This window comes from Stenotrophomonas sp. DR822 (assembly GCF_019793815.1).
Lineage (GTDB): Bacteria > Pseudomonadota > Gammaproteobacteria > Xanthomonadales > Xanthomonadaceae > Stenotrophomonas > Stenotrophomonas indicatrix.
In genome coordinates, this window is sequence record NZ_CP081826.1 from 569,683 (window position 1) to 800,368 (window position 230,686).

At 67.2% G+C, this 230,686-nt stretch carries 194 protein-coding genes, 1 tRNA gene and 1 pseudogene (2 of these 196 running past the window's edge); 114 read left to right on the plus strand and 82 right to left on the minus strand.

Features of this window, described 5'->3' with window-relative positions:
- Positions 1 to 709, plus strand: the 3' portion of a protein-coding gene (locus tag K5K93_RS02630; protein ID WP_025879128.1) for an APH(6) family putative aminoglycoside O-phosphotransferase. It extends 104 nt beyond the left edge of the window; 709 of the gene's 813 nt are visible here — the last part of the coding sequence; its start codon lies off the left edge, out of view; the stop codon is at positions 707 to 709.
- A 46-nt stretch (positions 710 to 755) separates the two neighbouring features.
- On the opposite strand, the gene clpS is transcribed toward K5K93_RS02630, so the two are convergent.
- A complete protein-coding gene (gene clpS, locus K5K93_RS02635; protein WP_025879127.1) occupies positions 756 to 1,082 on the minus strand; it encodes an ATP-dependent Clp protease adapter ClpS in 327 nt (108 codons plus the stop codon).
- 113 nt (positions 1,083 to 1,195) lie between these two features.
- On the opposite strand from clpS, the gene K5K93_RS02640 reads away from it, so the two are divergent.
- The 7 genes from K5K93_RS02640 (at position 1,196) to K5K93_RS02670 (ending at position 6,171) form a co-directional block, all read left to right on the plus strand.
- The gene (locus tag K5K93_RS02640; RefSeq protein ID WP_093818275.1) at positions 1,196 to 1,684 is read left to right on the plus strand and encodes a hypothetical protein; all 489 of its coding nucleotides are present in this window, start codon (positions 1,196 to 1,198) and stop codon (positions 1,682 to 1,684) included.
- A 1-nt stretch (position 1,685) separates the two neighbouring features.
- Entirely contained in the window at positions 1,686 to 2,147 is a 462-nt protein-coding gene (locus K5K93_RS02645) for an NUDIX hydrolase (protein ID WP_025879125.1), read from the plus strand.
- Entirely contained in the window at positions 2,144 to 3,286 is a 1,143-nt protein-coding gene (gene mnmA / locus K5K93_RS02650; RefSeq protein ID WP_222389673.1) for a tRNA 2-thiouridine(34) synthase MnmA, read from the plus strand. The genes K5K93_RS02645 and mnmA overlap by 4 nt, the downstream gene beginning before the upstream one ends.
- The gene (hflD, locus tag K5K93_RS02655) at positions 3,283 to 3,897 is read left to right on the plus strand and encodes a high frequency lysogenization protein HflD (RefSeq protein ID WP_093818272.1); all 615 of its coding nucleotides are present in this window, start codon (positions 3,283 to 3,285) and stop codon (positions 3,895 to 3,897) included. The genes mnmA and hflD overlap by 4 nt, the downstream gene beginning before the upstream one ends.
- A 174-nt stretch (positions 3,898 to 4,071) precedes the next feature.
- A complete protein-coding gene (locus K5K93_RS02660) occupies positions 4,072 to 5,262 on the plus strand; it encodes a methyl-accepting chemotaxis protein (RefSeq protein WP_093818271.1) in 1,191 nt (396 codons plus the stop codon).
- 98 nt (positions 5,263 to 5,360) lie between these two features.
- Entirely contained in the window at positions 5,361 to 5,576 is a 216-nt protein-coding gene (locus K5K93_RS02665; protein ID WP_025879121.1) for a hypothetical protein, read from the plus strand.
- A 67-nt stretch (positions 5,577 to 5,643) separates the two neighbouring features.
- A complete protein-coding gene (locus tag K5K93_RS02670; protein WP_222389675.1) occupies positions 5,644 to 6,171 on the plus strand; it encodes a hypothetical protein in 528 nt (175 codons plus the stop codon).
- 164 nt (positions 6,172 to 6,335) lie between these two features.
- Here K5K93_RS02670 and K5K93_RS02675 read toward each other — a convergent pair whose 3' ends face one another.
- Positions 6,336 to 9,095 (minus strand): EAL domain-containing protein, encoded by a 2,760-nt coding sequence (locus tag K5K93_RS02675; protein ID WP_222389676.1) that lies wholly within the window; start codon positions 9,093 to 9,095, stop codon positions 6,336 to 6,338.
- Between the two features lie 143 nt (positions 9,096 to 9,238).
- On the opposite strand from K5K93_RS02675, the gene K5K93_RS02680 reads away from it, so the two are divergent.
- Positions 9,239 to 11,341 (plus strand): PAS domain-containing sensor histidine kinase, encoded by a 2,103-nt coding sequence (locus K5K93_RS02680; protein WP_222389678.1) that lies wholly within the window; start codon positions 9,239 to 9,241, stop codon positions 11,339 to 11,341.
- A 4-nt stretch (positions 11,342 to 11,345) separates the two neighbouring features.
- Positions 11,346 to 13,121, plus strand: a complete 1,776-nt coding sequence (locus K5K93_RS02685) for an EAL domain-containing protein (RefSeq protein WP_025879116.1) — start codon at positions 11,346 to 11,348, stop codon at positions 13,119 to 13,121.
- Positions 13,122 to 13,192: 71 nt separating this feature from the next.
- On the opposite strand, the gene K5K93_RS02690 is transcribed toward K5K93_RS02685, so the two are convergent.
- From K5K93_RS02690 to flgA, 4 genes are all read right to left on the minus strand, one after another.
- Positions 13,193 to 14,410, minus strand: coding sequence for an ATP-binding protein (locus K5K93_RS02690; protein WP_222389680.1), 1,218 nt, complete (start codon positions 14,408 to 14,410; stop codon positions 13,193 to 13,195).
- Positions 14,411 to 14,502: 92 nt separating this feature from the next.
- A complete protein-coding gene (locus tag K5K93_RS02695) occupies positions 14,503 to 14,841 on the minus strand; it encodes a flagella protein (RefSeq protein WP_025879114.1) in 339 nt (112 codons plus the stop codon).
- Positions 14,838 to 15,143 (minus strand): flagellar biosynthesis anti-sigma factor FlgM, encoded by a 306-nt coding sequence (gene flgM / locus K5K93_RS02700; protein WP_222389682.1) that lies wholly within the window; start codon positions 15,141 to 15,143, stop codon positions 14,838 to 14,840. The genes K5K93_RS02695 and flgM overlap by 4 nt, the downstream gene beginning before the upstream one ends.
- Before the next feature lie 75 nt (positions 15,144 to 15,218).
- Positions 15,219 to 15,875 (minus strand): flagellar basal body P-ring formation chaperone FlgA, encoded by a 657-nt coding sequence (flgA, locus tag K5K93_RS02705; RefSeq protein WP_222389684.1) that lies wholly within the window; start codon positions 15,873 to 15,875, stop codon positions 15,219 to 15,221.
- 132 nt (positions 15,876 to 16,007) lie between these two features.
- On the opposite strand from flgA, the gene K5K93_RS02710 reads away from it, so the two are divergent.
- From K5K93_RS02710 to K5K93_RS03030, 65 genes and pseudogenes are all read left to right on the plus strand, one after another.
- Positions 16,008 to 16,952: a chemotaxis protein gene (locus tag K5K93_RS02710; protein WP_025879111.1), complete on the plus strand. Its 945-nt coding sequence runs from the start codon at positions 16,008 to 16,010 to the stop codon at positions 16,950 to 16,952.
- A gap of 160 nt (positions 16,953 to 17,112) precedes the next feature.
- Positions 17,113 to 17,508 carry a flagellar basal body rod protein FlgB gene (flgB, locus tag K5K93_RS02715; RefSeq protein WP_222389687.1) on the plus strand — a complete coding sequence of 132 codons (396 nt, stop codon included), beginning with the start codon at positions 17,113 to 17,115 and terminating at the stop codon, positions 17,506 to 17,508.
- A gap of 3 nt (positions 17,509 to 17,511) precedes the next feature.
- Positions 17,512 to 17,919 carry a flagellar basal body rod protein FlgC gene (flgC, locus tag K5K93_RS02720; protein WP_093818265.1) on the plus strand — a complete coding sequence of 136 codons (408 nt, stop codon included), beginning with the start codon at positions 17,512 to 17,514 and terminating at the stop codon, positions 17,917 to 17,919.
- A 23-nt stretch (positions 17,920 to 17,942) separates the two neighbouring features.
- A complete protein-coding gene (locus tag K5K93_RS02725) occupies positions 17,943 to 18,626 on the plus strand; it encodes a flagellar hook capping FlgD N-terminal domain-containing protein (RefSeq protein ID WP_025879108.1) in 684 nt (227 codons plus the stop codon).
- 32 nt (positions 18,627 to 18,658) lie between these two features.
- Positions 18,659 to 19,882 carry a flagellar hook protein FlgE gene (flgE, locus tag K5K93_RS02730; RefSeq protein ID WP_093818264.1) on the plus strand — a complete coding sequence of 408 codons (1,224 nt, stop codon included), beginning with the start codon at positions 18,659 to 18,661 and terminating at the stop codon, positions 19,880 to 19,882.
- 32 nt (positions 19,883 to 19,914) lie between these two features.
- The gene (locus K5K93_RS02735) at positions 19,915 to 20,664 is read left to right on the plus strand and encodes a flagellar basal body rod protein FlgF (RefSeq protein ID WP_025879106.1); all 750 of its coding nucleotides are present in this window, start codon (positions 19,915 to 19,917) and stop codon (positions 20,662 to 20,664) included.
- A 103-nt stretch (positions 20,665 to 20,767) separates the two neighbouring features.
- Positions 20,768 to 21,553: a flagellar basal-body rod protein FlgG gene (gene flgG / locus K5K93_RS02740; protein ID WP_025879105.1), complete on the plus strand. Its 786-nt coding sequence runs from the start codon at positions 20,768 to 20,770 to the stop codon at positions 21,551 to 21,553.
- A gap of 22 nt (positions 21,554 to 21,575) precedes the next feature.
- On the plus strand, positions 21,576 to 22,268 hold the full coding sequence (flgH, locus tag K5K93_RS02745) for a flagellar basal body L-ring protein FlgH (protein ID WP_025879104.1): 693 nt from the start codon (positions 21,576 to 21,578) through the stop codon (positions 22,266 to 22,268).
- A gap of 8 nt (positions 22,269 to 22,276) precedes the next feature.
- Positions 22,277 to 23,413 carry a flagellar basal body P-ring protein FlgI gene (locus tag K5K93_RS02750; RefSeq protein ID WP_032952134.1) on the plus strand — a complete coding sequence of 379 codons (1,137 nt, stop codon included), beginning with the start codon at positions 22,277 to 22,279 and terminating at the stop codon, positions 23,411 to 23,413.
- 1 nt (position 23,414) lies between these two features.
- The gene (flgJ, locus tag K5K93_RS02755; protein ID WP_025879102.1) at positions 23,415 to 24,608 is read left to right on the plus strand and encodes a flagellar assembly peptidoglycan hydrolase FlgJ; all 1,194 of its coding nucleotides are present in this window, start codon (positions 23,415 to 23,417) and stop codon (positions 24,606 to 24,608) included.
- Between the two features lie 8 nt (positions 24,609 to 24,616).
- Positions 24,617 to 26,497: a flagellar hook-associated protein FlgK gene (gene flgK, locus K5K93_RS02760; protein ID WP_222389690.1), complete on the plus strand. Its 1,881-nt coding sequence runs from the start codon at positions 24,617 to 24,619 to the stop codon at positions 26,495 to 26,497.
- Positions 26,494 to 27,696 carry a flagellar hook-associated protein FlgL gene (gene flgL / locus K5K93_RS02765; RefSeq protein ID WP_033831049.1) on the plus strand — a complete coding sequence of 401 codons (1,203 nt, stop codon included), beginning with the start codon at positions 26,494 to 26,496 and terminating at the stop codon, positions 27,694 to 27,696. The genes flgK and flgL overlap by 4 nt, the downstream gene beginning before the upstream one ends.
- 533 nt (positions 27,697 to 28,229) lie before the next feature.
- Complete coding sequence (locus K5K93_RS02770; protein ID WP_222389692.1) at positions 28,230 to 29,450, plus strand: flagellin; 1,221 nt, start codon at positions 28,230 to 28,232, stop codon at positions 29,448 to 29,450.
- Positions 29,451 to 29,522: 72 nt separating this feature from the next.
- Positions 29,523 to 30,713, plus strand: coding sequence for a flagellin (locus tag K5K93_RS02775; protein WP_032974832.1), 1,191 nt, complete (start codon positions 29,523 to 29,525; stop codon positions 30,711 to 30,713).
- A gap of 86 nt (positions 30,714 to 30,799) precedes the next feature.
- Positions 30,800 to 31,978: a flagellin gene (locus tag K5K93_RS02780; RefSeq protein ID WP_032974833.1), complete on the plus strand. Its 1,179-nt coding sequence runs from the start codon at positions 30,800 to 30,802 to the stop codon at positions 31,976 to 31,978.
- A gap of 443 nt (positions 31,979 to 32,421) precedes the next feature.
- Positions 32,422 to 33,840, plus strand: coding sequence for a flagellar filament capping protein FliD (fliD, locus tag K5K93_RS02785; protein WP_222389696.1), 1,419 nt, complete (start codon positions 32,422 to 32,424; stop codon positions 33,838 to 33,840).
- Between the two features lie 129 nt (positions 33,841 to 33,969).
- On the plus strand, positions 33,970 to 34,386 hold the full coding sequence (gene fliS / locus K5K93_RS02790) for a flagellar export chaperone FliS (protein WP_093818258.1): 417 nt from the start codon (positions 33,970 to 33,972) through the stop codon (positions 34,384 to 34,386).
- The gene (locus K5K93_RS02795; protein ID WP_093818257.1) at positions 34,383 to 34,676 is read left to right on the plus strand and encodes a hypothetical protein; all 294 of its coding nucleotides are present in this window, start codon (positions 34,383 to 34,385) and stop codon (positions 34,674 to 34,676) included. Before fliS ends, K5K93_RS02795 begins: the two co-directional genes overlap by 4 nt.
- Positions 34,673 to 35,251, plus strand: coding sequence for a PilZ domain-containing protein (locus tag K5K93_RS02800; protein ID WP_093818256.1), 579 nt, complete (start codon positions 34,673 to 34,675; stop codon positions 35,249 to 35,251). The genes K5K93_RS02795 and K5K93_RS02800 overlap by 4 nt, the downstream gene beginning before the upstream one ends.
- A gap of 91 nt (positions 35,252 to 35,342) precedes the next feature.
- A complete protein-coding gene (locus K5K93_RS02805; protein WP_025879002.1) occupies positions 35,343 to 35,975 on the plus strand; it encodes a response regulator transcription factor in 633 nt (210 codons plus the stop codon).
- 300 nt (positions 35,976 to 36,275) lie between these two features.
- Positions 36,276 to 37,685 (plus strand): RNA polymerase factor sigma-54, encoded by a 1,410-nt coding sequence (gene rpoN, locus K5K93_RS02810; RefSeq protein ID WP_093818255.1) that lies wholly within the window; start codon positions 36,276 to 36,278, stop codon positions 37,683 to 37,685.
- A 14-nt stretch (positions 37,686 to 37,699) separates the two neighbouring features.
- A complete protein-coding gene (locus tag K5K93_RS02815; protein WP_025879000.1) occupies positions 37,700 to 38,077 on the plus strand; it encodes a response regulator transcription factor in 378 nt (125 codons plus the stop codon).
- On the plus strand, positions 38,074 to 39,579 hold the full coding sequence (locus tag K5K93_RS02820) for a sigma-54 dependent transcriptional regulator (protein ID WP_025878999.1): 1,506 nt from the start codon (positions 38,074 to 38,076) through the stop codon (positions 39,577 to 39,579). The genes K5K93_RS02815 and K5K93_RS02820 overlap by 4 nt, the downstream gene beginning before the upstream one ends.
- 209 nt (positions 39,580 to 39,788) lie before the next feature.
- On the plus strand, positions 39,789 to 40,205 hold the full coding sequence (locus tag K5K93_RS02825) for a hypothetical protein (RefSeq protein WP_222389698.1): 417 nt from the start codon (positions 39,789 to 39,791) through the stop codon (positions 40,203 to 40,205).
- A gap of 524 nt (positions 40,206 to 40,729) precedes the next feature.
- Positions 40,730 to 41,095 carry a flagellar hook-basal body complex protein FliE gene (gene fliE / locus K5K93_RS02830; RefSeq protein ID WP_025878997.1) on the plus strand — a complete coding sequence of 122 codons (366 nt, stop codon included), beginning with the start codon at positions 40,730 to 40,732 and terminating at the stop codon, positions 41,093 to 41,095.
- Between the two features lie 12 nt (positions 41,096 to 41,107).
- Complete coding sequence (gene fliF / locus K5K93_RS02835) at positions 41,108 to 42,754, plus strand: flagellar basal-body MS-ring/collar protein FliF (RefSeq protein WP_222389700.1); 1,647 nt, start codon at positions 41,108 to 41,110, stop codon at positions 42,752 to 42,754.
- Positions 42,755 to 42,764: 10 nt separating this feature from the next.
- Positions 42,765 to 43,751: a flagellar motor switch protein FliG gene (fliG, locus tag K5K93_RS02840; protein ID WP_025878995.1), complete on the plus strand. Its 987-nt coding sequence runs from the start codon at positions 42,765 to 42,767 to the stop codon at positions 43,749 to 43,751.
- Complete coding sequence (locus tag K5K93_RS02845; RefSeq protein ID WP_140227014.1) at positions 43,748 to 44,389, plus strand: FliH/SctL family protein; 642 nt, start codon at positions 43,748 to 43,750, stop codon at positions 44,387 to 44,389. The genes fliG and K5K93_RS02845 overlap by 4 nt, the downstream gene beginning before the upstream one ends.
- Positions 44,386 to 45,786, plus strand: a complete 1,401-nt coding sequence (gene fliI / locus K5K93_RS02850; protein ID WP_080148829.1) for a flagellar protein export ATPase FliI — start codon at positions 44,386 to 44,388, stop codon at positions 45,784 to 45,786. The genes K5K93_RS02845 and fliI overlap by 4 nt, the downstream gene beginning before the upstream one ends.
- Entirely contained in the window at positions 45,783 to 46,250 is a 468-nt protein-coding gene (gene fliJ / locus K5K93_RS02855) for a flagellar export protein FliJ (RefSeq protein WP_025878992.1), read from the plus strand. The genes fliI and fliJ overlap by 4 nt, the downstream gene beginning before the upstream one ends.
- Positions 46,250 to 47,413, plus strand: a complete 1,164-nt coding sequence (locus tag K5K93_RS02860) for a flagellar hook-length control protein FliK (protein WP_222389702.1) — start codon at positions 46,250 to 46,252, stop codon at positions 47,411 to 47,413. Before fliJ ends, K5K93_RS02860 begins: the two co-directional genes overlap by 1 nt.
- A 198-nt stretch (positions 47,414 to 47,611) precedes the next feature.
- On the plus strand, positions 47,612 to 48,127 hold the full coding sequence (locus tag K5K93_RS02865; protein WP_025878990.1) for a flagellar basal body-associated FliL family protein: 516 nt from the start codon (positions 47,612 to 47,614) through the stop codon (positions 48,125 to 48,127).
- A 10-nt stretch (positions 48,128 to 48,137) separates the two neighbouring features.
- Positions 48,138 to 49,142 carry a flagellar motor switch protein FliM gene (gene fliM, locus K5K93_RS02870; protein WP_025878989.1) on the plus strand — a complete coding sequence of 335 codons (1,005 nt, stop codon included), beginning with the start codon at positions 48,138 to 48,140 and terminating at the stop codon, positions 49,140 to 49,142.
- Positions 49,139 to 49,474 carry a flagellar motor switch protein FliN gene (fliN, locus tag K5K93_RS02875; RefSeq protein WP_025878988.1) on the plus strand — a complete coding sequence of 112 codons (336 nt, stop codon included), beginning with the start codon at positions 49,139 to 49,141 and terminating at the stop codon, positions 49,472 to 49,474. Before fliM ends, fliN begins: the two co-directional genes overlap by 4 nt.
- On the plus strand, positions 49,471 to 49,878 hold the full coding sequence (gene fliO / locus K5K93_RS02880) for a flagellar biosynthetic protein FliO (RefSeq protein WP_180167000.1): 408 nt from the start codon (positions 49,471 to 49,473) through the stop codon (positions 49,876 to 49,878). The genes fliN and fliO overlap by 4 nt, the downstream gene beginning before the upstream one ends.
- A gap of 1 nt (position 49,879) precedes the next feature.
- The gene (gene fliP / locus K5K93_RS02885) at positions 49,880 to 50,659 is read left to right on the plus strand and encodes a flagellar type III secretion system pore protein FliP (protein ID WP_099818390.1); all 780 of its coding nucleotides are present in this window, start codon (positions 49,880 to 49,882) and stop codon (positions 50,657 to 50,659) included.
- A gap of 109 nt (positions 50,660 to 50,768) precedes the next feature.
- Positions 50,769 to 51,038, plus strand: coding sequence for a flagellar biosynthetic protein FliQ (locus K5K93_RS02890; RefSeq protein ID WP_005413254.1), 270 nt, complete (start codon positions 50,769 to 50,771; stop codon positions 51,036 to 51,038).
- Between the two features lie 16 nt (positions 51,039 to 51,054).
- A complete protein-coding gene (gene fliR, locus K5K93_RS02895; RefSeq protein ID WP_032974840.1) occupies positions 51,055 to 51,846 on the plus strand; it encodes a flagellar biosynthetic protein FliR in 792 nt (263 codons plus the stop codon).
- Between the two features lie 161 nt (positions 51,847 to 52,007).
- Positions 52,008 to 54,137 carry a bifunctional diguanylate cyclase/phosphodiesterase gene (locus K5K93_RS02900; protein WP_222389704.1) on the plus strand — a complete coding sequence of 710 codons (2,130 nt, stop codon included), beginning with the start codon at positions 52,008 to 52,010 and terminating at the stop codon, positions 54,135 to 54,137.
- 166 nt (positions 54,138 to 54,303) lie between these two features.
- On the plus strand, positions 54,304 to 55,434 hold the full coding sequence (gene flhB / locus K5K93_RS02905; protein WP_033831035.1) for a flagellar biosynthesis protein FlhB: 1,131 nt from the start codon (positions 54,304 to 54,306) through the stop codon (positions 55,432 to 55,434).
- On the plus strand, positions 55,431 to 57,533 hold the full coding sequence (flhA, locus tag K5K93_RS02910; RefSeq protein ID WP_222389705.1) for a flagellar biosynthesis protein FlhA: 2,103 nt from the start codon (positions 55,431 to 55,433) through the stop codon (positions 57,531 to 57,533). The genes flhB and flhA overlap by 4 nt, the downstream gene beginning before the upstream one ends.
- Before the next feature lie 145 nt (positions 57,534 to 57,678).
- Positions 57,679 to 59,298 (plus strand): flagellar biosynthesis protein FlhF, encoded by a 1,620-nt coding sequence (gene flhF, locus K5K93_RS02915; RefSeq protein WP_093818244.1) that lies wholly within the window; start codon positions 57,679 to 57,681, stop codon positions 59,296 to 59,298.
- Entirely contained in the window at positions 59,285 to 60,172 is an 888-nt protein-coding gene (locus K5K93_RS02920; RefSeq protein WP_025878980.1) for a P-loop NTPase, read from the plus strand. Before flhF ends, K5K93_RS02920 begins: the two co-directional genes overlap by 14 nt.
- Positions 60,169 to 60,912 (plus strand): RNA polymerase sigma factor FliA, encoded by a 744-nt coding sequence (locus K5K93_RS02925; RefSeq protein WP_025878979.1) that lies wholly within the window; start codon positions 60,169 to 60,171, stop codon positions 60,910 to 60,912. The genes K5K93_RS02920 and K5K93_RS02925 overlap by 4 nt, the downstream gene beginning before the upstream one ends.
- Before the next feature lie 19 nt (positions 60,913 to 60,931).
- Positions 60,932 to 61,324, plus strand: a complete 393-nt coding sequence (cheY, locus tag K5K93_RS02930; RefSeq protein WP_005413247.1) for a chemotaxis response regulator CheY — start codon at positions 60,932 to 60,934, stop codon at positions 61,322 to 61,324.
- On the plus strand, positions 61,324 to 61,929 hold the full coding sequence (locus K5K93_RS02935) for a protein phosphatase CheZ (RefSeq protein ID WP_025878978.1): 606 nt from the start codon (positions 61,324 to 61,326) through the stop codon (positions 61,927 to 61,929). The genes cheY and K5K93_RS02935 overlap by 1 nt, the downstream gene beginning before the upstream one ends.
- 2 nt (positions 61,930 to 61,931) lie before the next feature.
- Positions 61,932 to 63,758: a chemotaxis protein CheA gene (locus K5K93_RS02940; RefSeq protein WP_222389706.1), complete on the plus strand. Its 1,827-nt coding sequence runs from the start codon at positions 61,932 to 61,934 to the stop codon at positions 63,756 to 63,758.
- Between the two features lie 146 nt (positions 63,759 to 63,904).
- A complete protein-coding gene (locus K5K93_RS02945; RefSeq protein ID WP_025878976.1) occupies positions 63,905 to 64,645 on the plus strand; it encodes a flagellar motor protein in 741 nt (246 codons plus the stop codon).
- A 1-nt stretch (position 64,646) separates the two neighbouring features.
- Positions 64,647 to 65,513: pseudogene (motD, locus tag K5K93_RS02950) on the plus strand (flagellar motor protein MotD); the annotation flags it as partial.
- A gap of 151 nt (positions 65,514 to 65,664) precedes the next feature.
- On the plus strand, positions 65,665 to 66,447 hold the full coding sequence (locus K5K93_RS02955; RefSeq protein ID WP_100436239.1) for a ParA family protein: 783 nt from the start codon (positions 65,665 to 65,667) through the stop codon (positions 66,445 to 66,447).
- Positions 66,444 to 67,808: a chemotaxis protein CheW gene (locus tag K5K93_RS02960; RefSeq protein ID WP_261311914.1), complete on the plus strand. Its 1,365-nt coding sequence runs from the start codon at positions 66,444 to 66,446 to the stop codon at positions 67,806 to 67,808. Before K5K93_RS02955 ends, K5K93_RS02960 begins: the two co-directional genes overlap by 4 nt.
- Before the next feature lie 94 nt (positions 67,809 to 67,902).
- Positions 67,903 to 68,211 (plus strand): STAS domain-containing protein, encoded by a 309-nt coding sequence (locus tag K5K93_RS02965; RefSeq protein WP_059064119.1) that lies wholly within the window; start codon positions 67,903 to 67,905, stop codon positions 68,209 to 68,211.
- A complete protein-coding gene (locus K5K93_RS02970; protein ID WP_025878971.1) occupies positions 68,208 to 68,573 on the plus strand; it encodes a response regulator in 366 nt (121 codons plus the stop codon). Before K5K93_RS02965 ends, K5K93_RS02970 begins: the two co-directional genes overlap by 4 nt.
- A gap of 45 nt (positions 68,574 to 68,618) precedes the next feature.
- Positions 68,619 to 70,598 carry a chemotaxis protein CheA gene (locus K5K93_RS02975; RefSeq protein ID WP_025878970.1) on the plus strand — a complete coding sequence of 660 codons (1,980 nt, stop codon included), beginning with the start codon at positions 68,619 to 68,621 and terminating at the stop codon, positions 70,596 to 70,598.
- Positions 70,599 to 70,983: 385 nt separating this feature from the next.
- Positions 70,984 to 73,236: a methyl-accepting chemotaxis protein gene (locus K5K93_RS02980; protein WP_222389708.1), complete on the plus strand. Its 2,253-nt coding sequence runs from the start codon at positions 70,984 to 70,986 to the stop codon at positions 73,234 to 73,236.
- Positions 73,237 to 73,449: 213 nt separating this feature from the next.
- The gene (locus tag K5K93_RS02985) at positions 73,450 to 74,223 is read left to right on the plus strand and encodes a flagellar brake protein (RefSeq protein ID WP_222389709.1); all 774 of its coding nucleotides are present in this window, start codon (positions 73,450 to 73,452) and stop codon (positions 74,221 to 74,223) included.
- Positions 74,224 to 74,453: 230 nt separating this feature from the next.
- Positions 74,454 to 74,945, plus strand: coding sequence for a chemotaxis protein CheW (locus K5K93_RS02990; RefSeq protein WP_025878967.1), 492 nt, complete (start codon positions 74,454 to 74,456; stop codon positions 74,943 to 74,945).
- Positions 74,946 to 75,082: 137 nt separating this feature from the next.
- The gene (locus K5K93_RS02995) at positions 75,083 to 75,466 is read left to right on the plus strand and encodes a hypothetical protein (RefSeq protein WP_025878966.1); all 384 of its coding nucleotides are present in this window, start codon (positions 75,083 to 75,085) and stop codon (positions 75,464 to 75,466) included.
- 98 nt (positions 75,467 to 75,564) lie between these two features.
- Positions 75,565 to 77,940, plus strand: coding sequence for a methyl-accepting chemotaxis protein (locus K5K93_RS03000; RefSeq protein WP_222389710.1), 2,376 nt, complete (start codon positions 75,565 to 75,567; stop codon positions 77,938 to 77,940).
- 519 nt (positions 77,941 to 78,459) lie between these two features.
- Positions 78,460 to 80,724 carry a methyl-accepting chemotaxis protein gene (locus K5K93_RS03005; RefSeq protein WP_222389711.1) on the plus strand — a complete coding sequence of 755 codons (2,265 nt, stop codon included), beginning with the start codon at positions 78,460 to 78,462 and terminating at the stop codon, positions 80,722 to 80,724.
- Positions 80,725 to 80,756: 32 nt separating this feature from the next.
- The gene (locus tag K5K93_RS03010; protein ID WP_032975462.1) at positions 80,757 to 81,626 is read left to right on the plus strand and encodes a CheR family methyltransferase; all 870 of its coding nucleotides are present in this window, start codon (positions 80,757 to 80,759) and stop codon (positions 81,624 to 81,626) included.
- Positions 81,623 to 82,219 (plus strand): chemoreceptor glutamine deamidase CheD, encoded by a 597-nt coding sequence (gene cheD / locus K5K93_RS03015; RefSeq protein WP_025878962.1) that lies wholly within the window; start codon positions 81,623 to 81,625, stop codon positions 82,217 to 82,219. Before K5K93_RS03010 ends, cheD begins: the two co-directional genes overlap by 4 nt.
- Positions 82,216 to 83,289, plus strand: a complete 1,074-nt coding sequence (locus K5K93_RS03020) for a chemotaxis response regulator protein-glutamate methylesterase (protein ID WP_222389714.1) — start codon at positions 82,216 to 82,218, stop codon at positions 83,287 to 83,289. The genes cheD and K5K93_RS03020 overlap by 4 nt, the downstream gene beginning before the upstream one ends.
- 87 nt (positions 83,290 to 83,376) lie before the next feature.
- Entirely contained in the window at positions 83,377 to 84,981 is a 1,605-nt protein-coding gene (locus tag K5K93_RS03025; protein WP_222389715.1) for a hypothetical protein, read from the plus strand.
- Between the two features lie 44 nt (positions 84,982 to 85,025).
- Positions 85,026 to 86,006 carry a hypothetical protein gene (locus K5K93_RS03030; protein WP_222389717.1) on the plus strand — a complete coding sequence of 327 codons (981 nt, stop codon included), beginning with the start codon at positions 85,026 to 85,028 and terminating at the stop codon, positions 86,004 to 86,006.
- Between the two features lie 128 nt (positions 86,007 to 86,134).
- Here K5K93_RS03030 and acnB read toward each other — a convergent pair whose 3' ends face one another.
- Genes acnB through K5K93_RS03045 form a run of 3 tightly spaced genes read right to left on the minus strand, consistent with a single transcriptional unit; the run spans position 86,135 to position 89,400 of the window.
- Complete coding sequence (gene acnB / locus K5K93_RS03035; RefSeq protein ID WP_222389719.1) at positions 86,135 to 88,726, minus strand: bifunctional aconitate hydratase 2/2-methylisocitrate dehydratase; 2,592 nt, start codon at positions 88,724 to 88,726, stop codon at positions 86,135 to 86,137.
- 41 nt (positions 88,727 to 88,767) lie between these two features.
- Positions 88,768 to 89,169, minus strand: a complete 402-nt coding sequence (locus K5K93_RS03040) for a type II toxin-antitoxin system VapC family toxin (protein ID WP_025878956.1) — start codon at positions 89,167 to 89,169, stop codon at positions 88,768 to 88,770.
- A 6-nt stretch (positions 89,170 to 89,175) separates the two neighbouring features.
- A complete protein-coding gene (locus tag K5K93_RS03045; protein ID WP_025878955.1) occupies positions 89,176 to 89,400 on the minus strand; it encodes an AbrB/MazE/SpoVT family DNA-binding domain-containing protein in 225 nt (74 codons plus the stop codon).
- A 190-nt stretch (positions 89,401 to 89,590) separates the two neighbouring features.
- On the opposite strand from K5K93_RS03045, the gene bamE reads away from it, so the two are divergent.
- Positions 89,591 to 89,962, plus strand: coding sequence for an outer membrane protein assembly factor BamE (bamE, locus tag K5K93_RS03050; RefSeq protein ID WP_093818232.1), 372 nt, complete (start codon positions 89,591 to 89,593; stop codon positions 89,960 to 89,962).
- 257 nt (positions 89,963 to 90,219) lie between these two features.
- Entirely contained in the window at positions 90,220 to 92,973 is a 2,754-nt protein-coding gene (gene acnA, locus K5K93_RS03055) for an aconitate hydratase AcnA (RefSeq protein ID WP_093818231.1), read from the plus strand.
- A 470-nt stretch (positions 92,974 to 93,443) separates the two neighbouring features.
- Here acnA and K5K93_RS03060 read toward each other — a convergent pair whose 3' ends face one another.
- Entirely contained in the window at positions 93,444 to 93,899 is a 456-nt protein-coding gene (locus tag K5K93_RS03060; RefSeq protein WP_222389721.1) for a hypothetical protein, read from the minus strand.
- Positions 93,900 to 93,996: 97 nt separating this feature from the next.
- Positions 93,997 to 95,547, minus strand: a complete 1,551-nt coding sequence (locus K5K93_RS03065; protein WP_222389722.1) for a BCCT family transporter — start codon at positions 95,545 to 95,547, stop codon at positions 93,997 to 93,999.
- A gap of 170 nt (positions 95,548 to 95,717) precedes the next feature.
- Here K5K93_RS03065 and betI point away from each other — a divergent pair, with 170 nt between their 5' ends.
- From betI to K5K93_RS03090, 5 genes are all read left to right on the plus strand, one after another.
- On the plus strand, positions 95,718 to 96,308 hold the full coding sequence (gene betI / locus K5K93_RS03070) for a transcriptional regulator BetI (RefSeq protein WP_025878951.1): 591 nt from the start codon (positions 95,718 to 95,720) through the stop codon (positions 96,306 to 96,308).
- A 41-nt stretch (positions 96,309 to 96,349) separates the two neighbouring features.
- A complete protein-coding gene (gene betB, locus K5K93_RS03075) occupies positions 96,350 to 97,822 on the plus strand; it encodes a betaine-aldehyde dehydrogenase (RefSeq protein ID WP_222389723.1) in 1,473 nt (490 codons plus the stop codon).
- 101 nt (positions 97,823 to 97,923) lie between these two features.
- The gene (gene betA / locus K5K93_RS03080) at positions 97,924 to 99,606 is read left to right on the plus strand and encodes a choline dehydrogenase (protein WP_222389724.1); all 1,683 of its coding nucleotides are present in this window, start codon (positions 97,924 to 97,926) and stop codon (positions 99,604 to 99,606) included.
- Between the two features lie 305 nt (positions 99,607 to 99,911).
- Positions 99,912 to 101,588, plus strand: a complete 1,677-nt coding sequence (locus tag K5K93_RS03085; protein ID WP_093819583.1) for a long-chain fatty acid--CoA ligase — start codon at positions 99,912 to 99,914, stop codon at positions 101,586 to 101,588.
- Between the two features lie 161 nt (positions 101,589 to 101,749).
- Positions 101,750 to 102,622 carry a crotonase/enoyl-CoA hydratase family protein gene (locus K5K93_RS03090; protein WP_222389726.1) on the plus strand — a complete coding sequence of 291 codons (873 nt, stop codon included), beginning with the start codon at positions 101,750 to 101,752 and terminating at the stop codon, positions 102,620 to 102,622.
- Between the two features lie 105 nt (positions 102,623 to 102,727).
- Here the strand turns inward: K5K93_RS03090 and K5K93_RS03095 are convergent, their stop codons facing one another.
- From K5K93_RS03095 to K5K93_RS03130, 8 genes are all read right to left on the minus strand, one after another.
- Positions 102,728 to 104,899: a response regulator gene (locus K5K93_RS03095; RefSeq protein ID WP_093819591.1), complete on the minus strand. Its 2,172-nt coding sequence runs from the start codon at positions 104,897 to 104,899 to the stop codon at positions 102,728 to 102,730.
- Complete coding sequence (locus tag K5K93_RS03100; protein WP_025878945.1) at positions 104,896 to 106,041, minus strand: two-component system response regulator; 1,146 nt, start codon at positions 106,039 to 106,041, stop codon at positions 104,896 to 104,898. Before K5K93_RS03100 ends, K5K93_RS03095 begins: the two co-directional genes overlap by 4 nt.
- A 203-nt stretch (positions 106,042 to 106,244) precedes the next feature.
- Positions 106,245 to 107,756 (minus strand): lysine--tRNA ligase, encoded by a 1,512-nt coding sequence (gene lysS, locus K5K93_RS03105; RefSeq protein ID WP_222389727.1) that lies wholly within the window; start codon positions 107,754 to 107,756, stop codon positions 106,245 to 106,247.
- 201 nt (positions 107,757 to 107,957) lie between these two features.
- Entirely contained in the window at positions 107,958 to 109,598 is a 1,641-nt protein-coding gene (locus K5K93_RS03110; protein ID WP_222389728.1) for an acetolactate synthase large subunit, read from the minus strand.
- A gap of 75 nt (positions 109,599 to 109,673) precedes the next feature.
- Entirely contained in the window at positions 109,674 to 111,065 is a 1,392-nt protein-coding gene (locus K5K93_RS03115) for an NAD-dependent succinate-semialdehyde dehydrogenase (protein ID WP_222389730.1), read from the minus strand.
- A gap of 629 nt (positions 111,066 to 111,694) precedes the next feature.
- On the minus strand, positions 111,695 to 112,477 hold the full coding sequence (locus K5K93_RS03120) for a helix-turn-helix transcriptional regulator (protein ID WP_222389731.1): 783 nt from the start codon (positions 112,475 to 112,477) through the stop codon (positions 111,695 to 111,697).
- Positions 112,478 to 112,576: 99 nt separating this feature from the next.
- A protein-coding gene (prfB, locus tag K5K93_RS03125) for a peptide chain release factor 2 (protein ID WP_099783880.1) occupies positions 112,577 to 113,702 on the minus strand; the annotation gives its coding sequence in 2 pieces (ribosomal slippage) (positions 112,577 to 113,626 and positions 113,628 to 113,702; 1,125 coding nt in all).
- A gap of 90 nt (positions 113,703 to 113,792) precedes the next feature.
- Complete coding sequence (locus tag K5K93_RS03130) at positions 113,793 to 114,635, minus strand: LytTR family DNA-binding domain-containing protein (protein WP_222390956.1); 843 nt, start codon at positions 114,633 to 114,635, stop codon at positions 113,793 to 113,795.
- A 197-nt stretch (positions 114,636 to 114,832) separates the two neighbouring features.
- Between K5K93_RS03130 and K5K93_RS03135 the strand changes: the two genes are divergently transcribed.
- Positions 114,833 to 116,122, plus strand: coding sequence for an acyltransferase family protein (locus K5K93_RS03135; RefSeq protein WP_222389732.1), 1,290 nt, complete (start codon positions 114,833 to 114,835; stop codon positions 116,120 to 116,122).
- Here K5K93_RS03135 and K5K93_RS03140 read toward each other — a convergent pair.
- Positions 116,061 to 118,970, minus strand: a complete 2,910-nt coding sequence (locus K5K93_RS03140) for a VIT domain-containing protein (RefSeq protein WP_222389734.1) — start codon at positions 118,968 to 118,970, stop codon at positions 116,061 to 116,063. The two genes, K5K93_RS03135 and K5K93_RS03140, sit on opposite strands and share 62 nt — an antisense overlap.
- A gap of 133 nt (positions 118,971 to 119,103) precedes the next feature.
- Here K5K93_RS03140 and K5K93_RS03145 point away from each other — a divergent pair, with 133 nt between their 5' ends.
- Positions 119,104 to 120,165 carry a DUF1176 domain-containing protein gene (locus K5K93_RS03145; protein ID WP_222389735.1) on the plus strand — a complete coding sequence of 354 codons (1,062 nt, stop codon included), beginning with the start codon at positions 119,104 to 119,106 and terminating at the stop codon, positions 120,163 to 120,165.
- Positions 120,166 to 120,205: 40 nt separating this feature from the next.
- On the opposite strand, the gene recJ is transcribed toward K5K93_RS03145, so the two are convergent.
- Positions 120,206 to 121,963 carry a single-stranded-DNA-specific exonuclease RecJ gene (recJ, locus tag K5K93_RS03150; protein WP_222389736.1) on the minus strand — a complete coding sequence of 586 codons (1,758 nt, stop codon included), beginning with the start codon at positions 121,961 to 121,963 and terminating at the stop codon, positions 120,206 to 120,208.
- A gap of 121 nt (positions 121,964 to 122,084) precedes the next feature.
- Between recJ and K5K93_RS03155 the strand changes: the two genes are divergently transcribed.
- Together K5K93_RS03155 and K5K93_RS03160 are read left to right on the plus strand one after the other, a co-directional pair.
- Entirely contained in the window at positions 122,085 to 123,128 is a 1,044-nt protein-coding gene (locus K5K93_RS03155) for a DUF1176 domain-containing protein (RefSeq protein ID WP_222389737.1), read from the plus strand.
- 17 nt (positions 123,129 to 123,145) lie between these two features.
- On the plus strand, positions 123,146 to 124,195 hold the full coding sequence (locus tag K5K93_RS03160; RefSeq protein WP_222389739.1) for a DUF1176 domain-containing protein: 1,050 nt from the start codon (positions 123,146 to 123,148) through the stop codon (positions 124,193 to 124,195).
- A 34-nt stretch (positions 124,196 to 124,229) separates the two neighbouring features.
- Here K5K93_RS03160 and K5K93_RS03165 read toward each other — a convergent pair whose 3' ends face one another.
- The 6 genes from K5K93_RS03165 to dapB form a co-directional block, all read right to left on the minus strand.
- Positions 124,230 to 125,150: a phosphoglycerate mutase gene (locus K5K93_RS03165; RefSeq protein ID WP_222389741.1), complete on the minus strand. Its 921-nt coding sequence runs from the start codon at positions 125,148 to 125,150 to the stop codon at positions 124,230 to 124,232.
- 3 nt (positions 125,151 to 125,153) lie between these two features.
- Positions 125,154 to 125,630, minus strand: a complete 477-nt coding sequence (gene greA / locus K5K93_RS03170; protein ID WP_049464691.1) for a transcription elongation factor GreA — start codon at positions 125,628 to 125,630, stop codon at positions 125,154 to 125,156.
- Positions 125,627 to 128,869, minus strand: coding sequence for a carbamoyl-phosphate synthase large subunit (carB, locus tag K5K93_RS03175; protein WP_222389743.1), 3,243 nt, complete (start codon positions 128,867 to 128,869; stop codon positions 125,627 to 125,629). The genes greA and carB overlap by 4 nt, the downstream gene beginning before the upstream one ends.
- Before the next feature lie 54 nt (positions 128,870 to 128,923).
- A complete protein-coding gene (locus K5K93_RS03180) occupies positions 128,924 to 129,472 on the minus strand; it encodes a hypothetical protein (RefSeq protein WP_222389744.1) in 549 nt (182 codons plus the stop codon).
- Positions 129,472 to 130,602: a glutamine-hydrolyzing carbamoyl-phosphate synthase small subunit gene (gene carA / locus K5K93_RS03185; protein ID WP_093819617.1), complete on the minus strand. Its 1,131-nt coding sequence runs from the start codon at positions 130,600 to 130,602 to the stop codon at positions 129,472 to 129,474. The genes K5K93_RS03180 and carA overlap by 1 nt, the downstream gene beginning before the upstream one ends.
- A gap of 289 nt (positions 130,603 to 130,891) precedes the next feature.
- Positions 130,892 to 131,620 carry a 4-hydroxy-tetrahydrodipicolinate reductase gene (gene dapB / locus K5K93_RS03190; RefSeq protein ID WP_222389745.1) on the minus strand — a complete coding sequence of 243 codons (729 nt, stop codon included), beginning with the start codon at positions 131,618 to 131,620 and terminating at the stop codon, positions 130,892 to 130,894.
- A gap of 159 nt (positions 131,621 to 131,779) precedes the next feature.
- Here dapB and K5K93_RS03195 point away from each other — a divergent pair, with 159 nt between their 5' ends.
- Positions 131,780 to 132,175 carry a MerR family transcriptional regulator gene (locus tag K5K93_RS03195; RefSeq protein WP_222389746.1) on the plus strand — a complete coding sequence of 132 codons (396 nt, stop codon included), beginning with the start codon at positions 131,780 to 131,782 and terminating at the stop codon, positions 132,173 to 132,175.
- Between the two features lie 55 nt (positions 132,176 to 132,230).
- Positions 132,231 to 132,812 carry an NAD(P)H-dependent oxidoreductase gene (locus K5K93_RS03200; RefSeq protein ID WP_222389747.1) on the plus strand — a complete coding sequence of 194 codons (582 nt, stop codon included), beginning with the start codon at positions 132,231 to 132,233 and terminating at the stop codon, positions 132,810 to 132,812.
- A gap of 184 nt (positions 132,813 to 132,996) precedes the next feature.
- Here K5K93_RS03200 and K5K93_RS03205 read toward each other — a convergent pair whose 3' ends face one another.
- Genes K5K93_RS03205 through K5K93_RS03215 form a run of 3 tightly spaced genes read right to left on the minus strand, consistent with a single transcriptional unit; the run spans position 132,997 to position 135,364 of the window.
- A complete protein-coding gene (locus K5K93_RS03205; protein ID WP_025874739.1) occupies positions 132,997 to 133,251 on the minus strand; it encodes a DUF6587 family protein in 255 nt (84 codons plus the stop codon).
- Positions 133,251 to 135,113, minus strand: coding sequence for a ferrous iron transport protein B (feoB, locus tag K5K93_RS03210; protein ID WP_222389749.1), 1,863 nt, complete (start codon positions 135,111 to 135,113; stop codon positions 133,251 to 133,253). Before feoB ends, K5K93_RS03205 begins: the two co-directional genes overlap by 1 nt.
- On the minus strand, positions 135,110 to 135,364 hold the full coding sequence (locus tag K5K93_RS03215) for a FeoA family protein (RefSeq protein WP_222389751.1): 255 nt from the start codon (positions 135,362 to 135,364) through the stop codon (positions 135,110 to 135,112). The genes feoB and K5K93_RS03215 overlap by 4 nt, the downstream gene beginning before the upstream one ends.
- A gap of 120 nt (positions 135,365 to 135,484) precedes the next feature.
- Here K5K93_RS03215 and K5K93_RS03220 point away from each other — a divergent pair, with 120 nt between their 5' ends.
- The 7 genes from K5K93_RS03220 (at position 135,485) to K5K93_RS03250 (ending at position 142,285) form a co-directional block, all read left to right on the plus strand.
- Positions 135,485 to 136,273 carry an enoyl-CoA hydratase-related protein gene (locus K5K93_RS03220; protein ID WP_222389753.1) on the plus strand — a complete coding sequence of 263 codons (789 nt, stop codon included), beginning with the start codon at positions 135,485 to 135,487 and terminating at the stop codon, positions 136,271 to 136,273.
- 1 nt (position 136,274) lies between these two features.
- Positions 136,275 to 136,661, plus strand: coding sequence for a VOC family protein (locus tag K5K93_RS03225; protein ID WP_222389755.1), 387 nt, complete (start codon positions 136,275 to 136,277; stop codon positions 136,659 to 136,661).
- A 171-nt stretch (positions 136,662 to 136,832) separates the two neighbouring features.
- A complete protein-coding gene (locus K5K93_RS03230; RefSeq protein ID WP_080148851.1) occupies positions 136,833 to 137,726 on the plus strand; it encodes a hydroxymethylglutaryl-CoA lyase in 894 nt (297 codons plus the stop codon).
- Positions 137,723 to 140,296, plus strand: a complete 2,574-nt coding sequence (locus K5K93_RS03235) for an EAL domain-containing protein (protein WP_222389756.1) — start codon at positions 137,723 to 137,725, stop codon at positions 140,294 to 140,296. The genes K5K93_RS03230 and K5K93_RS03235 overlap by 4 nt, the downstream gene beginning before the upstream one ends.
- A gap of 79 nt (positions 140,297 to 140,375) precedes the next feature.
- Positions 140,376 to 141,146 carry an SDR family NAD(P)-dependent oxidoreductase gene (locus K5K93_RS03240; protein ID WP_093819629.1) on the plus strand — a complete coding sequence of 257 codons (771 nt, stop codon included), beginning with the start codon at positions 140,376 to 140,378 and terminating at the stop codon, positions 141,144 to 141,146.
- Positions 141,147 to 141,195: 49 nt separating this feature from the next.
- Positions 141,196 to 141,762, plus strand: coding sequence for an elongation factor P-like protein YeiP (gene yeiP, locus K5K93_RS03245; protein WP_006363947.1), 567 nt, complete (start codon positions 141,196 to 141,198; stop codon positions 141,760 to 141,762).
- The gene (locus tag K5K93_RS03250; RefSeq protein ID WP_222390958.1) at positions 141,752 to 142,285 is read left to right on the plus strand and encodes a hypothetical protein; all 534 of its coding nucleotides are present in this window, start codon (positions 141,752 to 141,754) and stop codon (positions 142,283 to 142,285) included. The genes yeiP and K5K93_RS03250 overlap by 11 nt, the downstream gene beginning before the upstream one ends.
- 72 nt (positions 142,286 to 142,357) lie before the next feature.
- On the opposite strand, the gene K5K93_RS03255 is transcribed toward K5K93_RS03250, so the two are convergent.
- From K5K93_RS03255 to K5K93_RS03270, 4 genes are all read right to left on the minus strand, one after another.
- Positions 142,358 to 143,068, minus strand: a complete 711-nt coding sequence (locus K5K93_RS03255) for an MliC family protein (RefSeq protein ID WP_222389758.1) — start codon at positions 143,066 to 143,068, stop codon at positions 142,358 to 142,360.
- Between the two features lie 83 nt (positions 143,069 to 143,151).
- A complete protein-coding gene (locus K5K93_RS03260) occupies positions 143,152 to 143,544 on the minus strand; it encodes a nuclear transport factor 2 family protein (RefSeq protein WP_222389760.1) in 393 nt (130 codons plus the stop codon).
- On the minus strand, positions 143,525 to 146,689 hold the full coding sequence (locus K5K93_RS03265) for a multidrug efflux RND transporter permease subunit (RefSeq protein ID WP_222389761.1): 3,165 nt from the start codon (positions 146,687 to 146,689) through the stop codon (positions 143,525 to 143,527). The genes K5K93_RS03260 and K5K93_RS03265 overlap by 20 nt, the downstream gene beginning before the upstream one ends.
- 21 nt (positions 146,690 to 146,710) lie before the next feature.
- Positions 146,711 to 147,859 (minus strand): efflux RND transporter periplasmic adaptor subunit, encoded by a 1,149-nt coding sequence (locus K5K93_RS03270; protein ID WP_222389762.1) that lies wholly within the window; start codon positions 147,857 to 147,859, stop codon positions 146,711 to 146,713.
- 130 nt (positions 147,860 to 147,989) lie between these two features.
- Between K5K93_RS03270 and K5K93_RS03275 the strand changes: the two genes are divergently transcribed.
- Positions 147,990 to 148,706: a response regulator gene (locus tag K5K93_RS03275; protein ID WP_093819639.1), complete on the plus strand. Its 717-nt coding sequence runs from the start codon at positions 147,990 to 147,992 to the stop codon at positions 148,704 to 148,706.
- A complete protein-coding gene (locus tag K5K93_RS03280) occupies positions 148,706 to 149,773 on the plus strand; it encodes an ATP-binding protein (RefSeq protein ID WP_025874770.1) in 1,068 nt (355 codons plus the stop codon). The genes K5K93_RS03275 and K5K93_RS03280 overlap by 1 nt, the downstream gene beginning before the upstream one ends.
- Here K5K93_RS03280 and K5K93_RS03285 read toward each other — a convergent pair.
- From K5K93_RS03285 to K5K93_RS03295, 3 genes are all read right to left on the minus strand, one after another.
- Entirely contained in the window at positions 149,751 to 151,583 is a 1,833-nt protein-coding gene (locus tag K5K93_RS03285) for a DUF4105 domain-containing protein (RefSeq protein ID WP_222389763.1), read from the minus strand. The genes K5K93_RS03280 and K5K93_RS03285 overlap by 23 nt on opposite strands.
- Positions 151,584 to 151,623: 40 nt before the next feature.
- Positions 151,624 to 151,923, minus strand: a complete 300-nt coding sequence (locus K5K93_RS03290; RefSeq protein WP_032975508.1) for a DUF2388 domain-containing protein — start codon at positions 151,921 to 151,923, stop codon at positions 151,624 to 151,626.
- Positions 151,924 to 151,985: 62 nt separating this feature from the next.
- Positions 151,986 to 153,374, minus strand: coding sequence for an FAD-binding oxidoreductase (locus K5K93_RS03295; protein WP_222389764.1), 1,389 nt, complete (start codon positions 153,372 to 153,374; stop codon positions 151,986 to 151,988).
- A 169-nt stretch (positions 153,375 to 153,543) separates the two neighbouring features.
- On the opposite strand from K5K93_RS03295, the gene serA reads away from it, so the two are divergent.
- Entirely contained in the window at positions 153,544 to 154,785 is a 1,242-nt protein-coding gene (gene serA / locus K5K93_RS03300) for a phosphoglycerate dehydrogenase (protein ID WP_032975510.1), read from the plus strand.
- A gap of 75 nt (positions 154,786 to 154,860) precedes the next feature.
- Here the strand turns inward: serA and K5K93_RS03305 are convergent, their stop codons facing one another.
- Complete coding sequence (locus tag K5K93_RS03305) at positions 154,861 to 155,475, minus strand: NUDIX hydrolase (RefSeq protein WP_222389766.1); 615 nt, start codon at positions 155,473 to 155,475, stop codon at positions 154,861 to 154,863.
- A gap of 132 nt (positions 155,476 to 155,607) precedes the next feature.
- On the opposite strand from K5K93_RS03305, the gene K5K93_RS03310 reads away from it, so the two are divergent.
- Together K5K93_RS03310 and K5K93_RS03315 are read left to right on the plus strand one after the other, a co-directional pair.
- On the plus strand, positions 155,608 to 157,083 hold the full coding sequence (locus tag K5K93_RS03310; protein ID WP_025874781.1) for an amino acid permease: 1,476 nt from the start codon (positions 155,608 to 155,610) through the stop codon (positions 157,081 to 157,083).
- A 97-nt stretch (positions 157,084 to 157,180) separates the two neighbouring features.
- Positions 157,181 to 158,608, plus strand: coding sequence for an amino acid permease (locus tag K5K93_RS03315; RefSeq protein WP_032975512.1), 1,428 nt, complete (start codon positions 157,181 to 157,183; stop codon positions 158,606 to 158,608).
- Between the two features lie 60 nt (positions 158,609 to 158,668).
- On the opposite strand, the gene K5K93_RS03320 is transcribed toward K5K93_RS03315, so the two are convergent.
- On the minus strand, positions 158,669 to 159,043 hold the full coding sequence (locus K5K93_RS03320; protein ID WP_093819647.1) for a hypothetical protein: 375 nt from the start codon (positions 159,041 to 159,043) through the stop codon (positions 158,669 to 158,671).
- A gap of 247 nt (positions 159,044 to 159,290) precedes the next feature.
- On the opposite strand from K5K93_RS03320, the gene K5K93_RS03325 reads away from it, so the two are divergent.
- The 3 genes from K5K93_RS03325 to mtnC all read left to right on the plus strand — a co-directional run bounded on the left by K5K93_RS03325 (position 159,291) and on the right by mtnC (position 161,280).
- Positions 159,291 to 159,932, plus strand: coding sequence for a methylthioribulose 1-phosphate dehydratase (locus K5K93_RS03325; RefSeq protein ID WP_222389767.1), 642 nt, complete (start codon positions 159,291 to 159,293; stop codon positions 159,930 to 159,932).
- 91 nt (positions 159,933 to 160,023) lie between these two features.
- Positions 160,024 to 160,581: an acireductone dioxygenase gene (locus K5K93_RS03330; RefSeq protein WP_093819651.1), complete on the plus strand. Its 558-nt coding sequence runs from the start codon at positions 160,024 to 160,026 to the stop codon at positions 160,579 to 160,581.
- Positions 160,582 to 160,584: 3 nt separating this feature from the next.
- Entirely contained in the window at positions 160,585 to 161,280 is a 696-nt protein-coding gene (mtnC, locus tag K5K93_RS03335; protein ID WP_093819653.1) for an acireductone synthase, read from the plus strand.
- Between the two features lie 148 nt (positions 161,281 to 161,428).
- Here the strand turns inward: mtnC and K5K93_RS03340 are convergent, their stop codons facing one another.
- The 6 genes from K5K93_RS03340 to K5K93_RS03365 all read right to left on the minus strand — a co-directional run bounded on the left by K5K93_RS03340 (position 161,429) and on the right by K5K93_RS03365 (position 171,348).
- Complete coding sequence (locus tag K5K93_RS03340) at positions 161,429 to 164,047, minus strand: glycoside hydrolase family 2 protein (RefSeq protein ID WP_222389768.1); 2,619 nt, start codon at positions 164,045 to 164,047, stop codon at positions 161,429 to 161,431.
- A gap of 101 nt (positions 164,048 to 164,148) precedes the next feature.
- Positions 164,149 to 165,375, minus strand: a complete 1,227-nt coding sequence (locus K5K93_RS03345; protein WP_222389770.1) for an AGE family epimerase/isomerase — start codon at positions 165,373 to 165,375, stop codon at positions 164,149 to 164,151.
- Positions 165,372 to 166,367 carry a carbohydrate kinase gene (locus K5K93_RS03350; protein ID WP_222389771.1) on the minus strand — a complete coding sequence of 332 codons (996 nt, stop codon included), beginning with the start codon at positions 166,365 to 166,367 and terminating at the stop codon, positions 165,372 to 165,374. The genes K5K93_RS03345 and K5K93_RS03350 overlap by 4 nt, the downstream gene beginning before the upstream one ends.
- Positions 166,368 to 166,374: 7 nt before the next feature.
- Complete coding sequence (gene fucP / locus K5K93_RS03355; RefSeq protein WP_025874796.1) at positions 166,375 to 167,688, minus strand: L-fucose:H+ symporter permease; 1,314 nt, start codon at positions 167,686 to 167,688, stop codon at positions 166,375 to 166,377.
- Between the two features lie 75 nt (positions 167,689 to 167,763).
- The gene (locus K5K93_RS03360) at positions 167,764 to 168,813 is read right to left on the minus strand and encodes a LacI family DNA-binding transcriptional regulator (RefSeq protein WP_025874798.1); all 1,050 of its coding nucleotides are present in this window, start codon (positions 168,811 to 168,813) and stop codon (positions 167,764 to 167,766) included.
- Between the two features lie 96 nt (positions 168,814 to 168,909).
- Positions 168,910 to 171,348 carry a GH92 family glycosyl hydrolase gene (locus K5K93_RS03365; protein ID WP_032951780.1) on the minus strand — a complete coding sequence of 813 codons (2,439 nt, stop codon included), beginning with the start codon at positions 171,346 to 171,348 and terminating at the stop codon, positions 168,910 to 168,912.
- A 1,124-nt stretch (positions 171,349 to 172,472) separates the two neighbouring features.
- On the opposite strand from K5K93_RS03365, the gene K5K93_RS03370 reads away from it, so the two are divergent.
- Complete coding sequence (locus K5K93_RS03370; protein WP_222389773.1) at positions 172,473 to 175,550, plus strand: TonB-dependent receptor; 3,078 nt, start codon at positions 172,473 to 172,475, stop codon at positions 175,548 to 175,550.
- A 162-nt stretch (positions 175,551 to 175,712) separates the two neighbouring features.
- Positions 175,713 to 175,907 (plus strand): heavy-metal-associated domain-containing protein, encoded by a 195-nt coding sequence (locus tag K5K93_RS03375; protein ID WP_222389775.1) that lies wholly within the window; start codon positions 175,713 to 175,715, stop codon positions 175,905 to 175,907.
- A 77-nt stretch (positions 175,908 to 175,984) separates the two neighbouring features.
- Here K5K93_RS03375 and cueR read toward each other — a convergent pair whose 3' ends face one another.
- The 19 genes from cueR to hisS all read right to left on the minus strand — a co-directional run bounded on the left by cueR (position 175,985) and on the right by hisS (position 196,747).
- A complete protein-coding gene (gene cueR, locus K5K93_RS03380; protein WP_025874806.1) occupies positions 175,985 to 176,437 on the minus strand; it encodes a Cu(I)-responsive transcriptional regulator in 453 nt (150 codons plus the stop codon).
- Between the two features lie 12 nt (positions 176,438 to 176,449).
- The gene (locus K5K93_RS03385) at positions 176,450 to 178,951 is read right to left on the minus strand and encodes a heavy metal translocating P-type ATPase (RefSeq protein WP_222389777.1); all 2,502 of its coding nucleotides are present in this window, start codon (positions 178,949 to 178,951) and stop codon (positions 176,450 to 176,452) included.
- 186 nt (positions 178,952 to 179,137) lie between these two features.
- Positions 179,138 to 182,095, minus strand: coding sequence for a TonB-dependent receptor (locus K5K93_RS03390; protein WP_222389780.1), 2,958 nt, complete (start codon positions 182,093 to 182,095; stop codon positions 179,138 to 179,140).
- Between the two features lie 380 nt (positions 182,096 to 182,475).
- A complete protein-coding gene (locus K5K93_RS03395; protein ID WP_093819671.1) occupies positions 182,476 to 183,207 on the minus strand; it encodes a copper homeostasis protein CutC in 732 nt (243 codons plus the stop codon).
- Positions 183,204 to 184,202: a N(4)-(beta-N-acetylglucosaminyl)-L-asparaginase gene (locus K5K93_RS03400; protein WP_222389783.1), complete on the minus strand. Its 999-nt coding sequence runs from the start codon at positions 184,200 to 184,202 to the stop codon at positions 183,204 to 183,206. The genes K5K93_RS03395 and K5K93_RS03400 overlap by 4 nt, the downstream gene beginning before the upstream one ends.
- A 52-nt stretch (positions 184,203 to 184,254) precedes the next feature.
- A complete protein-coding gene (locus K5K93_RS03405; protein WP_222389784.1) occupies positions 184,255 to 185,277 on the minus strand; it encodes a glucokinase in 1,023 nt (340 codons plus the stop codon).
- An 85-nt stretch (positions 185,278 to 185,362) separates the two neighbouring features.
- Positions 185,363 to 185,647, minus strand: coding sequence for a hypothetical protein (locus K5K93_RS03410; RefSeq protein WP_025874818.1), 285 nt, complete (start codon positions 185,645 to 185,647; stop codon positions 185,363 to 185,365).
- Between the two features lie 48 nt (positions 185,648 to 185,695).
- Entirely contained in the window at positions 185,696 to 187,285 is a 1,590-nt protein-coding gene (locus K5K93_RS03415) for a calcineurin-like phosphoesterase family protein (RefSeq protein ID WP_222389785.1), read from the minus strand.
- A 159-nt stretch (positions 187,286 to 187,444) separates the two neighbouring features.
- Entirely contained in the window at positions 187,445 to 188,065 is a 621-nt protein-coding gene (gene hisIE / locus K5K93_RS03420) for a bifunctional phosphoribosyl-AMP cyclohydrolase/phosphoribosyl-ATP diphosphatase HisIE (RefSeq protein ID WP_222389786.1), read from the minus strand.
- The gene (gene hisF, locus K5K93_RS03425) at positions 188,055 to 188,831 is read right to left on the minus strand and encodes an imidazole glycerol phosphate synthase subunit HisF (protein WP_222389787.1); all 777 of its coding nucleotides are present in this window, start codon (positions 188,829 to 188,831) and stop codon (positions 188,055 to 188,057) included. The genes hisIE and hisF overlap by 11 nt, the downstream gene beginning before the upstream one ends.
- Positions 188,825 to 189,559: a 1-(5-phosphoribosyl)-5-[(5-phosphoribosylamino)methylideneamino]imidazole-4-carboxamide isomerase gene (hisA, locus tag K5K93_RS03430; RefSeq protein WP_032975531.1), complete on the minus strand. Its 735-nt coding sequence runs from the start codon at positions 189,557 to 189,559 to the stop codon at positions 188,825 to 188,827. The genes hisF and hisA overlap by 7 nt, the downstream gene beginning before the upstream one ends.
- A complete protein-coding gene (gene hisH, locus K5K93_RS03435; RefSeq protein ID WP_222389788.1) occupies positions 189,556 to 190,158 on the minus strand; it encodes an imidazole glycerol phosphate synthase subunit HisH in 603 nt (200 codons plus the stop codon). Before hisH ends, hisA begins: the two co-directional genes overlap by 4 nt.
- Entirely contained in the window at positions 190,155 to 191,228 is a 1,074-nt protein-coding gene (gene hisB, locus K5K93_RS03440; protein ID WP_059064075.1) for a bifunctional histidinol-phosphatase/imidazoleglycerol-phosphate dehydratase HisB, read from the minus strand. Before hisB ends, hisH begins: the two co-directional genes overlap by 4 nt.
- Entirely contained in the window at positions 191,225 to 192,319 is a 1,095-nt protein-coding gene (hisC, locus tag K5K93_RS03445; RefSeq protein ID WP_222389789.1) for a histidinol-phosphate transaminase, read from the minus strand. Before hisC ends, hisB begins: the two co-directional genes overlap by 4 nt.
- Positions 192,316 to 193,611, minus strand: coding sequence for a histidinol dehydrogenase (gene hisD / locus K5K93_RS03450; protein WP_222389790.1), 1,296 nt, complete (start codon positions 193,609 to 193,611; stop codon positions 192,316 to 192,318). Before hisD ends, hisC begins: the two co-directional genes overlap by 4 nt.
- Positions 193,608 to 194,519, minus strand: a complete 912-nt coding sequence (gene hisG, locus K5K93_RS03455; RefSeq protein WP_033830971.1) for an ATP phosphoribosyltransferase — start codon at positions 194,517 to 194,519, stop codon at positions 193,608 to 193,610. Before hisG ends, hisD begins: the two co-directional genes overlap by 4 nt.
- A gap of 34 nt (positions 194,520 to 194,553) precedes the next feature.
- Entirely contained in the window at positions 194,554 to 194,862 is a 309-nt protein-coding gene (locus K5K93_RS03460) for a YerC/YecD family TrpR-related protein (RefSeq protein ID WP_108266359.1), read from the minus strand.
- A 194-nt stretch (positions 194,863 to 195,056) separates the two neighbouring features.
- On the minus strand, positions 195,057 to 195,326 hold the full coding sequence (locus K5K93_RS03465; protein ID WP_222389792.1) for a hypothetical protein: 270 nt from the start codon (positions 195,324 to 195,326) through the stop codon (positions 195,057 to 195,059).
- A 23-nt stretch (positions 195,327 to 195,349) separates the two neighbouring features.
- Positions 195,350 to 196,747: a histidine--tRNA ligase gene (gene hisS / locus K5K93_RS03470; protein WP_222389794.1), complete on the minus strand. Its 1,398-nt coding sequence runs from the start codon at positions 196,745 to 196,747 to the stop codon at positions 195,350 to 195,352.
- 139 nt (positions 196,748 to 196,886) lie between these two features.
- Here hisS and K5K93_RS03475 point away from each other — a divergent pair, with 139 nt between their 5' ends.
- Positions 196,887 to 197,639, plus strand: coding sequence for a helix-turn-helix domain-containing protein (locus tag K5K93_RS03475; protein ID WP_222389796.1), 753 nt, complete (start codon positions 196,887 to 196,889; stop codon positions 197,637 to 197,639).
- 102 nt (positions 197,640 to 197,741) lie between these two features.
- Here the strand turns inward: K5K93_RS03475 and thrC are convergent, their stop codons facing one another.
- The 9 genes from thrC to K5K93_RS03520 form a co-directional block, all read right to left on the minus strand.
- Positions 197,742 to 199,031: a threonine synthase gene (gene thrC / locus K5K93_RS03480; protein ID WP_222389797.1), complete on the minus strand. Its 1,290-nt coding sequence runs from the start codon at positions 199,029 to 199,031 to the stop codon at positions 197,742 to 197,744.
- A 29-nt stretch (positions 199,032 to 199,060) separates the two neighbouring features.
- The gene (locus K5K93_RS03485; protein ID WP_222389798.1) at positions 199,061 to 199,975 is read right to left on the minus strand and encodes a homoserine kinase; all 915 of its coding nucleotides are present in this window, start codon (positions 199,973 to 199,975) and stop codon (positions 199,061 to 199,063) included.
- Entirely contained in the window at positions 199,972 to 202,476 is a 2,505-nt protein-coding gene (gene thrA / locus K5K93_RS03490; protein ID WP_222389799.1) for a bifunctional aspartate kinase/homoserine dehydrogenase I, read from the minus strand. Before thrA ends, K5K93_RS03485 begins: the two co-directional genes overlap by 4 nt.
- Positions 202,477 to 202,561: 85 nt before the next feature.
- A complete protein-coding gene (locus K5K93_RS03495) occupies positions 202,562 to 202,699 on the minus strand; it encodes a hypothetical protein (RefSeq protein WP_164745120.1) in 138 nt (45 codons plus the stop codon).
- A gap of 138 nt (positions 202,700 to 202,837) precedes the next feature.
- Complete coding sequence (locus K5K93_RS03500; RefSeq protein WP_222389800.1) at positions 202,838 to 203,788, minus strand: DMT family transporter; 951 nt, start codon at positions 203,786 to 203,788, stop codon at positions 202,838 to 202,840.
- 67 nt (positions 203,789 to 203,855) lie between these two features.
- A complete protein-coding gene (locus tag K5K93_RS03505; RefSeq protein ID WP_222389802.1) occupies positions 203,856 to 204,575 on the minus strand; it encodes an AraC family transcriptional regulator in 720 nt (239 codons plus the stop codon).
- A 141-nt stretch (positions 204,576 to 204,716) separates the two neighbouring features.
- Positions 204,717 to 205,769, minus strand: a complete 1,053-nt coding sequence (locus tag K5K93_RS03510; protein WP_222389803.1) for a linear amide C-N hydrolase — start codon at positions 205,767 to 205,769, stop codon at positions 204,717 to 204,719.
- A gap of 63 nt (positions 205,770 to 205,832) precedes the next feature.
- Positions 205,833 to 206,246 (minus strand): DUF6691 family protein, encoded by a 414-nt coding sequence (locus K5K93_RS03515; protein WP_093819701.1) that lies wholly within the window; start codon positions 206,244 to 206,246, stop codon positions 205,833 to 205,835.
- On the minus strand, positions 206,243 to 206,680 hold the full coding sequence (locus K5K93_RS03520; RefSeq protein ID WP_093819703.1) for a YeeE/YedE family protein: 438 nt from the start codon (positions 206,678 to 206,680) through the stop codon (positions 206,243 to 206,245). Before K5K93_RS03520 ends, K5K93_RS03515 begins: the two co-directional genes overlap by 4 nt.
- An 87-nt stretch (positions 206,681 to 206,767) precedes the next feature.
- On the opposite strand from K5K93_RS03520, the gene K5K93_RS03525 reads away from it, so the two are divergent.
- Complete coding sequence (locus K5K93_RS03525; RefSeq protein WP_093819705.1) at positions 206,768 to 207,085, plus strand: metalloregulator ArsR/SmtB family transcription factor; 318 nt, start codon at positions 206,768 to 206,770, stop codon at positions 207,083 to 207,085.
- 3 nt (positions 207,086 to 207,088) lie between these two features.
- Here the strand turns inward: K5K93_RS03525 and K5K93_RS03530 are convergent, their stop codons facing one another.
- From K5K93_RS03530 to K5K93_RS03550, 5 genes are all read right to left on the minus strand, one after another.
- Positions 207,089 to 207,517 (minus strand): BLUF domain-containing protein, encoded by a 429-nt coding sequence (locus K5K93_RS03530; RefSeq protein WP_222389804.1) that lies wholly within the window; start codon positions 207,515 to 207,517, stop codon positions 207,089 to 207,091.
- An 82-nt stretch (positions 207,518 to 207,599) separates the two neighbouring features.
- Entirely contained in the window at positions 207,600 to 208,739 is a 1,140-nt protein-coding gene (locus K5K93_RS03535; protein ID WP_222389806.1) for a hybrid sensor histidine kinase/response regulator, read from the minus strand.
- Positions 208,736 to 209,311: a chemotaxis protein CheB gene (locus tag K5K93_RS03540; RefSeq protein ID WP_093819710.1), complete on the minus strand. Its 576-nt coding sequence runs from the start codon at positions 209,309 to 209,311 to the stop codon at positions 208,736 to 208,738. The genes K5K93_RS03535 and K5K93_RS03540 overlap by 4 nt, the downstream gene beginning before the upstream one ends.
- The gene (locus K5K93_RS03545; RefSeq protein ID WP_093819712.1) at positions 209,311 to 210,135 is read right to left on the minus strand and encodes a CheR family methyltransferase; all 825 of its coding nucleotides are present in this window, start codon (positions 210,133 to 210,135) and stop codon (positions 209,311 to 209,313) included. The genes K5K93_RS03540 and K5K93_RS03545 overlap by 1 nt, the downstream gene beginning before the upstream one ends.
- Complete coding sequence (locus K5K93_RS03550; protein ID WP_222389807.1) at positions 210,132 to 213,224, minus strand: response regulator; 3,093 nt, start codon at positions 213,222 to 213,224, stop codon at positions 210,132 to 210,134. Before K5K93_RS03550 ends, K5K93_RS03545 begins: the two co-directional genes overlap by 4 nt.
- Positions 213,225 to 213,402: 178 nt before the next feature.
- On the opposite strand from K5K93_RS03550, the gene K5K93_RS03555 reads away from it, so the two are divergent.
- Both K5K93_RS03555 and K5K93_RS03560 read left to right on the plus strand, forming a co-directional pair.
- A complete protein-coding gene (locus K5K93_RS03555; protein ID WP_222389809.1) occupies positions 213,403 to 214,530 on the plus strand; it encodes a PAS domain-containing sensor histidine kinase in 1,128 nt (375 codons plus the stop codon).
- On the plus strand, positions 214,527 to 214,886 hold the full coding sequence (locus K5K93_RS03560; RefSeq protein ID WP_025874874.1) for a response regulator: 360 nt from the start codon (positions 214,527 to 214,529) through the stop codon (positions 214,884 to 214,886). Before K5K93_RS03555 ends, K5K93_RS03560 begins: the two co-directional genes overlap by 4 nt.
- An 88-nt stretch (positions 214,887 to 214,974) precedes the next feature.
- Here K5K93_RS03560 and K5K93_RS03565 read toward each other — a convergent pair whose 3' ends face one another.
- The 4 genes from K5K93_RS03565 to K5K93_RS03580 form a co-directional block, all read right to left on the minus strand.
- Entirely contained in the window at positions 214,975 to 218,676 is a 3,702-nt protein-coding gene (locus K5K93_RS03565; protein ID WP_222389812.1) for a hypothetical protein, read from the minus strand.
- Positions 218,673 to 224,870, minus strand: coding sequence for a CshA/CshB family fibrillar adhesin-related protein (locus K5K93_RS03570; RefSeq protein ID WP_261311915.1), 6,198 nt, complete (start codon positions 224,868 to 224,870; stop codon positions 218,673 to 218,675). Before K5K93_RS03570 ends, K5K93_RS03565 begins: the two co-directional genes overlap by 4 nt.
- Positions 224,871 to 225,512: 642 nt before the next feature.
- Positions 225,513 to 225,977, minus strand: a complete 465-nt coding sequence (locus tag K5K93_RS03575) for a GNAT family N-acetyltransferase (protein WP_222389813.1) — start codon at positions 225,975 to 225,977, stop codon at positions 225,513 to 225,515.
- A gap of 45 nt (positions 225,978 to 226,022) precedes the next feature.
- Positions 226,023 to 226,099 (minus strand) — tRNA-Arg (locus K5K93_RS03580).
- Positions 226,100 to 226,284: 185 nt separating this feature from the next.
- Between K5K93_RS03580 and K5K93_RS03585 the strand changes: the two genes are divergently transcribed.
- The 5 genes from K5K93_RS03585 to K5K93_RS03605 all read left to right on the plus strand — a co-directional run.
- A complete protein-coding gene (locus tag K5K93_RS03585) occupies positions 226,285 to 227,817 on the plus strand; it encodes an aldehyde dehydrogenase family protein (RefSeq protein ID WP_140226610.1) in 1,533 nt (510 codons plus the stop codon).
- On the plus strand, positions 227,817 to 228,668 hold the full coding sequence (locus K5K93_RS03590; RefSeq protein WP_222389815.1) for an SDR family oxidoreductase: 852 nt from the start codon (positions 227,817 to 227,819) through the stop codon (positions 228,666 to 228,668). Before K5K93_RS03585 ends, K5K93_RS03590 begins: the two co-directional genes overlap by 1 nt.
- 187 nt (positions 228,669 to 228,855) lie before the next feature.
- Complete coding sequence (locus K5K93_RS03595) at positions 228,856 to 229,146, plus strand: DUF4190 domain-containing protein (protein ID WP_025874887.1); 291 nt, start codon at positions 228,856 to 228,858, stop codon at positions 229,144 to 229,146.
- A gap of 7 nt (positions 229,147 to 229,153) precedes the next feature.
- Positions 229,154 to 229,924 (plus strand): class I SAM-dependent methyltransferase, encoded by a 771-nt coding sequence (locus K5K93_RS03600; RefSeq protein WP_099783791.1) that lies wholly within the window; start codon positions 229,154 to 229,156, stop codon positions 229,922 to 229,924.
- Between the two features lie 9 nt (positions 229,925 to 229,933).
- Positions 229,934 to 230,686 carry the 5' portion of a quinone-dependent dihydroorotate dehydrogenase gene (locus tag K5K93_RS03605; RefSeq protein WP_222389816.1) on the plus strand. Its footprint extends 303 nt past the window's final position, so only the first 753 of its 1,056 coding nucleotides appear in the window; its start codon is at positions 229,934 to 229,936; its stop codon lies off the right edge, out of view.

Below are 230,686 nucleotides of genomic sequence, written 5' to 3' on the forward strand. Positions count from 1 at the left end.
GGCCATGTTGAAGGTGAGCACGGAGACAGAGGAACAGAACGGCCACCGCCTGCTGCGCTGGTGGAACGGCGACGGTGCCGCACGCCTGCTGGCCCACGAGGGGCCGGCGATCCTGATCGAACGGGCGCACGGCGATTCGCTGCGGCAACGCTCGATCAAGGGCGAGGACGACGCCTGCACCATGATCCTGTGCCAGGTCCTGCAGCAGCTGCACCGGCCACGGAGCGCGCCGCCAGAAGATCTGGTCTGCCTGCGTAGATGGTTCGCCGATCTGCTGCAACCAAGGGCACCGCTGCCGCCATTGCTGGAACAGTGCAGATCGCTGGCGATGGCACTGCTGGAGGACGAGCAGGAGATCCGGCCCCTGCATGGCGACCTGCATCACGACAACGTGCTGGATTTCGGCGCGCGCGGCTGGCTGGCGATCGACCCGAAGCGGTTGCTGGGCGATCGTGCGTTCGACTACACCACGATGTTCAGCAACCCGGACCTGTGTGGGCCGGGCATCCATGTGGCAACGCGGCCCGAGCGCTTCCATGCCCGGGTGGAACAGGTCTGCCGGCTGGCCGATCTCGAGCGCACGCGGCTGCTGCGCTGGATCGCGGCCAGTGCCGGCCTGTCAGCGGTGTGGTTCAGGGATGATGGCGACCCGGCCGACATCGATGAGGCGGTGGCCGTGATGGCCCTGCAGGCGCTGGCGGAGGCGTGACTGGAATCTGGCAGGCGCCCACCCTGGTGGGCACGCCGCGCCAGTGTCAGGCCTTTTCCATCGTGCACAGCAGCGGGTGCTGGTTCATCCGCGCGTACTCGTTGACCTGGGCCACCTTGGTTTCGGCCACTTCGCGGGTGAACACACCGCAGACGCCACGGCCACGGGTATGGACGTGCAGCATCACCTGGGTGGCCTTGTCCAGGTCCATGTTGAAGAACTGCTGCAGGACGTCCACGACGAAATCCATCGGGGAATAGTCGTCGTTGAGCAGCATGACCTGGTAGAACGGCGGCGGCGCCACTTCCGGGCGCGCGGGCTCCACGGCAACGCCGTGCTCGTGGTGGGAATCGGGGGCGGACTCGCGAGGCATCTGCCGATTATAAGGGCTGCGACGGCGGTGCGCAGGCCCTGCATGGAATGGACGGCACGGGCGCCCGCCGTCACAATTGCACCTTCCCACACACTTGGTTTCACAGGATCTTCATGAAAAGGACCCTTCTCTCCGCCCTGCTGATCGCCCTGGCTGCCGCGGGCACCGCTGGCGCTGCGACCACCACTGACAGCACGAAGGCCGACAAGGCCGTTGCCCGTCACCTGGAAAAGCTGGGCTACACCTACGAGGTCGATGAAGACGGCGATTACCAGATGGTGTTCGATGTCGAAGGCGATCGCACCCAGATCGTCTATGTGCGCTCGTCGGTGGAAGACTTCGGTACCCACAACATCCGCGAGATCTGGTCGCCGGGCTACACCTCGCAGACCAAGCAGTTCCCGGTGGCCGTGGCCAACCGCCTGCTGGAGGATTCGCAGGACGCCAAGATGGGCGGCTGGGTGAAGCAGGAATCGACCGCGATGTTCGTGGTGAAGATCGATGCCGACGCCACCGCCGACCAGCTCAGCGACGCCATCGATGCGGCCATCCGCACCGCCGACGCGATGGAGCTGGAGTTGACCAAGAAGGACGATCTCTGAGTTGAACACCTCGCCGGACCCGCGCTGGGCACCGCATGCAACCGTCGCCACCGTGGTGGTCGACGGCGGCAGGGTGCTGCTGGTGGAAGAAACCATCGAGGGCCGGCAGGTGCTGAACCAGCCGGCCGGGCATCTGGAGCCGGGTGAAAGCCTGGCCGAGGCCGCCCTGCGCGAGACCGTCGAGGAAACCGGCTGGACGGTGGAACTGACCGCCTTCATCGGCTGCTACCAGTGGACCGCTGGGGACGGCACCCCGTTCCTGCGCTTCTGTTATGCCGCGCGCCCGGTCTCGCACGACCCGGCGCGGCCGCTGGATGCCGGCATCGATCGGGCGCTGTGGATGACCCCGGCCGAACTGCAGGCCGCCGCCGGACGCCAGCGCAGCCCGCTGGTCTGGCAGGTGCTGGCCGACTACCTGGCCGGCCAGCGCTACCCGCTTGCACTGGTCCGGGAGGTCGCATGAGCAGCCCACGGGTGATGGTTGGCGTGTCTGGCGGCGTGGATTCTTCCGTGGCTGCCTGGCGCCTGGTGCAGCAGGGCGAGGCCGTGGCCGGCCTGTTCATGCAGAACTGGGCCGACGACGGCAGCGGTGACTGCCGCGCCGAGGACGACCGCCGCGACGCGGTGGCGGTCTGCGGACTGCTGGGCATTCCGTTCCATTTCCGCGACTTCTCCAACGAATACTGGCAGGGGGTGTTCGAGCACTTCCTGGCCGAGTACGCCGCCGGCCGCACGCCGAACCCGGATGTGCTGTGCAACCGCGAAGTGAAGTTCAAGCACTTCCTTGATGCGGCCCGCGAACTGGGGGCCGAGCGGATCGCCACCGGCCATTACGCGCGCATTGCCCAGCGCGGCCATCAGTGGCTGCTGCTGCGTGGCGCCGACCGCTCCAAGGACCAGAGCTACTTCCTGCACCAGCTGGGGCAGGAGCAGCTGGCGGCGACCCTGTTCCCGATTGGTGACCTGGAAAAGAGCGACCTGCGCCGGATCGCCCGCGACGTCAGCCTGCCAACCCACGCCAAGAAGGATTCCACCGGCATCTGCTTCATCGGCGAGCGCGATTTCCGTGAGTTCCTTGGACGCTACCTGCCGGCCAAGGCCGGGCAGATCCTCGATCCTGGCGATGGCAGCGTGATCGCCGAACATCCCGGCGTTTTCTATTTCACCCTGGGCCAGCGCGAAGGCCTGAACATCGGCGGCGTGCGCGGCCGCCCAGCAGCACCCTGGTATGTGGTCGGCAAGGACGTGGCCAGCAACGTGCTGTACGTGGACCAGGACCGTGACAGCCCGTGGATGCTGTCCAGCCGGCTGCGCTCGGAGACCGCGCACTGGATTGCCGGCGCACCGCCGGCACGGCGTTTTGAATGCACCGCGCAGACCCGCTACCGCCAGCCCGATGAGCCGTGCACGGTGGACGTGCTGGACGACGGCAGCGTGCAGGTCACCTTCGCCCGGCCGCAGCGTGCAGTCACCCCCGGGCAATCGCTGGTGCTGTATGACGGTGAGGTCTGCCTGGGTGGCGCGGTGATCGCCGCCACCGACGCGCCGCTGGAACAGCGCCTGCGCACCACCCCTTCTCCTTTTGAGGTAATCGCTGCATGAGTTTCACTGTCGACGACCGCGTTCTGGCTTTGGCCGGCATTGCCCAGGCCCTGCAGCAGGTACGCCGTATCGCCGATACCGGCCACTCCGACGCCGCTGCCGTGCGCACCGCCGTGGACAGCGTGTTCCGCATCGATGCGGCCTCGCCGCAGGCGGTCTTTGGCGATCGGCACGCCCTGAAATCCGGCCTGCGCCTGCTGCACAATTATTTCCGCAGCCAGGGCCAGGACCCGATCCTGCCCAAGCTGGCCCTGTCGGTACTGCAGCTGGAGCGCCGGTTCGTGCAGGACGGCGCCACCGTGAACAAGGTCGCCTCGGGCATCGAGCGCGCCCAGCGCCAGGCCACCGAGCTGGGTGACAGCGGCCACCCGGATGTTCTGGCCGCGCTGGGCGGCCTGTATGCAGACACCATCAGCCACCTCAAGCCGCGGGTCATGGTGCAGGGCAACCCGCATTACCTGGGCCAGGCCGGCGTGGTGGCCGAGATCCGTGCACTGCTGCTGGCCGCCGTGCGCGCCGCCGTACTGTGGCGGCAGCTGGGTGGCAGCTACTGGGACTTCCTGCTCAGCCGCAAGGCGATGGTCGAGGCCGTGGACCGGCAGCTGGCCTGAGGGCGGGGAGCCCGCCGGGCATGGCCCGGCGCTACCGATCGAGCGCCGCGAGGGCAGCGCCGGGCCATGCCCGGCGGACGGCGCCGGAAATCCGGCGCATTCAGAGAGCACATCGACGTTAAAGAGAAAGGGGGTACGGCCGATACATCCTCCGTGCACCTCCCGAGAACGTCCATGTACTCACGCATTTTCATCCGTCTGGCCGCCCCCCTGGCCCTGACCCTGCTGCTCCCCTTCGCCATCGGTTTCGAATGGCCGGCCGCCCTGCGCTGGGCGATCCTGACCACGATGACGCTGAGCTGGCTCGGCTTTGCGTGGTGGACCGCCCGCGCCCAGGCGCACCGTTCCCCGGAACATGCCCGTGTCCTGCGTGAGCAGGACCAGCTGCTGACCGAACTGCGCAACTTCGTCGGCAACGAGATCGACGGTTCGCGTGGCGAAGTGGAACGCGCCCGCGACCTGATCCGCCAGGCCGTCTCCAGCCTCGGCGGCAGCTTCGATGCCATGAACCGCAAGTCGCGCCAGCAGAGCCAGGCCCTGTCACGCATCGTCGACCGCGCCGGTGACGAAGGCGGCGCCGGCCTCGACGTTGCCCGTTTCGCCCAGCACGCCAGCCACCGCATGGAACAGCTGGTGGAAGCGCTGGAGCAGGTCAGCGGCCAGAGCAGCACCACCGTGCAGCACATCGACCAGATGGCGCAGCACCTGGATGGCATCTTCGCGCTGCTGGAAGACGTCAAGTCGATTGCCGACCAGACCAACCTGCTGGCGCTGAACGCTGCCATCGAAGCTGCGCGTGCCGGTGAAGCCGGTCGTGGTTTCGCCGTGGTTGCCGACGAGGTCCGCAACCTGTCCGAGCGTTCGACCACCTTCAACGAACAGATCCGCAAGCTGGCGCACAGCTCCAAGGACGCCATCGCCAAGGTCCGCGAGACGGTTTCGCACATGGCCTCGCGTGACATGGACCGCTCCCGCGAAGCGCGCCAGGAAGCGGCGGCGATGCTGGACAACGTGGCGCAGATCAACGCTTCGCTGGGTGACGGCATGCGCGAAGTGTCCGACTGCGCGCGCTCGATCGATGGCAGCGTGGCCGAAGCCGTGCGTGCCCTGCAGTTCGAGGACATCGCCACCCAGGCCCTGGGTGGCGTGCATACCCACCTGGACCGCTTGACCGCGATCAACCGCGAAGCGGTGGCCCTGCAGGAACTGCTGCATCGCAATGGCGGCGTGTTCGACGAAGAAATCGCCTCTGCCCTGCAGCGCACCGGCAACCGCCTGCGCGAACTGCGCAGCGAATGGGAGCGCCCGCCGCACAAGCCGGTTGCCCAGCAGAGCATGGGCGCCGGTACGGTCGAGCTGTTCTGATCCTGACGTCCGCTGCCCCTTCCGGCAGCGTGCGAGGCCCCGGTTCTGCCGGGGCCTTTGCGTGTGACCCGCCTTTGGATGCATCCTGCAAGCGCACCATGACCCTGATCCGCGCCCTGCCCCCGATCAACGAGAACGAGCGTCCGCGCAATGCGGGCGTACGTGAGCAGCTGCGCCAGCTGGAAGAGGTGGCCCGCGAAGAAATCCAGGAGCTGCAGAAGCTGGCCGACGCGCGCCCTGCCCCACCGGCAGCCGGCGATGACGTGCTGGGTCTGGCGTGGGACCTGGGGTTGGATGGCAGTGCGTTGAAGTAGCTCCACGCCATGCGTGGATGCATCTGCCCACGTGGCATGATGCGCCGGTCCCTTTCATGGAAGACCGATGGCCATCGCCCTGATCGCTTTGCTGCTGATCGAAGTCCTGCTGCTGGTCCTCTGGGCGCCGTTCTTCTTCCGCACAGGCATCGCGCTGTTCAACCGGCGCATCGCCGCTACGCCGGCAGAGCTGGCGCAGCTTTCACTGGCCGGGCTGGAGCATGACCTGCCGGCTGATACCTGGCTTCGCCTGGTATTCCGCGCGCTGCCGGACGGCAGTGTCGCCTTTCGCGAGAGCTTCGCACCGAGCGTTGGCGGTCGCTACTTTCCGCTGATGCGCGGGCGGGTGATGATCGACGCACGGCGCAGGGAGGTGCGGGTGCTCGGACTGTGCAGCTGGTTCGCGCTGGGCCTCACACTGATGCTGGTGCCGGTCATCCTCGTCCGGCCCGCTGCGTGGCCGATGCTGGTGGCCCTGCCGCTGTTCTACATGGGCTACTTCATCCAGCGCCGACGCTATGCAGAGGCGGTCGAAGCGGTACGCGCACGACTGCGATCCGAATTCCCGCAGCGGCTGGTTACCGCGCCGCAGTAGATCCACGCCATGCGTGGATGATCGCGGATGCAGGCATCAGTGCCGACCAACGGTCGGCACCCACCAAGGCTGGCCCAAGGTCGGCACCCACCAAGGCTGGCCCAAGGTCGGCACCCACCAAGGCTGGCCCAGAAGTAGATCCACGCCATGCGTGGATGAGTGCGTCAGCGCGCCAGCACCATCTCACTGGCCGCATCGGTCCGGCCTGGGGCGAGGTGCTGCTGGCGCAGCCACTGCGCCAGGTCGCGCGGCGTGAGCGGGCGCGAGTACAGGTAGCCCTGGATCTCGTCGCAGCCCTGGCGGCGCAGCATGTCCTCTTCCTGGTGTGTTTCCACGCCCTCGGCCACCACCTTCATGCCCAGTGCGTGGCCAAGATGGACGATGGCCTGGGTCACCTCGGCGGTGCCCGAGTCATGCAGCATGCCCTGCACGAAGCTGCGGTCGATCTTCAGGCGGCCGACCGGGAAACGGTTGAGGTAATTGAGGTTGGAGAAGCCGGTACCGAAGTCGTCCACTGCCAGCGGCACGCCGTGCCGTTCCAGCACATCGAAGCAGTGGCGCAGGATGTCGGTGTCACGGATCAACGCCGATTCGGTCAGCTCCAGCTCCAGCCGCTGCGGCGGCCAGCCGTGCGCGTGGCAGATCTCGATCACGCGCTCGGCAAAGCCACGATCACGCAACTGCACCGCCGACACGTTTACGGCGATGCGCTCGAAATGCAGGCCGGCACGATCCCACGCGGCTGCCTGGCGACACGCTTCGGACAATACCCAGTCGCCGATGCGGACGATTTCGCCGCACTTTTCGGCGATCGGAATGAATTCTGCCGGGCTGCAGTAGCCGATGCCCGGGCGATGCCAGCGCAGCAACGCCTCGATTGCGGGGGGCTCGCCGTGATGGGCGTGCAGCAGTGGCTGATAGGCCAGGCTGAACTCGTCGCGCTCGATGGCGCCGTGCAGGCCGTGCTCGATCTCCAGCCGGCGCTGGATCCGCGCCAGCGCGTCCTGGCTGTAGTACTGATAGGTATTGCGACCGGCTTCCTTGGCTGCGTACATCGCCGCGTCGGCAGCGCGCAGCAGCGAATCGAAGTCGGTCTGGCTCTCGCCGAGCATGGCGATGCCCACGCTGGCGCCCACTTTCAAGGTGGTGTCGCCACGGCGCAGCGGCTCGGCCAGCGAATTGATCAGCTTGCGCGCCACGTGCCCGGCATCCTCCGGTTCGGCCAGGTCGCGCAGCACCACGATGAACTCGTCGCCGCTGAAGCGGCCGAACAGGTCGTTGTTGCGCAGGTTCTGGTGCAGCCGGGTTGCGGCGGCCTTCAGCAGCGCATCGCCGGTGGCGTGGCCGAAGCTGTCGTTGATGTTCTTGAAGCCGTCCAGGTCGATGAACAGCATCGCCAGCGAGGTGCCGCGATCGCGCGCCTCCTCGATGGCTTCGGAGGTCTGCTCGCCCAGCAGCACCCGGTTGGGCAGTCCGGTCAGCAGGTCGTAGTGGGCAAGCAGTTCAATCCGCTCGTTCGCTTCGCGCTCGCGGGTGATGTCACGGAACAGGACCACAAAGCGCGGCGGCAGGCCATCACGACGGTCCAGTTCGATCAGCACCTGCACCCATACGCGCAACCCGGACTGGCGGTAGAAGCACAGATCCAGCTGCTCCGGCAGGCCGCCACCGGCGATGCGCCCCAGCGCCGCTTCAAACGCCGCACGCGAATCCTCGGCATACAACGCGAGCGCCTGGTCGAGGGTGATCGGTTCCTTGCGCAGGCCGTGGATGCGATAACACTCCTCGGTCCATTGCATGTTGCGCGTCGCCACTTCGATCTCGCAACCACCGATGCGACCCAGCGCGGACACGCGGTTGAGCAGCTCGGTACGCCAGCGGATGAGGGCATCGGTCTGATGCTGTTCGGTGATGTTCTGCACCTGCCCCAGCAGGCGCTTGGGCTGCCCGTCCATGTCCAGCAGCGGTTGCATCCACAACCGCAGATGCTGCGAGGGTTCGTTGCCGCGGGTCAGTTCCAGTTCGAGGTTGGCGGCCCGGCCATCGCGCCACAGGCGGCGCCAGGCCGCACGCAGTGCACCACGCGAGCGCGGGTGCAGCTGCTTGAGCCAGCGTCGCTGCCCCGGGATGCTGTCCTGCCGCAGCGCCAGCAGCGAGCGTAGTTCCGGCGACCACCAGAACTGGCGGCTGTGCGGATCGAACGACCAGCTGCCCATGCTGGCGATGCGCTGGGCTTCGCGCAGATGCAGTTGTTGCTCCTGCAGCAGGGCTTCCAGCTGCTTCTGCTGCTCGATGTCGGTATGGGTGCCGACCATGCGCAGCGGTTGGCCGTCGGCGGTACGGGCCACCACCCGGCCGCGGTCCAGCACCCATCGCCACTGGCCATCGGCCTGGCGGAAGCGGAACTGGGCGCTGTACTGCTCGCTGTCGCCGTGCAGGTGTTCATCCAGCGCGGCGCGCACCTGGGTGATGTCGTCGGCGTGCACGCGCGCCAGTATCTGCGTGGCCGTTTCCTCACCCAGCGCGGGCGTGCGCGCCACCCGGTCGCTGGGGATGTCCCAGTCCCACAGGCTGTGGCCGGCGCTGTCCAGTGCAAGTTCCCAGCGACCGCCACCATCAACCGGCACCGGCTCGGGCACGCTGAGGGTGAAGGCGAGCAGGTTGCCGCTGCCGTCATGCACGGCGCGCAGGTGGCCATCGTAGTGGCCGCGCGGGCCGCCCGGCAGCGTGCAGGCGACGATGCCACCGTCGGCAGCCAGCAGGCGCAGGTCTTCCAGCATCGGCGCGTAGGCGGCCACCGTGGCCGGCAGGCCATGCTCGCGCGCAGCCGGATTGGCCGCGAGCGGGCGCCCGCTGCGGTCGACGATGACCAGCGCCGAGGCGAGCGGATGCTGCAGCAGGCTGGCGATGATCCCTTGGTCCACGCGATCTTGCTCCGGATGAAACGCCCGACAGCGGGGCACGCAGTGGTTAACGGCGCCTGCGGCGGATAATTGAGTGGCCAGGGCACAGCTGCGCGGTAAGATGGCCCGCACCCCTTCTCCCTGCCCGCCTCCCTGCCCTGTCCATGCCCGTAGAACCGACCGGCACCGCCCCTGTTCCCGACCCGCGGATGGCGCAGGCGCTGGGGCGCGACCGTCGGCGCATCGTGCTGAGCTACCTGGCGATGGCGCTGGCCTGGATGATCGCCACCGACGGCGCGGTGACCGCGCTGGTGCCCGACCCGCAGCAGGCGGCGCTCTGGCAGAGCATGAAGGGCGCGTTCTTCGCCTTGGCCAGCGCCGGCCTGCTGTACCTGCTGCTGCGGCCGCTGGCCGAACACGTGCTGCACACCCATGCCCGCCTGCAGGCCTCCGAACTGCGCCTGCGGCAGATGTTCGAGGGCAACCCGGGCCCGATCCTGGTGTATGACCTGGACAGCCTGGCCATCCTCGATGCCAATCCGGCCGCCTGCAGCACCTTCGGCTGGGACCGCGAGGCGCTTCTGGCGCAGACCATCGACGTGCTCTGGCCACCCGGCCAGGACCAGGCGTTGCAGACCAAGCTGGAGGAGATCCGCGGCGCGCCCGAGCAGCTGTGCATCCTGCGCGCGCAGTTGCAGCTGCGTGATGGCAGCCTGCGGCAGATGGAACTGCGTTCGAACGCGATCGACTACGACGGCCACACTGCGCGCCTGCTGATCGCCATCGACCGCACCGCCGAAGACCTGGCCCAGCTGCGGCGCGACCAGGCATTGGCCCGCGTGGAAGAAGCCCACGAGCTGGCCCGGATCGGCGCGTGGGAGCTGGACCCGTCCACCGGCCACGGTCGTTACTCCAACCAGGTCTATCGCCTGCTGGGCCGTCGCCCGCCCGAGGCGCGACGCTGGCACCGTTTCGACGAGCTGCTGGTGGCAGCCGACCCGGCCACGGCCGCACAGACCGACCAGCTGCTGGCCGAGCTGTGCTCGGGTGAGCAGGTGCAGGTGGACGTGCTGCTGCCGGTGCTGGCAATGGATGGCCGTGCGCTGATGGTGCACCTGCGCGCCGCCAGCGGCGTGGATGAAGCCGGACGTGACCGGATACTGGGCACGTTGCAGGACGTGACCGAGCGTGAGCAGTCGCGGCGCCTGCTGCGCGAACGCGAAGAGCAGTTCCGCGAGCTGGTGCGGGTGCTGCCCGATGGCGTGGTGATCCTGTCCGACGAACATGTGCTGTATGCCAATGCGTGGGCGGCCGGCCTGTTCGGCTACGGCAGCCACACGCTGCTGGGCGAGCCGCTGTCGGCCCTGGTGGCAGGCGGCGACCTGGCCCGGATGCGCGCGCAGATGCGCGCCGGGCAGCCGCAGCACAGCCCGGGCCACAGCAGTGTGGTGGCCATGCAGCGCGCCGATGGCCGCAGCTTCCAGGCTGGCATTGCAGTAGGCGACGTGCGCTACGGCGGGCGCGACTGCAAGCTGCTGATCGTGCGTGACCTGAGTGAATCCGAACAGACCCGAAGCGCGCTGGAGACCAGCAACCGCGAACTGCAGGCGATGGCTGGCCGCCTGTTCTCGCTGCAGGAGGACGAGCGCCGGGCGATCTCGCGCGACCTGCACGATGACATCGGCCAGGCGATCACCGCGATCAAGCTGTCGGCCTATGCGGCGCAGGACGAGGACGATGCGCAGCGGCGCGGCGAGGACCTGGCGCAGATCGTCAGCCTGGCCGATACCACCGTTGCCAAGCTGCGCGACATCTCCACCCTGCTGCGGCCGCCGCAGCTGGATGCGCTGGGCCTGGAGGCGGCATTGAGCTGGCAGGCACGCGTACTGTTCCGCTCGTCCACCGTCGAGCTGCAGGCCGAGATCGAATCGCTGCCCACGCGCCCGGACAACAGCATCGAGCAGGCCTGTTTCCGCATCGCCCAGGAAAGCCTGACCAATGCACTGCGCCACGCGCGCGCCAGCCAGGTGGTGCTGCAGCTGCGCGATGTCGACCAGCGCGGGCTGCACCTGATGATCCGTGACGATGGCGAAGGGTTCGACCCGGATGGCCCGCGCGGCCTGGGCCTGATCGTGATGCGCGAGCGCGCGCAGAGCGTGGGTGGCCACGTGCGGATCGAGTCGGCGCATGGCGCCGGTACCCTCGTCGATGTCCACCTTCCTTACCAGGCCGCTGTTACGGCGGCCGTCGAGTCAGCGGAATACTGAGCCCATGTGGAACCCCAACCTGCCCCCGGTCAGCATCGACGATGCACCTGATCGCCTCGGCGCCGGCAACCCCGAGCTGCAGGCGATGGTCGCCGAAGCCGCCTCCGGTGGTACCCCGCTGATGCTGATGCATGTGGACATCGACCACTTCGCCTCGGTCAACGAGAACATGAGCGCGGAGGTTGGTGACCAGGCCCTGGTGCTGGTGGCCCAGCGCCTGCAGTCCTACTTGCGCGGACGCGGCATGCTGTGGCGGCATGGCAGCGATGAGTTCCTGATTGCCGTGCCGCGCACCGCCGATCTGCCCCTGGCTGAGGATTTCGCCGAAGAGATCCGCCAGCAGATGGAACTGCCGCTGTCGGTACTGCCCTATACGCTGTTCATGACCGGCAAGCTGGGCGTGAGCCTGTGCCCGGAGCACGCCAGCAATGCGTCGCGCCTGCTCGACCATGCCGAGGACGCGCTGTACCAGGCCGCCCGCGAAGGCGGTAATGCGGTGCGCATCCACGCGGTGGACACGCCGCCGAGCGCGCACAGCGAGAGCATCATCGCGCGGCAGATCGTCGATGCCATTCCCAACGGCGAACTGAAGCTGCGTTACCAGCCGCTGGTCAGTGCCCGCGATGGCCATGTGGTGGGCATGGAGGCGCTGCTGCGCTGGCAGTCGCCGACCCTGGGCATGCTGGTGCCGGAGCGTTTCATGCGCACCGCCGAGCGCCTGGGCATCATCGTGCAGATTGGTACGTGGGTGCTGGAAGGCGCATTGAAGCAGGCCCGGCTGTGGCGCGACCAGGGCTTTGATGACTTCACCATCGCGGTGAATGTATCCACCCTGCAGCTGCTGCGCCCGAACTTCTTCGCCGAAGTGATGGGTGTGATCCAGGCGTCCGGCGTGCCGGCGCAGATGCTGACGCTGGAAATCAACGAAAGCGCGCTGACCAACAACGTCAACTTCGTCCACGAAACGCTGGCCAACCTGCGCAACGAAGGCATCAGCCTGAGCCTGGACAACTTCGGCACCGGCGATTCGAGCCTGAGTGCGCTGGTGCGCTACCCGGTGGACAAGCTGAAGATCGACCGCAGCTTCATCAAGAGCGCCCCGGCCGGCAACCGTGAAGCGGCGATCGCGCGCGCGATCATTGCGATGGGCCACCAGCTGGGCATGACGGTCATCGCCAACGGCGTGGAATCGCAGGCACAGCTGGGCTTCCTGCGCCGCAACGACTGCGACGTGTTCCAGGGCTACCTGTTCGGCGAACCGATGTCCGCCGATGCCGCGGGCATGACCCTGCGCCGGCGCTACCTGCGTCCCGAAGCGTTCGCCGAAACCCGCCCGGACCGCACCCTGCTGCTGCTGGATGACGAGGAGAACGTGCTGCGCTCGCTGGTGCGCCTGTTCCGCCGCGATGGGTACCGCATCCTGGCGGCAGGCAACGTGCGCGATGCGTTCGATCTGCTGGCCATCAACGATGTGCAGGTGATCCTGTCCGACCAGCGCATGAGCGACATGAGCGGCACCGAGTTCCTGGGCCGGGTGAAGATGCTGTACCCGGACACGATCCGGCTGGTGCTGTCCGGCTACACCGACCTCAACACAGTGACTGATGCGATCAACCGCGGTGCGATCTACCGGTTCCTGACCAAGCCGTGGAACGACGACGAGCTGCGCAAGCACATCCACCAGGCCTTCCGCACCTACGAGGAACAGCGGCGCAGCAACGGTGGCCTGGCGGCTGTCGAGCCGGCCGACGGCGGTGAGGATCGTTCGCCGCTGCGGTAACCGCATCCGCCGGGCATGGCCCGGCGCTACCGGTCACGGGGGTATCGCCGGGCCATGCCCGGCGACCACGATCAGCGCGGCTGCTTGATCGGCAGCACCAGGCGGAAGCGCGAGCCGACGCCTGGGGTGCTGTCCAGATCGATGCGGCCGTGGTGCTTGTTGATGATGCTGTAGGAGATCGACAGGCCCAGGCCGGTACCACTGCCCACCGGTTTGGTGGTGAAGAACGGATCGAAGATGCGCTGGCGCAGTTCCGGCGAAATGCCGCCGCCGGTGTCTTCGAACTCGACCCACACCGTGTCGCCGTCCACGCCGGTACGCACGGTGATCGTGCCGCGCTCGGCGATGGCGTGGCCGGCGTTGAGCAGCAGGTTCATGTAGACCTGGTTCAACTCCGAGGGCAGGCATTCCACCAGCGGCAGCTGGCCGAACTCGCGCACCAGATGCACCTTGTACTTGAGCTCGTTCCAGATGATGTTGATGGTCGATTCAAGGCCGGAATGCAGGTCGACCAGCTTCCACGACTCGTCGCGGCCGGAATAGGAGAAGTCCTTCAGGTCGCGCACGATGCGGGTGACGCGCTCGATGCCTTCGCGTGACTCGGCCATCAGCTGCGGCAGATCGCGGCTGATGAAATCGATGTCCAGGCGGTCACGTATATCGTCGATTTCCGGAATCAACGCCTTCGGGTCGGGCGCACGCAGGGCGCGCTCGTAGGCTTCGATCACCGTGAACAGGCTGCGCAGGTATTCCTGCAGGCTGCCCAGGTTGGAATGCACGTAGCCGATCGGGTTGTTGATCTCGTGCGCCACGCCGGCGGCAAGCTGGCCGATGGACGCCATCTTCTCCGACTGCAGCAGCTTTTCCTGGGTGCCGTTCAGGCGCAGGTAGGCCTGGCGCAGTTCGGCATGGCGCTGCTGCAGTTCGCGTTCGTAGTCTTCCTGGCCTTCGATATGGCGGAACAAGGCCAGGTAGTGCCCCGAACCGGGTTCGCCATGGAAGTACAGATGGGCGATGACCACGCCCTCGCCCAGCGGCAGGCTGCCGTTCCAGTGACCGTGCTGGCGCGCATGTTCCAGCGCATCCGGCGGCAGCAGCCGGCGCAGGCGCTGCGGCGGCGGCAAGGTGCCTTCTTCGCTGCCCAGCAGGCTCTGCGCGGCCGGGTTGGCCAGGGCGACCTGCCCATCTTCGGTGAACAGCAGCAGGCCTTCGCGCAGGCGCTCAAGCAGGGCCTGCAGCACCGGTTGCGGCGGAAGGGGGGCGGTAACCAGAACGTTGGCGGCAGACACGGCGGCTCGGGGCGATCAAACAGGCGCCCAATATACGCGTTCATGCGGCGGCCTACAGCCGCCATCGGGCGGTCAGCCGACCGCCGGTCCTGTCAGGCGACGGCGAGTGGCCGCCGTGCGGTGACGGTATGCGACTGGCCCTTGGCATCGTATGCCGAGGACTCCTCGGTGCGGCCCATCTGGCGCAGCGCCCAGTTGACCTCGCGCCGGCGCCGCGACAGCAGCACCCCGTTGGCGCGGTTGCGCTCGGCCAGTTCCTGCAGCTGCTCGCCCTCGCCCACCGGTGGCGCGCCTTCCAGCGCACGCAGCGCTTCCAGCTTCGCGCCGGTGGCACGGATCAGGGCGTGCACGTCGTGCTCGACCAGGGCCTGGCGTTCAACGTCCAGGGCCTGGGCAAGGCGCTGCAGCGGCTCGCTCATCGCCGCGGTCATCCTTGCAGCTGCTGGTCCAGTTCAAGCATGCGCGAAGCGATCGCGTCCGGATTGATCTTGTAGGTGCCGTTCTGCAGCGATTCGCGCACCGCTGCAACACGCTGGGCGTCGATCGCCGGGGCGGTGCTCAGCTCACGCTCGATGGCCTGCAGGTTGGTGGCTTCGCCGGTCAGGCGCAGGCTGTCGGCCGCCTCGACTGGACGTGCCGCCGAATCGCTGCTGACGCCGGGCTTGGCGGCCGGGGTGGTCACGCTGCGCAGTGCCTGGGGGACCTGCAGGTTGCCGTCGATTTTCTGGCTCATGGGGTGTCCTGGAGTTGCCGTACACAAGGGATAACGGCCGCAGGGCCGTGATCTTTAGGGGAATTCTGCATTATTTCAACGCGCCACGATTACGTCACCGGCCGCGTCCACCGTGCCCTGCACGATACGGCGCGAGGACAGGTTTTCCACCGAGACGCGCTCGTTCTGCCCGGCATCGCCCAGTGCGCGGCCGGCGATGCGGACCTCGACCGAACCACGCCGCGATACCAGTGCCACACTGTCTCCTCGTTTGATGAGACGCTGTGCAACCAGATCGTTGCTCGACAACAGTGTTCCCGCCGGCAACGGCCGACGGGCGATGCGGCCGATCGCTGCGGCAGGATCGGCCAGCACTGCGCCGGCAATCCGTGCCGCGTCACGCTGGGCAGTACTGATATCGGCAGCGGCGATGGATTCTCCAGTGCCGATGCCACGGGTCAGCACCAGCACGGTCTGGTTGCGGCGCACCTTCACCGGCACGAACAGGCGCCAGCCACCGGCGTCGGGACAACTCACTTCCACGGTGGTGTTGGCCGTGGGCTGCACCTGCAACGTGCCGCCGCATGTTGGAAGGCGCAGCGCATCGGCGACGACCGCCTCACCTTCAGTGCCGGCGGCCAGGGTCGACAACGCGGCAGCACGGATGCTGGCCACCGGCTGCCATTCGGCTGCGGTTGCCCACGGCGCGGCCACGGCCATGGCAATGGCAAGGAAAGAAGCAATGCGGCGCATGGCGCCTCCTGTCGGTAAGACCTGGCCCAGACGCGTGCAAGCTGCGTGCCACAGGCACAGGGCAGACAGCGTCCCGGCCCCGGCCCTGCACTCGCCCTCAAGTTCCACCCTGCCCGCGCCGATACAGCAGCCATGTCCCATGACCTGCTCAACCGGATCGACCAGCGAACCCGACTGGCCGGCCACAATCGCCTGGCGCTGCTGCTGTTCCGCCTCGGCGGACGTCAGCTTTTTGGCGTCAATGTCTTCAAGGTGCAGGAAGTGCTGCGCCGCCCGGAACTGTTCCAGGTACCCGGCCTGCCCGGCCAGTTCGCCGGCGTGGCCGACGTGCGCGGCCGTTCGGTGCCGGTGCTGGACCTGGGCCTGGCCATCGGCCACCCCGAGCGCGAGCCCGATGCGGACACCGCACCCGGTTACCTGGTGGTGACCGAGTTCAACCGCTCGATCCAGGGCTTCCTGGTCAGCGGCGTGGAGCGCATCGTCAACATCGCGGTGGAAGACATCCACCCGCCGCCGGAACTGGGCGCTGAATCGAGCTACCTGACCGCGGTGACCCGCTTCCAGGGCGAGCTGATCCAGGTGATCGACGTGGAAAGCGTGCTGGCCGACATCGCCCAGGTGCGCGGTGAGGCCGTGCTCGACCCGGCCATGGCGATGCCCGCCGACGCTCCGCAGCTGCAGGTGCTGGTGGTGGATGATTCGCGGGTGGCGCGCCAGCAGATCCGCAGCGTGCTGGACCAGCTGGGGGTGGGCGCGACCCTGCTCTCGGACGGCAAACAGGCGCTGGACCACCTGCTGCAGATCCATGCCTCGGGTGAAAACCCGGCCGAACGCTACGCCATGGTGATTTCGGACATCGAGATGCCGGCCATGGACGGCTACACGCTGACGACGGAAATCCGGCGCCATGCCGGCCTGTCCGGGCTGTACGTGCTGCTGCATACCTCGCTGTCGGGCGTATTCAACAATGCGATGGTCGAGCGCGTGGGTGCCAACGCCTTCGTCGCCAAGTATTCGCCGCACGAGCTGGCCGACTTCGTGCTGGACCGCCTGCGCAAGGTGGCGATGGCGGCGTAAGGCCGCCGCACGCGTCTGCGCCGGGCATGGCCCGGCGCTACCAGACACCTGCTCCGACCCACGGTAGCGCCGGGCCATGCCCGGCGAGCGCGATGCTGCGCACCACGGTTCTGGCACACCGCTTGCAGCTTCCCGGGCAACGTTCCCGTGGGAGTGCACCGTGCGCAACCTGATTACCGACTACCTGGGCGTCCATGCCCAGGCAATGCCGTTGCGCGAACAGCGCATGAAGCTGATCGCCAGCAACCTCGGCAATGCCGACACCCCCGGCTACAAGGCCCAGGACCTGGACTTCGATTCGGCCCTTCGCCATGCGCAGGGGCTGGATGCCAACGGCTTGATGACCACCACCAACGAGCAGCACTACGAAGTCGGCAGTGGCCTCAACCCGTTCCAGGTGGCCCGTGAGGGCGTACAGCCCAGCATCGACGGCAACACCGTCGACCCCGATGCCGAACGCGCCGCCTATGGCCGCGCTGCACTGGAATACCGCGCTTCGCTGAGCTTCGTCGAAAGCAAGGTGCGTTCCATGCTCACCGCGATCACGGGGCAATAAGCCATGAGCAACCTGCCGATCTTCGATATCGCCGGCTCCGCGCTGCAGGCGCAGTCGGTGCGCATGAGCACCATCGCCTCCAACCTGTCCAACGCTGACAGCGTCGCCGGCTCGGCCGACGCGGTGTACAAGCCGCTGGAACCGATCTTCCAGGCGGTCACCAGCAAGACCGATCCGAACATCACCTCGGTGCAGGTCAAGGAGATCACCCAGAGCAACGCGGCGCCGATCAAGCGCTACGAACCGGGCCATCCGCTGGCCGACGGCGATGGCTACATCTACCAGCCCGACGTCGATCCGGTGGCGCAGATGGTCAACCTGATCTCGACCTCGCGCAATTACCAGGCCGGCGTGGAGATGTTGACCACCGCCAAGGAACTGGCCCTGGCCACCCTGACCATGGGCCGCTGAGGCCCGCTGCACCGGACACCGCCATGACCACCGCCGTCAACAACCAGAGCAACCAGGACGTCTACGCCGCACTCGGCCTGAACGCCCCCAACAGCAACGCCACCAAGAAGAAGAACACGCTGGACCAGGCCGATTTCCTGCGCCTGATGACCGAGCAGCTGCAGCACCAGGATCCGCTGAAGCCGATGGACAACACGCAGATGGTCTCGCAGATGGCGCAGATGTCGACCGTGCAGGGCATCACCGATCTGAACAAGTCGGTGAAGGGCTTCCAGGAGTCGATGGCCAGCGACCAGGTGCTGCGTGGCGCCGCCCTGGTCGGCCACCAGGTGCTGGTGCCGTCGGAAAAGCTGGTGCTGGAGAAGGAAGGCTCGGTGGAGGGCACGGTTGCCGCGCCGGCCGCCGGCATCGTCACCGTGGACGTCACCGACGCCAACGGCGCCAAGGTCACCTCGATCAGCGTTGAAGCCAAGGCCGCCGGCGAGACCGCGTTCACCTGGGACGGCAAGGATGCCAACGGCAAGCGCATGGAGCCGGGCAAGTACAACATCGTCGCCAACCACGTCGACACCACCGGCAAGAGCACCAAGCTGTCCACCTTCGTGCAGGCACCGGTGGAAAGCGTGACCGTCGGTTCCGACGGCCTCTACCTGAACCTCAAGGGCCTGGGCACGGCCCCTCTCGACTACGTGCTCCGCGTCAGCTGAGCCGCACCTACCGCATCCAACAGGAGCATCCCATGGGCTTCAACATTTCCCTGTCCGGCATCAACGCTGCCAACTCGGACCTGAGCGTCACCGCCAACAACGTGGCCAACGTCAACACCACCGGCTTCAAGCAGTCGCGTGCGGAATTTGCCGACCTGTTCGCCGCCACCAGCTACGGCCTGTCCAAGAACGCGATCGGTTCGGGCGTGCGCGTCTCCAACGTGGCCCAGCAGTTCATCCAGGGCAACAACGAGCAGACCGGCCGCAGCCTGGACATGGCCATTTCCGGTGAGGGCTTCTTCACCATGAACATGAACGGTGCACGCGTCTATTCGCGCGCCGGCAATTTCCAGACCGACGCCGCCGGCTACGTGGTCAACCCGCAGGGCGCTCGCCTGCAGGTATTCGCACCGAACGCGGACGGCACCAACTTCGACGCCGGCCGCCTGGTCGACCTGCAGCTGTTGACCACTGACAGCCCGCCCAAGCAGACCAGCGAGGTCAAGGTCGGCTTCACCCTTCCCGGCAATGCCAAGCAGCCGACGGTGAACCCCTTCGACCCCACCAATTCCAACAGCTACAGCCACTCCAGCGGCGGCATCACCGTGTATGACTCGCTGGGCGTCAGCCATACCCAGGTGTCCTACTTCGTCAAGGAAGCGGCCACCAATGCCTGGACGGTGCACAACTATGTCGATGGCCAGCCGGCCGGTACGCCGACCCCGCTGACCTTCGACAACGCCGGCAAGCTGACCGCGCCGGCCAGCGGCAAGATCAGCCTGGGCACCTTCACCCCGACCACCGGCGCCGGCGTGCTGAACATGACGCTGGATGTGAGCGGCTCGACCCAGTACGGGGAAAAGTTCGCCCTGCGCAACACCCAGCAGGATGGCTACGCGGCCGGCAAGCTCAACGAGATCACCGTTTCGGAAACCGGCGTGGTGTTCGCCCGGTATTCCAACGGCGACGACAAGCCGCTGGGCCAGGTCGCACTGACCAGCTTCAACAACCCGCAGGGCCTGGAACAGAAGGGCAACAACCTGTGGGTGGAGACCTTCGATTCGGGCACGCCGCGCACCGGCGCCGCCGACACCTCCAACCTCGGCAAGATCCAGGCCGGTTCGCTGGAGTCCTCCACCGTCGACCTGACCGAACAGCTGGTCAACATGATCACCGCGCAACGCAACTTCCAGGCCAACGCGCAGATGATCACGACCCAGGACCAGATCACCCAGACCGTCATCAACATCCGTTGATGACCTGCTGACCCTGTCACGGAACTCCCCGCATGGATAAAGCCCTTTACGTGGCGATGACCGGTGCCCGCGCCTCTCTGCAGGCGCAGGGAACGCTCAGCCACAACCTCGCCAACTCGGACACTCCCGGCTTCAAGGAAGCGCTGGCCAACACCGAAGCCTTCCCGATCCGTGGCCCGGGCTTTGCTTCGCGGGTGGATGCACTGCACGTCGACGCGGGTTTCAACCGCACGGCCGGCGCGCAGCACATCACCGGCAAGCCGCTGGACCTGTCATTGCAGACAGGCACCTGGCTTGCCGTGCAGTCCACCGATGGCAGCGAGGCCTACACCCGTGGCGCCGCGCTGTCGGTGACCCCGAACGGCCAGCTGGTGACCTCCAGCGGCCGTCCGGTGCTGGACGACAACAACAACCCGATCGCGATTCCGCCCTACCAGGCGATGGAGATCGGCAACGACGGCACGATCTCGATCATCCCGCAGGGCGAAGGCCCGCAGACGATGGCGATGATCGGCCGGATCAAGGTGGTGCAGGCGCCGGATGATCGCCTCGAACGCGGCCTGGATGGCCTGTTCCGCAATACCGATCCGCTGCAGCCGTTCGCCCAGGCGCAGGGCACGGCGGTGCACAGCGGCCAGCTGGAAGGCAGCAACGTCGATGCCGCCGGCGCGCTGGTGCAGATGATCCAGCTGCAGCGCCAGTACGAAATGCAGGTGCAGGTGATCAAGCACGGCGATGACAACGCGCGCAGCGCCAACAGCCTGTTGCGCCTGGGCAGCTGACGGAATTCCGGCACCGGCCCGCGCCGGTGCTGGCACGCCGCTTGCACTCCCTACCCCATGGGCCGCACCGCGCGGCCGGCTTCACCCAGACAGGACTCCGAAGATGAACCAGGCATTGTGGATCGCGAAAACCGGACTGGATGCGCAGCAGATGCGCATGTCGGTGGTTTCCAACAACCTCGCCAACACCAACACCACCGGCTTCAAGCAGGACCGCGCCAGCTTCGAGGACCTGTTGTACCAGCAGGTGCGCCAGCCCGGCGGTTCCTCTTCGGCACAGACCCAGCTGCCCACCGGGCTGCAGATCGGCACCGGCGTGCGCGTGGTGGCCACCGCCAAGAACTTCGAGCAGGGCAGCCAGCAGCAGACCGGCCGCGCGCTTGACGTGATGGTCAACGGCCGCGGCTTCTTCGAAGTGCAGATGCCCGACGGCAGCTCGGCCTACACCCGCGACGGCTCGTTCAAGATCAACCAGGACAGCGAGCTGGTCACCAACAGCGGCTACCCGGTGCAGCCGGGCATCCAGATTCCCGAAGGCGCGCAGTCGGTGACCATCGGTACCGACGGCACCATCAGCGTGAAGATGGCCGACGGTGCGGCATCGGTGGAAGTGGGTGCATTGACCCTTACCGACTTCGTCAATCCGGCGGGCCTGCAGGCACGTGGTGAAAACCTGTTCCTGGAAACCACCGCCTCCGGCCCGGCGCAGAACGGCAATCCCGGCCTGAACGGCCTGGGCACCGTGGTGCAGGGTGCGCTGGAAGGCAGCAACGTCAACGTGGTGGAAGAGCTGGTGTCGATGATCGAAACCCAGCGCGCCTACGAAATGAACGCCAAGGCGATCTCGACCACCGACTCGATGCTCGGCTACCTCAGCAACAAGCTCTGACCGCCCTCACCGGGATACTGCCATGTCGCCCCTTTCTTCCTTCGCCCGTACTGCCCTCGCCTGCGCCGTGGCTGCCCTGCTCGGTGGCTGCGTGATCGCTGGCGACGTGCGCCCCTATCCGACGATGGCGCCGTTGCAGCCGATCATGCCGCCGCAGGCCGAACCGACCGCCGGCGCGATCTACGCCGCCGGCCCGACCCTGCAGCTGTATTCGGACCGCCGTGCGCGCGATGTCGGCGACCTGCTGACCATCACCCTGCTGGAGAACACCACCGCGCAGACCAGCGCCAACACCGCCACCAACAAGGAATCGAACCTGAGCCTCGGCACGCCGTCGATTCTCGGCGCACCGGTCACCCTGGGCGGCAAGGACATCCTCAGTGCAACAGCCAAGGGAGCACGCGACTTCACCGGCAAGGGCAACAGCGCGCAGAGCAACCGCCTGCAGGGCAACGTGACCGTGACCGTGGTACAGCGCCTGCCCAACGGCAACCTGGTGGTGCAGGGGCAGAAGAACCTGCGCCTGAACCAGGGTGATGAGCTCGTGCAGGTACAGGGCATCGTGCGTCCCGGCGACATCAGCGCGGACAACACCGTGCCTTCCAGCCGCGTGGCCGAAGCACGCATCGTCTACGGCGGCCGCGGCCCTGTCGCACAGTCCAACGCGATGGGTTGGCTGAGCCGCTTCTTCAACTCCGGCCTGACGCCGTTCTGAGTATGGCCATGAAACTCTCCTTCTCTTCTTCCTGGCAGCGACGCGCAGCGTCGCTCTACTGTGCCGTGTTCATGGTCTTCGCGGTGGCCGCTCCCGCCAGCGCCGAGCGCATCAAGGACCTGGCCCAGGTGGGTGGCGTGCGCGGCAATGCACTGGTGGGTTACGGCCTGGTGGTCGGCCTGGATGGCAGCGGCGACCGCACCAGCCAGGCGCCCTTCACCGTGCAGAGCCTGAAGAACCTGCTGGGCGAGCTGGGCGTCAACGTACCGGCCAACGTCAACCCGCAGCTGAAGAACGTGGCGGCAGTGGCAATCCACGCCGAGCTGCCGCCGTTCGCCAAGCCCGGCCAGCCGATCGACATCACCGTGTCCTCGATCGGCAACGCCGTGTCGCTGCGCGGTGGCTCGCTGCTGATGGCGCCGTTGCGCGGTGCCGACGGCCAGGTCTACGCGATTGCCCAGGGCAACCTGATCGTGGGCGGCTTCGGTGCACAGGGCAAGGACGGTTCGCGCGTCTCGGTGAACGTGCCCAGCGTCGGCCGCATCCCCAACGGTGCGACCGTTGAGCGCGCCCTGCCCGATGTGTTCGGCGCCAGCGGCGAGATCACCCTGAACCTGCACAACAGCGACTTCACCACCATCTCGCGGATGGTGGGTGCGCTCAACAATGCCTTCGGCGAGGGTTCGGCGCGTGCCGTGGACGGCGGCACCGTTGCCGTGCGTGCGCCCACCGATGCCGGTGCGCGCATCGGCCTGCTGGCCCGTATCGAAAACCTGGAACTGACCCCGGGCGCTGCACCGGCCAAGGTAGTGGTCAACTCGCGTACCGGCACCGTGGTCATCGGCCAGCAGGTGCGTGTCGGCCCGGCCGCGATCTCGCATGGCTCGTTGACGGTGACCATCCAGGAAAACACCAACGTCAGCCAGCCCAACGCCTTTGCCGGTGGCCAGACCGTGGCCACGCCGCAGTCGACCATCACCGCCACCAACGATGGCAGCCGCATGTTCAAGTTCAACGGCGGCACCACCCTGGACGAGATCGTGCATGCGGTGAACGCCGTTGGCGCAGCACCGGGTGACCTGATCGCGATCCTGGAAGCACTGAAGCAGGCCGGCGCCCTGAGCGCCGAGCTCGAGGTGATCTGACATGCGCATCACTCCCGCATTCGAACTCAGCCCGGCCCAGCAGAACGACCCGGCCAAGATCGACAAGGTCGCGCGCCAGCTTGAAGGCCAGTTCGCGCAGATGCTGGTCAAGAGCATGCGTGACGCCAGCTTCGGCGATTCGCTGTTCCCGGGTGAAAACAAGATGTTCCGGGAGATGTACGACCAGAAGATCGCCGAGGCGATGACCCGCGGCAAGGGCCTGGGCCTGTCGAGCATGATCACCCGCCAGTTGTCCGGCGCGCAGGCCGATGGCCCGGCGCTGGATACCCGGGTGGACCCGGCCAAGGCCAGCCGCGCCTACCAGCTCAATGCGCCGGCGGCGCCGTCGCTGCCGCTGCAGGACGCCGGCCAGGCCGTGCGCATGCTGCAGCAGATGGCGGCCGGTGTGCAGGATGGCGCGCAGTCCTCCGTCGCCCCGATGGAGCAGGCGCTGGACCTGATTGCGGGCCGGGAAAGCAGCGGCATGCACCGTTCGCTGGGTACCGACGATCCCTATGCCGGTGCCATCGGTGGCGCCGATTGGGCCGCTGCCAGCGACCAGTGGGCGCCGACCGCCAGCAACCGTGGCAGCAGCGGCACCCCGGCCGATGCACTGGCCACGCGCACCGCCGTCGCCCAGTTGGGCGCACACACCCCGGAAGGCTTCGTCGCCAGCATCTGGCAGCACGCGCAGAGCGCGGCCAAGGAACTGGGCGTGGACGCGCGCGCCCTGGTTGCGCAGGCAGCGCTGGAAACCGGCTGGGGCAAGCGCCAGATCAAGCATGCCGATGGCAGCACCTCGCACAACCTGTTCGGCATCAAGGCCACCGGCTGGAAGGGCCAGAGCGCTACCGCCGGCACCCATGAGTATGTCGATGGCGTGCGCCGCAACGAGACCGCCAGCTTCCGCGCCTACACCTCGCCTGCAGAGAGCTTTGCCGACTACGTGCGCCTGCTGAAGACCAGCCCGCGCTACCAGCAGGCGCTGCAGGCCGGCACCGATGTGCAGGGCTTCGCGCGCGGCCTGCAACGCGCCGGCTACGCCACCGACCCGCGCTACGCGGCCAAGATCGCCGCGATCGCCGGCGGCCCGACCATCGAGCGCGCCGTGGCCGCCGTGGCCGACGCCGGCTCACGCATCGGCCAGACCTTCGCCAGCACCGCAACCGCGGCGCTGGGTATCACCCGTCGTTGAGGAACCCCATGTCCAGCGTACTTTCCACCGGTACCAGTGCCCTGCTCGCCTTCCAGCGTGCGTTGGCCACCACCAGCCACAACGTGGCCAACCTCAACACTCCCGGCTACAGCAGGCAGAAGGTCGACTTCGCCACCGCCACCCCGCAGAACTACGGCTATGGTGACGTTGGCAACGGCACCCGCATCGTCGACATCCGCCGCGCCGCCGACCAGCTGGCGATCTCGCGCCTGCTCGACAGCGGCGGTGAACTGGCACGCCTGAAGCAGCTCTCGGGCATGGCCGACCGGGTCAATGCCCTGTTCTCCGACGCGGCCACCAACGTGGCCGGGGTCTGGTCGAACTTCTTCGATACCGTCAGCGGCCTGTCCTCCAACGCAGCGGGTACTGCCGACCGGCAGAACATGCTCGATGGCGCCAAGGCCCTGGCCAACCGCTTCAGCCAGCTCAACACCCACCTGAACAACCTCAATGGCGAGGTCAACAACGGGTTGATGGCCGGTGCCACCGAAGTCAACCGGTTGGCGTCGGAGATCGCGCAGATCAATGGTGCCATCGGCACCAACATCGCCAACGCCGCGCCCGACCTGCTGGACCGCCGCGACCAGCTGATCTCGCAGCTGGTGGGCTACACCGGCGGCACCGCGGTGATCCAGGACGGCGGCATCATGAACGTCTACACCGCCGGCGGCCAGGCGCTGGTGGTGGGTACCACCGCATCGAAGGTCACCACAGTGGCCGACCCGTACCAGCCCGAGCGCCTTCAGCTCGCACTGCAGACCCAGGGCGGCACCATCACCCTGGACCCGAAGGCCGTGGGCGGCCAGATCGGCGGCCTGCTCGAGTTCCGCGACACCGTGCTGACCCCGGCCCAGGCCGAACTGGGCAAGCTGGCTGTGGGCCTGGCCGAGACGTTCAACAGCACCCATCGCCAGGGCGTGGATCTGTACGGACAGATGGGCGGCGACTTCTTCAACATCGGCACGCCGCGTGTCACCGGCAATGCCGGCAACACCGGCACTGGCGCGATCACCGCCAGCTACGGCGACCTCGGCAAGCTGGAAGCACAGAACATCGTGCTCAAGTTCGATGGCAGCAACTGGGCCGCCAGCCGCGCCGACACCGGCGCCAGCGTGGCGCTGACCGGCACCGGTACCGCTGCCGACCCGTTGATCATCAACGGCGTGAAGCTGGTGGTGGGCGGTACCCCGGCGGCCAACGACCGCTTCCTGCTGCAGCCGACCGCTGGCGTGGCCGGCAGCCTGGAGATGGCGATCACCGATCCGTCGCGCATTGCCGCGGCCGCCGCCATCAAGGGCGCAGCCGCACTGGCCAACACCGGCACCGGCAAGCTGAGCGGCGTGACCGTGACCGATGCGGCCAACGCCAACCTGCGCAATCCCGCTGCGATCGTGTTCACCTCGGCCACCACCTACACCATCGATGGCGGCCCACCGCAGACCTATACGCCCGGGCAGACCATCAGCGCCAACGGCTGGAGCTTCGTGCTCGATGGCGTGCCGAAGAATGGCGACACCTTCAACATCACCCCCACTCCGGCCGGCTCGTCGGATAACAGCAACGCCACCAAGCTGTCCAAGGTGGAATCGGCCAAGGCGTTCAACGCCGGCACGGTGACGCTGGGCGGCGCATTGGGCGGGCTGACCACCCAGGTCGGTGCGGCAGCGCGTTCGGCGGAGTATTCGCTGGGAGCGCAGCAGGTGATCGCCGACCAGGCACAGGCAGCGCGTGACGAAGTGTCTGGCGTCAACCTCGATGAGGAGGCGGCCGACATGCTGCGCCTGCAACAGGCCTACCAGGCCGCCTCGCAGCTGATCTCCACCGCCGATTCCATGTTCCAGACCATCCTGGGAGCCGTGCGCCGATGAGCAACCGCATCTCCACCGGAATGATGTACAGCCAGTCGGTAGCGCTGATGATGGCCAAGCAGGCCAAGCTCAGCCACCTGGAACAGCAGATCGCCACCGGCAGCAAGATCGTCAGCGCCAAGGACGATCCGGTCGCCGCAGGCGCCGCGGTGGGCCTGGACCGCAGCCTGGCCGCACTGGAACGCATGAAGCTCAACGGCAACAACGTGCAGAACCGCCTGGGCGTGCAGGAAAACACCCTGGCCCAGGTCAACGACCTGATGGCGCGCGTCAACGATCTGACCATCCAGGCCAGCAATCCCGCCTTGAGTGCGCCCGACAAGAAGACCCTGATCACCGAGTTGAACCAGATCCGCGAGGGCCTGCTGTCGCTGGCCAACAGCAGCGACGGCACCGGCCGCTATGTGTTCGGCGGCACCAACGACAGCGATCCGCCGTTCGCCAAGATTGACGGCAAGGTTGTCTATCGCGGCGACCAGACCCAGCGCCAGGTGGAAGTCGGCCCGGATACCTACGTGCGCGACGCCCTGCCCGGCAGCGAGATCTTCCTGCGCATCCCCACCGGCGATGGCTTCGTCGATGGCAGCGCAGCGGCAGGCAACGCCGGCAACGGCGTGCTGACCAACATCACCCGTGATGGCAGCGACAGCTGGAACGGGCAATCGTTCAGCGTGCGCTTCACCGCAGCCGACCAGTACGAAGTGCTCGACGGTGCCGGCAACGTAACCGGCACCGGCACCTACAAGGCCGGCAGCGAACTGGAGATCAATGGCGTTCGCCTGCAGATCGCTGGCGCGCCAGCAACGGGTGACAGCTTCAACGTGCAGGCCGCCAGCAGCCGCGACATCTTCGGCACCATGGACAAGCTGATCGCCGCACTGGATGCCGATACCGGCACCCCGGCGAAGATGGCCGCGCAGCAGAACGAGCTGCAGAGCGCATTGCGCGATGTCGGCCGCGCGGCGGAACGGATGATCGATTCGCGCGCTGCCGGTGGCGCGCAGCTGAAGGCGCTGGACAACGCGGCGGAGATGCGTGAGGCCAATGGCGTGACGCTGAAGACCACGCTGTCGGAGATGCGCGACCTGGACTACGCCGATGCGTTGAGCCAGTACCAGCTGGAAAGCACTGCGCTGCAGGCGGCACAGACGCTGTTCTCGCAGATGCAGTCGATGTCGCTGTTCAACAAGATCCGCTGATTCCACGCGCCAGCGCTGGAGCCCAAGGCCGCGATGCCCTGCATCGCGGCCTTTTTCGTTTCTGCGGTCATGTACCGCTGCGCTCGCCGGGCATGGCCCGGCGCTACCGAAGGGTTGGCCTTGGTAGCGCCGGCCCGTGCGCGGCGGATGTTCCGAAGGGTTGGCGCTGGTAGCGCCGGGCCATGCACGGCGGATGTTCCGAAGGGTTGGCGCTGGTAGCGCCGGGCCATGCCCGGCGGATGTTCCGGGATCGTCCATCAAGCCCGGCCGGCCACCGCCGATACCTTCATCAGCGTGGGTTGGGCCTGCCCGACCGCCCCTGCCAAGGGTGGCCTTGACGCTTTTCCAGGGCGGAAAACCCCGGAAAAACAGCTTTCAGCGACGAAATTCGGTTGCAACGAAATTCCCGGCTAAAGGTTGTTGACAAAGCGCCGTTATTCATTTGGCAACGGCGAAGCACACAGCCAAACAAAAAAATCAGGCGGCGCTTCGTTTCATTCACCAACGGGTTCCACATAAGAGGAGACGACCCCATGGCACAGGTAATCAACACCAATACGATGTCGCTCAACGCTCAGCGCAACCTGAGCACCAGCGGCAGCTCGCTCGCCACCACCATCCAGCGCCTCTCGTCCGGCCTGCGCATCAACAGCGCGAAGGACGACGCCGCCGGCCTGGCCATCAGCGAGCGCTTCACCACCCAGATCCGTGGTCTGGACGTGGCCATCCGCAACGCCAACGACGGCATCTCGCTGGCCCAGGTGGCCGAGGGCTCGCTGAACGAAGTGGGCAACAACCTGCAGCGCATCCGCGAACTGGGCGTGCAGGCCTCCAACGCCACCAACTCGGCCAGCGACCGCAAGGCGCTGCAGGCTGAAGTGACCCAGCTGGTCAGCGAAATCGACCGCGTCGCCAAGCAGGCCGACTTCAACGGCACCAAGCTGCTGGACGGTTCGTTCACCAGCCAGCTGTTCCAGGTGGGCGCCAACGCCGGCCAGGCCATCGCCATCAACAGCGTGGTCAACGCCAAGGCCGATTCGCTGGGCGCGGCCAGCTTTGCCAACGTCTACACCGGCACCAGCCTGGCTGCAGCCGACAAGGCCACCGCCGATACCACCTACTCTGGCCTGCAGATCTCGGTGACCCCTCCGGGCGGCGCCGCCACCACGGTCACCGTCAGCAACTTCACCGTGAAGGCAGGCGAATCGATCACCTCGGCCACCGCGGCCGCGATCAACAACAAGCTGGGCGAAACCGGCGTGGTCGCCTCCGTCAACGCCGGCGTGGTCAGCCTGGCCTCGGTCAAGGACGGCCAGACCTTCGCTCTGGGTGTCAGCGCGGCGACCCCGCCGGCCGGCGTCACGGCCGCCACCATTGCCGGCCTGGGCCTGACCGAGACCAGCACCAACGGCGGCACGCTGACCGGTGCAACCGCCAGCTTCGTCAAGGACCTGAACGTCACCACGGCCGAAGGCGCACAGAAGGCGATGTCCATCGTCGACAAGGCCCTCGAATCGGTCAACAGCGTGCGCGCCGACCTCGGCGCGATCCAGAACCGCTTCACCTCGGTGGTCGCCAACCTGCAGACCTCCTCGGAGAACCTGTCCGCATCGCGCAGCCGCATCCGCGATACCGACTTCGCCAAGGAAACCGCAGAGCTGACCCGCACCCAGATCCTGCAGCAGGCCGGTACGGCCATGCTGGCCCAGGCCAACCAGGTACCGCAGAACGTGCTCAGCCTGTTGCAGCGCTGACATGAGCCGCCCCTGAAGCACGTCAGGGGCGTCTGACCCAACTCACGTGCAACCGCTCAAGGACCTCTCCTCATGGCACAAGTAATCAACACCAACACGATGTCGTTGAATGCTCAGCGTAACCTGAGCACCAGCGGCAGCTCGCTGGCCACCACCATCCAGCGCCTGTCCTCCGGTTCGCGCATCAACAGTGCCAAGGACGATGCGGCCGGCCTGGCGATCTCCGAGCGCTTCGGCACCCAGATCCGCGGCACCGACGTGGCCATCCGCAATGCCAACGACGGCATCTCGCTGGCCCAGGTCGCCGAAGGTTCGCTGACCGAAATCGGCAACAACCTGCAGCGCGTCCGCGAGCTGTCGGTGCAGGCCTCCAACGCCACCAACTCGGCCAGCGACCGCAAGGCGCTGCAGGCCGAAGTGACCCAGCTGGTTTCGGAAATCGACCGCGTTGCCAAGCAGTCGGACTTCAACGGCACCAAGCTGCTGGACGGTTCGTTCTCCAGCCAGCTGTTCCAGGTCGGCGCAAACGCCGGTCAGGCGATTGCCATCGACAAGACCATCGATGCCAAGGCCAACGCCCTGGGTGGCGCCAAGTTCGACACCAACGCGCTGGCCCTGGCCGATCCGGGTACCAACGCTGATTTCAGCACCAGTGGCCTGTCGATCAACGGCGTGGCCATCGCCGACGTCTCGGTCAAGCAGGGCGCCGACGCTGCTGCCACCGGCAAGGCCTCCCGCGAAGCACTGGTCACCGCGATCAACGCCAAGATCGGCGAAACCGGCGTCTATGCCGAAGTGAACGGCACCACCGGCGTGACCCTGACCTCGGTCAAGGACAGCACCAACGCTGACGGCTCGTTCAAGGCCATCACCGCAACGCCGGGCACCTGGACCGGCGCCACCGCGCCGACCTTCACCGCCACCACCGCTGCGGCGGCACCGGCCTCGAAGTTCGCCAGCGATCTGGACGTCAGCACCGTCAAGGGTGCACAGCAGGCAATGGAAGTGGTCGACAAGGCCCTGGGTGCGATCAACAGCACCCGCGCCGACCTCGGTGCGATCCAGAACCGTTTCACCTCGGTGGTGGCCAACCTGCAGACCTCGTCGGAAAACCTGTCGGCGTCGCGCAGCCGCATCAAGGACACCGACTTCGCCAAGGAAACCGCTGAGCTGACCCGCACCCAGATCCTGCAGCAGGCCGGTACGGCCATGCTGGCCCAGGCCAACCAGGTGCCGCAGGGCGTGCTCAGCCTGCTGCGCTGATCCGCTCCTTGATCGACCACCGGGCGGCGGCTGAGCTGCCGCCCGGTTCCTGAAATACGTTCCACCTTCGCCAAAGGAAAAGCACCATGGCACAAGTCATCAACACCAACACCATGTCCCTGAATGCTCAGCGCAACCTGAGCACCAGCGGCAGCTCGCTCGCTACCACCATCCAGCGCCTGTCCTCCGGTTCGCGCATCAACAGTGCCAAGGACGATGCGGCCGGCCTGGCGATCTCCGAGCGCTTCGGCACCCAGATCCGCGGCACCGACGTGGCCATCCGCAATGCCAACGACGGCATCTCGCTGGCCCAGGTCGCGGAAGGTTCGCTGACCGAAATCGGCAACAACCTGCAGCGCGTCCGCGAGCTGTCGGTGCAGGCCTCCAATGCCACCAACTCGGCCAGCGACCGCAAGGCACTGCAGGCCGAAGTGACCCAGCTGGTTTCGGAAATCGACCGCGTCGCCAAGCAGTCGGACTTCAACGGCACCAAGCTGCTGGACGGTTCGTTCTCCAGCCAGCTGTTCCAGGTCGGCGCCAACGCCGGCCAGGCCATCGCCATCGACAAGACCATCGACGCCAAGGCTGGCTCGCTGGGCACCTCGACCTTCGCCACCGGCGCGACCGCTGCCCTGGCCGCCAGCACCGACGGTGCACGCTTCTCCGGCACGGTGATGGGCGTGGACATCGGCACGGTTGAAGTCAAGGCCGGTGCCACCACGGCCGACGCATCCAAGGCCGTGGCGACCGCCATCAACGCCAAGCTCGGCGAAGCCGGCATCTACGCCGAAGCCAATGCCGACGGCACGCTGAAGCTGAGCTCGGTGAAGGAAGGCAAGGCCGTTGCCGCTGCCGATATCGCCCTGATGCGCAGCGACTACGATGCCACCGGCAAGACCTGGGGCACCGCGGCTGCCGCTGGCGCCTACACCGCCGGTACCGATACCTCGGCCAACGTGCAGAAGCTGGACGTGAGCACCGTGCTCGGCGCCCAGCAGTCGCTGGAAGTGGTCGACAAGGCCCTGGGTGCGATCAACAGCACCCGTGCCGACCTCGGTGCGATCCAGAACCGCTTCACCTCGGTGGTGGCCAACCTGCAGACCTCGTCGGAAAACCTGTCGGCATCGCGCAGCCGCATCAAGGACACCGACTTCGCCAAGGAAACCGCTGAGCTGACCCGTACCCAGATCCTGCAGCAGGCCGGTACGGCCATGCTGGCCCAGGCCAACCAGGTGCCGCAGGGCGTGCTCAGCCTGCTGCGCTGATCCACGGCAAGAAGGCGCCGCTACCGTCGGGTTGAACCGACGGTAGCGGCAACCCGACAGCCACGGCGTACTCAGGTGCCGGCCATGCCCGGCCCGGGAAGCTTCCCGAACCGGCTTGGCATCGCCCGCCCCTGCGGACCTCTCTTTCAGCGTTGTGCATGTTGACTGTACGTACCGGGCGGCTTCGTCTCCCCCCGATTGTCAGTAGCCTGATCCCTCCCCTGCATTGGGGGAGGGTTTTTTACAGACCCCCGGCAGCCCGCGGTGAACCCACCCGCACCCTGCCCCAGACCTCTTGCAACCGGCGTGCCAGAACCGCCCCACCGGCCAGTGGCACGGCGCATGCATCAACGAAGTCCTCAAGACCCAGCGGCACAGGCCGCTATTTTCGTTGACGACGGGCCGCTGTACGACGGCCAGGCCCGTATACCAGGAGAAACGACGTGGCAGACTTTGGATACGGTGGCATTGGCTCGGGGCTGGACATCTCCAGCATCGTCAACCAGCTGGTCGCAGCGGACCGCAAGCCGGCCGACAATGCGCTGAACCTGCAGCAGTCCAAGACCAAGATGCAGCTGTCGTCGCTCGGCACGGTCACCTCGGCCTTCGACAAGCTGAAGACCGCCCTGACCGCATTGAAGGCCACCACCGCCTTCGACACCCGCACGGTAACCGCCTCCGGCAAAGCACAGCCAGGCAATACCGAGGATGTGCTGACGGCATCGGTGGCGCTGTACGACCTCGGTACCAGCAAGGCGGCCGCAGCCAACGGTACCCACAAGGTCGAGGTGAAGAACCTGGCGTCGGCGCACAAGCTGATCGCCGACACGTCGGTGCCCAAGACCGATACCTTCGGTGCCGGAACCTTGACGCTGACCGTTGGCGTGGGCGACAAGGCCAAGACGATGAACGTGCAGGTGGAGGAAGGCGACACGCTTACCACCGTCCGCAACAAGATCGACGCCGCCGGCCGCAAGGAAGGCGTGCAGGCCACGCTGATCAGCTCCGGCGACAACCAGTACCTGTCCATCGCCCAGGAAAAGACCGGCGCGGCCAGCGCGATCAAGCTGGAATACGCCGGCAGCGATCCGAAGCTGGGCGCACTGGTCGGCAGCCTGAAGGAAAACAGCCCCGCCAAGGATGCGGTGCTGACCATCGACGGCGTGGAAGTGGTGAGTGCCAGCAACACCGTGACCGACGCGGTGCCAGGCCTGACCCTGAACCTGAAAGTGCCGGGCCTGAGCACCGTCACCATCAGCACCGACACCACCGCCGCAACCAAGGTGATGCAGGAGTTCGTCACCGCCTACAACGCGGCCATCGCGGCGATCAACACCGAAACCAAGTACGACGCGAAGACCAAGGAAGCCGCCGCACTGACCGGCGATGCGCAGATGCGCGGTGCGATCGCGCAGCTGCGCTCGACGATGTCCGGCGTGCTCAAGGACCTGGCAGGCGACCAGCTGGATGCCAAGGCACTGGGCCTGCAGACCCGCGGCTACCCCAATGCCGACGGCACCCTGGTGCTGGACAGCACCAAGTTCGCCGCAGCCCTCGCCGCGCAGCCGGAGAAGATCCGCCAGGCGGTCACCGGCGATACCGGCGGTGCCGGCCGGCTGTATTCACTGGTGGACGGCTACGTCAGCACCACGGTGGGCAAGGAAGGCGCCTTCGTCGCCCGCACCAAGGGGCTGAACACCACGCTGGACAACATCGACAAGCGCCGCAAGGACCTGGACGCGCGCATGGTCGGTGTCGAGGCCCGTTACAAGAAGCAGTTCGTGGCATTGGACAGCCTGATGGGCAAGCTGCAGCAGAGCAACACCGCACTGCAGCAGCAGCTGGCCCAGTTGAACCGCTGAGGAAACACGCACGGCGCTCAAGTTTGGCGCCGCATGCACCGATAACGGACGCAACAGCAATCATCGCAGTGCCGGCGTCAACGGTCCCTTCGACCGCACCCCGGCACCCCGCGCAAGGGAGAATCACGAATGTACGGTTCCAGCCGTCAGTACGCCGAGCAATACCGCCAGGTGGGGGTGACCAGTGCGGTCGCCGATGCCGATCCGCACAAACTGGTGGCGCTGCTGCTGTCCGGCGCACTGGAGCGCGTGCGCCGTGCACAGGCCACCCTCGACCAGGGCGACCAGGCCGGCAAGGGCAAGGCGATCGGCGAAGCATGCGCGATCGTCGCCCACCTCAACGGCTCGCTGGACCATGAAGCCGGCGGCGAAATCGCCGGCAACCTGTCGGCGCTGTACGACTACCTGCTGCAGCGCCTGACCGAAGCCAACCTGCACAATGACCGCGCTGCACTGGACGAATCGCTGCAGCTGCTGGGCGAGATCGACGGCGCCTGGAATGCCATTCCGCACGAGCAGCGCCGTCCTGCGGCGGTGTCGCCGTGAGCCTGCTCGAACTCAACGCGCAGCTGGATGCCTTCGAGAAGGCCCTTCAGGAAGAGGCCTTCGATCAGGCCGACAGCCTGCTCGATGGCCATGACAGCACCCTGCACGCACTGCTGAGCCAGCCGCTGGGCAGCGCCGACCACGCGCCGCTGTCGGCCCTGCTGGAGCGCCAGCAGAGCCTGCTCGGCCTGCTGCGCCAACGTCGCGACGCGGTCTCCGTGCAGATGCAGGACGGCCGCCGCTCCCTTCGCGCCGCGCATGCCTACCTGCAGGCAGAATCGCTGGCATGACCACCCTGCCGACCACGTCGCTGCACCACCCGGCTGAAAGCGAGCTGTTCGACGAAACGCTCAGCTGTGAACTGGCCCTGCCCGCGGAGTTCCAGGCCGGCAGTGCAGTGGGCCGGACCAGCAGTGCCGAAGGCCTGCTGCGCAGTTTGGCGCTGGTCGAAGACAGCCGCGTCGACGAACACGAAGAACGCAGCGAAGCCAGCCTGCAGCTGCAGCGCCTGGAAGCCAAGGTGGACCTGACCATGGTCCTGCTCGGCCGCCTGATCCGCCAGCAGGGCCAGGAACCAACGCTGCGTCCGGTGCGCTGGTCGCGTCGTGGCATCCGCCTGCAGCTGGGCCCACGCAGCGGCAGCACGCCCGGCCAGGCCGGCGTTGTCCGCCTGCAACCCAGCGACTGGCTGCCCGACCATATCGACCTGCCGGTGGAAGTGATCGCCGAAGCGGCCGATGGCGGCGGTGGTCACTATCTGTGGCTGCGCTTCCATCGCCTCGGCGATGGCCTGGAAATGGCGATGGAACGGCATCTGTTCCGGCTGCACCGCCGGCAGGTGGCCGAGGCCCGCCGCGCACGCTGAAATCTGCCACCATGCAGGTGGACGGACAGCCCTTGGCGTGCCCGTTCAGCTAAGTTAAGGTGGACCCCCCTCCCCAACCTCCAGCGTGCCTGTGCGAGTTCTCATCGTCGACGATCACACCCTGGTTCGCGCCGGCCTGGCGCGGCTGCTGCAGGGGTTTGCCGACGTGCAGCTCGTCGCCGAGGCCAGCAATGCCGAACAGGCACTGCAGATGGCCCTGCAGCACGCACCGGACGTGGTGTTGATGGACCTGTCGCTGCCCGGCCGCACCGGCCTGGAAGCACTGAGCGACATCCGCCTGCGCGCACCCGGTACGCGCATCGTGATGATGACCATGCACGACGACGCCGCCCACGTGCGCGATGCCCTGGATCGGGGTGCCGTCGGCTTCGTGGTCAAGGACGCCGCACCGCAGGAGCTGGAACTGGCGCTGCGTGCCGCGCATGCCGGCCAGGTGTTCCTGAGCCCGCAGATCTCGGCCAAGATGCTGGCGCCGATGCTCGGTCGCGAAAAGCCGACCGGCATTGCCGCACTGTCGCCGCGCCAGCGCGAGATCCTTCGCCGCATCGGCAAGGGCGAGAGCAACAAGGAAATCGCCGCCGATCTTGGCATCAGCGTCAAGACGGTGGAGACCCATCGCGCACGCATGATGGAATCGCTGGGTTGCCGTCGCGCCAATGATCTGCTGTTGCTAGCAGCGCGCCACCAGCACGAACTGGAATGACGTCCCCGCGCCGGCGGTAGTACCGCAGCGCCAGTGGCTGGGCCGGCGCCGAAATACCGTCACCCACACGCGTCCCGACGGGATTCCGTACAGCACGCACGACCTGCCGCCATGGCCACTGACCACGAATCAATGACTTGGCGCGCATGATCGTCAAAATCCCGCGCTTGTGTAGGGGTTTTCCCTACAAGGTGTCGGGAACGCCACCAACACCCTCAGGAACCCCCCGATTCCGCCCTTGCCGGATCAAAAGCAAGATGTGTTCCACAAGGCGTCGGGGAGCGGCGCCGGGGAACCACGATGAAGGCTGCACTCTCGACCCAGCTGGGCCAACAACTTCACCTCACCCCGCAGTTGCTGCAGTCGATCCGGCTGCTGCAGCTCGACGGCCTGCACCTGGAACAGGAAATCCAGCGCCTGCTGGACTCCAATCCGCTGCTGGAAATCGAAGACGCCGAAGCGCCCGCCGCCGAAGCCACCGATCCGGCCACCACCACGCTGGATACGGCCGCGTTCGACGAACTGCCCGAATCCTCGATGTGGGAGGTGTCTGGCGCCAACTGGCAGGACGGCGACGACGACCGCATGGCGCGCATCGCCGCGGGCGAGTCGAGCGACCCGCATCTGCGCGTGCTGCAGCGTCTGGCGCTGGACCTGGACGAGCACGAACTGGCCGTGGCCGCCTTCTGGCTGGAACACTGCGACGATGCCGGCTACCTGCAGGCACCGCTGGCGCAGCTGCAGCTGCTGGCCAGTGCGCAGTTCGACATCGATGCCGACGGCGTTGAAGCTGTCCGCCAGCACCTGCTGCAGGGCGAGCCGGCCGGCATGGCCGCGCAGGACCTGCGCGAATCGCTGCTGGCCCAGCTGTGCAGCCTGCACGGCGTGGTGCCGGCCCGGCATCTGGCCGCGCGCATCCTGCAGGGCGCGCTCGATGCCTTGGCCGCGCACGACTACCCCGCCCTCGCCCGCCAGCACGATGCCGAGATCGAGGACGTGCGCGAAGCCGTCCGCCTGATCCTGTCGCTGCAGCCGCGCCCGGGCGACAGCCTGCTGCCCGAGCGCAATGCAGTGGTGGTGCCGGACGTGGTCGCCTGGCACGCCGACGAACAATGGAAGGTGGCGCTGAACCCGGCCACCAGCCGCCGGGTGTCGATCAACAGCCAGTACGAGCAGGCCCTGGCCGACAGCGGCGAGGCAGCCCCAGCCCTGCGCGAGATGCTGCAGGAGGCACGCTGGTTCAGCCGCGGCCTGTCGATGCGTTACGACACCCTGCTGCGCACCGCGCGGGTGATCGTCGAGCGCCAGGCAGCCTTCCTGGTGCGTGGCGAGGAAGCCATGGCACCGCTGACCCTGAAGGAAGTAGCCGAAGAAATCGGCATGCACGAATCCACCGTTTCGCGCATCACCACCGGCAAGTTCCTGCAGACCCCGCGCGGCACTTTCGAACTCAAGCACTTCTTCGCCGTGCGCCTGGAAGGGGCCAGCGTGTCCGGCCAGGCGGTCAAGGCCATGGTCCGCCGCCTGATCGACGCCGAGCCGGCCGGGCGCCCGCTGGCGGACGAGGCCATCGCTGGCCTGCTGTCCCGCCAAGGGGTGAACATTGCCCGTCGAACCGTCGCAAAATACCGCGAACAACTGGATATCGCCCCGGCCCGCGAACGGCGCCGGGTCAACGCCAGGCAACCGCAGCTGGCCCGGGTGGGCTGAAAAGGATGTTGGACATGAACAAGCTCACAGTTCTGCTGGTCGATGACCACGAGGGATTCATCAACGCGGCCATGCGCCACTTCCGCAAGATCGACTGGCTGCAGATCGTCGGCAGCGCCGGCAACGGCCTGGAAGCGATCGAACGCTCGGAAAGCCTGCGCCCGCAGGTGGTGCTGATGGATCTGGCGATGCCGGAAATGGGCGGCCTGCAGGCCACCCGCCTGATCAAGTCGCAGGATGATGCACCGTACATCGTGATCGCCAGCCACTTCGATGACGTCGAGCATCGCGAGCACGCGCTGCGCGCCGGCGCCGACAACTTCGTCAGCAAGCTGTCCTACATCCAGGAAGTCATGCCGATCCTGGAAGGCCTGAGGGAGGAACGGTCGTGAGCGAATCGCGCATCCTGGTACTGGACAACGACGCGGTGCGTGCGGAGCGCACCGTCGCCCTGCTGGAATTCATGGACTTCAACCCGCGCTGGGTTTCCGACGCGGCCGATTTCGACCTGACGCGCCAGCGCCAGAACGACTGGATGGCGGTGATCGTCGGCAGCCTGGACGACAGTGCCGCCAGCACCGCCCTGTACGCCTGGCTGGGGGGCAGCAGTCTGCCGCCGCCGGTGCTGCTGGCCGACGGTGACGCGACTGCGTTCGCGCAGCGGCATGGCCTGCACGAAGCCAACATCTGGCCGCTGGAAGCGCCGCTGCGCCATGCACAGATGGAAGCCCTGCTGCGCCGCGCCAGCCTCAAGCGCCTGGATGCCGAACACCAGGCCGGTGCCGTGCAGGACCAGGGCCCGACCGGCAACGGTCCGGCGGTCAGTGCACTGCGCACGATGATCGAGCAGGTCGCCGCGTTCGACACCACCGTGCTGGTGCTGGGCGAATCGGGCACCGGCAAGGAAGTGGTCTCGCGCAGCATCCACCAGCGCTCGCCGCGCCGCGATGGCCCGTTCGTGGCGATCAACTGCGGCGCGATTCCGGCCGAACTGCTGGAAAGCGAGCTGTTCGGCCACGAAAAGGGCGCCTTCACCGGCGCGCTGACCGCACGCAAGGGCCGTTTTGAAATGGCCGAGGGCGGCACCCTGCTGCTCGATGAGATCGGCGACATGAGCCTGCCGATGCAGGTCAAGCTGCTGCGCGTGCTGCAGGAACGCAGCTTCGAGCGCGTCGGCGGCAACCAGACCATCCGCTGCAACGTACGGGTGATCGCCGCGACCCATCGCGACCTGGAAAGCCGCATTGCCGATGGCAAGTTCCGCGAGGACCTGTTCTATCGCCTCAACGTGTTCCCGATCGATGTGCCGGCCCTGCGCGAACGTCGCGAAGACCTGCCGGCGCTGGTGGAAACCATCGCCACCCAGCTGGCGCGCACCGGCCGCGGCGAAGTGCGCTTCACCCCGGAAGCGCTACAGGCGCTGGCCGGCTACGAGTGGCCAGGCAACGTGCGCGAACTGACCAACCTGGTCGAGCGCCTGGCCGTGCTGCACCCGGGTGGCTCGGTACGCGTGCAGGACCTGCCGGCACGCTACCGCGGCGACGCCGCGCTGGCCGTGCCCGCTGTGGTCGCGGCCGCTCCGGTGGTCGCCAGCGAAGAACGCCTGGACCTGCGCAGCTTCTCGTTCCACACCCCGGGCAGCGGCAACCAGCCGTCGCTCGAGCATGGCATCGCCGTCAACCGCGCCGCAGCGCCGGCCGCGTTGCCGGACGACGGCCTGGACCTGCGCAACCACATGGCCAACATCGAACTGGGCCTGATCAACGAAGCACTGGAACGCACCCAGGGCGTGGTCGCCCACGCCGCCCAGCTGCTCGGCCTGCGCCGCACCACCCTGGTGGAAAAGCTGCGCAAGTACGGCATCGAGCGCGAAGCGGCCGAACTGGCCAGCTGACTCGCGTTGCCAGCATGAAGGGGGCACGAACGCCTGGGCTTGCCCGGGCGTTGGTGTTTATTGAGCTGCTGTATGGCGTCAGTAGATCCACGCCATGCGTGGATGACGGGCGACGGTACCGAGAATAGTTCGCTGCATTTGCACGTATTCCTACAGACAACGCAACCGCACCGCGGAGCATGGCAAGGACATCCCAACGAGGTTCCGCCATGCACCGCCTGACTCTGCTTGCCGCCCTGCTCTGCCCGGCCTTGGCCGCAGCTTCCAACTGCACACTGCCCATCACCCTCGACCAGCGCCAGTTCACCAACCTCAGCGATCCGCTGTACCAGCCAGATAATCCGAATGCCGGACGCATGGTGCAGGTCAGCTTCGGCAGCAATCAGTACGTGCTGCACATCCTCGGCACCGACCTCCGCATCGGCGGCAGCTACCGTTACCAGCAACTGGCTCCGCACCTTGCGGAGATCCACATGGCCGAAACCCATCCCGACGGCGCTGCCCGCTACACCCTGCTGCTGACCTGCCTGACAAACCACCAGGGCCGCTTCATCTACACCCAGCACGACGGCCCCATCGCCCCACGCCAGCGTCAGAATTCCGGCCGCTGGACCCTGCAGCCATAGGCCAAAAAACCGACGCCGGTGAAATGACGCGTCACGCATCCCAAGCGCCATCCACCCATGCCGCGGATCAAGCGTGTCGACCAAGGTCGACACCCACCAACAGCAGCGTGCCGACCAACGGTCAGCACCCACCAAGCGCAGCGTGTCGACCAAGGTCGACACCTACCAAGAGCAGCGTGCCAACCAACGGTCAGCACCCACCAACAGCAGCGGAAAATTGTCGAAGGCGGGGTGGGTCCGGTTGCGGGGGTGTCCGCGGCACGGATGCCGCGGCCAAGCCCCCATGGACGGGTTTACGGCGTCCCCCGCCACCGGACCCACCCCGCCATCCCACAGGAACCCCGCTTTTGCTTCGGCTGTTGCTGTTGAGGTTGCCGGCCAGCGGTCGGCACTACCGCGGGGCGCGGGGTGCAACCCCGCAAAGCAATACCCCCCTCACTTCACTGAACCGATCAGCCATTTCGGCACGGCACTTGCACTAGCTCCAGCAGACACCCCCATCCCTGTTTCTGGAACCGTTGCAGATGTCCCACTCCGTCACTTCGATCCTTTCCCAGATCCGCTCCTACCAGACCCAGGTGGGACAGCCCGCGCTCAACCCGCTGGCCGAAGCGCCGCGTAGCAATGCCCTGCCGGGCACGGTGCTGGATGCGCCGCAGGTCCAGCCTGCCAGCTTCACTGAAACCCTGCGCGGCGCCATAGCCGGCGTCAACGATGCGCAACAGAAATCCGGCGCGCTGGCCAAGGCCTTCGAACTGGGTGAACCCGGTGCCGACCTGGCCAAGGTGATGGTCGCCTCGCAGCAGTCCCAGATCGCCTTCCGCGCCACCGTGGAAGTCCGTAACCGTCTCGTCCAGGCCTACCAGGACGTGATGAACATGCCGCTGTAAGGATAGAACCGCATGGCCCTGTCGCTCTCCAAGGAATCCCTGAACGCCGAAAAGGCGGGCCAGTGGTTCGATCGGCTGCAAAGCCTGCAGATCACCCGTCGGCTCGGACTGATGGCGATGATCGCCGTGGCCGTCGCGGCCGGGCTGTTCGTGTTCTTCTGGTCGCAGAAGCCGGGCATGGTGCCGCTGTACACCGGCCTGGACCAGAAGGCCACCGCTGAAGCGACCGATCTGCTGCGTGCCGCACAGATTCCGTTCCAGCTGGACCCGGCCACCGGCGGCATCACCGTGCCGGAGAAGAACCTGCATGATGCCCGCCTGAAACTGGCGGGCTCGGGCCTGACCGACAGCGGCAAGCTCGGCTTCGAGCTGATGGAGCGCGACCCCGGTTTTGGTGTCAGCCAGTTCGTGGAAAGCGCGCGCTACCAGCATGCGCTGGAAACCGAGCTGTCGCGCACCATCAACACGCTGCGCCCGGTGCGCGATTCGCGCGTGCACCTGGCCATTCCCAAGCCCAGTGCGTTCACCCGCCAGCGTGACGTGGCCAGTGCCTCGGTCACCCTTGAACTGCGTGGCGGCCAGCAGCTGGAACGCAGCCAGGTTGATGCGATCGTGCACATGGTCGCTGCAGCCATTCCCGATCTGGCGCCGGAACGGGTGACCGTGGTCGACCAGAGCGGTCGCATGCTCAGCGTCAGCGACCCCAACAGCGAAGCGGCCGTCAACGCTGCCCAGTTCGAACAGGTGCGCCGCCAGGAAACCTCGTTCAACCAGCGCATCCGCGAGCTGCTGGAACCGATGACCGGCCCCGGCCGGGTCAACCCCGAAGTCAGTGTCGACATGGACTTCTCGGTGACCGAGGAAGCGCGCGAGCTGTACAACGGCGAGCCGCAGAAGCTGCGCAGCGAGCAGATGAGCGAGAACACCAGCAGCACGCCGGGCCCGCAGGGCGTACCGGGTGCCACCAGCAACAGCCCGCCAGGCCAGGCCACCGCACCGGCCACCGCGCAGGCACCGACCGAAAGCAGCAAGAACGCGACCCGCAACTACGAGCTGGACCGTACCCTGCAGCACACCCGCCAGCCGGCCGGCCGCATCAAGCGCGTGTCGGTGGCGGTGCTGGTGGACAACGTGCCGCGCGCCGGCGCCAACGGCAAGGTTGCACCGCAGCCGCTGTCGGCGGCCGAACTGACCCGGGTCGAGGCACTGGTCAAGCAGGCCGTCGGTTTCAGTGCCGAGCGTGGCGACACCGTGTCGGTGATGAATGCCCCGTTCGTGCGTGACACCACGCCGGTGGAGGGCCCGAACTGGTGGGAACTGCCGTGGGTGCACGATGCCGGCCGCATGCTGCTGGGTGCGCTGGTGGTGATGGCGTTGCTGTTCGGCGTGCTGCGCCCGGCACTGCGCGGCATCACCGGGCAGAACCGCACGAACGAAGAACTGGCGCTGGAACCGCACACCGCGGACGTGCAGCTGGTCGATGACGATGGCACCCCGCTGCCGGCGCTGGGCGCCGACCGGGTCAGCCTGGGCGGGCCGGAAGCACTGGCCCTGCCGGTGGATTCTTATGAGGAACGATTGCGGATGGCCCGTGAAGCCGTGAAGACCGACTCCAAGCGCGTGGCCCAGGTGGTCAAGGGCTGGGTGGCCAATGACTGAGGTCGCGCCCCTGACCGGCGTGCAGCGCGCCGCCGTCCTGCTGCTGTCGCTGGGTGAACTGGACGCGGCCGAAGTGCTGCGCCACATGGAGCCGAAGGAGGTGCAGAAGATCGGCATCGCCATGGCCACCATGTCCGACATCACCCGCGAACAGGTGGAACGGGTGATGGACCAGTTCAGCCAGGAACTGGGCTCGAAGACCTCGCTGGGCGTGGGCTCGGACGACTACATCCGCAACATGCTGGTGCAGGCGCTGGGCAGCGAGAAGGCCGGCAACCTGATCGACCGCATCCTGCTGGGCCGCAACACCACCGGCCTGGACGCACTGAAGTGGATGGACCCGCGTGCGGTGGCCGACCTGGTGCGCAACGAGCATCCGCAGATCATCGCCATCGTGATGGCGCACCTGGAAACCGACCAGGCTGCCGACGCGCTGAAGCTGCTGCCCGAGCGCACCCGCGTGGACGTACTGCTGCGCATCGCCACCCTCGACGGCATTCCGCCCAATGCGCTGAACGAACTCAACGAGATCATGGAACGCCAGTTCGCCGGCAACCAGAACCTGAAGTCGTCCAACATCGGCGGCGTGCAGTGCGCGGCCAACATCCTCAACTTCATGGACAGCGGCCAGGACCAGGCGATCCTCGGCGAGATCGCGCGCATCGACGCACCGCTGAGTGGCCGCATCCAGGACCTGATGTTCGTGTTCGACGATCTGGTGGACCTGGACGACCGGGAGATGCAGCTGGTGCTGCGCGAAGTCAGCGGCGAGCGACTGGGCCTGGCCCTGCGTGGTGCAGACATCAAGGTGCGCGACAAGATCACCCGCAACATGTCCCAGCGTGCAGCCGAGATCCTGCTGGAAGACATGGAAGCGCGCGGCCCGGTACGCCTGTCCGACGTGGAAGTGGCGCAGCGCGAGATCCTGGCCATCGTCAAGCGCATGGCCGATGAGGGCACTGTCACCATCGGCGGCAGCGCGGAGGCGATGCTGTGAGCAACGTCGTGCGCTGGCTCGCCCCGGACCTGCTGGCCCAGCCCGAACCGGTGCTGGACCAGGACGAGGCCTTCGAACTCACCGAGCCGGACCCGGAGCATGAGCCGGAGCCGCCGCTGCAGCTGCCGACCCTGGAGGAAATCCAGGCGATCCAGGACAGCGCCGAGAAGGAAGGCTTCGACCAGGGCCATGCCGATGGCTTCAGCCAGGGCCAGGCCGAAGTGCGCCGCTTGGTCGCGCAGATCGAGGGCATCCTCGACAACTTCGGCCGGCCGCTGGCACGCCTGGAAAATGAAGTGGTCGGCGCCCTCGGCGAACTGGCGGTACGCATTGCCGGTGCGCTGGTAGGCCGTGCCTACGAGGCCGATCCGGCGCTGTTGGGACAACTGGTCGGCGAGGCGATTGACGCCGTCGGCGGCAGCAACCGCGAGGTGGAAGTACGCCTGCACCCCGATGACATCAACGCCCTCGCCCCGTTGCTGACCCTGTCGCCGCAGCAGCGCCTGGTGCCTGATACCAGCCTGAGCCGTGGCGACCTGCGCGTGCATGCCGAAGCGGTACGCATCGACGGCACCCTGGAAGCCCGCCTGCGCGGCGCGCTGGACGCCGTGATCCGCCAGACCGGAGCCATCGCATGAATACCAATACCGCTTCCCAGCCGTCGCCGCCGGCCGACTGGGCCGTTGCCCGCAACCTGCGCCTGGCCAACCGCCTCGACGGCCTGAAGGTCGACACCGCGCACGGTCGCGGGCTGATCCGCGAAGGCGTGCTGCGGCGGGCGGTCGGCCTGACCCTGGAAGCGGTCGGCTGCGAAGCGCCGCTCGGCGCCAGCTGCAAGGTGGAAGTGGTTGACGGCGGCTGGGTCGATGCCGAAGTGGTCGGCTTCGCCGGCGAACGCACCTACCTGATGCCCAGCGCCGAACTGCACGGGCTGCTGCCGAATGCGCGAGTGGTGCCCTCGGCCCGTCGTGGCGGCGTGGAAGTGGGCGAAGGCCTGCTCGGCCGTGTCATCGACAGTGATGGCGTACCGCTGGATGGCAAGGGCCCGATCCGCGCTGAAGGCCACGTCGGCATGGCCGGCGTTTCGATCAATCCGCTGGCGCGCGAACCGATCACCCAGCCGCTGGACGTGGGCGTGCGCGCGATCAACGCGCTGCTGCCGATCGGCCGCGGCCAGCGTGTGGGCCTGTTCGCCGGCTCCGGCGTTGGCAAATCGACGCTGCTGGGCATGATGACCCGCTACACCGCCGCCGACGTGATCGTGGTTGGCCTGATCGGTGAGCGTGGCCGCGAAGTGCGCGATTTCGTTGAAAGCACGCTGGGTGAGGAAGGCCTGCGCCGCGCGGTGGTGGTGGCCAGCCCGGCCGACCGGCCGCCGCTGGCCCGCCTGCATGGCGCCTACCGCGCCACGGCCATCGCCGAGTGGTTCCGCGACCAGGGCCTGAACGTCCTGCTGCTGATGGATTCGCTGACCCGCTTCGCGCAGGCGCAGCGCGAGATCGGCCTGTCGGTGGGCGAGCCGCCCACCACGCGCGGCTATCCGCCATCGGTGTTCGCCAAGCTGCCGGCACTGGTGGAACGTGCAGGCAACGGCGCCAAGGGGCGCGGTTCGATCACCGCCTTCTACACCGTGCTGACCGAAGGCGACGATCCGCAGGATCCGATCGCCGATGCCGCGCGCGCGATTCTTGACGGCCACATCCTGCTCTCGCGCCGCGTGGCCGACAGCGGCCTGTACCCGGCCATCGACGTGGAATCGTCGGTCAGCCGCGTGGTCACGGAAATCGCCGACGAAGCGTGGCGCCTGCGTATCCGCAAGTTGAAACGGCTGGTCTCGGCCTACTCGGCCAACCGCGACCTGATCGCCATCGGCGCCTATCAGCGCGGCAACGACGCGGCCACCGATGAAGCCCTTGAGCGCTGGCCGGAAATCATGGAATTCCTCGGCCAGGATGTGGCCAAGGCCGCAGATCTACCGCACAGCCAGGCGGCGTTGCAGCGCCTGGTGGAACAAGAGAACGAGAGGCTGACATGATCCAGTCCAAGCGCATCGACCCCCTGCTGAAGCGGGCCCAGGAACACGAGGACGCGGTCGCCCGCGACCTGGCCGAACGCCAGAACGTGCTCGACACCCATCTGTCGCGCCTGGACGAACTGCGGCGCTACGCCGAGGAGTACGCCAACGCGCAGATGGCCGCGACCAGCCCGGCGCAGCTGTTGAACCGGCGCGCATTCCTGGACCGGCTGGACAGCGCGGTGGAGCAGCAGCAGCAGACCGTCAACGGCAACCTCGAAAAAGTGGAGGCCGAACGCGCGCGCCTGATCCTGGCCAGCCGTGACAAGGCCGTGCTGGAGCAGCTGGCCGCCAGCTACCGCGCGCAGGAAAAAGTGGTGACCGACCGCCGCGACCAGCGCGAGATGGATGACATCGGCGCACGCCGCGCGCGCCTGGCACAGACCGAAGACCAGGACGATGGCGAGCAGGGAGGCCGGTCGTGATGCCCTCCCCGTTGAGCAGCAACGCCAGCGCACCGACGCCCGGCGGCAGTGGCAATGCCGGCAGCGCACGCGCCTCGCGTAGCGATTCCGGCAAGGATTTCGGCCAGATGCTGCAGGGCGGCGGCGCGTCGACCGGCACTCCCGGTACCGCCACAAACGCCAGCAATCCGGCAACACCGGCCAACGCTGCAACACCACCCGACGGCAACCCGGGCAAGGCGACGCCGCGGCCGACCGACGGCGAAGCAGCCGCCACGGAGGCCAGCACATCGACACCTGCTGTACCGGCGACGTCGGCAGCCAGCGATGACAAGGACACCCCGGCCAACGCGGACGACGCGCCCTGGCCGCCACTCGGATTGGCCGGCCTGATGCTGGCCGTGCCCACCGGCGTCGATCCGGCGCCTGTGCTGCCGCCGCCAGCGGCCAGCGATGCCGAAGGCGGCGCGCTGCCCTCCGCTGCACTGGTACCTGCGGCCGCCGCAGTGGCCACCAATGCCGCGCAGGGCGCGGCAGCGCCGGCCGCCAGCGCTCCGGCATCCGCTGCCGGCGATGATGAAGCCAGTGGCCTGCCGTTGCCGGAGCTGGTGATGGGTGGCAAGGCATTGGATCGTGCCGACGACGGTGACAGCCTGCAGATCGGAGACCGCGCACCGCCGGCGCCGCTGCAGCCCCCCCTGCCCGCCGCCCTGCAGGACCTGAAGGCCGCACTGGCCAGCAATGCCGTCTTCAATGGCGAACCGACTCCGAAGCCGGTGCTGGGCGATGATGGTTTCGACCAGGCCATCGGCGCGCGCATCGGCTGGCTGGCCGACCAGAAGATCGGCCATGCCCACATCCGCCTCAACCCGGAAGACCTGGGGCCGGTGGACGTGCGCCTGCAGATGAACGGTGACAGGGTCCATGCCAGCTTCAGCAGCCCGCATGTGGATGTACGCCAGGCGCTGGAAAGCAGCCTGCCGCGCCTGCGTGAACTGCTCGGCGAGCAGGGCTTCCAGCTGGCCCATGCCGATGTCGGCCAGCAGCACAGTGGCGACGGCACTCCGGGCAGCCCGGCGGGCGGCGGCGGTCGTGGTGGTGACGGAGAACCGTCACTGGGCGACACCACGGTGTCGGCGTCGCAGCTGATCCGCCAGCGCGGGTTGTTGGACGCGTACGCCTGACCGTGCGTGCCGACCAAGGTCGGCACCTGGCAGAACACGGGTAGCGCGGGCCATGCCCGGCGGATTCCCGACATTCCGCCGGGCATGGCCCGGCGCTGCCGATATGAACACCCGACGGAATTCCGTCACCGCCCTCCCCGGCCACTCCGGCACACCCCTTGCATATCCCGGTGAAGCAACCCTCAGGAGCTTCACCCCGTGGCCGCAGCCGCTGACAAAACCAAGAAGACCGCCGACAAGGACAAGACCGCCAAGCCGCGCAGTCCGATCCTGATCACCGCCCTGGTCGCCGTACTGGCCGCCGGTGCCGCCGGTGGCGGCGTCTGGTTCTTCACCCAGTCCAAGCACGAAGACAAGACCGCGCAGGCGCCGAAGAAGACCACCACCCCGGCCCCGGCCCAGTACTTCGCGCTGGAACCGGCATTCGTGGTCAACCTCAACGGCTCTATCGACGGCCCGCGCTACCTGCAGGTGGAAGTGCAGCTGATGACCCGCGATCCGGCCGCGCTGGAAGCGATCAAGACCCATGCCCCGGCCATCCGCGCGCGCCTGCTGATGCTGTTCTCGCAGGTCAGCCCGCAGCAGATCGCCGACATCGCCGGCAAGCAGAAGCTGCAGGCCGATTCGCTGGCCGAAGTGCAGAAGGTGCTGAAGGCCGAGACCGGCAGCAACGGTGCCGACGACCTGCTGTTCACCAGCTTCGTGACCCAGTAAGGGCTCCCCGATGAATGACCTGCTGTCCCAGGATGAGATCGATGCCCTGTTGCATGGCGTGGACAGTGGCGCGGTCGAAACCGAGCCGGACGCCCCCAGTGGCGAAGCACGCTCCTACGATTTCGCCAGCCAGGACCGCATCATCCGCGGTCGCATGCCGACCCTGGAAATGGTCCACGAGCGCTTTGCGCGCCTGTGGCGGATCGGCCTGTTCAACCTGATCCGGCGTTCGGCCGAACTGTCCGTGCGCGGCATCGAGCTGATCAAGTTCAACGACTACATGCACTCGCTGTATGTGCCGACCAACCTGAACCTGATCCGCTTCAAGCCACTGCGCGGTACCGGCCTGATCGTGTTCGAACCGACCCTGGTGTTCGCCATCGTCGACAACTTCTTCGGCGGCGACGGGCGCTACCCGACGCGCATCGAAGGCCGTGAGTTCACCGCCACCGAGATGCGGGTGATCCACCTGCTGCTGAAGCAGACCTTCGCCGACCTGCGCGAAGCGTGGGCACCGGTGATGGACGTGGAGTTCGAGTACATCAACTCGGAGATCAACCCGCACTTCGCCAACATCGTGACGCCGCGCGAATACGTGGTGGTGTGCCGCCTGCATGTCGAACTCGACGGCGGTGGCGGTGACATCCACGTGACCCTGCCCTACTCGATGCTGGAGCCGATCCGCGAACTGCTCGACGCCGGCATCCAGAGTGACCGCAACGACCGCGACGAGAGCTGGGGCCGCACCCTGCGCGAGCAGCTCAACGTGGCCGAAGTGACCCTGTCCAGCGTACTGGCCAGCAAGCGCATGACCCTGCGCGACCTGACCCGGCTGAAGGTCGGCGACATCCTGCCGATCGACCTGAGCCCGCAGGTGCCGCTGTGCGTGGAGAACATCCCGGTGTTCACCGGTGAGTTCGGCGTCGCCAACGGCATGAACGCCGTAAAGATCACCGCTACCCATCCGCCGGGCACCCGTCCGCGCGTACCCGTCATCCAGGAAGACCCGCAATGAACGATATCGACGCCCTCGAACCGACCCCGGCCCAGTTCAGCAACCTGCAGGCCGATGAAGCGACCGGCCCGGATTTGAACCTGGACGTGATCCTCGACGTGCCGGTGACGCTGTCGCTGGAAGTCGGCCGCGCCCGCCTGCCGATCCGCAACCTGCTGCAGCTCAACCAGGGCTCGGTGGTCGAGCTGGAACGGGGTGCCGGCGAATCGCTGGACGTGTTCGTCAACGGCACGCTGATCGCCCATGGCGAAGTGGTGGTGATCAACGACCGCTTCGGCGTGCGCCTGACCGATGTGGTCAGCCCCAGCGAGCGGATCCGGAGACTGCGTTGAGCCTGCTCGCCGCCACCGCCCTGGCCGTCGCCAAGACGGCCCCGCAGATCGGCCAGCATGCGCCGGCCGCACCGAGCCTGTTCGGTGCGGTGCTGGCCCTGCTGGCAGTGCTGGCCCTGGTCATCGGCCTGGGCTGGCTGCTCAAGCGCCTGCCCGGCAGCGGCTTCCGCCCGGCCGAGGGCATGAAGCTGGTGGCGAGCCTGAATGTCGGCGCCAAGGAGCGCGTGGTGGTGGTCGAGGTCAATGGCCAGCAACTGCTGCTGGGCGTGACCGCCGGTGGCATCAACGCCCTGCACACCCTGCCCGAACCGCTGCCACCGCCTGCGCCGGTACGCGTACCCGACCTGAAGAACCTGCCGAATTTCGCCCAGCTGCTGCAACAGCGGCTGCGCAAGGACCCCTGACATGCGTGTGACCCGTTCCCGTCTTGCCACCCTGCTGCCGTGGCTGAGCCTGATCGCCCTGTGCCTGCTGCCTGCGTTGGCGTTCGCCGCCCCGGGTGCGCCGTCCACGCCGCTGCCGGACATCAACGTCGGCAAGATCGGCGGTGCGCCGGTCAGCCTGCCGTTGCAGACACTGCTGTTGATGACGGCGATCACCCTGATCCCGTCGATGCTGCTGGTGCTGACCTCCTTCACCCGCATCATCATCGTGCTGGGCCTGCTGCGGCAGGCGCTGGGCACCGGCCAGACGCCGTCCAACCAGGTCCTGCTGGGCCTGGCCCTGTTCCTCACCGCGATGATCATGCTGCCGACCTGGGACAAGGCCTGGAGCACCGGCATGGCGCCGTACCTCAATGGCGAGATCGACTTCCAGACTGCCTGGACGCTGACCACCACGCCGCTGCGCGCCTTCATGCTGGCGCAGATCCGCGAGACCGACCTGATGACCTTCGCCGGCATCGCCGGTCACGGCACCTACGCCAGCCCTGATGCGATTCCGTTCCCGGTGCTGGTCGCGTCGTTCGTCACCAGTGAACTGAAGACCGCCTTCGAGATCGGCTTCCTGATCTTCATCCCGTTCGTGATCATCGATCTGGTCGTGGCCAGCGTGCTGATGTCGATGGGCATGATGATGCTGTCGCCCATGCTGGTCTCTGCGCCGTTCAAGATCCTGCTGTTCGTGCTGGTCGATGGTTGGGTGCTGACCGTCGGCACGCTGGCGGCCAGCTTCAATCCGGCCTGATCCGAAGGTCAGCCGAGCATGGCTCGGCTCTACAGAGGCGACGCCGGGCAGTGCCGGACGCCGCATTGACCACCGCCGGGCGTGGCCCGGCGCTACCGATGGAACCATGATGTCCCCCGAACTTGCCTTGACCGAACTGCGTGGCGGCCTGATTACCGTGCTCTGGGTGGCCGGCCCGCTGCTGCTGACCGTACTGGTGGTCGGCGTGGTGGTGGGCGTGGTGCAGGCGGCGACCCAGCTCAACGAGCCGACCATCGCCTTCGTTGCCAAGGCCGCAGCCCTCACTGCCGTTTTGTTTGCACTGGGCAGCCTGCTGATCGGCCATCTGGTCGAATTCACCACGCTGCTGTTCCAGCGCATCCCGCACCTGATCGGCTAGACGGACGCGCACGCAGATGGACGCCGCCACCCAGATGGCTGCCGACGGCCTGAACGCCTTCGGCATGATCGGCACTGTGCTGTGGACCATGCTGCGCATCGGCGCAGTGGCCATGGCGATGCCGATGATCGGTACCCGCGCCGTGCCCGGCCGGGTGCGGGTGATGCTGGCCGGCACCCTGGCCATTGCGTTGGCGCCGCTGCTGCCGCCGGTACCGGACTGGACCGGTTTCGACGCCGCTACCGTGCTGACCATCGCCCGCGAGCTGGCGATCGGCGTGGCCATCGGTTTCATGCTGCGGCTGGTGTTCGAGGCTGGCGCCATGGCCGGCGAACTGGTCGCCCAGGGCACCGGCCTGGCGTTTGCACAGATGAGCGACCCGCTGCGCGGCGGCACCTCCGGTGTCATCGGCCAGTGGTTCTATCTGTTGTTCGGCCTGCTGTTCTTCACCGCCAACGGCCACCTGGCACTGATCTCGCTGGTGGTGGACAGCTACCGCGCCCTGCCCATCGGCGCGCCCCTGCCGGACCCGCATGCCTTCTTCAGCATCGCCCCGACCTTCCTGCTGACCGTGCTGCGCGGTGCGCTGACCCTGGCCATCCCGCTGACCGTGGCGATGCTGGCGGTCAACCTGGCCTTCGGCGTGCTGGCCCGCGCCGCACCGGCGTTGAATCCGATCCAGCTGGGCCTGCCGGTCTCGCTGCTGCTGGGCCTGTTCCTGCTGACCCTGCTGGTCGGTGAAATGGGGCCGCCGGTGCAGCGCCTGTTCGATGCTGCCTTCCAGGCCGCCGGTGCGGTGACCCGCTGACGTGGCCGTCACGTTCTGCTGCTTGCCGTCCCCCCCGGTGCCCGCGTTAGAGTGAATGCGCAGCGACCGGGGGGACGCTGCAACCGGCGGCTCTGGTCGCCCGCCTTGCGCATGCCCCACCGTAGTTTTTCCGTTGACAGGCAGGTCCGGGAGACTGACGAATGCTGGTAGGCACGTACAACCCGTGGCTGGTGGCAACCTCATTGCTGGTTGCAGTGATGGCGTCCTACACCGCACTGGCGATGGCCGGGCGCACCGTCACCGCGCCCGGCAAGGGCGCGACCTGGTGGTGGCGCCTGGGCGGCGGCTTTGCGATGGGGCTGGGCATCTGGTCGATGCACTTCATCGGCATGCTCGCCTTCGACCTGCCCATTCCACTGGGCTACGACCTGCCCATCACCCTGCTGTCGCTGGCACTGGCGATCGGCTCGTCGGTGTTCGCGCTCTGGCTGGTATCGCTGCGCACCCTGCCCCATCCCCGCCTGGCCGGCGGAGCGCTGCTGATGGGCAGTGGCATCGCCAGCATGCACTACGTGGGCATGGCCGCAATGCGCATGCAACCGGGCATCGACTACCAGCCGGTGTGGCTGCTGCTGTCGCTGCTGGTCGCGGTGGCCGCGTCGTGGACTGCCTTGTACGTGGCCTTCCGCCTGCGCGCACAGCACACCCGCATCGGCGACCGCCTGGCCGCCGCCGGCCTGCTCGGCCTGGCCATCGTCGGCATGCACTACACCGGCATGGCCGCTGCCCGCTTCCCGGAAGGCAGCGTCTGCGGCGCAGCGGTGGGCGATGGCCTGCAGAACAACTGGCTGGCGATGCTGGTGGTGGTGCTGACCGTGGCGATCCTGGCGGTGGTGCTGGTGGTGTCCTGGCTGGACCAGCGGGTGGAGGCGCAGCTGTTGCGCCTGCGCAATTCGCTGCTCAGCACCTCCCTGACCGACGCCCAGCAGGAACTGACCCAGGCCGCGCTGCATGACCCGCTCACCCGCCTGCCGAACCGGCTGCTGCTGCAGCGGCGCATCCTGCAGGCTCTGGCCGAGGCCGAACAGGGCGGCAGCCGCTTCGCGGTGATGTTCATGGACCTGGATGGCTTCAAGCAGGTCAACGATGCCTATGGCCACCAGGCCGGCGATGCGCTGCTGGTGGCCGTGGCAGAACGCACCCGCCAGCTGCTGCGGCCGCACGACATGCTGGCACGGCTGGGCGGCGACGAATTCGTGCTGGTGGTGCGCATCGAACAGGACGAGGACCTGCCGACCCTGGCCCGGCGCATCCTGCAGGCGGTGGGCAGCGGCCCGCTGCTGCCGGACCACGAGCTGCAGGTGAGCGCCAGCATCGGCATCGCGATCTGCCCTGACCATGCCGCCAGCGAACGTCAGCTGATGGCCTTCGCCGATGCAGCGATGTACCAGGCCAAGGAGTCGGGCCGCAACGCGTTCGTGCTGTTCGCCGACTGGATGAACGACAGCGCCGAGCAGCAGTTCCGCCTGCTGGCCGACCTGCGCCGGGCAATCGGCAGCGAGCAGTTGTTCCTGCATTACCAGCCGAAGATCCGCGTGGCTACGCAGAAGGTGGCTGGCGCCGAAGCACTCATCCGCTGGCGTCACCCGGAACAGGGCCTGATTCCGCCGGACCGCTTCATCCGCCTGGCCGAGCGCAGTGGCGCCATCAACGAGATCGGCCGCTGGGCACTGGACCAGGCCTGCCAGCAGCTGCGCCATTGGCACGATGCCGGCCACGAAGGCTGGACGATGTCGGTGAACCTGTCACCGGTGCAGTTCAGTTCGCCGCACCTGCTGCAGGACGTACGCGAGGTGATCGAGCGCTACGCGATCGCCCCGCGCAACCTGGTGCTGGAGATCACCGAAAGCACGGTGATGCGCGATACCGATACCAGCCTGCGCCTGCTGCAGAGCTTCTCCGCCCTGGGCGTCGGCATCTCCATCGATGATTTCGGCACCGGCTACTCCAGCCTGCTGTACCTCAAGCGCCTGCCGGCCACCGAGATCAAGATCGACCACGCATTCGTGCGCGACCTGGAACACAGCGCCGAAGACGTGGTGATCGTGTCGGCCATCGTTGCGCTGGGCCATGCGCTGGACATGGACATCGTGGCCGAGGGCGTGGAGACCGCCGCGCAGCGCGCCTACCTGGAGCGGCTGGGCTGCGACTACCTGCAGGGATTCCTGCTGGGCCGCCCGGTGGACGCGGCCCGCTTCATGCAGCTGCACGACCTGCCACGGCCACGGGTGGAACTGGCGCAGAGCCCGCCGGACCGGCCCCCGGGGTAGCGCCGGGCCATGCCCGGCGGATGCAATGATCCAGGCTGCCCGCTCACCGGGCATGGCCCGGCGCTACCGGTACCTGCTCCGGCAGGCGCCAACTTCGGTTGGCACATGCACCCGCAACGGAACGATTCTTGCACGCACCCCGGCATCCCCTGCTGCAGTGCCTGTGATGTCCGAGAACGAATCCGCCGGCGAAAAAACCGAACAACCGACAGAAAAACGCCTGCGCGACGCCCGCGAACAGGGCAACCTGCCGCGCTCGCGTGAACTGGGCACGGCCGCCGTGTTCGGCGCCGGGGTGATCGCGGTAATGGCCATGAGCGGCTCGATGGCCAGCGGCGCCAGCGCCTGGATGCGCCATGCGCTCAGCCCCGAACAGAGCCTGCGCCAGCACCCGAAGGCGCTGTTCGGCCACTTCGGCGACCTGCTGCTGCAGCTGATGTGGGTGATCGCCCCGCTGGTGCTGGTCTGCCTGCTGGCCAGTTTCCTGGCGCCGGTGGTGATGGGCGGCCTGCGCTGGTCGGCCAAGGCGATGATGCCCGACATCAACCGCATGAACCCGATGAGCGGGCTCAAGCGCCTGTACGGCCCCGAAGCCATCGCCGAGTTCATCAAGTCGCTGCTGCGGGTGGCCTTCGTCGGCGTCGCCGCCGGCATGGTGGTCTGGACCAGCTTCAACACCCTGCGCGGGCTGATCCACCAGCCGCTGGAAACGGCCATCGGCGACGGCCTGGGCTTCACCCTGCGCCTGCTGCTGGCCACCGCCGGGGCGATGCTGGTGCTGGCCGCCATCGACGCGCCGTACCAGCGCTGGAACTGGATGCGCAAGCTGAAGATGACCCGCGAGGAGCTGCGCCGGGAGATGAAGGAAAGCGAAGGCAGCCCGGAAGTGAAGGGCCGCATCCGCCAGCTGCAGCAGCAGATGGCCAACCGCCGGATGATGGAGGCGGTCCCCACTGCCGACGTGGTGGTGGTCAACCCCACCCACTACGCGGTGGCCCTGAAGTACGAAGGCGGGGCCATGAATGCCCCCACCGTGGTCGCCCTGGGCGTGGATGAAACCGCCCTGCGCATCCGTGAAGTGGCCGACGGCAACAAGGTCGCCATCGTCTCTGCCCCGCCTTTGGCACGCGCCTTGTATCGGGAAGGCCAACTCGGCAAGGAAATCCCCGTGAGACTGTATTCAGCCGTCGCCCAGGTCCTCTCTTACGTCTACCAGCTGCGCAGCTGGCGGACCGGCCCGATGCCGTCCACGCCACACATCCAGGTTGATGAGTTCGGCAACGGGGGCCGTCCATGAGCGCCCAGGCATCCAGCTTCAATACCCGCCGCGCGCTTGAAATGATCCGCCAGGGCCTTGGCGCGCCGCTGATCGTGCTGGCCCTTCTGGCCATGGTCGTGGTGCCGCTGGCCGCGCCGGTGCTCGACGCACTGTTCACCTTCAACATCGCCATCTCGCTGATGGTGCTGCTGGCGGTGGTCTACGTGAAGCGCCCGCTGGATTTCACCATCTTCCCGATCGTGCTGCTGATCACCACCATGCTGCGGCTGGCGCTGAACGTGGCCTCCACCCGCGTGATCCTGCTCAACGGCCAGAACGGCCACGATGCAGCCGGCAAGGTGATCGCCGCATTCGGTGAATTCGTGATCGGCGGCAACTACGCCGTCGGCATCGTGGTCTTCGCGATCCTGACCATCATCAATTTCGTGGTCATCACCAAGGGCGCCGGCCGCGTCTCGGAAGTGACCGCGCGCTTCATCCTTGACGCCATGCCCGGCAAGCAGATGGCGATCGACGCCGACCTCAACGCCGGTTTGCTGACGCGCGAGGAAGCCAAGCTGCGCCGCGAGGAAGTACGCGAGGAAGCGGACTTCTACGGTGCGATGGACGGTGCCAGCAAGTTCATCCGCGGCGACGCGATCGCCGGCATCCTGATCCTGTTCATCAACATGCTGGGCGGCCTGGCCGTGGGCGTGCTGCAGCATGGCATGCCGTTCGGCGATGCCGCCGCCACCTACACCCTGCTGTCGATCGGTGACGGCCTGGTGGCGCAGCTGCCGGCGCTGCTGGTCTCCAGCGCGGTGGCGATGCTGGTCACCCGTGCCTCGCGCTCGCAGGACATGGCGCAGGCGATGACCGGCCAGGTGTTCGGTCAGTACCGTGCGCTGGCCATCACCGCCGGCATCCTCGGCGTGGTCGGCCTGGTGCCGGGCATGCCCAACGTCGCTTTCCTGACGCTGGCGGCCATCCTCGGCTTCATCGCCTGGAAGGTGTACCGCAAGGGCCTGGTGCCGGCGCAGGCCGACACCGCTGCAGGCGAAGCCAACGCCCTGAACGCGCTGGGCCGCCCGGCTGCCCCTGCACCCACGGCGGAACTGAGCTGGGATGAGCTGCGCCCGGTCGATCCGCTGGGCCTGGAAGTGGGCTATCGATTGATTTCGCTGGTGGACAGCAACCAGGGCGGCGAGCTGATGCCGCGCATCAAGGGCGTGCGCCGCAAGCTGACCCAGGACGTCGGCTTCCTGATTCCCTCGGTGCACATCCGCGACAACCTGGAACTGCCGGCCAACGGCTACCGGGTACTGGTACATGGCGTGCCGGTGGCCACTGCCGAGATCCATCCCGACCGCGAACTGGCGCTGGACCCGGGCAGTGCCCTCGGCCCGCTGGAAGGCATCGCCGGCAAGGACCCGGCCTTCGGCCTGGATGCGACCTGGATCCAGCCACACCAGCGCGCCCAGGCCGAAACCCTGGGCTATACCGTGGTCGACCCGGCCACGGTGGTGGCCACCCACCTTTCGCACCTGATCCGCGAGCACGCACCGGAACTGCTCGGCCACGAGGAAGTGCAGCACCTGCTGGCCAACCTGGCCAAGAGCGCGCCCAAGCTCGTCGAAGATCTGACGCCGAAGGCGCTGCCGCTGTCGGCGGTGGTGCGCGTGCTGCAGAACCTGCTGGTCGAACGCATTCCGATCCGCCAGCTGCGCAAGATCGCCGAAGCACTGGTCGAACACGCCCCGCACAGTCAGGACCCGGCCACGCTGACCGCCGCCGTGCGCACCGCACTGGGCCGCTTCATCGTGCAGGAGATCGCCGGAATGTCGGCGGAGCTGCCGGTGTTCACCCTCAACCCGCAATTGGAACGTGTCTTGCAGGAGTCCACGCAGGGCAACGGCGCCGCGCTGGAACCCGGACTCGCTGAGCGACTGCACCAGAGCCTGGCCGAATGTGTCAGCAAGCAGGAAGCCCGCAACGAGCCCGCGGTGGTGCTGGTACCTGGCCCGGTGCGAGCCGCGCTGGCCCGCCTGGTCCGCCACAGCGTTCCGTCGCTGTCGGTCCTGGCCTACAGCGAGGTGCCGGAGGACAAGCGCCTGAAGCTGGTCGGAACGATCAGCTGACGCAGCCCTGCAACGCGCCAGAAAACAGACACCACTTTCAAACACCCGCAACAGACAGATTCCGAGGGGAACCCGAACCGTGCAGACCACCGACCATCCGCGTTCTCCGACCGCCACTCCGCCGACTTCGTCCCGTGACCACAGCATGAAAATCAAACGATTCGTCGCCGCCGACATGCGCTCGGCCATGAACCTGGTGCGCAAGGAACATGGTCCTGATGCCGTGATCCTGTCCAACCGCCGGATCGAGGAAGGCATCGAGATCGTGGCCGCCGCCAACTACGATGAGAGCGCCGTGCAGCGCGCCCTGGAAGCGTCGCGCCGCGACGTGGCACCGCCGCCCGCGCCGAAGCCGCGCAGCGCCGCCGACGCAGTGATCGCCGCGGTCACCCGCCGTCGCAGCGGCACCCCGGCACCGGAGCCGGTGGCCGCCACCACCTCGGCCGTCGCCGCTCTGGCCCGCGCCGCCGTCGGCGCTACCGGCCGCACCCTGGACAGCGCCGACGAGATCGTGCCGACGCGTGGCAGCACCGGCTTCGCCTCCACCCTGGCGCGTGCCGCCGTCAATGAAGCGACGCTGCCGGAACAGATCTTCGCCCCGTTTGCCGACGCCATCGTGGCGCCCTCGCCTGCGGCAGCCGCGCCGGTGAACCGCGCCCGCTTCCAGATCGACCCGCCGCTGGAAGACAGCGCGCAGATGCCGGCAGTGACGCCGCCGCCGTTGCCGGTTGCACTGCAGGCCACCACGGCCCCCGAAGACGAAGCCTCACGCGCGCCGGTTGCCGTGCAGCCGACCGAGGCTGCACCGGCACCGATGCCGGCGCTGGCGCCAGCACCCGCGCTGACCCTGGTCGCCGATGACGCCGAGATCCGCCACCTGCGCCAGGAAGTGGCCGGCATGCGCCAGGTGATCGAGCGCGAGATGAACCGCTTCACCGACGAGCGCCTGCGCGGTAGTCCGGTGCGCGCTACGGCACTGGACCTGATGGACGAGTACGGCTTCGATGCCGGCATCGCCCGCGACGTGGCCATGCAGATCCCGCTGGAAACCGAAGCGCATCGCGGCCGCGGCCTGATGCTGGGGCTTATCTCGCGCAAGCTGCCGATCGCCCCGGTCGATCCGATGGAGGAGGGCGGCGTGATCGCCCTGGTCGGCCCGACCGGCGCCGGCAAGACCACCACCATCGCCAAGCTGGCCTCGCGCTTCGCCGAAGCCCATGCCGCCCGCGACGTCGCCCTGGTCACCACCGATACGATGCGCATCGGCGCCCGCGAACAGCTGTACGGCTACGGCCGCCAGCTCGGCATCGCCGTGCACGAGGCCAACAGCGGTACCGACCTGGACCAGCTGCTGGAACGCCTGAAGGACTACAAGCTGGTGCTGATCGACACCGCTGGCCTGGGCCCGCGCGACCGTGCGCTGGCCGCCCAGCTGCAGTGGCTGCGCGCCGCCCGCCAGGTCCGCACCCTGCTGGTACTGCCGGCCAACACCAGCTTCGGCGACATGGACGAGGTGGTCCGCCGCTTCGGCGCGGCCAACCTGCAGGGCCTGGTGCTGAGCAAGCTGGACGAGACCGGCCGCTTCGGCAACGCCCTGTCGGTGGCGGTGGACCACAAGCTGCCGATCACCTGGGTGACCGATGGCCAGGACGTCCCGGACGACCTGCACCGGGCCAGTGCAGCCAATCTTGTACTTCGCCTTGAAGATTTGCGCCGCGCGGCCGATATGCCCTGCAACCCGGAGTTGAACCATGCCGTCGCGTGAGTACGCCAAGCTGACCACCACCTTCCCGCTGACGGCGACCCGCAGCGAGCCGCTGGGCCCTGTGCGCACGATTGCCGTGACCGGCGGCAAGGGCGGCGTCGGCAAGACCAACGTATCGGCCAACCTGGCCGTGGCGCTTGCGGGAATGGGCAAACGCACCCTGTTGCTGGACGCCGACCTGGGCCTGGCCAACATCGACGTGATCCTGGGCCTGAGCCCCACCAACACCTTGGCCGACCTGGTCGCTGGCCGCTGCAGCCTGGATGACGTGATCATCGAAGGCCCGAACGGCGTGCTGGTGGTACCGGCCGCGTCCGGCCGCCGGCACATGGCCGAGCTGGCCCCGGCCGAGCATGTCGGCCTGGTCAACGTGTTCTCCGAACTGGAGCGCGAGCTGGACATCATGGTGGTGGACACCGCCGCCGGCATCACCGACGGCGTGCTGACCTTCTGCCAGGCCGCGCAGGACACCGTGGTGGTGGTCTGTGATGAACCGGCCTCGATCACCGACGCCTATGCGCTGATCAAGGTGCTGTCACGCGAACGTGGCGTGGACCGCATCCAGGTGGTGGCCAACATGGTGCGCGACCCCAACGAAGGCCGCGTGCTGTACGAGAAGCTGACCCGCGTCTGCGAGAAATTCCTCGCCGATGTCTCGCTGAACTACCTCGGCTGCGTGCCGCAGGACGACTGGCTGCGCCTGTCGGTGCAGCGCCAGCAGCCGGTGGTGAAGGCCTATCCGTCCAGCCCGTCGGCACTGGCGATCACCGAGATCGCCCGCCGCACCGCCCGCTGGCAGGCACCGACCGAGCCGCGCGGGGGCGTCGAGTTCTTCCTCGAACGCATCATCAAGCAGCGCGGGGTGGCCGCATGAAAGGCGCCGCCCAGTACAGAGAGGTCCAGCGCACGGCGGCCAACGAGGTCATCGCCCAGCACTCGGACCTGGTGCGGCGCATCGCCCACCATCTGGCCGCACGCCTGCCGGCCAGCGTTGAGGTGGACGACCTGATCCAGGCCGGCATGATGGGCCTGATCGAAGCCTCGCGCAGCTACGACGCCGACCAGGGTGCCTCGTTCGAGACCTACGCCTCGATCCGCATCCGCGGCTCGATGATCGATGAAATCCGACGTGGCGACTGGGTACCGCGTTCGGTACACCGCCGTGCGCGTGACGCTGCGGCCACCATCCGCCGCCTGGAGCAGAGCACCGGCCGCGCCGCCAGTGCCACCGAAGTGGCCGCCGCGATGGAGATGCCGCTGCCCGAGTACCTGCGCCTGATGGAGGACGCCTCGCGCGGCCAGGTACTGAGCCTGGAGTCGCGCATTGAAGACCAGGGCGAGCTGGACACCGTCGCCCAGGGCGGCCCGACCCCGCAGCAGGTGTTGGAGCGCGGTGAATTCGGCCGCGAGCTGGGCAATGCCATCGGCCACCTGCCCGAGCGCGAACAGCTGGTGCTGTCGCTCTACTACGAGCAGGAACTGAACCTGAAAGAGATCGGCGCAGTGCTCGGCGTGAGCGAGTCGCGGGTCTGCCAGATCCACGGCCAGGCGGTCCTGCGCCTGCGTGGCCGACTGAAGATTTTCGAGGCGGCCGACGCCGGCCTCGAGAGCTGATCAACAAAGGAACTCTGCTTTGAACAAGAACATGCGCATCCTGATCGTCGACGATTTCTCGACCATGCGTCGTATCGTCAAGAACCTGCTGGGCGATCTGGGCTTCACCAATACCGCCGAAGCCGAGGACGGGCATGCCGCGCTGTCGCTGCTGCAGAGCCAGCCGTTCGACTTCGTGGTCACCGACTGGAACATGCCGGTGATGACCGGCATCGAACTGCTCAAGGCCATCCGTGCCGATGCCAAGCTGAAGACCCTGCCGGTGCTGATGGTGACTGCCGAAGCCAAGCGCGAGCAGATCATCGAAGCGGCGCAGAACGGCGTGAACGGTTACATCATCAAGCCCTTCACCGCACAGACGCTGGAAGAGAAGCTCGGCAAGATCTTCGAACGCCTGGCGGCCAGCGCTTGATGGATACCACGGTCGACAAGAGCGCCCTCGCCCTGCGCCTGCAGGAAGCACTGGATGCACTGGAATCCGGCGACGAGGCGGCGTGGCGCCAGCGCATCGACGGCCTGGTCGCGCTGCGCACCCAGCCGATGATGAGCGGCCTTTCGCGGCTCGCCCGCGAGCTGGGCCAGGCGCTGGGCGAACTGCCGACCGTGCCCGATGAAGCCGGCGAGCTGGACGATGCCTGCGCGCGCCTGGACCACGTGGTGGCGATGACCGAACAGGCCACCCACCGCACCCTGGACCTGGCCGAAGAGTGCCGCAGCCTGACCGAACAGCTGCGCGCCGACGGCCTGCAGCCGGGCCAGGACGTACAGCTCGACCGCATCCGCCACAACCTCACCGAGATCGCCCTGACCCAGAGCTACCAGGACCTGACCGGGCAGATCATCCGTCGCGTGGTGGGCATCGTCCGCCGCGTGCACGAAGGCTTCGGCGCGCTCGGCCTGCCGCCGGAACAGCATCGCACCGATCCGGAACTGGCTGGGCCGGCACTGAAGGGACTGGACCGCCATGCGGTCTCGCAGAACGACGCCGACGACCTGTTGTCGGATCTGGGGCTGTAACCATGGGCGCAGTAGCCGACGACATCACTGCCGATTTCATCATCGAGGCCCAGGAGATCCTGGATCGCCTCGGCGAACAGCTGGTGTCGCTGGAACAGGCACCGCAGGACAATGAACAGCTCAACGCGGTGTTCCGCGGCTACCACACGCTGAAGGGCGGCGCAGGTTTCCTCGGCATCACCGCAATGGTCGAGCTGTGCCACGCCGCCGAGGAAGCGCTGGGCGCCGCACGCGCCGGCCAGGCCGTCCTGCAGGCGCATCACTTCGATGCCGCCCAGCAGTCACTGGATTACCTGCAATCGATGCTTGACGCGGTGTCTTCGGGCACCGAGCCGGGCTTTGCCCCGCCCGAACTGGTCGCCCAGTTCGACGTGCATGGCGGCGGCGCTGCCGCGCCTGCGGCCGCGACGCCGGGTGCGGGCGGCGGCGACCTGATCACCGACGACGAATTCGAGGCCCTGCTCGACCAGCTGCATGGCGGCAAGGCGCCGACAACCGTGGCGGCGGCGAAGAAGGCCGACGACATGATCAGCGAGGACGAGTTCGAGGCATTGCTCGACCAGCTGCACGGCGGCGCCGCCCCGGGCAGCAACACCACCGCAGCGGCTGTTGCGGCACCGGCACCGCGACCGGCGCCCTCGCCGGCCCCGCCCGCTGCCAAGCCCGCACCCAACAAGCCTGTCGCCGAAGCCGAACACACCGTGCGCGTGGACACCAAGCGCCTGGACGCCATCGTCAACCTGATCGGCGAACTGGTGCTGTCACGAAACCGGTTGAAGACGCTGCGCACGCGCCTGCGCGACGAAGAACTGGACCGCGCCGTGTCCACGCTGGATATCGCCACCGCACGCCTGCAGTCGGCGGTGATGCGCACCCGCATGCAGCCGGTCGGCAAGGTGTTCTCGCGCTTCCCGAAGGTGGCGCGCGACGTTGCGCGTTCGCTGAAGAAGGAAGTGGACCTGGAACTGATCGGCGCCGAAACCGAGCTCGACCGCAACCTGGTCGAAGCGCTGGCCGACCCGCTGGTGCACCTGGTCCGCAACGCCATCGACCATGGCGTGGAAATGCCTGACCTGCGCGAAGCGCAGGGCAAGCCGCGGATGGGCCACGTGCGCCTGTCGGCACAGCAGGAAGGCGACTACGTCAGCATCGAAGTGCAGGACGACGGTGCCGGCATCGATCCGGAAAAACTGCGCGCCAAGGCGCGCGAGAAGGGCCTGATCGATCCGGAAGCCGCCGCCCGCCTGAGCAGCGAGGAATGCCTGCACCTGGTGTTCCTGCCGGGGTTCTCGACCAAGCAGCAGGTCACCGACATTTCCGGCCGCGGCGTCGGCATGGACGTGGTGCAGTCACGCATCCGCGAACTGAGCGGGCAGATCCAGATCCAGTCGGAACTGGGCCGCGGCAGCCGCTTCATGATCCGCGTACCGCTGACCCTGGCGATCCTGCCGACCCTGCTGGTGCAGGCCGGCGAAGACGTCTACGCGCTGCCGCTGGCCCGTGTGATGGAAGTGCTGCATGCGCCGCGCACCTCGCTGGGCTGGTTCGACGGTCGCGCCGTGCTTGACCGTCGCTCGCACACGCTGCCGCTGGTGGACCTGCGGCAATGGCTGGATGTGACGCCGGCCGCCTCGCCCCTGCTGACGATCGTCGTGCTGCAGGCCGGTGAAGCACGCTTCGGGCTGGTGGTGGACCAGGTGCGCGGCCGTGAGGAAGTGGTCATCAAGCCACTGCCCAGGGCCCTGCGCGGCCTGCGCGGTTATGCCGGTGCAACCTTGATCGGCGATGGTCGCATGGCCCTGATCCTGGACGTGGATGGGCTGCGCTGAAGCCCGCCGGGCATGGCCCGGCGCTACCGGAAACGGCCCCGCAGGGTAGCGACGGGCCATGCCCGCCGACCCGAAAACTGTGACTACCGTCTGTACACGACCTCCCGGTGTCTCAAGTCCCATTCATACAAGCCGATACCGGACCCATGGATAGACTCAGCCTCATTGGACTTTTCCTCGCCCTGGCCTCGCTGGTCGGTGGCAGCATCCTCAAGGGCGCCGGCCTGGCGTCGTTGTGGTCGCCTGCGGCGTTCGTGATCGTCATCGTCGGCACCATCGCCGCCATCCTGCTGCACACCTCGCCAGCGGTGTTCAAGCACGCCTTCAAGATCGTGCGCTGGGTCGTGCGGCCGCCGCACAGCGACCGTCGTGAACTCATCCAGCAGATCGTGGAATGGAGCAACATCGCCCGCCGCCAGGGCCTGCTCGGCCTGGAATCGCAGGTGGAAGCGCAGCAGGACCCGTTCCTGCGCAAGGGCCTGCAGCTGCTGGTGGACGGCGTTGAACCCGAGTCGATCCGGCACATGCTGGAGATCGAACTGGGCAGCCAGGAGCACCAGGACCAGGCCGCCGCCAAGGTGTTTGAAAGCATGGGCATCTATGCGCCCACGCTGGGCATCATCGGCGCCGTGCTCGGCCTGATCGCGGTAATGAAGAACCTCGCCGACCCGAGCAAGCTCGGCCACGGCATCGCCGCCGCGTTCACTGCCACCATCTACGGCATCGCCTCGGCCAACCTGCTGTTCCTGCCCATCGCCGCCAAGCTGAAGGGCGTGATCGCCCATTCCAGCCGCGACCGCGAAATGGTCATCGAAGGCCTGATCTCGATTGCCCAGGGCGAGAACCCGCGCAACATCGAAACCAACCTCTCCGGCTTCCTGCACTGACATGGCCCGCAGCAAGCACCACGAAGAGCACGCCAATCACGAGGCATGGGCCATCCCCTATGCCGACCTGATGACGCTGCTGCTCGCCTTCTTCGTGGTCATGTACGCGATCTCCTCGGTCAACGAGGGCAAGTACCGGATCATGGCCGACGCCCTCACGGATGCCTTCGGTGGTGCGCCGCGCACCATCAATCCGGTGCAGGTGGGCAACAAGCAGGTGCAGGGCGGCGGCTGGGACAGCCCGTCGGTGATCAAGTCCGGCACCAAGATCGGGCCGTCCGCTCCCGCGCCCTCGCACGACCCCACCCTGCTGCCGGCGATGGCCTCGCAGATGCGCATGCCGGTGTCGGTGCACAACCAGGAACAGATCGCGCGTGCCGAGCGCCAGCTCAACAGCATCGCCGACCGCCTGACCGCCGCGCTGGCGCCACTGATCGACCGCGGCATGATCAGCGTGCGCCGCACCGAACTGTGGATCGAAGTGGAGATCAACAGCGACATCCTGTTCCCGACCGGCTCGGCGGCGCTGGACGTGCATGCGCGGGACACCCTGGCCAGCCTGGCCGGTGTGCTGCGCGACGTGCCCAACAGCGTGCGCGTGGAAGGCCACACCGACAACGTGCCGATTGCCACTGCCACCTTCCCGTCCAACTGGGAACTGTCGGCCGGGCGCGCGGCCAGCGTGGTGCATCTGTTTGCCGACCAGGGGCTGCAGCCGTCGCGGCTGGCGATGGTCGGCTACGGCCAGTTCCGCCCCCGCGAAGACAACGACAGCGCACAGGGCCGCAATCGCAACCGGCGGGTGATGGTCATCATCCTGGCCGACACCAGTCATTCGGTGGACCCGCTCGGCGAACGCCTGAATGCCGCCACCGGCACTGCCCGCGGCGCCAGCGAACAGGCCGCCGCAGCACCGGCCACCACCCCCACTTCCCCCATCGCACCGGTGCAGTTGCCACCGGTGCCGGCTGGCAGCCGTGTCGGCGCCGCCGTTCCCCCGGCAATGAAGGAGTAATCCGATGCGCATCTGGGCAGTCGCCAACCAGAAGGGCGGAGTCGGCAAGACCACCACCACCCTCGCCCTCGGTCGCGGCCTGGCCGCGCTCGGCCACCGCGTACTGCTGATCGATCTCGATCCGCATGCCTCGCTGACCCGCGCCTTCGGCGTGCCGATCGAGCCGGCACCGGCCGGCGTGCTGGAACTGTTCGGCGCACCGCCGGGCGAGCTGTCCACGCTCAGCCATGCCAGCAACATCGGTGGACTCGATTACGTGTGCGCGCAGGCCTCGCTGGCCACGCTGGAACGACGCAGCGCCAACCAGCCCGGCCTCGGCCTGGCCCTGCAGAACGCGCTCGCCCGCCACCAGGGCCAGCACGACTACATCCTGCTGGACTGCGCACCGACCCTGGGCCTGCTGATGATCAATGCGCTGGCCGCGGCCGATCGCCTGATCATTCCCACCCAGGCCGAGCCGTTGGCCCTGCACGGCCTGGATGGCATGGTCCGCACCGGCGAGATGGTCGAGCGTTCGCGCCGCCGGCCGCTGCCGATCTCGATCCTGCCCACCCTGTTCGACCGCCGCACCCGCACCGGCAATGAATCGCTGCGCGCCATGCAGGACCGCCACGCAAGCCGCGTCTGGGAAGACGCGATTCCGATCGACACCCGCATCAGCAACGCGGCCGGCCTGACCCTGCCGAGCATCGGCGAGGACTACCCGGGACGCGGCCTGGCGGCCTATCGACGCGCGTTGAACTGGATCCTCGGTGAGGACGCACGTGCCCTGGAGCAGGCAGCATGAACACCACCGGCATGCTGGACGACTATCTGGACGAGCTGCTAGGCGACATTGCCGCCGCACCGGTCGCCGCTGATGCCGCGCCACGCCCGACGAGCGCAGCGGCCGACGGCGAGCGCGAGCCGACCTGGGACGATCTGCCGGCGGAAGTGATCTACGAAACCGACGCCGTCGCAGCCGTCCCGGCCAACGATGATGCGGCGCTGGAAGCCGCCTTCGACGCGGCCGCCACGCCTGCGGCCGACGCCGAACGCGAGCCGACCTGGGACGATCTGCCGGCCGAGGCCATCTACGAAACCGACGCCGTCGCAGTGGCCCCGGCCAGCGACGATGCTTCGCTCGAAGCTGCCTTCGCCGCCGTTGCCACGCCCGCGACCGATACCGGGCGCGAGCCGACCTGGGACGATCTGCCGGCAGAAGTGATCTACGAAACCGACACCGTCGCAGCCGCTCCGGCCAACGATGATGCGACGCTGGAAGCCGCCTTCGACGCTGCTGCCGCACCTGCCGCCGACGCCGACCGCGAGCCCACCTGGGACGATCTGCCGGCCGAGGTTGTCCATGAAACCGCGCCCGTGGCCACTGCCGCTGTCGCACCGCCCGCGCCGGAACCCACCTGGGATGACCTGCCGGACGAAGTGATCTACGAAACCGACGCCGCCAACAGCCTGGCGCACACCGACAGCCCCGGATTGCAGGCCGCCTTCGAAGCCGCCGCCGACGGCGAGGTGGTTGCTGACATCGCTGCGCCGGCCGTTGCCAAGGCCGCCGCGCGTCCCGCACCAGCACCGATGCCATCGATGACCCGCGCCGCCGTCGCACCGCCACCACGGCTTGCGGTGGACACCCCCTCCAGCAACCGCCCCGGTTCCTGGCAGGAGCTGCAGGCCCAGGCGCATCAGCCCGCCAGCAGCCCGCATCCGCAGAACCGCCGCGCCGGCGAACGCACGTCGCGTTGGCTGCGCCTGCGCTGTGGCACCCAGGCCTACGCGCTGGAACTGCTGAAGGTGCAGGAAGTGGTGCTGCCGGTGCCGTTGCTGCCACTGCGCGGCACTGCCCCGGAAATGCTCGGCATCATGAACCTGCGTGGCCAGGTGGTGCCGGTGATGGATCTCGGCCTGCACCTGGGTGCGGCCTCCGCCGAGGATGACGCGCAGACCCGCATTGTCGTGCTTGAAGAGAACGGCGAGACCCTGGGCCTGCGTGTGTCGGCCGTGGAGGACGTCGCCAACCTGACCGACTCGCAGATCGAGCCACCCGATACCGCCCGCATCTGCCAGATCTCCAATGAACTGTTCCGTGGCGTGGCCCGCATCAGCCAGCGGCCGATGATCCTGCTCGACGCCACGCAGCTGCTGGGGTGAATCCGTGCTCTGAATCGGCGCGCAGCGCCGATACCCCTAAAGAACCGCCCCACGGTGCCGTTATGAATGCTGGAACCGTTTGTCCGGAGCAACGATGAGCACTGTCGAACTGGGTGAGGATCTCGGCATCGAGAGCAGCACCGAGCTCAAGAACCGCCTTTCGCCCTTGGTGGCGGAAGCAGGCGAGCTGACCCTGGATGCAAGCCAGGTCGGCCGCATCCACACCGCCAGCGTGCAGGTGCTGTGCGCCTTCGTGCAGGCCCGCCGCGAGGCAGGCCTGGGCACCGGCTTCCACGGTTGCACTGCAACCTTCCGTGACGCTGCACGCCTGTTGGGCGTCACCCAGGCCCTGGGCCTGGACGTACCCCATGACAACCTGAAATCTGTGGAGAACGCTGCATGAGCGCACGTATCTTGGTGGTGGACGATTCGGCGTCGATGCGCCAGATGGTTTCCTTCGCCCTCACCTCGGCCGGTTTTGCCGTCGAAGAAGCTGAAGACGGCGCGGTCGCGCTCGGACGTGCCAAAGGCCAGCGCTTCAATGCGGTGGTCACCGACGTCAACATGCCGAACATGGACGGCATCGCGCTGATCCGCGAACTGCGCCAGCTGCCGGACTACAAGTTCACGCCGATGCTGATGCTGACCACCGAGTCGGCAGCGGACAAGAAGTCCGAAGGCAAGGCCGCCGGTGCCACCGGCTGGCTGGTCAAGCCGTTCAATCCCGAACAGCTGGTCGCCACCGTGCAGAAAGTGCTGGGCTGATCGCCCCGCACTGCTCCCCCTCTTCGCTTCCGGATCGCCACTGCCATGAGCATGGACCTGCAACGCTTCCACGCCACCTTCTTCGAGGAGAGCCGCGAAGGCCTCGACGCCATGGAGGCTGGCCTGCTGGCCCTGGAATCGGGACAACAGGACCCGGAGATCATCAACTCGGTGTTCCGTGCCGCCCACTCCATCAAGGGTGGCGCAGGCACGTTCGGCTTCGATGCCATCGCCGGGCTGACCCACGTGCTGGAGACGCTGCTCGATGAGCTGCGGGCCGGCAAGCGCGCACTGGAAGGCAACGCCGTCGATGCGATGCTGTCGTCGGTGGACGTACTGCGCGCCCTGTTGCGCGAGGCCGAGCACGGCCAGCCCGCCGATCCTGCAGCGGTTGCTGCGGTGAAGGCGCGCCTGGAAGCGGTGCTGTCCGGACAGGCGCCCGCCGCCGCTGCACCCGCTGCCGCCAGCAAGGTGGACGACACGCCGGAAGCCTGGCAGATCGGCTTCACCCCGGCACCGTCACTGTTCATGAGTGGCAACGACCCGTTGCGCATCATCCGCGAACTGGAACACCTGGGTTCGCTGCAGGTGGCCGCGCGCATGGATCGCCTGCCCGGCTTCGCCCAGCTCGACCCGCTTGAAGCCCACCTGGCGTGGGACCTGGGCCTGGTCGGCAAGGTGCCGCGCAGCAAGATCGAAGATACCTTCGCCTGGGTGCTGGACGACTGCGAACTGGACATCCGTCCGGCCGCACCGCCAAGCCTGGCCACCCAGGCACCGGCCGCCGCGCCGGTCGCTGCCCCTGCGCCCGCCGCTGCCGCACCGACGGCCAGTACCGGCGCCAGCCAGGAAGCAGAAACCTCCATCCGTGTCAGCGTCGACAAGGTCGATGCACTGATCAACCTGGTCGGTGAGCTGGTCATCACCCAGGCCATGCTCAAGCAGGTCTCGCACGCACTGGACCCTGTGCATGCCGAGAGCCTGTTCGCCGGCCTGGACCTGCTTGAACGCAATACCCGCGACCTGCAGGAGGCCGTGATCGGCGTGCGCATGCTGCCGGTCGACGCAGTGTTCCGCCGCTTCCCGCGCCTGGTCCGCGACCTGTCCGGCCGCCTGGGCAAGCACGTCCGCCTGCGCACCATCGGCGAAGGCACCGAGCTGGACAAGGGCCTGATCGAGAAGATTGCCGATCCGCTGGTGCATCTGGTCCGCAACTCCATCGACCACGGCCTGGAAATGCCCGACGTGCGTCGCGATGCTGGCAAGGACGAGACCGGCACGATCACCCTGGCGGCCTCGCACCAGGGCGGCCACATCGTCATCGAAGTCAGCGACGATGGCCGCGGCCTGAACCGCGAGAAGATCCTGGCCAAGGCGCAGGAACGCGGCCTGGCCGTACCGGACAACCCCACCGACTCGCAGGTCTGGGACCTGATCTTCCAGCCCGGCTTCTCCACCGCCGATGCGGTCACCGATCTGTCCGGTCGTGGCGTGGGCATGGACGTGGTCCGCCGCAACATCCAGGCGCTCGGTGGCGAGGTGCAGATTGAAAGTGGCCTCGGCACCGGCACGCGTACGCTGATCCGGCTGCCGTTGACCCTGGCCATCCTCGACGGCATGACCGTGGCGGTGGCCGGCGAAACCCTGATCCTGCCGCTGGCCTACGTGCTTGAAGCACTGCAGCCGCAGCCCGACGACATCCGCAGCATGGCCGGCGAAGGCCGCGTGCTGCGCGTGCGTGGCGAATACCTGCCGATCCTGTCGCTGAGCGAGTACTACGGCTATGGCCAGCGCGCACCCGGCAGTGAATCGCTGGTGGTGGTGGTTGAAGGCGATGGCCAGAAGATCGCGCTGGAAGTGGACGAACTGGTCGGCCAGCAGCAGGTCGTGGTGAAGAACATCGAGAACAACTACCGCCGTATCGGTGGGGTTTCCGGTGCCACCATCCTCGGCGATGGTCGCGTCGCCCTGATCGTCGACATCGGCGGCCTGGTGCGCTCGCTGCGGGTGCCGCAGGCCGCCTGATCTGCGCTACACGTTGTACCTGACCGCCGCCCTCCGGGGCGGCGGTTTTCGTTTGCGCGCGGGCGCCGGCAGCATTCGTACCCACGCGCAACGCGGCGGCGCCCACAACTGTGAACTCCGTCGTCCTGCGTCGTGAACCTGATCGAGCGCATGGTTTCGCCTGAAACCACGCCGTTACTGCGAAAGCCCCGCCACTGCTTGCTTTCCGTTGGTTTCCCCTACGCCAGCGAATGTGACATCGGTCCATAAAGTACGGCGCAGCTGCGCCGCTATCTCGGGTTGACGGCAGTCACCGATCCTTCACCCGGCACCACCGTTCCCTCCTGCAACGACCTTTTGCCCGCGGCGCCGCCGCCGGTATTCTGCCCACCCTGGAGCACCCTGCATGAAGTGGTTCCACGATCTGCCCATCGCCCGCAAGCTGGCTGTGGGATTCACCCTGACCACCCTGATGACCGTCGTGCTGGGTGCGTTCGCCCTGGTCCGCCTGTCCGAAGCCAACGCGCAGCTCAGCGCGATGGCCTCCAACGATATTCCGTCGGTGCAGTACCTCGGCGAAGTGCGCTCGCAGCTCGGTGAGTTCCGTACCTACGAACTGGCCCAGATCAGCATGCTGGACCAGCCGGAGAAGGTGGCCGACTACAACAAGCGCATGAACGACACCGCCACGGTGGTGCGCCAGCAGCTGGCCGCCTACGCCGCCCTGCCGGCCGGGGCCAAGGAGCGTGCGCTGTACCAGTCCGTGCAGGCCGACATCGATGGCTACTTCGCAGCCAACACCAAGCTGCGCGAAGCGGCCACCGCCGGTGATGGCGAATTGGCCCGGCAGATCTCCGACGAACAGTCGCGCCCGCTGCGCCGCAAGGCCTTCGAGGACCTCAAGACACTGGGCGCTTACAGCAGCTCGCTCATGCAGGGCAAGATCGACGCCGCCAATGCGACCCACCGCAACAGCATGCTGGCCATCATCGCCGCCATCGTGCTGCTGGTCGTGGTTGCCGCCACCCTGGCCGTGGTCATCTCGCGCGCCGTGGTCGGCCCGCTGGGCAAGGCCGTGCAGGCCATCCAGGCCGTCGCCCGCGGCGATCTCAGCGTCACTACCCAGGCCACCGGCAAGGATGAGGCGGGTCGCATGCTGGCGGCCACCGCGGAGATGACCGCGATGCTGCGTCGCTTCTCCGAGCAGACCCAGCTGATGGCACAGATGCATGCCGGTCCCGATATCAGCCACCGCATTCCGGAAGACTTCCCGGGTGTCTATGGCCAGCTCGCCGGCGGCATCAACACGGTGATCTTCGAACACCTCGATGCGATCCGTGATGCCATCGATGTGCTCAACCAGTACGCCACCGGCAACCTCGCCCCCGATGCGCGCCGGTTGCCGGGCAGCCGCGCGATCCTGCACGAATCGATGGATGCTGCCAAGGCTAGCCTGCTGGCCATCAACACGCAGATCCAGCAGCTGGCATCGGCCGCCGCCGCCGGCGACTTCAGCCAGCGCGGCGATGCGCAGCGCTTCAATCACGATTTCCGCTTGATGATCGAGCAGCTCAACAGCATGATGGAGGTCGCCGACGGCAATCTTGGCCAGCTCTCGCAGCTGCTGCAGTCCATCGCCGCGGGCGACCTGACCGCACGCATGGACGGCCAGTTCCACGGCGTGTTCGCCCGCATGCGTGACGATGCCAACACCACCGTCGCACAGTTGACCCAGATCGTCAGCCAGATCCAGGCCAGCACCTCGAGCATCACCCTGGCCTCGGGCGAAATCGCCTCGGGCAACAGTGACCTGTCGCGCCGTACCGAACAGCAGGCCGCCAATCTGGAAGAAACCGCCGCCTCGATGGAGGAACTGACCTCCACCGTGCGCCAGAATGCCGAGCACGCCCGCCAGGCCAACCAGCTCGCCATCGGCGCGCACGGCGTGGCCTCGCAGGGCGGCGAAGTGGTCGGCCAGGTGGTCACCACCATGTCGGCCATCGAAGCGTCCTCGAAGAAGATCGCCGAGATCATCTCGGTCATCGACGGCATCGCCTTCCAGACCAACATCCTGGCGCTGAATGCCGCAGTGGAAGCGGCCCGTGCAGGCGAACAGGGCCGTGGCTTTGCCGTGGTCGCCAGCGAAGTGCGTACCCTCGCCCAGCGCTCGGCCGCCGCCGCCAAGGAGATCAAGGGGCTGATCGACGAATCGGTCGGCAAGGTCGCCGAGGGTTCCAGCCTGGTCCACCAGGCCGGCAGCACCATGGGCGAGATCGTCGCGTCGGTGCAGCGCGTGACCGACATCATGGCCGAGATCTCCGCCGCCTCGCAGGAACAGTCGGCCGGCATCGAGCAGGTCAACCAGACCGTGGTGCAGATGGACGAAACCACCCAGCAGAACGCCGCGCTGGTGGAAGAAGCCACCGCCGCAGCGCGGGCGATGGAAGACCAGGCCGCACAGCTGGGCGAGGCCGTCGCACGCTTCCGCCTGGCCGCACCGAGCGCGGGCAATGCGCTACCGCGCGCAGCCATGGCCGTGGCCGTGGCCAGCAGTGCTCCGCGCAAGGCGGCGCCCGCATCCATCGCCGCACCTGCGCGCGTGCGCAAGCCCGTTGCGCAGCCGGCCCTGGCCGGTGACGGCGACTGGCAGGAGTTCTGATCGCAGCATCGGGGTGGCCGCGCGCCACCCCGTCAGCGGAAAGGCAGCGCCGGGCCATGCCCGGCCCGGGCACCACGCTTGCCCGACCGCCGCGGGCATGGCACAACGGAGCAAACGAGTGCGTTCGGTGCTACATAAATCCGCAACGCAGCCGATACCTCTTTCGAGCCACGCGCCCACACGCGTCGGCGCCCGCCCCTGACCACAGATTCCATGTCCGACGGCCACGACACTGCACTGCCCGAAGTCCATGCGGCCGACGCCGCGGATGATCGCTTTCTGGTCCGCAACCCCCGCCAGGTGAGGCAGCTGCTGCGTTCACTGATCGACCAGCGATCACTGATCAACGCCCATATCGACGGCCGCGATCGATCCTTCCCCACCGCCCTGCTGGAACTGGACGACGACGAGGATTTCCTGCTGCTCGATGGCAGCCCGCAGGAGGCCTCCAACCGCGCCGCCGAACAGTCCGACCACCTGCTCTGCTTCGCCCAGCTGGAACGGGTACTGGTGCGTTTCCGCCTGCATGACCTGCAGCGCGTGGACAACGAGGGCCATGTGGCGTTCCGCGCACCGCTGCCCGATGAACTGGTGCACCTGCAGCGGCGCGAACTGTACCGGCTGGAGACCCCCATCACCGACTCACCGCAATTGCTGCTGCCAGCGGGCGAGGCCCGCGCCGAAGCCTTGTCGATGCGGGTGGTGGACATCAGTGGCGGCGGCCTGGCGGTGACCGTGCCCACCGACTGCGCCATCTTCAGCCTGCAGCAGCGCTACCGGGCGCAGCTGTCGATGCCCGATGGCCCGGACCTGCAGATCGAACTGGTGGTCTGCAACCTGCTGCCGCAACGCCTGCCCAACGGCACCGAGGTCAAGCGCGTCGGCATGCGCTTCGACGACCTGCCGCGCGGCGGCGACAGCGCCATCCAGCGCTACATCTTCCGCATCGACCGCCAGCGCAAGGCACGCCGCAACGGCGAGCTCTGACACCCCCACGTTGGGTAGTGCCGGCCGCTGGCCGGCAACCTCGAAACCGCGTGGATACCGGTGCCAGCAGATCCACGCCATGCGTGGACGCAGGAGCCAGTAGATCCACGCCATGCGTGGATGCAGGAACTGCCGGCCAGCGGCCGGCACTACCAGATGCCTAAAGTCCCCCACCCAGGGGCCGATATCGAGCCTGACACCGGCACTTCCGGCAGAACCAGGACCCCTCGATGAACGACAAGAACAGCTCCGCCGCCGGCGCCGATGGCGAATTCCTCAGCTTCACCCTCGGCGCCGAGCACTACGGCGTGGACATCCTCAAGGTGCAGGAAATCCGCGGCTACGACGCCGTCACCCGCGTCCCCGATGCCCCGGACTACATCAAGGGCGTGATCAACCTGCGCGGCACCATCGTGCCGGTGATCGACCTGCGCCTGAAGCTGCGCCTGGAAGACGCCCGCTACGACGCCTTCACCGTGATGATCGTGCTCAACGTGGAAGACCGCGTGGTCGGCATTGTGGTCGACAGCGTCTCCGACGTGATCCCGCTGTCGGCCGAGCAGATCCGCCCGACCCCGGAATTCGGCGCGGCCGTCGACACCCGCTTCATCTCCGGCATCGGCACCCACGACGACCGCATGCTGATCCTGCTGGATATCGAAACCCTGCTGGACAGCGCCGACATGGGCCAGACCAACGTCGTCGAAGACGCTGCCGCCTGAGCAAACGGACCTTTTTCACGTTTCTGTTACGCAGCCCTTCAGTTCCCCTCATCCACGCCGATAGGGGGACAGAAGCCGGTCGCGCAGGAACGCGCCAAGGCCGGATCCACCATCACCATCCCCGGAGAATCACCCCGATGAAGTCCCTGCTTGCGTTCGTTTCGGCTGCCGTCCTGGCCACCACCGCTTCCTCCGCCTTCGCGCAGTCGGCCGAGATGATTCCGCCGGAGATGGCACCGCGCGCCGTCGGCAAGGACGGCATGGTCTGCGGCAAGGTCGAAAAGGCCCGCTTCGCAGAAGGTTCCGAAGGCCAGCCGACCTTCCTGTACATGGGCGGCGCCTTCCCGCGCCACACCTTCTCGGCACGCATCGCCGGCGAGAACCGCGGCAAGTTCTCCTTCCCGCTGGAAACCCTGGAAGGCAAGACCGTGTGCGTGATCGGCAAGATCCAGCGCGACGCCTCGCGCGCGGAAATCGAAGTCAGCTCGCCGTCCAGCCTGAAGCTGGCCAACATCAAGTAATCCGCTGTCCGTCAGACCGCGCCGGCCAGCGTGCCGGCGTGGCTGTTGCAACCGGGCCCCGCGCCCGGCCGCGTCTGCCTTAGGAGATCGCAACGCCCATGCCGTGGATCAACAACCTGAAACTGATGCCGAAGCTCATGCTGACCTTCGGTGTCCTCTTGCTGGTGATGCTGCTGCAGGGCATCGTCGCCTACCGTGGCCTGCATTCGCTGAACAACGTGACCACCGAACTGGCTGGTTCACGCATGGAGAGCATCCGCATGGCCGGCGAGATGCGCGGCATGCTCGGCGAGTACCGCAACAGCGCCTACCAGCAGCTGATCCGCGCCAGCGACGACGTCAAGGCCGACGCCCGCAAGCAGGCCGTCGAACTGCGCACCAGCATGGACAAGTCGATCAAGGACTATCCGAAGCTGGTCGACAACGCACAGCAGAAGAAGCTGTTCGACACCTTCGCCAAGGACTGGAAGGACGCGCTGGCCTCCTATGACAGCGTCACCGAAATGCTGGAGCTGGACCTGCCCGACGATGCGATCGACACCTTCGTCGGCGAAACCCGCACCAAACACCGCAAGGCCGGCGCCGCGCTTGAAGCGCTGATCGCCGAAGACAACCGCCTCGCCCGCGCCTCGCGCGACGAAGCCGCCTCCACCTATTCCGCCTCGGCCGTGCTGACCGTCATCGCCCTGCTCGGCGGCGCCGCGCTCGGCCTGGTGCTGGTGTGGCTGTTCGCCCGTGCCCTGGTCGGCAGCGTGCGTGGCGCTGTCTCGGTGGCCAACGACGTCGCCGGTGGCAAGCTTGATGGCCATATCGACGTCAGCCGCCAGGACGAAGTGGGCGAACTGATGCAGGCCATGCAGCGCATGCAGCGCGACCTGCGCGAGCGCACCGAAACCGACCAGGCCATCGCCCGCGAGAACCTGCGCATCCGCACCGCGCTGGATTACAGCTCGACCGGCGTCTACCTGACCGACCCCAACAACACCATCGTCTACAGCAACCGCGCCCTGCAGCAGACCCTGGCCCAGTACCAGGACGAGCTGCGCCGCGACCTGCCCGACTTCGACGTCCACGCCTCACTGGTCGGCAAGCCGGTCACCGTGCTTGAACACCGCGGCGAGATGGACAACACCCTGCTGGCCAACCTCAAGCAGCATGGCGTTGCCCGCCGCCCGATGCAGTATGGCGATGCCCAGTTCGCCCAGGTCGTGTCGACCATCCGCAACGAAGACGGCGACACCGTCGGCTACGTGGTGGAATGGCGCGACCGCACCCAGGAAGCGCAGGTCGAGGCGGAAGTGGCACGGGTGATCGCCCAGGCCGCTGCCGGCGACCTGTCCGGCCGCATCGATGCCAACGACAAGGAAGGCTTCTTCCTGCAGCTGGCCCACCAGATCAACGGCCTGCTGGACGCCAACTCGGGCAGCATCGAACAGATCTCCGGCCTGCTCGCCGCACTGTCGCAGGGTGACCTGACCGTGCGCATGCACGGCGACTACCAGGGCGTGTTCGCCCGCATGCGCGACGATGCCAATGCCACCGCCGCGCAGCTGAGCGAGATCGTCACCCGCATCAAGCAGTCCAGCCGTGCGATCAGCTCGGCCGCCGGTGAAATCGCCTCCGGCAACAGCGACCTGTCGCGCCGCACCGAACAGCAGGCCGCGAACCTGGAAGAAACCGCCGCCTCGATGGAAGAACTGACCTCCACCGTGCGCCAGAACGCCGAGCACGCCCGCCAGGCCAACCAGCTCGCCATCGGCGCGCACGGCGTGGCGTCGCAGGGTGGCGAAGTCGTCGGCCAGGTGGTCACCACCATGTCGGCCATCCAGGCCTCGTCGAAGAAGATCGCGGAAATCATCTCGGTGATCGACGGCATTGCCTTCCAGACCAACATCCTGGCGCTGAACGCCGCGGTGGAAGCAGCCCGTGCCGGCGAACAGGGCCGTGGCTTCGCCGTGGTCGCCAGTGAAGTGCGCACCCTCGCCCAGCGCTCGGCCGCTGCCGCCAAGGAGATCAAGGGCCTGATCGACGACTCGGTCGGCAAGGTCAACGACGGCTCGGCACTGGTGCACAAGGCCGGGGCCACCATGGGCGAGATCGTTGCCTCGGTGCAGCGCGTGACCGACATCATGGCCGAGATCTCCGCTGCCTCGCAGGAGCAGAGCGCCGGCATCGAGCAGGTCAACCAGACCGTGGTGCAGATGGACGAAACCACCCAGCAGAACGCCGCGCTGGTGGAAGAAGCCACCGCCGCCGCACGTGCGATGGAAGAACAGGCGGGCCACCTCAGCGAGGCGGTCTCGATCTTCGTGGTCGACGAAGCCGAAGCCGTGGTCGCCACGCGCGCACCGGCACCACGCGCGCCGGCACCGGCAGCCCCGGGTCCGGCAGCGGCCGCAGCGCCAGCCCGCCGCAGCACCGGCGGCCGATCCATGGCCACCGAACTGGCTGATGGAGACTGGCAGGAATTCTGATTCCTGCCTGACCTGAGGCACGAAAACGCCCCGGCCCTGCGCTGGGGCGTTTTCCTTTGCGGCCTCGCCAGGTGTTGTCCAGCCAATGGCGCAGTGCTTCGGGGTCAGATCCGTTTTCCGTAGGAAAACGGATCTGACCCCTCTTTCCAATTGGAAACTCAACGCACTTGCCGTCCGACACCGGGATGCCAGATGAGTCGTGCGGGGATGGGCTGGCGGGACCGTTGGCGCCATGGATGGCGCCATCGAGCCCCCATGGATGGGTTTACGGCGTGTCCCGCCAGCCCATCCCCGCACGGCTCCCCCTCAACATTGCAGAGCCGACCATCCGCAGTTGCTGTTGCTCTCGCTCCAAAAGCCTGCCGCAGGCAGCGCCGCAGCCGCCGCCGCTGCAAACGAACCTGAATACGTTCGAACAGCCCACCTCAATCCCCCGCCCCCGCGGCCGATAACGGTCATGTCACCGCTGCTCCCGATCAGCACCGGCGCCTCCACCCACCACCACCCGGGTACTGCTCGATGAATCTCCTGCATCGCTGGCAACACTACTTCAGCAATCTCTCCGTCCGACGCAAGCTCAATCTGCTCACGCTGCTGATCGCACTCGGCGTGATCGCGCTCTCGGTGATCGCTGCCCGCATGCAGTACCTGGACCTGACCGATACCCGCAAGTCTTCGCTGAAGACCCAGGTCGAACTGAGCTACGGCATCCTCGACCACTACCATCGCCTGGCCGGAACCGGCGAGCTCAGCGAAGAAGCGGCCAAGGCTGCCGCGCTGCAGGCGCTGGAAGTCATGCGCGCGCACAACGATACCTATTACTACAACATCTACGACACCGGCTATCACGTGCTCATGCACCCGTTCCGCAAGGATCTGGTAGGCAAGGACATGAAGGATTTCCGTACCGGCGATGGCATCCGCATCTACTACGACCAGATCGAAGCAGCCAAGGCCGGCGGCGGTTTCGTCGCCTATCGCTGGGCCAAGCCCGGCGAGAAGGGGGAAGTCGAAAAGGTCGCCTACGCTGGCCTGTTCAAGCCCTGGAACTGGGTGGTCAGCAGCGGCGTGTACATGGATGACGTGCAGCAGCAGGCACTGGCCTTCACCGCCATCATGACCCTGGCCGGCGGCGTGCTGGTGCTGATCGTGCTGGCATTGAGCTGGGTCATCGGCAACCGCATCGCACGCCCACTGAAGCTGGCCACCGCCGTGGCCGAAGGCATCGCCGGCGGCAAGCTGGACAGCCACATCGGCCCCCAGCCGCATGACGAAACCGGTCGCCTGCTCGAAGCCATGTCGCGCATGCAGCAGCAGCTGCACGCGGTCATCAGCGGCCAGCGCGAGATGGCGCGCCTTCACGATGGCGGTGAACTCAGCTACCGCATCGACGCCAGCAGCTTCCCCGGTGAGTACGGACTGATGGTGCAGGAAACCAACGTCCTGGTCGGCAGCCACGTGCAGACCCTGCACGATGTACTGAACGTCGTGCAGCAGTACGCCGTGGGCGACCTCAGCAGCGACATCGCGCGCTATCCGGGCGAAAAGGCGGCGATGACCACCACCGTCGACACGGTCAAGGCCAACCTCGGCCGCATCAACGCCGAGATCAAGCGCCTGGCCAGTGCCGCCGCCGCGGGCGACTTCAGCCAGCGCGGCGACGCACAGCACTTCGATCACGATTTCCGCACCATGCTGGAGAACCTCAATGCCATGATGGCAGTCAGCGATGACAACCTCGGCAAGCTCTCGCAGCTGCTGTCGTCCATTGCCGACGGCGACCTGACGGCGCGCATGCACGGTGACTACCAGGGCGTGTTCGCCCGCATGCGCGACGATGCAAACGCCACGGTCAGCCAGCTGACCCAGATCGTCGGCCAGATCCAGGCCAGTGCCTCCAGCATCACCCTGTCGGCCGGCGAAATCGCCTCGGGCAACAGCGACCTGTCGCGCCGTACCGAACAGCAGGCCGCCAATCTGGAAGAAACCGCCGCTTCGATGGAGGAACTGACCTCCACCGTGCGCCAGAACGCCGAGCATGCACGCCAGGCCAACCAGCTCGCCATCGGCGCGCATGGCGTGGCCTCGCAGGGCGGCAGCGTGGTCGGCCAGGTGGTCACCACCATGTCGGCCATCGAAGCGTCCTCGAAGAAGATCGCCGAGATCATCTCGGTCATCGATGGCATTGCCTTCCAGACCAACATCCTGGCGCTGAACGCCGCGGTGGAAGCAGCCCGTGCCGGCGAACAGGGCCGTGGCTTTGCCGTGGTCGCCAGCGAAGTGCGTACCCTTGCCCAGCGCTCGGCCGCCGCCGCCAAGGAAATCAAGGGCCTGATCGACGACTCGGTCGGCAAGGTCGCCGAGGGTTCCAGCCTGGTCCACCAGGCCGGCAGCACCATGGGCGAGATCGTCGCCTCGGTGCAGCGCGTGACCGACATCATGGCCGAGATCTCCGCCGCCTCGCAGGAGCAGTCCGCCGGCATCGAGCAGGTCAACCAGACCGTGGTGCAGATGGACGAAACCACCCAGCAGAACGCCGCGCTGGTGGAAGAAGCCACCGCCGCCGCGCGGGCGATGGAAGACCAGGCCGCACAGCTGGCCGACGCCGTGGCGATCTTCCGCCTCGACAACCAGGTCGCTGTCGCAGTGAAGGCGGTGACCGCCAAGGTCGCGCCGAAGGCTGCCAGCCCTGCGCCTTCGCGACCGCTGTCGACGCCGGCACCGATCCGCCGTACCCACTCCAGCACCGTCGTCTCCAACGACGGCGACTGGCAGGAATTCTGATCCTCGCGGCGGCTCCGGCCGCCGCCCCGCCGATGGACACGTCACCCGTGCAGAGCCCTACCCCCATCGTCAGCGGTACGCGCGAATTCGAATTCGCCGACCGTGATTTCCGCCGCGTCTGCGACCTGATCTACCAGCGCGTGGGCATCGCCCTCGCCCCGGCCAAGCGCGACATGGTGTACGGACGCCTGTCGCGCCGCCTGCGTACGCTGGGCATGCGCAGCTTCCAGCAGTACCTGGACCACCTGGAACAGGGTGATGGTGACGAGTGGCAGGCATTCACCAATGCGCTGACCACCAACCTCACTGCGTTCTTCCGCGAGCCGCACCATTTCGACAAGCTGCGCGAAGAGCTGCAGCAGCGCAACGGGCGCGGTCCGCTGCTGTTGTGGTCGTGCGCCGCCTCCACCGGCGAAGAGCCCTACTCGATGGCGATCACCGCCTGCGAAGCGTTCGGCACCCTGAAGCCGCCGGTACGCATCGTCGCCACCGACGTCGACACCCAGGTGCTGGCCACCGCCGGGCGCGGCGTCTACAACATCGACCGTGTCGCCGGCCTCGACCCGGACCTGCGTCGCCGCTATTTCCAGCGTGGCAGTGGCCCCAACGAAGGCCAGTGCCGCGTGCTGCCGGCGCTGCGCGAACTGATCGAATTCCGCCCGTTGAACCTGCTGGCACCGCGTTACGACGTCGGCGGCCCGTTCGATGCGCTGTTCTGCCGCAACGTGATGATCTACTTCGACAAGCCGACCCAGCGCGCGATTCTTGGCCGCCTGGTCAACCACCTGGCCGACGACGGCCTGCTCTATACCGGCCACTCGGAGAACTACCTGCACGCGGCCGACCTGATCCAGCCCTGCGGCCGTACCCTGTACCGTCGTGCGGCAAAGGCCGGCGCATGAACGCATCACTGCGTACCGACGATGTGATGCGCTACCAGGACGCACGCTTCAAGACCATCGCCGCCAAGCTGCTGCCAACCCAGTACCTGGTGGTGGATGACACCACCGCGCTGACCACTACGCTGGGCTCCTGCGTGGCGGCTTGCCTGCGCGACCCGGTACTCAAGATCGGCGGCATGAACCACTTTCTGCTGCCCGAAGGCAACGCCGGCGACGGCGCGCCCGCACGTTATGGCAGCTATGCGATGGAACTGCTGATCAACGACATGCTCAAGCGCGGCGCCCACCGCAAGCGCATCGAGGCGAAGGTGTTCGGCGGCGCCAACGTGCTGAAGGGTTTCACCAGCAATCCGGTAGGCACCCGCAACGCCGAGTTCGTGCGCCAGTACCTGCAGGCCGAACACATCCCGATCCTCGCCGAGGACCTGTGCGGCATCCATCCGCGCAAGATCTGGTTCTTCGCCGATACCGGCCGCGTGGTGGTGCAGCGCCTGCCACACGCCCACGAAGCCGAAGTCGCCGCGACCGAATCGGCCGTGCGCGCACGCCTGTCCAAGGCCCCGGTCACCGGTGGCGTGGAGCTGTTCGAATGACCCTGACCGGCAACGCCCCCTGCCGGGTCCTGATCGTCGACGACTCCGCCGTCGTGCGGCAGATGCTCACCGAGATCCTGTCCAGCGATCCGGCCATCGACGTGGTCGGTACCGCCGCCGACCCGCTGCTGGCCCGCGAGAAGATCAAGCGCCTGGCCCCGGACGTGATCACCCTGGACGTGGAAATGCCACGCATGGATGGCCTGGCGTTCCTGGAAAACCTGATGCGCCTGCACCCGCTGCCGGTGGTGATGATCTCTTCGCTGACCGAACGCGGCGCCGATACCACCCTGCAGGCACTGGGCCTGGGCGCGGTGGACTTCGTGTCCAAGCCCAAGCTCGACGTGGCCCGCGGCCTGCAGAGCTATGCCGATGAAATCATCGCCAAGGTAAAGATGGCTGCGCGTTCCCGGGTGCGCCCGCTGGTACGCGTGGCCACGCCGAAACTCACGCTGGACACAGCACCTGCCGCGCGCCCGGCAGCAACGCAGTTCCGCACCACCGACCGCCTGATCGCCATCGGCTCGTCGGCTGGCGGTACCGAAGCATTGCGCGTGGTGCTGGAAGGCATGCCCGCCGACGGTCCGGCCGTGGTGATGACCCAGCACCTGCCCGCCAGCTTCAGCACCGCCTTCGCCGAACGACTGGACCGTCACTCGGCGATGGCCGTTCGCGAAGCCAGCGACGGTGAAGCGGTATTGCCCGGCCACGCCTACCTCCCTCCGGGCGGCAAGCACCTGCGGATCATCCGCGACGGTGCGCGCTGGCGCTGCCGTGTCGACGATGGTCCTGCGGTGAACCGGCACAAGCCGGCGGTGGACGTGCTGTTCCGCTCGGTGGCACAGAGCGCGGGCGGCAATGCCATCGGCGCGATCCTCACCGGCATGGGCGACGACGGCGCACGCGGCCTGCTGGAAATGCGCCAGGCCGGCGCGCCGACGCTGGTGCAGGACGAGGCGACCAGCGTGGTCTGGGGCATGCCCGGCGCGGCCTTCAAGCTCGGCGCTGCCGAGGAACAGGTGCCGCTGGAGCGCATTGCCGAACGACTGCTGGCGATGGCCCGCGGCTGACCGACCACAGCGCCGCAGCGCCTCATCCCGTCTTTCAAACGCCGGCCCCGGAGGGGCCAGCTGTTTCGTTCTTCAAGGAGCTATACCATGGCCCAGCGCCGCTTCCCCACCCGAACCTCGCTGCTGGCTGCCGCGCTGCTGGCCCCGTTGGCCCCGCTGGCGGCCACGTCTGCCGCACAACCAGCATCGCCCCACCCAACACCCGCCGCTGCCACCGACACCGCTACCACCACCGACCACCCTGCCCCCTGGACTGATCGGGTACAGATCCAGAGCGGTCCGGCCGGCGCGCTGAAGCGCATGCACGCACCCGACGTGGCGCTGCGCATCGTCACTCCCGATGACAGTGAGGCGCTCACGCCGAAGGGGCTCGCGCTTCTCTTCAGCGGCAACGAGCCGGACTACTTCCAGCGTAACAATCTGCCCGGCAGCATCATCGAAGGACAAGCCAGTCCCGCCATCACGCTGATGCCAAACGTGGCCAAGGCGCTGGTGGGCGGCTACTTCCGCTATGCACCCGACGCGCTGCCCGCGCAGACCAGTATCCTGCGCTTCAGTGCAGACACGTGGGCGCTGGTGCACCAGGGCAACACACGCAAGGATCCGCTCTACCGCCTCAACCACTCCAGCACCATCGAGCAGCGGCGTGCCGACGGTACGCTGGCGGAAATCATCAGCTGCAATGACAGCGACAACCGCGCAACCCTGGAAGCGTGGCAAGCCGATGATTACGCGCGGCTCAAGGCGGCCGCGCAGATGATCACGATGAAATGCATCGAGAAGCTGGTCAAGAGGATCCCCGCGATGTATCCGCGCCCGTTGGCCGCTGAAGATGTCAGCGCCTATGCTGACGGCGCCGCTCCCCCGGCACGGGTGCGCGTCTACGCCGCCCTGGGGCGCACCACCACCCTGTACACCGATGCCGCCTGCCGCGAAGACTACCGCGACAGGATCGACGTCAAGTACAACAACGCCGGCGACAAGGGCGTGCTCGGCATCCCCGTTACGGAAACCCTGCGCAGCAAAGAGAACGAGCGGTTTTCCATGCTCAGCTACCAGGAATACGAAGTACCCGGTGGCAAGCCGCTGATCTTCGAGGCACGCTTCGACGCGAGCAGTCGCGTGTACTGCGACGGCAAGCTGTCGGGCCAGTTCGTGGCCAGGCCCGGCCAGGATTACGAGGTGGAATTTGAAGTGGCCGACAAGATCTGTCGGCTGCATATCCGGCAGGTGCATACCGATGGCAGCGTGACACCGCAGCAGGCGCGGCCAACCCCCACGATCTGCGAGGGCACCCGCGCGCCGGTGCGCATCGAACCGCGCCAGGACATGCAGGTCCTGCTGTTCACCCCGGGCAAGCTGCAGATCCAGGACGCCTCGCAGAACAGTGCGCCGCAGCAGCTGAGCGACGACGCCAACGCCAACGCCGCACTGCAGCAGGTGCTGCAGCAGGCCAGCAGCACCCCCGGTACGCGGTTGTGCATCGTGACGCCCGGCAGCACCTACAGCAGCCCACTGCGCGACGCGCTCTGGAACCGGGTGCTGGAATCGCCACAGGCGCTGCCCAGTCTTTGGCTGGAGGCTGCCGCAGTCACTCCGTCGCACAGCGCCGCAGCAGGCGCCCAGGTCGACCTCGCCACCGCCATGACCCACTGCAAGGCCATCCCGATCAAGGAATTCGCGGCGCAGTGAGTTGCAGCGCGCGCACCCGTCACGTTTCCCCAAGGAGTACCACCGTGGCATTACGCCAAACCTGCCTCACCGCCGCGTTCGCAGCCAGCCTGCTGCTGGCTCCGTCGGCCCACGCCGTCGACGAAGAACACGCACCGGCGCCCGATGCCGCCGCCGTGACCACGATCGATGCAACGCCCGATCGGGCAACGGATGCCATGCCGGCCCCTGAAACATCGGCCACCTCCCCCGTGGTCGATGCCGTTGGTGACGCGCCGGCAACCATGGTCGTTGCCGAACCAGCCGCCGGGGACGTCACAGTGGCTGTGGCACCCGCACTGGATCTCAGCAGCCTGCAACGGGTAAAGGTCACTTCCGGCCTGGGCGTCGGTCCCAACGGCAATCGCGTGGGCGACCATGTGCTGCGCTTGGTGATGCGCGGTGACACCGCCGCCGTCACCGCAGCCAAGGTCGGTCTGTCTGCCTTGGCGTTCGTCACCGGCGTGGGTGACATCGGCACCAGCAACAGCTTCAGCAAGAACAACGTGCGCGGCGAGGACATCCAGTCCGTTCCCAGCCCGGCCTTCGGCGCGTTGCCCGGCATGATCCGCGAGCAGCTGGCGCTCTATTTCGCAGCGCATCCCGGCGCCATTCCCAGTGACGAGCGCACCGTGGAAGCCAGCGCCGGCCAGTGGTCGCTGGTGTACCAGAAGCTCAGCGACGCAGAGACCCCGTATGAGCTGCGCCACGATGTAACCATCGGCTTCCCGCTGGTGCGCAAGCTGTTCCGCAGCGCCAGTGGCGGCCAGGGAGTGCACTGCCAGGACGAAGCGCGTGTTGCTCCGCTGCAGGAATGGCAGGCCGACGACTACGCCAAGGCGAAAGCCGCATCGCGTGAGTTCGCCGAAGCCTGCATCGTCCGCTTCGTCGCCGAGCTGCCGCGCCTGTTCCCTGACCACGGCGCGTTGCCGGAAACGGCCGCGGACCCGGAGCTGCCGACGGACACGCCAGCGGTGACCGAGGAAACGGCCGCCGCCCTGGCCTGACCCCGCACGGACCTGAATCGCGGCCAGCGGCCGGCACTACCAGGCATCATCGGCACAACAAAAAACCCCCGGCTCTCACCGGGGGTTCTTCGTTTCAACGGGCTGCCGGCCAGCGGCCGGCACTACCCTCAGGCAGCGACCGTGTTGGCCACGTCCTGGTATTCCTCGATCTGGTCGAAGTTCATGTAACGGTAGATCTCGCTGCCGCTGGCGGCGATCACACCGATATCGGCCATGTACTCTTCCTTGGTCGGGATGCGGCCCAGGCGCGAGCAGATTGCCGCCAGTTCCGCCGAACCCAGGTACACGTTGGTGTTGCGGCCCAGGCGGTTCGGGAAGTTGCGGGTCGAGGTCGACATCGCGGTGGAGCCTTCGCGGATCTGCGCCTGGTTGCCCATGCACAGCGAGCAGCCCGGCATTTCCATGCGTGCGCCGGTCGCGCCGAAGGTGCCGTACACGCCTTCCTTGGTCAGCTCGGACGCATCCATCTTGGTCGGCGGGGCCACCCACAGGCGGGTCGGCAGGTCACGCTTGCCTTCCAGCAGCTTGGCAGCCGCACGGAAGTGACCGATGTTGGTCATGCACGAACCGATGAACACTTCGTCGATCTTGGCGCCAGCGACTTCGGACAGGGTCTTCACGTCGTCCGGGTCGTTCGGGCAGGCCACGATCGGCTCGTGGATGTCGGCCAGGTCGATCTCGATGACGGCGGCGTACTCGGCGTCGGCATCCGGCTCCAGCAGCTCCGGGTTGGCCAGCCACGCTTCCATCTTCTCGATACGGCGCTGCAGCGAGCGCGGATCCTGGTAACCCTCGGCAATCATCCACTTCAGCAGCGTGATGTTGCTGGTGAGGTACTCGATGATCGGCTCCTTGTTCAGGCGCACCGAGCAGCCGGCCGCCGAACGCTCGGCCGAGGCATCGGACAGTTCGAACGCCTGTTCGACCTTCAGCTCCGGCAGGCCTTCGATCTCCAGGATGCGGCCGGAGAAGATGTTCTTCTTGCCAGCCTTGGCCACGGTCAGCAGGCCCGACTTGATCGCGTACAGCGGAATCGCGTTGACCAGGTCACGCAGGGTCACGCCCGGCTGCATCTTGCCCTTGAAGCGCACCAGCACCGACTCCGGCATGTCCAGCGGCATCACTCCGGTGGCAGCGGCGAAGGCGACCAGGCCCGAACCGGCCGGGAACGAAATGCCCACCGGGAAACGGGTGTGCGAGTCGCCACCGGTGCCGACGGTGTCCGGCAGCAGCATGCGGTTGAGCCAGCTGTGGATCACGCCGTCGCCCGGACGCAGCGAAATGCCGCCGCGGGTGGAGATGAATTCCGGCAGGGTGTGGTGGGTCTTGACGTCCACCGGCTTCGGGTAGGCCGCGGTGTGGCAGAACGACTGCATCACCAGGTCGGCCGAGAAGCCCAGGCAGGCCAGGTCCTTCAGCTCGTCGCGGGTCATCGGGCCGGTGGTGTCCTGCGAGCCCACCGAGGTCATCTTCGGTTCGCAGTAGGTGCCCGGGCGCATGCCCTGGCCTTCCGGCAGGCCACAGGCGCGGCCAACCATCTTCTGCGCCAGCGAGAAGCCCTTGCCGGTGTCGGCCGGCTGCACCGGCAGGCGGAACAGATCGGTCGGGGCCAGGCCCAGCGCTTCACGCGCCTTGCCGGTCAGGCCACGGCCGATGATCAGTGGAATGCGGCCACCGGCGCGCACTTCGTCGAACAGCACTTCGGACTTGACCTGGAACTCGGCGATCACTTCACCGTTCTTCAGCGCCTTGCCTTCGTACGGACGCAGCTCGACCACATCGCCGTGCTCCATCTTCGACACGTCCAGCTCGATCGGCAGCGCGCCGGCATCTTCCATGGTGTTGTAGAAGATCGGGGCGATCTTCGAACCCAGGCAGACGCCACCGGCGCGCTTGTTCGGGATGTACGGAATGTCATCGCCGGTCCACCACAGCACGCTGTTGGTGGCCGACTTGCGCGAGGAACCGGTGCCGACCACGTCGCCGACATAGGCGACCAGATGGCCCTTGTCCTTCAGCGACAGGATCTGCTGGATCGGGCCACGCTTGCCATCTTCTTCCGGGGTGAACGGCGCGTCGTCGCGCTTGTTCTTCAGCATCGCCAGTGCGTGCATCGGAATGTCCGGGCGGGTGGTCGCGTCCGGTGCCGGCGACAGGTCGTCGGTGTTGGTTTCGCCCGGCACCTTGAATACGGTGACGGTCAGGCTCTGCGGCACTTCCGGGTTGCTGGTGAACCACTCGGCATCGGCCCAGCTCTGCAGTACGGCCTGGGCGTTGGCGTTGCCGGCCTTGGCCTTTTCCTGCACGTCGTGGAAGGCATCGAACACCAGCAGGGTCTTCTTCAGCGCGTCGGCAGCGATGGCGCCAACGCTGGCATCGTCCAGCAGCTGCACCAGCGGCGCGACGTTGTAGCCGCCCAGCATGGTGCCCAGCAGCTCGGCGGCGCGCTCGCGGCTGATCAGCGGGTTCTGCTCGCTGCCCAGTGCGATCGCAGCCAGGTACGAGGCCTTGACCTTGGCCGCGTCATCGACGCCGGCCGGCACGCGGTGGGTCAGCAGGTCGAGCAGGAACTCGGCCTCGCCCTGCGGCGGGTTCTTCAGCAGTTCGATGACATCGGCCGTCTGCTGCGCGGTCAGCGGCAGGGGCGGGATGCCAAGCGCAGCGCGCTCGGCGACGTGGTGGCGGTAGGCTTCCAACATGACAACTCCCGGGTAATGCGTGAGGTGAATAAAAAGTGGGCTCAGGCTTGCGGCACGATCAGCTTCAGGCCCTTGAAGTAGTCGCGATAAAACGTGTCGTTCCAGGTGATCAGGCCATCGCACTGCAGCAGGGCGTGCGCGCCGATCATGAATTCGTCCAGGCCACGGCGATGGCTGCCGCCGCGCTGGCGATGGCGGCGATGCATCTCACCCGCGCGCAGTGCCGATTTGGCTTCCAGCGCGTTGAAGTGCACGCCCATTTCCTCCAGCGCTTCCAGCACCTCGGCGCCGCCGCGCAGCGCCGCACAGATCTCGGCCAGGGTCGCGCCGCAGACCACCACGCGGCCACCGACCAGGCTCTGCCGCAGGCAGGCTTCCACCGCATCGGCCTGCGGGCCGTTGCTGAGCAGTTCGACCAGTACCGGTGAATCGACGGCGATCATCACCGCTTACTCCTCGTCGCGCAGGTCGCGCACGGCCGCGTCGGCCGATTCGAAGCCGTCCAGCGAGAACTTTCCACGGGCGCGGGAGATCGCATCGTCCACGCTCTTGCGCAGGATGATCCGGCTGCCTTCCAGCTCCACCTTCAGCAAGGTGCCCTTGGTCAGGCCCAGCGCATCGCGCACTGCCTTGGGCAGGGTGATCTGTCCGCGTTCAGCAACGGTGGCTTCCATGGGGTACGCCTCAAAAAGTATGCATGAATTATACATACCCGTCGCATCCGGAACAAACCTCCCGATATGTGACCCTGATCCCTCGTCAGTCGCAGCCGGGGGTTAGACTCGCCCAGCAGCCCTGCTGCGCCCCGGCTGGACGCCCCGGCGCTCCAACCGCACCTATCCGCTCCATAAATAAGGAAGTTTCATGCGCGCGCTCGCCCTTGCCCTGATCCTCGCAGTCCCGCTGGCCGTTTCGACGACCTCCGCCCATGCCAACCCGTTCGGCGCCTACACCACCGGCATCGAGATCACCCAGCAGCAGATGGACACCCTGGAAGTGGGCAAGACCACCCAGGACAATATCCGTGAGAAATTCGGCGCCCCCGGCCGCCGCGAACAGCTGGGCGACACCCAGGTCTGGTACTACGACTTCGTGAAGATCAAGAGCTTCGGCAAGAACATCCAGGAAGCGACCGTACTGGAGTTCAACAAGCAGGGCGTGCTGACGGCCAAGTCCAAGAGCAACGCTGTCGGCAAGACCGGCAATCCGCTGATCGATGCCGCCAACGGCAAGTAAGTCCTGCAGCCGATGCATTCATGGACGGGGCGCCCATGAGCGCCCCGTCTGCGTGCGGGCCGGCGCAGAAACGATGCACACGCTGACACGAAGGCTACACACACCGCTGTAACCTTGCGTTCCAAGCCTGCCGGGTCATTGCCGGGCACTGGATCGCCGATACTGGGCAGGATCCGGGGCCGGAGTGCCACCGGCAAACGCAAGCAGGCCCGCCCATGCGGGCCACTGCAAGCCATCCGCAAGAGGAGTCATCCCGCATGAGCGATTCGTTCTCCACCCGCAGCCAGCTGGACGTCGGCGGCAAGACCTACGACTACTTCAGCCTGCCCAAGCTGGGCCAGCGCTTCGACATCTCCCACCTGCCCTACTCGATGAAGATCCTGCTGGAGAACCTGCTCCGGCACGAGGATGGCGGCGTCACCGTCGGCAAGGATCACATCGAGGCCGTCGCCCGCTGGCAGCCCAGCGCCGAACCGGATACCGAAATCGCCTTCATGCCCGCGCGCGTGGTCCTGCAGGACTTCACCGGCGTGCCCTGCGTGGTCGACCTGGCCGCGATGCGCGATGCGGTGGTCAAGCTCGGCGGCCGCCCCGAACAGATCAATCCGCTGATTCCCTCCGAACTGGTCATCGACCACTCGGTGCAGGTGGATGTGTTCGGCAAGCCCGACGCACTGGACCTCAACGGAAAGATTGAATTCCAGCGCAACCAGGAACGCTACGGCTTCCTGCGCTGGGGCCAGAAGGCCTTCGACAACTTCAAGGTGGTGCCGCCCAACACCGGCATCGTCCACCAGGTGAACCTGGAAAACCTGGCCCGCGTGGTGATGACCGCCGACAAGGACGGCAAGGCCGTTGCGTATCCGGATACCGTGTTCGGCACCGACAGCCACACCACGATGATCAACGGCATCGGCGTGCTCGGCTGGGGCGTGGGCGGCATCGAAGCCGAGGCCGCCATGCTCGGCCAGCCTTCGTCGATGCTGATTCCGCAGGTGGTCGGCTTCAAGCTGACCGGCAAGCTGCCCGAAGGCGCCACCGCCACCGACCTGGTGCTGACCGTCACCCAGATGCTGCGCAAGCTCGGCGTGGTCGGCAAGTTCGTCGAGTTCTACGGTGATGGCCTGCAGCACCTGCCACTGGCCGACCGCGCGACCATCGGCAACATGGCCCCCGAATACGGCGCCACCTGCGGCATCTTCCCGATCGACAACGAATCGCTGACCTACCTGCGCCTGTCCGGCCGCAGCGAAGAGCAGATCGCCCTGGTCGAAGCCTATGCCAAGGCGCAGGGCCTGTGGCACGACGCCAACAGCCCGCATGCGCAGTACAGCACCACGCTGGAACTGGACATGGGTACGGTGAAGCCCTCGCTGGCCGGCCCCAAACGCCCGCAGGACCGCGTGCTGCTGGAAGACGTGCAGAAGAACTACCGCGACGCGCTGGTCGGCATGACCGCCAACCGCGACAAGCGCAGCGAGGATGTCTCCACCTTCGTCAATGAAGGCGGCGGCGCCGCAGTGGGCAACGAGCAGCTGGCCAAGGGCCATGCCGACATCGAGATGGACGGCAGGAAGGTGCGGCTGAAGGATGGTGCGGTGGTCATCGCCGCCATCACTTCGTGCACCAACACCTCCAACCCGGCAGTGATGATCGGTGCCGGCCTGCTGGCCCGCAACGCGGCCGCCAAGGGGCTGGACCGCAAGCCGTGGGTCAAGACCTCGCTCGGCCCAGGCTCGCGCGTGGTCACCGACTATCTTGAAAAGGCCGGCGTTCTCACCGAGCTGGAGAAGATCGGCTTCTATGTGGTGGGCTATGGCTGCACCACCTGCATCGGCAACTCCGGCCCGCTGCCGACCGAAGTCAGCGCCGGCATCGCCAGTGGCGACCTGGTGGTGACCTCGGTGCTGTCGGGCAACCGCAACTTCGAGGGCCGCGTGCACCCCGAAGTGAAGATGAACTACCTGGCCAGCCCGCCGCTGGTGGTGGCATACGCCATCGCCGGCACCACCGACATCGACCTGACCACCGAACCGCTGGGCACCGGCAGCGATGGCCAGCCGGTGTACCTGCGCGACATCTGGCCGAGCAACAAGGAGATCGGCGACGTCATCGCCGCCACCGTCGGCCCGGAGATGTTCAAGCAGAACTACGCCGACGTGTTCAAGGGCGATACCCGCTGGAACACCATCGCCTCGCCGGACGGTGACCTGTACGAATGGAGCGATGCGTCCACCTACATCAAGAACCCGCCCTACTTCGATGGCATGACCATGCAGGTCGGCAGCATCGATGATGTGCACGGCGCACGGGTGATGGGCCTGTTCGGCGATTCGATCACCACCGACCACATCTCCCCGGCCGGCAACATCAAGAAGGATTCGCCGGCGGGCCGCTTCCTGCAGGAGCGCGGCGTGCAGCCGGCCGACTTCAACAGCTACGGCAGCCGCCGCGGCAACGATGACGTGATGGTCCGCGGCACCTTCGCCAACATCCGCATCAAGAACCTGATGTTCGGTGGCGAAGAAGGCGGCAACACCCTGTACTACCCGGGCAACGGCGGCCAGCCGGAAAAGCTGGCGATCTACGATGCGGCAATGAAGTACAAGGCCGACAAGGTGCCGCTGGTGGTGCTGGCCGGCAAGGAATACGGTACCGGCTCGTCGCGTGACTGGGCCGCCAAGGGCACCCTGCTGCTGGGGGTGAAGGCGGTCATCGCCGAAAGCTTCGAACGCATCCACCGCTCCAACCTGGTCGGCATGGGCGTGCTGCCGCTGCAGTTCCGCAACGGCGAAAACGCACAGTCGCTGGGCCTGGATGGCTCGGAAGTGATCGATGTCACCGGCCTGCAGGACGGCGCCAGCAAGCGCGCCACGGTCACCGCGACCAAGGCCGATGGCACGAAGAAGACCTTCGAAGTCTCGGTGATGCTGCTGACCCCGAAGGAAGTGGAGTACTTCCGCCACGGTGGCCTGCTGCAGTACGTGCTGCGCCAACTGGCAGGTCGCTGAACCCTTCCGTGGACCCAATGGGCGGAAGCCCGGCCCCCGCGCCAGCGCGGGGGCGCTGCGGAGGCGCGCGAACCCGTGGTTCGCAAGCGCGCCTCCTCGCCCACCACGGTGGCCTGCTGCAGTACGTGCTGCGCCAGCTGGCAGGTCGCTGAACCCTTCCGTGGACCCAATGGGCGGAAGCCCGGCCCCCGCGCCAGCGCGGGGGCGCTGCGGAGGCGCGCGAACCCGTGGTTCGCAAGCGCGCCTCCTCGCCCACCACGGTGGCCTGCTGCAGTACGTGCTGCGCCAGCTGGCTGCACGTTGATCGAACGTACTGCGCAGGTAGAGCCGGGCCGCGCCCCATGAAAGGTGGGCGCCATCGTGGCCAGCGCATCGCCAAGCGCGCGGAATCGGGCGCCCGGCGGTGGGCTTGATCCATGCCTGGCTGCAACACAGCGAAGGGCCGGACCCGCAGGGATCCTGCCCTCGCTTCATGGGCGGACCCCGTAGATCCGCCACGGCGCCCGGCTCTGGCCGACGTCATAGACCAGGCTGCGGAGTCCATCGGGCATGACCACCTCGCCTTCGGTCGCTCCTGTATTGACCACCGTTATCACCATCTCGAACGCCGGATGTGGCGACTGGCCCACGCGCGAACAGGCAACGCCCCGCTCTTCGTAGTGCACCACCGGCGTAAAGCCGCCATCGTTGCAGGCCACCGCAATGAACCGGTAGCCCCGATCCTCGTCACTGCCGGGCATCAGCGCGTGTGCAGCATAGGACACGCGACCCTGGCCGCCAGCATAGGCAGGCACCTGGACACGGAAGTGGCCGATATCGCCGATCGCCAGCACCGGAAAATCCAGCTGGCGCATCGGCGGCGGCAGAGGTTCGGCGCCCGCCGAACCGGAGGCGATCAACAACAGACCACAGACACAGCGTTTCATCGGATTCTCCTGATTGCAGAGCTCCCCATGCTCGATCACCAGGGCCTGCGAGGTATCTAGGAATTCAATGAAACGAAGCCGATGAAAGCCAATGTCATCACCGCCGCGGCGCGTCCGGGTCGGTACGCAGCGCCTTCAGCAGGCCCCACATGTAGAACGCCAGGATGAACGAGAACGGCAGGCCGCACAGCACCACCGCCGTCTGCATCGCGCTGAAGTTGCCGGCCAGCAACAGGCCGACACTGGCCACGGTAATGCCCGCCGCCCAGAACACGCGCAGCCAGATCGGCGCGTCATGCCCATCCTCCACGCCATCATCGACACGCCGGGTGCACAGGTTGGCGATAATCAGCGTGCCCGAATCGACCGGGGTCAGGAACAACACGAAACCGATCACCACCGCCGCACCAGCGATGTACGGCGCCGCAGGCAAGTATTCCAGCAGCTTGAACAGGGTCATCGCCGCATCGTGCTGAGCCACTTGGCCCAGCACCGCCTGGCCATGGTTCAGCACGAGATCGATGGCGGTGTTGCCGAAGATCGACAACCACGCCAGGGTGAAGCCCAGCGGGATCAACAGCACGCCCATGATCACTTCGCGGATGGTTCGGCCGCGCGAGATGCGCGCCACGAACAGGCCCACGAACGGTGCCCAGGCAATCCACCACGCCCAGTAGAACAACGTCCACGAGCCCATCCACTCACGCCCCTTCGGGTCGTTGAGGTACATGTCGAAGCTCTTGCGCACGAACGCGCCCAGGTAATCGCCGGTGTTCTGCACCAGGCCATCGAACAGGTGCAGGGTTGGCCCGGTCACCAACACGAACAGCAGCAGCAGGCACAGCAGGCGCACGTTGAGATTGGACAGCCAGGCGATGCCCTTCTCCACGCCGGCGACCACGCCGATGGTGGCCACGACCATCATCACCAGCACGATGGCCACCAGCACCTGCGGCGTATCCGGGATGTGGAACAGGTAGACCAGGCCGGACTGCACCACCAGCGCACCGATGCCGAGGTTGGTGACCATCGAGATCAGTGTCGCGAGGATGCCGAAGCCATCGACCATGTCGCCGATCCGGCCATGGATGCGCTCGCCGAAGATCGGGTACAGCGCCGAACGCAGGGCCAGCGGCAGGTTGCGGCGGTAGGCGAAGTAGCCCAGCGCCACGCCGACCAGCGCGTACAGCGCCCAGCCATGCAGGCCCCAGTGCAGGAAGGTCAGCACCATCGCTTCGCGGCCTGCGGCGACGGTGCCGCCGGGCTGCCCGGGCGGGTTGAGGAAATGATCGAGCGGCTCGTAGGCGCCGTAGTACAGCAGCGCGATGCCGATGCCGGCCGAGAACAGCATCGACACCCAGGCCACGTAGCCGAACGCCGGCGATTCCTCGTTGTGGCCCAGGCGGATGCGCCCATACGGCGAGAACGCCAGCCACAGCACGAAGCCCAGGCAGGCCACGATCAGCAGCATGTACCACCAGCCGAACGCCGCGGAGACCTCGGCCTGTGCCCATTGCAGCCAGTGCTCGCTGGCCTCCGGGAAGAACACGGTCAACGCACCGAGGATGCCGATGGAGACCGACGAACTGAAGAACACGAAACGGTTCAAGCGCAGGGGCGAGCGCTTGGGATGAGCCAGGGAAGACATGGGGTCGTCTCATCAGTCCAGGGGGGCACATGGGCGGGGCCGGACCGGAAACCGGGCCCATGGCGTGGGGGCGCGACCGGCATCGTAGGGTTTATTGATTGAACGTTCAATCAATAAAAAGTATGATCTTCACCAGCCCGGCATTCCGGGTCGCAATCCGTGGAGAGACAATGCCGAAGAAAGGCGTGGAACCGGTCCGCCGCGAGCAGCTGATCCGGGCCACTTTCCAGACCATCGACGAGATCGGCATGGCCGATGCCACCGTCGCCACCATCGCAAGGAAGGCCGGCCTGTCCAGCGGCATCGTCGCCCATTACTTCGGCGACAAGGACGGCCTGCTCAATGCGGCGATGCGGCAGATCCTGCGCGAGCTGAAGGCGGCCGTTGCCCGCTATCGCGACGCGGCCGCCGGCGACGCACGTTCACAGCTTCGCGCCATCGTCGATGGCAACTTCGACGACAGCCAGACCAACGGAACCGCCATGCGCGTATGGCTGACGTTCTGGGCCGCCAGCATGCATCAGCCGGAACTTGCGCGGCTGCAGCGCGCCAACGACCAGCGACTGTTCTCCAACCTCTGCCATCAGTTCAACCGCCAGTTGCCGCATGCACAGGCACGCCTGTCCGCCCGCGGGCTGGCCGCGATGATCGATGGCCTGTGGCTGCGCGGCAGCCTGGTCGGTGGTGACTTCAACGCCGACAAGGCGCGCCGCATCGCCTACGGCTACATCGATTTCCAATTGCAGGCCAACGCGCCCTGAGCGCGCCACGACCCCGCCCCATCCCTTCCAGGAGCAAGCCGATGACCACCCTGCCCGTGCAACAGCTGTACATCCACGGCCGCCGCGTCGACGCCACCAGCGGCAAGACCTTCCAGACCGTCAACCCTGCCAATGGCCAGGTGCTGGCTGAAGTTCAGATCGCCAGCCAGGCCGATGTCGAACGCGCCGTTGAAAGCGCCAGCGAAGGCCAGAAGGTGTGGGCAGCGATGACCGCCATGGAGCGCTCGCGCATCCTGCGCCGTGCCGTCGAGATCCTGCGCGAGCGCAACGACGCGCTGGCCCACCTGGAAACCCTGGATACCGGCAAGGCGCTGGCCGAAACCACCACGGTGGACATCGTCACCGGTGCCGACGTACTGGAGTACTACGCCGGCCTGGCCACCGCCATCGAAGGCATCCAGCTGCCGCTGCGCGAATCGAGCTTCTTCTATACCCGCCGCGAGCCGCTGGGCGTGGTCGCCGGCATCGGCGCCTGGAACTACCCGATCCAGATCGCCATGTGGAAGTCGGCCCCGGCCCTGGCCGCCGGCAATGCAATGGTGTTCAAGCCGTCCGAAGTGACCCCGCTGACCGCGATCAAGCTGGCCGAGATCTACACCGAAGCCGGCGTGCCGGACGGCGTGTTCAACGTCGTGCAGGGCCCGGGCCGCGAGATCGGCAACTGGCTGACCGAGCACCCGGTGATCGAGAAGATCTCCTTCACCGGCGGCGTGGCCACCGGCAAGAAGGTCATGGCCAGCGCTGCATCGTCGTCGCTGAAGGAAGTGACGATGGAACTGGGCGGCAAGTCGCCGCTGGTGATCTGTGACGACGCCGATCTCGACCGTGCCGCCGACATCGCGGTGATGGCCAACTTCTTCAGCTCCGGCCAGGTCTGCACCAACGGTACCCGCGTGTTCGTGCCGCGCAGCATGCTGGCCGCGTTCGAAGCTGCCGTGGTGGAGCGCGTCAAGCGCATCCGCATCGGCGACCCGATGGCCGCCGAGACCAACTTCGGCCCGCTGACCAGCTTCCCGCACATGGAAAACGTGCTGCGCTTCATCGAAAGCGGCAAGAGCGAAGGCGCGCGCCTGGTGACCGGCGGCGGTCGTGCCACCGACGGTGCCCTGGCCGACGGCGCCTACGTGCTGCCGACGGTGTTCTCCGACTGCCGCGACGACATGACGATTGTCCGCGAAGAGATCTTCGGGCCGGTGATGAGCATCCTCGCCTACGACGATGAGGACGAAGTGATCCGTCGCGCCAACGACACCACCTTCGGCCTGGCCGCAGGTGTGGTCAGCAAGGACATCAGCCGCGCCCACCGCATCATCCATCGCCTGGAAGCCGGCATCTGCTGGATCAACACCTGGGGCGAGTCGCCGGCGGAAATGCCGGTCGGCGGCTACAAGCAGTCCGGCGTTGGCCGCGAGAACGGTATCTCCACCCTCGGCCACTACACCCGCATCAAGTCGGTGCAGGTCGAACTGGGCGACTACGCCAGCGTGTTCTGACCGGCGCGTCCTGAGCACCGCCCATCGTCCGGCCACCGCGCCGATCCGACATTCCGCCGGGACGCCTGCATGCAGCGCGCCCGGCCTGCAGGAGAGCAACCATGAGCACCCATAACGAGTACGACTACATCATCATCGGCGCCGGTTCGGCCGGCAACGTGCTGGCCACCCGCCTCACCGAAGATGCCGATGTCAGCGTGCTTCTGCTGGAAGCCGGTGGCCCGGACTACCGGCTCGATTTCCGTACCCAGATGCCCGCCGCACTGGCCTTCCCGCTGCAGGGCCGCCGCTACAACTGGGCGTACAAGACCGATCCCGAGCCCTTCATGAACAACCGCCGGATGGATTGCGGTCGTGGCAAGGGCCTGGGCGGTTCGTCGCTGATCAACGGCATGTGCTACATCCGCGGCAACGCGATGGACTACGACAACTGGGCCGGCATGCCGGGCCTGGAAGACTGGACTTACCTGGATTGCCTGCCGTACTTCCGCAAGGCCGAAACCCGTGATATCGGCCCGAACGACTACCACGGCGGCGACGGCCCGCTGCGCGTCACCACGCCCAAGGCCGGCAACAACGAACTGTTCGCGGCGATGGTCGAGGCCGGCGTGCAGGCCGGTTACCCGCGCACCGACGACCTCAACGGCTACCAGCAGGAAGGCTTCGGTCCGATGGACCGTACCGTCACGCCGAAGGGACGCCGCTCCAGCACCGCCCGTGGCTACCTGGATCTGGCCAAGCCGCGCCCGAACCTGACCATCGTCACCCACGCGCTGACCGACCGCATCCTGTTCTCGGGCAAGCGCGCGGTGGGCGTGCAGTGGCTGCACAACGACCAGCCGCAGCGCGCCACCGCACGCCGCGAAGTACTGCTCTGCGGCGGCGCCATCGCCTCGCCGCAGATCCTGCAGCGCTCCGGCGTCGGCCCGGCCGACCTGCTGCGCAGCCTGGACATCGACCTGGTGCACCACCTGCCCGGCGTCGGCGCCAACCTGCAGGACCATCTTGAGATGTACCTGCAGTACGAGTGCAAGAAGCCGGTCTCGCTGGCCCCGGCACTGAAGCTGTACAACCAGCCGGCAATCGGCGCCGAATGGCTGTTCCTGGGCACCGGCATCGGCGCCAGCAACCAGTTCGAAGCCGGCGGCTTCATCCGCAGCGATGCCGAATTCGACTGGCCCAACCTGCAGTATCACTTCCTGCCGGTGGCGATCAACTACAACGGCTCCAACCCGATCAAGGCGCACAGCTTCCAGATGCATGTCGGCTCGATGCGCTCGCCCAGCCGCGGCCGCATCCACGTGCGCTCGAAGGATCCGCGCGATGATCCCAGCATCCTGTTCAACTACATGTCGCACGACCAGGACTGGCGCGAGTTCCGCTCGGCAATCCGGATCACCCGCGAGATCTTCGCGCAGCCGGCACTGGCACCGTACAGCGGCCGCGAGATTTCGCCGGGCAGCGCGCTGCAGACCGACGCGCAGATCGATGCGTTCGTGCGCGAGCATGCCGAGACCGCCTACCATCCGTCGTGCTCGAACAAGATGGGCCACGCCGATGATCCGATGGCGGTGGTTGACGGCCAGGGCCGCGTGCACGGCCTGGAAGCCCTGCGCATCGTCGATGCCTCGATCATGCCGCAGGTGGTCACCGGCAACCTCAACGCACCGACCATCATGATCGCCGAGAAGCTGGCCGATGTGATCCGTGGCCGCGCGCCGCTGCCGCGCAGCACGGCTGCGTACTACAAGGCCAACGGCGCGCCGGTGCGCAACAAGAGCTGAGTCTCCGGACATCGGAAACATCCGCCGGGCATGGCCCGGCACTACCAGGCGGGCTTTGCCTTCGGTCGCCGGGCATGGCCTGCGCTACCAAGCGAGCTTTGCCTTCGGTCGACGGGCATGGCCCGGCGCTACGAGGCGAGCTTTGCCTTCAGTAGCGCCGGGCCATGCCCGGCGGCTTTTGGCGCATACGGCCGCGCAGTGTCCACCCTCTTCGCGTTTTCCCTACGGGACGGTATGCTGCGGAGAGCGGTTCTGGCGGATACTGTCCGCGCCGCACCCATCATTACGATTCCTGGAGGGGGAATATGAGTCTGGATCGTCCCTGGCTGCAGAGCTATCCGAAAGGCGTTCCCGCCGAAATCGACGTCAACGAGTTCCATTCGGTAGTTTCGGTCTTCGACGCCTCCGTCGCGAAGTACCGCGACCGACCGGCCTACTCCAGTTTCGGCAAGACCCTCACCTACGGTGAGACCGACGCGCTGGTCGAACAGTTCGCCGCTTACCTGCTGGGCGAGCTGAAGCTCAAGAAGGGCGACCGCGTCGCCCTGATGATGCCCAACTGCCTGCAATACCCGATCGCCACTTTCGGCGTGCTGCGTGCAGGCTTGACCGTGGTCAACGTCAACCCGTTGTACACCGCGCGCGAGCTGAAGCATCAGCTGGTCGACGCCGGCGTGACCGCGCTGGTGGTGGTGGACAACTTCGGCGACACCGTCGAACAGGTCATCGCCGATACCCAGGTCAAGCAGGTCATCACCACCGGCCTGGGCGACCTGCTCGGCGCCAAGGGCACGATCGTCAACTTCGTGCTCAAGTACATCAAGAAGATGGTGCCCAACTACCACCTGAAGGGCGCGATCCGCTTCAAGCAGGCGCTCAAGCTGGGCAGCCGCCACACCCTGCCGAAGGTCGAGATCGACCATGACGACGTGGCGTTCCTGCAGTACACCGGCGGCACCACCGGTGTGGCCAAGGGCGCGATGCTGACCAACCGCAACCTGATCGCCAACATGCAGCAGGCCTCGGCCTGGATCAGCGCATCAGGCATCGAGATGGGCAAGGAATGGATCATCACCGCCCTGCCGCTGTACCACATCTTTGCGTTGACGGCGAACGGCCTGGTCTTCATGAAGTTCGGTGGCTGCAACCACCTGATCACCAACCCGCGTGACATGAAGGGCTTCGTCAAGGAGCTCAAGTCGGTGCGCTTCACCGCGATCACCGGCGTCAACACGCTGTTCAACGGCCTGCTCAACACCCCCGGCTTCGACACCGTCGATTTCTCCTCACTGAAGGTGACCCTGGGTGGCGGCATGGCCGTGCAGCGTGCGGTCGCCGAGCGCTGGAAGAAGACCACCGGCGTCACCCTGGTCGAGGCCTACGGCCTGACCGAGACCTCGCCGGCGGCCTGCATCAACCCGCTTACCCTGGCCGAGTACAACGGCTCGATCGGCCTGCCGATTCCGTCCACCGATGCCTGCATCAAGGACGACAACGGCAACATCCTGGCGCTGGGTGAAGTGGGCGAGCTGTGCATCCGCGGCCCGCAGGTGATGAAGGGCTATTGGCAGCGCCCGGAGGAAACCGCCAAGGCCATCGACGCCGACGACTGGCTGCACACCGGCGACATGGCGAAGATGGACGAGCACGGCTTCTTCTACATCGTCGACCGCAAGAAGGACATGATCCTGGTGTCCGGCTTCAACGTGTACCCCAATGAAGTCGAAGACGTCATCGCGATGATGCCGGGCGTGCTGGAAGTGGCCGCGGTCGGCGTACCGGACGAGAAGTCCGGCGAGGTGGTCAAGGTGGTCATCGTCAAGAAGGACCCGAACCTGACCGCCGAGATGGTCAAGGAGCACGCCCGGGCCAACCTGACCGGCTACAAGCACCCCAGAATCGTTGAATTCCGAAAAGAGCTGCCGAAGACCAACGTTGGCAAGATCCTGCGTCGCGAACTCCGCGATACGCCCGCCCAGTAAGGGTTTCGGGAAAGTTGAACGCGCTCAGGCCCGGGTCGGCAACGACCCGGGCCTTTTCGCATGCGCGGGCCCGGGGCCGGTGTAGCATCGCCGCGTGAGTGGACCGTTCGGCCCGCCGGCCACCACCTTGATCTGCGGGCCGCACCGCCGAGGACCCTTCCATGAGTACCATCGAAAAGCTGCCCAGCAGCGGCTCGCCCTATGCCACCATCCGCACCCAGGACAGCGCCGACGGCGCCGCACACTGGCTGTTCATGCACGCCGATGCCTCCACCGGCGTGCGTCCCTGCTGCCGCAAGGACATGCTGGACGAGATGTGGAGCTACATGAGCGCCATCACCCGCGGGCCGGCGCAGCGCCACAGCGGCCAGCTGCGCCATTTCGTGCTGGCCTCCGACGCCGCCGCCTACAACCTGGGCGGAGACCTGGACCTGTTCACCCGCCTGATCCGCGAAGGCAATCGCGACCTGCTGCTGACCTATGCCCAACGCTGCGTGGAGGGCGTCCACCACCTGCACACCGGCTTCGGTGGCGACGTCCGCTCGATCGCCCTGATCCAGGGCGATGCGCTGGGCGGTGGCCTGGAAATGGCCCTGGCCTGCCACACCATCGTGGCCGAGGAAGGGTGCGGCCTGGGCCTGCCCGAAGTGCTGTTCGGCCTGTTCCCGGGCATGGGCGCCTACTCGTTCCTGTGCCGCCGGGTGGCACCGCAGCTGGCCGAGAAGATCATCCTCGATGGCCGTATCTACAGCGCCGAGGAGATGCACGCGATGGGCGTGGTCGACGTGCTGGTCAGGAAAGGGGAAGGCCGCGGCGCGGTCGAAGAGATGATCCGCCAGCAGCAGCGCCTGCCGCAGTCGTACCTGGCAATGAATGCCGCGCGCAACCTGGCACAGGCGGTCAGCTACGACGAACTGCTGGAAATCACCAAGGTCTGGGTCGATTCGGCACTGGCCCTGGGTGATCGTTCGCTGCGCACCATGGACCGGTTGATCAAGGCGCAGACCCGACGCGCCAATCTGGATGTGGCCTGATACGTTCCCCTCCCCCGCAGGGTTCAAGCCCGGCTGGCCACCGGGCTTTTTTTATGGGGCCCGCCGTCATCGGCAACCCGCCGCGCAGGCCCGGCAGGCCTGGCTCTACCGCTCGCCGTCGTCGGCCACGCCGCGTGCCTTGCGTTCGGCGCGCGCATCCAGCGCCTGCCGGCCTTCCTTGATGGCCCCCTGCAGCACCGCAAGACGCTGCCGCCATTCGGCCTTGAGCTGCCAGTCGGCCATCCGCATCAACTCACCGGCGCGGTTGGACGCGCGCACCAGGCCCAGATTGCTGGCCACGCCCTTGATCGCATGCGACTGCTCGCGGAAAGCGCCCCAGCGTGCGGCTTCACCATCGCCTTCAGCCTTGCGCAGGCACGATTCGGCATCGTCCAGGCACTGGCGGATGAACTCGCGCTCGAAACCCTCGCCCATTCCCAGCGAGGCCAGCTCATCAAGCACGCCGGTATCGAGCACGCCATCAAGGTTGGTGACGGTGCGCACGATCGGCGGCGCACTCGTCTTGAGCTGTGCGTTGTTGGCAATCTCGGCCAGGGTATCCAGCAGGCGCACGGCCACCACGGGCTTGGCCAGGAACGCATGTGCACCGGCCTGGGTACAGCGCTGGATGGCTTCGGGAGTGACGTCGGCGCTGAGCACCAGTACCGGTGTGCGCGGGCCGCCGCCGGCCTGCATCACCCGCAGCTCCTTCAGCATGTCCAGGCCACTCATGCCCGGCATGTGCAGATCGACGATGGCCGCATCGAACTCGCTTTCAGCCAGTGCGTCGAGCACCGCCTCGCCACCATCGACGCACAGCACCTTGTGCCCGGCCTTCTGCAGCAGCCGCTGCAGCACCATGCGGTTGGCCTCGTGGTCGTCGGCGACCAGGATCTGCATGCTGCGCACGCGCGCGCGATGGCGCAGGAACGGATCAGCGAAGGCGATGACGTTGCCGCCGGCACCGGTTTCGTCGCCAGCAGCAAGGGTCGGTACCGCACCCGGGACCACCGGCTGCGGTGGCGCGAACGGCAGCTCCACCCAGAAGTGGCTGCCCTGCGGCGGGTTGTCCAGGTAACCGATCTCGCCGTCCATCGCTTCGACCAGCCCCTTGGCGATGGTCGTGCCCAAGCCGGTACCTTCATGGCGGCGGGCCATGCTGACGTCGGCCTGCTCGAAGGCCTCGAACAGACGCGGACGCATCGCCGGTGCAACGCCGATGCCGGTGTCGAGAATGTCAAAGCGCAGCCGCACCCCACCCTGGGTGTCAGCGTGGACAACGCTGACGCGGATCTCGACCCGGCCGTGATCGGTGAACTTGACCGCGTTGCCGGCCAGGTTGAGCAGGATCTGCCGCAGATGCCCAACGTCGCCGCGCAGGGTCGGCGGCACGGTCTCGGCCACCTTCACCCGGTAGTCCAGGCGCTTGGCCTTGGCCTGCGGCAACAGGATCAGGCCGATCGCCTGCATCACTTCGGAAAGGACGAAATCCTCGGCGACCACGCGCAGCTTGCCGGCCTCGATCGCCGAGATGTCCAGCACTTCCTCGACCAGCGCCAGCAAACTGCGCGATGACGCCTGGATGGTACTCACGCACTCACGCTGCTCGTCATCCAGGCGCGTGGTCGCCAACACTTCTGTCATGCCATTCAATCCATTGAGTGGGGTACGAAACTCGTGGCTCATGTTGGCCAGGAATCGACTCTTAGCTTCGCTGGCGCGCCGCGCCTCGGCCATCGCTTCGGTCAACTGCCGCAGCAGCGTGGAAAAATACAGGGGAACCGCCGCCAGGCCAAGCCAGAGGCCGATGGCCAAACGTGCGTTCTGTTGCCAATAGGGGGTGAACAGCGCGGTACTGCCGAAGCTGACCATCGCCATCGCCACGGCCACATACAGGTAGTGGTTGCCGAAGCGCATGCCGTTGCCCACCGTCACCCACATCACCACGATGTAGACCCACGACAACGGCTCGCCCATCTGGATCATGCCGGCAGCGATCAGGCCGTAGTCGGCCAGCATGCCCAGTACGCGGCGCGGATCCGAACGCTGCGGCCGCCACAGCAGCCAGCCGAACAACAGCAGCGACAGGCTCAGCCCCGTCAACACGATCGCCAGTACACCGACATACTGGGTGTGCGGCAGATCATGCCGCGCCGAAGGCAGCAGCACGTAAGCCAGGATCAGGCTGATCAGGACGATGCGGACGATCTGCTGCCCGTGCTCGCTGTCCTGCCGCTGGGACAGGCGCAACCGCAATCGCGACAGCAGGCGCTTCACGCGCCCAGCCCCGGCCGTGCAGAGGCGGTGGAGTGCTCGGCGCAGATCTGTTCCAGCTGCTCACGGCCGCGCAGCAACGCGTCCACGCAACGCGGATCGAACAGGCGCCCGCGCTGGGCATACAGGTAGGCCATGGTGGCTTCCATCGTCCACGCTTCCTTGTAGGGGCGCGGCGAGATCAGCGCATCGAACACGTCGGCCACGGCCACGATGCGTGCCTCCAGCGGAATCGCATCGCCGACCAGGCCATCGGGATAACCACTGCCGTCGTAGCGCTCATGGTGACGCAGCGCGATCAATGCACCGACCTGGATGAAGCGGTTCTGGCTGCCGCTGAGCAGTTCATGGCCAATCCGCGGATGCCGGCGCATGATCGCCAGCTCCTCATCATTGAGCTTGCCCTGCTTGAGCAGCACCGCATCGGGGATGGCGATCTTGCCCATGTCGTGCAGCGGCGCGGCCATCTCGATCAGCTTGACGTCGTCTTCAGGCAGGCCCAGCTGCTCGGCAATCAGACCAGCCACGCGCGCCATGCGCTCCAGGTAGGCACTGGTGCCGGCATCACGAAACTCGATCGCACGCGCCAGCCGCGAAAGCGTCTCGCGCTCGCGCTCCTCCACCTCGTGCATGCTGGCCAGCAGCCGCTGCTCCAGCGACAGCGCGCGCTGCTTCACGTTCTCGGTCTGCTGGCGCAGCTGCAACAGGTTGTAGCAGCGTGCGCGCAGTTCGCGTGGGCGGATCGGCTTGACCAGGAAATCGATCACGCCGGCTTCCAGTGCTGCCTGGCGGATCGGCTCGTCACCCACCACGGTGATCAGGATCACCGGAATATCGCGATGTTTGGGCAGCCGGCGGAAGCGGCGGGCGAACTCCAGCCCGTCCATCTCCGGCATGCGGTAATCGAGAAGCAGCAGGTCAACCGGGTACGATTCGCACCACGCGAGCGCCGTCAACGGATCGCCGAAGTCATGCACGCTCAGTTCCGGCGCGATGTCCTCGATGACGTGACGGAGCATCGTCCGTGCGGAAGTCTGGTCATCGACGATGACGATGTTCAAGGCGTTCTCTGCCTGCTTTCTCGACCATGCTGAAAGGTCAGCGGGCGAGGATACCCCGCCGCTGTGCACGCTGGCACCCTGCATCGGCTCGACTCCCGTCACAAGCTCCCCGATTCATGATCGTCGTCACAATGTGAAGCGAATTCTCCACGTTGCGGCCTCCCCTGACCCCATCAAGCCATAGCCGGCGTCAAGGTTGTGCAATAACGATACGCCGAGTGCGGGGTGCGTCAATGGCGCCGTCTCAAATCGGGACGACGCGCACAAACGGACGCCGAAAACGCCGGTTACTGCTCCGGACGCATGTACGGGAACAGCAGCACGTCGCGGATCGAGCTACTGCCGGTCAGCAGCATCACCAGGCGATCGACGCCGATGCCAAGGCCGCCGGTCGGCGCCATTCCGTACTCCAGCGCACGGATGTAGTCGGCGTCGTAGTGCATGGCCTCGTCATCGCCGCCTTCCTTCGCCGCCACCTGCGCCTGGAAGCGCTGGGCCTGGTCTTCCGGGTCGTTCAGCTCGGAGAAGCCGTTGGCCAGCTCCTTGCCGTTGACGAACAATTCGAAGCGGTCGGTATAGCCCGGATCGTTGTCGTTGGCGCGGGCCAGCGGCGAGACCTCCACCGGGTGATCGGTGATGAAGGTCGGCTGGATCAGGGTGTGCTCGACGGTGGCTTCGAAGATCTCCAGCAGCAGCTTGCCCCAGCCGTAGGACGGCTTGACGCGGATCTTCAGGCGCTCGCAATGGCGCAGCAGCGCATCACGGTCGGTACAGTCGGCCGCGGAGATTTCCGGGTTGTGGTGGCGCACCGCCTCGTCCATGCGCCAGCGGCGGAACGCCGGGCCCAGGTCGATGTTGGCGCCGTCCCACTCGACCACGGTGGTGCCGTTCACCGACTGTGCCACGTCACGGATCACGCCTTCGGTCAGGTCCATGATCTCGTTGTACGTGGCATAGGCCTCGTACAGCTCCATCATGGTGAATTCCGGGTTGTGGCGGGTGCTGACGCCTTCGTTGCGGAAGTTGCGGTTGATTTCGTAGACGCGTTCCAGGCCACCGACGGTCAGGCGCTTGAGGTACAGCTCCGGCGCCACGCGCAGGTACAGGTCAAGGTCCAGCGCGTTGTGGTGGGTGGTGAACGGCTTGGCCGCCGCGCCGCCGGGGATGTAATGCATCATCGGCGTTTCGACTTCGAGGAAGTCGCGGTTGTCCAGCCATGCACGCATCGCACGGATGATCTTCGAGCGCTTGATGAAGACCGCGCGCGACTCCGGCGTCACGATCAGGTCGACGTAACGCTGGCGGTAGCGCTGCTCGACGTCGGCCAGGCCATGCCACTTGTCCGGCAGCGGGCGCAGCGACTTGGTCAGCAGGCGGATCGATTCGGCCTTGACCGACAGCTCGCCGGTCTTGGTGCGGGTCAGGCCACCTTCGACAGCGATGATGTCGCCCACGTCCCAGCCCTTGAAGGCGGTGTAGGCATCACCCAGCACGCTGCCCTGCAGGAACAGCTGGATGCGGCCCGATTCGTCCTGGATCTGGGCGAAGCTGGCCTTGCCCATGACCCGCTTGGCCATCAGGCGACCGGCCATCTTCACCTGGCGGCCGTTGCCTTCCAGGGTTTCGGCGGTCCACTGCTCCGCATCGGCGAATTCTACCTGCAGGCTGCCGGCGAAGTCCTCGCGACGGAAGTCGTTCGGATACGCGATGCCCTGCCCGCGCAGCGCTTTGAGTTTCTCACGGCGCTCGGCGATCAACTTGTTTTCGTCGACGGGGGGGGTATCGGTAGCTTCGCTCATGGATCTGCGGGAATCGTGTAGTGAGGGGGAGTGTTGCGCCCGGCACAGCCGGTTACCCAGCATACCAAAAGCACCCTGCCCCGGACTCGGGCCGCCCCTGCTCCGGTAGCCGCCAACCTTGGTTGGCGCTCACCGTGTCGACCAAGGTCGACACCTACCGGGCCGGGGGGCGACGCCTACGGGGCTCCGGGGGGGCGACACCTAGCCGTTCCCGGGGAACGCCTGCCGCAGCTCATCCACCAGCACCCGCTGGTTCTCCGAATAGTCCACCGGCACCGACACCAGATGCACGCCGCCCGCGGTGAACGCTGCTTCCAGGGTCGGAATGAACTGCTCGATCGCCGTCACCTCGTGCCCCTGGCAGCCATAGGCCTCGGCGTATTTGACGAAATCCGGATTGCCGAAGGTCATGCCGTAGTCGGCGAAACCGTCCACCGCCTGCTTCCAGCGGATCATTCCGTAGGCGCCGTCGTTGAGGATCAGCACTACCAGGTTCAGGCCCAGCCGTCGTGCCGTCTCCAGCTCCTGGCTGTTCATCATGAAACCGCCATCGCCACAGACCGCCAGCACGCGGCGCTGCGGGTACAGGATCGAGGCCATGATCGCCGACGGCAGCCCCGCGCCCATCGTTGCCAATGCGTTGTCCAGCAGCAGTGTGTTGGCCACCTGGGTGCGGTAGTTGCGCGCGAACCAGATCTTGTACATGCCATTGTCCAGCGCCACGATGCCATCCGGCGGCATCACCTGGCGCACGTCATACACCAGCCGCTGCGGCGTGAAACCGGCCTCTTCGGCGCGGTCGGCGATGTGCTCCAGGATCGTCGCGCGCAGCGGCAGCAGTGCAGCGGCGTTGTCCACCCTGCCCTCGATACGGTCGGCCAGCAGGGTCAGCGAGCGGCCGATATCGCCGATCACCTCCACCTGCGGGAAGTACACCTGCTCCACCGCGGCCTGCGAATAGCCGATGTGGATGACCGTGCGGCCACCTGGGCGCATCACGAAGGGCGGCTTCTCCGTCACCTCGTGGCCAATGGTCACGATCACGTCAGCCTGGTCGATGGCCATGTGCACGTAGTCGCGCTCGCTCAGTGCCGCCGTGCCCATGTACAGGCCCGAGCCACCGGCCACCGCGCCCTTGCCCATCTGCGTGGTGACGAACGGGATACCGGCCCGCAGCACGAAGGCCGACAGCGCTTCGCTGGACTGCGGTCGCGACGCCGCCGACGCGATCACCAGCAGCGGCCGCTTGGCCTCGCGGATGACCTGCGCCGCACGGTCCAGCGCTTCGGGACTGGCGATCGGCCGATCCACCGGGTGTGGCGGGATCAATGCAACGTCCTCGACCTCCATGGCCGCGATGTCCTCGGGCAGTTCCAGCAGCACCGGCCCCGGGCGTTCTTCCAGCGCCGTGCGGAAGGCCTCGCGGACGATGGTGGGGATGGTGCGCGCCGACACGATCTGCCGCGCCGACTTGGTCAGCGGCTTCATCGTGCTGACGATATCCACGATCTGGAAGCGCGCCTGCTTGCTGGCCACGATGCCCTTCTGCCCGGTGATCATGATCACCGGCCACGCGCCGAGAAGTGCGTAGGCGGCACCGGTGGTGAAGTTCAGTGCACCCGGGCCGAGCGTGGCCAGGCACACGCCGGGCTTGCCGGTCAGGCGGCCGTAGGTGGCGGCCATGAACACGGCAGCCTGTTCGTGGCGGGTGATGACCAGCTCAATGCTGGAGTGGCGAAGCGACTCGACGACATCGAGGTTCTCTTCACCGGGAATGCCAAAAATGCGCTCGACGCCCTCGTTTTCGAGTGCGGCGACGAGCAGATCGGAACCCTTGGACATGGGATGACGTCCTTCTCGCAGTGCGTGATGATGGAACGTTGCAGGGATGCTGACAGGAACGGTGGATGGCCCGCGTCAACGGCGGTCGAACCACACCGTCTGCGCGTTGACGAATTCGCGGATGCCGAAGTGCGACAGCTCGCGGCCGAAACCGCTCTTCTTCACTCCGCCGATCGGCACGCGTGGATCGGAGGCAGAGAAACCGTTGACGAACACGCCACCGGTCTGCAGCCGGCGCGCCAGCTGCATCGCGCGGGCGTGGTCGCCGGTCCACAGATTGCCGCTCAGGCCGAACTCGCTCTGGTTGGCCAGTTCCACCGCATGGTCGGCGTCGCGCGCGCGGCTGATCGACGCCACCGGGCCGAAGGTCTCGGTGTCGAAGGCCTGCATGCCCGGCTCGACGCCCGCCAGCACGGTGGGTGCATAGAAACTGCCGGGGCGATCGAGCTGCTTGCCGCCCACCAGCAACTGCGCACCGGCCTCGACCGACGCACGCACCTGTGCATCAAGCTGTTCCAGCAGGTCCTGCCGGGCCATCGGTCCGATCCGGTTGCCGGCCTCGCGGCCATCGCCCACGGTCAGCGCCTGCACGCGCTCGCAGAACAACGCCACGAAACGCTCATACATGGCGTCTTCGACGATGATGCGCTTGCCGGCAATGCACACCTGCCCGGTGTTCTGGAAGCGCGAGGCCACCGCGGCATCGACCGCTGCCTCCAGGTCGGCGTCGGCCAGCACGATGAATGGATCCGAGCCACCCAGCTCCAGCACCACCTTCTTCAGCGCCTGCCCGGCCTGCGCGGCGATGCTGCGCCCCGCAGCGACGCTGCCGGTCAGGGTCACGGCCGCGATGCGGTCATCGGCGATGGCGGCACGGGTTCCCTCGCGGCTGATGTTGGCGGCAATGAAGGTGCCGTCGGGCAGGCCCGCGTCGCGCCACGCAGCGGCGAGCAGCCCCGCGGTGCCGACGATGTTCTCGGCCGGCTTCAGCAGGAAGCCGTTGCCGCCCATAAGGATCGGCACGGCCGCGCGCATCACCTGCCAGTACGGGAAATTCCACGGCATGATGCCCAGCACAACGCCCAGCGGCAGGTAGGAGACATAGGCCTTGTTGTCGGCCACCGCGGTCGGCTCGTCGCGCAGGAACGCCGCACCGTTGTCGGCGTACCAGTCACACAGCACCGCGCACTTCTCGATCTCGGCCAGCGACTCGGCGTGGACCTTGCCCATTTCGGCAGTGGCCATCGCGGCCAGCGGTTCACGGTCGCGGCGCAGCACGGCAGCCATCGCACGCAGCACGCTGGCGCGTTGTTCCAGTGACTGCGCGCTCCAGGCTGCAAAACCGGCCTGGCCGCGGTCAAGGATGGCTTCCAGCTCAACGTCGGTGGCGAACGGGTGGCTGGCGATCTGCTGGCCGGTGGCCGGATCGCGGGAAATGGCAGCGGGGGCTGCGGGGGAAGCGGACATGCAGGTCTCCTGTTGTCTCGACAACGGGCGGCTGCCCGTTTCCTGACAACGAATGTGGACCCGATCGATGGCAGCAACAAGGCGTCTGCGTATCCTGTGACCTGTACTTACCTGCCTGAATGGGGTGGTTTCCCGGCAGGGCTGCGCCCGGGTACGCGCCATCGCATGCGCGCTGCCGCTCCCACGCTTCGCTACGCGAACCGCGGGCCCCACTTACCAGCCCCCATACCCCCGCCGCTTCGCGGCCGCCCCCTGACTCAGGGGGCTCTTCTCCAGACCCAACCCGGCGCCTCCAGTAGATCCACGCCATGCGTGGATGAATTTCCATCGAGATCGACTATCTCGAATTGAAACAGAAAAGCATCCACGCGTGGCGTGGATCAACGTGTCGACCAAGGTCGACACCTGCCAACAGCAGCGGAGATCTGTCAGAGGTGGGGCGGTGTCGGAGTGCGGGGTGTCCGCGGCATGGATGCCGCGGCCAAGCCTACACGGACGTACTTGCGGCGTCCCCGCACTCCGACACCGCCCCGCCACCCCACGGAAAGCCCGCTGTTGCTGTTGCTGTTGAGGTTGCCGGCCAGCGGCCGGCACTACAGCAGGCGCAGGGCGCAGCCCTGCCGACCCACCTACCTTCGCGGCAGGTAGGTCACCAGTGACAGGTCATGCCGGCTCTCCGGCACCAGCGCCACGTACTGCAGGTCCAGCAGCCCGCGCGTGGGATGGTTCAGCGTCTTCGCACCCTCGTCGAAACGACGCACATCGTGCTCGGGCCACCACTGGCGGAACTGCTCGCTGTGCGCGCCGATGTCCTCGGCCAGCGCCAGGAACGGCGCCTTGTCCGGCGCCTGCGCCATCGCCGCGCGGAAGCTGGCCAGCAGCCCGCGGGTCATTTCATCCCAGTTGAGGATCAACGTGCGGTACGGCGGATACAGGAACATCAGCCGCAGCGTGTTGCGTTCGTGCGGCGCCAGTTGACCGTAGTCGACGAACAGATCGGCGATGGCCGGGTTCCAGGCCAGGATGTCGAATCGGGTATTGCGCACGTAGGCCGGGATCGGCTGCATCGCCGCCACCAGCTGGCGCAGGCCGTCGGTCACCGTCTCATCGGGCGATTCCAGCGGCACGCCATGGCCGGACAGTGCGAACGCGTAGGCGCGCTCGTCGTCGCTCAATCGCAGTACCTGCGCCAGGCGCTCCAGCACCTCGGGCGAGGCGCGCACTTCGCGGCCCTGCTCGATCCAGGTGTACCAGCTGACACTGACCCCGATCGCCAACGCGACTTCCTCGCGCTTCAGGCCCGGCGTGCGTCGGCGGCCGGCTGGCAGCCCCAGCGTTGCGGGGTCGACCCGCGCACGGCAGGCCTTGAGAAAGCCTCCCAGTTCCTTGCGTTCGGCTTCACTGCGCATCATCGCCCTGCCCTGCAGGTTTCAACGGCGTTGCGGGACGCCGAAGACGTCCCGCAACGCAGGGCCCGGGCAGCGGACGGTACCGCTGTCGCCGGGCACGCATCAGGCATCGATGCGCTTGGAGCCGACCGCCAGGCCGGCCTTCAGGCTGGCCTCGACGAACTCGTCCAGGTCACCGTCGAGCACCTTCTGCGTATCCGAACGCTCGATGCCGGTGCGCAGGTCCTTGATACGGCTCTGGTCGAGCACGTAGTTGCGGATCTGGCTGCCCCAGCCGATATCGGACTTGGTGGCTTCCACCGCATCACGCTCGGCGTTGCGCTTCTGGATCTCCAGCTCGTACAGCTTGGCGGCCAGCATCTTCATCGCGTTGTCGCGGTTCTGGTGCTGGCTGCGGCCGGTCTGGCAGGCCACGACCGTGTTGGTCGGGATGTGGGTGATACGCACCGCCGACTCGGTCTTGTTGACGTGCTGACCACCGGCACCGGAGGAGCGGTACACGTCGGTACGCAGATCGGCCGGGTTGATGTCGATTTCGATATTGTTGTCCACTTCCGGCGACACGAACACCGAGGTGAAGCTGGTATGGCGGCGGTTGTCCGAGTCGAACGGCGACTTGCGCACCAGGCGGTGCACGCCGGTCTCGGTCTTCAGCCAGCCGTAGGCGTAGTCGCCTTCCACGCGCAGCGTAGCCGACTTGATGCCCGCGACGTCGCCACCGGACACTTCCATCAGCTCGGTCTTCCAGCCACGCGATTCACACCAGCGCAGGTACATGCGCAGCAGGATCTCGGCCCAGTCCTGGGCTTCGGTACCACCGGCACCAGCCTGGATGTCGACGAACGCCGGAGCGTTGTCCATCTGCCCGGAGAACATGCGCTGGAACTCCAGCTTCTCCACGTGCGCCTGGTGCTTGTCCAGGTCGGCCACCACGGCCAGCGCGGTGTCCTCGTCCTGCTCGGACTCGGCCAGCTCCAGCAGTTCGGTGGCGTCGCTCAGGCCCTCCAGCACCGCGGCGATGCCGCCCACGGTCTTTTCCAGGGTCGAGCGCTCACGACCCAGGTTCTGGGCGTACTCGGCGTTGTTCCAGACGTCGGGGCTTTCCAGCTCCCGCGTTACTTCCTCAAGACGCTCTTTCTTGGCGTCGTAGTCAAAGATACCCCCGGAGCGACAACACGCGATCGGTCAGATCGGCGATGCGCTGGCGGACAGGATTCAGTTCGATCATGTCGGCGGTTATGCATTCAAAAGATGACTGTAAATGATACCGCAGGCCGGGGTGAACCGGCGCAGAAGCCGGTCCCGCCCTGCCACGCCCCTACCCGCCCAAGGCCTGGCGCAGCAGCGGCAGCTGCCGCCGGCTGCAGGGCACCTTGGCCCCATCGGCCATGTGCAGCAAGGCCTCGCCGCCATCCAGCGGCTCGATCGAGCGCAGCTGGCCGCGGTTGACCAGCCAACTGCGGTGGCTGCGCAGGAACAGGACCGGGTCCAGTCGCGCTTCCAGCACCGCCATGGTGATCCGCAGCGGGTAGTCATGGCCGCGCACCCGCAGGTTCACGTAGTTGCCGGCGGCCTGGGCGTACTCGACATCGGCCGTGGCCACCAGGAACTCCTTGCCCAGCTTGCGCACCAGGAAGTGGTCGGGGCGATCAACCGGCTCCACCGGTGGGCCCTCGTCGGGTGCGGCCAGCAGGGTCGCTTCACCCTGGCGGCGGCGGCCGAACCAGGCCAGGGCATGGACTGCCGAGACCAGCAGCGCATAGGTCTGGATGTCCTTGAAGAATTCATAGAACCATTGCGCCGGCCAGTCTCCGAACGTGTAGTGGCCGCCAAGCAGGGCGTGCGCGCCCTTGCGCAGCAGCACCATCCCGCTCACGTGCAGCAGCCACCACGCGACCGCACCCAGCAGGTACGGCATCAGTCGCTGCCGCCAGGTGTCAGCGTGCAGCGGCCAACGCGAGGCGGCGCGGATCAACAACGCCAGCAGCAGCAAGGACACCAGCGCACTGCTGAACTCGTCGATCGTGGCCGCCATCCATTGGGAGGGCAGCCCATCGCGCGCCGCCATCATGGCCTTGGCCAGCACATTGGCCGCCGCCGTCCCCAGGAACAGTACGACCCAGAACACGGCTGCCTGCCGCCCTTGCCTGCCGTTGCCCATCGATTCGCCACGCACGTCCGGGTCCTGCTGGTTGTAGTCATCCATCACTGGATTATCGCCAACCACAGCCCCGCTGACGTACGCCATTCGTCCCCCCGCCCCGCCATTGGGCCCTGCAGGGCATCCAACCGCCCCTTCCTGCTGGCGACAGCCCACAAGGATTTCCACTCTGCGAGGACGCCAACACGGATACCGCCATGACCCGCCGCCACGACCTCGACACCCTGCGTATCGGTGCCTTCGGGCTGTTGATCCTCTACCACGTGGCCATGGCCTACGTGGCCGGATGGGACTTCCACCTCAAGAGCGTCCACACCGCGGAGTGGCTGCAATGGCCGATGATCGCGCTGAATCGTTGGCGCATGCCGCTGCTGTTTGCCATCTCCGGCATCGCGCTGGGCCTGTGCCTGCCCGCGCAGGGCCGTTGGCGGTTCGCGTTGCGGCGCGGCGGGCGGCTGTTGTTGCCACTGTTGTTCGGCATCGTCGCGGTCGTTTCGCTGCAGGCCTACTGTGAAGCGGTGGACAAGGGCGACGTCACGCCAGGGCTCGGCGCATTCCTGTGGCGCTACTGGCAGTTCCGGCCGTGGCCGGGCGCCAGCTTCACCGGTGCCGCCTATGGCTTCACCTGGAACCACCTGTGGTACCTGGCCTATCTGATCCCTTACACGCTGCTGGCGATCCTGTTGGCCAGCCTAGTGCGGCCGCTGCGCCACCGACTGCCGGGCCTGCCTACGGGCGACCGCCGGGTGGCCACGCTGTGCCTGCTGCTGCCGGTGCTGTGGCTGGCATGGGCGCTGCTGGTGATCCTGCCCGCCCACCCGCCAACCCATGCGCTGGTCGATGACCTGTACGTCCACGCCGAATCGCTGCCCCTGTTCCTCGGCGGCTTCCTCGCCGCGCGCTGGCAGCGTGGCTGGGATCTGCTGGTGCGCGGCCGTCGGTTGACCCTGGTGCTGGCCGTTGTCGGGCTGACTGTCGAACTGGGCATCCGCGCGTTGGGGCGGATGCCCGACCTCGGCGATCTGCCGCAGTGGGTGCTGGCGCTGCCGTGGGCGCAGACCGAGCGCGTTGGCCGAGCGCTGTACACCTGGTGTTCCCTGCTGGCGCTCTTCGGCTGGGCGCAGGTCCTGCTGGCGCGGCCATGGCGTGGCCTGGGCTACTGCCGCGAGGCGGTGTTCAGCTGGTACATCCTGCACCAGACCGTGCTGATCGTGCTGTTGTACTGGTTGCGGCCCTTGCAGCTGGGTGCATGGCTGGAGCCGGCGCTGGTGATTGTCGGCACCGTCGCCGGCTGCCTGCTGATCCACGAACTGCTGGTGCGCCGTGTGCGCTGGCTGCGGCCGCTGTTCGGGTTGCGTGCTGATCGCAACGACGCAGTGAGCATCACGCAGGACCACAGCGCCGGCCGCCGGGCATGGCCCGGCGCTACCGCACCTCGAACTCGCCAACCAGCACCGTCTCGGCACGATCCTTCAGCCGCATCGTGATCATCTGGTCCTTCTGCTTCGGCGTGCCCCAATGGGTGGTCAGGCGCAGCATCAGCGTCGTCGCACCGGTCACCAGCTGCTGGCGGCTGCCGAAGTAGTTTGCCTCCACCTTGTACTTGCCCGGCTTGGCGTTGCGCAGCGAGAACTGTTCCGGACCATAGCCACCGGTGAAGTCCTGCGACATCTGCCCACCCTGGTAGGTCAGGCGGTTGCCGTAGTACGCACGCTCGCCGTTCGGGTCGGTGACCCACAGATCCATGTCGCTGTTGTCGGCATCCCAGGCCAGCACCACGCGCAGGTCCAGTGGCATCGCCTGCAGCAGGCGCGGGTCGATGCCGGTGGTATCCAGGCGCGGCTTGCTGCCGGCCACCAGGGTGGTCAGTTCATCCAGGGCGATCAGCGCGATGCCGTCGAAACGACCATCCCACGGCCGCACGACCACCTGGTACAGCGGCGCCAGCGCCTGCTGCGGCTTGCCGGCTGCGGCCAGCGCCAGGCCAAGATCACGGAAGCTCTGCGGTTCCTCCTGGCCCATCGCCAGCACCTGCTCGAACACCGGCACCGCCAGTGCGGGTGCATCGGCCTGCAGCAGGCGATAGCCGAGAACGCGCAGCAGATGGCGGTTGTCCAGCTCCATCTCAGCCAGGTTGGACAGCACGCGCAGGGCAAGATCGCGCTGCCCCTGTTCGATCAACAGATCGGCCACGTCGAGGAAGAACGCGCTGCTGCTGGCATTCGCAGCGCGCTCGGCCAGATAGCGGTCGTACAGCTGCGACGACGGCCCCTGGCGCAGGCGGCGGGCAACCGGCGAATCCGATTGCCAGGCAGCCAACCTGATGCCCAGCTGACCGTCATTGGCGGCGGCCGGTGCATTGGACGCCGTGGGCTCGATGGCAACGGCATCCATCGCGGCCTCCAGGCCCGCAGGTGCCTGCCGCGGCGGCGATCGACGGGCGCGCGCGCTGCTGGACTCCGCCCGCTGCTCGGCAGCAACGGCCATCGGTGCTGGCGCGGGAGGAGGCGCGGCGAGCATCGCCACCGGGGCAGCCGCGTACGCGTCCTGACCGACCACTTCCAGCGACTTCGCCTGCACGCGCATGCCCTTCGGCCAACGGCGGCTCCACCATTGCTGGCGCTGCTGCCACTGCGCCACCACCTTGTCCAGGCGCTGACGGTCGGCGGCATCGCGATCTGCAACCTGGCGTGCGAAGCGCTGGTCATACTGGGCGCGCAAGGCACCTGCGGGGCGGATCGCGTAGCGCAGGTAGTCGTCCAGCGTTTCCAGCACGATCAGTGAAGTGTCCGGGCCCACCAGGCTGAACTGCTGCGACAGGCGCTGCATCGCCTCGCGATTGCCGCGCCGATCGGTCGACAACTGCTGCAGGCGTGCCTGTGCCCACAGGCCGGCCAGCAGATCGCCATCGGCGCTGGTGGAGCTCTCCGGCAGTGCCTGCCATTGCCCACCGGCAATGCGCACCCGCATCGGCACACCTTCGGCCGCCAACCGCGCATGCAACCACAGCCAGCCCTGGGCCTGGCTGCGGCGGTCGACCACCACGTCCTGCACGCCACGGCCGGCATCGATCTGGACATCCAGCGGCATTGACAGCAGCTCCCGTGCAGCGGCATCGATATCGCTGCCGAGCGCCACGAAACTGCCCGCATGCGCCTCGCTCCAACCGCGCAGGCGGGCGGCATCGGTGCGTGCGCCGGCACTGCTGACCGCAAACAGGCGCTGATCGGCAGCCAACGCCGGCAGTGCTTCCGGCCCATAGGTCAGCAGGCCGTCGCTGACCATCAGGTACTCCTTCACCGAGGGCTGCGGCTGCCACTGCGCCAGCGCGCTGGCACCATCCGGCTGCACCGCCATCAACGCGCGCCGCAGTTCACTCCAGTCACCGCTGCGGATACGGAAATGACGCACGGGCTCGGCGCGATCACGCAGCACGGTCAGCGCGACGTTGCCCTCGCCCATCACAGCGAAGTAGCGATCCAGCAGGGCGAACTCGCGGGTACGGTCGCGCTGGCCTGCGGAGCCCGAGCCGTCCCACAGCAGGCCCACCTCCGATGGCACACGGCGCGGCGCGGCCGACGTCGGCACCGGCAGCTGCGCCAACAGGTAGTGACCGTCCTGCCAGCGCGCAACCTGCACCTGTGCCTTGCGCTCGGCCGGCAGCGTCCATTGCAGCTGGGCCGGCAACTGCGCGCCACGTCCTTGCCAGTGCAGGCGGCCATCGGCGATGCGGAACGGCGCGCTTCCTGCCTCAGCCCCCTTCGGTGCCCGCACGTCCAGTTCGACGGCTGCGGCGCCGGCGACGAACTGCAGCGGCAGTGTCCAACGCCAGCCCTGCCCGGCATATGCCAGCGGCTCGCGTACGACCAACTGTACGCGGCGGCCGCCGCCGGCCGGCAGTGGATACACGCGCAGCCGGAACTGGTTGCCGGCGGTCTGCTCCAGCAGGCCCGGATCGACGCCACGCCGGGCGATCTCCTCGAACACCTCACGACCGCGGTCCTTGGGCACCGGTACTGCCTCGCGCAACTCGCCGTTGATGTCCAAGGCGAAACCGGTGATCTGCTGGCCCTCGGCCAACGGGAACTGCAGCTCGCCCTCCAGCACGCGCTGGTTGGGGTTATGGAACTCCAGGGTGATACGGGTCTGGGCGATACCGGCCTGGACCTCGCCTTCGATGCGCGCCTGTCGCAGCTGCACGGGCTGTTCCGCCGCGGGTGCAATCAGCAACGGTGTGGACGTCATCGGCGGTGCCGGACGCCGCGACGCCTGGGGCAGTGCCGGCCAGCTTGCCAGGGCCAACAGCAGTACGGTGCAGCAACGGGCGAAGACCATGACAGGACTCCAATGGGATCGTGACTGCTTGAACGCACCAACCGGGTGGACGGGGTTAACGTGATTCGATGCTGGTTCTTCGCTGCCCCTGGGCGCACCATGTGCGACTTCCCGATCCCGTGCAAGGATGCCCATGCGTTCTCCCCTGCTTCCCACCCTGCTTCCCACCCTGCTGGCCCTGTGCTGGCCGTTGGCCGCCAGCGCCGTCGATGCGCCTGCAGGCCTCTATTTCCAGCATCACGACTGGGTCGTGGCCTGCGACAACACGCGTACGTGCCGCGCGGCCGGCTACGCCAGTGGCGATGACAGCACCCTGAGCGTGCTGCTGACCCGGGCGGGCGGCCCCAATCAGGCCATCAGCGGTCGGATGTCGTTGCAGCCGATCGATGACCAGCCGCAGCCGAAGGGCGCGCTGCACCTGCGCATCCAGCAGCGTGACCTCGGTGTGCTGGCGCCGGCCACGGAGCCGGGTGTCCACGTGCTCAGCGCGGCACAGACCAGCGCAGTGCTGTCCGCGCTGGCGCGCGATGGTGGCATCGCGGTTGTCGATGCCGCCGATCACACGTGGCCGCTGTCGGACAAGGGCGCAGCGGCTGTGCTGTTGAAGACCGATGAGTTCCAGGGCCGTGTCGGCACGCCGGGCGCGGTGATGCGCAAGGGTGCCGCCGCCGAAAGCAGCGTGCCTGCCGCCGTTGCCAAACCCGTGGTGCGCAAGGCACCGACGCTGTCGACGCCACCGGACGACCCGGCGTTTTCCAAGCTGGCTGCCTCGCCGGCGCTGCGTGCGGCGCTGCGCGCCACTCTGGAAGAACCCAGCTGCGAAGGCCTGCTCGACACCGACCCGGATCTTTCGATCAGCAATTCACCACTGCAGATCCAGCGCCTGGACGCCAAGCATCTGCTGGTCAACGTCCCCTGCTGGCGCGCGGCCTACAACTCCGGTGATGGTTACTGGGTCATCGGTGAGAAAGCGCCCTATCAGCCGCAGTGGGTGACCAGCGACGCGATCGACTACGGCGACGGGCAGATCGTCGCCTCGCACAAGGGCCGCGGCCTGGCTGACTGCGTGTCGGATGAAACGTGGACCTGGGATGGCACCCGCTTCGTCGCGACCTCGGCGATCAGTGGCGGCCTGTGCCGCGGCGTTCCCGGGGGTACCTGGGAACTGCCGACGCGGGTGACCGAGGTCCGCTGACCCTTTCGAAGCGGTAGCGACGGGCCATGCCCGGCATGGACTACGCCGGCAGGCAGTGCTCGACGATCAGCTGGATCGCGGCGCCACCACGATAGTCGTCGCAGGCGAGCCGGTAGGCGAGATGCACGTGGCGACCGGGTGCATTGCCGTGCCAGCCGCCGAAATGGATCGCGTTGATCGTGCCGGGTACGCCGGGCAGGCGCAGTTCCAGCTTCAGGTGGCGTTCCTTCAGCACGCGCCAGTTGGCCACTTCGAAGTGGCCATCGAACAGCGGCTCGGGAAAGCCCTGCCCCCATGGACCCGCCAAACGCAGCGCATCGGCATGGCGATGATCGAGTTCATCCGCGGCCAGTTCGCCGTCGCTGAGCACCTGCTGCTGCAGTGCAGCCGGGTCGAGCATTTCCAGCACGATGGCGACGAACGCGGCTTCGAAGGTGGCCAGATGATCCAGACGCATGCTCAACCCGGCGGCCATCGCGTGACCGCCGAAGCGCTCGATCAAGCCGGGATGGCGTGCATCGACCAGCGCCAGCGCATCACGGATATGCAGTCCGGCGATCGAACGCGCTGAACCGCGCAGGGTGTCGGCGCCCGGCTCGGCCGGCGCGAACGCGATCACCGGCCGATGCAGGCGATCCTTCATCTTTGAAGCAACCAGGCCAACCACGCCGGGGTGCCAATCAGCATCGAACAGGCAGGCCGCCACCGGACGCTGCCCTGCGGTATCGAGCACCACCCGCGACAGCGCGTGTTCGGCGTCATCGGTCATCGACTGCTGGACCGCACGCCGCTCGGCGTTGATCTGTTCCAGCGTCTGCGCGATGTCGCGGGCCTGCCGCGGATCTTCGGTGAGCAGCAGGGCAATGCCCAATGCCATGTCTTCCAACCGACCGGCCGCATTCAAGCGCGGGCCAAGCCCGAAGCCGATGTCGGTGGCGGTCAGGCGTGCGGCGTCGCGACCACTGGCTTCGATCAGTGCCTTCAGGCCGACGCAGCCTTGGCCATTGCGCAGCCGGCGCAATCCCGCGCTGACCAAGGCGCGATTGTTGGCATCCAACGCCACCAGATCGGCCACGGTACCCACCGCCACCAGGTCCAGCAGCGTGGTCAGGTCCGGCCCTTTGCCATCGGCAAATACCCCCGCTTCGCGCATCTGCCGGCGCAGCGCCATCAGCACGTAGAAGATCACGCCGACACCGGCCAGCGCCTTGCTGGGGAAGGCGTCGCCGTCGAGGTTGGGGTCGACGATGACATCGGCCGGTGGCAGCTGTGGACCGGGCAGATGGTGATCGGTCACCAGCACCTGCCAGCCACGCGCCTTGGCCGCGGTCACGCCGGCATGGCAGGCAATGCCGTGGTCGACGGTGACCAGCAGATCCGGCTGCAGCGCAGCCAGCTCGTCCACCAGTGACGGCGACAGACCATAGCCGTGCACCATGCGGTTGGGCACTGCGTGGAAGACATGTTGCGCGCCCAGCATGCGCAGCCCACGCACACCGACCGCGCAGGCGGTGGCGCCGTCGCAGTCGAAATCACCGACTACCAGGATGCGTTTGTCGGCGGCGATGGCTTGCACCAGCAGGTCCACTGCCGCGTCGATGCCGGTCAGCAGTTCCGGCGCATGCAGGTTGCCGAGCTTGGGCAGGGCCAGCTCCGGCGTGTGCGCACCACGTGCGGCATACAGGCGGGCCAGCAGCGGCAGCGTGCCCTCCGGCCAGCTACCGGGCACGACCGCATCGCGACGGCGGATCATCGGCGTATCGGAAGACGGCAGCACAGCATCGGCGGCAAGGGACATCGGCATCGCCGGGTTGCGGAAGACCCGCGCATGATACCCCGCTCGGCTCGCCAGGCTCTTCCGGGCTTGGCGCAGGCGTGGCGATCGCCCATGCTTGTTCGCTTCTGAAACGGAATTCGCCATGTACCGCCTGCTGTCCGTACTGCTTGCCAGCCTCCTGCTGCCACTTGCTTCCCAGGCCGCAAACACGCCGCCAACCCCCGGTATCGAGTTCGTACACCACGACTGGTTTCTGGCCTGCGACAACACCGGCACCTGCCGTGCAGCCGGCTACAGCCCTGAAAAGGCGAACAGCCTGCTGGGCCTGATGCTGGAACGTGCCGGCGGCCCCGGCACGGCAGTGAAGGCACGGCTGCGGGTCGGTGAGGATGGCGAAAGTGCAGTGCCTGAAGGTTCAATGCGCCTGCACGTGAACGGCCGTGATCTGGGCCCAGTGCAGGACACCGGGGCCGACGAGGCAGTGATGCTGCGGCCGGCGCAGGTAGAAGGCCTGCTGGCCGCCCTGCCCGGCCAGGCCCGTATCGAGGTGATCGACAGCAGGGGCACGCGCTGGCCGATTTCCGATCGTGGTGCCGCCGCGGTGCTGCTGAAAATGGACGAGGTCCAAGGGCGCGTGGGCACGCCCGGTGCGCTGGTACGCCGCGGCACGCGTGCCGAAGCGAGCGTGCCCGCCGCAGTGGCCAAGCCGGTGATCGTGCGCGGTGTGCTGGCGGCCGGCCGCCCTGGCGATAGCGAGCTGGGCAGCAGCGAAGCGCTGCGCGACGCGCTGATTGCCACCCTCGGCGACAACGACGACTGTCCGCGCCTGATCGAGTACAAGGGAACACCGGAAATGGTGATCGAGCGGTTGGATGACCGCCATGTGCTGGTGCAGGCGTTGTGCCAGATGGGTGCCTACAACTACAGCAATGGCTTCTGGATCGCGCGCGATCAGCCGCCGTTCGCACCTGAGACAGTCACGTTGGAGGCAGAAGGCTTCTCGCACTCCGATCGCATGGTGTACGCGCGCTACAAGGGCCGCGGCATCGGCGACTGCGTTTCCGGCTGGGACTGGGCCTGGGATGGCCGCAGATTCCAGCCAAGCAGTGCGTTCAGTACCGGTCTGTGTCGTGGCGTGGCGGGCGGACACTGGACGCTGCCGACGCTGGTCAGCACGGTCCGCTGACCCGGAAAGCCTGGAACATGACTACGCTTCGATTTCCTCTACTGGCGCTGGCGTCACTGACGCTGGCACCTGTCAGCTTCGCCGGCACGCCTGCGCAGTTCACGTTCCTTCAACAGAACGGGCACCTGGCATGCGATAACACAGGCACCTGCCGGATGGTGGCGTTCGGCCCACCGGCCGCGTTGATGCTGGGCGTGCTCATCGAGCGTGCCGCTGGACCAGACACCCCCGTGGCGGCGCGATTGTCGCTGGCTGATGGCAGTGACGGCGCGCCCCGCAGCCCGCGGGTGCATCCAGAGGGCCGGCTGCGGCTGCATGTGGATGGCGCAGACCTGGGTGATATCGGCCCGGTGGATGCGCTTGAGGCCGGCCTGGCTCTGGCACCACCACATGCACAGGCGCTGCTGGATGCACTGGGGCGCGGGCGGCCGGTCAGGATGACCGACACGGCGGGCCAGGCATGGCCATTGGCAGAGCGCGGTAATGCCGCACTGCTGCTGAAGATGGACGAGGTACAGGGCCGCTTGCACACCCCCAGGGCGTTGGTAGGCAAGGGTTTGCGGCCGGAATCGCAGGTGCCGGTCGCACGGCTGGCACCTCGCCTGGTGCCGCCACCACTGCTGGTTGAAGCCCACGACGAGGATGCCGCGCTGGCCGAACGTGACGATCTACTGCAAGCGCTGTTGCCGCGCGCCGAGGCCGGCGCGGGTTGCGCTGCGGCCTCTTCCCGCCACGTACGCATCGAGCGGATCGATGCAACGCATGTGCTGGCGATGTTGAACTGCACGACCGGCCGCTACATCCGGCCAGCCGGCAGCTGGGTGATCCGCGACCGAACGCCCTTCACGCCCGTGCTGATCACCGCATCGACGCTGTTTCCGCTCTACCCGCATGCCGTGTTCCTTGAAGAAGGCGTTGCAAGCGCTACGGACCGCTGCGGGACAGACAGGCATTGGGCGTGGGATGGAACCCGCCTGGTGCTGGCGGCAACCTTCGTCGGCCGGCACTGCCTGGGCGCCGGTCAGCGCCACTGGCAACTGCCGACCTACGTTACGGAATCACGCTAGCAGCCGCCGGGCATGGCCCGGCGCTACCACCGCCTCAGGCGTCGTGCAGCTGCCGAGGCTTCTTCCAGAACTGCCAGCGCTGGCCGCGATCCAGCTGGAACTGCAGGCCGTCCTCGAAATCCAGCATCAGCCGCTGCAGCTCGCCACGCTTGAGCGCGGCAAGCAGCGGCCGGATTGCATCATTGCCCAGCTGCTGAAGCGAGCGCAGCTGGCGCAGGTCGACCAATGCATCGACCGACTGCTCACCATCCACCGCAACGCCTGCGGCCTGGGCCAGGCCCTGCAGCAGCGCATCGCGGCTGCGAACCTGCGCGTGCGGCGTAGCCACCGATACGGGCATCACGCCACCACCCCAGAACCACAGCGAATTGATCGGCTGCTGGCCCTGCGCGGCGCGCTGCTGGTTCCACGAGTGGGTGTGCAGCAGCACCTGCGCTTCGGTCATCAGTGCGCGCCAGCGGCGGCCCGCCTCGCCCGGCGGCAGGTGCGAGAACAGGTCATCGCCCAGCACCTCGTCGGGGCTGTCGAACTCCGGCAGTTCAGTACCGATGGGCAGGCGCAGGTACCAGCGTGACGGATCGGGTGCATCCAGCACGAACCCTGCATCCGCAAACAGCGGCTGCAGCACGGGCAGCAACGCCAGCGTATCGGCCAGGCCGGGCCGCAGCGTTTCGCCGTGGCCCATCATCCGCGCGCCATGCATGTCCGGCACCATGCAGGCCGGATCGGCACGCAGCCAGCAGGCGCCGGCGGCGTCGCCGACGTCACGCTGGCGGGTCAACGCGGCCACCGGCCAGTGCGGCGCGGCCACCGTGAAGTGGCGCAGCAGCTGCGCGCGTTCACCGGCGTCGCCCTGCGAGGTGGTGGCGCGGCCCAGGGCACGCGCCACGTCATCCGGCAATGCAGCCACCGCAAAGCGGCTGCGTGCCGGCAACAGCAGGGTCGCCGTCGCCACTGATCAGTCCTGGTAGCTGACGCTGACGATTTCGTACTCGCGCTGGCCGGCCGGCGCATCGATAACGATCGAGTCACCTTCCAGCTTGCCGATCATCGCGCGGGCCACCGGCGAGGAAATGGCGATCAGGCCCTGCTTGATGTCCGCTTCCAGGTCGCCAACGATCTGGTACTTCTTCTCTTCGTCGGTTTCCACGTCGGCCAGGGTCACGCTGGCGCCGAACACCACCTTGGAGCCTGCATTGAGCTTGCTCACGTCGATGATCTCGGCGTGCGACAGCTCGCCTTCCAGCTGCTTGATGCGGCCTTCGATGAAGCCCTGTTCCTCGCGCGCGGCGTGGTACTCGGCGTTCTCCTTCAGGTCGCCGTGCTCACGCGCCTCGGCGATCGCGGCGATCACCTTCGGGCGCTTGACCGACTTCAGGTGATCCAGTTCGTCGCGCAGCCGCTGCGCGCCCTTCATCGTGATCGGTGCTCTCATGCGTTCAACTCCTTGTGCAGTTCCTGCAGCGACCAGACCGGGCCGGTACCGCGGAATTCCAGTGAATCCACCAGCGCCTTGGCACCGGCAATGGTGGTCGAATAGGTGACGCGGTGCTGCAGTGCCTCGCGACGGATCGAGAACGAGTCGTTGATCGCGGCACGGCCTTCGGTCGTGTTGACGATATAGACGATCTCGCCGTTCTTGATCGAATCGACGATGTGCGGGCGACCCTCGACCACCTTGTTGATGATCTCGCAGTCCATGCCGTGCTGCTGCAGCCACGCTGCGGTGCCACGGGTGGCAACCAGGCTGTAGCCACGCGCCAGCAGCGCCTTGGCCACCGGCAGCACGCGCTTCTTGTCCGGGTCGCGCACCGACACGAACGCCTTGCCCACCGGCGGCGCCTTGATGCCACCGGCTTCCTGCGCACGCGCGAACGCGGCGTTGAAGCTGCGGCCCACGCCCATCACCTCACCGGTGGAGCGCATCTCCGGCCCGAGGATCGGATCAACACCCTGGAACTTGGCGAACGGGAAGATCGCTTCCTTCACCGAGTAATAGTCCGGCACGATTTCCTTGGTAGCGCCCTGCTCTTCCAGGGTCTTGCCGGCCATGCAGCGCGCCGCGATCTTGGCCAGCGGCATGCCGGTGGCCTTGGACACGAACGGCACGGTGCGCGAGGCACGCGGGTTCACTTCCAGCAGGAAGATGGTGTCGTTGCCATCCTCATCGGTCTGGATCGCGAACTGGGTGTTCATCAGGCCCACCACATTCAAGGCCTTGGCCAGCTCAACCACCTGGCGACGCAGCTCGGCCTGGGTTTCAGCCGACAGCGAGTACGGCGGCAGCGAGCAGGAGGAGTCGCCCGAGTGCACGCCAGCCTCTTCGATGTGCTCCATCACGCCACCGATCAGGACGTTGCCCTGGGCGTCGGCGATGATGTCCACGTCGCACTCGACGGCGTTGTCGAGGAAGCGGTCCAGCAGCACCGGCGAATCGTTGGACACCTTCACTGCATCACGCACGTAGCGCGCCAGGTCGGATTCGCCATAGACGATTTCCATCGCACGGCCACCCAGCACGTAGCTCGGGCGCACCACCAGCGGGTAGCCGATCTCGCGCGCCAGCAGCAGGGCTTCCTGGTCGTTGCGGGCGATGCGGTTCGGCGGCTGCTTCAGGCCCAGCTGTTCCACCAGCTGCTGGAAGCGCTCGCGGTCTTCGGCCAGGTCGATGGAGTCCGGCGAGGTGCCGATCACCGGCACGCCGTTTGCTTCCAGCGCGCGTGCCAGCTTCAGCGGGGTCTGGCCGCCGTACTGCACGATCACGCCCTTGGGCTGCTCCAGCTCGACGATTTCCAGCACGTCTTCCAGGGTCAGCGGTTCGAAGTACAGGCGGTCGGAGGTGTCGTAGTCGGTCGACACGGTTTCCGGGTTGCAGTTGACCATGATGGTTTCATAGCCATCCTCGCGCAGCGCCAGTGCCGCGTGCACGCAGCAGTAGTCGAACTCGATGCCCTGGCCGATGCGGTTGGGGCCACCGCCGAGGATCATGATCTTGTCGCGGTTGCTCGGTGCCGCCTCGCACTCGTCCTCGTAGGTCGAGTACAGGTAGGCGGTGCTGGTGGAGAACTCGGCGGCACAGGAGTCCACCCGCTTGTACACCGGGCGCACCTTGTGCGCGCGACGCAGCGCACGCACCGCCGCTTCATTGGTGCCGGTCAGCTGGGCCAGGCGGGCATCGGAGAAGCCGGCGCGCTTGAGCTTGCGCAGGCGCGCCGCATCCAGGGCGTCGATGCCATCGGCCGCGACCTGGGTCTCGGCGGCGATGATTTCTTCGATCTGGTCCAGGAACCACGGATCGATATAGGACAGCTTGAAGATGTCCTCCACGCTCATGCCGGCACGGAACGCATCGGCGACGTAGAACAGGCGCTCCGGGCCCGGCGCCTTCAGCTCGCGGCGCAGGGTCTGCAGGTCGTCTTCGTTGGCCAGGTCCAGGCCGGTCGGGTCGAAGCCGACCTTGCCGGTTTCCAGGCCACGCAGGGCCTTCTGCATCGATTCCTGGAAGGTGCGGCCCATCGCCATCACTTCGCCCACCGACTTCATCTGGGTGGTCAGGCGTGCATCGGCGGCCGGGAACTTCTCGAACGCAAAGCGCGGGATCTTGGTGACGACGTAGTCGATGGACGGCTCGAACGAGGCCGGGGTCAGGCCGCCGGTGATTTCGTTCTTCAGTTCGTCCAGGGTGTAGCCCACGGCCAGCTTGGCGGCGACCTTGGCGATCGGGAAGCCGGTGGCCTTGGAGGCCAGCGCCGAGGAACGCGACACACGCGGGTTCATCTCGATCACCACCACGCGGCCGGTGTCCGGGTTGATGCCGAACTGCACGTTCGAACCACCGGTATCCACGCCGATCTTGCGCAGCACGGCGATGGAGGCATCGCGCAGGCGCTGGTATTCCTTGTCGGTCAGGGTCTGCGCCGGGGCCACAGTGATCGAGTCACCGGTGTGCACGCCCATCGGGTCCAGGTTCTCGATCGAGCAGACGATGATGCAGTTGTCCGCGGTATCGCGGACCACTTCCATCTCGAATTCCTTCCAGCCCAGCACCGACTCTTCGACCAGCACTTCGGTGGTCGGCGACAGTTCCAGGCCGCGGTTGACGATCTCGATCAGCTCTTCGCGGTTGTAGGCGATACCGCCGCCACTGCCGCCCAGGGTGAAGCTGGGGCGGATGATGGTTGGATAGCCGACGCGGGTCTGGATCTCCAGCGCTTCGTCCAGGGTATGGGCGACGGCAGCGGTCGGGCACTCCAGGCCGATCTCGCTCATCGCCACGCGGAACAGTTCGCGGTCTTCGGCCATGCGGATCGCATCGCGCTTGGCGCCGATCAGCTCGACGTTGTACTTCTCCAGCACGCCGTGGTCGGCCAGGTCCAGCGCGCAGTTCAGCGCGGTCTGGCCACCCATGGTCGGCAGCAGCGCGTCGGGCTTTTCCTTGGCGATGATCTTCTCGACCGTCTGCCAGTTGATCGGCTCGATGTAGACGGCATCGGCCATCTCCGGGTCGGTCATGATCGTGGCCGGATTGCTGTTGACCAGCACCACGCGATAGCCCTCGTCTCGCAGGGCCTTGCAGGCCTGGGCGCCGGAGTAGTCGAACTCACAGGCCTGGCCGATGACGATCGGGCCGGCACCGATGATGAGGATGGTCTTGAGGTCAGTGCGCTTGGGCATTTTCTTCTCTAGGTCAGTACAGCGTGACAAGGGGGAGTGATCGCACGCTGTCGATCAGGAAATCTCTTCGGGTTTCAGCGCAATCCCGCACTGGTCCTGCAATCCCTGGCTCAGTTTCACCGCGTATTCGTCAGGGACGCTCATTGCATCGAAACCCGCATCCAGGCGCTTGAAGGACGTACTGCCGAGAAAGGCGTCGAATCCGGCGGCGTACGCCTCGTCGTTGACGTTGACCGACGCGTCCGCTGCCGACTCCGGGAGCGCTCGGGTGAGGATCAGGTAACCCTTTCCGGACGGTGTGGCCAGGAAGCGCGACCAGTCCGCAACGACCACGTCACCGTCCTCGCCAAGGCTGTTGATCAACGACTGGCGCGCATGAACGTAGAAGAACGACTGGATGGAGGTGCGGGCGCATTGGCGATCGCTTTCGGCCAGCGCTTTGAGCGTTGGCACCTCCTCGACCAGCATCGTCGCCGACGACGCACCGGTCGAGTCCTTCTTCAACGTGTGCAGCAGCGCGTCCATGTCCGCAGCGGACGCCGGCGCAGCCTGTGCCGCACCCGCGGCGCAGCACAGCGACAGCAGCAGAGCGGCGCTGCGCATCAAGCCTTGGCCTCGGCCATCAGGGTCACGAAACGATCGAACAGCGGACCGACGTCATGCGGGCCCGGCGAGGCTTCCGGGTGGCCCTGGAAAGAGAAGGCCGGCACGTCGGTGCGGGCGATGCCCTGGTTGGTGCCGTCGAACAGCGAACGGTGGGTCACCCGCAGGGTGGCCGGCAGGGTCGCTTCATCGACCGCGAAGCCGTGGTTCTGCGAGGTGATCATCACCCGGCCGCTGTCCAGGTCCTGCACCGGGTGGTTAGCACCGTGGTGGCCATGGCCCATCTTGATCGTCTTCGCGCCCGAGGCCAGGCCCAGCAGCTGATGGCCCAGGCAGATGCCGAAGGTCGGGATCTTCACGTCGATGAAGGTCTTGATCGCGGCGATCGCGTAGTCGCACGGTTCCGGGTCACCCGGGCCGTTGGACAGGAACACGCCATCCGGCTTCAGCGCCAGCACTTCAGCGGCCGGGGTCTGCGCCGGCACCACGGTGACCTCACAGCCGCGCTCGGCCAGCATGCGCAGGATGTTGGTCTTCACGCCGAAGTCGTACGCCACGACCTTGTACTGGGCCGGCACGCTGACGAAGGCGTTGGCATCCAGGTCCAGCTGGCCCTCGGTCCAGACGTAGGTCTTGTCAGTACTAACGACCTTGGCCAGATCCATGCCCTTCAGCCCTGGGAACTTGCGGGCCGCTTCCAGCGCCTTTTCCACGTCGATGCCGTCGCCGGCCATCAGCGCGCCGTTCTGGGCACCCTTCTCGCGCAGGATGCGGGTCAGCTTGCGGGTGTCGATGCCGGCGATTGCGACCACGCCACGCTGGATCAGCCAGTCCTGCAGCGACACCTGGCTGCGCCAGCTGCTCGGCCGGCGCGGTACATCGCGCACGATCAGGCCGGCCGACCACACCTTGGACGCTTCATCGTCCTGGTCGGTCATGCCGGTGTTGCCAATGTGCGGATAGGTCAGCGTGACCATCTGCCGGGCGTAGGACGGGTCGGTCAACACTTCCTGGTAGCCGGTCATGGCGGTGTTGAACACCACTTCACCGACGGACAGGCCGGGCGCGCCTACGGATTCGCCCTCGAATACGGTGCCGTCTTCGAGGACGAGGATTGCGGCTTGGGTCACGGAATTCTCACTTTGGCTACCGAGGGGGTGCCGAAGTCACGCCTGCGCTTCACGGAAATCCGGTTGCAAAAAAGCGCGGACGTACGGTCTGGGACCGGTCCGGCTTTCGTGATTCGGCGAGTGCGAATTGTAGCGGTGCCGGGGCGCTCGCGCCAGCGGTTATCGCCATTCATGAACAGGCGATTGCGCATTCATTTCAATCCGGAGGCGTATGCAGGCACCCAAGGGTAGCGCCGGGCCATGCCCGGCGGATCTGCCACCGACGCCGGGCATGGCCCGGCGCTACCGTTTACAGGGGGCCGTCCAGCAGGTCGCGTACCCGGTAGCTGCCAGCCGCCCGGCCCTGCAGCTGGCGAGCGGCAAACAGCGCCCCGCGGGCAAAGATGTCGCGGTTGGTAGCCCGGTGCACCAGCTCGATGCGTTCGCCCAGGCCGGTGAACTGCACCAGATGCTCGCCGACGATGTCTCCGGCGCGCAGGCTGGCGTACAGCGGCTCGGCCCCGCCCCGCTGCGCCGCGGCACCCAGGGTCAACGCCGTGCCCGAGGGAGCGTCCTTCTTCTGCGTATGGTGCGACTCGACGATGTCGCAGTTCCAGCCGGCCAGCGCCTGCGCTGCACGTTCCACCAGCTCATCGAGCACCGCCACGCCCAGGCTGAAGTTCGACGCCCACACCAGCGGGATCTTCGCCGCCGCTGCTTCCAGTGCCTGGCGCTGCACACTGGAAATACCGGTGGTGCCCGATACCAGTCCCGCACCGCGCTCCACGCACAGTGCCAGCAGCGCATCGAAGCCCTCGGGCAGGCTGAAGTCGATCGCCACATCGAACACCGGCGCCCCCGGCAACTCGCTGGCCGCGAAGAACGGCACGCCGTCGATCACCCGCTGCGCCGGCGCGCGGCCGGTCACCGCAGCGACGATCTGCAGGGAATCAGGATGTTCGGCGGCCAGCCGCAACAGGGCCTGGCCCATGCGCCCAGAGGCGCCGTGAATAAGCAATCGCAGGGGAGTCTGGTTCATGCACGCAGGCTAGCGGCAGCACGCATGGTCCGGCAAGCACTGTCGCTGCTACGCTGCGTGCCCCTTCAAGCGCTGGCCCGCACCTCATGCACCTTTGCAAACCGCCCGCGCCAAGCGCTGACGCCATCATGCCGCCTGCGCGGATGCAGGGCTGAAACGGTGCGCATTTCCGAAGTCGCCCGCCGTACTGGCGCCAGCGCCAAGGCCATCCGCCTGTACGAGGCACGCGGCCTGCTGCCGCCAGTGCCGCGCCTGAACCGCTATCGCGACTACAGCGAGCAGGACGTGGCCTGGGTGCAGCTGATCCGGCAGGCACTGGGGCTGGGCATCGGATTGGCCGCCATCACCCGCCTGCAGCGTGGCGACGGCCAGCTGGACTGGCCAGCCGTGCTCGCCCTGCTGGAACGCCAGCGCACTGCGATTGCCGCCGAGCGCGAGCGGCTTGCCCGCGTCGAGGTCGAACTGCAGCAGGTGGCTGACGAGCTGCGGCAATGGCTGCAGCAGGGCGATGGCACCTGCGTGCTGGCTCCCGCTGACTGCCCTGGCGGGGTTTGACTCTGCCCTTGGGGCATAGCGCAACGTTGGATGCTTTCCAGCCCCCGAGACTGCCGTGCCCCGCTCCATCCTGATCCTGCTTGGCCATCCCGACCGCGACAGCCTGTGCGGCGCCCTCGCCCAGCGCTACGCGACCGCCGCCCGCAACGCCGGCCACCGCGTGCACATGATCGCCCTGGGTGAACTGCAGTTCGACCCGGTGCTGCGCCACGGCTATCGCCAGATCCAGCCACTGGAAACCGACCTGCAGGATGCAGCAGACGCGATCCAGGCCTGCGACCACCTGGTGCTGGTCTACCCGACGTGGTGGGGCGCGATGCCGGCACTGCTGAAGGGCTTCTTCGATCGTGTGCTGCTGCCGGGCTTCGCCTTCCGCTACCGGCGCGATTCGGTGTGGTGGGACCGGCTGCTGGCGGGGCGCAGCGCGCGGGTCATCACCACGCTGGATACGCCGCCCTGGTACTACCGCTGGATCTACCGCGATCCGGGCATTACCCAGATCCGCGCCACCATCATTGAGTTCTGCGGCATCCGCCCGGTGCGGGTCAGCCGGCTGGGCCCGGTGCGCAGCAGCACGCCCGGCCAGCGCGAACGCTGGCTTGCCCTGGCTGCGGAGCTGGGTGAGCGCGCACGTTGACGCATCGCGGCGAACCTGTCACCCCACCCTGCCTGCAACGTAGATCCACGCCCTGCGTGGATGTTCAATTCCGACACCGCTGGAGGGCAGCGCTGGGGATGGGTAGATCCACGCCATGCGTGGATGATCAATCTGCAGTGCAGACCAAGGGCCGCACCCACCAGGGCAGGGCCCAGACGCCTCTCTAGTGCTGCTTCGGCGGTGTCGGTCCGCAGCTGTCGCAGCCACCGCACGCCCCGCCACCGCCAGTGGCCGGCGGCGCGATCTTCCGGCCCAGCGCCTGCAGCCAGGCCGCGCGGCCCGGCTTCAGCAGGGCCAGTGCCAGCGCGCCTCGCAGCTTGCGCACGGTGCCGGGCGCCTGCTTCTTCAGCACCACCCATGCGCTGACCAGCACGGCCACGGCGATGATCAGGTACTGCACCAGCAGGCCGGCGTCCATCAACCGCCTCCCAGCGCCACGGTCACCTGGTAGGTGATCAGCGCGGCCACGTACGCTGCGGCGAACAGGTAGAACGCCGCAAAGCCCATCTGCTTCCACGAGTTGGTCTCGCGCTTGATGGTGGCCAGCGTCGAGATGCACATCGGTGCGTAGATGAACCACACCAGCAGGGCCAGGCCGGTAGCCAGCGACCAGCCATCAGCCACCACCGGCGACAGTGCGGAGATCGCCGCATCGTCATCGGCAGCCGACAGCGCATACACCGTCGCCAGCGAGGACACCGCTACTTCGCGCGCGGCCAGACCCGGAATCAGCGCGATGCAGATCTGCCAGTTGAAGCCCAGCGGCGCGAAGATCGCGGTCATCGCGTGGCCGATCTGGCCGGCGTAGCTGTAGTCGATGGCCGGCATCGTCGCGTCGGCGGGCGCGCCCGGGAACGACAGCAGGAACCACAGCAGGATGGTCAGCGCCAGGATGATGCCGCCGACGCGCTTGAGGAAGATCATGCCGCGCTCGTACAGGCCGACGGCGAGGTCGCGCGGATGCGGAATGCGGTACGACGGCAGCTCCAGCATCAGCGGGTGCTCGCTCTTGTCGCGGCGCCACTTCTTCATCACCCACGACATCACCAGCGCGCTGAGGATGCCGGCCACGTACAGGCCGAACAACACCAGGCCCTGCTGGTTGAAGATGCCGATCCTGCCGGCCGGTATGAACGCACCGATCAGCAGCGCATACACCGGCAGCCTTGCCGAGCAGGTCATCAGCGGTGCCACCAGGATCGTGGCCAGGCGGTCACGCGGGTCCTGGATGCTGCGGGTGGCCATGATGCCCGGCACGGCGCAGGCAAAGCTGGACAGCAGCGGGATGAACGACCGCCCCGACAGGCCGGCCGCCGCCATCATGCGGTCCAGCAGGAACGCGGCGCGTGGCAGGTAACCGGATTCCTCCAGCGCCAGGATGAAGGCGAACAGGATCAGGATCTGCGGCAGGAATACCACCACGCCGCCCAGGCCGGCGATGATGCCGTCGGTCAGCAGGCTGGTCAGCGGACCTGCCGGCAGCACGCTGGCGGCCAGTTCACCCAGCCAGGCAAAGCCGGCCTCGATGCCATCCATCAGCGGCGTGGCCCAAGCGAACACCGCCTGGAAGATCAGGAACATCACCACCACCAGCGTGATCAGGCCGAACACCGGATGCAGCAGCCAGCGGTCCAGCGTATCGTCGATCTTCGCCGTCCGTGCCGGCATCCGCACGGCTGCGGCCAGGATCGCGCGCACCTGCGCGTGGTAGTCCGCGCCGCTCTCAACGCCGGCCAGCGGCGCATCCAGGTGCGGCACCATCGCATCCAGGCGTTCCACCAGTGCACGCGCGCCCTGCTTGCGTACCGCCACGGTTTCCACCACCGGCACACCAATCTGGCGCTCCAGCGCGGCCACATCGATCTGGATGCCGCGGCGCTGCGCGGCGTCGACCATGTTCAGGGCGATGATCATCGGCTTGCCCAGCTCGCGCAGTTCCAGGGCGAAGCGCAGGTGCAGGCGCAGGTTGGTGGCGTCGATCACGCACAGAAGGACGTCCGGCGCGGCCTCACCCGGGTAGAACCCCCGGCACAGGTCGCGGGTGATCGCCTCGTCCAGGCTGGCCGGCTGCAGGCTGTAGGCGCCCGGCAGGTCCAGCACGGCGAACTCGCGGCCGGACGGCGCACGCAGGCGGCCTTCCTTGCGCTCAACGGTGACGCCGGTGTAGTTGGCGACCTTCTGCCGGCTGCCGGTCAGCTGGTTGAACAGCGCGGTCTTGCCGCTGTTGGGGTTGCCGACCAGCGCGATGCGCAGCGGGGCGGCGGTTGCGGTGGCGCTCATGCACGTCCCTCCTGGCTGGCCGGGTCGATGAGCACGCGCCGGGCCTCACTGATACGCAGCGCGAAACGGGTGAACCCGACCTGCACCAGCAGCGGCTCGCCACCAACCGGGCCTCGCGCCACCAGGCGCACTTCCTCGCCCTTGACGAAGCCCAGCTCGCGCAGGCGCCGGGCGATGGCATCGTTGGCATGCAGGTCCTGCACGGAATCGACCACGGCCGAGGCGTGCAGGGGCAGTTCGGACAGCGTCATCTAGCGTGTTCTCTGCTGGATGTAAATGGTTCTCGATTCTAACATTCCCGCGTCGCGTCATGGCCCATGACCAATGGCCCGCTATGATCCATACAGGTATGGAGCAACCCCCGGAATCCCATGAACGATGCTTTGCAGATCGAGCGCAACGGCGCTGTCCTGACCCTCTGGCTGAACCGGCCGGAGCTGCACAACGCCTTTGACGCCGGCCTGATCGCCCGGCTGACCGCAGCCCTGGAAGCGGCCGGACGCGATGACACCGTGCGCACGGTGGTGGTGGCCGGCCACGGCGCCTCCTTCTCCGCCGGTGCCGACATGCAGTGGATGCGCGGCATGGCCTCTGCCAGCGAGGCGGACAACCGTGACGACGCCCTGGCCCTGGCCCGGCTGATGCGCACCCTGGACGAACTGCCCAAGCCCACCCTCGCCCGCGTCCACGGCGCCGCCTTTGGTGGTGGCGTCGGCCTGGTGGCCTGCTGCGATATCGCCATCGCCACTACCGCCGCCCGCTTCGGCCTGACCGAAAGCCGCCTGGGCCTGCTGCCGGCAGTGATCTCGCCCTATGTGATCGAGGCCATCGGCAGCCGCCAGTCCCGCCGCTGGTTCGCCACCGGCGAGCACTTCGACGCCGACACCGCCCTGCGCATCGGCCTGATCCACCAGCTGGTGGAGCCCGAACGCCTCGACGAGGCGGTGCAGCGACAGCTGGCCCTGCTCGACAAGGCCGGGCCGATCGCCTCGGCTTCGGCCAAGCTGCTGGTCCGGCAGGTTCGCAACGCCCATGATCGCGACAGCCTGGACCGTGACAACGCCGCCCTGATCGCCCGCCTGCGGGTATCGGCCGAAGGCCAGGAAGGCCTGGGCGCCTTCCTCGACAAACGCGCGCCGCACTGGGTCACGGAGGCCTGACATGCTCGACCATATCGGCTTGAACAGCGGCGACCTGCCGCGCAGCAGGGCCTTTTTCCAGCAGGCGTTGGCGCCGTTGCAGATCGGCGTGGTGATGGAGGTCAGCGCCGAACAGACCGGGGCCCACGACCACGTGGGTTTCGGCAACCACGGCAAGCCGTTCTTCTGGCTGGGCAATGCAACGCCGCTCAGCCAGGGCGTGCACGTGGCCTTTGTCTGCGCCGAGCGCGCCCAGGTTGATGCCTTCCACGCCGCCGCGCTGGCCGCAGGGGCACGCGACAATGGTGCGCCCGGCCTGCGTCCCTGGTACCACCCGGACTATTACGCTGCCTTCGTGATCGACCCCGATGGCAACAACATCGAGGCGGTCTGCCACCTGCCCGGGTAGACACCTGCGTCGCCACCAGACGCAGGCGTGGCCGCTTGTGCGACCGGCCTGCGTATCTCATCTGGCAGCCTGGCGAAGACCGGGCCGCCCCCGTTTCCCAGGAACCGCCGTGACCCCAGCCGATCCCATCCGCCCTGCCCTTCCCGTCCCGCCCGCCGCAGGGGTGCCCCGGTGAGCGATTTCGTCCGTATCGTCGAGGTTGGCCCGCGCGATGGGCTGCAGAACGAAAAGCAGGCCGTGGCCACCGCCGACAAGATCGCCCTGATCGATCGCCTGTCGGCCACCGGCCTGCGCACCATTGAGGCCACCAGCTTCGTCAGCCCACGCTGGGTCCCGCAACTGGCCGATGCTGCCGAGGTCTATGCCGGCATCCAGCGCCGCCCGGGCATCGCCTATCCGGTGCTGGTGCCGAACGAACAGGGCTACGACCGTGCGCGCGCCGTCGGCGTGCAGGAAATCGCGGTATTCACCGCTGCATCGGAAGCCTTCAACCGCACCAACACCAACGCCGGCATCGATGAATCGCTGGCCCGCTTCGAGCCGATCCTGCGCCGCGCGGCCGCCGACGGCGTGCGCGTGCGTGGCTACGTCTCCACCGTGCTCGGCTGCCCGTATCAGGGCGAGGTGCCGCTGGCCGATGTGGTGCGCGTGGCCCGCGCCCTGCACCAGATGGGGTGCTATGAGATCTCGCTGGGCGACACCATCGGCGTCGGCACGCCGCGCAAGGCCCGCGCCATGCTGCAGGCGGTGGCTGCCGAGATCCCGATGAGCGCACTGGCCGTGCACTTCCACGATACCTACGGCCAGGCCATCGCCAACATCGCCGCCTGCCTGGAAGAAGGCGTGCGCGTGGTCGACAGTGCGGTGTCCGGCGCCGGCGGCTGCCCGTACGCGAAGGGCGCCAGCGGCAACGTGGCCAGCGAGGACGTGGTGTACCTGCTGCAGGGCCTGGGCCTGGAGTGCGGGGTCGACCTGCCGTCGCTGGCCGAGACCGGCCGCTGGCTGGCCGGACTGCTCGGCCGCGCGACCGCCAGCCGCGTCGGGCAGGCGCTGGCAGCGACATGAACGACAGCGGCCCGCGCGACCGCCCGGCCATCGGCGATACACCCGCCGCAACCGACGTCGCGCTGGCCGCTCTGGACGCGGCGCTGGCTGCTTCGCCTCCGCCGGCCCAGGCCAGGCTGCTGCGCCAGGCACGGCAGGCGCTGGCCGATGCGCAGCAGCGCGAACTGGATACCCAGGCACGCTATGCCGCGTTGTTCGACGCCGTGCCCGACCCGGTCAGCATCCTCAGCGCCGAAGGCGTGGTGCTGGACGTCAACCGCGCCGGCATCCTCGCCTACGACCGCCCGCGCGAGGACATCGTCGGCCAGCCGATCGAACTGCTCAATCCCGACCTGCCCAGCGACCATCTGCAACCGGTGTGGGAAGCGTTGAACCGCGGCGACACCTACGTCATCGAAGTGACCAACATGCGCGGTGATGGCAGCCGCTTTCCGGTGGAAGTGCACTCGGCCGGATTCCAGGACCGCGGCCAACCCTGCATCGTCGCCGTCGCCCGCGACCTGAGCGGGCGCTGGCGCGCAGAGTCGCGCTATCGCCTGTTGATGGAATCGATCGACAAGGGCGTGATCCTGTTCGACCGCGACCTGCGCGTGCTGTCGGCCAACCCGGCCGCACACCGCATCCTCGGCCTCACCGGTGGCGGCGTGGGCTTGAACGCGATGCTCGATCCCGAAGCGTGGATCATCGTCGACGAGCATGGCCACCCGTTGACCCAGTCACAGTGGCCGACCAGCCGCTGTTTCCAGGCCGGGCGGGTGATCCGCAGCACCATCATCGGCCTGTACCACCGCCCGCGCGGACGCATGCTGTGGCTGTCCACCACCAACGTGCCGGTGTTCGGCAACGGCTGCGACCAGGCCGACCATGTCTATGCGATGTTCAGTGACATCACCGAACTGAAGCGCAACAACACCCTGTTCGCGCGCGCGCAGTCACTGGCCCATATCGGCGGTTGGGAGTGGGATCGCGGCCTGCAGCGCCTGTACCTCACCGACGAAGCGCGGCGCATCGTCGGCCAGCCGGCCGACCTGGAGGACATGCCCGACCTGCTGGACTGCCTGCGCAGCGACGACCGCGCCGCCCTGCAGCAGGCGCTGGCCGATACCATCGAACACCGCAGCAGCTTCGGCCTGGAGCTGCAGGGCCAGCGCCGCGATGGCCACTCGTTCTGGATCCGGATGATCGGCGAGGTCTCGGCCGGCGATGTCGATGCCGCACGCATCACCGGCACCGTGCAGGACATCACCGAGCGCAAGCAGGCCGAGGAAACCCTGCGCGTGCAGGCCCGCACCGACCCGCTGACCGGAATCATGAACCGCGATGCGGTGCTGAGCGACCTCGGCGTGCGCATGGACAGCCCCAGCCACGACCGCGTGGCGGTGCTGTACATCGACCTGGACCGCTTCAAGGTGGTCAACGACCTGCTTGGCCACAACGCCGGTGATGAACTGTTGATCGAAGCGACCCGGCGCATCGCCACTGCGATCGGCACCGAAGGCCTGCTTGCGCGCTTTGGCGGCGACGAATTCCTGGTGATCTGCGACCTGCGCGACCAGCAGGACCAGGCCGAGCAGTTGGCCGAGCGCATCACGGCGGCGTTCTCGGCACCGTTCCAGCTGGGCAGCGACGAGTTCCCGGTGACCGCCAGCATCGGCATCGCCCGCGCACCGCGCGATGGCGACCGGCCGCAGCAGCTGATCCAGAACGCCGACACGGCGATGTACGAGTGCAAGCGCCGCACCCGCAACGGTTGGCAGGTGTTTTCCCCGGAACTGGCACAACGCCAGCATGACCGCCTGCAGATCGAAAGCCGGCTGCACAAGGCCCTCGATGGCGACGAGTTCCACCTGGTGTACCAGCCACAGGTCAACCTGCGCAGCGGCGCCACCATCGCCTGCGAGGCGCTGATGCGCTGGCACAATACCCAGCTGGGACCGATGCGCCCGGACCTGTTCATCCGCCACGCCGAGCACACCGGCGACATTGTGCGCATCGGCCAATGGGCGCTGCGCGAAGCGTGCCGGCAGGTGCGGCAATGGCAGGATGACGGGCTCGGGCTGGTGCGGGTGGCGGTCAACGTGTCCTGGCGGCAGTTCGTCGGCGAGGATCTCGCCCGCTGGGTGCGGCAGGTGCTGGATGAGTTCGGCCTGCCCGGCAGCGTGCTGGAGCTGGAGTTCACCGAACGGGTGCTGATCGAGGATGCACCGGACACCCTGCGCACCTTCGCCCGCCTGCGCGAAATGGGGGTGATGCTGACCATCGACGACTTCGGCGAAGGCTACAGCGCCCTGAACTACCTGCGGCGACTGCCCATCCATGGGCTGAAGCTGAGCCAGCTGTTTGTCGAAGGCATTCCCCGCAACCGTTCGGATGTGGCGGTGTGCGAGGCGGTCTGCGCGATCGCGCGCAGCCTGGGCCTGGGCGTGGTCGCCGAAGGCGTGGAAACCGAGCCACAACGGCAGTGCCTGCTCGATTTGGGGGTGACCGTCGGCCAGGGCTTCCTGTTCGCCCATGGCCTGCCCGCCGCCGACTTCGAGCGTCGCCTGCGCCGCGCCCGCGAACTGGGCTGAGGCCGGCGGCGCAGTGCACAACAGCGGCTGCCGTCGCTTCCGTTAGAATCGGCGGCTCTTGAACCTGCAGGACCGTGTAATGCAACTTTCTTCCGTGCGTGCCGTGATCACTGGCGGCGTCTCCGGCCTCGGCCTGGCCGTGGCCCAGCACCTGGTTGCCGAGGGTGGCAAGGTCGCCCTGTTCGACCTCAACGACGCCAAGGGCGCGGCCGCTGTTGCCGGCCTGGGGCAGGACAACGCCCGCTATTTCAACGTCAACGTCAGTGATGAAGCGTCCGTGGCGGCGGCCATCGACCAGGCCTGCGATTTCCTCGGCGGCCTGAATGTCGCCATGAACTGCGCCGGCATCCTCGGCGCTGGCCGCGTGCTGGGCAAGGAAGGCCCGATGCCGCTGGCCGGGTTCCAGGGCACGGTGATGGTCAACCTGGTCGGCAGCTTCAATGTCGCCAAGGCCGCAGCCAACCGCATGCAGCACAACGAGGCCGGCGTGGACGGCGAGCGCGGCGTGATCATCAACACCGCCAGCGTTGCCGCCTACGAAGGCCAGATCGGCCAGGCCGCCTACTCCGCCTCCAAGGGCGGCGTGGTGGCGATGACCCTGCCGATGGCCCGCGAGCTGTCGCGCTTCGGCATCCGCGTCAATACCATCGCGCCGGGCGTGTTCTGGACGCCGATGGTCGATGGCATGCCCGAAGCCGTACAACAGTCGCTGGCCGCATCGATCCCGTTCCCGTCGCGCCTGGGCAAGCCGGAAGACTTCGCCAGCCTGGTCGGCCACATCCTCGGCAACACCTACATCAACGGCGAGACCATCCGCCTGGACGGCGCCACCCGGCTCGCTCCGAAGTGATTCCCCCCGGGCGCCGGGACGGCGCCCTCCCCCAACGACCAACATCACCATGAAAGCCAACGACATCAAGAAGGGCAACGTCGTCGAGTTCAACAACGGCGTCTACCAGATCCGCGACATCGAGCGCAGCTCGCCGCAGGGTCGCGGCGGCAACGTCCGCTTCCGCTTCATCATGTACAGCGTGCCGGGCGGCAACAAGCTCGACGCCAGCTTCGATGCCGACGACAACCTGGTCGAAGTCGAACTGCTGCGCCGCCAGTCCACCTACTCGTACAAGGACGGCGATGCGTTCGTGTTCCTGGACGACGAGGACTACACCCCCTACACCCTGGACGCGGACGTGATCGGCGATGACGCCGGCTACATCACCGACGGCCTGACCGGCATCTACGTGCAGGTGATCGACGAGCAGCCGGTGGCCATCCAGCTGCCGGCCTCGGTGGTGCTGGAAGTGATCGAGACGCCGCCGGAACTGAAGGGCGGCACCGCCACCAAGCGCCCGAAGCCGGCCAAGCTCAACACCGGCATCGAGATCATGGTGCCGGAGTACATCGTCAACGGCGAGCGTGTGCTGGTGAACACCGCCACCGGCGAATTTGCCGGCCGTGCCGATTAACCGCGCTGCGCTGATCGCCTGCCTGTCCCTGCTCGTGGCGTGCTCGCCGCGGGCAGCGGACAGCACCGGTGACGTCGCGGCGGACGCGGTGACGCAGCCCGCCGCTGCGGACACCGTTGCCGCTGCGGTGGCACCGGCCGCAGATGAAGCAGATGCTGTGGCGACGCTGGCGGACACCCCCGACGAGGAGCAACAGGTGCGGGCTGCCGCCGGTTGCAGCGTCCCCGACGACGTCGCTTTCGTGCAGGACATCCGCATCTACTGCGGCATGCCCGCCGATGTGCAGGCCTTCATCGAACGGGAGAACAGCTGCCAGCATTTTGCCGGCGAAGAACCCTACGACGACGCCCGTCGTCGCGAGCTGGAAGCCGCCATCGCCAGGTTCTGCGACGATCGAGAGAAGATCTTTGCCGACCTGGTGGCCCGCCATCGCGATGACTGCGCGATCCGGCAGGCGTTGATCGGTGTGAACCTGCGCTACGACCTGTCTCCGGATCTGGATCTGAAGCCCTGCAAGGGCTGACGCAAAAAAGGGGACGGAGGGGATGACGTCGTTCATGGCACAAACGACGTCACCCCCTCCGCCCCCTTTTTTTTATTTGCCGCCGAAGTTGCCGCAGCCGTGGTACTGGCGCGTGCCCACGGCCAGCATCGCCTTGGCCTCGAATGTCTCGCCACTCATGCCGTCCTGGCAAGTGGTGCGTTGGAAGCTCAGCTTGATGTCGGTGCCATCCGCCGCCTTGCCCACCCAGCCATCCGCACCCTCGGTCGGTTTGGCGACGGTGAAGCGGCGCTCGCCGTAATCCACATCCACCTGCAGGCCCGGCGTATCGCCGTCGACGACGGCCAGCCAGCCCGGCTCGTTGCCGGTGGCACGGAACGCCGCGTTACCGGCACTGCCATCGCCCTCGGTTGCCTCCACCGCGTTGCATTCGCGGTCCGCCTCGCCCTTCAGGCTGAGCAGCGCGTCGTCATTGCCGCGGGTCCAGAAGCTGTTGCCCTTGCCGTCGGCATACTTCGCACCGGAGGCTGCACGTTCGGAGGACATCGCGAAACTGCGGCCGCCAATCACAACCGTCGCCGCGTCCTCACCGTTGAAGGTGGCGCGCACATCAAGGTCGCCGCAGCGATAGAGGGTTTGGTTGCCGGCGCCATCGCCGCCGCCATCAGCAGCGGCGGCCACCGGCGCCGGTGCCGGCGTTGCGGCCGCATCGCCTGCATTACTGGCGGCCGGCGTCTGGGCCGGCTGGCAGGCGCTCAGCGCGAGGCCGAGGGAGGCAGCCAACAGACTGGGAATTACACGCATGGCTCGACTCCTTGTCGAAACTACAGAGACCCTGGACCCTACCATCTGCACGCAAACGGGGCCTGAAAGCCGCATGACCCTGTTCAGCCTGCCAGCACCGCCATCGACAGCAGCTGCGCGCCGATGGCACTGGAAGCGCTTGTCCAGACGCGCAACAGGCGCAAGCGCTGCACGTGTTCGCGTCCCCGCCAATGCACATGCAGCTGAACATCACTGGACAACAGCGCCAGCCGACCACACAGCAGCGTCTCGACCGCATGCGCCTGCAGCGCATGAATCTGCAGATGCCCATGTCGCCAGTCCTGCAACCAGGGCAGCTCGAGCACCCGCCCACCCTGTCCGTCCATCATGAACAACGCTGGTGACAACAGCGCAGCAACCGCGCCATGGTCGCCGTCCAGCAACGCATCGCGCAGCTGCTGTTCCAGCACGCGCAGCTGCGCCTCGTGCAGGCCCTCAGGGTTCCTGCTTTCCATCCACCTGCTTTCCATCCACGCTTCCTCCCGGCGCCGGCCGGCGTCGGCGCAGGCGCTGCGCAAGCCACTGCTGCGCCCCCTGCACCACCACATAGAACACCGGCACGAAGAACACGGCCAATACGGTCGCACTGACCATGCCGCCGAACACACCGGTACCGATGGCCTGTTGCGTTTCCTTTGAAGCACCCTGGGCCAGCATCAGCGGCACCACGCCCAGCGCGAACGCCAGCGAGGTCATCACGATCGGTCGCAACCGAAGGCGTGCTGCTTCGATGGTCGCCTCGACCAGACCGCGTCCCTGCTGTTGCAGTTGGCGGGCGAACTCGACGATCAGGATCGCGTTCTTCGCCGAAAGTCCGATCACCGTGATCATGCCGACCTTGAAGAACACGTCATTGGGCATCTCGCGCAGCAACACCGCAGCAACAGCGCCGAGCAGGCCCAACGGCACCACCAGCATCACCGCCAGCGGGATCGACCAGCTCTCGTACAGTGCCGCCAGCACCAGGAACACCACCAGCATCGACAGCAGCAGCAACCACGGTGCCTGGGCACCCGACTCGCGTTCCTGCAGCGACTGGCTGGTCCACTGCAGGGCGAAACCCGCTGGCAGCTGCTGGGCAAGGCGCTCCATCTCGACCATCGCCTGGCCGGTGGACACCCCTCCGGCAGGTGCGCCGGACAGACTCAATGCCGGGAACCCCAGGTAGCGTTGCAGCTGCAGCGGCGCCTCGGTCCAGTGTGGGGTGACCAGTTCGGACAGCGCCACCATGCCGCCTTCGCTGTTGCGGACATACAGCTTCAGCACGTCTTCCAGCTGCATCCGGTGCGGCGCATCGGCCTGCATGATCACCTGCTGCATGCGCCCGCGATTGGGAAAATCGTTGACGTACTGCGAGCCCATTGCCGCCGACAACGTGGCACTGATGTCGGTGAACGCCACGCCCATCGCTTCGGCCTTGGCGCGATCGATGTCCAGCCGGACATTGCTGCCCGCAGGCAGGCCATCGGCATTCACTTCGGCCAGCAACGGACTTGCCTCTGCCAGCTTCAACAGCTGCTGCAGGGCAGCGCGCAGCTCGGCCTGGCCCTGTCCGGTACGCGCCTGCAACGCCAGCGAGAAGCCGGAGGAACGGCCAAGGCTGTCGATGGCCGGCGGCATCACGCTCATCACCTCGCCTTCCGGGACCGTTGCCATGGCCTGCTGCGCCGCCTTCACCTCGTCCGATGCGGTGCTGCCGCCGCGTTCACCCCAGCCCTTCAACATGGTGTAGGTCAGCGCCGCGCTCGGGCCGGAACCGGAAAAGCTGTAGCCGAGGATGGCCTGGTTGGACGCGATCGCCGGCCGCGAGGCGACATGCTGTTCGTAGGCTTCGACCACCGCCAGCGTACGCTCGGCGGTTGCTTCGGCCGGCAGCTGGATGGAAGTCATGAAATAGCCCTGGTCCTCTTCCGGCAGGAACGCACCCGGCAACCAATGCAGGCCGATCAGCAGCGCCACCAGCAAGGCCGCGAACAGGCCCATCACCCGGCCACTGCGCCGCAGTACGGCCGCCACGCCCTGCTGGTAGCGCCCGGTCATCCGCTCGAAGCCGCGGTTGAACGCACCGAACACGCCGCCGCGACCATGGTGGCCACGCGTGCCCTGCCGCAGCAGCGTCGCGCAGAGCGCCGGGGTCAGGCTCAGCGCCAGCAGTGCCGAGAACAGGATGGACACCGACATCGCCACGCTGAACTGGCGGTAGATCGCACCAACCGAACCACTGGCCAGCGCCATCGGGATGAATACCGCCGTCAGCACCAGGGTAATGCCGATCACCGCACCGGTCAGCTCACGCATCGCCTTGATCGTGGCCTCGCGCGGCGGCAGCCCCTCTTCGGCCATGATCCGCTCCACGCCCTCGACCACCACGATCGCGTCGTCAACAATGATGCCGATCGCCAGCACCATGCCGAACATGGTCAATACGTTGATCGAGAAACCGAGCGCCAGCATCACCGCGAAGGTGCCCAGCAACGCGATCGGCGCGACCAGGGCGGGGATCAGCGTATAGCGCCAGTTCTGCAGGAACAGGTACATCACTGCAAACACCAGCAGCATCGCCTCGATCAGGGTCTGCAGCACCTTCTGGATCGATACTTTCACGAAGGGCGCGGTATCGAACGGAATGCTGGATTCAACACCGTGCGGCAGCAGCGGCTGCAGGTCGGCCATGCGTTCGCGCACCGCCGTGGCGGTACGCACCGCATTCGCACCGGGGCGCAGCTGCACGCCGGCGGCCGTCGCCGGATAGCCATCTTCGCGCGTGCCCCAGGCATAGCTCTGCGCGCCCAGTTCGACCCGGGCGACATCGCCAAGCAGCACCCGCGAACCATCGGCACCGGCCCGCAGCACGATCGCCGCAAACTCCCCGGGCGTGGACAGCTGGCCTTCGGCACTCAGGGGCACGGTGATGCGCTGGCCGGGAACACCGGGCGAATCGCCGATGCGGCCCGGCGAGATCTCCAGGTTCTGCTGCTCGATCGCGCTGGCGACATCGCCCATGGTCAGGCCGTAGCCGGTCAGGCGGGTGGGGTCCAGCCAGATCCGCATCGCCTGTTCGGCACCGAACAGCTGCACGCGGCCGACGCCGTCGATGCGCCGCAGCTCCTCGATGATGTTGCGCGCCATGAAATCCCCCAGCGCCGCTTCGCTGACACTGCCATCGGGTGAGCGCAGGCCCACCAGCATCAGGAATCCGGAGTCGGCCGCCTCCACGAACAGGCCGTTCTGGCGCACGCTGCGCGGCAGGCGCGGCTCGATCGCCTTGATCCGGTTCTGCACGTCCACCTGCGCCAGCTCAGGATCGGTGCCGGGCTTGAAGGTGGCGGTGATCGACGCTTCACCGGAAGTATCCACCGACGATTCGAAGTACAGCAGATGCTTGACGCTGGACAGCTCACGCTCGATCAGGCCGACCACCGCATCATTCAACGTCTGCGGGCTGGCACCGGGATAGCTGGCATAGATGCTGACGCTGGGCGGTGCGACCGCCGGGTAGCGCTCGACCGCCAGCCGCGGAATGGCCAGCACGCCGGCCAGGATGACGAAGATCGCCAGCACCCAGGCAAATACCGGGCGATCGATGAAGAAACGGGCCATGTCGTAGGTTCCTGGAAGGGCTCAGCCCTGGCGTTCGGATGTCGGCGGTGCGCTGGCACTGGCGACCGGCACCTGCCAGTCGCGCGGATCGACCAGCACGCCTTCCTGCAGGCGCTCCTGGCCTTCCACCACCACCTTCTCGCCGGCCTTCAGGCCGTGCCGCACCAACCATTGCCGGTTGACGCTGCCGTCCACCTCCAGCGTGCGGATCACCGCCTTGCCATCGTCGGCGATGACCCAGGCATAGGCCTGGCCACCGGCGCTGCGCAGCACTGCCTGCTGCGGCAGCAGCAGCGCGCTGGCCGGCGCACCACGGGGCACCCGCGCACGCACGTACATGCCGGGCAGCAACTGCCGCTCTGGGTTGTCGACCAGGATGCGCAGGATCACATCGCCGGTGCGTGCATCGACATTGACACCGGAGAACAGCAGCCGACCGCGCTCGGGCAGCGGCGTACCCGCCGCGCCGATGATGGTCACTGGCAACTCGCCGGCCACCGCGCTGCGCTGCAGGGACTGCAGCTGCGAAGCAGGCTGGCGCACGTCCACGTAGACCTTGTCGATCTGCTGCACCACCGCCATCGGTTCGGCGTCGGCGACGCCGACCAGCGCGCCTTCGCTCACCAGTGCCTGGTCGATGCGGCCATCGATCGGTGCACTCACCGTGGCGTAGCGCAGGTCGAGCTGACGTCGCGCCAGGATTGCGCGCGCCTCGTTGACCGCTGCCCGGGCCTGCTCATGCTCGGCACTGGCATCGTCGCGGTGCTGCTGGCTGACCGCCTGCGCGGCCGCCAATGCCTGCAACCGCTGTGACTGCAACCGGCTGCGACCCAGTGCCGCCTCGCTGCGCTGCAGGGCCGCCAGCGCCGAATCGACGTCGGCGCGGAACGCCGCAGGGTCGATCTGGAACAGCGGTTGGCCCGCATGCACTTCCGCCCCCTGCTCGAACATCCGGCGCTGCACGATGCCGCCGACCTGCGCACGGATCTGCGCGGTGCGCACGGCCGCCACCCGGCCAGGCAGCTCATCATCGCGCTGCACCACCTGCGGGCCAACGGTCACCACGCTGACACGCGGTGCGGCTTCGACGGTCGGTTCGGGGCGGGAGCAGGCCGTCATGGCCAAGGCGAAGGCCGCGACCAGCGCGACCGGAGTCCTGAAGGTTCTCATTGCTGTGCACAGTGCCGCAGACGCGGCTGAGGAATCATGAAGCGCGCAGTGTGCGTGGCGATGATGGGGTTTCGATGGAGGAAGTGTGGAGATACGATGGAGGGCAAGCACCTTCCGGCCTCGCCTTGCCATGCATGCCTCCCCTGCCCTCGCGGCGCTGGTCCTGATCGTCGAGGACGAAGCCGAGATCGCCGACATCCTCACCGCCTATCTTGAACGCGAAGGCCTGCGCACCCTGCGTGCGGCCGATGGCCAGGCGGCCCTGGACCTGCATCGCAGCATGCGCCCGGACCTTGTGCTGCTGGACGTGCAGCTGCCGCGGCTGGATGGCTGGAGCGTGCTGACCCAGCTGCGCCAGCGCGGTGAAACGCCGGTGATCATGCTGACTGCGCTGGACCAGGATCTGGACAAGCTGACCGCATTGCGGATGGGCGCCGATGACTATGTGGTCAAGCCATTCAACCCGGCGGAGGTGGCGGCACGCGTGCGTGCAGTACTGCGGCGTACGCTGCGCAGCCCGCGCGCCGATGCTCCCAGCGCCCTGCGCGTGGGCCCGTTGCTGATCGATACCGCCACCCACGCGGTGCATGTGGAAGGCGACGGCTACAGCCACGAGCTGCTGCTGACCCTCACCGAGTTCAAGCTGCTGCATTGCATGGCATTGGCCCCGTCACGGATCTTCAGCCGCAGCGAGTTGATGCACGAATGCCTGCCGGAAAGCGAAGCGCTGGAGCGTACCGTGGACAGCCATGTCAGCAAGCTGCGGCGCAAGCTGGACGAAGTGGGCCTCACCCAGATTCCGACCAGCGTGCGCGGTGTCGGCTACCGCCTGATGGCCGACCGCTGATGCGCCGCTCCGGGCTCAGCCGGCACATCATCGTGTCGATGTCGCTGATGGTCGTCGGCGTCATCGTGATGGTGATCCTCTCTTCATGGCTGCTGTACGCCGTACTGATCGAGTTCTTCCCGGCCAGCGCCGAAGAGCCGGAAGGATGGCTGCCAAGCGGGCCGGAGCTGGCCTGGATGGTCGGGGTAATCCTGACCGGGCTGGCGCTGGCGATCGCTGCCTCGTTCCGACTGGCCCACCGCATCCTGTCGCCGCTCAATTCACTGGTGGACAGCGTGCGTGCGCTGGCTGGCGGCGATCTCGGCGCGCGCGCCACGGCCGAGGCCAACTCGCCCGGCGAGGTCGCAGCGCTGGTGGACGATTTCAACGCGATGGCACGCCGCCTGCAGCACATGGAAAGCGAACGGGTGATGTGGCACGCGGCCATCGCCCACGAACTGCGCACACCGGTGACGATCCTGCGCGGCCGCCTGCAGGGCCTGGCCGAAGGCGTGTTCCAGCCCGATGAGTCGCAGTTCCGCAGCCTGCTGGCGCAGGTCGAGGGCCTGTCACGGCTGATCGAGGACCTGCGGGTGTTGAGCCTGGCCGACAACGCCCGCCTCGACGTGCGCCGCGCCCGTACCGATGTGGTGGCCGAGGTGCATTCGGTGATGACCCTGGTCGATCCCGCGTTCCGCAGCGCCGGCTTCGTGCTGGAACTGGAAACCAGCCGCGAGGAGCACCCCGCCCATTGCGACCCGACGCGGTTGCGGCAAGCGCTGCTGGCCTTGCTGGAAAACGCGCGCCGCTATGCCAACCCTGGCAAGGTGCGCATCGCCGTGCATGACACCGTGGCCCATGTGCAGGTGGCGATAGAAGACGAAGGCCCGGGCATCGACCCGGCCCTGCATGCGGACATCTTCAATCCATTCATGCGCGGCGACGGCTCACGATCGCGCCTGGGCGGTGGCAGTGGCCTCGGCCTGGCGGTGGTCAAGGCCATCGCCGATGCGCACGGCGGCCAGGTCTACTGCACCCCGGGCACCAGCGGCGGCAGTCGTTTCATCATCGAGCTGCCGCGCCAGTAGGCGGCACTGCGGCCGCCTGCTCGCGCACGCGCGCGCCCAGCGCAGTGAGATTGCGGTCGATCTCATCCAGCTCACGTCGCTGCGATTGCGGCAACTGCGCGCGCAGCTGCACGCGCAGTGCCTGCCAGGCGGGTACCGCCTGTACGCTGGCAGCGGCCGCTGCCCGTGCCACCTCCGCCTGTTCGTCCGCCTGCGGCAGGCCGTAGCCAGCGTCGGCCAGCAACTGGCCCGGCCGCAACCACTGCCCGCTCTGTTCCAGCAACGCGCGCAGCGAGCGGGTAGCGCCGCTGTCCGGGTTGGCCAGCAACCGCCGCTTCAGTGCATCGCGCGCGCGCAGCTCCGCACGCCGCTGCGCCGCCTGCTCCAACAGCAGCAGGCCGGCACTGGCACGCACATCACCGCGCAGCAGCCACGGTGCGCGCCGTTGCGCCGGCAGCGCCAGCCATGCGCGCACATCGCGCGCCGGCAACGCCATCTGCGCGGCGGCAACCGCGAACAGCTGCTGGTAGTGGTCGCGCGCCGAAGCAAAGTAGTAGCCCTGCGCCTGGGCCTGCGCGGGATCGGCCAGCACCTGCTCGTCCAGCGCATGCAGCCGCGCCAGGCGGCGGCGCAGCCCGCGCGGGCTCAGCTGGGCCAGGCCGGCTTCACCCAGGCGCGGAACACCGGCCTGCAGCAGCTTCGCCGTCTCCACCGCGCAGTTGTTGCTGACGAAGTAATAGCGACCGTCATAGCTCCAGTGCACCTGGGCGGTGCGCTCGAGCAGGCTGGCGATCTCGCTGCGGTCCAGCTGCAGCGGCAGCGAGGCCAGTCCGCGCAGCTCGACCTTGGTGTATTCGTCCACCACCTGCTGCAGCGGCAGCACGAACAGGCGCGAAGGATAGCCACCGGTCAGCCCGCGCCAGTTGGAGATCTGCACATCGCCGACGAAGGCGCGGAAGGACAGCACCCGATGATGCTCCAGGTCCAGCCTGCAGTCCGGGCCCGGCGCGCGGCCGGGACGGCAGATCACCAGCCGCAGCATGCTGTGGCCCCAGCGGCTCATCGGCTGCGCACTGCCTTCGGCAAACAGGTAGTCCACGGCATACACCCGCGCCGGGTCCAGTGCGAGCAGCGATGCAGCGCCCTCTTCCGCATCGGCCTGCAGCAGCGGAACGGTGCCCGCACAGTGCGGCGCGGGCAGTGAGGGCGGCGTACCGAAATGCGCCTGGTACCACTGCGCCAAGGCCGGACGGCGGCAGGCGAACTCTGCATCGAGCACGAAGTGTTCGGCGTTCACCGCCAGGTACTCGGCCGGGTCGGTCAGTTCGTAGGCATCGGGACTGCGGTCGCGGAAGGCGTTGTCACCGCGGCCCAGATGCCAGGGCTTGCGCTGCCAACCTGCAAGGTCACGCCAACGGGCGCTGCGTGACCAGTGCGCCCCCGTGCGGTCGGCAACATGGGTCAATTCGTGCACCAGCGCACTGCGCCGGGCGCGTCGGGCACCGGCCGCATCGTCGTCCAGCAGGTCGCGGCGCAGCGCGATGCCCCCGGCGAAGGCACGGCCATGCACGTTGGCGGGCAGGTCGTCACGCCAGCCGACCTGCACCTGCGCGGGCAAGGCACGCAGCAGGCCGTCGGGCAGCAACGACTGCACATCAGCCAGTGTCTGCATTGCTACCTGCTGCTGCGCCGGGCCCAGCCCGGCCAGGTCCAGCTGCAGGCGGTCGGCGGCACGGGCTGTTGGAATGACCAGCCACGCCAACGCAGCGAGCCAGCCCATCCGCCTCCGTCGCATTGGGCCATGCCCGGCAGCGTTCCACGCAGGTGTCATGAGGTTGCCGGCCAGCGGCCGGCACTACCCGGGCGCTGGATCAACGCGCCAGCAGGGCGCGTGCCAGCTGCAGGTCGCTCTGCTGCTGCGCAGCTGCATCCTGCTCACGCAGGTGCACCAGTGCCGCCTGCAGGCGCGCGCCACGGATCTGGCCATCGCTGGCGACAAACGCAGCCGCATCATCGCGGGCAGCCAGCACCACCTTGTCATCGCCCGAACTGCTGCCCGAGGAACCCGAAGAGGCGCCCGTCGCCGAACCGGCCGAGGTGCCGGCAAAACTCGAAGCGACGCCGGCCAGCGGCAGGGACAACAGGGCAAGCAGCAGGAACGGACGGATCATGGTCAGGGAGTTCATCGATTGGGTGGGTGGAGCGTAACGGCTGGGTGAAGACTTTGCCCGTGTCAAAGGTCGAACAATTTGCCGGGATTCAGCCGCCCTTCGGGATCGAACGCGCGCTTGACCGCCTTCATCAGCGCGATCTCGGCCGGTCCACGGGTGCTGTCCAGGTAGCCTTTCTTGACCAGGCCGATACCGTGCTCGGCCGAAATGCTGCCATTGAAGCGCGCCAGCACCTGCGCCAGCAGCTTGGTGACATGCTCGCACTGGCTTACGAAGTCCGCATCGCTGGTGCCGTCCGGCTTGAGCACGTTGATGTGCAGGTTGCCGTCGCCGATGTGGCCGAACCAGACCACGTCGAAGTGCGGGTAGGCCTCGCCGATCAGCGCCTGGGTCTCGGCCAGGAACGCCGGCATCGACGAGATCCGCACCGAGACATCGTTCTTGTAGGGCTTGTAACGTGCCAGCGCCTCGGTGATGCCCTCGCGCAGGCGCCACAGCTGCGCCGCCTGGGCATCGCTGGCACTGATCACGCCGTCGCTGACCCAGCCGTTGCCCATGCAGTCCTCGAAGGCCGCCATCGCCGCCGCTTCCTGCGCCTCGTCACCGGCAGCAAACTCGGTCACCACGTAATAGGGATGCACCTCATCGAGCGGTGCCTGCGCACCATGGGCCAGAACATGTTCCAGCGCCCGGTCGGTGAAGAATTCAAAGGCCTGCAGCTGCAGCCGCGCACGGAAGGCGGCGAACACCTGCATCAGCACGTCGAAGCTGGGCAGCGCCAGCAGCATCACGTTGCTGGCCGGCGGCGGGTCGGTGAGTTTCACCGTGGCCTCGACGATCACGCCCAGCGTGCCCTCCGATCCGATCAGCAGCTGGCGGAAATCGTAGCCGCTGGAGTTCTTGATCAGGCCCTTGTTGAGCTCGAGCAGTTCGCCCGTGGCGGTAACCACTTTCAGTCCGGCGATCCATTCACGGGTATTGCCGTAGCGGATCACCCGGATGCCACCGGCATTGGTGGCGATGTTGCCGCCGATCGAGCACGACCCGCGCGCCGCGAAGTCCACCGGATAGATGAGGCCATGTTCAAGGGCCGCGTTGTGCAGCGCCTCCAGCGGCATGCCGGCCTGCACCACCAGGGTGCGGTCGACCGCATCGTAGTCCAGCGCCTTGTTCATCCGCTCCAGACTCAGCACCAGCTCGCCATTGGCCGCAACCGCACCGCCGGAAAGGCCGGTGCGACCGCCGGAGGGAACCACCGCCACGCCCTCGGCCGCGGTCCAGCGCATCACCGCCTGCACTTCTTCAACCGTGGCCGGCAACGCGATCGCCAGCGGCGCCGGTGTCCAGCGCCGGGTCCAGTCGCGGCCGTAATGCTCCAGGTCGGCAGGGTCGGTCTTCAGCTTCAGGCCGGGACAGGCCTGCTGCAACGAGGCGATGCGGGAATCGGTCATGACGGTCCGGCGCGGGGCGTGAACAACGGGCAAGCGTGCCAGTGGCCGGGCCCAGCGTCCAGCCCTGCAGAGCCTTCAATAGCTGCAGTTGCAACCAATTGCGCACTGCACCATGGGCGTTGCGATCTGGCATAGTGGTCAGCCCCTGTCCCACTGGCCGTGCCGCCCCATGTCGCCGAAGAAGACCTCGTTCCCGAAGCAGGATATCCGCGTGCTGTTGCTGGAGGGGGTCAGCCAGACCGCCGTGGAGGTGTTCAGCGCCGCCGGCTACAGCCAGATCGAGGCGCACACCAAGGCGCTTCCCGAGGACGAACTGAAGGCGCGCATCGCCGAAGCCCACATCGTCGGCATCCGCTCGCGCACCCAGCTCAGTGCCGAGGTGCTGGCCGAGGCCAAGCGCCTGATCGCGGTCGGCTGTTTCTGCATCGGCACCAACCAGGTCGACCTGGATGCGGCCGAGCTGGCCGGCATTCCGGTATTCAACGCGCCCTACTCCAATACCCGCAGCGTGGCCGAACTGGTGATCGCCGAAGCGATCATGCTGACCCGCGGCATCCCGCAGAAGAACGCCGAATGCCATCGCGGCGGCTGGTCGAAATCGGCCAGCGGCAGCCATGAGGTGCGCGGCAAGGTCCTGGGCATCATCGGCTACGGGCACATCGGCACCCAGGTCGGCGTACTGGCCGAATCGCTGGGCATGCAGGTGATCTTCCACGATGTGGAAACCAAGCTGTCGCTGGGCAATACCCGTGCGGCGGCCAGCCTGGACGACCTGCTGGCGCGTGCTGACATCGTGACCCTGCACGTGCCGGAGACGCCTTCCACGCAGTGGATGATCGGCAGCACCGAGCTGGCGAAGATGCGCCGCGGCGCGCACCTGATCAACGCCGCGCGCGGCACCGTGGTCGACATCGATGCGCTGGATGCTGCATTGGCCAGCGGCCACATCGGTGGCGCCGCGCTGGACGTGTTCCCGGTCGAGCCGAAGGGCAACGGCGATATCTTCGAATCGCCGCTGACCCGCCACGACAACGTGATCCTGACCCCGCACGTCGGCGGCAGCACGCTGGAAGCGCAGGACAACATCGGCATCGAAGTGGCGGCCAAGCTGGTGCGCTACAGCGACAACGGCAGCACCCTGTCGGCGGTCAATTTCCCGGAAGTGACCCTGCCCGAGCACGCCGACAGCCTGCGCCTGCTGCACATCCACCAGAACGTGCCGGGCGTGCTGTCCAAGGTCAACGAGATCTTCTCGCGGCACAACGTCAACATCGACGGCCAGTTCCTGCGCACCGACCCGAAGGTGGGTTACGTGGTGATCGACATCACCGCCAGCGAAGAGCAGGCCAGCGCGGTGCGTGACGAGCTGGCGGCGATTCCGGGCACCTTGCGCACCCGCATCCTGTATTGAGATGTACGTCGCCGGGCGTGGCCCGGCGGAATGCGTCCGGCATTGCGTCATCCACGCGTGGCGTGGATGCGTCTTTCAGCGCGCCAGCCAACGGCGCGCCATGCGCTGCATCGATTCGTCCGACTGGGGATCGCTGGCGACCTCGGCCACCGGTCGCCAGGCCAGCTCCAGCGACTCTTCGCTGAGCACGAAATTCTCTCCGCCCAGCGCACGGATCACGAAACGCACGTCGTAGTGCCAGTGCCCCGGCACCTCCTTGCGCTCGGGAATCCAGTGCTTGTCGATATCGAAGATGGCCGGATCATCCAGCACCAGGCCGCTCAGGCCCGATTCCTCCTCGGCTTCCTTCAACGCTACCCGGGCCAGATCGCGGTCGCCGTCGGCGTGGCCACCCAGCTGCAGCCAGCGCTGCAGCTTGCGATGGTGGGTCAGCAGCAGCCGCTGGCCATCGGCGCTGACCAGCCAGCAGCTGGCGGTGAAGTGGCCGGCCAGGCGTTCGCGGCGGAAAGCATCCTCCGCATCGTCGATCAATGTGCTGAATTCGGCAGCAAGGGCGTCGTGGGCGGGTTCTTTGCGCGCATGGTCATGCAGCAGGCCGCGCAAGCGATCGTCAAGTGCGGCAAGGGATTCGGTGGTTTCGCTCATGAATGCGGGGTGCCTGGAAAAATACCTGCCATTATCGCCGTTCATTGTTGCGTTTGCGCTTGTGCGGTGCCTTCAGCATTGGCTAAGGTACAGCGGGCCGTTCGCACGGCTTTCACGATTCCAGGCCGCCGGCAATGTACTGGCGGCCCTCCCAATCCGATCATCAGGAAGTACTGCATGCTGAAAGCTCTGTTGAGGGTCAAGCCGGTCGAACCGGCCGGGCACGTCGATGCCGGCGAACCCATCGAAGGCAGCCTGGATGGCGAAGCCACGTTGAAACGGACCCTCACGGCGAAACACCTCATCATGCTTGGCATTGGTGCGGTGATCGGCGCAGGCATTTTCGTGCTTACCGGCCAGGCCGCGGCCAACCACGCCGGCCCGGCGGTCATGCTGTCGTTCGTGTTCGCCGGCATCGCCTGCGCGCTGGCCGGCCTGTGCTACGCCGAGTTCGCAGCGATGATGCCGGTCTCCGGCAGCGCCTATTCCTACTCCTACGCCACGCTCGGCGAGGGCATGGCCTGGTTCATCGGCTGGTGCCTGGTGCTGGAGTACCTGTTCGCCTCGGCCTCTGTCGCGGTGGGCTGGTCGGCGTACCTGATCAGCTTCATCACCACCACGCTGCACATGCCGTTCCCGGACGCGCTGAGCGCGGCGCCGATCGCCTGGAACGGGCACGAGTTCGCCGCCTCCGGCAAGCTGTTCAACCTGCCGGCGGTGCTGATCGTGGCGGCGGTGACCGGCCTGCTGTACGTGGGCGTGACCCAGTCCGCGTTCGTCAACGCGATCATCGTGGCCATCAAGGTCTTCGTCATCTGCCTGTTCGTGGGCATCGGCGCGGCCCACGTGGACCCGGCCAACTGGCACCCGTTCATCCCGGAAAACACCGGCGTGTCCGGCGAGTTCGGCTGGAGCGGCGTGTTCCGCGCGGCCACCATCGTGTTCTTCGCCTACATCGGCTTCGATGCGGTCTCCACCGCCGCCGGTGAAACCAAGGACCCGCAGCGCAACATGCCGATCGGCCTGCTCGGCTCGCTGGCGGTGTGCACCATCGTCTACATCATCGTCTGCGCGGTGCTGACCGGCATGCTGCCCTACCACCTGCTGGGCACCGACAAGCCGGTGGCCACCGCGCTGGAAGCCTACCCGAGCCTGTCCTGGCTGAAGACCGCGGTGGAAATCGGCGCGATCGCCGGCCTGTCCTCGGTGGTGCTGGTGATGATGATGGGCCAGACCCGCATCGCCTACACCATCTCGCGCGATGGCCTGCTGCCGAAAGTGTTCGGCAAGGTCCACAAGCGCTTCCGCACGCCGTACTGGGCCACGATCGTGGTCGGCGTCATCGCCGCGTCGCTGGCCGGCCTGGTGCCGCTGAACGTGCTGGGCGAACTGGTTTCCATGGGCACCCTGCTGGCCTTCGCCACGGTCTGCATCGGCGTGCTGATCCTGCGCTACACCCGCCCGGAGCTGCACCGTCCGTTCCGCGTGCCGCTGGTGTGGGTGATCTGCCCGCTGGGCGCGCTGTCGTGCCTGTTCCTGTTCTGGCAGGCGTTCGTGGTGCATTGGCACCTGTTCGTAGGCTGGACCGTGCTGGGCCTGCTGATCTACTTCGGCTACGGCATGCGCCACAGCAAGCTGGCCAAGTCGCCCTGATCCTCCCGACGGGCCGGCCCCTGCGCCGGCCCGTCGATATCCGCAAGCATTTCCGCCCGCGCCCGGTCACCGGGCGCATCGCACAAGACCACCACACATGTTCAAGCAACTGTGGGCCACCAAGCATCCGCATGCCGCCCATGAAGACGCCAACGGCCTGAGCCTGCGTCGCCACCTCGGCCCCTGGGGCCTGACCGCACTCGGCATCGGCGCCGTGATCGGCGGCGGCATCTTCGTCATCACCGGCCAGGCCGCCGCCAACCACGCCGGCCCGGCCATCATGCTCTCGTTCGTGCTGGCCGCGATCTGCTGCGCCTTCTGCGCCCTGGCCTATGCCGAGTTCGCGGCGATGGTGCCGGTTTCCGGCAGCGCCTACACCTATACCTACGCCACCTTCGGCGAGCTCTCGGCCTGGTTCATCGGCTGGATGCTGGTGCTCGAGTACGGCGTCTCCGCCTCGGCCGTGGCGGTCAGCTGGACCGGGTATTTCCTCAGCCTGCTCAGCCATTTCGACATCCATCTACCGGCGGCGCTGGTCAGCGCCCCCTTGGATGCGCAGCTGCGGCCCACCGGCGCCATCGCCAACATTCCCGCCGCGATCCTGGTGCTGCTGTTGACCTGGCTGTGCTACGTCGGCATCAGCAAATCCTCGGCGATGAACATGGCCATGGTCATCCTCAAGACCGGGCTGATCGTGCTGGTGATCGTGGTCGGCTGGAAGTACGTGGACACCAGCAACTGGACCCCGTTCATCCCGGCCAACGAAGGCCCCGGCAAGTACGGCATGGAAGGCGTGCTGCGTGGCGCGGCGATGGTGTTCTTCGCCTACATCGGCTTCGAAGCGGTATCGGTGGCCGCGCAGGAATCACACAAACCGCAGCGCGACATGCCGATCGGCATGATGCTGTCGCTGGTGATCTGCACGGTGCTGTACATCGCGATGGCTGCAGTCATGACCGGCCTGGTGCCTTACCAGCTGCTGGGCACCGATGAGCCGGTGGTGACCGCCGTGGCCGCGCATCCGCAGCTGGGCTGGTTGCGCGTGGTGGTGGAAATCGGTGCGTTGATCGGCCTGTCGTCGGTGGTGCTGGTGATGATCATCGGCCAGCCGCGCATCTTCATGATCATGGGCCGCGACGGCCTGTTGCCGCCGGTGTTCACCAAGATCCACCCGAAGTACCGCACGCCGCATATCAACACCGTCATCACCGGCATCGGCATCGCCCTGCTGGCGGCGCTGTTCCCGCTGGACATCCTCGGCGAGCTGACCTCGATGGGCACGCTGATCGCCTTCGCGGCGGTCTGCGCCGGCGTACTGATCCTGCGCCGCACGCAGCCCGACCTGCCGCGCCCGTTCCGCATTCCGGGTGCATGGCTGGTCTGCAGCCTGGGCGTGATCAGCTGCCTGGCGCTGCTGTCGGCGATGACGTTGCACAACTGGATGCTGATGGGCGTGTGGACGTTTGTCGGCTTCGTGATCTACTTCTTCTACGGGTTCAAACACAGCCGCCTGCGCGGGAAGTAAGAGCGGCAGGGCCATGATGGCCCTGCCCTCCTGCTCCGAGGGGTGGGGTGCCCGCCTCGTCTAGCGACGATTGAACCAGATGAGCTGCTGCTGCCAGCCGGCACCGGCCATGCAGGCCCTGAACTCGCTGCTGCGGTCGGACGCATTGACGTCCACGATGTAGCTCTCCTCTTTCGGCATCGGCACCAGGTTGTACTTGCCATCAATTGCGCAGACTTCATCAAGCCTGCAGGGCACCTTGCGGTCCTCATAGACAGTGCGCGTGGCCACTTCATTCCTTACCGGCCAGTGATCGTCAGCCCGCGCCGTGCAACTCGAGTGTGCGGGGCCGAATGATCGAGCTCCCGCATCCATCTTCACCCATTCCATTGTGCAGCCGCTGCAGGCCAGCACGATACCGATCACTCCCATCACTCCCATCGCGCGCGCAATCATCGAAGTACTCCTGTCCTTGGCGCCGGAATTTCTGCTGCCACCCGATGGTGTTTCGCGACACGAAAGCTGTCTACGACCGGAATCGCTTTCAGCACGAGCGCTGTCTTCCCCATTCAGCCAGCGCTGTGCTTGCCTCGATCCAAATCCTGCCCACCGTCTGCCGGCAAACCGCGGAGCCTTGTCCACGCAGCAGGCCAGCTACCGCCCCGCAGGCCCAGCAATGGGCTGGATCACGTAAAATGCCGGTATGAACGCCCCCACCTTCCCCTACGACACCGCGCGCCTGAGCGAACTGGCCCAGCTGCTGATCGACAACGTCCGCGAACTGGCCCAGGCCGGCTGGACCCCGGCCACCAGCAGCAACTTTTCCCACCGCCTGGACGACCGCCACGCCGCGATCACCGTCTCCGGCAAGGACAAGGGCCGCCTGATCGAAGACGACATCATGGTCGTGGATTTCGATGGCAAGGCCGTCGTCCGCCCGCTGCGCCCGTCTGCCGAAACCCTGCTGCATACCCAGCTGTATCGCCGCTTCCCGGAGATCGGCTGCGTGCTGCATACCCATTCGCCGGTGCAGACCATCGCCTCGCGCCTGTATGCACCGCAGGGCCATATCCGGGTGGAAGGCTACGAACTGCTGAAGGCCTTCGCCGGCAACAGCACCCACGAGATGGCCATCAACATCCCGGTCTTTGCCAACACCCAGGACATGGACGTGCTGTCGGCCCAGGTCGACGCCCTGCTCGACACGCAGACCCTCTGGGGCTACCTGATCGACGGCCACGGCCTGTATGCCTGGGGCCGCGACATGGCCGAAGCACGGCGGCACATGGAAGCGTTCGAATTCCTGCTGCACTGTGAGCTGGAGCTGCGCAAGCTGCGTCGCTGAAGTTTCCGGCACCGCCAGATGCCGTTCTGGAATCAGGCGGTCAATGCCACCCTGCTACCCTGTCCTTCCCCGAGACGTTCAAGCTGCCGCCATGAGCCGACTGCGCATCTACGACGACACCCGCCCCGAATCGCCGCTGCTGGACACCCAGGACGGCGCGATCATCGCTGCCGAACTGCAGAAGATCGGCGTCACCTTTGAACGCTGGCAGGCCACCGCGCCGGTCGCCCCGGGCGCAAGCCAGGACGAAGTCTTCGCCGCCTACCGCGCCGACATCGACCGCCTGGTTGCCGAACGCGGCTTCAAGAGTGTGGACGTGGCCTCGATCGCCCCGGACAACCCGAACCGCGCCGAGCTGAGGAAGAAATTCCTCGACGAACACTTCCACAAGGAAGACGAAGTACGCTTCTTCGTCGCCGGCTCGGGCCTGTTCACCCTGCACGTGGGCGACAAGGTCTATGAGATCGAGTGCGTGAAGGATGACCTGATCGCCGTGCCCGACGGCACCACCCACTGGTTCGACATGGGTGATGAGCCCAGCTTCGTGGCGATCCGCTTCTTCACCGAACCGGATGGCTGGGTCGGTCACTTCACCGGCACCGACATCGCGCAGAAATTCCCCCGTTACATTCCGACCCAGGCGTCCTGATCAATGCAGCCCCGCGTCATCCTGACCGACATCGAAGGCACCACCAGCAGCATCTCGTTCGTCAAGAACGTGCTGTTCCCGTACGCACGCCAGGCGCTGCCCGGCTTCGTCGCCGAGCATGGCCAGCAACCGGAGGTGCGTCGCTGGCTGGATGCAGTCGCCACCGAGATCGGCGGCGCCTGCCAGGACAGCCTGGTGGTCGAGACGCTGCAGGGCTGGATCGACCAGGACCGCAAGCACACCGCACTGAAGGCCCTGCAGGGGCTGATCTGGGACGCGGGCTACCGTCGTGGCGACTACACCGCGCACTTCTACCCGGAGGTAGCGCCGGTGTTGAAGGGGTGGCACGCCTCGGGCCTGCCGCTGTATGTGTACTCCTCCGGCTCGGTGCCGGCACAGAAGCTGTTCTTCGGCTTCAGCGACGCCGGTGACCTCAGTCCGCTGGTGTCGGGCTGGTTCGATACCGAAGTCGGTGGCAAGCGCGAGGCCGACAGCTACCGCCACATCGTGCAGGCCATCGGCGTTCCCGCTGGCGAGATCCTGTTCCTGTCCGACGTGGTCGAGGAACTGGACGCCGCCCGCGAAGCCGGCCTGCAGACACGCCTGATCGATCGCCTGGACGACTACCCGATGCCGCGCATCGGCGACGCCGCCAACGGCCATGATCGCGTCGAGAACTTCCAGCAGATCCAGCTGTAAAGCGCCGCCCCGCTGCGCCCGCCGGGCATCGCCCGGCGCTACCGGGCACCGGCTCCGGTAGAGGCCAACCTTGGTTGGCGATTGGGGCCCCGCGCCAGAAGCGTGCCAACCAAGGTTGACACCTGCCAAGGCGGGTAGACGGCGCTGCTCAACGATCGTTGAGGGTCTTCACCTTCAAGGCCTCGCGCAGCGCAGCCAGATCCACCGGGCCACGCACGGCCATGTCACGGGTTTCGCCCGGCAGCAGGTCCAGCAGGTTGTCTTCCACCTGCACGTCGAGCGCGCCGAAATCGATCCAGGCTGCGCGCACCAGCGCAGTGCTGTGCAGCCGCAGGCGATAATGGTCACCGTCGATCGCCAGCGTTGACGTCAACTGCTGGCGTGGCAGCACCTGGTCCTTGGCTTCAACGAAGCCGACCACCTGCCGCGCCGTCACCTTGCCATCCTGCAGCAGTTCGAACACCGCCACCGTCCGCGCCGGATCGGCGCCGGCCAGCAGCTCGGCATCCGCGTAGGTGCCGATATCGGTCACCCCGGCGGCAGCCAGGGTCACCGCCTGCTCGCGTCGGCGCAGCACCTTGCCCTCCACGTCCATCACCCGCAGGCGCCAACGTGCATCCAGCGCGGCACCATCGTTGATCAGGTGCACGCGGGTACTGCCTTCATCGCGCAGTGCGGCCACCGTAACCGGCGCGAAGAAGCGCCGCGCGGCATAGTGCAGCGCCTTCCAGCGACCGAAGTAGTCCACGCTCGACCACGATGCCCCCGGCCAGACATCGTTGAGCTGCCAGTAAAGCGAGCCCATCGTGTAGGGCCGCGAAGCGCGATGGTGCAGCGCCGCCAGGGCGATGCCATCGGCCTGCATCACCTGGCTCAGGTAGACGAAGTCCTCGAAGTCCTTCGGCGTGCCGTAGCCCAGTTCGATGTAGTGCAGCAGGCGTGTATTGCCCTCCCCGGCCATGAACTTCTGGTGCGCGCGGATCACCGGGCTGTCGATGCGCTGTTCGGCACGCGTGGCGATCTGGTCCACCGTCGCCACCGCCGGCCAGGCCTGCAGGCCGTACTCGGACATGAAGCGCGGCGTCTCGCGCAGATAGGCCTGCACCGGCAATGCCGGATTGCCCCACACCTGCCAGTAATGCTTGTCGCCACGGGTGGAGTCGTTGGCCTTCTCGTCCAGGTCGTTGCTGGGCGAACTGGACCAGTACGGCACGCCCAACCCATCTTCGCTCACCACCTGGCGCAGGTCGTTGCCGAACAGGTCGACGTAGCCCTGCCAGACCTTCGCTGCGAACGCCGGATCGGCGGACTTCAGGTCACGGCCGTGGCCCCAGTCCTTCCACGCCGTCTCTTCCTCGTTGTTGCCACACCACAGCACGATGCTGGGATGGTGGCGCAGCCGGCGCACGTTGTCGCGCGCCTCGGCGACCACGCTGGCGCGGAATGCCGGGTCGTAACCCGGCTGCATGCCACCGCCGAACATGAAGTCCTGCCAGACCAGCAGGCCCAGTTCGTCGGCGATGTCGAAGAACGCATCGTCTTCGTAGTAGCCGCCGCCCCAGTTGCGCAGCATGTTCATGTTGGCATCGCGCGCGGCGACCAGTACCTGGCGCAGGCGCGCAGCATCCACGCGCGCGGGGAAGGCGTCGAAGGGGATCACGTTCGCGCCCTTGGCGAAGATCGGCAACCCGTTGATGACGAAGGCGAAGCCCTGCCCTCCCTTGCCGTCCTGCTCGCGGCGCAGTTCGACGGTGCGCAGGCCAATGCGCTGTTCGCGTGCCAGCACCGGATCGGCACTGCCGTCCAGGCGCGCCTGCACGGTGTAGCGGTCCTGCGCACCATGGCCGACCGGCCACCAGCGCCGCGGCTTGGCCAGTTCAACCGGCACCTCCACGCTGTTCTGGCCGGGCTTCAGTTCGACCGTGCGCTGCACCCGTGCAACGCTGCGGCCGTCGGGATCCCGCACTTCAACGTCCACCGCAATCGGAGCGGCGACCGCGTCCTGCTCCACCTGCAGCAATACCGCCAGCTTTGCGTTTTCTGCATCAAGCGCATCAGTGCGTACGGCCACATCGGTCAACCGATGCGCATCCCATGCCTGCAGGTCAACGCCCCGCCAGACGCCGGCAGTGACATAGCGCGGGCCCCAGTCCCACCCGAAGTGGTACGCCGGCTTGCGCGCGAAGTTGCCGACCATCGCGTCCTTGGGTTCATCGCCGTAGGGCGAAGGATAATTGCCGGCAATCCTGTGCGGCATCGCCTGCACGCCGGGCAGCAGCGTGCGGATCGGCGAACGGAACACGATCTGCAGCTCATTGCCCTTCGCACGCAGGCGACCTTCAACGCGGGCGCGCCAGGTGCGGTGGGCATTGTCGGCGCGCAGCAGTGGCTTGCCGTTGAGCGTCACCTCGGCATAGGTGTCCAGGCCGTCGAAGCGCAGCTCGGCATGGGCCTTGGCCAAGGTGGCAGCGTCCACATCGAAACGGGCGCGGTACTCCCAGTCGGCCAGACCGATCCACTGCAGCTCGGCTTCTGGCGCGCCAACGTAGGGATCGCGGATCAGCTCATGCGCCAGCAGATCGGTGTGCACGCTGCCTGGCACCGTGGCTGCGCGCCACTGCTGCAGGCCAGGATGGGCCGCGCCCTGCGCGTCACCGGGCAGCAGCCGGAACTCCCATTGCGCCTGCAGCGGTGCGGCGCCTGCCGGGAAGGCGCCAAGGGCGATCATCAACAGCAGCAGACGGACAGCGAGGGGAAGGCGATGCACGTGATGCTCCTGTTTTTCCGCCGGGTATGACCCGGCGCTACCAATGCCACACGCCACGGCAGCGCCGGACCACGTCCGGCGAGCACGCAGCGCGGCAGACCTCAACGCACGACGTTCAGCACTTCGTAGCACGCACCCATGGTGTGGTAATCCACCTTGCCGGCCGGGCTCTTCTCATCGCTGTACTTGCGGTTGTCGGCGTCGAGGATGCGGAACCATGCGCCGTATCGATGGTCGACGAAGTGCTCCCACGAGTACACCCAGATACGGTCGTACCACTGCCAATAGCGGTCGTCGCCGGTGCGCGCGGCCATCAGCGCGGCGGTGGCCAGGGTCTCGGCCTGCACCCAGAAATACTTGTCGTCGTCACAGACGAAGCTGTCACCGCCGATCGGCGCGCCGTCCATGCCCGGCTGCCGGCGCGACTCCGGGGCGAAGCCGTAATACAGGCCGCCGCGCACCTCGTCCCAGCTGCGCTCTACGGCCACATCGAACAGATGCTGCGCGGTCGGCACCAGCCAGTCGGCCTGCACGTGACGGTCCAGGATCAGCAGCAGCTTGGCCCACTCGGTCTGGTGCCCCGGCTGGAAACCCCACGGCCGGAACAGGTGCTTGGGATCGTCCAGGTTGTAGTCCCAGTCGATGTTCCAGTTGACGTCGTAGTGTTCCCAGACCAGACCGCCGGCCTTTGCCGCCTGGCGGCGGGTCATGTTGTCGGCCAGCTGCAGCGCGCGCTCGACATAGCGCTGCTCGCCACTGGCCTCAAACGCGGCCAGCATCGCCTCGCACATGTGCATGTTGGCGTTCTGGCCGCGGTAGCCGGTGAAGTTCCACTGGCCGTCGGCCTCGTCCCTGTACAGGCCGTGCTCGGCTTCCCAGAAGCGCGCCTGCAGCAGCTGCCAGGTTTCGTCCATCCACGCGCGGGCTTCTTCGATGCCTGCCTTCAACGCACAGCTGTAGGCGAGCAGCACGAAGGCCACGCCGTAGCAGTGGTTCATGTCGTCCTCTACCACACCGTCGCGCAGGGTCCAGGCGTAGCCGCCGGTAGCCGGGTTGCGGTGAACCTCGCGCAGGTAGCGCACCCCGTGCTCGACCGCGTCGCGATACTCGGCGTTGCCGAATTCGCGGTAGGCCATGGCGTAGTTGAAGACGAAGCGGGTGCTGCTCACCAGATGACGATGGCTGGCATCGTAGATGCTGCCGTCGTCACGGAAGTAATGGAAGAAGCCGCCCTCCGGGTCGATGCAGCGCGGATGGTAGAACGCCATCGTGTCGGCGATGTGGGCGCGCAGGAACGCGGGGGAACGGAAATCGGGCGAGGTGCTCATGCGGGGAGATCCTGTAGCTGCAGCAGCTGCTGCACTTCATCGAACGAGGGCATCGCAGCGAACGCGCCCTTGCGGGTCACCGCCAGTGCGCCAACGGCGGCGCCGAAGCGCAGCGTGGCGGCGATCGCCTGCGGGTCCTGGCAGAACGCGGCAAAACCCGCACCTGCCCCACCCCGCTCCAGCAGGCCAACCAGCACGCCGCCGACGAAGGCATCACCGGCAGCGGTGGTGTCCACGGTGGCGACGCGGAAACTGCTGACCTTGCCCTGCGTTTTACGGGTATACCAATGCAGCGTGGCGGCGCCGTCGGTGATGATCACCCAGCGTGCCTGCGCGGCCAGCAGGCGACGCAGCACCAGCGCCTCGCCGTCATCGCCCAGCGGGGCGGCGAGGTAGTCCAGTTCCTCGCGCGACAGCTTGACCAGGTCGGCGCGCTCCAGCGCCTGCCACAGGCGCGGTGTCGGGTCGACATCGGCCGGCCACAGCGCCGGACGCAGGTTGAGATCCAGGCTGACCACCGCGCCGGCCGCACGCGCACGGTCCATGCCGGCGAACGTCGCTTCGGCGATGTCCGCTTCGGTCAGGCTGTTGGAACAGGCGTGGAAACACTGCGCGCCATCGAAGCAGCCGGCCTGGAAATCGCTGTCACGGAACAGCAGGTCGGCGGCAGGCGGACGGTAGAAGCTGAAGCTGCGTTCGCCGCCCGCGTCCAGTGCAACGAAGGCCAGCGCGGTTTTGGCCGCGTCGGTACGCACGATGTAGTCGGTGCCGACGCCGTGTTCGCTCAGGCTCTCCGCCAGGAAGTCGCCGAACATGTCGCGGCCGAGCATGCCGACGAACTGGGTCTTCGCGCCCAGCCGCGCGGCGGCCACCGCGACGTTGGCCGGTGCACCTCCGGCGTACTGCAGGAACGCGCGCGGGGTATCGGCCGAGGCCGGCGGTTGCGCTAGTAGATCGATCAAAATTTCGCCGAAGCAGACGATGGAACCCATTTTCGACTCAGCCTCCCTGCGTGCCAGCAGCCGGCGCGCGGGCGCCGACCAGTCCGTAGAAAATGATGTAGCCGTAGCACAGCAGCGGCAGGATGAAGCTGGCCTGCACGCCGATGTGGTCAGCCAGGACGCCCTGCAGGTATGGCACCACCGCGCCACCGACAATGGCCATGATCAGCAGGCTCGAACCCTTGCTGGTCAGCGGGCCCAGGCGCTCGATGCTGAGCGCGAAGATGGTCGGGAACATGATCGAATTGAACAGGCCGATCGCCACCACCGAGTACAGCGCGACATTGCCGGAGGTCATCATGGTCAGCGTCAGCAGGCCCACGTTGACCAGCGCGAAGATCGCCAGCAGGCGGCTCGGCGAGAAGCGCGCCAGCAGCGCCGAACCGGCGAAGCGACCGATCATCGCCATCGTCCAGTAGGCCGACACATAGTGGGTGGCTTCCTGCTCGCTGAAGCCGCCGATGGTGGGCATCGACAGGTAGTTGACCAGGAAGCTGCCGATCGATACTTCAGCACCGACGTAGAAGAAGATGCCGAGCACGCCCAGCAGCAGGTGGCGCTTGCGCAGCGCATCCAGATAGCTGTGCTGATGCCCCTGGTCAGCCTGTTCGGTAGTGTCGTTCAACGCCGGCAGGCGGAACAGGAACACGAACAGGGCCAGCAGCACCAGCGCCACGGCCAAGCCGACGTAGGGGCCCTGTACCGCGTGCGCCTCGGCGGTACGGTAGGCGAGCTGCTCGGCGGCCGGCAGCGCGGCGATCTGCTCGCCGCTCATGGCCGTGTTGGACAGGATCAGCATGCCGCCGAAGATCGGCGCGATGGCCGTACCCAGCGAGTTCAGCGCCTGCGCCAGGGTCAGGCGGCTGGAACTGGTCTGCTCCGGACCAAGCAGCGCGACATACGGGTTGGCCGCCACCTGCAGCACGGTGATGCCGGTGGCCAGCACGAACAATGCACCGAGGAAGGCGCCATAGACGCGCAGCTCAGCAGCCGGCCAGAAGCCCAGCGCACCGATGCCGGCGATCACCAGGCCGGCGACGATGCCCTTCTTGTAACCCAGCGCTGCCACCAGCCGCCCGGCCGGCAGCGACATCAGGAAGTAGGTGCCGAAGAAGGTGAACTGCACCAGCATTGCCTTGGCGTAGTTCAGCTCGAACACCGCCTTCAGATGCGGAATCAGGATGTCGTTGAGGCAGGTCAGGAAGCCCCACATGAAGAAGATGGTGGTGACCACGGCCAGCGCCTTGCCGTTGGTGACGGCAGGCTGGTTGCCCGGGGAACCCGATGGGCGGGGCGTTGCGGAGATCGGCATGCGGTACGCGCCTCGATGCGCGAAAGGTCGTTGGTACGTGGAAGGGTGCAATCAGTTCAGGTGCGAAGCATCAATTCAATTCGGACGTGCGGCGCTGCTTTCGCGGATGCGCAACTGTACCGGGGCGACCGTGCGCCGTGGTGGCGCGTCCGGTTCCTCCAGCCGCTGCAGCAGCAGCGAGGCCGCCTGCCGCCCGCGTTCGCGCGGGTCGGCCGTCAGTGTGGTCAACGGCGGCACGGCAACCGACGCTTCGGAAATATCGTCGAAGCCGGTCACCGCGAAGTCACCGCCGGGACGGATGCCGCGCGAGTTCAGGCCCAGCATCAGGCCCAGCGCGACGGTGTCGTTGTAGCAGACCGCTGCGCTCGGCCGATGGCCGTCGACGAACAGTTCATCGGTGCGCGCGGCCGCTTCCAGGCGGTTGGGTGCAGATTCGATCATCCAGCCCGGCGGCAATGCCAACCCGGCTTCGGCCAGTGCCTGCTGGAAACCGGCACGACGCTGGTGGCAGGAACTCGATGCCGCGTGGCCACCGAAGAATGCGATCTGGCGATGGCCGCGCTCGATCAGGTGACGGGTGGCCAGGTAGGCACCATGCTGGTTGTCCAGGGTCAGGAAGTCCCAGTCGGCGCCCTCCAGTTCGCGGTTGAACAGCAGTACGTTGGCGTTGGCGCCCAGCACCTGCCGCAGCAGCGTGGCATCGCTGCCCTCGGCCGGCGACAGGATCAGGCCGGCAGGCGTGTGTTCCATCAGCGTGGACAGCACCGCCTGCTGCCGCTCGGGCGACTCGCCGGTACTGCCGAGCAGGGTCACGTAGCCGCGTCCGCCCAGTGCCTCGTCCACACCCGAAGCGAATTCGGCGAAGAACGGGTTGGACAGATCGTTGATGACCAGGGCGATGCTGGAGGACGTGCGCCGCCGCAGGTTCGCTGCAGCGCGGTTGTAGACGTAACGCTGGCGGCGCAGCTCAGCCTCGACCCGGGCGCGGGTATCGACGTTGACCAGCGGGCTGCCGCGCAGCACCAGCGACACGGTCGCGCGCGAAACGCCGATGGCACGGGCGATGTCGGTCACCGTCACCGCCTTGCCGGAACGCTTGCTGGAACTGTCGCTGTTGTCGTTCATCGTCTTCCCGCACTCCGATGGATGCTCAAGCCTAATGGATCGCGGCCCCGCCGTGCCGTGCCGTTCGCTGGGTTGCCTCGAACGGCACAGCCCGGCTCAGTGCAGCTGGCTGCCCGGTGCCGCGCACCAGGACACCGGCAGGTCCTTGACCGCGGTGCCCCAGCCCTCGGTCGGCGCCCGCCCGTCCAGCGCGAAGCGCAGCTTCGGGCCCTGCTGCAGCTGGCTCCAGCCCAGCCATACCGGGGCATGTGCCTGGCCGTCGACCTGCACGCCCTGCACGTACTGCAGGCGGCGGCCATCGGCGCCAGGTGCCTCGATGCGCAGGGTGCGGCCATTGCCCAGCTCGACCTCGACCTTGGCAAAGCGCGGCGTATGCAGCAGGAACTCGCCGCTGCCCGGCACCGCCGGGTATACGCCGATCGCACTGAACAGGTACCAGGCCGACATCGTGCCGAGGTCATCGTTGCCGGTCACGCCGTTGGGTGCATTGGTGAACAGCTGCTGCGCTGCACGCACCACTGCTGCGGTCTTCCACGGCTGGCCGATCAGCGTGTACAGCCACGGCGAATGCAGGTCGGGCTCGTTGTTGGGGTTGTAGCGGAACTGGTTGTAATAGCTGTACGGCCCGACCACCCACTCCTTGCGGGCGGCATTGAGGGGGTCGGCCTGCAGAGCGTCCATGGCGAAGAAAGCATCCAGGCGGCGGCCGGCCTGTTCGCGGCCGTCCATCGCTTCGACCAGGCCCGGCACGTCCTGCTGCGCCAGCCACTGGTACTGCCACGCCGTGCCTTCATGGAAACCGTGATGCGAGCGTGGGCTGTAATGGCCATCGGCCGGTGTGTACCACTGGCCGTCTTCGGTACGCGGGCGCGGGAAGCCGGTGAAGCCGGTCTCGGCGTCGCGCACCTGCGGGTCCCATACCTTGCGCCAGTTGCGGCCGCGCTCACGCAGGACCGCCGCATCCTGGGCATGGCCGAGCCCATCGGCCATCTGCGAAAGCGCGCAGTCGGCCAGTGCGTACTCCAGCGTTGCCGAACCACCATGGTGGGGATCGACATCCATGCCCTTGGACGGGAACGCGCGATCGTAGACCACGTAGCCCTTGTCCAGGTAGGTCGGGTTGCCGGAGCGACCGGCAGCACGCGAGTTCAGCGGCGGCGTACCGAACGCATTGCGGCGCAGCGCATCCCATGCCTGCCCTTCGCGGCCCTTGAGCGCGCCGAAGCGCCACAGGTCGACCATGAAGGGGGTGACCGGGTCACCGGTCATGATGTTGGTCTCGAAGTTGGCATAGCCCCAGCGCGGCAGCCAGCCGCCCTGCTCATCGATCGCCAGCAGGCTGCGGCCGATGTCGCGCGCCACATCCGGGCGCGTCAGTGCCAGCCATTGGTTCTGTGCACGGTAGGTATCCCACAGCGAGAAGTACTCGTAGTAGGTCCAGCCATCGGCGCGATGGATGCCGTCGTCGTAACCGCGGTAACGGCCGTCGGCATCGCTGCCGGTGAGCGGCTGCAGCAGCGCGTGGTACAGCGCGCTGTAGAACACGGTGCGGTCATCGCCATTGCCGCCCTGCACGCGCACGCGTGCCAGCTGCTCACGCCACGATTGCTGCGACAGCGCGCGCATGCGCTCGAAGCCCAGCAGCGCCCCGCCCTGCATGCCCTCGGCGCGCAGGTTGGTACGCGCACCTTCGGCATCCACATGCGAGATCGCGCTGACGGCGGTGACCGACTGGCCCTTGGCCAGGTCGAAGCTGAGCCACGCGCCGTTGGGCTTCTGTTCGCCTTCCATGCTGTGGCGCGCGCCCGGCAGGCCGCCGCCCTCGCCCCAGGTGCCATGCGCCTTGAACGGGCGGTCGAACTCGATGCGGAACCAGGTGGTGTACTGGTGCCCACCGCAGAAGCTCTTGGTGACCAGCTTGCCTTCCACCACGCGGTCGCCCACCACATCGACCACGCTGCCGATCACCGAGTGGCGCTCGTTGGCCTGACCGACATTCACCAGCACGTGGCCATCGCCCTGGCGCTGGCTGAAGGTGTAACGCTCGGCAGCTGCGCGGGTGCGTGCGGTGGCTTCGGCGTCGATGCCGCCGTAGCTGGTCAGGCGCACCTTGTAGTAGCCGGCCTGGCCGATCTCACCGTCGTGGCTGTAGGCCGACGCATAGGTCTTGTGATTGAAGGCTTTCGCATCGGCGGTATCGAAGTCGCCGCCGGGGCCGATCGAACCGGTCACCGGCAGCACCGAGACCTGCCCGCCCTGCTCCCAGCAACCGGCGCCGGACAGGAAGGAGTGGCCGAAGCCGCGGATCTTGTCGTCGTCGTAGCGCCAGCCCGAATAGTGGCTGCCGATCGGGCTGACCTGGATCAGGCCGAACGGTGCCGAAGCACCGGGGAAGGTGTTGCCGTCATCCTTGCTGCCGATGAAGGTATTCACCTCGCGCTCCAGCGCGGCCGGTGCGGCCTGCAGCCAGGGCGTCACCGCCAGTGCCAGCAGGCAGGCGATGCGGGCCAGGGGCCGATGGGACAATGCCGACAGGCGGCGGGCGGGACGACGGCGGGACAACCTGGTCACGGGCAGGACTCCTTGGCGGCAGGGCGGCAGCGAAGAACCGGCCGCACAGGCCGAGCCCTCGTTTCCATCGGTACAAATCCGCACCCCGGCGGATTTAGATCGATTCAAGTAGAGCATGGGAATTTCGCCCAATGCATTCTGCGGCGCAGCATGAGCGGGGGGGCTTCGGCCGGGCTGCGCCCGGCACCCGCAGAGGCCGGAGCAACGGCGACGGCAACAGCAACGGCTGCATTCCGTGGGGTGGCGGGGTGGGTCCGGTTGCGGGGGACGCCGTAAACCCGTCCCTGGGGGCTTGGCCGCGGCATCCATGCCGCGGACACCCCCGCAACCGGACCCACCCCGCCTTCGACAGTTTTCGGCGATCTGTCGGAATCCTGGTGGGTGTCGGCCTTGGTCGACGCGTAGATCCACGCCACGCTTGGATGCTGTTCGATGAACTACCGAAATATTGATTTCGACGAATTTTATCCACGCAAGGCGTGGATGGATGTACCTACCGATTTCGAAATCATCGATTGGATTTCATCCATGCATGGCATGGATCCACGTGTCGACCAAGGTCGACACCTACCAACAGCAGCGGGAATCTGTCGAAGGTGGGGTGGGTCCGGTTGCGGGGGCGTGAGCGCCATGGATGGCGCGACCGAGCTTACAGGGACGTACTTGCAGCGTCCCCCGCAACCGGACCCACCCCGCCACCCCACGGAATGCAGCCGTTGCTGTTGCCGTCGCCGTTGCTCCGGCCTCTGCGGGTGCCGGGCGCAGCCCGGCCGGCCCACCCCGTCTGCGCATGTAAACGCTTACAGCATTTTCCGCAAAGGGTCATTTGCTCGACACGTCGCTGCCATATTGCGCAGCAACATGCGCCGGCGCGTTGGCCGTGCTAAAAATCGCCCCGCCCATCGCTTAGATCGATCCAAGACGACATCGCGATGGCCCGGGAGTTGGGGAGCAGGACAGGACGTGCCACGCCACTTGCCAGGCGCTCGTTGCATCTGCAGGGCGAAGGCAAGATCGGCATCACGAATTAGATCGATTCAAGTTTCCGCGTCAGTCAGTCACCGGATCAATCCAGGAGAGAGGGAGAGATGGCAATGAAGCATTCAACACGTACGCAGGGCCACGACGCGTTGTCGCTGGCCATCGCGCTGGCCCTGGCCGCCGCCGTCGCCCCGCTTGGCGCTTCCGCGCAGCAAGCGTCAGCAACGACCGGCGCGCAGGACGCCACCACCCTGGACAGCGTCCAGGTCACCGGCTATCGCTACGCGATCGAAAAGAGCCTGCAGCAGAAGCGCGACGCCAACGCCGTGGTCGAAGTGATCACTGCCGAGGACGTTGGCAAGTTCCCCGACAAGAACGTGGCTGACGCGCTGCAGCGCGTGCCCGGCGTGGTCATCACCCGCAGCGGTGGCGAAGGCAAGTCGGTCAGCGTGCGCGGCCTCGCGCCCGACCTGACCCTGACCCAGTTGAACGGCAACTACGTCGCCTCGTCGGAAACCAACAACGAAGCTACCCGCTCGTTCAACTACACCCTGCTGCCGTCGAACATGCTGTCCAGCGCCGAGCTGTTCAAGTCGCCGGAAGCGCGCATCGACGAAGGCGGCATCGGCGGCACGGTGATCCTGCATACCCGCCGCCCGCTGGAGATGGAAGCCAACTCCGGCTACGTCAACCTGGAAGGCACTTCGTCCGATACCAGCCACGACGTCGACCCGCAGGTGTCGGCGCTGTACTCCTGGCACAGCAAGGACGAGCGCTTCGGCGTGCTGGTCGGCGTGACCCAGCAGAAGCGTACCAGCCGCACCATGGAGACCAGCACCGAGGACTACCAGTGGTACGGCAACAACACCACTGCGCGCGATGCCAACGGCAACCTGCTGGAACAGGATGGCATCCACTACTGGTGGGGCCAATCCGGTTTCAACAACCAGACCGGCACGAACTACAGTGAATTCTTCATGCCGACCTCGGTGAACTTCGCGGTGAAGGAAGAGAAGCGCGAGCGCAAGGGCGGCCAGCTGACCTTCCAGTTCAAGCCGATCGACAACCTGACCCTGACCGCGAACTACTTCCGCTTCGAACTGCAGGGTGACTACACCCAGAACATGCTGAAGGTGCCGGAGTGGAACCTGGCCCGCTACAACGGCGATGGCAACTGGGCCGGTGGGCGCCTGCTCAACGGGCTGAGCTTCGATCCCAGTGGCAGCATCGTCACCGGCGCGCAGTACGAAAAGCTTGCCGGCAAGACCTATTACTGCAGCGAAGACCAGGCCGCCGCGGCTGGCCTGCCGCCGGGTGGCTGGGGTCCGGATGACTGCACCATCCCCACCCCGCAGCTGACCGGTGGCTACAGCAAGGAAAAGGCGCTTTCGCAGACGGCCGACCTGACCGTCGACTGGGACATCAGCCCGCTGTGGAAGGCCAGCTTCACCGGCGGCCGCACCTGGTCCAAGGGTGGCCCGTCGATGAATTTCCGCATGTCGGCCAAGCCCCGCCGCAAGGTCGGTGACCAGTGGCAGGCGGGCAACCAGTACACCGCGTGGGACCTGACCGGCACGCCGTCGCTGACCGTCTCGCCGGACATCCAGCAGCAGCTGATGGCCGGCATCGCCGAGGTCGATACCGGCTCCACCGATTCGTCGTGGATGCAGACCGAGGTCAAGCAGAACTACTTCCAGGCCGACGTCACCAAGATGTTCGAAGCCGGCTGGCTGGATTCCATCCAGTTCGGCGCCAAGTACCGCGACGGCCAGGTGCACCGCAATACCGGCAACACCTACTGGGTCTGCCAGGGCCTGGACCCGGCCGACTATGACAACAATCGTTACCAGGCCGGTTGCGATCCGACCGCAGGCAATGCGCAGCCGGGCTTCTTCCTGTCCAACCCGATCAGCAACATCGCCGGTGGCTTCAATGCCAACGTGTTCCCCGGCATCAACTACCCGGCCTACATCGACTACCTCAACCAGACCTACGGTGGCTCGCACAACCGTACCGAGGAAGACTTTGTCTACGACGTCAACGAGAAGATCTACTCGGGTTACTTCCAGGCCAACTTCCGTACCGACCGCGTGCGCGGCAACGTAGGCGTGCGCGTGGTGCGCACCAAGCAGTTCGCCCAGTCCAGCGATTCGGTCGAACGTTTCAACGACTACTTCGTGGACAACGCCGCGGGTGCGCCGATGAGCTGCGATGACCCGGCTGCCGATCCGAACCTGCGTTGCCAGGGCGGCTTCGTGCGTCTGCCGGACAACCAGGTGCGCGACAAGGTCTATACCCTCAGCTCGCTGGAAAAGACCTATACCGACTTCCTCCCGAGCTTCAACATCGCCTGGGACATCACCGACAACCTGGTGCTGCGCGGCGCCGCGTCGAAGGTGATCGCGCGCCCGGGGTACACCAGCATCGCCTATCCGGGCGGCCTGCAGTACATCAGCCAGGAATACAGCAATGACCGTCGGGTCGCTGGCGGCACCGACACCCCCGGTTGGTACGGCTCGGGCAGCAACAAGGCACTGGAGCCGTTCAAGGCGGTGCAGTTCGACCTTGGCCTGGAGTGGTACTTCAAGCCGGGTTCGGTTGCAGGCGTGGCGTTGTTCCGCAAGAACGTGGACAACTTCACCGTGCCGGTCGTGCGCGACCAGCAGATGAGCGTCGGTGGTGAAACGGTGGTGGTGCAGAAGTACAGCACCGAAGCCAACGGCCGCGACGGTGTGTCGCAGGGCGTGGAGCTGTATGGCCAGTACACCTTCGACTTCGGTCTGGGCGTGCAGGCCAACTACACCTACAACGACACCAACCTGGCCTCGATCGTGCTTGATGGCGAAGAGATCGGTTCCTCGCCGCTGGTCGGCAGCGCCAAGAACCAGGCCAACGTCACCGTGTTCTACGAGAACGAGAAGTTCCTGGCCCGTGCCTCGTACAACCGTCGTGGCGAAGTGGTGGGCGGCCTCAACAACGGCCTGACCACCTACACCAAGCCGTACAGCCAGCTCGATCTGAACGTGGCCTACAACCTCACGCCGGACTGGACCGTGACCGCAGCAGTGCTCAACGCCACCAAGTCCGAGCTGCGCAGCTACATCGGCAACGACAGCCAGGCCCGACTGCTGTCCAACCTGTATGCCGGGCGCCAGCTGTACTTCGGCGTGAACTGGAAGTTCTAAGGCATTACCCCCGCCTGCGGGCGGGGACGATCCTCCACGGCAGCCGCGCTGGTACAGGTGGCTGCCGTTTTTCGTGGCCCCTGCACCGCGGGCCCCCTTGACCCTGCCATCGTTGCAAGGTGCACACTGCCTCCACCCCCAAGTGCATCGAAGGAGCTACAGATGGAATTCCATGTGGAAGGCATGACCTGCGGCGGCTGCGCGCGCAGCGTGACCAAGGCGATCGAGCTGGTCGACCCGGCGGCGACGGTGTCGGCCGACCCGCCCAGCCGCCGCGTGCAGGTGCAGACCTCGGCCAGCGAAGCGCAGATCATTGCAGCGCTGACCGACGCGGGTTTCCCGCCGCGCCCGGCCTGATCGCCTGAGCCACTGCATGAACGATGCCCGCCCCGTGCAACTGCCGGGGCGGGCATTTTCTTTTCCGTATGTCGTCTTCAGGTCCTGCGCGCGCGCCTGCGTACCGCCCCGGTGGGCGCCGCAACCGGCGCAGCGCCCTCCTCGCCTTCGCCCAGCCGCTGCAGGATCGGGCACTCGGGACGATCATCGCCGGCGCAGCAGCTGATCAGTGATTTCAGCGTATCGGCCATCTGCCGCATGTTCTCGATGCGCTGTTCCAGATCATCGATGTGCTGCTCGGCCAGGCGCTTCACATCCGCGCTGTGCCGCGAGGTGTCGTTCCACAGGCCCAGCAGGTCGGTGATCTCGGCCACCGAAAAGCCGAGATCACGCGCGCGACGGATGAAACGCAGCCGGTGCACGTCGGCCTGCGAATAGGCGCGATAGCCCGCGCCGGTGCGGTCAGCTGGCGGAATCAGGCCGATCTGCTCGTAGTAGCGGATCATCTTGGCCGACACGCTGGATGCCTTCGATGCTTCACCGATGTTCATGCCATCACTCCTTTACCGGGCCGCATGGGACGCCTCGACCATCGGTGCCTGGAAGCGCCGCAGGCGCAGCGCATTGCCGAGCACGAACACGCTGGACAGGGCCATGGCACCGGCGGCGAACACCGGCGACAGCAGCACGCCCCATACCGGGTACAGCGCACCCGCCGCGACCGGAATCAACGCGGTGTTGTAGGCGAAGGCCCAGAACAGGTTCTGGCGGATGTTGCCGATGGTCGCCTTCGACAGCGCGATGGCGTTGGGCACGCCCTGCAGGTTGCCGGACATCAGCACCACGTCGGCCGATTCCACCGCGACGTCGGTGCCGGTGCCGATGGCCAGCCCCACATCGGCCTCGGCCAGCGCCGGCGCATCGTTGATGCCATCACCGACGAACGCAATCTGCCCGTAGGCCGCCTTCAACCGGCGCACCGCCTCCACCTTGCCTTCTGGCAACACCTCGGCCACCACTTCATCGATGCCGAGCTGGCGGGCGATGGCCTGCGCGGTAGCGGCGTTGTCACCGGTAATCATGGCCACCTTCAAGCCAAGCTGGTGCAGCGCGGCAATGGCGGCCGGCGTACTCGGCTTGATCGGATCGGAGACGGCGAGGATCGCCGCCAGGCGGCCATCGATGGCGGCATACAGCGGCGACTTTCCTTCGTTGCCGAGGCGGTCGGCCAGCGCAGCGAACATGCCGATGTCCACGGCCAGCGAACGCATGAAGCGATCAGCACCCACTTCCACCCGCGCACCGTCGACGCTGGCACGCACACCCATGCCGGTCACCGACTCGAAATCAATCATCGCCGGCAACGCGATGCCCTCCTCCGTCGCCGCCTCGACAATGGCGCGGGCGATCGGATGCTCCGAGCGCGACTCCACCGCGGCCACCCGCGCCAGTACCTGCGCACGATCGAAGCCGTCGGCGATTTCCAGATCGGTCAGCAGCGGGCGACCTTCGGTCAAGGTGCCGGTCTTGTCCACCGCCACCACCTTGGCGTCCTTCAACCGCTGCAGTGCCTCGCCCTTGCGGAACAGCACGCCCATCTCGGCGCCACGGCCGGTGCCGACCATGATCGAGGTCGGCGTGGCCAGCCCCATCGCGCATGGGCAGGCGATGATCAGCACGGCCACCGCGTTGACCAGCGCGAAGGTCAGCGCCGGCGACGGCCCGAAGATCAGCCACACCAGGAAGGTGGCCAACGCCGCCAGCATCACCGCCGGCACGAACCACAGCGTCACCTTGTCGACCACGGCCTGGATGGGCAGCTTGGAACCCTGTGCCTGTTCAACCAGACGGATGATCTGCGCCAGCATGGTCTGCCCACCTACCGCGGTCGCACGCAGGGTCAGCGCACCCTTCTGGTTGACGGTACCGCCGACCACGCTGCTGCCGGCCGACTTCTCCACCGGGATCGGCTCGCCGGTGATCATCGATTCGTCGACGAAGCTGCGACCGTCGGTCACCTCTGCGTCCACCGGCACGCGCTCGCCCGGACGCACTTCCAGCAGGTCGCCCAGCAGCACCTCGTTGATCGGAATATCGACGATGCGCCCTTCGCGGCCGACGTGTGCCACCTTGGCCTGCAGGTTGACCAGGCGCTTGATCGCCTCCGAGGTGCGGCCTTTCGCGCGCGCCTCCAGGAACCGGCCGAGCAGGATCAGCGCGACGATCACTGCCGCCGCTTCGTAGTAGACATTCACGGTGCCCGGCGGCAGCAGGCGCGGGATGAAGGTGGCCACCACCGAATAGCCGAACGCCGCCGCGGTACCCACCGCCACCAGCGAGTTCATGTCCGGTGCCAGGCGCAGCAGCGCCGGGAAGCCCTTCTGGTAGAAACGCCGGCCGGGAATGGCCAGGACCAGCGTGGTCAGCACGAACTGCAGGTACCAGCTGGCCTGAATGCCGATCGTGGACATCACCCAGTGGTGCATGCCGGGGATCAGGTGCGAGCCCATTTCCAATACGAACACCGGGGCCGCCAGCACGCTGGCCAGGATCAGGTCGCGCTTCAGCGCCACCCGCTCGGCATCCTTCTTTTCAGCCGCTTCCTCGTCGACCTGGGTACCGCCATCGATCGCGCGTGCCGCATATCCAACCTTGTCGATCGCCGCCACCAGTGCCTCGATGCCGGCAACGCCGCGCACGGTCGCACGCTCGGTGGCCAGGTTGACGCTGGCGTGGCTGACGCCCGGCACCGCCAACAGCGCGCGCTCCACGCGGCCGACGCAGGATGCGCAGGTCATCCCTTCCACGGCCAGTTCGGTGGTCGCGGCGGGTACTTCGTAGCCCACCTTCTCCACTGCCTGGATCAGCGCATCGCGGTCGACCGGACCAGAGGAACGGATGTCCGCGCGCTCGGTGGCCAGGTTGACCGACACGCTGGCGACCCCCTCGACCTTGGCCAGGGCCTCTTCAACGCGGCCAACACAGCTGGCGCAGGTCATGCCTTCGATCGGCAGGCTGATGGTGGAAGCCGTCTCGTGGACGGCGGTGGGGCTGGAGGTGCTCATGGCCTGGTTTCCCTGGTTCCATCTGGAGGATGGTGACCAGCCTAGACCTTGCCATCGTGGGAAGGTCAAATCCACCCCACCCCGCCAACGACCCACCCATCCCGCGCGCGCCCAGTAGAGCCACGCCATGCGTGGCTGCCCGTCAAATCGTGGCTGGCGCCGGGCCATGCCCGGCGCCGCCCTCCCTCAGAACGTGAACACATACTCCAGCGCGAACTCGCGCCCCACCGCACCCAGCAGGCGGGTCGGAGCGAAATCGTAGTCGACCTTGTACGGGTCCTTGTGGTTCCAGCTGGTCGCATTGAACGCGTTGTTTACGTACAGATTGACCTTCATGAACTCGGTCACCTGGTAGCCGACGTTGAAGTTCCAGGTAATGAACGGCCCGACCCGGCCGTAATAGCGCGCCGTCTGCTGCCCCGCATTCGGGTTCGGATTGGCCGATCCATCCGGGCGCGTGGCGGGTTCCAGGCAGTTCAGCGACGGGCTGTCGCTGGGCACGTAGCCATCGGCGAATGGCAGGCAGCCGCCGGGGTTGTCCAGGCGGTCGGTGCCCCAGTGGTAGCGCACGCCCGGCACTGAACCGATGCGGTCGGCGTACACGTTCGCATTCCAGTTGCCACCCTGCCACGCCAGGCTGGCGCGCAGCTTGCTGCGCAGGTCACGGTCGCGACGCTCCGGGTTCGGGTCGTTGGCGTAGCGCTGCTCCTTCGTCGAGATCTGGTTGGTGTAGTTCACCCCCAGCTGGAAGCTGCCCCATGCGGCCGTCTCCAGGCGGTAGCGCGCGCTCAGGTCGATGCCGCGCACTTCGCGGCTGGCCAGGTTGAACGGCCCGCGCTCGATCGACACCAGCCGGCCGCTGCTGTCACGGCTCACCCGGGCCAGGATGCCAGCGCAGTAGGCCTCACCCGCCGGGTTCGCCCACGGCGTGCCATCCATGTTCCTGCCGGTCAGGCAGCCGGCCTCACTCGCCAGCACTTCGTCGGCACCGACGTCGACGATCATGTCTTCCAGCGTGATCGCCCAGTAGTCAGCGCTCATCGACAGGTTCGGCAGCACGTCCCACACGAAACCGACCGTCCACGAATCGCCGGTTTCCGAGCGCAGCAGCGGCGTACCCCGGCGGTTCACATCGAACGCGTACCAGACATCGGCATTGCCCACGCCGCAGTTGTTGACCAGGTAGGCGCCGCTCTCGATGCAGCGCAGCCGGTCGTAGGTCAGCACTTCGGAACTGCTGGCCTGCCCCAGCAGGTAGTGCATGTCCGGCGCGTGGAAGCTGGTCGCGTAGGAGCCGCGTACCAGCAGCGACTCGAACGGCCGCCATTCCAGGCCGGCGTTCCAGGTGGTTTCCTTCTGGCTGCCGATATCCAGCGCTTCGCCGCCGCTGTCGGCCTTGTAGCTGCCGTACCGGTCGTAGCGTGCCGCCGCGGTGGCGATCAGGCTGTCGGCCAACGGAATCTTGAACTCGACGCCCGCCGAATAACGCGTACGCTCGCCACCGCCGCGATCGACGTTCTGCAGATCGAAATCGATGCCCGCGCGCGGGTCCGGGCTGAGGTGATAGCCCTGCTTGGCCACTTCGGCTACCGCTGCGAACGAGATCGGACCGGCCCAACCCTGGAACAGTTCACCGGTGATGTCGGCCGACGCCTGGTTGACGTAGGACGACGCACGGTTCTTCGCCACCGTGCCCATCTGCCAGTACTGGTCCGGGGTGATCGGGTTCCACCAGCGCGACTCGTTCAAGGCGTAGATCGCCTCGCCATCGCCGGTGGTGCCCAGCCGTGGGCCGAGGAAGAAGTCGTACGACTTCTGCTCGTCGACCACGTTCTGCCGCTCCTCGACGCGGTAGTAGGAACGGCCGACCGTGGCGCTCCAGTCGAAGCGATCGGCCAGGCGCCCGCGCAGGCCTGCGCTGATATCCCACGACAACTCGCGGTTGGTATTGCGCAGCGTGTCCAGGCCACCGACTTCGTTCGGGGTGAACTGGCGCACGCCGAGCACCGGGCGATTGCGGTTGGCATCCCAGTAGTAACCGTTGGCATCGTCGATCAGCGACACGCTCGGCGGATTGGTGCCCCAGATCGCCTCGGAACGGTAGACCGCCAGGTTGCTCCAGGCCTGCAGATCGTTGCCGAAATCGAAGGTGGCATACAGGTTGCCCGACAGGTTCTCCGAGCCTCCGGTCAACAGCCAGTTGGCGTAGTCGGCGCTCATGCCGCAGAGGCGGCCGGTGTTGCTCACCGTATTGGCGTTGTAGTTGTAGACCAGGCGGTCGGCGGTGTAGTACTCGCCAGCAAATTTCTCGCAGGTGCCGTCCGGCGGCGCCAGGCGCTGGCCGTTGCTGGGGTCGATCAACGCCAGGCCAGCGGCGGGACGGAAACCGACCTTGCGCTGTTCCATGTTCCAGGACGGGTACAGCGCATCGTCGGCGTCGTCCATCTGCGGCCGGTCACGGCCGAACAGCGGATCGCGCTTGGTGTACTGCAGGGCGTAGGTCACGCTCCAGTTGTCGCCGGTCTTGCCGCCCGCCCAGGACAGATCCCATGTATCACGCCCGCCTTCGGTGGAGGTGCCGCCGCGCACGCGCACCTCGTCGCCGTCGTAGTTGGTCTTGAGGATGACGTTGACCACGCCGGCGATGGCGTCCGAACCGTAGATCGCCGAGGCGCCGCCAGTCAGCACTTCGATGCGTTCGACCGCCGCCGCCGGAATGTTGCTGTAGTTGGAGAAATTGGTCTCGCCGCCATAGGGCAGCGGATAGTCGGCCACGCGGCGGCCATTGACCAGCAGCAGGCTGCGGTTGGGGCCCATGCCGCGCAGGTTCAGGCCACTCGCATTGGGGGTGTGCGAGCCCCACTGCGACGCCGCCTCGACCGTGCCGGTCGCCTCGGTCAGGGTCTTCAGTGCGTCGTAGACGGTGACGAAGCCTTCCTTCTGGATCTGTGCGGCGCTGATCACGTTGACCGGGGCCGGGCCCTCGACGCTGGCACGCTTGATGCGCGAACCGGTGACGGTGACCGCATCAAGATCCTTGGTGGGCGACGGGGCCGCGTCCTGTGCGCCAGCGGCGAACGGCAGCAGGGCCAGGGCGAGGGCGTGGGACAGCAGATGACGGCGGTTGCGGACGGACTGAGCCATGGGTGGTTGCTCTTGGATGGTGGACGCGCGGTCGGATGGCGATCCCGGGCGTTGAATCGATCCATCTCGATTCGACCGCCCTCCCCTGTGGATCGATCCAAACTAAAGCACAGCTGAACCACGCCCAGCATGCGGCGGCGCAGCATCCGCCCGACACGCGTCGTTATCGCCTGTTGGGCTGCAGATGAATCAATGGGTTGCACGACATCATTATGGAAGCGGCACAGAAGTCGATGACACGATCACGACACCCGCGCGCGGAACGGTTTTGTCCGTGATCGGGCTGCGTGTTCGCCGGGCATGGCCCGGCGCTACCGCGGATGCATCCATCGCGGTGCCGACCCGCCCCGGTAGCGCCGGGCCATGCCCGGCGGATGCGCTCAGCCGTCGAGCGCCTTCCGCAGCGCACTCACCGTGGCGGTGTCTGTCTGGCTCCAGTCCGGGTCCAGCCCGCGCAGGGCCGGGTTCTGGAACTGCATGGCCGAACGTCGTTGCGCCTTGGCCGAGGCATGCAGTTCGAGACAGCCGGTCTTCCGCGCCACGGCGGCGATGTTGCCCGGGCCCAGCCCTGCGCCGGCCATGACGCTGATCCTGCCGGCGGCCCGCGCGACCAGCGCGGCCAGTACATCGGCACCGGCGTCGGCGCTGGCCTGGCCGCCGGACGTCAGCACCCGCTGGCAGCCCAGCCCGATCACCTGCTCCAGCGCCGCCGGCAGATCGCGCGCGGCGTCGAAGGCACGGTGGAAGGTCACCTGCAACGGGCCGGCCGCGTGCAGCAGTTCGCGGCACAGCGGCAGGTCGATATCGCCCTGCGCATCCAGCGCACCGATCACCACGCCATCGCAGCCCAGTGCGCGGCACTGGGCGATGTCGCGCAGCATCAGCTCGGTTTCCAGCGCGTCGTAGTGGAAATCCCCCGGACGCGGTCGCACCAGCACGAACAATGGAATCTGCAGCCGCTCGCGGGCGATGGCGATGCTGGCAAACGACGGCGTGGTACCGCCTTCGGCAAGGTTGTCGAACAGTTCGATGCGATCTGCGCCACCGGCCTGCGCGGCCAGCGCCGAAGCCACCGAATTGCTGGCGATCTCCAACGTCAGGCGTGCGCTCACGTCTGCGTGATCGTATAGATCGACGGTGAGTCGCGCAGGTCGTCCTGGCGCTGCGCATCGCACACCGCGTAGACGAAGCCGTGATGCAGTGCATAGGCACCCACTTCGCCCTGCTTGTTCATGGCCAGGAAGCAGACCTGCAGCGTGCGGCTGGCCTCGGGGCGCTTGCGCACCACCCGGTCGATCGCTTCGCGGCAGGCCTGTGCCGGCGAACGGCCCTGGCGCATCAGCTCGACCACCAGGAACGAGGCCGCGTTGCGGATCATCTCCTCGCCCACGCCCGAAGCAGTGGCCGCGCCCACGTCGTTGTCCACGTAAAGGCCGGCGCCGATGATCGGGCTGTCGCCGACCCGGCCATGCAGTTTCCAGGCCATGCCGCTGGTGGTGCAGGCGCCGGCCAGGTTGCCCTTGGCGTCCAGTGCCAGCATGCCGATGGTGTCGTGGTTGTCGCTGTTGCCGGGAAGACCGCGGCGCTCGGCATTGATCTGCGGGGCGTACTTTTCGGTCTTCAGCCACTCACGCCAGGCCGCTTCGGCCTTCGGCGTCAGCAGGTGCTGGCGCTGGAAGCCCTGCTGCACGGCGAACTGCTGGGCGCCCTCGCCCACCAGCAGCACATGCGGGCTGTTCTCCATCACCCTGCGGGCCACCGACACCGGGTGCAGGATGTCGACCAGCGCAGCAACCGCGCCACAGCGGCCGTCACCATCCATGATGCTGGCGTCCAGGCTCAGCACGCCGTCGCGGTCAGGGTTGCCACAATGGCCGACAGTAGGGTTGCACAACTCGCTTTCGGCCCAGCGTGCACCGGCTTCCACCGCATCCAGCGCACTGCCGCCCTGCGCCAGTACCTTCCACGCGGCCTGGTTGGCCGGCACGCCGAAGTCCCAGGTCGAGACCACCTTGGCGCCACCGCGCGTACGCGCCTTCACCACCGGCAACGCTGCCACGCCTGCGGCCAGTGCACCGGCCTGCAAAAACTGCCTGCGATCCACCATCTTCGCCTCCGTCTGCATGCTGCGCCTGCCGGCCCGATGCCGGCAGCGCCGATCAATCGTGCGCGGGGGTCCGCGCTGCGTGCCAGGCTGCCGCACCGAGCACACCCAGCTGGCCATGTTCGACGCGCCACACCGGCACCTGGCGCAGCACGTCGGTCAGCACCCCCTTGTTGAGGAAGCGCTCACGGAAACGGCCGTCGGCCAGGAAGTCCTGCACATGGGTGGAAATGCCGCCGGCCAGGTACACCGAGCGCGCGCCCACGGCGATCGCCGCGTCACCGGCCAGGCTGCCCAGCCAGGCGCAGAACACCTGCAGGGTTTCCACTGCCAGCGCGTCGTCGCCTTGCCGCGCAGCCGCGATCAGCGCTTCGGTGCTGGTCCATTGCGGAGCCACGCCGCGCAGTTCGCACAGGCAGGGATACAGGTTCATCAGGCCGCTGCCGGACAGCACGCGTTCGTTGTCCACATGCGGCCAGCGCTGCAGCAGCTGGCCCAGCACATGCAGTTCCAGCGCATTGCCGGCACCCAACGCAGCGTGGCCGATTTCGCTGGCCAGCACCGGGCGCTCGCCATCGGCGAAGCGCAACGCGGCGCCCAGGCCGGTGCCCGGCCCCAGCACCAGTGCCGGGAAGGTCTTGGCCGGATCGGCATCGCCATTCAGCGGCACCAGCGTGTCGGCCTGCAGGTAGGGAATGGCCAACGCCACTGCTTCGAAATCATTGATCAGCTGCAGGTCGGGCAGGCCCGACTCGCGGCGCGTCGCCGACAGGGACACGGTCCACGGCAGATTGGCATTGATCAGGGTATCGCCGTCGAGCAGGCCGGCGATGGCGACCACCGCACTGGCCATCGGCTGGCCGAGACTGGCGGTGAAATCGGCCAGGATCGCCGCCAGGCTGGGGTGGTCGGCGCAGGCATAGGTGCGGTAGCTACCCAGCCGCGGCGCCTGCCCCGGCAGGGTCTCGGCCAGCGCAAGACGGGCGAAGGTACCGCCGACATCGGCGACGACCAGGCTGCGGGAGACGCCGCTGCGGACGGACTCGGATGGCGCCGGGGACACTGCTGCAACGTTCACGCTGGCCTGCTTGGATCGATTGAATCGTGCCGATTCTCAGGCATTGGACGGCCTTTGCCTAGCGCGGCGACAGCGCCGCCCGGGGTCACATGCCTTCCTGCTCGGCCACCTGCACACCGTCCACCAGCACCCGCAGGCGCTGCGGGCGGAACCCGGCGAACAGCAGCGGCCGGGTCCGCTCCACCAGCACTTCATGGCCGGCGATATGGCGCTGCCACGACTGTACCAGTGAGAACGAGAAGTGCGTGCCCGGATGCAGCGGGTGCTGCACCCAGACCTTCTCGCTGGCGCTCTGCAGCATCATCGCGCCGGTGAACCAGTGGCGGCTGAGGGTGACCGGCGTGGTGCCGGCCATGAAGCGGATATCCATGCTGCGTCCTTTCGTGATGGAAGTTGGTGATGGCAGCCCGGCCCGCGCTCAGGGCTGCGCGGTCTGCAGGCTGTAGCTGGTGCTGGCGGTGAACACCGCACCATCGGGCTGGGTGGAGCGCACCTCGACCTTGTGGCTGCCCACGGCCAGGTCGGTCGGCAACGCGCCACGCCACAGGTGCGGCGAGGCGGTGGCTTCCGGAGAGCGGTCGTAACCGCGCAGCGTGGAAGCCAGGTCGTCGGCAACGTTCTCCACCAGCAGGCGCGGATCGGGCTGGCTGACCTGCTTCATCGGCTGCCAGGCGCCGCCATCGACGCGGTACTCGACCACGCTGGCGTCCTCGCCCATGTACACGTTGGCATAGATGCCCCACGCCGGGTACGCGCCCTTGCGCAGCACCTTCGGTGCATGCAGGCCGATCTGCTCGCTGGCGGCCGCACCGGCCACCCGGTACTGCAGGCGATAGCTGCCGTTGCCGGCCACGTCCAGCAACGCATAGCCCTTCGGCGTGCCGTCGCTCATGGTGCTGTCCGGTACGCCGGCGGCATTCTTCACGCCCGACCAGAACGCACCGCAGTTGGCACCGACGTTGTACTCGTGCAGCGGCCTGGCGCCCTGCCAGCCGTCGGCTTTACCGTGATAGACGTGCTGCTGGGTGTGGCTGTGGCCACTGAGCACCAGCACGTTGCGGAAGTCCTTCAGCAGGTCGAACAGGCGCTGGCGGTCGGCATGGCGGAAGGTCTCGCGCCCCGGTGCCGCATCGAACAGCGGAATGTGCATGCCCAGCACCAGCAGGCGGTCCTTGTGCATGCCCTTCAGGTAGGCCGCAAGGAAAGCGAACTGATCCTCGCGCAGGCCACCGACATACCTGGGCTTGGCGTTGGGGTCGTACACCACGTCGTCGAGGAACACGAAACTGGCGCCGCCCTCTTCCACTGCATAGGTATCGGGGCCGTAGATGTTGCGCCAGCTGTCCAGCGAATGCGCATCATTGGCCGCGTCAACATCCAGGTCGTGGTTGCCGGGTACGTGGAACCACGGCACGCCGAGTTCGGTGGTGACCTTGTTGATCGCCGGGTACAGGGTCAGGTCGTCGTTGACGATGTCGCCCAGCGTGGTACCCAGCCGCGCCTTGGTCTGGCCCACCAGCGGCGCCACGATCGACTGCCGGTAGTAGCCGATGTCCTGCAGGCTGGCGGTCTGCGAGTCGGTGAACACCAGCATCTGGAAACCACGGCGGCTGTCATGCCGGTCGTTCTGCAGGGCGAAGTCCCAGTTGCGGGCAACGTCACTGGTCGCGGCGATGCCACCGTACTTCAGCGCCGGAGAACCATTGGGCCGATAGTGCCGCCAGAACGACGGCAGGCCGTCGGCGGCCTTCGGGAAGGAATACGCATCGGGCTTGATCACGAAGACCGTCTGCCCGTCACGCACAGGCAGGCTGTAGCTGCCGTCGGCGGCGGTCTTGACGATGGTTTCGCCGTTGGACACCTGCACGCCGGCCAGGCCCGGATCGGTCGCACCGCGGCCCGGCTTGCCGTCACGCTCCAGATAGACCTTGCCGCTGACCACGGTATCGGCGGCCCAGGCCGGCGAGGTCAGCAACAGGCAGCACAGCCAGGCGGCAGGCAGTTTCATGGGGGCGGTCCGGGAAAAAGAGACCGCCTATTGTAGATTCCGGCGATGACATCGCGCACGCGATTGCCGCTTTTCCTGTCGTGCCGGCCGCTGGCCGGCATTCCACCAGGCGTCCCACGAACATCAGGTTGCCGGCCAGCGGCCGGCACTACCGCACCTCTAACGATGGCGCTTTTCCAGCACGTCGCGGGCATCTTCCAGCGACAGCCCGCGCGCGCGCAGCAGCACCAGCAGGTGGTACAGCAGGTCCGACGCCTCGCCCAGGAAGGCCTCATCGTCCTGCGCCACCGCGGCCAGCGCCGTCTCCACGCCTTCCTCGCCCACCTTCTGCGCGATGCGGCGGATGCCACCTTCGAACAGGGACGTTGTATAGCTGCCGGAGGGGCGCAGTGCCTCGCGCACGGCCACCAGCTGGTCCAGGCCGCCGAGGAAGTCCTTCGGCGCGCCATCGAAGCAGCTTTCCGCGCCGGTGTGGCAGGTCGGGCCTGCCGGGCGCGCCAGCACCAGCAGCGTATCGGCATCGCAATCGACGCTGATCGACTGCACCGCCAGCACATTGCCGGACTGCTCGCCCTTGGTCCAAAGACGCTGCTTGCTGCGGCTGAAGAAGGTCATGTGGCCGATGGCCAGCGTCGCTGCCAGCGACTCGGCGCTGACGTAACCCAGCATCAGCACCTGCAGGGTATCGGCGTCCTGCACAACGGCCGGCAGCAGCCCATCGCCCTTGTCCCAGTCCAGCGTTTCCAGCGCCTGCGGCGACGGCCGCACATCAATAGACATCCCGCACCTCGATCTGCTGCTCGCGCAGGTAGCGCTTCAAGTCGGCAATGGCGATGGCGCCACTGTGGAATACGCTGGCCGCCAGCGCACCGTCAACGTCGGCCTGGTCAAAGGCCTGGGCGAAGTGCTCCATCGTACCCGCACCGCCCGATGCGATGAGGGGCACCTGGCACAGCGCACGTGCCTGGCGCAGCTGCTCGACGTCATAGCCACGGCGCACGCCATCGCTGTCCATGCAGTTCAGCACGATCTCGCCGGCACCCCGGCGCTGCGCCTCGACGATCCAGTCCAGCGTGCGCAGCGGCACTGCCTGGGTTCTGTCCGGGTCGCCGCTGAAACGGCGCACGCGCCACTGGCCATCGTCCTCGCGTACCGAGTCGACACCGACCACCACGCACTGCACGCCGAATTCTTCGGCCAGTTCGGTGATCAGTTCCGGGCGGCCCAGCGCGGGTGAATTGATCGAAATCTTGTCCGCGCCGGCGAACAGCACGCGACGCGCGGTCTCGACGCTGTCGATGCCGCCGGCCACGCAGAACGGGATATCGATCAGGCGCGCGATGCGCTCGATCCAGGCCACGTCCACCGACCGCGCCTCCGGGCTGGCGCCGATGTCATAGAACACCAGCTCGTCGGCACCCTGGTCGCGATAGCGCTGCGCCAGTTCGGCGATGTCCCCCATGTCGACGTGATCGCGGAAACGCACGCCCTTGACCACGCGGCCATCGCGCACGTCCAGGCACGGAATGATGCGGCGGCTCAGCATGCCAGCGCCTCCGCCAAGTCCATGCGCTGTTCCAGCAATGCCTTGCCGAGGATCGCGCCACCACAACCGGCGGCCTGTGCCGCAGCCACGTCGGCCACATCGCGGATGCCGCCCGACGCCTGCACCGCCACGCCCGGCAGCAACGCTGCGAGGTGCTGGTACAGGCTGATGTTGGGCCCGGCCAGCATGCCATCGCGGGCGATGTCGGTGCACAACAGGTGACGCATGCCGGCCTGTGCATAGCGCTCGGCCAGCGCATCCAGGGTCACCCCCGCGTTCTCGGTCCAGCCATGCACCGGCAGCTGCCATTGCCCTTGCGCGTCCTGCCGTGCATCGAGGGCGATGGTCAGCCGCTCCGGGCCGAACTCGCCCAGCCAGCCGATCACCTGCGCCGGCTCGCGCACCGCCAGTGAGCCGATCACCACGCGGCTGGCACCCGCATCGAGGATGCGTGCCACGTCGTCACGGCCACGCACGCCGCCACCGGTCTGCACCTGCAGCGGGGTCTGCGCACGGATCGCGGCCAACAGCGGCGCCAACGTGTAGCCACCGGCACGTGCGGCATCCAGATCGACCAGGTGCATCCACTGTGCGCCCTGCGTGGCGAACGCCTGCGCACGCGGCAGCGGGTCGTCGCCATAGTGGGTTTCCTGCGCGTAGTCGCCCTGACGCAGCCGCACGACGCGGCCGTCGCGGATATCCAGTGCGGGGTAGACGATGAAACTCATGCAGCGGTGCCCTCGAGGAAATTGCGCAGCATCAGCGAACCGGTATCGCCGGACCGCTCGGGATGGAACTGGGCGCCGAAGTAGCGGCCCTGCTCGACCAAGGCGGTGAACAGGCCGCCGTGATCACAGGCGGCAACGGTATGGCTGTTCAGCGGCGCGGCATAGCTGTGCACGAAGTACGCACTGGCGCGCTCGGGAACCCCCTGCAGCAGCAGCGACGGGCGCAGCGGCAGCAGCCGGTTCCAGCCCATGTGCGGCACGCGGATGCCACAGGCCGGCACCAGCTTGCGCACCACGCCGGGGATCAATCCCAGCGTATCCACGCCGGCCTCTTCGGAGCGGTCAAACAACAGCTGCATGCCCAGGCAGATGCCCATCAAGGGCACCTGCAGCTGGCGCAACGGCTCGACCAGGCCCTGCGCATGCAGGCGCTGCATGCCGGGGCCGGCCGCGCCGACGCCGGGCAGGATCACCCGTTGCGCGCCGGCCAGGCCTTCGGCATCGCGGACCAGCTTCACCGTCGCACCGAGCCGTTCCAATGCGTAGCGCACCGAACCCAGATTGGCACCGCCGGCATCGATCAGCACGACCTCGCTCACAGCGCCCCCTTGGTGGTCGGCAAGGCGGTGCCCTGCCGCGCCAGTGCCGGCCGCAGTGCACGTGCCAGGGCCTTGAAGCAGGCTTCAACCTTGTGGTGGTCGTTGTCGCCACGCACCTGCAGGTTGAGGTTCAGCCCGCTGGCATCGCACAGCGAACGGAAGAAGTGCGGGACCAGCTCGGTCGGCATGTCGCCCACGCGCTCGCGCTTGAACTCGCCTTCGAATACGAAATATGGGCGGCCGCTGAAGTCCAGCGCAGCACTGGCCAGGGTTTCATCCATCGGCAGGGTGAAGCCGTAACGGCCGATGCCGCGCTTGTCGCCCAGCGCCTCGCGCAGGGCCTGGCCCAGTGCAAGGCCGGTGTCTTCGATGGTGTGGTGTTCGTCGATGTGCAGGTCGCCCTCGGCGCGGATGTCCAGGGCGAAACCGCCGTGCTTGCCGATCTGTTCCAGCATGTGGTCGAAGAACGGCAGGCCGGTGTGGATGTGCGCATCACCGGCACGGTCCAGATCCAGTTCGACGCGGATCTTCGTCTCCTTGGTATTGCGCTGGACCACCGCCGTGCGTGGTGCATCGGCCAGTGCGTGGGCGATGCCCGGCCAGTCCCACTCGCCGCCGAACTGTTCGGTGCGCAGCTGGAAACCACGGATGTTGAGGTTGTCGGCGAACTGCAGGTCGGTGATGCGGTCGCCCACCATGCCCGAGCGCGCCCAGTCGATGCTGCGGTCCTGCAGGTAGGCCGTCATCAGGCCGATGCCCGGCTTGCGCGTCGGCGCGTTGTCGTGCGGCCAGCTGCAGTCGACCAGCACGTCACGGAAGACGATGCCCTGGCTTTCGAAGATCTGCAGCATCAGGTCATTGGGGCCATCGAAGCTGGCGCGCGGGTAGCGCTCGCTGCCCAGACCGTCCTGGTTGGTGACGATCACGAACTGGTAGCCGGCATCGCGCAGCTTCAGCAGCGCCGGGATCACCTGCGGCACGAAGCGCAGCTTCTCGTAGGCGTCGATCTGGAAATCCGCCGGCTCCTCGATGAGGGTGCCGTCGCGGTCAATGAACAGGATCGGCGTCATGCCGCGGCCCTCCGCGCCGACAGGGCCGCAAGCACGCGGTCGTTCTCTTCGGGGCTGCCGATGCTGATACGCAGTGCGTCGCCCAGCTGCGGTGCGGCGCGCTGGTCGCGCACCACCACGCCGGCAGCAAGCAGCGCGTCGAACGCCGCCTGCGCATCGGCAAAGCGGACCAGCAGGTAGTTGCCGGCCGAGGCGTATACCCGGCCGATGCCAGGCAGGCCCTGCAGGCCGTGGTGCAGGCGCTCGCGCTCGGTGATGACCGTGGCTACCCGCTCAGCGGTGCGCGCAAGCGCGGCCGGCTGCAGCGCCTGCACGGCCAGCTCGGCGCACGGCGTCGGCACCGGGTACGGCGCCTGGCAGCGGCGCAGCACGGCAATCAGCTCCGGCGCGGCGATCAAGGTGCCGACACGCGCGGCGGCCAGTGCGTGCGCCTTGGACAACGTGCGCAGCACCGCCAGGTTGGCATGCGCGGCAAGCAACGTGGTCGCCGAAGCGCGCTGCGCGTACTCGACATAGGCCTCGTCCACCACCACCAGCGCCTGCCCGCGCAGGGCAAGGGCCACGCGCTCGATCTCCGCCAGCGGGATATCGCTGCCGGCAGGATTGGATGGCGCACACAGGAAAACGAGCTTGGCGCCCTGCCCCTTCGCAGCGGCAATCACCGCATCCAGGTCCGTGCGCAGGCCGTCGCCATCGTCAATCAGCGGCACCTCGATCAACGGCGCACCCTGCAACCGCGCACAGACTGCGTACATGCCGAATACCGGCGGCGTCACCAGCACGCCATCGCGGCCCGGCGCGCACAGGGCGCGCACCAGCAGATCGATCGCCTCGTCGCTGCCACGGCCTACCAGCAGCTGTTGCGGCTGCACGCCGTACAGCGACGCCAGCGCATCACGCAGCGCAGCCGGCTGCGGCTCCGGGTAGCGGCGGCAGCCCCCCGTGGCGTCGGCCGGGTTGGCCCACGCCGATTCGTTTGCGTTCAACCACACCTCGCCCTGCACCGCGCTGCTGCGTGCCGAACTGTAGCCGGCAAAGGCCTGCAGGTCCGGCCGTACCAGTGCCAGCACGCCGTCAATGTCCGCGCTCATGCGGCCACCTCCATGCGCAGTGCCACCGCACGTTCGTGTGCATCCAGTCCTTCGGCGCTGGCGATGATGCGCGCGCAGCCACCGATCGCGGCCAGGCCAGCGGCGGTCGCGCTCTGTACGCTGATCAGGTTCTGGAAGCTGGCCACACTGACGCCACTGTAGGCGCGCGCGGCACCGGCGGTGGGCAGCACGTGGTTGGTGCCGCTGCAGTAGTCACCCAGTGCTTCCGGCGTGTAGTCGCCGAGGAACACCGAACCGGCCGCCTGCACCTGGTCCAGCCACGCGCGCGGTTCGCGCAGGGCCAGGATCAGGTGTTCCGGGGCGTAGCGGTTGCTGATCGCAAACGCATCGGCCAGCGATTCCACCTGGACCAACTGCGATGCCGACAGCGCCTGGCGGGCGATGTCCTGCCGCGGCAGCAGGGCCACCTGGCGTTCAACTTCGGCCTCGACGGCGGCCAGCATCGCCGCGTCATCGGTCAGCAGCAGCACCTGCGAATCCGGGCCGTGCTCGGCCTGCGACAGCAGGTCGGCGGCAACGAATGCAGCGTTGGCACCGGCATCGGCGATCACCAGCACTTCCGAGGGACCGGCCGGCATGTCGATGGCGGCGGCACCGTCCTGTGCCACCTGCTGCTTGGCCTCGGTGACGAAACTGTTGCCCGGCCCGAACAGCTTGTCGCTGGCCGGGATGCTTTCGGTGCCATAGGCCATCGCCGCGATCGCCTGCGCACCACCCAGCTTGAACACGCGTTGCACACCGGTCAGGCGCGCGGCCACCAGCACCGCCGGATCGGCCGTACCGTCGGCACGCGGCGGGGTGCACAGCACCACCTGTGGGCAAGCGGCCAACTGCGCCGGCACGCCCAGCATCAGCGCGGTGGACGGCAGTGGCGCACTACCGGCCGGCACGTACAGGCCAACCCGGCCGATCGGCCGCAGCATGCGCTCGCAGACCACGCCCGGCGCGGTTTCCACCGTATAGCCCTGGCCCATGCCGGCCGCGTGGAAGCGGGTGATGCGTTCGGCCGCTTCCACCATGGCCTGGCGCAGCTCGGCCGGCACCGCGGCATCGGCAGCTGCGAACTCGGCTGCGGAAACTTCGAAATCCTGCAGATCCACGCCATCGAAGCGCGCGGTGATCGCGCGCAGCGCGGCGTCGCCCTGCGTGCGCACCTGCGCGATCAGCGCGGCCACCGCATCACGGGTCTGCTGCGCCACGGTCTGCACCGGGCGGGTCAGCGCCGCGCTGCGTGCGGCCTCGTCAAGTTGCGACCAGATCAGACGATTCATGCCAGCGACCGCTCCACGCTCAGTACCATCAGGCCCTGGGCGCCGGCGCGCTCCAGCTCTTCCATGCGCTGCCAGGTCAAAGGACCGGGGCACATGGTCTGCAGGCGCAATGCACCGCCATCGGCAGGCAAACGCACCAACGGTTCGGCATCGGCCAGCAGCTGCGACAACGCGTCGACGCGGTCCTCGCTGGCGCGGAACATCAGCAGCTTGCGGTCCTGCCGCTGCACCACACCGTCCAGGCGGCGCAGCAGCATGCTGCGCAGCGCGCCGCGCGCATCATCGGGAACGCGTACCGCACCGGCCAGCACGGCTTCGCTGTCGAGCAGGTTGTGCACCGGGGTGAGCTGGTTGGCACGCAGCGTGGCGCCGCTGGAGACCAGGTCGCAGATCAGGTCGGCGGTGCCCAGGCGCGGCGCGATCTCCACCGATCCGGACAGTTCCACCACCTGTGCGTCCACGCCCTGCGCGGCCAGCCACTGCTTGAGGATGGCCGGGTAGCTGGTGGCGATGCGGGTACCGGCCAGTTGTGCCGGCCCCTGCCATTGCCAGTCTTCCGGCACCGCCAGCATCAAGCGGCACTGGCCAAAGCCCAGCCCCCGCAATGCCTGGTAGGCATCGGCCAGGCCGATCTGGCGACGCGCGGCCGCCTGTTCGTCCAGTTCATTGCGGCCGACGATGCCCAGGTCGCAGACGCCATCGGCGATCAGGCCGGGAATGTCGTCGTCGCGCACCAGCAGCAGGTCCACCGGCAGTGATTCGCCGTAGCAGAACAACTTGTCGCGGCTCTCGCGCCAGCTCAGGCCACAGGCACTGAGCAGGTTGCGGGCGGGCTCGGCCAGCCGGCCACTCTTCTGGATGGCGATACGCAGCCGGTCTCGCGCCGGCGCTGCCTGGGTTGCACTCATGGGGGAAGTCTCGAAGTCTGGAACGGGGCGCGGATCAGCGCGAAGCAAGGCGGTCGACAGCGGCGGCATAGCCTCGATGGCCATGCTCGAGCGTGCGTGCCACCCGTCCGGTGGTGGTCACGCTGACGCCGGTGCGCTCGTGGATCTCACGGTAGGGCACGCCCTGCTGCAGCAGCGGCACCACCTTCCAGCGGTCAGCCATGGCTTCCAGCTCGGCCGGCGTGCACAGGTCACGCAGGAAGGCGACTACCTGCTCCGGCTCGCGCAGCGCGGCAAAGGCCTGGGCCAGGGCGTCCAGATCGGCTTGCGGGTCTTTGGCGGCGATGTCGGGGCGGACTTTCACGGGCGGGGCTCTTGCATCAATGTAATAGCGTGTTAGTACATTAACGCATTCTTGCGAGCCGCGTCAAACCGTGAGGCCATGGGGTCAGATCCGTTTTCCAGGGGAAAACGGATCTGACCCCTGAACCGGGCGGCGGAAACGAAAACGCCCACCGGGCGGTGGGCGTTCGGATGCGGCAATGGACAGGGCATCGATCAGGGCAGGCAGCGGACCTCTGCCTGCAGCGCGCCGCGCCGCAGGCATTCACCGAACAGGCTGCCCTGCCGGCTGGGATGGGACTGCAGGTTCTGCAGCGCCCCTGCCCGGCCCGGGCACGCCCGCTCGGCAAGGGCCTGCAGATCCTGCTCAAGCTGCGCTCGATCCATCACATGGCAGCGATCAGCCACCAACTGGTAATACGCAGGGCCGATCCGGGTGCTGCGCAACGCCGGATCGCTCTGGCATGCCGCCAGCAGGAACAGCATCAGTGTTCCTGCAGCGGCACGCGTCACGGCATGACCCGCGACTGCTCCAGTTCCACCTGCAGGGTGCTGGCCAGTTCATCACGGGAGACTTCGAACTGCTGCTCGCGCAGCAGGTCCTTCACCGCCACCACGCCGCGCGCCAGCTCGTCTTCGCCAGCCAGCACCACGAAACGGATACCGGCCTTGGCCGCGTACTGGAACTGCTTGCCGATCTTCTTCAGCTCCATCTGCACTTCGGTGTTGATGCCGCCGGCGCGCAGGCGGCGGGCGATGTCCAGCGACTGCGGCATGCCCTGCTCGTCCATCAGCGCCACCAGCGCCTGCACGCTGCTGGCCTCGATGCCCTCGATCAGGCCAGCTTCGCGCAGCTGCCAGAACAGGCGCGACAGGCCGATGGAAATGCCCACGCCCGGCAGCTTGGACTTGCTGTAGTGGCTGGCCAGGTCTTCATAACGGCCACCGGAACAGATCGACCCGATCTGCGGGTGGTCGGTCAGCGTGGTCTCATACACCGTGCCGGTGTAGTAATCCAGGCCACGTGCAATGGAGAAGTTCAGGCAGTACGCGCTTTCCGGCACGCCCAGTGCCTGCACCAGCTGCAGTACTTCGCGCAGCTCGGCCACGCCGGCACGCAGGATCTCCGAGGAACCCGCACCGTCTTCCAGCGCGGCCAACTGTGCCAGCGCATCGGCATGCCCCTGCGAACGCACGGCGACGAAGGCCAGGATCTTCTCGACCTGTTCGGCCGGAATGCCGAAGCCCTCGCCCACCAGCGTCTCGCGCACGTAGTCGGGGCCACGCTTGTCCAGCTTGTCCACTTCGCGCAGCACTGCCAGCTGGCGTTCGCCCTCGGCCACGCCCAGGCTTTCGAAGAAGCCGCGCAGCAGCTTGCGGTTGTTCAACTGGATGCTGAAGTCACCGATGCGCAGTTCGGCGAACACCGCATGGATGACCGCCAGCACTTCGGCGTCGTAACGCACGCTCAGGCTGTCCTTGCCGATCACGTCGATGTCGCACTGGTAGAACTCGCGGAAGCGGCCGCGCTGGGCGCGCTCGCCGCGGTACACGCGCTGCATCTGGTAACGGCGGAACGGGAAGGTCAGCTCGTGTTCGTGTTCGGCCACGTAACGCGCCAGCGGCACGGTCAGGTCGAAGCGCAGCGCCATCTCCGGCAGCGAACGATCACCGGATTCAGCGGCGTTGGCCAGCGCGCCGGTGGACTGCACGAAATACACCTGGCGCTCGGTTTCGCCGCCGGACTTGGTCAGCAGCACATCGGACAGCTCGAACACCGGCGTCTCCACCGGCAGGAACCCGAAGCGCTCGTAGTTGCGGCGGATGACGTCCAGCATGCGCTGGAACGCAATCTGCTCGCGCGGCAGCAGTTCAAGGGTGCCGGGCGGGGTACGGGGCTTGATCACGGGCGGAGCTCCTGCGGAATCGGGGACGTGGGAGGGGGCGACATTCTAGCGCCCCGCATCGCTCAGCCGCAGATAAGGGGTCCAACGGCCGCTTGAAGTATCATAAAGCCCTCCCCCGCCCGCGATACGCCCACGCAACATGTCCCGGCCTTCCGGCGCTCCGCCCGCCACCAACGACCCCGCCGCGCCGTCCTGCGCCACGCTGGACTGCCTGCACTGCTCGGTACGCCACCTGGCGGTGTGCTCTGCGCTGTCGCCCGATGAGGTGCAGGCGCTGGAACAGGTGACCGTGTCGCAGCAGGTGCCGATGGGCAGCACCCTCGCCCGCAGCGGCGAAGAGCGCCAGCATGTCTATACATTGACCGGTGGCGCGCTGCGGCTGGTGCGCACGCTTGCCGATGGCCGTCGCCAGATCAATGGCTTCGTGCTGCCTGGCGATTACCTGGGCCTGAGCGGCAGCGACCACCATCGCTACGACATCGAGGCCATCGCCGACAGCCGCGTGTGCCGCGTTGCCCTGCCGCAGATGAAGGGCCTGCGCGCCCGCTATCCGCACCTGGAGCGCAAGCTGCTGCAGCGCGCCTGCCAGGAGCTGGACGCCGCACAGGATGCCGCGCTGGCGCTGGCACGCCTGCAACCGGCGGAGAAACTCGCTGATTTCCTGCTTCGCCTGGCCGCGCGCGAGGCCAAGCTGGGCGGGGATGGCCTGCGCGTCTCCCTGCCGATGGGCCGCGGCGACATCGCCGATCATCTGGGCCTGACGATGGAGACGGTCAGCCGCACCTTCACCAAGCTGCGCCAGCAGGGGTTGATCGCCCTGCCCCATCTGAACGTGGTTGAGATCCTCGACGAGGATGGCCTGCGCACGCTGGCCGGTGACGTGCTGGGCTGAGCGCCCGATTGGTGTCGGATTGCCGGCCAGCGGCCGGCACTACCCGTGATGCGTGCTTCTGGTAGTGCCGGCCGCTGGCCGGCAACCACGCAGGCGCCTCCATCAACGCAACAACACCTCACGCAATGCCGCGTAGTCCGCCGCCACTGGCTCGGCGTGCGCCGGACGCTGCAGCAATGCATCCAAGGCCGGCGGCACCGCCACTGCTTCGCCGATCAACGGTTCCACCACCGCCTCGAACTTCGCCGGGTGCGCGGTAGCAACCACCGCCCAGTCACCCTTGGCGCCACCGGCGCGCAGATCCTGCAGCACCTTCACCGCCGTGGCCGTGTGCGGGCAGAACAGTTCACCGTCGCTGGCATGGGCGCTGGCGATGGTCGCGCGGATGGTCACGTCATCCACTGCGAAGGCGCGGAACGCCGCCCGCAGTTCGGCATCGTCGCCCTGGTACAGCCAGCGCAGCCGCTCGAAGTTACTGGGCGCGCCGACATCCATGGCGTTGGCCACGGTCGCAACGCTGGCCGCTGGCTGGTACGGGTCGCCACTGAAATAGCGCGGCAGCACCGCGTTGGCGTTGGTGGCCAGCACGATCTGCCCGATCGGCACGCCAAGCGCGCGCGCCAGCACCGCCGCCATCGCATTGCCGAGGTTGCCGGTCGGCACCACCAGGTTCAAGCGCCGCTGATGCTGCGCATGGAGGCCCAACGCCGCGTGCGCGTAATAGCTCATCTGCGGCAGCAACCGGCCCAGGCTGATGCTGTTGGCGGAGCTCAGCGGCACCTGTGCCTGCAGATCGCGGTCCGCCAGCGCCTGCTTCACCATCGCCTGGCAATCGTCGAACGAACCGGCCACCCGCAGCGCCTGGATGTTGTCGCCAAAGCAGCCGAGCTGGTGCGCCTGTCGCGGCGACACCCGCCCATCGGGATACAGCACCACCACGCGTACACCGGGCTGCCGATGGAAGGCCGCCGCTACGGCTGCGCCGGTGTCACCGGAAGTCGCCACGACGATGGTCAGATCGCGCCCCTTGCCGGTCTGCAGCCGCGACAGCACACCGGCGAGGAAGCGCGCACCGATATCCTTGAACGCCGCCGTCGGCCCATGGAACAGCTCCAGCACATGGTCACCGCTGTTGCGCAGCGCGCGCAATGGCACGGGGAAATCGAAGGCTTCACGGCAGATCGATGGCAAGGCCTCGGCCAGCACATCACCTTCGAAGAAAGGTGCGAGCAGGTCAGCTGCGGTATCGGCCAGGCTGACGCCAGCCTGCAGGGCGCGCGGCGCCGGCAGCACCTCCGGTACGTACAGGCCGCCATCGGGGGCAAGGCCGGCGGCGATGGCCGCACTGAGTCCAACGGCCGGCGACTGGCCGCGGGTCGAAACGAATTGCATGAGGTCGATATCCGGTAGGGAGGAAGGATTCAGCACAAGCAGGCTCCGGGTGCATCCAGCGGCGAGATCCAGGCATCACTGTCGAAGCCGGCAGCGGCAAACGCCGCACGCACCGGCTGCGCTGCCGCGCGCGCCTGGTCGGCATCTTCAAACCAGGCAAAGACGCTGGGCCCGGCGCCGGAAATGCCCGCGCCCATTGCGCCGGCGGCCAGTGCAGCATCGCGTGCCGCGTCGAAGCCCCCGATCAGGCCCGCCCGCCGCGGTTCCACCAGCACATCGCGCAGGCCGGCGCGCACCAGCGAGGCATCGCTGCGATGGCAACCGCTCAACACCAGCGCCAGGTTGGAACTCTGGGCGACGAATTCGCCCAGCGCATAGCTGCCCTGCAGCGCCTGTCGTGCCCGCCGGGTCTCCAGCACCGCATGCGGATGCACCAGCAGGCTGTGCCAGCTGGCCGGTACCGGAATCGGCACCAGGCGATCAGCCGTGCACAGCGCCACGCCGCCCAGCAGCAGCGGGCCGACGTTGTCACCATGGCGGCCACCGCTGGCCACGGCTTCGCCATCCAGTGCGAACGGATACAGCGCTTCGCGCGACAGCGGCATGTCCAGCAGTGCATTGGCTGCCACCAGCGCTGCCACGCAGGAGGCCGCCGATCCGCCCATGCCGGAGCCGAACGGAATGCCCTTGTCGATCTCGATGGCAAAACCGAAGCCCAGCCCCAGCGCTGCACGCAGTGCGATCAGCGCGGCCCCTGCTGTATTGCCTGGCGCATCCAGCGGCAGTTCGACCGCACTGCCACGGATCGTATCGATGCGCACCAATGGTTCGTCGATGCGGCGCACGCTCACCGTATCGCCGATACCGGCGATGGCGTGGCCGAGGATGTCGAAGCCGACCGCCACGTTGGCCACCGATGCGGGTGCGAAAGCGCGTGCGATCACAGCCGCGCTCCTTCGCCGGCCGCCACCCGCAGCAGATCGGCGAACACGCCGGCCGCGGTGACTTCCGGGCCCGCGCCCGGGCCCTGCACCACCAGCGGGTTGTCGCAGTAGCGGCGGGTACGGAACTGCACCACGTTGTCGGTCAGCCGCAGGTTGGCGAACGCGTGGTCGGCCGGCAGCTCCTGCAGCCCGACCGACGCGCCATCCGGCCCCAGCCGCGCGACATAGCGCAGCACCGCACCGCGCTGGCGGGCATCGTGCAGCCGGGCCAGCAGCGCCTCATCGGAGGCACCCAGGCGGGCCATGAAATCGTCCACGCTTCCTTCGCGCAGCAACGCCGGCACCAGGCTCTCCACCTGCACCTGCTCCAGGCTGAGCGCGTGACCGGCCTCGCGGGCCAGGATCACCAGCTTGCGCGCAACATCCACGCCGGACAGATCGTCGCGCGGATCCGGCTCGGTGTAACCCATCGAGCGCGCCTGCGCGACCAGTGCCGAGAACGGCTGGCTGCCGTCAAAACGATTGAACAGCCAGGCCAGCGTGCCGGAGAAGATGCCTTCGATCGCCAGTACTTCGTCTCCGGTATCCACCAGGTCACGCAGCGTGGTGATCACCGGCAGGCCGGCACCCACCGTAGCCTCGTAGCGGAAGCGCGCACCACTGGTGGCCGCCGCCGCGCGGATGCGCTGGTAGCGTGCCAGCGGGCCGGCGCCAGCCTGCTTGTTCGGGGTGACCACGTGTATGCCGGCGGCCAGCCAGCCTTCATAGCGCTCGGCAACCTCTGCACTGCCACTGCAGTCGATCACCACCGCGTGCGGCAGATGCGCGGCCAGCAGGTGCTCGGTGAAGTGGTCCAGATCGCTGGCCTGGCTGGCGTCCTGCAGCGCCTGGCGCCAGTCTTCATGCAAGCCGTCGGCCTCCAAGCGCATGCGCGAGCGGGATGCAAGCGCGCGCAGGCGCAGATCGACATTGGCCTTGGCCAGCAACTGCGGGCGCGCCGCCAGCAGCTGATCCAGCAACGCAGCGCCAACATTGCCCGGACCGATCACCCCCACCGCGAACGTCTGCGGCGACAGCCAGAACCCGGCATGCGCGGCACGCAGCGCGCGGGTCGCATCGGCGCTTGCCACCGCCACCGAGATGTTGCGTTCGGAAGACCCCTGCGCGATCGCCAGGATGTTCACCTGCGCCCGGCCCAGCGATTCGAACAGCCGTGCGGCCACACCCGGCTGGCCCGCCATGCCATCGCCCACAGCGGCCAGCACGCTGACGCCCTCGCTGACCTGCACCCGCTGCACCTGGCCGGCAGCCAGTTCGTGCGAGAACGCCTGCACCACGGCATCGCGACCGCGCGCCGCTTCGCCTGCGCGGACAACACAGCAGATCGAATGTTCGGAAGAGCCCTGCGAAATCATCACCACCGAGACCTGTGCCTGGCGCAGCGCGGCGAACACCCGTTCGGCGGTACCCGGCACACCGATCAGGCCGGTGCCTTCCAGGTTCAGCAGGGCCAGATCCGTGCTCAGCGTCAGCCCTTTCACCGGGCCACGTGGCGAGCGCTCGGCGCTGATCCGCGTACCCGGATGGCTGGGCTGGAAGGTATTGCGGATGAAGATCGGCAGGCCCAGCCGGATCGCCGGTGACATCGTCTGCGGATGCACCACTTTCGCCCCGAAATAGGCCAGTTCGCAGGCCTCGTCGTAGCTCAGCGCGTGCAGTTGCACGGCCTCCGGCACCAGCCGCGGGTCGGCCGACAGCACGCCGTCGACGTCGGTCCAGATATGCAGCTCATCGGCGGCGAACAGGGCGGCGAAGATCGCGCCGGAGTAGTCACTGCCGTTGCGGCCCAGCGTGGTGACGCGGTCCTGGCGATCGCGGGCGACGAAACCGGTGGCGACCACGCGCGGCTGCGGGTGCTGCAGCCGCCACGCGGCAAGGCGCTCCGCACTGGCATCCCAGTCGACATCCACGCCCAGTTCGCCGTGGCCGACCACCAGCACATCGCGTGCATCCAGCACCGCGCAGTCCTCGCCCAGCGCGCGCAGGTGGGTGCCAAGCAACTGTGCGGAGAACACTTCGCCCAGGCCCTGCACGCGGTCGAGCACTTCGCGTGGCAGCTCGCCGATCACCGCCAGCGCGGCCAGCACCTCGGCCAACTGGTCGAAGCGTGCATCGATCCAGTCCACCGTATCGCCCACCTGCTCACCCAGCAGCGCTACCGCGGCACCCCGATGCCGCGCGCGCAGCGCATGCCACGCCTCCTGCCAGCCGGCATCGCCCTGGGCTGCCAGGTGTGCCAGTTCGATCAGCGCATCGGTAACCCCCTTCATGGCCGAGACCACGCTGACCTGCAACGACTCGGGGCGGGCCAGCAGCAGGCCGGCGACATGGCGATAGCGCTCGGCGTCGGCCACCGAGGTGCCGCCGAACTTGTGCACGACAGTGGACGGCGCGGCCAGTGCGGACGCGGCAGGCGAATGGGCGGGGGCGATGGAAGACATGCAGACCTCGGTTGGAGGCCCCGTCGCATGCAGGTGGTCGAGTTTCCCCGTCACCTGGATGGTGCGGGGCCGTTGTTTTCGGGAGTTACACGAAGACGACGGGCCGCACCAGGGCAGTGGTGACGGTGGTGGTGGTAATGGTGGTGGTGATGGCGACCGGCGCAGTCGAACGGCCCGCGGTAGCGGGGGCGATCAGGCGGGCGTTGGCGGCATCAAGGACCATGGCGTACAGAAAACACCGCCGCGATGGCCGCTGTCAAGTGTTGCGGCGCAATATTTCCTTGCGGCGATCATCGGCCAACGTGCCGGCATTTGGTTGCAACTGAGACCAAAAGGTGATCGTCGCCCTCAGTGCGTCGATTCAGCCGACATGTTCGGTTATTGCGCGCGGTGTGCGATGCGCATGCGCGCACAACAGCACCCCGCCCACCAGCAGCACGATCGCCAGCAGTTCCAGCAGGCTGGGCCAGCGCCGCTGCCAGGCGAAGGCGTACAGCAGTGCGAACAGGGTCTCGAACACGATCATCTGTCCGGTCAGGGTCAGCGGCAGCAGGCGACTGGCCCGGTTCCAGAACGCATTGCCGAGGATCGAGGCGACCACCGCCACGCCTGCGCTGATGGCCCAGAACCCACCCCATTGCGCCGCCGTATGCGCCTGGTTGTGTCCACTGAACGCCATCGGCACCAGCAGCAGCGACAACCCGCCGGTGGTGACGCCGGTCAGCAGTGACCAGTCGTGGCTGGAAAGGTCGGGCCGCCGCGACAGCCAGCGGCTGTTGCCGATGGAATACAGCGCCCACGAGAACAACGCACCGAACGCGCACAGCAGGCCGATCAGGCGTTGCCGCCAGGGCGTACCCATATGCTCGGACATCAGCGCCTCCCAGCCGACCATCGCCACACCGAGCACGCACAGCGCCAGCGCCGGCAGCAGCTGCTTCAACGGCACCGCACCCTGCTCGCGCACGCCCACCAGGGTGACCACGACCGGAATCAGGCCGACAATCAACGAAGCAGCGGCGCCACCGGCCCACTGCACCGCCGTGGCCAACAGCAGGAAGTACACCAGGTTGCCGGCCAGGCTCAGCCACAACAGGCCGATCCACTCGGCGCGACCGAGCTTCGGCGCCAGCCGCTTCCAGCGCGGCAGCAGCAGGACCACGGCGATCAGGCCATAGACCAAGTAGCGGCCGGCGGAAAGCTGCAGGGCATTGAACGTGCCCAACACGGCGGGCGCGAGGAAGACCACGCCCCACAGCGCACCGGCGGCGATGCCATTGGCGATGCCCAGGGCAATCGGGTTGTTGCGCATTGCAGGTTCACAGCAAGAACGGGCCGCGCAGTGTAAGCGGCCCCTTGCCGGCCGGTCTTGACCGAGGCTACTGCCGGTTCGCTTCCGCAGCGTTGGGTGTGGCTCGCCGCCATGCCGCCGGCGTCTGCCCGCATTCGCGGCGCAGCGCACGGGTCAGTGCACTCTGCTCGGAATACCCTGCGGCCAGTGCGATATCGCTGATCGATGCCGGGCTGACCCGCAACTGGTGCTTGGCCCAGCGCAGGCGGCTGGCACTGAGCCAGGCCTGCGGGCTGAGCCCGAACTCACGCCGGAACACCGCATGCAGGCGGCTTTCGCTGATGCCGACAAAGGCAGCCATGCGCGCTACCGACCACGCATGCCCCGGCATCGCCTCGACCGCAGCGCACAGGCCCTGCAGGCGCGCACCACTACCGGCAGGCGCGAAGACCCGCAGCAGTTCCGGTAGCAGCGCTGGCACAGGCCGGCCCGTCTGCACCTGGGCAAGCCGCTGCCGCAGCGACAGCGGGAGATGCAGCCAGCGCTGCCGGCACAGGTGCTCCTGGGTCGCGTCATCGAGCACGCCCGGCCCGCAGTCGACAATCACGAAACCGTTGGGACCCTCGGCCATCTGGTCGTGCGCCTCGCCGGCGGCCACGAATGCGCCCCGCAGCAGGTCAAGACGGCCGCCCCTGCCCTCCATCTCGAACTGCAGCTCACCCTGCAGCGGCAGCACCCACTGCGCATAGCCGTGGCGATCCAGGCCGGTGGCCTGACCGTAGTGCCGTAGATGGAAGATGGCGCCCATTTGTCCAGTGTGCGCGTGCCACTGCCGGCCCGCAACGATGCCGGGCACCGGCGACCTTCGTGCCAGCACGCCGCGCATTGCCCAGCGCGGCCACGACGTGCTGGCGGTGTACCGGACCCACGCGCGGGATGCGGCCTCGCGCTACCCCTCCACGCCCAGGAAGGTGAAGGGCGCGCTGGGCACGAAGTGCTGCAGCGCATCCCCGGCAAACGTATTGCGCTGGTCACGGCCGAGATCAAGCTTGAGCACCTTGCCGCCGAAATCGACCCTGGTCAGGTCGACCCAGAAGGTGTTGGGCGTCAGTGCCGACTCGAAGAAATACAGGCGCCGCTTGTGGTCGGCGACCGTGCGCCAGCGGGTGGACGAGATGTTGGGCTCGCCCGGCGTGGTGATGCCAAATGGTACCGACACGTTGCGGATCACGCTGAACACACTGGCCAGCGCCTCCACCGGATCTTCCGCTTTCGGAATCGCGTTGATGTAGAACGACGCGCGCGCGAAGCGGTCGGCCGAACGGTTGGTGCCCGGCAGCATCACCGTGCCACCGATCTGCTGCCAGTAGCTGTTCAACGCCAACTGCTGGTCGAAGATCGGCGAATTGGTCATCACCTGGTAGCGCCGATCGTGGTGGATCACCTGGCGCCCGCCGATGTACTCGACGATCGCGCTGTCACCGGTGGCGTCGGACAGCGACAGATGCAGCGTCGCCTGGCGGTCCTCGCCCGGCACCTTGTCGGTGACGATCGCGTACGGCTCGCGCTGCAGGGCGGTCACCGCTTCTTCCACCGTGGCGAAATTGTCCAGAACATACTGCGCCCACAATGAGATGGACAGGCCGGGCTTTCCGCTGCGCTGGGCCGGGTACTCCGACTCGACCAGCCACAGCAGGTTGGCGACCAGGCCCTTCTCGTTCATGCCATCGGTGGTGGAAATGTCATAGCCGGTGGCCACTACGCTGCCGTAGCGTGCAGTCCAGGCGATCGACCCCGGCCCCGCCTTTCCGGTGCGCGCGATGCCTCGCGGCAACACGTAGAGATTGGTGGCCACGTCCACTTTCCAGTCCATCGAGCGGGCGGTGATGACATCGCCGTTGTCGCCCAGATACACCGCGCGCGTGCACGCCATCGCCGGCGTTGCCGTCGTCGCCAGTGCCGCCGCCAGCAACGCGCCGCCTTTCCATTTCATCCGTGCCATATCGTCCTCCGTTCCCCGGGAAGGATGATCTCAACCCCGCGATGGTGAGACGGACGTGAAACCTCAGCGCAGCCAGCGATCATGCAGCCAGAAACCGGCGGCCATTGCTGGCACGAACCACAGGGCTTCGCGCGCGCCCACCGCCAACGCGGCCAGCGCCGGCCCCGGGCAATAGCCGACCCAGCCCCAGCCGATGCCGAACAGCGCCGCGCCCAGCAGCAACCGCGTGTCGACAGCCTGCGTCGTCGGCAGCTCGAAACGTTCGGCGCAGCATGGCCGCTGCCGCCGCCGCAGCCAGAAGTGACCCAGTGCGCTGACCAGCAGCGCCGACGCCAGCACCCAGGCCAGCGTGGGATCGAAGTCGCCAGCCACATCAAGGAACCCCAGCACGCGACGCGGGTCGGTCATGCCGGCCAGCGCGAGGCCGGCACCGAACAGGCCGCCGGCCACACCTGCCGCCCACAACCTGCGGCTCATGCCAGGCCTCCGCCGTGACGTAGCAGGAACGTGGTGAGCATCGCGCAGGCCATGAATACCAGCACCGCCACCAGCGATCGCCGCGATCCACGGGCGAGGCCACAGACACCGTGGCCGCTGGTGCAGCCGTTGCCCAGCCGCGTACCCAGGCCCACCAGGACGCCGGCGCCGATCAACTGCCAGGCCGGCAACGCGTCACGCAGCAAGGCGCGCGGTGGTTGTCCTGCACCCGCCTGCCAGCTCAGCACCGCTGCCGCCGCCAACATCAATCCGAACAGGAAGGCCCAGCGCCAACCACGATCCCCACGCGGTGCGGCCGCGGCGCCGGCAGCGATACCGCTGATGCCCGCCACCCGACCGAGCGTGGCCAGCAGCATCACCGCCGAGGCACCGATCAGGCCGCCGCCCGCCATTGCCGCCCATGGCAGGTTCATGCCCTGCCCCTCTGCGTCACGCGCATCGGCTTGCCCTTCAATTTAGATTAATCTAAATTAGACCCTTCTGAACTACCGGGTCAAGCCATGCCCCACATCAGCACCGACAGTGCCGCGATGGCCGCGCATGCCGCGCAGGCGGCTGCGCTGCTGAAATCGCTGGCACACCCGGCGCGACTGCGCGTGTTGTGTCGTCTGGTGGAGGGTGAAGCACCGGTGCCGGAACTGCAGGCCCTGACGGGCCTGAGCGCGTCGGCGCTGTCACAGCATCTGGCCGTGCTGCGCAATCTGGATGTAGTGGCAACGCGGCGGCAGGCACAGTCACTGCACTATCGGCTGCTGGAGGGTCCGGCGCTGGGGGTGCTGCAGGCACTGCACGCAGCGTACTGCGCGCCGCAGCGCTAGCGGTCAGCCCGCGCTGAGCACCGGCCGCACGACCTCGGCCAACATATCCACCGCCGTAAGCACGGCGCTGTCACCGTTCACCGAGCGGGCGAATCCCGACCAGTCGCCTGCGGAGAGCTTGCGCAGCAGCGCGGCATCGACCGGCAGCCCGCGCATTGCCCAGTACGGAAACTGGCGCTGGCCCAGCCGGCCACGCGCCAGCTCGACGATGTCGACGTGGCTGCCGGCCTGCAGGATGCGCTCATAGACCGAATCGATGCCATCCGGCGGGCCTTCGATGTACTGCAGGAAGCGCTCGCCGTCATGCAGCAGCACGCCCGTCACCCCTGCCATCTTGTTGAAGCGCGCGGCGTCATCGACCAGGGTCTGCAGACGTGCGGCAGACAGATCCGGCTTGGCCTGGCTGACATAGGCGATGGCACGCAGTGGCATGGGGCTTCCTTTGCAAGAGTGGTGCCACGGTAGCAGTTGCGGACGAGCCCGTCTCAGTTCGCTCACGCGCCAGCTGAAGAATTCAGGAAACCGCCGGACTGCGCAAATCGGAACGGCGAGGCAGCAGCGCCTCCAACACCACGTGCCCTGCTTCGTTGCGCGCGCTCAACTGGCCACCATGGGCACGCACGAACTGGTCCACGATGTACAGCCCCAGCCCGAGCCCGTTGCTCTGGTGGAAGCTGGCCTTGAAGGGTTCGAACAGGCGCGGCAGCAATGCCTCATCGACATGGCCTGTGTTGCGCACGCGCAGCGCGACCACCCGCGCATCGCCACCATCGACCTGCACCTGCACCGTCGCGTCAGCGCCGTGGGTGAGTGCGTTGCCGACCAGGTTGGCGACGATCTGCCCAAGGCGATCCATGTCGCCCTGCAGGCTCGAATCGCCACGGACGTCCAGCGCGATCCGATCGCTTCGATGGCCGGCACCGGCCTCGACCAGCACCGCACGCGTCACCTCGGCCAGGTCACAGACGCTGCTCTGCAGGCGCAGGCCACCGCTGCGGATCCGCGAGAAGTCCAGCAGCTGCTCGACCATGCGTGCCATCCGCAGCGTGCTGGCTTCCAGGTAGCTCAGTGTCTGCTGCGCACCGGCATTGTCGTCCGGCAGTTCCAGCGACAACTTGTCGGCACACAGCAGGATGGCCGACAGCGGCGTGCGCAGGTCGTGGGTGAGCACCGCGGCCATGGTCTCGTTGAGCTTCAACGCGCGCTCCAGCGCTTCGTTGCGCACCTTCAGCAGCTGCCGCTGCTGGTAGAGCTCGATGAACACATTGACCTTGCTGAGGATCACCTGCGGTGCGACCGGCTTGTGCAGGAAATCCACCGCGCCGGTCTCGTAGCCCTTGAACACCCGCAGCGGATCATCCGGCGAGGCGGTCAGGAAGATGATCGGCACATCACGGCTGCGCTGCGAGCCACGCATCAGCTCGGCCAGCATGAAACCGTCGATCTCCGGCATGTGCACGTCCAGCAGCGCCAGCGCCACCTCATGCTCCAGCAGCAGCTCCAGCGCCTGCGCGCCAGAGTCCGCCAGCAACAGGTTGACGCCCTCGCGGCGCAGCAGCGCCTGCATGGCCACCAGGTTCTGCGGCACGTCATCGACGATCAGCAGGTTGACCGGCGCCTGCGACTGGGCAGGGTCCGGCGGCAGCAGGTTCATGCAAACAACTCCTTCAGGCGGCGGCACATCAGTTCAAGGGGCAGCACGGCGTCGGCGCCGGCATGCTGCAGGGCAGAGGCCGGCATCATCGATGCCTCGGCCTCCTCGGGGCATTGCAACCAGGCCTGGCCGCCAGCGGCGCGCACGGCGGCCACGCCATCGCTGCCATCGCTGCTGGCACCGGTCAGCAGGATCGCCAGCACACCCCTGCCGAACGCGGCCGCGGCCGATTCGAACAGCGGATCGATGGCCGGCCGCGAGAACAGCACCGGTTCGTCCATCGACAGTGCGATGGCCTGCGTGTCCTCCACCAGCAGGTGGTAGTCCGGCGGCGCGAACGTCACCGTTCCGGCCTGCAGGGGCTGCTTGTCCTCCGCTTCGCGCAGGGCCAACGTGCAGTACGGCGCCAGCACCTCGGCGATGCGGCTGGAACGGTCGCGCGGCAGGTGCAGCACCACCAGCACCGGCACCGGCAGCGTGGCCGGCAACGCACCCAGCACGATCTGCAGGGCGGCCACGCCACCGGCCGATGCGCCGATCACCACCACGTCAGGGTGGGACATCGCCGCCATCAGGCCACCTTCCGGTACAGGCGGTGCTCCCGCGAACAGGCTTCGAAGGCATCGTGATGGCGACCGAACTGCAGCGACTCCTTGCTGCCCAGGCCGAGGAAGCCGCGATGCACCAGGGCTTCGCGGAACAGCCCCACCGCCCGATCCTGCAGGTCGCGGTTGAAATAGATCAGCACGTTGCGGCACGAGACCAGGTGCACTTCCGAAAACACCGTGTCGGTGGCCAGGCTGTGGTCGGCAAACACCACGTTGCGGCGCAGCTGGCGGTCGAAGACCGCGCCGTCGTAGGCGGTGCTGTAATAGTCCGACAGCGACGCGGTGCCGCCGGCGGCAAGATAATTGCGGCTGAACTGGGCCAGGCGGTCGATGCCATAGGCGCCGGCTTCGGCCGAGGCCAGTGCAGCGGGGTTGATGTCGGTGGCGTAGACGATGCTGCGCTCAAGCAGGCCTTCCTCGTGCAGCAGGATTGCCAGCGACCACACTTCCTCGCCGGTACTGCAGCCGGCCACCCACAGCTTCACCGAGGGGTAGGTGCGCAGCACCGGTACCACCTGTTCGCGCATCTGCCGGAAATACTCCGGGTCACGGAACATCTCCGAGACCTGCACGGTGAAGAACTGCATCGCCTGGGCGAACAGTTCCGGCTCGTGCAGCAGCCGATGCTGCAGGTCCGACAGGCGCTCGCACTCGTAGCGCTGCATGGCCTGGCTGACGCGACGGCGCAGCGAGGACACCGCATAGCTGCGGAAGTCGTAGTGGTAGCGCTGGTACAGCGCTTCCAGCAGCACCTTCAGCTCCAGGTCGAACAGCGCCTGCTCGTTCATTGCCGCGAGCACCAGACCCGGCACAGCGATACCAGCTTGTCCACGTCGATGGGCTTGGCGATGTAGTCGTTGGCACCGGCCTGCAGGCAGCGCTCACGGTCATCGGGCATGGCCTTGGCGGTCAGCGCGATGATCGGCAGGTCCTGCAGGTGGCGCTGCGCGCGGATCTCGCGCATCGCCTGCAGGCCGTCCTTCTCCGGCATCATGATGTCCATCAGCACCAGGTCCACCTCGCGCTGGGCCAGGCGGTCGACGGCCTCCTGGCCGTTGCGGGCGATCTCCAGCGTCACTCCCAGCGGCTCGAGCACACTGGACAACGCGAAGATGTTGCGCACGTCGTCCTCGGCCAGCAGTACGGTGCGTCCATCGAGCACGGTGTCGCGGCGGCGCGCTTCGCGCAGCAGGCGCTGCTGGTCGCTGGGCAGGTTGGCCTCCACGCTGTGCAGGAACAGCGTCACCTCGTCGAGCAGGCGCTCGGGCGAGCGCGCGCCCTTGATGATGATGCTCTTGGAGTAGCGGCGCAGGCGCTGCTCTTCTTCGCGGCTGAGGGCACGGCCTGTATAGACGATGACCGGCGGGAAGCCGACATCGTCGTTGCCTGCCATGTGCTCGAGCAGGTCGTAGCCACTGCCGTCGGGCAGCGACAGGTCCATCACCATGCAGTCGAAGGTGACCGTGCTCAGCTGCTCCACCGCTGCGGCCAGCGTACCGACAGCGGCGATCTGCAGCTGATCGCGGCCCAGCAGCAGTTCCAGGTTGCGGCGCAGATCGTTGTCGTCCTCCACGATCAGCAGGCGCCGTACGTCGCGCTGGCTGGTCTGTTCAAGCTGTTCGATGGCAGCCACCAGGCGCTCGCGCGTGGTCGGCTTGATCGCAAAGCCGATCGCGCCCAGTTCGCGTGCCACCTGGCCGCGGTCCATGCCCGAGACCACATGCACCGGAATGTGCCGGGTGTCGGGGTTGCGCTTGAGCCGCTCGAGCACGGTCAGGCCCGAGACGTCGGGCAGGCCGATGTCCAGCAGGATGCCGTTGGGACGCAGGTCCGCCGCCAGCGCCAGCGCCTCTTCGGCGGTGGTGGCCACCACGCAGTCGAAATCAAGCTCGTGCGCCAGCGTCACCAGGGCTTCGGCGAAGACCGCATCGTCCTCCACGGCCAGGATCAAGCGCCCCGCATGGCTGCGGCGCCCACGGTCGTCGGCCACCGCTGCCACCGGCGCGGCACTGGACCGCTGTGCAGGCGGAGCCGGTACTACCGTCGCGGCAGTGGCCGGCTGCACGGGCACAACGGCATCCGCGGCGTTCTCATCCGCCGGCGCCCCCTGCAGCGGCAGTTCGAGAATGAAACAGCTGCCACGGCCCGGCTCGCTGTCCACCTGGATGTCGCCGCCCATGCGCACCGCAAGGTCGCGCGAAATCGACAGGCCCAGGCCAGTGCCACCGTAACGGCGGCGGGTGCTGCCATCGGCCTGGCGGAACGCTTCGAAAATCAGCTGCAGCTGGTCGCGTGCAATGCCGATGCCGCTGTCGGCCACTTCGAATCGGATCCGGCCATTGCCGCCGTTGCGGACATGCAGGCTCACCTTGCCGTGCTCGGTGAACTTGACCGCATTGGCCAACAGGTTCTTCAGGATCTGCTGCAGGCGCTGGCTGTCGGCCACCAGTTGGCTGGGGGCCAGGCCATCGGCCTCGATCTGCAGCGTCAGGCCCTTCTGCCGCGCCATCGGCTCGAAGGTTTCGCGCAGCCGCTGCAGTACGCTGTCGACCACCACCACTTCGTCGGCCAGTTCGACGTGCCCGGCTTCGATGCGCGACAGGTCCAGGATGTCGTTGATGAGCGCCAGCAGGTCATTGTTCGACGACAGGATGGCGCGGGCGTACTTGACCTGCTCCTCGCTGAGCGAGCCGTCCTTGTTGTCGGCCAGCAGCTTGGCCAGGATCAGCGAACTGTTCAGCGGGGTGCGCAGCTCGTGCGACATGTTGGCCAGGAACTCGGACTTGTAGCGCGAGGTAGCGGCCAGTTCATTGCTGTTGCGCACCAGCTGCCCCTGCGCGACCAGCAGCGCCTGCTTCTGCGCCTCCAGCTCGTGGGTGCGTTCTTCCAGCTGCACATTGCTCTGTTCCAGCTCGGCCTGCTGCTGTTCCAGATGCGTCTGCGACTGCATCAGGCTGCGGCTCTGCTCTTCCAGTTCCTCGTTGGCAACCCGCAGTTCTTCCTGCTGTGCCTGCAGTTCTTCGCCCTGGCGCTGCGACTCTTCCAGCAGCACCACCAGTTGTGCGCGCAGCATCGAGGTGCGCAGGGCCATGCCGATGGTCTCGGCGCAGCGCAGCAGCAGCTCGTCATCCAGCGCGCGCTGCTCACCGACAGCTGCCCGGCCCAGCTCGAGCACGCCCACGATCGCGCCGTCGCTGCTGACCGGGGCGAGGATCCGTTCACGCACGGGTACGCGCCCGAGGCTGGTCTGCAGCTCCAGCGGCGCCGCTTCGTCCCCCAGCAGATGCCGCGCCCGCTGGTCGCGGGCCACCTGGCCTGCCACCCCTTCCTGCAGGCCCAACGTGGCCGGGATGCCGTTCGGCAACGCCAGCCCACCGGTCAGCTGCAGGCGTCCGCCTTCCAGCCGGTAGAGCGCACCGACATCGGCACCCAGTTGGGTCGCCAGCGTCGACACCGCCGCTTCGGCGATCTGTTCCGGCCCGAGCTCACCGCGCAGGCTGAGCGCCACCGCGTTCTCCGCCTCCTGCAGCCACAGCGCACGCATCGCCTCGCGCCGCGCCTGGATGGCGCGCGAGGCGATGAGTGCGATCATCAGGAAAGCCGCGCCACCGATCGACCGGTTGACGAACGAGAAGGAAGAATTGTTGCTGGCCGGCGCCACGTTGTAGCCCACCGCCAGCAGCACGCAGGCGCTGACGGCCACTACGAACGGCACGCGGGCACTGCGCTGGAACACAGTGACGCCGATGGCCATGAAATAGGCCAGCCACACCGCGTAGCCCAGGGGGACCACCAGTTCCAGCGCGGCCGTAACGGCCAGCAGCACCGCCGACGTCATCCAGATCCAGCGGTCACGCGTAGTCGCACCAGGACGCATGCAGGTCGGTTCCAGTTTGGAAAAGGGGACTGATGTTACTCCTTGTCGCATTCAGCCGCATACGACCAATGGCACAGGCGTCGCATGCACGCCCTCTTCACACTGCACTGCCTACGTTCTCGTGCCTGACAGAGGTAATACGCATTTCATCGTGGTCGCTGCCGCTTCGACGCCGTCCGTGTTGACGGACCCTACCCGACAGCTGCGATTGCTGATCGACAGCGTGCGCGACCATGCGCTGTACCTGCTCGATCCCGATGGCATCGTCTGCAGCTGGAACCCCGGCGCCGAACGCATCAAGGGCTATCGGTCGGAAGAAGTCATCGGCACCCACTTCGGCCGCTTCTACCTGCCGGTCGATCGCGATGCTGGAGAGCCGCAGCGCCTGCTGCGGCTGGCTGCGGAATGCGGGCAACATGCCGCCGAGGGTTGGCGGGTGCGCCGGGATGGGTCTCCGTTCCGTGCCAGCGTGGTCATCGAGTCGGTGGTCGAGAGCGGCGAGCTGGTGGGCTTCGTCAAGATCACCCGTGACATCACCGAACAGTGGCAGGCGCAACGGCTGCTGCGCGATGCGCAGCGGGCGCTGCGCCAGACCCAGCAGTTCGAGACGGTCGGCCAGCTCAGCCGCGGCCTTGCCCATGAGTTCAACAACCTGCTGACCACCATCGTCAATGCGCTGGACCTGCTGTCCGCGCGGATGGGCGATGACGAGCGTGCCAACGCCCTGCTGACCACCGCGCAGGCGGCCAGCGATCGTGGCGCGCTGCTGACCCGCCAGCTGCTGGCCTTCAGCACCGGGCAGACCCTCATCCGCGAAACGCTGGACATCAATGCGCGCATCCGCGAGTGGCTGCCGGCACTGCAGGCCGCCTGCCCTGCCGGCGTCACCCTGGAAACCGCACTGGCCGGCGGGTTGCCTGCGATACTCAGCGATACCGTGCAGCTGCAGACAGCACTGGCCAATCTGGTCGGCAACGCTGCGGACGCCACCGTTGGTGGCGGTCGGGTATTGATCGCCACCGCGCTGGAACACCGCATGGACCCCGACTCCGACACATCCCGGCAACGGACCTATGTAACGTTGAGCGTCTGCGATGAGGGCCACGGCATGGCCCCGGACATCGCCGAGCGCGCGACCGAACCTTTCTTCACCACCAAGGACATCGGCAAGGGCAGCGGCCTGGGCCTGAGCCAGGTGTTCGGATTCACCACCCAGAGCGGCGGCTTCGTAGACGTGTCCACCACGCCCGGTGTTGGCACCACGGTCAGCCTGCTGCTACCCGCCACAGAGGAACCCAACCCATGACCGATGATCCGATCCGCGTACTGATGGTGGAGGACCAGACCGATCTGCGCGAAATGATCGGCCTGGCCCTGCGCGACTTCGGCATCGACGTGGCTACCACGGCCGATGCGCAGGAAGCGGTCGCGCTGCTGCAGGGCGATACGCGTTTCGACGTGGTGTTCAGTGACATCAGCATGCCCAACGGCATGTCGGGCATCGAGCTGAGCGAGCACGTGGCACGCGACCAGCCGCAGGCGCGGATGATCCTTTCCTCCGGCTACGCGCGCTCGCAGTTGCCGCCGCTGCCCGAGCAGGTGGAATTCCTGCCCAAGCCTTACCGCCTGCGGCAGCTGGTGGAGCTGCTCAGGCAGGCGTGAGTCGCCGCCGCCTTGCCAGGCATGGCCTGGCACTACCGGGTATCGACCCCTGTGGGCCCGCCAGGCATGGCCTGGCGTTGCCCGGTCCTCAATAGCGACCCACCAGGTTCAGGTACCAGCCGCGGTGGGTGTAGTCGAACCTCGTCAGGTCGTCACTGAAATCGGTGAAGTTGTAGCCCACGCCAACCCGGAAGTTGCGACCGACATCGCGGTCCACGCCGGCCAGCCAACCCTGCCGGCGACCGCCATCCCGCACGTCCAGCAGGCGGTACTCCAGCAGGCCGTGCCATTGGTAGTACAGGTCATAGCGCAGCTGTGCTGCACCGAAGTTCGTGGCTGAATCGAACCACGGACCGGTGCCCCGGCCATAGCGCACCTCGCCTTCGCGGCGGGCCAGCTTGGCCGCCACTTCCCAGCGCTGGTCGATGCGGTACACGCCTTCCAGCGACAACACCTGGGTACGCTGGTCGTAGTCCACGCCGTTGACCTGGCCCATCGTCGACAGGTCGTACAGATAGCTGTAGCGGCCGAACAGCGCCCAGCGGTCATTGTCCCAGGGGCGGTAGGCAAAGCCGAGATTGCCCTCGATGAAGCGGGCGCCGGCCACCGGGTTGATCGCATCGTCGGTGTCGGCGTAGTTGAACCGCGCAGCGATCCGCCAGCTGTCATTGAGACGGTGGCTGAGGCGGTTGGTGCTGACCCATTGCGTGCGGCGCTCGGCACCGGTGTCGCGACGCCACTCCAGCTTGCTCTGCCACTCGGTACCCGGCGACGTGCGGCCGCCGGACAGGCTGACGGCCTTGCGGTCGACCTGGCCACTGCTCGCATCCAGCTTGCCGTCGCTGAGGGTGAAGCCCGCGTTCCAGCCCACCGCCGGATAGAAATCCATGCCGAAGGTGTTGGCCAGGCCGGATTCCTGGCCGGACTTGAGGAACTGGCTCTCGTTGAACACGTTGACCTGGTCGGACAGGCGCCAGCGCTGGCCCAGCGTCCAGCCATCCTGCGCATTCGGGCTGAACAGCGGGTCGTATTCACTGCGGTCGGTGGACTGGGTGAACGCACCATAGAAGCTGTGCTGCGGGGTCAGCTTGTACTCGGCATTGACCTGCGCGGCACTGCCCCGATCACCATCGCTCACCTCCGCGCCGATCGTGGACAGGTTGGCGAAGGTCCAGGTGCCACCGGCGACCACCGCATCATTGTCCGCGTAGCGGCCATGATCGTCATCGACGGTCAGCTGGCCGCCGCCATAGATGTCCAGCGCTGTGCCGACGCGATGGGTATAGCGCGCTGCCGCCAGCACACCGGCGTTGCTGCCGATGCCGCGGTCCTCCTGCACCCGGCGCAGCTCGGCCGACACGCGCTCGTTGTCGCCGATCCGCCATTCGGCGGTGGCCTGGGCCTGGATCAACGCCTCAGTGCCACGCCGCGCTTCGCTGTAACGCGCATACAGGCTGAAATCGTCGGTCACGTAGCCCATCAGTTCGGCGCCCTGTTCGCGCACGCGCTGGCCGGTGTCGAAGCGGCCCACCGAATAGCCTCCCTCGACCTGCCGCCACCAGGCGCCAGCGCTCCAGTCGCGCTGGGTCCAGCCCAGCTCGCGCAGGTTCACCCGTGCCTCCACCGCGGTCGCCTCGCCTTCGCGCGGCCCCTCGGGGTTGAGGCGGGTGAAGCTCAGGCCACCGTTGTCGGAGAAGAACACCGGCGCACTGGTCGCCTCGCTGCGGCTGTGCTCGACCTTCAGGTAGGTACCACGCCCGGCCTGCAGGGTCAGGTCCGCACCGCGCAGCGAATAGTCCTGCCCAGCGCGCTGTTCGTCCACATAGGTGGCGCCCACCGCCACGTGATCGCCGAACCAGTGCTTGCCACGCACGCCAGCGGTGATGTCGTCATTGTCGAAGCCGGTCGGTACCCATTCGTAGTCGACGATCAGGCGCTGCTCGTAGCCATCCAGCGGCACGTCGCGGCTGATCCGGCGCAGGTTCTCGCGGCTGACCTGGGCCAACGGCCGCGTCAGCAGGATGCGCCCCTGCAGCGCGTCGATCTCGTAATCGGCACCGCGCACCAGCGACACCCGCTGTTCGACGCGGCCGGTGGTGCGGTCACGGATCTCCAGCACCACCTGGTCCGAGCCGCGCAGGATACTGGCGTGGCGCAGGTAATACAGGCTGCCACCGGTGCCGATGAACTCGCTGTGCCCAGGTGCTGTTTCGGCCTGCGATCCGAACAGACGCAGTTCGGTCTGCGCATCGCCCCACGCATTGGCGCCGCGTGAGCGCCAAGACACCGCCGCACCGTACAGCGAACGCACGTACTGGGCGTACTCGGTGCCGCTCAGCCCGGTGTTGTAGTTGCCCCACAGCGCCTGGTTCTTGTCCCAGTCCATGCGCAGGTAGAAGCGGCCCATGCTGTCGACGTCGCGCTGGGTCAGCGAATCGTCGCCATAGGTGGGGTAATACAGGTCAGGGTCCAGGCTGCGGAACAGGTCCTGCGGATCGGCCGTGGTGAAACCGGTGAACAGTTCGTCCAGCGGCCGGTTCTGGGTATCGGCCTGCGCCGTCAGCAGGTAGCGGCCACGCGCCTTGGCCTTCAGATAGAACGCCAGCCGCCCGTCGCTGAGCACATCGTCATCGCGCTCGCCACGGGCGATATCGCGGCCCGCACCACTGGCCTTGTTCTGGTACACCGTGACATCGGCCAGGCCCACACCGAACAGATAGCTGCCGCTGACATCCACCTCCAGCGTGCGTGCGATCGCCGGCGCGTCGGGCCGCTCGACCCGAACGTCGAACACGTGGTGGCCGATCGGCATCAGGTACTCGGCGGCGAATTTGCGGTCCTGGTCCAGCGGGTAGCTTTCGCCATTGATCTTCAGTGCCGCGCCAAGCGGCAGGTCACGGCCCCGCAGGCGCACGCGCGAGCCGTACACCGGGATGTTCTGCTGGCGAAGACCGTTGCTGTCGAACACCTGCTCCAGCAGCGACAACGAAGCGGCCTGGTTGGCATCGACGGCCGTGCCGCGCCGATCTTCCAGCGCATCACGCAACTGCTGGTTGCCACGCTCCACTTCGGCCAGCGTCACCAGCTGCATGGACTGCGCCGAGGTCTCATCGACATTGCCCTCGGCATCGTACGCGCGCAGCACATAGACCAGGCGGTCGCCACGACGCAGCGGCGTGGACGCCGGCAGCGCACCGTCCCAACTGCCCTGCCCGACCGCAGCCACAGGCAGCTCAAAGGTCGCCAATGGCGCGACCCTGTCACTGTCGCTGCCGCGGTAGAGGCTGACCTCCAGACGTCTGATGAACGCGGTGTAGTTGCCACGTACGAAGAATTCGACCGGACGCACGATGCGGCCCTGGTCGAACGCCACCATGCCCGGCGCCGAGATCGACAGCTCGGGCTGGCCCATGGCCGGGTCTTCGGTGGCCCAGATCGCGCCACCTTCCGGCAGGCGGATCATGAATTCACCGCGGACGGTCGCCTTGCCCGGCTCGTCCAGCGCCACGCTTACGCGCCGGTCCGGCTGCAGTGCCTGCGATGACGAGCGCGTCGACGTGCCTTCGGTCACCGGCTCATCGAAGCTGCGCGAGCGCAGGGTGAACAGCAGGTCGCCCTCGGCGCTGCACTGGTTGCCCTCGCAGTGGATGGGTGCGCCACCGATGGACGCGTCGTTGGCCGGCGGCGGCGCGGCCTGCGCCGTTGCTGCCAGGCCCAGCAGCAGTGCCTGGTACAACGCAGCGCGGTGCAGGCGGGCGGGACGCCGGACGACAGAGTGATGGGCGCTCATCGGCGGGCCTCCTGTTGGTGGGCCGCCGCGCGGGTGGCGGCGGTCTCCTCGTTGCGCACGCGCAGGCGTTGCCGCACGGCAGGGCTGAGCTGCACGCGCAGCGCTTCGAACACGGCATTGGCACGGCGCAGGCCTAACGCCTGGTTGTAGGCGTGGCTGCCACGCACATCGGTATGGCCGACCAGGCTGACCTGGCCTCCCCCCATCTGCTCCAGGCGCGCGGCGATGGCAGCCAGCAGCGGCTTGAACTCCTCGCCGATCACCGCCTTGTCGGTGTCGAACAGCACGTTGCCGAGCAGCGCGCCGCCGGCATCAACACCAGCGACCAGCGAGTGCGGATCGCGTACGTCGGTACGCAGCTGCACCGTCAGGCCAGCGCGCGAACCTTCAGCCACTTCGGCCTGCAGCGCATCACGCACGGCCACCGCACGGGCGAAGGCCAATGCCTGGCTTTCACCGTTGGCGGCAATCACCACGTCACCGCCCTGGTAGCGATCGACCACCTCGGCCATCTTCGCCAGCACCGGACGATAGCTGGCACGCAGCTCGCTGCTGCCCGGGGCGAACAACACTTCGCCCAACGCCAGTTCGGCGCGCTCGGCGGACGCCTGCGGCGACGGCGGCAGGCGCACGCCGAAGCTGAAGCGGGTGGGCACGCCCTGGGTAACCCGACGCAGCAACGGATTCTCGGTGGTCAGCCCGAAACCCGCCGGCACCGTTGCCGGGTCCAGCTTGACGATGAAGTTGCGGCCCAACCGCGCATCGCCGCCGTGCACATCGGCCAGGTGGTATCGACCGAACGGATCGGTTTCGATCAGCAGGCCCTCCACGGTGGCCAGGCGCACGCCGGGAATGCCCTGCTCCTGGATGCCGCTGTTGCGGATCACGTAGGCCACTTCATAGCCTTCGGCCACGCGCGCGATCTCGCGATGCACGACCGGCTCGGCTGCGGTCAGGCCCTTGGCCGCCTCGCCACTGCGCTGCACGGTTGCCACACCCTGCGCATCCAGCTGCAGGCGATGGCCCTGGGCGCTGTCCAGCACGAAATCATCGGTGAAGGACAGTTCGCGCAGGCGCTGGCGGATCACCACCTGATGGCTCTCGACCGTGTCCGACGTAGACGCCAGGCCGTGTACCACGCCCACCTGCACGCCATGCAGCAGGGGCGCGCTGGCATCGGCCAACGGCTGCGGTCCATCGCCACGATCCAGCGTGGTCGAACCCGGCACGTAAGCGGCGGGCGCGAAACCGCCCTGCACGCGAACCCCGGTCAGTTCTGCACTGTCCTGCCAGCCGTCGCCGTCGCGGTCATCGAACACGGTGCCGAACACCAGGCTGTCTTCCAGCAGCGGGTCGGCATCCATGCGTACTTCAGCGGTCGCCACATTCGACAGCGGCGTGCCATCGTCAGCGGTGGCCACGGCCTGGTTGATGTGGTTGCCGGCACGCACGCCCGCGCCCACCCGCAACAGGTAGGTAATGGTGGCACTACGGCCCACGGCGATGTCGACCGCGCCGATGCGCAGCGGGGTCTGGCTGCCGCCCAGCGAGAACGCGCCGTCGTCGTCGGCCACGCGCATCGAGCCGTCCACATAGCTGAAGCCCGGCGGCGGCGTATCGACCACCACACCGTCGCGCCAATGGCTGCTGCCGACGTTCTCGACCACCAGCTGGTAGCGCACCAGGTCGCCGACCTTCACCAGCCGCGGGTTGGCGCTCTTGGTGATGCGCAGCGCGAAGTCCGAGATCACCTTGTGCCGCGTTTCGCAGGTGGTGCATTCCGGTGGTGGCGATCCATCCGGATACTGGCCGCGCAGGCGGTTGAGCACCTCCGTGCGCGCCTCCTGGTTGACGATGGCCTGGTAGACGAAGTCGTGCTGGCCCACCGGCGTACCGGCCGGCAGGGTGCAGACGATGTCGGTGCCCTGCTGCACGCAGCCTGCCGGCAGCGTGTCCACGCTCAGGCCCGCATCGGGCGTATCCAGCAGCTGCAACGGCTGGCGCAGCGAAGCGCGCTCGACCGTGGCCCGCAGGGTGTAGCGCAACCGGTCACCCGGACGCACTTCACTGCCACTTGCAGGGCCGGACAGTTTTTCCAGCACCACGCGCGGCTCGGCCAGCACGTGTTCGGTGGTGCAGGTTCCCGTGCAGGTGGGGGTATCGCCGCCACTGCCCAGCACCGCGTTGCGGACGCTGCCACTGGACTGCGCGTTGACCTGCGCGCGGTAACCCAGCGTATAGGTGCCGGGTGCGGTACCTGCCGGCAGCGTGCATACCAACGGATTGCTGGCATTGCAGGTGAAGGCGCCCGGCTGGGTCACCGACTGCAGATCCAGGCCTGCGCCCAAGGTATCGGTCAGGGTGAGCACATCGGTGGTCTGCGAGTTGGCGACCACCACCTCGACGCTGTAGTCCACCGCATCGCCGATATTGACAGGCGACGCCGTGCTGGAAGACTTGCGGTAGGTGACCGTCGCCGCCAGCACCGGGGTACTGGTGCTGCAGTCGGTGGTGCAGGTTTTGGTACCGATGCCATTGCCCAGTACGGCGTTGCTGACGCTGCCCCTGGCCTGCGCGTTGACAATCGCGGTGTAGTTCACCGTGTAGGTGCCAGGTGCGGTGGCGGCCGGCAACGTGCACACCAGCGGGTTGGCGGCATTGCAGGTGAAGCCGGTGGTGGCGGTGACCGTGCCGAAGTCCAGGCCCTGCCCCAGGGTGTCGGTGAGGCTGAATACAGCGGTCGTGCGCGAGCGGCTGACCACGGCGGTCAGGGTGTAGGCGATGCTGTCACCCACCTTGACCGAGCCGGCCGCGGCCGAGGTCTTGCGATAGTCGATCTGGCTGCCCGCCACCGGAGTGGTGGTATCGCAGTTGACGGTGCAGCTCGGGTTGTCGCCACCGCTGCCGAGCACCGCGTTGGTCACTTGGCCGGTGGCCTGGGCGTTGACCACTGCGGTGTACGACAGGCTGTAGCTGCCTGGCGCAGTGCCGGGCGGCAACGTGCACACCAGCGGGTTGGCCGCGTTGCAGGTGTAGGCGCCGGCACTGGTCACGCTGCCGAAATCGAGGCCGCTGCCCAGCGTATCGGTCAGCGTCACCACGTCGGTGGTGCGCGAGTTGGTCACCACCGTGGTCAAGGTGTAGGCCAGGCTGTCACCCACCGACACGGGACCGGCACTGTTCACCGACTTGGCATAGCTCACGCCCGGCGTCGCCACCGGCGTGGTGGTATCGCAGTTGGTCGTGCACGAGGGCGTGTCGGTGCCGGTGCCGAGCACGGCATTGCGTACCGTGCCACTGGCCTGCGCATTGACCGTAGCGGTATAGCTCAGGCTGTAGGTGCCCGGCACCGTCCCTGCAGGCAGCGTGCACACCAGCGGATTGGTGGCATTGCAGGTGAAGATGCCCGCGCTGGTCACGCTGCTGAAGTCCAGGCCGCTGCCCAGCGTATCGGTCAGGGTGACCACATCGGTGGTGCGCGAACGCGCAACGGTCACGCTCAGCGTGTAGCCGATGCTGTCGCCCACCCGCACCGGTCCACCGGTGGAGGCCAGCTTGGCGTAGCTCACCTGCGGGCTGGCCAGTGGCGTGGTGGTATCACAGCTGCCGACACACGAGGGATTGTCCGGACCGCTCGGCACTACGGCATTGCGCACCTGGCCAACCGCCTGTGCGTTGACGATGCCGGTATAGGAGAACGCGTAGCTGCCGGGCACGGTGCCGGCGGGCAGCGTGCACACCAGCGGATTGCCGGGCACGCAGATGAAGCCGCCGGCATTGGTCATGCTGCCGAAGTCCAGGCCAGCGCCCAGGGTATCGGTCAATGTGACGGCAGCGGTGGTGCGCGCATCGGCCACGACCACGCTCACCGTGTAGGCAACGCTGTCGCCCACTGCGACCGGGCCGGCCGTGGCGCTGGCCTTGGACACCGAGATGCGCGGCGCCGCCACCGGCGTGGTGGTGGTGCAGTTGCTGCTGCAGGTGGGAGTGTCGGTACCGGTGCCCACCACCGTGTTGACCACCTGGCCACTGGCCTGTGCGTTGACGGTGGCCGCATAGGTCAGGCTGTAGGTGCCCGGCGCGGTGCCCGCTGGCAGCGTGCACACCAGCGGATTGGCCGCATTGCAGGTGAAGGCGCCGGCAGTGGTGACGCTGTCGAAATCCAGGCCGGTGCCGAGGGTATCGGTCAGGGTCAGAACGTCGCGGCTGTTGCCGTCGGCAATGGTGACATCGACGGTGTAACTCACCGTCGCCCCTACCGCCACCGGACCGGTGGTGTTGGAGCGCTTTGCATAGCTCACCCGTGTAACCGGAACGGTCACATCGCTGCGGGTGCAATGGTTGGTATCGGTGCAGGCCTCGCCCGGAGCGGGTGGATTGCCACCATTGAACGGATCGTAGCCACCGCCAACGCTGGCATGGTTGCGCAGCAGCCCGCGTGCCGATGCGGACACGGTCACCGGCAGGGTGAAGCTGCTGCTGTCACCGGCGGTGCCAGCTGCCGACAGCACCTGGTTGCTGCTGCAGGTCACCGCCTGGCCGCCTGCGGTACAGCTCCAGCTGCCACTGCTGAGGGTGCCGGTCCAGTTCGGCACGATGCCCGCCGGCAACGGGTCAAGCACGGTGATCAAACCTGCCGGCACGTTCGGCGGGTTGCCGGTCGGCACGTCGCTGGTGTTGCTGACGGTCAACGTGTATTGGGTGCCGGCCTGTCCGTAATTCCAGATGCCGCCGGTGGCGTTGTTGCTCTTCACCACCTTCAGCGCGGGTGCGGTGATGGTGATCAGGTGGTCTTCCACTTCGCCGTCGTCGGCCACGCCGGTCGGCTGCTGGATCTGCGCCGCATTGGTCGCATAGCGCAGGCGCACATAGCTGGTGCCCGCGCTGACCTGCGCGGGCACGGTCCAGCTCAGGTTGGCCCCGCCGCCACTGCAGACGGCGATGTTGCTGCGCTCGCCCGGGTCGAACGTGCCGTTGCGGTTGAAGTCGATCCAGCCGGCCACGCTGCCACTGCCCACGCACGCAACCGGCTGACTGATCTGGGTGCCGGCCTGCATCACGGTCAGGCGATAGTTCGCTGGCCAGGCGTTCTCTTCGTTGGGATTGCCCGCAGGGAAATTGTCATCGCCCTTGGCATCGGCGCTGTAGCTGCTCTTCTGCTCGGTATCCGGACCCACCGTGCCGAGGAAATCGGTCAGCGGCGGTGCCAGGCCACCCGGCGTATAGCCTGCGGTGTTGATGTTGGTGGGGGTGGCGTTGACCGGCAGGCCATCCGGGCGGAACTGCAGATCGTCCACCACATGCATGGCGTCGCCATAGCTCTGCGGCGCATCACCGAAGTCGGCATACGGCACCAGCAGGCCGATGGCGATGGCGGTGGTGCCGCCGCCGCGCATCGAGAAGCCCATGTTCACCGCGAGGTTGCCCGGCGCGTGCGCGGCGTTGTCGAAATTGAGGAAGGTGACCGCAGCGGTGTTGTTGTCGTTGCCCGGGCCGAAGCGGATGACGCTGTTGCCGCCGCTGCTGGACTTGGTGACGTTGTAGGGGCCGGCGCCGAGGTTCTTGCGCATCTCCACCACGTTCCAGGTGCCCAGTGCACTGGCTTCGACGAACTCGCCGCTGTTGTTGATCGACTCGGCATCGGCCATCACCACGCCGCGCAGGCGATACGGCGCACCGCCCAGCGTCGAGACGCAGTTGATTTCGAAAGAGGAGGTGCCCGTGCTGCGCGAGATGCCCGCGATCAGCTGATTCGCGCCGCCAGTGCCACCGACGTTGTACAGGTCGTCCAGGCTGTCGCCGCTGAAGCTGCCCGGGCGATAACTCTGCAGGAGTCCGCCGCCACTGATGTTGGCCAGACTGCAGCTGACACTGAGGTTGATGCCCGCGGCCACCGGCATCGAGATCGACGAGGTATCACCATTGTTGAGCGTGACCCCGGCAGTGCCCAGGTCCGTGCCGCCACCCCAGGTCAGCCACAGCACCGTGTTGCGGTAAGGGCTGGTACCGCCGGTCGCGTAGGCCGCAGCCCAGGCCGACGATGGCAGCACCAGCGACAGCAGCAGCAACAGCAGGCCGGCGGCCAGCCATCGTCCGGTCCGGCCGGGATGTGCACTTTTTTCAGGATGAACGGATTCACCGCCCGCGCTGATGCGCGACGTCGTCGACTGCCACATGTTGGTTTTCCCCGTCATCAGCCCCACAGGGGAGCCGCTGTTCAGTGGGTACCGGGGAGGGTTCCTGCCAGACCTGGAGACGCGTACGAATGCGTATCTGCCGGTTCCGTGGCGACTACAACCGTCCCTGGACCCTGTTGGTCAGGTCCGCAAAACTGTGACGAAGATAACACAATACAAACAATTGTGTGATGTAGGTCACATTTAAGTTTGCAAAATCTGGCGCCGGCCCCACGAACACAGTTGTAGCAACGGGCCCCGGGGGCCTCGTGCACGGATCCGGCAGCCGCACCGCCCTTTCCGGCAATTCGTCACGCATTTTCGGAGCCGGCGCGATGCATCCGGCGTGGGGCGCACACAGAAAAACCGCCGGGCCATGGGCTACCGGCGGGAGCTGAAGTGGAAGGGGGATCGCGCCGCGCCTGGCGGCAGCCAGGCTTCTACCAGGGCACGAAGAGCAGGATCAGCACGATCACCAGCAGCACGGCGGCGACGGTCAACAGCACGTTGCGCTGGCGCCAGGAAGGCTTGGGGGTGCCGGGGGTATTCATGGGGGCGCTCCTAGGCAACCGATGGGGACGGCACCAGACTGCCGAGTCCGCTTGCAGCAGCGCGTGCACAGGATGTGCAGCGGGAGTGCAGAGCCCTGCCCTTTCCCGCTCAGGCTGTACGGCGGGCCATGAACAGCAGCTCAGGCGTGGAGGCGTCTTCGCTGGCGACGAAGCCGAGGTCGCGGTACAGCGCCACGGCCGCCTGATTGTCCCTATAGACCTTCAACGTCAGCTGCACCGATGCGGTGCGGCGAACGGCTTCGGCGCACAGTGCCGTCATCAACACCCGGCCAAGGCCACGGCCGCGCGCCTGCGGCGACACGATGATGCGCCCAAGGTGCGTGTTGCCAGGTGTTGTCTGCCAATACTGGCCGAAGCCCAGGCAGGTGCCGTCTGCATCCTGCAGCGTCCAGCCTGGACGGGAAGGCAACGCCAATGCAGCGTCGAAGGCTTCGGCAGGCAAGGGAAAGGGAACACCGGGACCTGCCCAGCGCAGGGTCGCCCCAGGTGAGTCGAGCCAGCCGGCAACAACGGCAAAGTGCGAAGGCTGGACAGGCTGCAGGACGTAATCCATGGCGCCGGCGCTGTTGCGGGCGCGCGTCGATGCGCCCGACGTGGATGGTGACCCCGGCCCGATTCGAACGGGCGACCTTCCCCTTAGGAGGGGGACGCTCTATCCAGCTGAGCTACGGGGCCATGCAGCCGCCAAGTTTACAGGCAACGCACCCTGCCCTCCAAGCATTCATCTGCCACGCCACTACCACTGGCGCGGCGCACCATGGCCAATCCGGACGCTCTGCTACCATCGGCGGCTCAGTTCGTCGCGCCCCCACCTGCCCGCGACGGCACCAAACACAACGTAACGAAACACAGGAGTCTGCATGTCTTCCGAGCTGCTCAAGTCCCTTGGTCTGGACGCGATCAACGCTGGCACCTACCTGGGCAACGGGGAGTGGTCGAGCGCTACCGGTGGTGAACTGATCACCCCGATCAATCCGACCACGGGCGAGCCGATCGCGCAGGTCCGCGCCACCACCGAAGCCGAGTACGAAACCGTCATCGCGCGTGCCCAGGAAGCCTTCAAGGTCTGGCGCACCACGCCGGCTCCGCGTCGCGGTGAAGCCGTGCGCCTGTGTGGCGAAGCGCTGCGCAGGAACAAGGACGCCCTCGGTTCGCTGGTCGCGCTGGAAATGGGCAAGAGCAAGCCCGAAGGCGACGGTGAAGTGCAGGAGATGATCGACATCGCCGACTTCGCCGTGGGCCAGAGCCGCATGCTGTACGGCTACACCATGCATTCCGAACGCCCCGGCCACCGCATGTACGAGCAGTACCAGCCGCTCGGCCTGGTCGGCATCATCAGCGCGTTCAACTTCCCGGTGGCGGTGTGGGCATGGAACTCGTTCCTGGCCACGATCTGCGGCGACATCTGCCTGTGGAAGCCGTCCAACAAGACCCCGCTGACCGCCATCGCCTCGATGCGCATCTGCAATGAAGCACTGCGCGATGCCGGTTTCCCGGACCTGTTCTTCCTGATCAACGACGCCGGCACCGCGCTGTCGGAAAAGATGGTGGCCGACAAGCGCGTGCCGCTGATCAGCTTCACCGGCTCGACCCAGGTCGGCCGCACGGTCGCCGAGAAGGTCGCCCACCGCCTTGGCCGCTGCCTGCTGGAACTGGGCGGCAACAACGCGATCATCCTCGACGAAACCGCCGACCTGAAGCTGGCCATTCCCGGCATCGTGTTCGGTGCGGTCGGCACCGCCGGCCAGCGCTGCACCACCACCCGCCGCCTGATCGTGCACGAATCCATCCATGACGACGTGCTGGCCACGCTGGTCAAGGCGTACAAGCAGGTGGAAGGCAAGATCGGCGATCCGACCGACCCGGCCAACCTGATGGGCCCGCTCAACAGCGACGGTGCCGTGCAGCAGTTCCTGGCCTCCATCGAAAAGGCCAAGGCCAGCGGCGGCACCATCGAAACCGGCGGCACGCGCATCGACCGCCCCGGCAACTTCGTGCTGCCGGCCATCGTCACCGGCCTGAAGAACAGCGATGAAGTGGTGCAGCACGAGACCTTCGCGCCGATCCTGTACGTGATGAAGTACAGCACGCTGGAGGAAGCCATCGACATGCAGAACGGCGTGCCGCAGGGCCTGTCCTCGTCGATCTTCACCACCAACCTGAAGACCGCCGAGCGCTTCCTGTCGGCGGCCGGTTCGGACTGCGGCATCGCCAACGTCAACATCGGCACCTCGGGCGCGGAAATCGGTGGCGCCTTCGGTGGCGAGAAGGACACCGGCGGTGGTCGCGAGTCCGGTTCGGATGCATGGAAGGTCTACATGCGCCGCCAGACCAACACCATCAACTATTCGGATTCGCTGCCGCTGGCCCAGGGCATCAAGTTCGACCTGTGATGGCGAACGGTCCGGCCATGCACATGGGTCAGAGCCCCTCCGGGGATCCGACCCATGCCGTGCCGACCACTCAGGGTCGGATCCCCGGAGGGGCTCCGACCCTCGATTTCAACGGCCGCCGGGTGCTGATCGCCGGTGGCAGCAAGGGCATCGGCCGCGAACTGGCGCTGGCCTTCGCCCGCGCCGGTGCGCAGGTCTCGGCCTGCGCCCGCGGGCAGGCGGGGCTGGAGGCTCTGCAGGCCGATGCGCAGGCCCAGGGCACGCAGCTGCACACCTTCGCCACCGATCTGGGCGACCTCGGCCGCATCGGCGCCTGGCTGCACGCCGCTGCCGACGCGCTCGGCGGCATCGATGTGCTGGTCAACAACGCCACCGGCTACGGCATGGCCGATGACGAAGACGGCTGGGCGGCCAGCCTGCAGATCGACCTGATGGCGGCAGTCCGCGCCTCGCGCCTTGCGCTGCCGTTGCTGCGCGCCTCGTCCGACGCCTGCATCCTCAACCTGTCCTCAATCGCCGCGCAGCAACCGCGTCCCGGCGGCGCACCGTATGCGGCGGCCAAGGCCGCGCTGTCGCACTACACGACGTCGCAGGCCCTGGCGCTGGCACCGGACCGGATCCGGGTCAACGCCATCGCACCGGGCTCGATCGAATTTGCCGATGGCCTCTGGGATCGACGTCGTGTCGAAGATCCCGCCCTGTACCACGGCACCCTGGCGAAGATTCCGTTCGGCCGCTTCGGGCAGCCGCGCGAGATCGCCGATGCCGCGCTGTTCCTGTGTTCGCCGCTGGCGCGCTGGATCACCGGCCACGTGCTCAATGTCGATGGCGGCCAGGTGCTGATGGGCTAGCGCCGATCCCTCGGTAGCGGCCAACCTCGGTTGGCGCCGCATTCGTCGACCAAGGTCGACGCCTGCCAAAGCCACCCCGCGCTCGGCTCCGATGGCTGCCTACCTTGCCTGGCAGCCTTGCATTGGCCGGACCATGGGATTGCCGGGGCAGACGCACTATCATGTCGGCACTGCCACGGAGGACTCGATGAGCGTGCCACCCCGACAGAGCAACGCCCTGGCCGTGGTCAGCCTGATCGCGGGCATCTGCAGCTGGACCGTGCTGCCGGGTGTCGCTGCCCTTGTTGCCATCATCACCGGGCACCTGGCCCGCGCCGAGATCCGCCGCCGCGCCGGCGAACAGGACGGCGATGGCATGGCCCTGGCCGGGTTGATCATGGGTTGGCTCAACATCCTCGCTGCGGTGGGCCTGGTGGCCATCCTGATCTTCGCGATGGTGGCCGCCGGCGCCGACGCCAAACCTGGACTGCGCTGGTGAAAGCACGATGACCTCCGCCGACAGCACTGAACGCTTCAGCAGCCGCGTCGCGGACTATGTCCGCTACCGCCCGGACTATCCGCCTGCCCTGATGGACTGGCTGCATGGCTCCATGGCCGTGGCAACCAGCGCGCGTGTCGCTGACATCGGCGCCGGCACCGGCATCTCCAGCCGGCAGTTCCTGGCCGCCGGCCATCCACTGGTCGCCGTCGAACCCAACGCGGCGATGCGCGCCGCCGCCGAGCACTGGCTGGCGCCGCAGTATCCGCAGTTCTCCGCCGTCGATGGCCGCGCCGAGGCCACCGGGCTGGCCGATGCCAGCGTTGATCTGGTCGGCGCCGCGCAGGCCTTCCACTGGTTCGACACCGTGGCCGTGCGCGCCGAGTGGCAGCGCATCCTGCGCCCGGGCGGCCTGGCACTGATCTACTGGAATTCGCGCCTGCTCGATGCCAGCCCGTTCCTGGTCGGCTACGAACAACTGCTGCTGGACTACGGCACCGACTACACCGCCGTGGCCGAACGCTACCAGGACGACGCCACCATGCAGGCCTGGTTCGGCTCCGGCCTGCGCGGCATGGTGCAGCTGCCGAACGTGCAGCACCTGGACCTGGACGCCCTGCGCGGGCGCCTGCTGTCTTCTTCCTACGCGCCGCAGCCCGGCCATCCGCGCCACGCGCCGATGCTGGCTGCGCTGCAGGACCTGTTCGCCGCCCACGCGGTCGACGGCCAGGTCGCTTTTGAATATCGAACCCGAGCCTTCCTCGGCACGCTGGACTGAAACCAACGCATGTATTCGCTTGCCCGCCCCTTCCTGTTCTCGCTCGACGCCGAACGCGCCCACGGTCTCGGCCTGTCCGCTCTGGACCTGGCCTATCGCACCGGCACCACGCCGCTGGTGGCCGCACGCATCGCGCCGATGCCCAGCACGGTGTTCGGGCTGACGTTCCCCAATCCGGTCGGCCTTGCTGCCGGCCTGGACAAGAATGGCGAGCACATCGATGCACTGTTCGCACTGGGCTTCGGCTTCGTGGAGATCGGCACGATCACGCCGCGACCGCAGGCCGGCAACCCCAAGCCGCGCCTGTTCCGGCTGCCGGCGCACAACGCGATCATCAACCGCATGGGCTTCAACAACGCCGGCGTGGATGCGCTGGTGCGCAACGTCGAACGCGCGCGCAACCGGCGCGGCCTGCTCGGCATCAACATCGGCAAGAACAAGGACACCCCCAACGAACAGGCCGCCGATGACTACATCGCCTGCATGGACAAGGTGTACCCGCTGGCCGACTACATCACCGTCAACATTTCCTCGCCCAACACGGCCGGCCTGCGCGAGCTGCAGGAAGAGACCGCGCTGCGGCAGCTGGTCAGCCAGCTGCGTGAGCGCCAGGAAGCACTGGCCGCGCAGCATGGCCGGCGCGTGCCGATGCTGGTGAAGGTGGCCCCGGACCTCAGCGAGCGTGACATCGACGCTGCCGCGCGCGTACTTGGCGAACTGCAGGTGGACGGCGTGATCGCCACCAACACCACCATCGACCAC

What these genes read in the sequence shown, in the direction of transcription:
- flgL (WP_033831049.1), top strand. Translation starts at nt 26,494, where the DNA reads ATGAGCAACCGCATCTCCACCGGAATGATGTACAGCCAGTCGGTAGCG.
- K5K93_RS02965 (WP_059064119.1), top strand. Translation starts at nt 67,903, where the DNA reads ATGAGCACTGTCGAACTGGGTGAGGATCTCGGCATCGAGAGCAGCACC.
- hflD (WP_093818272.1), top strand. Translation starts at nt 3,283, where the DNA reads ATGAGTTTCACTGTCGACGACCGCGTTCTGGCTTTGGCCGGCATTGCC.
- flgA (WP_222389684.1), bottom strand. Translation starts at nt 15,875, where the DNA reads ATGCGCCGCATTGCTTCTTTCCTTGCCATTGCCATGGCCGTGGCCGCG.
- K5K93_RS03350 (WP_222389771.1), bottom strand. Translation starts at nt 166,367, where the DNA reads ATGGGTTCCATCGTCTGCTTCGGCGAAATTTTGATCGATCTACTAGCG.
- acnB (WP_222389719.1), bottom strand. Translation starts at nt 88,726, where the DNA reads ATGTTGGAAGCCTACCGCCACCACGTCGCCGAGCGCGCTGCGCTTGGC.
- betA (WP_222389724.1), top strand. Translation starts at nt 97,924, where the DNA reads ATGAGCACCCATAACGAGTACGACTACATCATCATCGGCGCCGGTTCG.
- K5K93_RS02935 (WP_025878978.1), top strand. Translation starts at nt 61,324, where the DNA reads ATGGATACCACGGTCGACAAGAGCGCCCTCGCCCTGCGCCTGCAGGAA.
- fliS (WP_093818258.1), top strand. Translation starts at nt 33,970, where the DNA reads ATGTACGGTTCCAGCCGTCAGTACGCCGAGCAATACCGCCAGGTGGGG.
- K5K93_RS02695 (WP_025879114.1), bottom strand. Translation starts at nt 14,841, where the DNA reads ATGACCGCGGCGATGAGCGAGCCGCTGCAGCGCCTTGCCCAGGCCCTG.
- flgH (WP_025879104.1), top strand. Translation starts at nt 21,576, where the DNA reads ATGTCGCCCCTTTCTTCCTTCGCCCGTACTGCCCTCGCCTGCGCCGTG.
- fliM (WP_025878989.1), top strand. Translation starts at nt 48,138, where the DNA reads ATGAATGACCTGCTGTCCCAGGATGAGATCGATGCCCTGTTGCATGGC.
- K5K93_RS03280 (WP_025874770.1), top strand. Translation starts at nt 148,706, where the DNA reads ATGCGCCGCTCCGGGCTCAGCCGGCACATCATCGTGTCGATGTCGCTG.
- K5K93_RS03540 (WP_093819710.1), bottom strand. Translation starts at nt 209,311, where the DNA reads ATGGCGGCGATGTCCCACCCTGACGTGGTGGTGATCGGCGCATCGGCC.
- hisD (WP_222389790.1), bottom strand. Translation starts at nt 193,611, where the DNA reads ATGAATCGTCTGATCTGGTCGCAACTTGACGAGGCCGCACGCAGCGCG.
- fliF (WP_222389700.1), top strand. Translation starts at nt 41,108, where the DNA reads ATGGCCCTGTCGCTCTCCAAGGAATCCCTGAACGCCGAAAAGGCGGGC.
- rpoN (WP_093818255.1), top strand. Translation starts at nt 36,276, where the DNA reads ATGAAGGCTGCACTCTCGACCCAGCTGGGCCAACAACTTCACCTCACC.
- K5K93_RS03550 (WP_222389807.1), bottom strand. Translation starts at nt 213,224, where the DNA reads ATGCGTCCTGGTGCGACTACGCGTGACCGCTGGATCTGGATGACGTCG.
- K5K93_RS03090 (WP_222389726.1), top strand. Translation starts at nt 101,750, where the DNA reads ATGAGTACCATCGAAAAGCTGCCCAGCAGCGGCTCGCCCTATGCCACC.
- K5K93_RS03025 (WP_222389715.1), top strand. Translation starts at nt 83,377, where the DNA reads ATGGCCCAGCGCCGCTTCCCCACCCGAACCTCGCTGCTGGCTGCCGCG.
- K5K93_RS03510 (WP_222389803.1), bottom strand. Translation starts at nt 205,769, where the DNA reads ATGGCACGGATGAAATGGAAAGGCGGCGCGTTGCTGGCGGCGGCACTG.
- K5K93_RS03370 (WP_222389773.1), top strand. Translation starts at nt 172,473, where the DNA reads ATGGCAATGAAGCATTCAACACGTACGCAGGGCCACGACGCGTTGTCG.
- K5K93_RS03005 (WP_222389711.1), top strand. Translation starts at nt 78,460, where the DNA reads ATGAATCTCCTGCATCGCTGGCAACACTACTTCAGCAATCTCTCCGTC.
- K5K93_RS03110 (WP_222389728.1), bottom strand. Translation starts at nt 109,598, where the DNA reads ATGTCCAAGGGTTCCGATCTGCTCGTCGCCGCACTCGAAAACGAGGGC.
- K5K93_RS03375 (WP_222389775.1), top strand. Translation starts at nt 175,713, where the DNA reads ATGGAATTCCATGTGGAAGGCATGACCTGCGGCGGCTGCGCGCGCAGC.
- fliN (WP_025878988.1), top strand. Translation starts at nt 49,139, where the DNA reads ATGAACGATATCGACGCCCTCGAACCGACCCCGGCCCAGTTCAGCAAC.
- K5K93_RS02960 (WP_261311914.1), top strand. Translation starts at nt 66,444, where the DNA reads ATGAACACCACCGGCATGCTGGACGACTATCTGGACGAGCTGCTAGGC.
- K5K93_RS03310 (WP_025874781.1), top strand. Translation starts at nt 155,608, where the DNA reads ATGCTGAAAGCTCTGTTGAGGGTCAAGCCGGTCGAACCGGCCGGGCAC.
- K5K93_RS03215 (WP_222389751.1), bottom strand. Translation starts at nt 135,364, where the DNA reads ATGACGCTGTCCGAACTGCCCCTGCACGCCTCGGCCGTGGTCGATTCC.
- flgE (WP_093818264.1), top strand. Translation starts at nt 18,659, where the DNA reads ATGGGCTTCAACATTTCCCTGTCCGGCATCAACGCTGCCAACTCGGAC.
- K5K93_RS02750 (WP_032952134.1), top strand. Translation starts at nt 22,277, where the DNA reads ATGAAACTCTCCTTCTCTTCTTCCTGGCAGCGACGCGCAGCGTCGCTC.
- K5K93_RS03575 (WP_222389813.1), bottom strand. Translation starts at nt 225,977, where the DNA reads ATGGATTACGTCCTGCAGCCTGTCCAGCCTTCGCACTTTGCCGTTGTT.
- K5K93_RS03145 (WP_222389735.1), top strand. Translation starts at nt 119,104, where the DNA reads ATGCGTTCTCCCCTGCTTCCCACCCTGCTTCCCACCCTGCTGGCCCTG.
- K5K93_RS03345 (WP_222389770.1), bottom strand. Translation starts at nt 165,375, where the DNA reads ATGAGCACCTCGCCCGATTTCCGTTCCCCCGCGTTCCTGCGCGCCCAC.
- K5K93_RS03325 (WP_222389767.1), top strand. Translation starts at nt 159,291, where the DNA reads ATGAACGCCCCCACCTTCCCCTACGACACCGCGCGCCTGAGCGAACTG.
- betB (WP_222389723.1), top strand. Translation starts at nt 96,350, where the DNA reads ATGACCACCCTGCCCGTGCAACAGCTGTACATCCACGGCCGCCGCGTC.
- K5K93_RS03390 (WP_222389780.1), bottom strand. Translation starts at nt 182,095, where the DNA reads ATGGCTCAGTCCGTCCGCAACCGCCGTCATCTGCTGTCCCACGCCCTC.
- K5K93_RS03130 (WP_222390956.1), bottom strand. Translation starts at nt 114,635, where the DNA reads ATGGGCAACGGCAGGCAAGGGCGGCAGGCAGCCGTGTTCTGGGTCGTA.
- K5K93_RS03410 (WP_025874818.1), bottom strand. Translation starts at nt 185,647, where the DNA reads ATGGATATCCGCTTCATGGCCGGCACCACGCCGGTCACCCTCAGCCGC.
- flgK (WP_222389690.1), top strand. Translation starts at nt 24,617, where the DNA reads ATGTCCAGCGTACTTTCCACCGGTACCAGTGCCCTGCTCGCCTTCCAG.
- K5K93_RS03205 (WP_025874739.1), bottom strand. Translation starts at nt 133,251, where the DNA reads ATGGACGCCGGCCTGCTGGTGCAGTACCTGATCATCGCCGTGGCCGTG.
- K5K93_RS03100 (WP_025878945.1), bottom strand. Translation starts at nt 106,041, where the DNA reads ATGCAGGGTGCCAGCGTGCACAGCGGCGGGGTATCCTCGCCCGCTGAC.
- K5K93_RS02770 (WP_222389692.1), top strand. Translation starts at nt 28,230, where the DNA reads ATGGCACAGGTAATCAACACCAATACGATGTCGCTCAACGCTCAGCGC.
- K5K93_RS03155 (WP_222389737.1), top strand. Translation starts at nt 122,085, where the DNA reads ATGTACCGCCTGCTGTCCGTACTGCTTGCCAGCCTCCTGCTGCCACTT.
- K5K93_RS03265 (WP_222389761.1), bottom strand. Translation starts at nt 146,689, where the DNA reads ATGGCCCGTTTCTTCATCGATCGCCCGGTATTTGCCTGGGTGCTGGCG.
- flhF (WP_093818244.1), top strand. Translation starts at nt 57,679, where the DNA reads ATGAAAATCAAACGATTCGTCGCCGCCGACATGCGCTCGGCCATGAAC.
- flhB (WP_033831035.1), top strand. Translation starts at nt 54,304, where the DNA reads ATGTCCGAGAACGAATCCGCCGGCGAAAAAACCGAACAACCGACAGAA.
- flhA (WP_222389705.1), top strand. Translation starts at nt 55,431, where the DNA reads ATGAGCGCCCAGGCATCCAGCTTCAATACCCGCCGCGCGCTTGAAATG.
- K5K93_RS02900 (WP_222389704.1), top strand. Translation starts at nt 52,008, where the DNA reads ATGCTGGTAGGCACGTACAACCCGTGGCTGGTGGCAACCTCATTGCTG.
- K5K93_RS03180 (WP_222389744.1), bottom strand. Translation starts at nt 129,472, where the DNA reads ATGCGCAGCGCCGCTCTGCTGCTGTCGCTGTGCTGCGCCGCGGGTGCG.
- K5K93_RS03270 (WP_222389762.1), bottom strand. Translation starts at nt 147,859, where the DNA reads ATGAGAACCTTCAGGACTCCGGTCGCGCTGGTCGCGGCCTTCGCCTTG.
- cueR (WP_025874806.1), bottom strand. Translation starts at nt 176,437, where the DNA reads ATGAACATCGGTGAAGCATCGAAGGCATCCAGCGTGTCGGCCAAGATG.
- K5K93_RS03315 (WP_032975512.1), top strand. Translation starts at nt 157,181, where the DNA reads ATGTTCAAGCAACTGTGGGCCACCAAGCATCCGCATGCCGCCCATGAA.
- K5K93_RS02685 (WP_025879116.1), top strand. Translation starts at nt 11,346, where the DNA reads ATGTGGAACCCCAACCTGCCCCCGGTCAGCATCGACGATGCACCTGAT.
- K5K93_RS02940 (WP_222389706.1), top strand. Translation starts at nt 61,932, where the DNA reads ATGGGCGCAGTAGCCGACGACATCACTGCCGATTTCATCATCGAGGCC.
- K5K93_RS03115 (WP_222389730.1), bottom strand. Translation starts at nt 111,065, where the DNA reads ATGTCCGCTTCCCCCGCAGCCCCCGCTGCCATTTCCCGCGATCCGGCC.
- K5K93_RS03595 (WP_025874887.1), top strand. Translation starts at nt 228,856, where the DNA reads ATGAGCGTGCCACCCCGACAGAGCAACGCCCTGGCCGTGGTCAGCCTG.
- fliI (WP_080148829.1), top strand. Translation starts at nt 44,386, where the DNA reads ATGAATACCAATACCGCTTCCCAGCCGTCGCCGCCGGCCGACTGGGCC.
- hisC (WP_222389789.1), bottom strand. Translation starts at nt 192,319, where the DNA reads ATGAGCGCGGACATTGACGGCGTGCTGGCACTGGTACGGCCGGACCTG.
- carB (WP_222389743.1), bottom strand. Translation starts at nt 128,869, where the DNA reads ATGCCCAAGCGCACTGACCTCAAGACCATCCTCATCATCGGTGCCGGC.
- flgG (WP_025879105.1), top strand. Translation starts at nt 20,768, where the DNA reads ATGAACCAGGCATTGTGGATCGCGAAAACCGGACTGGATGCGCAGCAG.
- fliE (WP_025878997.1), top strand. Translation starts at nt 40,730, where the DNA reads ATGTCCCACTCCGTCACTTCGATCCTTTCCCAGATCCGCTCCTACCAG.
- yeiP (WP_006363947.1), top strand. Translation starts at nt 141,196, where the DNA reads ATGAAAGCCAACGACATCAAGAAGGGCAACGTCGTCGAGTTCAACAAC.
- recJ (WP_222389736.1), bottom strand. Translation starts at nt 121,963, where the DNA reads ATGTCCCTTGCCGCCGATGCTGTGCTGCCGTCTTCCGATACGCCGATG.
- K5K93_RS02800 (WP_093818256.1), top strand. Translation starts at nt 34,673, where the DNA reads ATGACCACCCTGCCGACCACGTCGCTGCACCACCCGGCTGAAAGCGAG.
- K5K93_RS03295 (WP_222389764.1), bottom strand. Translation starts at nt 153,374, where the DNA reads ATGACCGATTCCCGCATCGCCTCGTTGCAGCAGGCCTGTCCCGGCCTG.
- K5K93_RS03160 (WP_222389739.1), top strand. Translation starts at nt 123,146, where the DNA reads ATGACTACGCTTCGATTTCCTCTACTGGCGCTGGCGTCACTGACGCTG.
- K5K93_RS03495 (WP_164745120.1), bottom strand. Translation starts at nt 202,699, where the DNA reads ATGGTCCTTGATGCCGCCAACGCCCGCCTGATCGCCCCCGCTACCGCG.
- K5K93_RS02945 (WP_025878976.1), top strand. Translation starts at nt 63,905, where the DNA reads ATGGATAGACTCAGCCTCATTGGACTTTTCCTCGCCCTGGCCTCGCTG.
- K5K93_RS02985 (WP_222389709.1), top strand. Translation starts at nt 73,450, where the DNA reads ATGTCCGACGGCCACGACACTGCACTGCCCGAAGTCCATGCGGCCGAC.
- K5K93_RS03085 (WP_093819583.1), top strand. Translation starts at nt 99,912, where the DNA reads ATGAGTCTGGATCGTCCCTGGCTGCAGAGCTATCCGAAAGGCGTTCCC.
- K5K93_RS03255 (WP_222389758.1), bottom strand. Translation starts at nt 143,068, where the DNA reads ATGCGTGTAATTCCCAGTCTGTTGGCTGCCTCCCTCGGCCTCGCGCTG.
- K5K93_RS02735 (WP_025879106.1), top strand. Translation starts at nt 19,915, where the DNA reads ATGGATAAAGCCCTTTACGTGGCGATGACCGGTGCCCGCGCCTCTCTG.
- K5K93_RS03060 (WP_222389721.1), bottom strand. Translation starts at nt 93,899, where the DNA reads ATGAAACGCTGTGTCTGTGGTCTGTTGTTGATCGCCTCCGGTTCGGCG.
- flgM (WP_222389682.1), bottom strand. Translation starts at nt 15,143, where the DNA reads ATGAGCCAGAAAATCGACGGCAACCTGCAGGTCCCCCAGGCACTGCGC.
- K5K93_RS03565 (WP_222389812.1), bottom strand. Translation starts at nt 218,676, where the DNA reads ATGAGCGCCCATCACTCTGTCGTCCGGCGTCCCGCCCGCCTGCACCGC.
- greA (WP_049464691.1), bottom strand. Translation starts at nt 125,630, where the DNA reads ATGAGAGCACCGATCACGATGAAGGGCGCGCAGCGGCTGCGCGACGAA.
- K5K93_RS02825 (WP_222389698.1), top strand. Translation starts at nt 39,789, where the DNA reads ATGCACCGCCTGACTCTGCTTGCCGCCCTGCTCTGCCCGGCCTTGGCC.
- hisF (WP_222389787.1), bottom strand. Translation starts at nt 188,831, where the DNA reads ATGCTGAGCCGCCGCATCATTCCGTGCCTGGACGTGCGCGATGGCCGC.
- K5K93_RS03545 (WP_093819712.1), bottom strand. Translation starts at nt 210,135, where the DNA reads ATGAACGAGCAGGCGCTGTTCGACCTGGAGCTGAAGGTGCTGCTGGAA.
- K5K93_RS03330 (WP_093819651.1), top strand. Translation starts at nt 160,024, where the DNA reads ATGAGCCGACTGCGCATCTACGACGACACCCGCCCCGAATCGCCGCTG.
- K5K93_RS02995 (WP_025878966.1), top strand. Translation starts at nt 75,083, where the DNA reads ATGAAGTCCCTGCTTGCGTTCGTTTCGGCTGCCGTCCTGGCCACCACC.
- thrC (WP_222389797.1), bottom strand. Translation starts at nt 199,031, where the DNA reads ATGCAATTCGTTTCGACCCGCGGCCAGTCGCCGGCCGTTGGACTCAGT.
- serA (WP_032975510.1), top strand. Translation starts at nt 153,544, where the DNA reads ATGTCGCCGAAGAAGACCTCGTTCCCGAAGCAGGATATCCGCGTGCTG.
- K5K93_RS03305 (WP_222389766.1), bottom strand. Translation starts at nt 155,475, where the DNA reads ATGAACGGCGATAATGGCAGGTATTTTTCCAGGCACCCCGCATTCATG.
- hisIE (WP_222389786.1), bottom strand. Translation starts at nt 188,065, where the DNA reads ATGTCTATTGATGTGCGGCCGTCGCCGCAGGCGCTGGAAACGCTGGAC.
- K5K93_RS03135 (WP_222389732.1), top strand. Translation starts at nt 114,833, where the DNA reads ATGACCCGCCGCCACGACCTCGACACCCTGCGTATCGGTGCCTTCGGG.
- K5K93_RS03320 (WP_093819647.1), bottom strand. Translation starts at nt 159,043, where the DNA reads ATGATTGCGCGCGCGATGGGAGTGATGGGAGTGATCGGTATCGTGCTG.
- K5K93_RS02815 (WP_025879000.1), top strand. Translation starts at nt 37,700, where the DNA reads ATGAACAAGCTCACAGTTCTGCTGGTCGATGACCACGAGGGATTCATC.
- K5K93_RS03000 (WP_222389710.1), top strand. Translation starts at nt 75,565, where the DNA reads ATGCCGTGGATCAACAACCTGAAACTGATGCCGAAGCTCATGCTGACC.
- K5K93_RS03500 (WP_222389800.1), bottom strand. Translation starts at nt 203,788, where the DNA reads ATGCGCAACAACCCGATTGCCCTGGGCATCGCCAATGGCATCGCCGCC.
- fliR (WP_032974840.1), top strand. Translation starts at nt 51,055, where the DNA reads ATGGACGCCGCCACCCAGATGGCTGCCGACGGCCTGAACGCCTTCGGC.
- K5K93_RS03065 (WP_222389722.1), bottom strand. Translation starts at nt 95,547, where the DNA reads ATGTCTTCCCTGGCTCATCCCAAGCGCTCGCCCCTGCGCTTGAACCGT.
- K5K93_RS02660 (WP_093818271.1), top strand. Translation starts at nt 4,072, where the DNA reads ATGTACTCACGCATTTTCATCCGTCTGGCCGCCCCCCTGGCCCTGACC.
- K5K93_RS03010 (WP_032975462.1), top strand. Translation starts at nt 80,757, where the DNA reads ATGGACACGTCACCCGTGCAGAGCCCTACCCCCATCGTCAGCGGTACG.
- K5K93_RS02665 (WP_025879121.1), top strand. Translation starts at nt 5,361, where the DNA reads ATGACCCTGATCCGCGCCCTGCCCCCGATCAACGAGAACGAGCGTCCG.
- K5K93_RS03515 (WP_093819701.1), bottom strand. Translation starts at nt 206,246, where the DNA reads ATGAGCCGCAGGTTGTGGGCGGCAGGTGTGGCCGGCGGCCTGTTCGGT.
- K5K93_RS03585 (WP_140226610.1), top strand. Translation starts at nt 226,285, where the DNA reads ATGTCTTCCGAGCTGCTCAAGTCCCTTGGTCTGGACGCGATCAACGCT.
- mtnC (WP_093819653.1), top strand. Translation starts at nt 160,585, where the DNA reads ATGCAGCCCCGCGTCATCCTGACCGACATCGAAGGCACCACCAGCAGC.
- K5K93_RS02890 (WP_005413254.1), top strand. Translation starts at nt 50,769, where the DNA reads ATGTCCCCCGAACTTGCCTTGACCGAACTGCGTGGCGGCCTGATTACC.
- bamE (WP_093818232.1), top strand. Translation starts at nt 89,591, where the DNA reads ATGCGCGCGCTCGCCCTTGCCCTGATCCTCGCAGTCCCGCTGGCCGTT.
- K5K93_RS03415 (WP_222389785.1), bottom strand. Translation starts at nt 187,285, where the DNA reads ATGAAACTGCCTGCCGCCTGGCTGTGCTGCCTGTTGCTGACCTCGCCG.
- K5K93_RS02925 (WP_025878979.1), top strand. Translation starts at nt 60,169, where the DNA reads ATGAAAGGCGCCGCCCAGTACAGAGAGGTCCAGCGCACGGCGGCCAAC.
- K5K93_RS02710 (WP_025879111.1), top strand. Translation starts at nt 16,008, where the DNA reads ATGTCCCATGACCTGCTCAACCGGATCGACCAGCGAACCCGACTGGCC.
- dapB (WP_222389745.1), bottom strand. Translation starts at nt 131,620, where the DNA reads ATGAACCAGACTCCCCTGCGATTGCTTATTCACGGCGCCTCTGGGCGC.
- K5K93_RS03520 (WP_093819703.1), bottom strand. Translation starts at nt 206,680, where the DNA reads ATGAACCTGCCATGGGCGGCAATGGCGGGCGGCGGCCTGATCGGTGCC.
- hisG (WP_033830971.1), bottom strand. Translation starts at nt 194,519, where the DNA reads ATGAGTGCAACCCAGGCAGCGCCGGCGCGAGACCGGCTGCGTATCGCC.
- K5K93_RS02975 (WP_025878970.1), top strand. Translation starts at nt 68,619, where the DNA reads ATGAGCATGGACCTGCAACGCTTCCACGCCACCTTCTTCGAGGAGAGC.
- K5K93_RS03290 (WP_032975508.1), bottom strand. Translation starts at nt 151,923, where the DNA reads ATGATCCGTCCGTTCCTGCTGCTTGCCCTGTTGTCCCTGCCGCTGGCC.
- K5K93_RS03465 (WP_222389792.1), bottom strand. Translation starts at nt 195,326, where the DNA reads ATGCTGTTCCTGCTGGCGGCATGCCAGAGCGATCCGGCGTTGCGCAGC.
- K5K93_RS03590 (WP_222389815.1), top strand. Translation starts at nt 227,817, where the DNA reads ATGGCGAACGGTCCGGCCATGCACATGGGTCAGAGCCCCTCCGGGGAT.
- K5K93_RS02670 (WP_222389675.1), top strand. Translation starts at nt 5,644, where the DNA reads ATGGCCATCGCCCTGATCGCTTTGCTGCTGATCGAAGTCCTGCTGCTG.
- hisB (WP_059064075.1), bottom strand. Translation starts at nt 191,228, where the DNA reads ATGACGCCGATCCTGTTCATTGACCGCGACGGCACCCTCATCGAGGAG.
- K5K93_RS03020 (WP_222389714.1), top strand. Translation starts at nt 82,216, where the DNA reads ATGACCCTGACCGGCAACGCCCCCTGCCGGGTCCTGATCGTCGACGAC.
- K5K93_RS03475 (WP_222389796.1), top strand. Translation starts at nt 196,887, where the DNA reads ATGTCCCGGCCTTCCGGCGCTCCGCCCGCCACCAACGACCCCGCCGCG.
- mnmA (WP_222389673.1), top strand. Translation starts at nt 2,144, where the DNA reads ATGAGCAGCCCACGGGTGATGGTTGGCGTGTCTGGCGGCGTGGATTCT.
- K5K93_RS02955 (WP_100436239.1), top strand. Translation starts at nt 65,665, where the DNA reads ATGCGCATCTGGGCAGTCGCCAACCAGAAGGGCGGAGTCGGCAAGACC.
- K5K93_RS03220 (WP_222389753.1), top strand. Translation starts at nt 135,485, where the DNA reads ATGAACGATGCTTTGCAGATCGAGCGCAACGGCGCTGTCCTGACCCTC.
- K5K93_RS02780 (WP_032974833.1), top strand. Translation starts at nt 30,800, where the DNA reads ATGGCACAAGTCATCAACACCAACACCATGTCCCTGAATGCTCAGCGC.
- K5K93_RS03040 (WP_025878956.1), bottom strand. Translation starts at nt 89,169, where the DNA reads ATGATCGCCGTCGATTCACCGGTACTGGTCGAACTGCTCAGCAACGGC.
- K5K93_RS02970 (WP_025878971.1), top strand. Translation starts at nt 68,208, where the DNA reads ATGAGCGCACGTATCTTGGTGGTGGACGATTCGGCGTCGATGCGCCAG.
- clpS (WP_025879127.1), bottom strand. Translation starts at nt 1,082, where the DNA reads ATGCCTCGCGAGTCCGCCCCCGATTCCCACCACGAGCACGGCGTTGCC.
- thrA (WP_222389799.1), bottom strand. Translation starts at nt 202,476, where the DNA reads ATGTCTTCCATCGCCCCCGCCCATTCGCCTGCCGCGTCCGCACTGGCC.
- feoB (WP_222389749.1), bottom strand. Translation starts at nt 135,113, where the DNA reads ATGAGCGCCACCGCAACCGCCGCCCCGCTGCGCATCGCGCTGGTCGGC.
- K5K93_RS03225 (WP_222389755.1), top strand. Translation starts at nt 136,275, where the DNA reads ATGCTCGACCATATCGGCTTGAACAGCGGCGACCTGCCGCGCAGCAGG.
- K5K93_RS02640 (WP_093818275.1), top strand. Translation starts at nt 1,196, where the DNA reads ATGAAAAGGACCCTTCTCTCCGCCCTGCTGATCGCCCTGGCTGCCGCG.
- K5K93_RS02725 (WP_025879108.1), top strand. Translation starts at nt 17,943, where the DNA reads ATGACCACCGCCGTCAACAACCAGAGCAACCAGGACGTCTACGCCGCA.
- lysS (WP_222389727.1), bottom strand. Translation starts at nt 107,756, where the DNA reads ATGAGCGAAGCTACCGATACCCCCCCCGTCGACGAAAACAAGTTGATC.
- betI (WP_025878951.1), top strand. Translation starts at nt 95,718, where the DNA reads ATGCCGAAGAAAGGCGTGGAACCGGTCCGCCGCGAGCAGCTGATCCGG.
- K5K93_RS02680 (WP_222389678.1), top strand. Translation starts at nt 9,239, where the DNA reads ATGCCCGTAGAACCGACCGGCACCGCCCCTGTTCCCGACCCGCGGATG.
- hisA (WP_032975531.1), bottom strand. Translation starts at nt 189,559, where the DNA reads ATGAGTTTCATCGTCTACCCCGCACTGGATATCCGCGACGGCCGCGTC.
- fliP (WP_099818390.1), top strand. Translation starts at nt 49,880, where the DNA reads ATGCGTGTGACCCGTTCCCGTCTTGCCACCCTGCTGCCGTGGCTGAGC.
- K5K93_RS03525 (WP_093819705.1), top strand. Translation starts at nt 206,768, where the DNA reads ATGCCCCACATCAGCACCGACAGTGCCGCGATGGCCGCGCATGCCGCG.
- cheD (WP_025878962.1), top strand. Translation starts at nt 81,623, where the DNA reads ATGAACGCATCACTGCGTACCGACGATGTGATGCGCTACCAGGACGCA.
- K5K93_RS02980 (WP_222389708.1), top strand. Translation starts at nt 70,984, where the DNA reads ATGAAGTGGTTCCACGATCTGCCCATCGCCCGCAAGCTGGCTGTGGGA.
- K5K93_RS03140 (WP_222389734.1), bottom strand. Translation starts at nt 118,970, where the DNA reads ATGGTCTTCGCCCGTTGCTGCACCGTACTGCTGTTGGCCCTGGCAAGC.
- K5K93_RS03235 (WP_222389756.1), top strand. Translation starts at nt 137,723, where the DNA reads ATGAACGACAGCGGCCCGCGCGACCGCCCGGCCATCGGCGATACACCC.
- K5K93_RS03385 (WP_222389777.1), bottom strand. Translation starts at nt 178,951, where the DNA reads ATGAGCACCTCCAGCCCCACCGCCGTCCACGAGACGGCTTCCACCATC.
- K5K93_RS03560 (WP_025874874.1), top strand. Translation starts at nt 214,527, where the DNA reads ATGACCGATGATCCGATCCGCGTACTGATGGTGGAGGACCAGACCGAT.
- K5K93_RS03285 (WP_222389763.1), bottom strand. Translation starts at nt 151,583, where the DNA reads ATGACACCTGCGTGGAACGCTGCCGGGCATGGCCCAATGCGACGGAGG.
- K5K93_RS02990 (WP_025878967.1), top strand. Translation starts at nt 74,454, where the DNA reads ATGAACGACAAGAACAGCTCCGCCGCCGGCGCCGATGGCGAATTCCTC.
- K5K93_RS03535 (WP_222389806.1), bottom strand. Translation starts at nt 208,739, where the DNA reads ATGAACCTGCTGCCGCCGGACCCTGCCCAGTCGCAGGCGCCGGTCAAC.
- fucP (WP_025874796.1), bottom strand. Translation starts at nt 167,688, where the DNA reads ATGCCGATCTCCGCAACGCCCCGCCCATCGGGTTCCCCGGGCAACCAG.
- acnA (WP_093818231.1), top strand. Translation starts at nt 90,220, where the DNA reads ATGAGCGATTCGTTCTCCACCCGCAGCCAGCTGGACGTCGGCGGCAAG.
- flgC (WP_093818265.1), top strand. Translation starts at nt 17,512, where the DNA reads ATGAGCAACCTGCCGATCTTCGATATCGCCGGCTCCGCGCTGCAGGCG.
- K5K93_RS02920 (WP_025878980.1), top strand. Translation starts at nt 59,285, where the DNA reads ATGCCGTCGCGTGAGTACGCCAAGCTGACCACCACCTTCCCGCTGACG.
- K5K93_RS03120 (WP_222389731.1), bottom strand. Translation starts at nt 112,477, where the DNA reads ATGATGCGCAGTGAAGCCGAACGCAAGGAACTGGGAGGCTTTCTCAAG.
- K5K93_RS02775 (WP_032974832.1), top strand. Translation starts at nt 29,523, where the DNA reads ATGGCACAAGTAATCAACACCAACACGATGTCGTTGAATGCTCAGCGT.
- K5K93_RS03505 (WP_222389802.1), bottom strand. Translation starts at nt 204,575, where the DNA reads ATGGGCGCCATCTTCCATCTACGGCACTACGGTCAGGCCACCGGCCTG.
- K5K93_RS02860 (WP_222389702.1), top strand. Translation starts at nt 46,250, where the DNA reads ATGCCCTCCCCGTTGAGCAGCAACGCCAGCGCACCGACGCCCGGCGGC.
- K5K93_RS03360 (WP_025874798.1), bottom strand. Translation starts at nt 168,813, where the DNA reads ATGAACGACAACAGCGACAGTTCCAGCAAGCGTTCCGGCAAGGCGGTG.
- fliJ (WP_025878992.1), top strand. Translation starts at nt 45,783, where the DNA reads ATGATCCAGTCCAAGCGCATCGACCCCCTGCTGAAGCGGGCCCAGGAA.
- K5K93_RS03240 (WP_093819629.1), top strand. Translation starts at nt 140,376, where the DNA reads ATGCAACTTTCTTCCGTGCGTGCCGTGATCACTGGCGGCGTCTCCGGC.
- K5K93_RS03260 (WP_222389760.1), bottom strand. Translation starts at nt 143,544, where the DNA reads ATGGAAAGCAGGAACCCTGAGGGCCTGCACGAGGCGCAGCTGCGCGTG.
- K5K93_RS03530 (WP_222389804.1), bottom strand. Translation starts at nt 207,517, where the DNA reads ATGCCACTGCGTGCCATCGCCTATGTCAGCCAGGCCAAGCCGGATCTG.
- K5K93_RS03400 (WP_222389783.1), bottom strand. Translation starts at nt 184,202, where the DNA reads ATGGTGGATCGCAGGCAGTTTTTGCAGGCCGGTGCACTGGCCGCAGGC.
- flgJ (WP_025879102.1), top strand. Translation starts at nt 23,415, where the DNA reads ATGCGCATCACTCCCGCATTCGAACTCAGCCCGGCCCAGCAGAACGAC.
- K5K93_RS03275 (WP_093819639.1), top strand. Translation starts at nt 147,990, where the DNA reads ATGCATGCCTCCCCTGCCCTCGCGGCGCTGGTCCTGATCGTCGAGGAC.
- K5K93_RS03570 (WP_261311915.1), bottom strand. Translation starts at nt 224,870, where the DNA reads ATGACGGGGAAAACCAACATGTGGCAGTCGACGACGTCGCGCATCAGC.
- K5K93_RS03600 (WP_099783791.1), top strand. Translation starts at nt 229,154, where the DNA reads ATGACCTCCGCCGACAGCACTGAACGCTTCAGCAGCCGCGTCGCGGAC.
- K5K93_RS03045 (WP_025878955.1), bottom strand. Translation starts at nt 89,400, where the DNA reads ATGGAAGCCACCGTTGCTGAACGCGGACAGATCACCCTGCCCAAGGCA.